The sequence below is a fragment of the Pseudorhodobacter sp. E13 genome, assembly GCF_003991405.1.
Lineage (GTDB): Bacteria > Pseudomonadota > Alphaproteobacteria > Rhodobacterales > Rhodobacteraceae > Pseudorhodobacter.
In genome coordinates, this window is sequence record NZ_RPEN01000156.1 from 54,338 (window position 1) to 280,130 (window position 225,793).

A 225,793-nucleotide genomic window follows, 5' to 3' on the forward strand; every position below is an offset into this window, starting at 1 on the left:
TCCCCTCGGCCCGGAAAAACAGATAGGCCGCGACCACAACACCCAGAAACCCGCCATGAAAGGACATGCCGCCTTGCCAGACCTTCAGCACCTCCAACGGATGCGACAGGTAATAGCCGGGCTGATAAAACAGCACAAAGCCCAGCCGCCCGCCCAAAATCACCCCCGCGATGATCCATGTCAGCAGCCGCTCCACCTGTTCGGCATTCATCGGCACGGCCCCCGCCCAAAGGCGCGGGGTAGCCAGCGCATGCAGCACCAGCCGCCAGCCAATCACCAACCCCACGATATAGGCCAGCGCATACCAACGCAGTGCAAAGGTCATGCCACCCAGAGTGATCGAAAACAGATCGGGGGAGATATTGGGAAAGGCGATATAGCCTTGCATCATGCTGTCCTTTTGCGGCCCATCCGGCGCTTGGGTTCTCGGGCGCGGCGGGGCCGATGTCAACCAATTCGCCGCACCCCGCTTGCCCCGGCGGCGATGCACCGCCATATAGGCACAACAGATCACGGCACCAGACAGGAGGCCCCGATGCAGACCCGCAACAAGTTCTTTGACGATATGTCGCAATTGATGACCAATGCGATGGGCGTGGCCCAGGGCGCCAAAACCGAAGCGGAAACCGCGATGAATTCGATGGTCGACCGCTGGCTTGCCAATCGCGACTTCGTCACGCGCGAAGAATTCGATGCCGTCCGCGCCATGGCCCAGAAAGCACGCGAAGAAAACGCAAGCCTTCTGGCCCGGATTGAGGCGCTCGAAGCCAAAAAAGTCTGACCCGCTTTCTTTTCGGCAAAAATATCCCACGGAGGTCTGGAGGTGTGAAACCTCCAGCCCCCGATGTCCAGCCGCGCAGCCGGTGGGCTGTTGCGCAGGCTTTGGCCATTGCAGCCCCAATCCGGGTATGTTTGTCTCACAGCATCACCCCGGCATATGGATCGGGAAAAGCGTAATCACACGGGTGCCGCATGGCCAAAAAACAGCTTCCTTATGTCATCGGTTGTGATGGCGGCGGCACCGGTTGCCGTGTCGTGCTGGCCGATGCGCAAGGGCAGGTTCTGGCGCGCGCCTCTGGCGGGCCGGCCAATGCGACCTCTGATTTCGCCCTGACCATCACCAGCCTGTCCGCCGCATTGGCAGAGGCGGCGGCGCAGACTGGCCTTTCACCACAGGCTTTGCGGGCCAGTGTGGCGCATTTTGGTCTTGCCGGGGTTGTTTCGCCTGCGGTGGCCGCACAGGTCGCCGCGGCCTTGCCTTTTGACCATATCACCGTCACCAGCGACCGCGAGGTTGCGGTGACGGGCGCGCTGGGTGGGGCGGATGGGGTCTTGCTCGCCATTGGGACGGGAACGATTGTTGCAGCACAACGCGCCGGACAGCGCCGCGATGCAGGGGGCTGGGGCCTGCAGCTTTCCGATCAGGCTTCGGGGGGCTGGCTGGGGCGGGCATTGCTGGAACAAGTGCTGCTATGCCATGATGGCTTGCACCCCCACAGCGATCTGACCCGCGCAACTCTCGCTGACTTCGGGGCACCGCTCGACATGGTGCTGTTCGCAGCACAGGCGCAGCCTGCCGATTATGCCCGCTTTGCCCCGCAGGTCATCGCAGCGGCGCAAGCGGGCGATGCGGTCGGGCGCGGGTTGATGCAGCGCGGGGCGGCCTATCTGGACCTTGCGCTCAAGGCAGTGGGCTTCATGCCCGACGAGGTGCTGTGCCTGACAGGCGGCATCGGTCCGCATTACGCCGCCTATCTGGCAGCGCCTGCGCAAGCAGCCATTACGGCTGCACGGGGCAGCGGGCTGGACGGGGCGCTTTGGCTGGCACTGGCCACGGCACGCGGCCTTCGGGGCGGGGCGGCTTAAGCCGATGGCGCTTTGCGCCCAGCCTCGCTAACCTGTTCGGATTGCAGACAAGCGGCTGGCAAAGGAACGCAGAAATGGCAAAGCCTGACACCTTCATGCGGCAGGAAATTCTGGAGATCCCGGCCGTGGTCGAGTCGCTGTTGACCAAGGGGGCAGCGGGCATAGAGGCTGCGGCGGCTGCCCTTGTCAGCCATGACCCGGCCTTTATGGTTTCGGTTGCGCGTGGCTCCTCGGATCATGCGGCGACCTATGTCAAATATTGCTCTGAGCTGTTGCTGGGCCTGCCCATTGCATCGGTCGGGCCCTCGGTTGCGTCGGTCTACAGGCGACCATTGCGGCTGAACCGGGCTGCCTGCCTTGCGATATCGCAATCTGGCAAAAGCCCCGATATCGTGGAAATGGCGCGGGCAGCACGGGCCTCTGGCGCGCTGACGCTGGCCTTGACCAACCACCCGGAAAGCGATCTGGCGCGGGTCAGCGACCACACGCTTTGCCTGCATGCCGGAGAGGAGCGTTCGGTCGCGGCGACCAAAACCTTTGTCACCTCGATTGTGTCCGGCCTGTGGTTGCTGGCGCGCGTGAAAGGCGATGCCGAGGTTCTGGCAGCCTTGCACGCTTTGCCCAAGGTGCTGGAACAGGCTGCCCATGCCGATTGGTCGGCGGTAGGGGCGGCGCTGGGGCAGCGCAACTCATTGTTCTGTCTGGGGCGGGGCCCGGCCTATGCCATTTCCAATGAGGCGGCGCTGAAATTCAAGGAAACCTGCCAGCTGCATGCCGAAAGCTATTCTTCGGCCGAGGTGTTGCATGGCCCGGTGTCCATCGTTGATGGCGGCTTTCCGGTGATTGCGCTTGCTGCCCATGACGCGGCAGAGCCGCTTTTGGTGCAGGTGGCCGATGACATCGCGGCAAAAGGGGCGATGGTGTTTGTCACCTCGACCAAGGCGAAACGCGCGGTCAGCCTGCCGACAATTCGCACCGCCCATCCGCTGACGGACCCGGTCGCGCTGATCGTTTCATTTTATGCCATGGTTGAACAGATCGCCCGCGCCCGTGGCATCAACCCCGATGCCCCGCGTCACCTGCGCAAAGTGACCGAGACGATCTGAGGCAGCATCTCTGGGCCCACCGGATGCATCTGGGTCCGTGGCCGATTGGCAAAGCCGCCCGACCAAATAACACATTTCCGGCAGCTAATCGGCGGAAAGACGGTTGACTAAGCTTGTGAAACCATGGCCCTTGTAACTGGTATGGTAGACGGGCGCCCTGCGCGCCGAACAGGGGGATCACCATGGGCAGACTTTCCGGCAAAAAGGCTTTTGTTACCGCAGCGGGGCAGGGGATTGGCCGCGCCTCGGCGCTTGCGATGGCACGCGAAGGGGCGCATGTCGTCGCAACCGATATCAACGCCGAAACTTTGGCCACTTTGGCAGACGAGGGGTTGGAGACGCATCTTCTCGATGTGCGCAAGCCCGATGCGGTGGCTGCGATGGCGGCACAGGTGGGCACGGTCGATATTCTGTTCAACTGTGCGGGCTATGTGGCGCATGGCACGATTCTGGATTGTGATGAAGAGCAATGGGCTTTCAGCGTCGATCTCAATATGACTGCGATGTATCGCGTCACCCGCGCGTTTTTGCCTGCGATGCTGGCCAATGGCGGCGGGTCGATCATCAACATGTCCTCGGTCGCGTCCTCGATCATCGCAGCGCCGAACCGCTATGTTTACGGCGCAACCAAAGCGGCCGTGATTGGCATGACCAAGGCGATTGCTGCCGATTTCATCACCCAAGGTATTCGCTGCAACGCAATCTGCCCCGGCACGATTGACAGCCCGTCGCTGGAACAACGGATGCGGGCGCTGGGCGGCGGGGATTATGAAAAGGGCCGGGCCGAATTCATGAAGCGGCAACCGATGGGGCGCATGGGCACCCCGGATGAGATTGCCAATCTGGTGGTTTATCTTGCCTCTGATGACAGCAGCCTGACAACCGGGGCCGCGCATGTGATTGATGGCGGCTGGTCGAACGTTTAACGGAAAGGAAGTAAAATGAAACTTTTGCGTCATGGCCCCTTGGGGCAGGAAAAGCCGGGTATTCTGGCAGCAGATGGCACGATGCGTGACCTCTCGGCTCATGTGGCTGATATCGGCGGGGCGGCACTGTCGGATGCAGCCCTTGCCACACTGGCCAAGATTGACCCGGCCTCGCTGCCTGTGGTGTCTGCGGGCACACGGCTTGGGGCCTGTGTTGCGGGATCGGGCAAGTTCATTTGTATCGGTCTGAACTATGCCGATCACGCCGCCGAAAGCGGCATGGCCGTGCCACCGGAACCTGTGATCTTCATGAAGGCCACCTCGGCGATCTGTGGCCCGAATGATCCCATTATCATCCCACGCGGGTCGGAGAAAACCGATTGGGAGGTGGAGCTTGGGGTCATCATCGGGACCAAATGCAAATATGTCTCCGAGGCCGATGCGATGGCCTATGTCGCCGGCTATTGCGTGTCGAACGACGTGTCCGAGCGGGCCTTCCAGACCGAGCGTGCGGGGCAATGGACCAAGGGCAAATCTTGCGACAATTTCGGGCAGATCGGCCCCTATCTGGTCACGCGGGATGAGGTGGCAGACCCGCAAAATCTGTCGATGTGGTTGACCGTGAACGGTAAGAAGATGCAGAATGGCTCCACCAAGACCATGGTTTATGGCGTGGCGCATGTGGTGTCTTATCTGAGCCAGTTCATGACCTTGCACCCCGGCGACGTGATCTCGACGGGCACGCCGCCCGGTGTCGGCATGGGGATGAAGCCACCGCAATATCTGCGCGCAGGCGATGTGGTGGAACTGGCAATCGAAGGGCTGGGCCAGCAGCGGCAGGATGTGATCGCGGACCCAGCCTGAGGCGCGGAGGGCCAAGCAGGACAAGACGCGCGCGGGGAGGGGCCTCGCGCGCGGTTTTCGTTTGGCGCTGTATCGGCGCTGGGCCGCGTGGAACGGTTGGATGCCTTCGGCGAGGATATTTTTGAACAGATGAAATCAGCGGTCACACGCACGACCGCGCCGGGGCGCGCCAGCGGCCCGGCGCCCGGCCCAACCTTGAGGCGACGCGGCACGCGTCAACGAATGGCGGGAGCCGTCCCCGTCTTAGCCGCGTTTGCGCCGCAAAGCTTTGGTGAAATCCGACAGGTCAAACGCGCCGATGGCGTTGCCAAAGCCGAAATAGCTGATGATGCCGGTCAGGATCAGGATCAACAGCGCGCCATATCGCCAGCCTTCGGTCGCCAAGGGCAAGGCCAGCAGGGCCGCCATGCCCCAAAGGCAGCCGCCCATGATCAGGCTTGCGGCAAAGATGCGGGGCGCCCGGTCGCGCAAACGGGGATCAAAGCTTGAAGCAGCCCCCATGCCGCGTGCGCCATACCAAAGCTGTGCCAGCATGACCCATGCAGACAGCGTTGTGGCCCAGGCTGCGGCTGAAAACCCGATGATCGGCAGCAAGCCGATGGCAATCGCAAGGTTCACCACCATCGACAGCACCGCAAAGTGAAAGGGGCGGCGGGTATCTTCGCGCGCGTAATACAAAGGTTGCAGCACTTTTTGCATCACGAAAGCGGGCAACCCCAGCCCATAGATCGCCAAAGCCAATGCCGTCGGTGCGGTATCAGAGGCCGCAAAAGCGCCGCGTTCGAACAGCACCGAGATCAGCGGGCTGGCAATCACCATCAGCGCCACCGCCGAGGGCAGGGTCAGCGCGAGGGCGAATTCCGTGCCGCGGTTGAAGCTGTCGCGGCCGCCGTCCTCATCCCCCGCGCGCAGGCGGCGCGACAGGTCTGGCAGCAGCACTGTGCCGATGGCGATGCCCACCACACCCAGCGGCAGTTGATAGAGCCGGTCCGCATAGGACAGCCATGCCACCGCGCCTTCGGTGAAACTGGCGACCTGACGACCGACCAACAGGTTGATCTGCACCACCCCACCCGCCAGCACCGCAGGCCCCGCAATCACCGCAAGACGGCGTAGTTCCGGCGTAAACCTGGGCCAGCGTGGCAGCAGCGTGAATCCGGCCTGCCGCGCCCACCACCAGGCAAAGGCGAATTGCGCCAACCCGGTGACGGGCACCGTCCAAGCCAATGTCAGCCCCATATCCCAGCCAAACCGCGCGGCCAGCAGCATGGCTGCGATGAAGATCAGGTTCAACAGCACCGGCACGAAAGAGGCTTCGGTAAACCGCCCCAAGGTGGTCAGCACGCCCGACAGCAGCGCCACCAGCGAAATGAACAGGATATAGGAAAAGGAAATCCGCCCGAAGGTCACCGCAAGGTCAAACCGCGCATCACCGACAAAGCCCGAGGCCATGGCCCAGACCAGCCAAGGCATCGCAATCGTGCCGATGAGGGTAAAGACGATCAGTAACGCGCCAAGGGCAGAAAACGCGTCGCGGGCAAAGCCCTGTGCATCCTCGCCCGCTTCCAGTTTCTTGGCGAACAGCGGCACGAAGGCCATGTTGAACGCGCCTTCGGCAAAAAAGCGGCGGAACATATTGGGCAGCGAAAAGGCGATCAGAAAGGCCTCGGCCACCGGGCCTGCGCCCAGATAGGCCGCCATCATCACATCGCGGGCAAAGCCCACACCCCGGCTGGCCAGCGTCCAGCCGCCAACCGTCAGAAAGCCTTTCACAAGGCGGATCGGCTTCATGTCTTGGCCCTTTCGGCACCATCAATGATGGCTTGGCGCAGTTTACGTTCCAGCGCCTCTTGCTTGGATTTGGTGTGCAGCTTCAAGCCGAACATGTCCTTGACGTAAAAGCTGTCGACCACCTGCGCGCCAAAGGTCGCGATGACGGCGCTGGCGATATAGATGTTATTGGCCGCCAATGTGCGCGTCAGGTCATAGAGCAGGCCGGGGCGGTCGCGGGTATCGACCTCGACAATCGTGTAAATCTCGGAGCCTTCGTTGTCGAAGGTGATATGGGTCGGAAAGCGGAATTCGCGTTCGCGTTTCTTGACCTTGTCACGGTCGGCCAAGGCATCGCGCGGCACCACCTCGCCTTTCAGCGTCTTGGAGATCATGGAGCGCAGGCGGGGCAGGCGGGCGGCCTCATAGGGGTGGCCTTCGCTGTCTTGCACCCAGAAGACGGCGGTGGCCCAGCCATCCTTGGATGTATAGGTCCGCGCGTCCACCACATTGGCCCCCACCAGCGCCAAGGCCCCGGCAAGCCGCGAGAAGATGCCGGGGTGATCGGCCAGTGCAAAGACCGCGCGGGTGGCATCACGGTCCGCATCCGGGTGCAGATCAATGCGGATTTCATCTTCGGTAATGTCTTGCAGCAGTTTGGCAAAGACGGCTTGGGTTTCGGTCGGCAGGCCTTGCCAATAGGGCGGGTAATGCCGGGCGAGTTCGGAGCGAATGGCCTTGGCATCCCAATCCGTCAGCTTTTCCTTCAGCAGCTTTTTGGCCGCATCCGCGCGATTCTCGCGGTTCAGGGTTTCCAGCCCGCCTTCCAGCGCGGTGGTGGTATCGCGGTAAAGTTGGCGCAGCAGCATCGCTTTCCAGTTGTTCCAAGTGCCGGGGCCAACCCCGCGAATATCACAGACGGTCAGCACGCACAGCAGGTCCAGCCGCTTGCGGGTTTTCACCAGTTTGGCAAAATCGCGCACCGTGCGCGGGTCCGACAGATCGCGCTTTTGCGCCACATCCGACATCAGCAGGTGATAGCGCACCAACCATTCCACGGTTTCACATTCCTCGGGGTTCAGGCCAAGGCGTGGGGCCACCTTGCGGGCGATCTGCGCACCAAGGATGGAATGATCTTCTGGCCTGCCCTTACCGATGTCATGCAGCAGCAAGGCGATATAGATCACCTTGCGGTTCACCCCGGCCTTGAGGATGCTGGACGACAGCGGCAATTCCTCAATCAACTCGCCGCGTTCGATCTGAGCAAGGGTCGAGATGCATTGGATCGTATGCTCATCCACCGTGTAATGGTGATAAACGTTGAACTGCATCATCGCCACGATGGCCTCAAACTCGGGGATGATGGCCGACAGCACGCCCAGCTCATTCATCCGGCGCAGGGCGCGTTCGGGGTTGCCGTGTTTCAGCAGCAGGTCGTGAAAAATCCGCAGGGTTTCGCGGTCGGTGCGCAGGTCGTCGTCGATCAGATGCAGGTTCGCGGCAATGGCGCGCATAGCAACAGGATGGATCAGATACCCCGTCCGAAGCGCCTCTTCAAAGATGCGCAGCAGGTTCAGGGGCTCGGCCTCAAGGTCCGACCCCGTGCCAAAGACGATGCGTCCTTGTTCCAGCGCAAATCCGTGTTTCAGCTTTTTGCGGCGGCGGAAAAAGCCGATCAGCGCAGGTTCGGATTTCGCGTGCCGCGCCTCTAGCTGGGTCAGGAAGATGCGGGTCAATTCGCCCACGCGGGTGGCGTGGCGAAAGTAATCCTGCATGAAATGTTCAACCGCGCGCCGACCGCCTGCATCGACATAGCCCATGCGCGCGGCCACCTCGACTTGCAGATCAAAGGTCAACTGATCCATCGCGCGACCCGTGATGTAATGCAGATGGCAGCGCACATCCCACAGGAAATTCTCGGCCACGGCAAAGATGTCATATTCATCCTGCGTCAGCAGACCCGCCTCCACCAGACCCGAGGCGGATTGCACCTCATGCAGGTATTTGCCGATCCAATAGAGCGTTTGCAGATCGCGCAGCCCGCCTTTGCCCTCTTTGACATTGGGTTCCAGAACATAGCGCTGGCCGCCTTGGCGTTTGTGGCGTTCCTCGCGTTCGGCCAGTTTGGCCTCGATAAATTCCGGCCCGGTCTTGCGGAACAGTTCCGCCCAAAGCCGGGTGCGCAGATCGCGGGCAAGCGATTCTTCGCCCGCCAGAAAGCGGCGTTCCAGCAATGCGGTGCGGATGGTGATATCTTCGCGCGCAAGGCGGATGCAATCGCGCACGGTGCGGGTGGCATGGCCGACTTTCAGCTTCAAATCCCACAGCATGTAAAGCATGGATTCGATGACAGATTCGGCCCAGGGCGTGACTTTGTAAGGGGTCAGGAACAGCAGGTCGACATCGGAATGCGGCGCCATCTCGGCGCGGCCATAACCCCCCACGGCGACCACGGCGATACGTTCGGATTCTGTGGGGTTCGGCAGCGGATGCAGGTCTGTCATGGCGACTTGCAGGGCGATGCTGACAAGTCGGTCCGTCAACCACGCATTCGCACGGATCAGCCCGCGTGCATCCCGTGGCTTGTCGCGAAACGCGTTTTCCAGCACGGTGTTGGCCGCTGCTCGCGCCTTTGCCAGATGCTGCACGACGATACTGCGCGCCGCGCGTCCATCAAGCGAGGGTGCCGCCGCAATATCCGCGCGGATCTGCGCCAGCACCGCATCGGGGTCGATGATCTTGCCCGGAGGGGCCAAAAGCTCGGCAAAGGTCAGGTGTGGCAGGCTTGGAAAGGGGATACCCGCCGATGGTCCGGCGGGTATGGCTTGGGCCGCTTTGGTGCGGGGCATAGGGCGTATCCGTCTGGAAAGGAGGGCAGGGCCGGATCAGAACCCGGCACCGCCAAAGCTGCGCGGAGCAGCGTCGATGATGACCACCTGATTGTTGCGGATTTGCGCCACGGCAAGCCCGCGCTCATTGGTGCCATCGCCACGCAGACGGAAGATACCATTCACCCCGACAAAGCCAGACCCTTGGGTCAGGGCTTGGGTGGTCAATGCGCCCGCATTGCCGCGTTTGACCAAGGCACCGATGGCCGCGATTCCATCATAGGCAAGCCCGGAAATCGGGTGCGGCGCCTCACCAAAGGCGGCCTGATAGCGCGATTGATATTGCTGATACAGCGCCGGGTCCGGCATCGCAAACCAGCCCCCCTGCACGCCCGGCAAGGCCAGTGTCGCGGCGGGGATATCCCAGCGGGTCAGGCCGATGAATTGCGCGACCGAGGGGTCAACGCGGTTGTCGCGCAGCATCTGGGTCAGCAAGGGCAGGGCCCCTGCGGTATCTGCGGTCATAAAGACAGCATCCGCGCCGGAACTGCGCACCTGCGCCGCGATTTCGGGGGCCGCCTGCACGATCCCGTTTTGCGAAAACTCGTAACCTACACGCGCCACGACCGAAGCCCCGGCATTGCCGACGCCACGCTCAATCGCAAGGCGGCCAATCTCGCCTGCCGGGGTTCGGTCATTCACGACCATGATCTTGCGCTTGCCCTGCTTGGCCGCGAAAGAGGCCAGACGGTTTGCGGTGTTCTGAAAGGTTGGCCCCAGAACAAAGACGTTGCCACCCGCAATGTCGGTATTGTTGGAAAAGGACAGCACGTTGACACCGCGCGCGGCCACTGCAACCCCTGCCGCATTGGCGTTTTGCGCGAAGACCGGACCCAGAATGATCTTGGCCCCTTCATCCACCGCTTTGATCGCCGCCGCTTGTGCGCCCGCAGGCTTGCCTTGCGTGCTATAGACCCGCAAATCAATCTTCACATTACCCAGATCGGCAATCGCCAGTTTCGCCGCATTCTCCAGTGAGCGCGCCAGAACATCATCGCCCGCCGAACCCGAACCGCTGGGCACCAGCAAGGCCACCGGCACCGGGGCCGAGGTATCAATCTTGGGCCCCGCCCCGCCGACGGGCACAGGCTGACAGGCGGCAAGGGCCATAGCGGCGGTAAGTGCGGCCACGCGAGTCAGTGACTTGCGGGCAGATTTGAAAAACGACAACATGCGGGTCCCTCATTCCGGTGTACAGCAGACGGGTTAACCCTATGCGGTTCGGCGGGTGAAGTAAACTTTGGAAGGGGCTTTATGATGCAGTCTGACAGCACGGAACCGCAAGAGGCGGGAAAGCCCGGCAGCGCCTTCCGCCCCGACCCCCGCCCACTGGCACCGGGGCTTTATTTCGTCTCGACGCCAATCGGCGCCGCACGCGATATCACCTTGCGCGGATTGGATATTCTGGCGAAAGCCGATGTGCTGGCCGCCGAAGACACCCGGACGCTGAAACATCTGATGGAAATTCATGGCGTTGCGCTGGGCGATCGGCATGTCTTTGCCTATCACGACCATAATGGTGAGGCGATGCGGCCCAAATTGTTGCGCGCCTTGGCCGAAGGCAAATCCGTGGCCTATGCCTCTGAGGCGGGAACGCCGCTGATCGCAGACCCCGGCTTTCAACTGGGGCGCGCGGCGATTGCCGAAGGGCTTACGGTGCTTGCCGCCCCCGGTGCCTCGGCGGTTTTGGCCGCGCTGACGGTGTCGGGCCTGCCCAGCGACCGGTTCTTGTTTGCAGGTTTTTTGCCGACACAAGCCGGCGCGCGCGCAAAAACGCTGAATGATCTGGGGCAGGTGCCCGCAACGCTGGTATTTTACGAATCACCCAAACGTATTCACCGAACATTAATGGATATGGTGGACATTTGGGGAGAGACGCGAGAGGCGGCGGTGTGCCGGGAATTGACCAAACGCTTTGAAGAAGTGACGCGCGGCGCTTTGGCAGAGGTTGCGCAGCAGTTTGAAGGCCGTGCGGTCAAAGGCGAGATTGTGTTGCTGGTGGGCCGTGGTGGCGATGAGGTGCCGGATGAGGGCCGGATTGATGAGGCATTGCGGCAAGCGTTGGATACGCAATCGGTAAAGGATGCAGCGGCTCAGGTAGCGCAGGCGTTCAACCTGCCAAAGCGCGATATGTATCAGCGCGCTTTGGCCCTGACACAAAAAGAGGGTGGTGCATGACGGGTTTGGTTTCTTATCGGGCAGGGCTGGCGGCAGAAGATGCCGTTGCGCGTCATTATTCCGACGCAGGGCAGGTTTTGGCCGCCTCGCGTTGGCGTGGCAGCTCTGGTGAAATTGATCTGGTGTTGCGCGAAGGTGCCAGCGTGATCTTTGTTGAGGTCAAGAAAGCCGCAACCCATGCCGAGGCGGCCCTGCGCGTGACTTCGCGGCAAATGGCGCGGATTTATGCGGCGGCCTCTGAATTTCTGGCCGGGGAGCCGAATGGCCAGAACACTGAAAGCCGCTTCGATGTCGCGCTGGTCGATTCCTATGGTCGCATCGAAGTGTTGGAGAATGCCTTTGCGGGCTAGACGAAACAATTGATCCTGCATTGCAAGGGCAGGCTGCATGCGGCAAGAAAGGGCATCAGACAAAGGGATGCGCGATGAGCCTGAAAGTTGCCTTGCAGATGGACCCGATCGGGACTGTCAATATCGATGCCGATAGCACGTTTCGGATTGCGCTGGAGGCGCAGTCGCGGGGGCATTCGCTGTTCTTTTACACGCCGGACAAGCTGGCCTATCGCGAGGGCCGTGTGGTCGCGCGCGGTTTTCCCATTGAGCTGCGCCGTGAGAAGGGCAATCACGTTTCTTATGGCGATGAGGTCGAAGTCGATCTGGCCGATTTCGATGTCGTCTGGCTGCGACAGGACCCGCCTTTCGACATGGGTTATATCACCACGACGCATTTGTTGGATATGATTCACCCCAAGACTTTGGTGGTCAATGATCCGTTCTGGGTGCGCAATTTTCCCGAAAAGCTGTTGGTTTTGCGCTTCTCTGATCTGACACCGCCCACGCTGATCGCGCGCGATCTGGCGACGATCCGGGCCTTCAAGGCAGAGCATGGGGATATCATCCTCAAGCCGCTGTATGGCAATGGTGGTGCGGGGGTGTTCCGGCTTGGGCCAGATGACCGAAACCTGTCCTCCCTGCATGAGCTGTTTTCCGGCATCAACCGGGAGCCTTTGATCGCGCAAAAGTTTCTGCCTGCGGTGTCCAAGGGGGACAAGCGGGTGATTCTGGTCAATGGGGAGCCTGTCGGTGCCATCAACCGCGTGCCGCAGCCGGGGGAAACCCGGTCCAACATGCATGTCGGTGGCCGGGCCGAGAAGGTGGAGCTGACGCCGCGTGACCGTGAAATCTGCGCCCGCATTGGCCCGACCTTGCGTGACAATGGTCAGATTTTCGTCGGCATCGACGTGATCGGCGACTGGCTGACCGAGATCAACGTCACTTCGCCCACCGGGATACAGGAGTTGGAGCGGTTTGACGGCACCAATACCGCTGCCAAAATCTGGGAGGTGATTGAGGCAAAGCGGGCCTGATGCGGCTGCGTCTGCTTTGCCTGTTGCTGCGCGCTTTTGCAAAGCCTGCGTTGCGGCGCACACCAACCCCTGCCAGCGCGCGGGCGCAGTTTGCACGCGGCGCGCGCCTGTTCCGCGCCCCGCCGTTTCTGTTGCATCTGCCCGGCCATGCGTCGCTGCCTTTGGATCAGATTTCCGTGGGGCGGGTGCGGCCGGATGCGGTGATCCTGTATTTCCACGGCGGCGCTTATCTGGCGGGCAGCCCGGCGACTCATGCCGCCATGCTGGGCCGATTGTCAAAACTGACAGGGCTGCGGGTGATCGCGCCAGACTATCGTCTGGCCCCTGAACACCCCGCACCTGCCGCGTTTGAAGACGCGCAAGCGGCGTTTCAAGCCTTGCTGGATCAAGGTTATTCCCCGCATCAGATCGTGTTCGGCGGCGACAGTGCGGGGGGCGGTTTGGCTTTGGCGCTGTTGGCTGATCTTTGTGCGCGGGGGCAGCGGCCCGCAGCCTTGTTTGCCTTCTCCCCTTGGACCGATCTGGCCATGACCGGGGAAAGCCTGCGCAGCAACGCCCGCGCCGACCCTTTGCTGCCCGTTGCCCGGATTGAGGAGGCAATCGGCTTTGTTTTGGGCGAGCTTTCCCCGCAAGATCCCAGACTCTCGCCGCTCTATGCGGCGTTTCCAGACCCGCCGCCCGTGCTGATCCATGTCGGCACAACCGAAATTTTGCGCGATGACAGCCGCCGGATGGTCGCGCATCTGCGGGCCTCGGGCTGTGCGGTCACGTTGAAGGAATGGCGTGGGGCGCCGCATGTCTGGCAGATTTTTGACGGCTATATCCCCGAGGCGCGTGCGTCCCTGCGCGAGGTGGCGCAGTTCACGCTTCGGCAGCTTTAGCGCTATTTTTCACGCGGGCCAAAAGCCAGCCGGAAGCTGACCGCTTCGGCGACATGCGGGCTGCGCACCTCTGCCGAATGGTCCAGATCGGCGATGGTGCGGGCCACGCGCAACACCCGGTGATAGCCGCGCGCCGAAAGGCCAAAACGTTCGGCCACGCGTGTCAGCAGCGCCTTGCCATCGGCATCCGGGGTGGCGATCTGTTCCAGTAGCGCGCCTTCGGCTTCGGCATTCACCCGCACGCCATCTGCCCCCGCAAAGCGCCGGGTTTGGCGCGCGCGGGCATCGGCAACGCGGGCGGCAATGGTGGCAGAGCTTTCGCCGTTGCTGGGCAGATCAAGGTCGGAATAGGCCACGGGTGGCACCTCGACCCGCAAATCGAACCGGTCCATCAACGGGCCGGAAATGCGGCCAAGGTAATCCTCGCCACACACAGGGACGCGGGCGCAGGCGCGGGCAGGGTCGGCCAGATAGCCGCATTTGCAGGGGTTCGCCGCCGCAATCAGCAGAAAACGGCAGGCATAGCGCACATGGGCATTGGCGCGGGCAACCACGACTTCGCCGGTTTCGATGGGCTGTCGCAGGGTTTCCAGCACGGTGCGGGGGAATTCGGGAAATTCATCCATGAACAGCACACCGTTATGCGCAAGGCTGATCTGCCCCGGTTTCGCCCCGCGCCCGCCGCCCACAATCGCCGCCATGGAGGCGGTGTGATGGGGTTCGCAAAACGGGCGCTGACGCGAAATGCCGCCTTCGGACAACAGCCCCGCCAGCGAATGGATCATCGAGGTTTCCAGCGCTTCTGTCGCGGAAAGCGGCGGCAGGATGCCGGGCAGGCGGGCAGCCAGCATGGATTTGCCCGAGCCTGGAGAGCCGACCATCAGCAAATGATGCCGCCCGGCGGCAGCGATTTCCAAGGCGCGTTTGGCGCGTTCCTGCCCTTTCACATCTGCCATATCGCGGCCATGGGTTTCGGGCGCAACCTCACCTGCCTCGGCCGGGGTAATCGGGGCTTGGCCAGTGTAATGGCGCACCACTTCATCCAGCGTGGCGGCCCCCAGCACTTGCGTGGCCCCGACCCAAGCAGCCTCTGCCCCGCAGGCACGGGGGCAGAGCAGGCTGCGGTCTTCTTCGGCGGCGGCCATGGCGGCGGGCAGCGCACCAATGACAGGCACCAAGCGCCCGTCCAGCGACAACTCCCCCAGCGCCACGGTATTTTCGACCACATCACGCGGGATGATATCCAGCGCTGCCAGCAGGGCCAGCGCGATCGGCAAATCGAAATGAGAGCCTTCTTTCGGCAGATCGGCGGGCGACAGGTTCACCGTGATCCGCTTGGACGGCAGTGCGATGGACATGGCGGCCAGCGCTGCGCGCACGCGTTCGCGCGCCTCGGATACCGCTTTGTCGGGCAGGCCCACGATGCCGAAATGCGGCAGACCGGGCGAGAGGGCGCATTGCACCTCGACCATCCGCGCCTCGATCCCTTCGAAGGCCACCGTATAGGCCCGTGCCACCATGCCCCGACTCCTGTTAACTTTGGTTAATCAGTAGCGGGGCAATGGTTTACGAAGGGTAAATGGCTTTACGAATTGTAAAGCGCCATGAATTTTGGCCAGGCTTCGGGGTCGGCCAGGGTTTTGTCGCGGCAAAAGGCGTTGCAAAAGCCCCAGATGCGGCCGCCTGCCTGCATGAAATGGGTGACATCCTTGCCGGAATAGGGGCAGGCCGCGTTGACGGATGGGCCGCTTTCCACCGCTTGGGCGGGCAGGGGGGCGGGGCCGGGCCAAGGGCGGGTTGGGTAATCACGCGCATAGACGGGTTGATCCGGGCCATCGGCATGGCCCATCGCGCGCCATTGACGGAAGGACGGATGCGCCAGTTGCGCGGCGACAAAACCCGCCAAAACAGGGCTGACGGCAAGGTTATAACCCGCAATCCGCGCCGCCACCGGGGCATAGAACGCGTCAGCCGCGCAATAATCGCCGCACAGCCAAGGCCCGGAATGGCCGCAGACCTTGCGCGCCCAAGCGACCAAGGTTTCCAGCCGCGCGATATCGGCCAGAACCGCAGGCGGTGCGGCGCAATCGCTGTAGCTGACGCGCAGGTTCATGGTGCAATGATCGCGCAGCGCCACGAAGCCTGTGTGCATTTCGGCCACCAGCGCGCGGGCCACGGCGCGGGCTTTGGCGTCACGCGGCCAATGGCCCGCCTCGGGGTGGCGGCTGGCAAGTTCCTCGGCAATGGCGATGGTGTCGGGCACCACCTGCCCATCCTCCAGCTTCATCGCAGGCACGGTGCGGGCGGGCACGAATTCGGCCAGCAGGGCGGGGAAAGCATCGGTATACATCTGCGCCCGCTGGGTTTTGACCGGCAAGCCAAAGGCATCAAACAACAGCCAGCCGCGCAGGCTCCAACTGGAATAGGCGCGATCTCCGATGGCGAGGGTATAGCTCATGTCACTCTCCGTTATATGTGCCCACAGGCTTAGGCCGCGCAGGGCCGAAAGAAAAACGCCGCTTTGTGCGCGGGTCCATCACGGAATGTGATTGATCCGACCCGCGCGCCAGCCGCTGTCATAGGTAATTTCGGTGACAGAGAGGTTGTCGATCTTGTGGCTGAAGGCCTCATAGCCGCCGATCCCCAGGGCGCGCTGCACCTGTGTCAGGATCACCCCGAAATGGGCGACAACGATCACATCGTCATGCCCCATCAACCGGTCAACAGCCGCATTGACGCGGGCACAGACGACATCCCAGCTTTCGCCGCCCGGCGGGGCGATGCTGCCGGGTTCTTCCCAAAAACGCCGGATCAGGGCTTGATCTTCGACTTCGGTGAAATGCTGCAACTCCCACGCGCCAAAGTGAATTTCGCGCAGGTCGGGGTCATGCGCCAAGCGCTGCCGCGTGCCTTGCACCGCGTCCGCTGTCGCCACCGCCCGCGAAAGCGTTGAGGAGATAACAGGCGCATCCGGCAAATGTGCTGACAGCCGGGCAAGGGCCGCTGTATCGGACAGATCGGCAGGCAGATCAGACCAGCCCACCAGCGTCTTGGCATGGGTCGGCCCGTGGCGGACCCAGTGAAACCGCGTCATAGCGTTCCTTTCAAGGCAAGCGGCAGGCCAGAGATCACGGCGACCACAAGATCGGCCTGTGCGGCAAGGCGCTGGTTCAGCCGCCCTTGAGCATCGCGAAACCGGCGGGCCAGCGCGTTATCGGGCACAATGGACCAGCCCAGTTCATTCGTCACCACCACCACCGGGGCAGGGCAGGTGGCAAGGGCCGCCAGCAAGGCTGTGCTTTCGGCGTCCAGATCCGCCTCGGCCAGCAGCGCATTGGTCAGCCACATGGTCGCGCAATCCAGCAGCACCACGCCCTCCGCCGCAACCGATGCCAGCGCCGCTGCCACATCGCGCGGGGCTTCTACCGTGTGCCAACCCGCGCCGCGATCTGCCCGATGGGCCGCGATCTTGCTGTGCATTTCATCGTCCCAGGCTTGCGCGGTGGCGATGTAGGTTCTTGGCCGCCCGGTCGCCAGAACCAGCGTTTCGGCAAAGCGTGACTTGCCGGATTTTGCGCCCCCGGTCACGATTGTCAGCTTTGCACCCATAATTCTCGGCCCCCGATTTGATCCAATGCGCCTTGTGCTGCGTAAGACATTTGTAACCAGCAAGAAAGCTGACAGGGGGTCTTTCATGGCACAAGCCGCATATAACGATCAAACCATGTCGCGCCAAGCGATGAAGGCAGAGCTTCTGGATGCCGAAACCGAACTGGCACTTGCCTATGCCTGGCGCGACCAGCGCGATGAGGCGGCGCTGCACCGGTTGATCACCGCCTACATGCGCCTTGCGATTTCGATGGCGTCGAAATTCCGCCGCTACGGCGCACCGATGAATGACCTGATCCAAGAGGCCAGCCTGGGCCTGATGAAAGCCGCCGAGAAATTCGACCCCGATCGCGGGGTGCGGTTTTCCACCTATGCGGTCTGGTGGATCAAAGCGAGCATTCAGGAATATGTGATGCGCAACTGGTCACTGGTGCGCACCGGATCCACCAGCAGCCAGAAGGCGTTGTTTTTCAACCTGCGCCGGGTGCAGGCGAAGCTGGAGCGTGAAGCAAGCCAGCGCGGTGAGGAACTGGACAGCCACCAACTCCGCGCCCGCATCGCCGTCGAAATCGGCGTGCCGCTGCAAGATGTGGACATGATGGATGGCCGCTTGTCCGGGTCGGACTACTCGCTCAACGCCACGCAATCGGCCGAGGACGAAGGCCGCGAATGGATCGACGCGCTGGAAGACGAAGGTATGCAGGCGGCGGACCGGGTTGAGGATGATCACGACCGTGCCCATTTGCGCAACTGGCTGCTGGGTGCCATGCAAGAGCTGAATGAGCGCGAGCGGTTCATCGTGCGCGAACGCAAGCTGCGTGACGAAGGCCGCACACTGGAATCCTTGGGCGAGGAGCTTGGTCTGTCCAAGGAACGGGTGCGGCAGTTGGAAGCAGCGGCCTTTGCCAAGCTGCGGCGCAGTCTTGAAACCCGCAGCCGGGAGGTGCATCACTTCTTGTGATGACCCGCATAGCCCCCCTTTTGCTGACCCTGCTGCTCGCCCTTTGCGGGCAGGCCCTTGCGGATGAAGTGGCGGCAGACGCGCTTTTGCCGCCGCCCGCCGCCATGCAAGCCGCCCAGATCGTCATTCTGGGGGAAATTCACGACAACCCTGACCATCACGAAACCCAAGCGGCTTTGGTGGCCGCACTGGCGCCTGCGGCCTTGGTTTTTGAAATGCTGACCCCGGCGCAGGCCAAGGCATCCTTGGGCGTGGACCGCTTGAACGCCACAGCCATGGAAACGGCACTGGCGTGGGACGGCAGCGGCTGGCCTGACTACACGCTTTATCATCCGATCTTCGCCGCCTCTGGTCCTGCCCGCATCTATGGCGCCGCACTCCCGCGCGAGGATGTGCGCCGTGCCATGGTCGATGGCGCCGCGGCTGTGTTCGGTGATGAGGCCCCGCGCTTTGGCCTGTCAGACCCGCTGGCCGCAGACGAACAAGCCGCGCGCGAGGCGGATCAGATGGCCGCCCATTGCAATGCTCTGCCACCCGAGATGCTGCCCGGCATGGTAGATGCCCAACGGCTGCGCGATGCCGCGTTTGCCCGCACCGCGCTGGCCGCTTTGGCAGAAACCGGTGGGCCGGTTGTGGTGATAACAGGGTCCGGCCATGCCGATATCCAGCGCGGCATCCCGGCTGCCTTGGCCACCGCCGCGCCCGATGTTTCGGTATTCAGCCTTGGCCAGATTGAAGGCAGGCCAGACACCACCCCACCCTTTGACCAATGGATCATCACAGATCCGCGCGCCCGCGCGGACCCTTGTGAAAGCTTCACCAAACCCGCCCCTTGAGGTGCCCCGCCTTTCCTTGATCAAAAATATCCTGCTAGATGCCTTTCGATCGGAAATGCCGCCGCTGAAACATTGGCCATCTGGAACTAGGGCGGCAAGGCCCGCCGCCGCCCCGTGTGCGAAAGATTAAACCCGTTCACCTCGCCTTCGAATGCCGCTAGGGTGACGGCACCGCAACCCGAACATGGGACGCTTCATGCTGGCTGACAAACATATCCTCTTGATCATCGGCGGCGGCATTGCCGCTTTCAAATCGCTGGATCTGATCCGGCGCTTGCGGGAACGCGGGGCGCGGGTGACACCCGTCTTGACCCGTGCAGGAGAGCAGTTTGTGACGCCTTTGTCGGTTTCGGCCTTGGCAGGGGCAAAGCTGTATCGGGATTTGTTCGATCTGACGGATGAGGCCGAGATGGGCCATATTCAATTGTCGCGCGCCGCCGATCTGATCGTGGTGGCACCGGCCACCGCCGATCTGATGGCGAAAATGGCGCAGGGGCGCGCGGATGATCTGGCCTCGACCTTGCTTTTGGCCACGGATACCCCGGTGTTGCTGGCACCTGCGATGAATGTGCGGATGTGGCAACACCCGGCGACCCAACGCAACCTTGCCACGCTGCGCGGGGATGCGGTGCGGTTTGTCGGCCCGAATGAAGGCGATATGGCCTGCGGCGAATATGGTCCGGGCCGCATGGCGGAACCAATGGAAATTCTGGCAGCGGTAGAGGCCAGCTTTGCGGCGGGGCCTTTGGCGGGCAAGCATGTGCTGGTAACATCAGGCCCCACGCATGAACCGATTGACCCGGTGCGCTATATTGCCAACCGCTCCTCCGGGGCGCAGGGCACGGCGCTTGCTGCCGCGCTGCGCGATCTGGGCGCGCGGGTCACGTTTGTAACGGGCCCCGCCACAGTGCCGCCGCCCGACGGGGTGACGGTGGTCAAGGTGGAAACCGCAGCCCAGATGTCAGAGGCGGTGCAAGCTGCGCTGCCTGCCGATGCCGCGGTTTTCGCGGCGGCGGTGGCGGATTGGCGGGTGGCCAATGCCAGCGGCTCCAAGATGAAAAAGGATGGCAGCGGTGCCGCGCCCGCGCTGCAATTTGCCGAGAACCCGGATATTCTGGCGCAGGTGGCACAGATGAGAACCGGGCGGCCCGGTCTGGTCGTGGGCTTTGCGGCGGAAACCGATGATGTCATCGCCCATGCCACGGCAAAACGGGCGCGCAAAGGCTGTGACTGGATCGTGGCGAATGACGTCTCACCCGGCACGGGCATCATGGGGGGCACAGAAAACGCGGTGACGGTGATCACCGCGCAAGGGGCAGAGGCTTGGCCCCGGATGGATAAGGCCGCCGTTGCCCGCCGTTTGGCCGATAAACTGGCTGCGGCCTTGGTGTGACAGGGGCACGCGAATTTTCGGTGAAAATTCGGGCCTCCGGCGGGGATATTTGGAAATAGATGAAAGCTAGGCTGCGCAGATGACACCGGTTTTGCGGATAATGTGGGAGGATTGGGCCGACCCGTCGCTGGGGTTGCCCTGTTACGAGACAGCGGGTGCTGCGGGGGCGGATATTCGCGCCAATCTGCGGGCAGAGGATCGCGCGGCAGGGATCACGCTGGCACCGATGGCGCGGCTGATTGTGGCAACGGGCCTGCGGGTTGAAATCCCTTCGGGGTTTGAGATGCAGATCCGGCCCCGCTCTGGGTTGGCCTTGAAGCATGGCATCAGCTTGCCCAACACCCCTGGCACCATTGATTCCGACTATCGGGGGCCTTTGGGGGTCGCGTTGATCAACCTTGGGGCCGCGCCTTATGTCATTTCGCATGGCGACCGGATTGCGCAGATGGTGATTGCGCCAGTGGTGCAGGCGCGGTTTGAGGTGGTGACGGCCTTGTCGGACACGGCGCGCGGCGAGGGGGGCTTTGGCTCCACCGGGCGGTCATGATCGGGATTTTGGGCTTTGTGGCGGTGCTGATCGGGGCGAAATACGTGCCGCGACCGCTGGTGATCGGTTTGGCGCTGTTCTGGTGGGCGCTGTTGGTGGCGGTGCATTCGCCTTTGTTTCCGCAGCCCAACGGGGCAGGGGCGGCGCTTGGGGGTGGTTTCGTGCCGTGGCTACTGCTGGGCATTCTGGCGGTTCCGGTGCTGGCCTATCGCTTTGGTTTGGCGGCGTTACGGCGGCATGTGGCGGCCAAGGCTCCCGTTGCGCCTGCGCCAGTTGCGGGGGCCTTTGCCCCGGTGGAACTGGAACGCTATGCCCGCCATATCATGCTGCGCGAGATTGGTGGGCCGGGGCAAAAGCGGTTGAAACAGGCGCGGGTGCTGGTGGTCGGGGCGGGCGGGCTGGGAAGCCCTGCGCTTTTGTATCTTGCGGCATCCGGCGTCGGCGTAATTGGGGTGGTTGACCCGGATGTGGTCGAGAATTCCAACCTGCAACGCCAGATCATACATACAGATGACCGGATCGGCCTGGCCAAGGCGCAATCTGCCGTTGTTGCGATGCAGGCGCTTAACCCGTTCATCGAGGCGCGGGCCTATTCGCGGCGGCTGGACGCCGAGACGGGCGCATTGATCGCGGATTATGACCTGATTCTGGATGGCACCGATAATTTTGATACGCGCTATCTGGTCAACCGCTTGGCAGTTGCGGCGGGCAAGCCCTTGATTTCGGCGGCGATCACGCAATGGGAAGGGCAGATCAGCCTCTATGATCCGGCGCATGGGGGGCCTTGTTTCGAATGTGTGTTCCCGACCCGCCCCGCCCCCGGCATGGTGCCAAGCTGTGCCGAGGCGGGGGTGGCGGCCCCCCTGCCGGGCATCATCGGGGCGATGATGGCGATGGAGGCGGTGAAACATCTGACTGGGGCGGGGCAGGATTTGCGCGGGCGGTTGATGATCCATGACGCGCTTTATGCCGAGACGCGGGTGATCGCGGTGGCCCCCCGCGGCGATTGCCCTGTTTGCGGTGCGGCGGCTGGACATTCCCACACCGAAAGCTAACCTGTCGCAAATCATTCAACCGGGAGCCTGACCCATGACCCTGCCCACCCTTTCCGCCCTTGGCCTTTGTGCCGCGCTGTTCGCCCCTGCCGCTTTTGCCGCCGATCTGCCGGATATGGCGGGCAAGGAGATCACGGTTGTCACCGAAAACGCCTATCCGCCGCTGCAATTCATGCAGGATGGCGTGGCGGTGGGCTGGGAATATGATGCCATGGCCGAGATTGCCAAGCGCCTGAACCTGAGCGTCAGCTATGAGAATATCTCGTGGGATGCGATGATCCCGGCGGTGTCGGAAGGGCAGTTTGATCTGGGCATGACGGGAATCACCATCCGCGAGGATCGCAAGGAAAAGGTTGATTTTTCGGATGCTTACATGCGGTCTGAAATGGTGATGATGGTGCGCGGGGATGAGGCGCGCTTTACCGATGCCGCCAGTTTTGCCGCAAATGCGGACCTGCTGATGGCCGCCCAGCCCGGCACCACGCCGTTTTATGTCGGCGTCTATGAGGTGCTGGACGGCAATGAGGCGAACCCGCGGATCAAGATGTTTGAAACCTTTGGCGCGGGCGTGCAGGCCCTGCGCAATGGCGATGTTGATCTGGTGCTGACCGATGGCACGGCGGGCAATGGCTATGTTGCGGCCAGCGAAGGCGCGCTTAAAATTGTGGGGGATAAGCTGGGGGCCGAGGATTTCGGCTTTATCTTCCCCAAAGGGTCAGAGTTGGTGGCCCCGATCAATGCGGCCCTTGCCGAAATGGCCGCCGATGGCACCTTGGAAGCGCTGAACAAAAAGTGGTTCCTTGACTTCAAGGTTGGCGGCTAACGCTTTATTATTGTGCGTAAATCCCAAAATTCCGAGACGGATTTTCCATGGTGGCTGCTGATCCTTGTCGGGATTGGCAGCTATCTGTTTTGGCGCGTGCTGTCGGATGATCTTTATGCGCAGGTGTTGCAAACCCTGTCCAAAGGCATCGGCATCACGCTGTTTGTCACCTTTGTCGGCTTTGGCATGGCGGCAAGCCTTGGGTTGCTGCTGGCGCTTGCGGCCGGGTCGCGCTTTGTGGTGATCCGGCAATGTGCCCGGCTTTACATAGAGTTGGTGCGCGGTATCCCTATCATCGTTCTGCTATTATATGTCGCCTTTGCGCTGGCCCCGGCTTTGGTGGAGCTATGGAACTGGCTCGCGGGCAGTTTGGGGCTGGAGCCGCTGCGCAACCGCGATTTCTCGTTGCTGTGGCGCGCAATCATTGCGCTGACAATTGCCTATTCCGCCTTTCTGGCCGAGGTGTTCCGGGCCGGGCTTGCCTCGGTTGAGGAAGGCCAGATAGAGGCCGCCGAGGCGCTGGGCCTGTCGCGCTGGCACCGCTTTCGATTTGTGATATTTCCGCAGGCGTTTCGGGTGATTTTGCCGCCTTTGGGCAATGATTTTGTTGCAATGGTGAAAGACAGTAGTCTGGTGTCAGTGCTGGGCGTGGCCGATATCACGCAATTGGGCAAGGTGACGGCGGCGGGAAACTTTCGCTATTTCGAAACCTATAATGTGGTGGCGCTGGTCTATCTGACCATGACGATCACGCTGTCGCTGGGTTTGCGCAAACTGGAAACCCGTTTGCGGCAGGGGTGCGGGCGCTAACCCTCGTCCTTTAACAGCAGATACAGGGCAAGCATGGTCATCGCCACCCCGGCCAGCACGCCCAGTGGCGGCACGCCCCGGCCCAAGGCGATTTCCCACAGGATCACCCAGGACGGCGTAAGGTAGGTATAGGCCATGACCTTGGCCGAAGGCAGGCGCAGGCTGGCGTATTGCAGCAAGACAAAGGTCATCGAACTGGCCGCAATCGAGACATAGACAAGCGTGATCCAGACAATCGGGGGCAGGGCGGCCCAATCGGTCGCCAAAATCGCGGGCCAGGCCCATAGCGCCAGCATCAAGGTGCCCGCCACCATCATGCCAAAGGTAAAGACAATCGCAGGCTCCCCCCGGTTCAATTTGCGCACCATCGGCGCGTAAAGCGCGTGCGAGACGCAGCCCCAGAAGTAGATCATCTCGCCCGTGCCGATGCGAAACCGCAAAAGCGCCTGAAAATCCGCGCGAAAGATCACCCAAGCCGCGCCTGCCGCACCGATGGCCAGTGCGGCGGCCATGCGGGGCGTGGTGATCTGGCGCAGAACCAGCCAGCCAAAGCCCGCCGCCATCAGCGGCGTCAGGGTAAAGACAGCAGCGGTAGAGACGGGTTCGGCGGTTTTCAACCCTTCGAACATCAGCACGAAGTAAATCGCCAGCAAGCCGCCCAGCACCAGATAACGCCAAGGTGCGGCAAAGGCGCTGCGTTTGATCCCTGTGGTGGTCAGCGCCGCCGCCCCTACAACGCAGCCCGCGAGGATGAAGCGCAGGGTGGTCATGGCCGCCGGGTCGATGAACGGTGCCGCCATGGAGCCCAGCGAAAACGACCCCGCGACAAGCGCCGAGAAGGCCAGCATCGCCAGATGTCCGCGCCGCGCCTCGGTGGCGGGATGCGGGGCGGAGGGGGCTAGAGCGTCTGCCATTGCGCGGCGGCTTCCTTCAGATGGGTCAGAAATCGTTGCACTTTCAAGGTGCGATGCAGGTCTACATGCGTGACCAGCCATAGATTGGCGGCCCATTCGGGGCGGGGGGGCATCACCTCGATCAGGTCGGGATAATGCGGCACCGCCACGCGCGACATGAACCCAAGCCCCGCCCCGGCTTTGATCGCGTCATAAATCGTTGCGGGTTCGGCCGCGCGATAGCGCAGGGCCTCGGGCGGGACCAAACCGCGCAACCAGTGGTAAAACGGCGCGCGGCTTTCGACATTGTCGCTGATGACAAAGCGATGGGCGGCCAGATCGGCATCGGTTTTCGGCAAGCCATGCGCCGCCGCATAGGCGGGCGAGGCATAAAGCCCGTGATGCAGCACCATGAACGGTTGCACCACATAATCCGGCTCGGACGGGGCGGCCCCGGCGCGCAGGGCCACATGGGCCTCGCCGTAATCCAGCCGGAACAGTCGCTGCCCGGTCAGAAAGCGGATGGTCAGGCCCGGATAATCGGCCTGAAACGCCGCCAGAACCTTGGCAAGCTCGGCGCTGATATCGGCGATGGAGGTGAAGACCAACTCTCCCGTCACGGTTTCGCCATGGCCTTTGATGCGGTTTGCCAATTGCGCAAACTGGTCTTCGGTGGCTTGGGCCACGGCCAACAGGTCACGCCCGGCCTCGGTCGCGGTATAGCCACGCGCATGGCGTTGGAACAGCTTTTCGCCCAGCCGCTTTTCAAGGCTGTCGATATGGCGGATCACCGTGGCGTGGTGAACGCCCAGAACCTCTGCCGCGCCAGACACGGTGCCCATACGGGCCACCTGATAGGCGGTTTTGATCTCGTCCCAATTTTCCACGTCGTCTCCCTTGTTACGCACTCAGGGTAACGTAATGTGATTTAGGGGGAATCTGAACGGAATTTTCCGACGGCCCGGTTTTTCCCGTGGCGCTGTGGGATGATAGCGCCAAAGGGCGCGGGCCGATCCTGCGGCGCGGGGTTGACTCTGGCGGCCGGGCGGCCTATCAGCCCCCCAATTCCCGGAAGTTCAACGCTTCCGGTCCCATGGCTTTTGCCGGGATCGTCATCCGTCAGCGCGTTGCGCCCACGGGTGCCGCCTTGCATTGGCACCCTCGCCGCCGGTTCTTATATCGGTCTTTTGCAACAGCCCTTACGGAGGCAGCCCATGTTCGAGAATTTATCAGAACGCCTTGGCGGTGTCTTTGACCGGTTGACCAAGCAAGGCGCGCTGACCGAAGCCGATGTGGAAACCGCCCTGCGCGAAGTGCGGGTGGCCCTGCTGGAGGCAGACGTGTCGCTGCCCGTGGCGCGGGACTTTGTGAAAAAGGTGGCCGCCAAGGCCGCAGGCCAGCAAGTGACCAAATCGGTCACACCGGGCCAGCAAGTCGTGAAAATCGTTCATGATGAGCTGATCAAGGTTCTGGCGGGCGACGCTGAGCCGGACGCGCTGAAAATCGACAACCCGCCTGCGACGATCCTGATGGTTGGTTTGCAAGGCTCGGGTAAAACCACCACCACCGCCAAGCTGGCCAAGCGCCTGAAGGACCGGATGGGCAAGCGGGTGCTGCTCGCCTCGCTTGATACCAACCGCCCGGCGGCGATGGAGCAGTTGGCGATTTTGGCGGGTCAAGTCGGCGTTGACAGCCTGCCCATCGTCAAGGGCCAATCTGCGCCCGAGATTGCCAAGCGCGCCAAGACCCAAGCCGCGATGGGCGGCTATGATGTGCTGTTCCTCGATACCGCAGGCCGTTTGCACATTGATCAGGCGCTGATGGATGAAGTGCAGGCGGTGCGCGATATCGCCCAGCCGCGCGAAACCATGTTGGTCGTCGATGGTCTGACCGGGCAAGATGCCGTGAATGTGGCGACCGAGTTTGACGGCAAGGTCGGGATTTCCGGTGTCGTTCTGACCCGGATGGATGGTGACGGGCGCGGCGGTGCGGCGCTGTCGATGCGGGCGGTTACGGGCAAGCCCATCCGCTTCGTCGGTCTTGGCGAAAAGATGGACGCGCTGGAAACGTTCGAGGCCGAGCGCGTTGCGGGCCGCATCCTTGGCATGGGCGACATCGTCGCGCTTGTCGAAAAGGCGCAGGAAACCTTTGAGGCCGAGCAAGCCGAGCGGATGGCCAAGCGCTTTGCCAAGGGTCTGTTCAACATGAACGACCTCAAGGGTCAGCTTGAGCAGATGATGAAAATGGGCGGCATGCAGGGCCTGATGGGCATGATGCCGGGCATGGGCAAGATGGCGAAACAGGCCGAGGCGGCTGGTTTTGACGATACCATGCTGAAGCGCCAGATCGCGTTGATCAATTCCATGACCAAGAAAGAACGCGCCAACCCCGATCTGTTGGCCGCGTCCCGCAAAAAGCGGATCGCCGCTGGCGCAGGGCTTGAGGTGCAGGAATTGAACCGTTTGCTGAAACAGCACAAGCAAATGGCCGATATGATGAAAAAGATGGGCAAAGGTGGCGCGATGAAAGCGGCCATCAAGCAGATGATGGGCGGCAAAGGCATGCCAGACCCGTCAAAGATGACGCCCGAACAGATGGAAGAGGCGGCGCGCGGCATGAAGCAAGGGCTTGGCATGGGCCGCGGCGGCTTTCCGGGCATGGGCGGCGGTATGGGCCTGCCCCCCGGTCTGTCTGGCCTGATGAAGAAGAAATGAGCGGGGGCGCAACATGAGCACAGATACAACCCGCGCCGCAGCTTTGTTGAAAGAGCATCGCGACAGCATCGACCGTCTGGATGCGATTTTGGTCTATACGCTGGCCGAACGGTTCAAGCAGACGCAGGCCGTGGGCAAGCTGAAAGCCGAACATGACCTGCCGCCCAGCGACCCGCACCGCGAAGCGCGCCAGATCGAGCGGTTGGAATGGCTGTCGAAAGAGGCCGACCTCGACCCCGAATTTGCCAAGAAATTCCTGACCTTCATCATCTCCGAAGTCATCAGGCATCACGAACAACTTCAGAAATAACCAAACACACGAAATCCAAATATGGTGCGCCAAGGCACACCCTACCAAACCCTAAGGAGACTACACTATGTCCATGAAAATCCGTCTTGCCCGTGGTGGTTCCAAGAAGCGCCCGCATTATTCCATCGTCGCCACCGACAGCCGTATGCCGCGCGATGGCCGCTTTCTGGAAAAGCTGGGCACCTATAACCCGCTGCTGGCCAAAGACTCTGAGGACCGCGTGAAAATGAACATGGAGCGCGTGCAATATTGGTTGGGTCAAGGCGCACAGCCGACCGACCGTGTCGCCCGTTTCCTCGAAGCGGCTGGCGTGCGCGAAAAGAAAGTGCGCAACAACCCGAAAGCGGCTGTTCCGGGCAAGCGTATGGCTGAGCTGACCGCAAAGAAAGCGGCCCGCGCAGCAGCCCCGGCAGAAGCTGCGGCTGTCGCTGAATAATCGGCGACTTGCCCCGTGCAAGGCCAGTATGACAAGGCCTTTCAGGCCGAGTTACGCGATCTGATGCGCTGGCGGCGCGATGTGCGCCGCTTTCGCACCGATCCGGTAGAGGCAGCGGTTCTGGACCGCTGCCTTTCTGCGTTCTCATTGGCCCCTTCGGTGGGCTTGTCGGAACCCTGGCGCGTGATTTCGGTGGAAAGTGACGCGGCGCGCGCGGCGGCACTGGCCAATTACGAGGCCGCGAATGCCGAGGCGCTGGCGGGTTATGGGTCTGAAAAGGCGCAGCTTTATGCCGGGCTAAAGCTGTCGGGCATGCGCGAGGCGCCGGTGCAACTGGCCGTGTTCAGCGATGATGATACGCCCAAAGGCTCTGGCCTTGGGGCGCGGTCGATGCCCGAAACCCGCGCCTATTCGGTCGTGGGGGCGATCACGCTGTTCTGGTTGGCCGCCCGCGCCGAAGGCCTTGGCATTGGGTGGGTGTCGATCATCGACCCGGTGCAACTGGCGCGTGATCTGGACGTTCCGGCCGAATGGCGCTTGATCGGCTATCTTTGTGTCGGCTGGCCCGAGGCCGAGACGAAAACCCCCGAATTGGAAACCGCAGGCTGGGAAAAACGCAATCCCGCCTTGTTTGTGGAGCGTCGCTGAATGGCCAAGCCTGACCCCGAAAACCGGCTTTGTGTCGGTGCGATCTCTGGCTCTTACGGGGTCAAGGGCGAGGTGCGGCTGAAAAGCTTTTGCGCTGAACCGACAGCGATTGCCGATTACGGCCCGCTTTTTACCGAGGATGGCACGCGCAGTTTCAGCATCACGCTGACGCGTCCGGTTGCGGGGGGCTTGGGCGCGCGGCTATCGGGTGTTGCCAGCAAAGAAGAGGCCGATGCCCTGAAAGGCACCAGCCTTTACGTCTCACGCGATAAACTGCCCAACCTGCCGGATGATGAGTTTTACCACGCCGATCTGATCGGGCTGGAGGCGCGCGATACCGGGGGCGTGTTATTGGGCAAGGTGATTGCCGTGCATAACCATGGCGCGGGGGATTTGCTGGAAATCGGCGGCGCTGCGGGATCGCTTTTGTTGCCCTTCACCATGGCCTCGGTGCCAACAGTGGACCTGAGCGCGGGGCGCATCGTGGTCGACCCGCCCGAAGGGCTGGACTAATCACACATCTCGGCTAAAGGTTAACGCCGGGGCTGCGGGAGACGAAGATTGATTCACCGTTTGCGGTTGATGATGGGGGCCACAGCCCTTTTGTATTTCGGCCCGCTGCTGGCTGGGCTGGGCGGGCATGGCTGGGCGGTCGTGCCGGTGTTTGCTGCCATCTTCATGCTGTGGCTGGTCATCATGCGCCCGCAAGATTTTCCGCGCAACTTGTCCGATTGGCAGCGCCCCGAAGCCTTGATTGCCTTTGCCGCGCGCGGGGCGGTGCAGCTTTTGCTGGTGCTGGTCTGTTTTGGCATCGGGCGTGGCATCGGCGGCGTGCTGGGCAGTCTGCCGCCCTTTCCCTTGATGCTGCCTATCGGGATTTCCTTTCTGGCAATCCCCTTGGCCCGTCTGATCTGGGACCCGCGCAAGGCGCAGGACATGGACGCGGTGCTGACCGACGCCTTGGCGCAGATTGAAACGGGCACGGCGGTGGGCAGCGATTTTTCCTATGCCAAGGCGGTTTTGGCGCCGCTGAACGGTTTGCCCGATGACGTGACAGAGGCGGAACTGGAAAGCCATCTGGACGCCATTCGCGCGCTGGTGGATGAAGCCATGACGTTTGAAGTCTTGCTGGAACAAGTGAATAGCGGCGAGGCCAGTCTGCCCAGCCAGCGTGCGTTGATGCTTTTGGCCAGTGATGGTGCCGCGCTGGAGCGGATGGCAGATCTGCGCGACGCACCTGTCAAAGCCTTGCAGGCGCTGCGGCAGGATGCAGCACTGGTCGCGCGGATGGCGCAACGGTTGGTGACAGCGTTGCGCCAAGACCCTGATGTCTGGCCAGATTGCCCGACGCCGGGCTTTCTGGAGGAATTGCGCGCCGACCTGCCTGCCGCCGCCGACAACCTTTCCGCCTTGGAGGCAGAGGTGATCGCGCAGGGGCCTGCTGACTGATCGGGCGGGCGCAAGGGCCTTTCCGTTGCCCGGCGACCGCGATATGAAGCAGCCCATGACCGATGATCAGCACCCCCCTTCGGCGGAGAAAGCTCCGCGCGCCCTTAAATCCCATGGCCGCATTTCGGTGCAGGCCAGCCTGAAACCACGCGACCTGATGGCAACGCCGCAGGTGGCAGGCGCTTGGCGGGCGCGGGTGATCACGCTGTTTCCCGATGCCTTTCCCGGCGTTCTTGGCCTGTCGTTGACCGGCAAGGCGCTGGACCTTGGGCTTTGGGCGCTGGAAACCATCGACCTGCGCCGCTTTGGGCTGGGCAAGCACAAGAATGTCGATGATACGCCAGCAGGCGGTGGGGCAGGCATGGTGCTGCGCGCTGATGTGGTGGCCGCCGCATTGGACGAGGCTGCCATCAGCACCCCTGCCAGCCGTGCCGATTGGCCAGTGATTTACCTGTCGCCCCGCGGCAAACCCTTGGATCAGGCGATGGCCCGGCGATTCGCAGACGCGCAGGGAATGACCCTTTTGTGCGGCCGATTTGAAGGTGTGGATGAACGAGTGCTGCATCACTATGGCATCGAAGAGGTGTCTTTGGGCGATTTTGTCCTGACCGGGGGCGAGATTGCCGCAACGGCCTTGCTTGATGCCACTGTGCGGCTTATACCGCGCGTGCTTGGGAATCAGACGTCCACCGAAGAGGAAAGCTTTTCGGATGGGCTTTTGGAGTTTCCACAGTTTACGAAACCTGCCGTTTGGAACGGGCTTGAGATACCGGAAGTGCTTCAATCCGGTCATCACGGGAAAATCGCCGACTGGCGGCAGGCCATGGCCGAAAGGCTGACAAAGGAACGCAGGCCTGATCTCTGGCGGGCTTACTGTGCATCGCATGGTAGGGACCCGGTTGAAGACCAAGAGCAATAGGGCAGCATCACCATCGCGGGAAAACCGTGAGCAATCGAAAGGACCAGGCATGAACCTGATCGCACAGCTCGAGGCGGAACAGATCGCCGCCCTCGGCAAAACCATCCCGGACTTCAAAGCCGGCGACACGATCAAAGTCGGTTACAAAGTGACCGAAGGCACGCGTAGCCGTGTTCAGAATTACGAGGGCGTTTGCATCTCTCGCCGTGGGGGTGCCACCTTGGCTGCCTCTTTCACCGTTCGGAAGATTTCTTTCGGTGAAGGCGTGGAACGTGTGTTCCCGCTCTATTCCACCAATATCGACAGCATCGAAGTTGTGCGTCGTGGCCGCGTGCGTCGCGCCAAGCTGTATTACCTGCGCGATCGTCGCGGAAAGTCTGCCCGGATTTCGGAAGACAGCAATTATAAAGCCCCCAAGGCATAAGGAGCGGACCGATGAGAGATGGAATCCACCCCGACTACCACATGATCGACGTCAAGATGACGGACGGCACCGTGTTTCAGACCCGCACCACCTGGGGCAAAGAAGGCGAACAGATGGCATTGGACATCGACCCGCTGGCACACCCGGCTTGGACCGGCGGCAACTCGCGTCTGATGGATACCGGCGGTCGCGTGTCGAAGTTCAAGAACAAATACGCAGGTCTGGGCTTCTAAGCCTCGCTTCGTATCTATGTTACGAAACGCCGTCCTTCGGGGCGGCGTTTTGCTGTTCAGGGGGGCGGTGTTTGGGGGCTGGGCGCAGCAGCAGGGCAAGCGCCATACCGGCGGCAAATCCGGCCAGATGCAGGGTCCAGGCAAAATGGCCATTGGTCAGCCACCAGAACCAGGCGTTGATGGCCAGCAGCGCCGCCAGCAGGCCAAGGGCCCGCACCCAAGGCCGGACCTGGGGCCGACCCTCCAGCCAAAGCAACACGAACAACGCCCCGCCCAAACCATGAATACCCCCGGACGCGCCCAGCAAGGTCTTTTCCGGTGCGGTGATCATCCCATAGACCACAGCGGCAAGGGCCATGCAGCCAAAGTAAAGCAGGGCAAAGCGCAAGGTGCCGACCCTGCGAATGACCAGCGCGCCCAGCACCGCCAGCATTGCCATATTCACCCAGACATGCAGCCAGCCCACATGCGCAAATCCATGCGATATCAGCATGGTCAGGCGCTGACCGGGGAAAACGGTGTCACCGGTCTGGAATATCTGCGGATAGAACGGCAAAAGCCCGAGCGCACGCGCAAAGGGCAGCCGCAACGCGCTGGGATAGCTGCGGTCTGCGACGAAATCATCCAGCGCCTGAACGCCCAGACACAGTGCGATGATCGCGATCAGAAGGCCGAAATGCTTGGCAAAACGATACATCTTTAGGGCGAAGCCTTTGCTGCGGGCGTGGTGTTGGTCGCGAAACTCTTGCAAAGATCACCGCAAAAGCATAGCCCCCGCAGATGAGTTCAGACTTGGCTTTGCCTTTGGGCGAAGTCAGGGCAATCTGACGGATGACGCGGACGGAACAGGGACGTTACATGGCGCATATCATTGTTGTCGGGAATGAGAAGGGTGGCTCTGGCAAGTCCACCACCTCTATGCATGTGGCCACGGCTTTGGCACGCATGGGGCACCGGGTTGGCGCGCTGGACCTTGATCTGCGGCAGCGCAGCTTTGGCCGCTATATCGAGAACCGGCTGGCCTATCTGGAGCGCGCGGGGCTGGACCTGCCAACGCCGGATTACCGGACCTTGCCCGAGATCGCGCCGGAAACGCTGGCCGCCGGCGAAAACCCCTATGACGCGCGGTTGTCGGCGGCGGTGACAGCGCTGGAAGCGGTGTCGGATTTTATCATCATTGATTGCCCTGGTTCCCACACCCGGTTGAGCCAGGTCGCCCATAGCCTTGCCGATACGCTGATCACGCCCTTGAACGACAGTTTCATCGACTTTGATCTGCTGGCGCGGGTGGATGCGGAAACCGGAAAGGTGACGGGGCCGTCGATCTATTCGGAAATGGTCTGGCAGGCGCGGCAGTTGCGGGCGCAGGCCGGGTTGAAGCCGATTGATTGGCTGGTGGTGCGCAACCGTCTGGGCGCCCAGCAGATGCATAACAAGAAAAAGGTCGGTGCCGCCTTGGACGATCTGGCCCGCCGTATCGGTTTTCGCGTGGCCCCCGGCTTTTCCGAGCGGGTGATTTTCCGCGAGTTGTTCCCGCGCGGATTGACGCTGCTGGATCTGAAAGACACCGGGGTGGACCAGTTGAACATGTCCAACCTTGCCGCGCGGCAGGAATTGCGCGACCTGATGGGGGAACTCAAGCTGCCTGGCGTGACCGTGTCGTTCTGAACAAAAGCGACAGCGGCAGTTGCGCGACGCGGTTGCGATCCATCCGCAGCAGCCGATAGTCGAAGCAATCCCCGGCAAGGGCTTCGCGGCGGCGACGATCCGTGATGAGGGCGCGAGCGGTGGTCATGGAGGGGGTTCCTTTGCGGTATTGACCGGTTCAGAATTGGCGGCAATCGGGGCGCAAATGTGGCGGCATTTGGGGCCGCATCTGTCGATTGCCAAAACTTTATCGAAAAGCGCAGGCCAACGGGCGGGGCAGGGGGGCTGTCTGCCCCCCAAACGCTTTTGCCTGTCGGCAAAAGCGACCCCCCGAGGATACTTATGCCGAAAAGAAAGCGGGGTTCAGGACTCTGTATCGGGCAGTTCGAGGGCAAGGAAGCGTTCGAAGGCGTCGAGGTTGACGGGTTCGAATTGACCGAAGCCTTGCATCCAGACCGAGGCTGCGCGCAGGGCATCGGGTTCCAGTTTGCACCATTTTACCCGTCCGCGTTTTTCCTGACTGATCAACCCGGCATCGGCCAGCACTTGCAGGTGTTTGGAAATCGCGGCGAGGGACATGTTGAAAGGGGCAGCGACATCGGTGACGGCCATATCATCTTCGAGCAGCATCGACAGGATCGCGCGGCGTGTCGGGTCTGCCAGAGCTGCGAAAGTGGCGTCAAGCGGGTGGGTCATGTTGCTGTTCTGCCTTGGGCCTGTTCAATCGTCAACCAGATGGTTGAATAAGCCTTACGGCGCGTTTTGGGCGTTTTGGTGAGAGCATGGCGGCACCCAATTTGCCGCATGATTGTTTATATCGGTTTAAAACATGTAGTTATGCGAAGTAATTTGGCGTGCAAGCTTGCTTGACTCGGGGGGCCTGCCTGCGTAGGTAGGCAGCGACTGTTCAAGGGGTGTCTGACCATGTCGGAAGAGCCTGATCCGGATCGTTTGCGTGCCTTGGAGGCGCGTTTGGCGCAGGTGAAGGGGAAGCCGCAAAAGGCGAAAACCGAGAACGGCAAGGCATTTTCGCAAGGCGAGATGGCTTGGAGGATGGTGATCGAGCTGGTGTCCGGCATGTTGCTGGGATTGTCGATCGGGTTCGGGTTGGACTTTGTGTTCGATACGCGGCCGCTCTTCCTTGTGATCTTTGCGTTGCTGGGCTTTGCGGCAGGGGTGCGGACCATGATGCGGACCGCGCAGACCATGAACGTGAAGCATGACGGAACAACCAGCGGGACCAATGGTCCTGACAAACACGAGGGCAACGATGTCTGAAGGCGCAAGCACAGGTTTCCAGATCCATCCGATGGACCAATTCATCGTGAAGCCGCTGTTCGGTGGTGACCATATCGCGTGGTATACGGTGACCAACGTGACGTTGTGGATGGCCATCGCTGTGGTGGTGATTGCGGCGCTGTTGATGCTGGGCACCCGTCGTCGGGCGATCGTGCCGTCGCGCAGCCAGTCGGTTGCCGAACTGCTTTACGGTTTCATTCACAACATGGTGGAAGAAGTGACCGGGCATGATGGGGTGAAATACTTCCCCTATGTCATGACGCTGTTCCTGTTCATCCTGTTTTCGAACCTGCTGGGCCTGTTGCCCATGTCCTTCACCACCACCAGCCATGTGGCTGTGACGATGACGTTGGCGATGCTGGTGTTTGTCGGTGTGACGGTTCTGGGCTTTGTCAAGAATGGCATCGGCTTTCTCAGCATGTTCTGGGTCAGCTCTGCACCGCTGGTCATTCGCCCGATCCTTGCGGTGATCGAGGTGATTTCTTACTTCGTGCGCCCTGTGTCCCATTCCATTCGTTTGGCGGGGAACCTGATGGCAGGCCACGCGGTGATCAAGGTTATTGCAGGCTTTGCGACACTGGCTGTTGCGTCGCCTGTCATTGTCGGCGCGGTAACGGCGATTTATGCGCTGGAACTGCTGGTGGCTTGCGTGCAGGCCTACGTCTTTACCATCCTGACCTGTGTGTATCTGCGGGACGCTGTCGGCGGCGCGCATCACTAAGGTCATCAATCCAACCAACCAATCTACAATTCCATAAGGAGCAAAAGCTATGGAAGGCGATATCGCAGAAATGGGTAAATACATCGGTGCAGGTCTGGCCGCTTTCGGTCTTGGCGGTGCTGGTATCGGTGTGGGCAACATTGCAGGGAACTTCCTTGCAGGCGCGCTGCGCAACCCTTCGGCAGCAGCAAGCCAGACGGCAAACCTCTTCGTTGGCATCGCATTTGCCGAAGCGCTGGGGATCTTCTCGTTCCTGATCGCTCTGCTGTTGATGTTTGCGGTCTGATCCACGCTTTCTGACATTTCGGCCGGGCGGGCTATTCCTGTCCGGCCAAGTCTTGAGGATGCTGGAGAAACGACATGGCGACTGAAGCGCATGACGCTGCCGCAGGGGCCCACGGTGCTGGTGAAGCCGTTGGCATGCCGCAGCTTGATATTTCGACCTGGCCGAACCAGATTTTCTGGCTTTTGGTCACGCTGGTTGCGATCTATCTGATCGTGACCCGTGTTGCTGTGCCCCGGATCGGGGCGGTTCTGGCTGAACGCCGTGGCACGATCACCAATGATCTGGCTGCTGCCGAAGAGCTGAAACTGAAAGCAACCGAAGCGGAAGCCGCCTATAACGAAGCGCTGGCAACGGCGCGGGCAGAGGCGGCCAAGATCGTCGCAGCCGCAAAAGCAGAGATTGAGGCCGATCTGGCCAAAGCCACTGCCAAAGCAGATGCCGACATCGAAGCCAAGGCGGCTGTTTCCGAACAGCGGATCGCGGAAATTCGGGCAGGCGCGCTGGAAAGCGTGACCGAAGTTGCCAAGGATACGGCCAAGGAATTGGTGTCGGTTCTGGGTGGCAAGGCCGATGCCCGGTCGATCACCGCTGCTGTAACTGCGCGGATGAAAGGGTAACGCCATGAAAAAGCTGATCCTTTTGACAAGCACTGTTGCAACCCCGGCTTTGGCTGCAACGGGCCCGTTCTTTTCGCTGGGCAACACGAATTTCATCGTGTTGATCGCCTTTATCCTGTTCATCGCCGTGCTGCTGAAATTCGGCGTCCCGGCAAAGGTGACAGGGCTTTTGGATGCGCGTGCGGCACAGATCAAGGCTGATCTGGATGAAGCCCGCGCCTTGCGCGAAGAAGCAAAGGCCATTCTGGCCAGCTATGAGCGTAAGAAGAAAGAAGTGCAGGAACAGGCAACGCGCATCGTGGCCTCGGCCAAGGATGATGCGGTCGCTGCGGCGGAACAGGCCAAGGTAGATCTGGCCAATTCCATCGCGCGTCGTGTTGCTGCGGCTGAAGAACGGATTGCATCGGCAGAAGCGGATGCAGTGCGGGCTGTGCGCGAGCAGGCGGTTGCGGTTGCGGTTGCAGCGGCAGGCGATGTTCTGGCAAAGCAGGTCACTGCCGAAGCGGCTTCGGCCTCTATTGATGCGGCGATCAAGCAGGTCGGTGCCAAGATGCACTGACGGGCTGAAAGCCCCGATTTGTGAAAAACCCGGCCTTTGGGCCGGGTTTTTTGTTACTTGCGCTTCTGGCAGTCTTAACGCGACACCTCGTGCTCATAGCGTTGCCGGGCAATGGCTTCGTGTTTTTCGGCCTTCAACTGGTCGGCAAGTGCCGCCTCAACAAAATTCAGATGGGTGTTGACCGCCGCGCGCGCGCCTTCCGGGTCACGCCGTTGCAGCGCATCATTGATCCCGCGGTGTTGATCCAGCAGCATGGCCCGTGTGGTCTTGTTCCGAAACATCATCTGGCGGTTATAGAACACCCCATGTTTCAGCAGATCATACATCGACCGCATCATATGCAGCATGATCACATTGTGACTGGCCTCGATGATCGCCATGTGGAAGGCGGCGTCCAGTTCCGCCTCATCGGGCGAGGAGCGTTTGCTATGCGCGGCTTCCATCTTGGCAAAGGTGGCGGCGATCACTTTCAAATCGGTATCCGATGCAAGCCGGGCCGCACGCTCGGCGGCCAGCCCTTCCATATCGCGGCGAAAGGCAAGGTAGTCGAACACCGCTTCCTCATGCTCGGCAAACAGCTTGATCAGCGCATCCGAGAAGGCAGAGCCCAGCACCTCGGCCACGAAGATGCCAGAGCCGGGGCGGCTGTCCAGCAGCCCACGGGTGTGCAGTTCGGCGATGGCATCCCGCAGGCTGGGGCGCGATACGCCCATACGCTCGGAAAGTTCCCGTTCTGACGGCAGGCGTTCACCGGGGCGCAAAATCCCGCGCAAGATCAATTGTTCGATCTGGCGCACCACGGCAGAGGACAGCTTTTCGGCGTGGATGGGTTCAAATGGCATCGGGTGCTCCTTCCGGTATTGGTCAAATTCTATGACCAAAAGCCGCGCGCCTCAATGGGGTTCGGGGAATTTGTGGCGCGGATGGCCCGACCTATCCGCGCAAAAGAAAAGGGCGGGAAAACCCGCCCTTGTCCTGATCGGTCATTGATCGCCTTAGTTCGGGCGGATAATGATTTCCACGCGGCGGTTCTGCGCACGGCCCGCCTCGCTCAGGTTCGAGGCGATGGGCTGGTCTTCGCCCCGGCCAAAGGCGACGATACGGCCGCCGGGCACCCCATTGGCTTGCAGGACAGACGAAACCGCCCCCGCACGGCGCTGCGACAGGTCTTGGTTATAGGCCGCCGAGCCGGTGTTATCGGTATGGCCGATCACCTGCACCGTGGTGTTGGGATAATTCAGCAAGCTGCGCGCCACGGCCCGCAGGTCTTGGGTCAGATCGCCGCGCAGGGTGGCGCTGTCGGTCGCGAACAGAATATCCTGCGGCAGGTTCACGATCAATTCCGACCCGGTGTTGGTGACGCTGACGCGGTCATTGCCGATGGAATTGCGCAATTCAGCGGCTTGCGCATCCAGCGCCGAGCCGATGGCTCCGCCGACAATGCCGCCAAGCACAGCGCCGACAGCGGTTTTCGCCAGCTTGTCATCGCCATTGCTGGTTGCGCCGATGGCACCCCCGATCAGTGCGCCGGTGACGGCACCGGTGCGCGCGCGGCGGTTCTCTTCGGTTGTGGGCGCAATCGGGGCCACGCAGCCTGCCAGCGTCATCGCGCCCAGCGTCATCATCAACACGGTTTTTTTCATCATTGTCTCACAGCCTCATTGCTTGGCCCTTATCGTGGGCGCTGGCCTCTTCATACACGGTAACGCCTAAGTCTGCATCGGGTTCCCTGCAGGCTTCGGCGGAAAATGGCCAATCAGCGCAAAGCAGCGGCGGTTTCGTGATCGGCCCGCGCCCCTTCCCAAGCCAACAGCGCGCGTTTGACCGGCAGGCCCCAATGATAGCCCCCCAAAGCCCCCGATTTGCGCAAGGCGCGGTGGCAGGGGATCAGCCAACTGACCGGGTTGCGCCCCACGGCCGTGCCCACCGCCCGCACCGCGCGGGGGTGGCCGATAGCATTCGCAATTTCGGAATAGGTGGTGACATGGCCCGATGGAATACGCATCAGCGCCTCCCAGACCTTGATCTGAAACGGGGCGCCGATCATGAAAACCGGCGTCTTTTCCGGCGTTTCGCGGGCACCAAAGGCCGTCAGCACCCATGGCCGCAACATCATCGGGTCTTCCACGAAGTCGGCGTTGGGCCATCGGGCGATAAGGTCTTCCATCGTGGCCTCGCTCGTGGTTTCGGCGGCAAAGCCGATGCCGCAGATGCCTCTTTCGGTGCCCATCACCAAGGCTGGGCCAAAGGGGCTTTCAAACCAGCCCCAGAAAATGCGCAGGCCCGCGCCGCCGAGCGCATAGTCGCCGGGGCTCATGGCTTCCCAGCGCAGGAACAGATCATGCAGGCGGCCCGTGCCCGATAGGTTGGTGGCCAGCGTCGTATCCAGCACGGTGAAGCGTTCGGCCAGCAAGCGGCGGGCGTGATCCAGCGTCAGATATTGCTGGTAGCGTTTGGGCGACACCCCGACCCATTGCGAAAACAGACGTTGGAAATGGGCGGCGCTCATGCCCATCTGGGCGGCTAGCGCGTCCAGTTGTAGCGGTGCTTTCTGGGTGTCGATCGCCTCAATCGCGCGGCGCATGACGTGAAAATGATAGCTGTCGTTCAGATCGCTTGGCATAGGCACCCCCTTTCGCCATGCCAGCTTAGCGGCGGGCTGCGGTGCGCGCGACCCGTTTCCTGCGCAAATCCCCCGCCGGGCGCTTGCGGCAGGCGGGCATTTTCGGCATAGGGGGCTGCATGGCAAAGCAACTTGATTATCAAACGCTGACAGAGATTTTCACCCGGTTTCAGGCGATAGAGCCGGAACCGAAGGGGGAGTTGTTTCACACCAATGCCTATACGCTTTTGGTGGCGGTGGCCCTGTCGGCGCAAGCAACCGATGCCGGGGTAAACAAGGCCACGCGCCCGTTGTTTGCCCGCGTGGATACGCCGCAAAAGATGCTGGATCTGGGGCTGGAGGCGCTGACCGAAGCCATCAAGACCATAGGCCTTTTTCGCAACAAGGCCAAGAATGTGATGAAAATGGCCGAGATTCTGGTGGCTGACTATGGCGGCGACGTGCCCAGCAGCCGCGCGGCTCTGCAATCCTTGCCCGGTGTCGGGCGTAAGACGGCGAATGTGGTGCTGAACATGTGGTTCCACATGCCCGCGCAGGCGGTGGATACCCATATCTTTCGCATCGGCAACCGCACGGGCATTTGCCCCGGCCGAGATGTCGACGCGGTGGAGCGCGCGATAGAGGATCATATTCCCGCGCCGTTTCAGCAGCATGCGCATCACTGGTTAATCCTGCACGGACGGTATATCTGTGTCGCGCGCAAACCCAAATGCGGCATCTGCCCGATCCGCGATCTCTGCCCTTATGAGGATAAAACGATATGAAAAAGTTTCAGGTGGTCGGCATCGGCAATGCGATGGTGGATGTGTTGGCCCATGCCGATGACGCCTTTCTGGCGGAGAACGGCATCGGCAAAGGCATCATGCAGTTGATTGATATGGACCGTGCGGTGGATCTTTATGCCCGCATCGGGCCTGCCAAGGAAATCTCGGGCGGGTCGGCGGCCAATACGATTGCCGGGGTCGCGCATCTGGGCGGACGCACCGCCTATGTTGGTAAGGTCAAGAATGACCAGCTTGGCGCGATTTTCGCCCATGATTTGCGCGCGCAGGGTGCTGTGTATGAAACCCGGCTGGCCCCCAAGGATGAGGCGCAGGAAACCGGGCGTTGCATCGTGCTGGTCACGCCGGATGGGGAGCGGTCGATGAACACCTATCTGGGCGTGACGGAGTTTCTGACGCCCGAGGATATTGACGAGTCGCAGATGGCGCAGGCGGAATGGATCTATCTGGAAGGCTATCGTTTTGACGGGCCGGAAAGCCATCAGGCCTTTGCCAAGGCGATTGCGGCTTGCAATGGGGCGGGCGGGCGCGTGTCGATCACGCTGTCGGATGCGTTTTGTGTGGAGCGGCACCGCGACGCGTTCCGCAAGATGATCACCGAGGATGTGGACCTGCTGTTCGCGAACCGTTCGGAAATCCTGTCGATGTATCAGACCGAGGATTATGACGCAGCCTTGCAAGCCGCGGCCAAGGATGTGGCGATTGTGGCCTGCACCGATGGGGCCAATGGCGCGCATATTCTGTCGGGTGGGCAGCATTGGCATGTGCCTGCGGTGCCGACCCAGATTGTGGATGCGACCGGGGCAGGGGATTTGTTTGCGGGCGCCTTCCTGTGGGCAATCACCAATGGGCATGATCTGGAAACAGCGGCCCGGATGGGCAATATCGCGGCCTCTGAGGTGATCAGCCATATCGGCGCGCGGCCGGAGGCGGATTTGAAGGCCCTGTTCGCCCAGCATGGCGTGATCTGAACGGGCAGGGAGGGGGCGCGGGGATCAAGCCCCGCTGGGGCCCTCTCCCCGCGCCATTGCCATGTGTTGCGGCGGCGGTGCTGGATTGGGGGCGGCGGCGCCCGTGTCGGGGGCGGGATCAGGTATTTTTGCCAAGATGAAGCGGGGCAAGAGGGTCATTGGCCTTCGTCTTGCGGCAGGAGGCGCGCGCGTTCCAATGCCTCGGCCAAGGCCCAACTGCCAAGGGCCCAGCCGCTGCCCAGCGCCCAGCCGGCCAGCACATCTGTGGGCCAATGCACGCCCAGATAGACCCGGCTGATTCCTACGCCCAAGGCAAGGCCAATGGCGGTAAGGATCACATAGGCTTTGACCCTGCGGCGGCTTTGTCCACGGGCAATGACGATTGCAAGCGTCAGAAAGACCAGCGTTGCCATCATCGAATGGCCGCTGGGAAAGCTGGCTGTGCTGACATAAGAGCCATGCGGCACCAGATCGGGGCGCGGACGGTCGATGAGGGCCTTGGCGAGGCTGCTGGCAAGGATGCCACTGCCAACCGAGAGCAGCAGAAACAGCGCCGTGCCGCCATCGCGTTTCAGAAACAGAAAGCCCGCCACCAAAAGCGTGATCAGCGTCAGCACGATGATGCCGCCGAGGGCTGTGACATCGCGCATGATTTCTTGCAGCACGGGCGGGCCTATGGGGGCGTTATCTGCTGTGCGCAGGGCCAGAAGGATCGCCGTGTCGAAGGCTTCGGTTTCGCCTTCGCGCACCTCATCCAGCAGGCCAAGAAAGGCCAGGAGACTGGCCGAGAGCAGGCCCAACAGCAGCAGAGGGCCGATGGAGGCATGCTCTTTCAGCCAAGCGACGAGGCGCTGCACCCTCAATCCCCCAGTTTGGCGTGAACCTCATCCAGATCAATCTCGCCAATCGGCATCTTGTTGCCCGGATTGTCGAAATCATATTTGAACAACTGGAAATCGCGCTTGTAGATTTCCCAGACCAGATGTTTTGACAGATCGTCAAAGTAATCCTCAACCGGGTGGGCGCGTTTGGGGCCGTGGCCTTCGCTTTCGTTGAATTTGGGGATCTTGGCCAGATCGACCTTATGCGGCGATTTGATGTTGTCGAGCACGTCTTTCATGCCGTCGTTGAACCGCTCGGTGAAGAAGATTTTGTCATAGCGCCCGCCATTGGCGATATAGGTCGAGACATGGCCCGACATTGCCGACCAATGGATATCGGGGTCCATGGGTTTGCGCCAGCGGATGGTATCGCGCGCAAAGAGCAAAAAGCGGCGGAAGCTTTGGATCTGGTCAAACTCGGCCTTGCCATCATCGCCGCCGACCTCGATCCCATATTTCTGCACCAAAAGAGGCACCAGATTGCCGCGATAGCGTTTGCCATTGCGTTGGATGCCGCAAATCTTGTCGAAGAAAGAGCTGAGGATGCGGGTGTAGGGGTTGCGCACGCAGGTGAAGGCATAGGTGCGCTGTGCCTTTACGTTGCGTTCGATCAGCGGTTGGCTGACCTCTTGCGCCCATTTGTGCAGGCCATCGGTCGAATCATGAATGTCGCCGTCGAAAAAACGCCCATGGTCAGAGTAGAACATGATCTGACCAATGGTCGAACATGCACATTTCGGAACAACGCGATAGATGACGCTTTCACTTTCCGTCATCCAGGTACCGGGAAAACCCATAAAACTCTGCCTCCATTGCCCTTGACCCGGTGTAACGGGAGTTCGGGACGTTTTCACAGCAAAAAAGCAAAGAAACTCTGTCTTTTCAATGACCGATAAAGCTATTTAGGGAAACAATGACCCAAAAAAGGGCTGAGAGTTTCGAAAATGGCAAAAATCGCCTATATTCTTTTGTGCCACAAGGACCCGGAAGGGATCATTGCGCAGGCAAAGCGGCTGACCGAGGGGGGGGACTATGTTGCCATCCATTTCGACGCGCGGGCCCGCAACAGCGATTTTGACAAGATCAGGTCGGCGCTGGCCGATGTGCCATCTGTTACCTTTGCCCGCAAGCGGCTGAAATGCGGCTGGGGGGAATGGAGCCTTGTTGCCGCCACCTTGCTGGCCGTGCGCGCCGCGGTGGAGGCCTTTCCAAGGGCCACGCATTTTTACATGCTGTCGGGCGATTGCATGCCGATCAAATCGGCGGAATATGCGCATGATTTTCTGGATCGCGACGAGGTCGACTATATCGAAAGTTTCGATTTCTTCAAATCCGACTGGATCAAGACCGGGATCAAGGAAGAGCGGCTGATCTATCGCCACTGGTTCAATGAGCGCATGCATAAATCGCTGTTCTACAGTTCCATGAAGGCGCAGGAATGGTTAGGGCTGCAACGCCGGGTGCCGGCGGATCTGCAAATTCAGATCGGCAGCCAATGGTGGTGCCTGCGCCGCCGCACGATTGAGGCGGTGCTGGAGTTTTGTGACAGCCGCCGGGATGTGATGCGGTTTTTCCGCACGACCTGGATTCCGGATGAGACCTTCTTTCAGACCCTCGTGCGCCATCTGGTGCCAGAGCATGAGATCCGTACGCGCACGCTGACCTTCCTGATGTTCACCGATTACGGGATGCCGGTGACGTTCTATAACGACAACTATGATCTTTTGCTGAGCCAGGACTACCTGTTCGCGCGCAAAATCTCGCCCGATGCGGCGGAGTTGAAAGAGCGGTTGGGCCAGCTTTATGCGGCCGAAGGCGTGCGGTTTCCGATTTCCAATGAGGGACGCAGCCTGTTTCAGTTTCTGACCGGGCGGGGCCGGATTGGCCGCCGCTTTGCGCCACGCTTCTGGGAAACCGAAAGCAGCCTGGGCCGAGAGCGGACGCTGCTGATGGTAATCTGCAAGAAATGGCATGTGGCCAAGCGCTTGGCGCAGCGGATCCGCGATGTGACGGGGTTACCGACGGTTGACTATCTGTTCAACGAGGCTTCCACCCCTTTGCCTGATTTGGGGGGGATTCAATCGACGCTGGAAAAGCGCACGCGGCATCGGCGGGCGCTGGTGCGGATGCTGTTTGATTTCTGGGGCAAGGATACGCTGATCGTCTGTATTGATCCTGCGAATGTGGATCTGATGCAGGATTTTGCGGCCGATAAATCAACCGTGCGGCTGCTGGAGGTGGAGTGTTCCTTCAGCGATGACTATCTGGTCGGCCACGCCCGGCGGGTTGGCCTTGCGGGGGACCGCACACCGCAAGAAGTGATCGACCGGCTGTTGCCGACCATCCGCTATGATGTGAAATTCGAAAGCGACAAGATCAGGGATGCCGATTTTGCCGGGTTGATGCGGATGCGAGAGGCCGCCTCGACCGAGGAAAATGCCGTGGCTTTGGCGGAATTCCTTGATATCAGCATTGAGAAAGCGCGCGACATCGCGGAAACCAACTATCTTTTTGTGGATTGAGCCATGGCCTATAGCTACGACGACCAGAACATCTTTGCCCGTATCCTGCGCGGAGAAATTCCCAACAAGACCGTGCTGGAAACGGCGCATACTCTGGCCTTTCACGATATCAACCCTTCGGCCCCGGTGCATGTGCTGGTCATCCCGAAAGGGCCCTATGTGAGCTTTGATCACTTTGCCGCTGCGGCCTCGGATGCCGAGATCGTGGATTTTCACCGCGCAGCGGCGCAGGTTTGTGCGCAGATGGGGGTTTCGCTGGAAGCAGGCGAAGGGTTCCGGGCGATCACCAATGCGGGCGCGCATGGCGTGCAAGAGGTGCCGCATTACCACCTTCATATCCTGGGCGGTCGCCCGATGGGGCGCATGGTCAGCCGTTAGAGGATACGCACCTGCCCGGTTTTGGTGAATGTATCTGAACGCGGCGTGCTTCATACTTCTGTTTGCGCAGGAAACGGGTCGCAGGTCATGGCCTGTGCATCTTAGGCTTCGGTGATACATGTCACAGGAGCCAATGATGACCCTTCGTTTCACCCCGATCCCAACCAAAACCGTGCGCGCCTATCAGGCGGGCGGGCCAGATGCCAACGGGCAGACACCCGAGCGCCAGATTGCGCAAGGCGGAAGCAACCCCTGCCGCCATTGTTTGAAGATGATCCCGGATGGGGCAGAAATGCTGGTTCTTGCGCATCGCCCTTTCGCCAGCGTCCAACCCTATGCCGAACTTGGCCCGATTTTTCTGTGTGCGGATGCATGTGAACCGGGCGGCGGGGCCGAGATGCCGGAAATCCTTGCCTCGCCCGGCTATATCTTGCGCGGATACAGTGCTGAGGAGCGTATCCTTTATGGCACCGGCGGGGTGGTGGCCCTTGCCGATATTCCTGCCGTCGCAGCGGCAAAACTGTCAGACCCGCGCGTGGCCTTTGTGCATGTCGGCTCGGCCAGCAACAATTGCTATCAGCTGCGCGTCGATCGAGGGTGACCGGCTTGCCAAAAGGAGGCGCTGGCGCGCCACTGAATTGGTTTGCGCCTCGCCGGCGCGGGGCGTGCTCCGCACGGGGATATTTTTGAATAGATGAGGGGGATCAGCTTTGGGCGGCGTCCCAGGCTTTCAACCAGCGTTTGGGGGCGGCATCGCGCCAGTGTTGCGTCAGGCGGGCGCGGGCCCAGCCTTCGTCGATAAAGCCCGCGCGGACGAGGATGAGGTTATGGGGCGCGTAATGGGGGTGGAGAAGGAAGGTTTGCGGGTCTGTGGCAAGCAGGTGTTCGCGTTCTTCCTTGGCACATTTGAACACGGCGGCATCGGCATAGGGTGACCACCAGCACCACATTTTGCCATGCGCCTTGAGGCAGGGATGGCCCCATGCGGTGGTATCGGTCACTTCTGGCAGGTTCAGCGCAAGCGCAAGGGCTTTGAGTGCGGCATAGGTGTCGATCAATGTGCCTCTGCCCAGTTGGCACCTTGACCTGCGTCCACCGTGATCGGGACGGAGAGGTGGACTGCGGGGTGGGCCGCGCCTTCCATGATGTCGCGGGCGGCGGTGATCAGCGGGTCGACGGCATCTGTCGCCACTTCGAACAGCAATTCGTCATGCACTTGCAGCAGCATTTTGGCATCGAGATCGCCGATCGCCGCCGGCATACGCACCATGGCGCGGCGGATGATATCGGCGGCGGTGCCTTGGATCGGGGCGTTGATGGCGGCGCGTTTGGCAAAGCCTGCCGCTGGGCCTTTGGCATTGATTTCGGGTGTGTGGATTTTGCGGCCGAACAGGGTTTGCACATAGCCCTTGTCCTTGGCGAATTGCACGGTCGCATCCATATATTCGCGGATGCCGGGGAAGCGTTCAAAATAGCGATCAATGAAGCCCTGCGCCTCGGCCCTTGGGATGCGCAGGTTGCGGGCTAGGCCAAAGCCCGAGATGCCATAGATCACGCCGAAATTGATCGCTTTGGCCTGGCGGCGGACCATCGGGTCCATGCCTTCTACCGGCACGCCGAACATCTCGGACGCGGTCATGGCGTGAATGTCGATGCCATCTTTAAACGCCTGTTTCAGCGCGGGAATATCGGCGATATGGGCCAGAATACGCAGTTCGATCTGGCTGTAATCGAGGCTGACGATCACCCGGCCCTTGGGGGCCACGAAAGCCTCGCGGATGCGGCGGCCTTCATCTGTTCGGACAGGGATGTTTTGCAGGTTCGGATCGGTTGAGGACAAGCGCCCCGTCACGGCCCCGACGAGGGAATAGGACGTATGCACCCGCCCGGTATCGGGGTTGATATGGGTTTGCAGCGCATCGGTATAGGTGGATTTCAGCTTGGAAAGCTGCCGCCAATCCAGCACGAGGCCCGGCAGTTTATGTTCGGTTGCCAGATCCTCCAACACATCGGCGCCGGTCGCATAGGCCCCGGTTTTGCCTTTGTTGCCCCCCGGCAGGCCCATTTCGTCAAACAAGATCTCGCCCAGTTGCTTGGGGGAGCCGACGTTGAACGGGCGGCCCGCCATTTGCTGAATCTCATCCTCCAGCCCTGCCATTTTCTGCGCGAATGCGTTGGACATGCGCGACAGCGTATCGCGGTCTACCTGAATGCCCGCCATTTCCATTTCTGCCAGCACCGGGACGAGGGGCCGTTCCAACGTTTCATAGACGGTGGTGACCTGTTTGCTGTGCAGTTGCGGTTTGAACAATTGCCACAGGCGCAGGGTGATATCGGCATCTTCGGCGGCGTATTTCACCGCCTCATCGACGGGGACGCGGTCAAAGGTGATCTGGCTTTTGCCTGCCCCCAGCAGCGATTTGATCGGGATCGGCGTGTGGCCAAGATAGGTATCGGCCAATGTGTCCATGCCGTGATTGTGCAGCCCCGCAAACAGCGCCGAGGACATCAGCATCGTGTCATCAATCGGGGCCACGGCAATGCCCTGAAGCGCAAAGATTTTTGCGTCATATTTCATGTTCTGGCCGATTTTCAGGATGCTCGCATCCTCCAGCATCGGGCGCAGCATGTCCAAAGCGCGGGCCAGCGGTAGTTGCCCTTCCATCAAATCGGTCGACCCGAACAGATCGCCGCCGCCTTGTTTATGGCCCAAGGGGATATAGCAGGCCTGTCCCGGTTCCACGCAAAGCGAGATGCCCACCAGTTCGGCGCGCATTTCGTCAAGGCTGGTGGTTTCGGTATCAATGGCCACATAGCCGCGCGCATAAATCCGGTCGATCCATGTTTGCAGCGCGGCCTCGGTGCTGACATTTTCGTATTTGGCGTGATCAAAGGGCAGGGCGGGGGCGGTTGCGGCCTCTGCTGTGTCGGCTGCCACGGTTGGGGCAACCGGGGCCTCGACCTTCAGGCTGTCGGCGACACGCTTGGTCAGGGTGCGGAATTCCATCTGGTTGAGGAACCCCAGAAGCGCATCGGCTTCCGGCATGCGCACCTCAAGGCTTTCCAGCGTGAAATCCAAGGGGGTGTCGCAATCCAGTTGCACTAGGCGTTTGGAGATGCGGATCTGGTCGGCATTGTTTTGCAGGCTTTCGCGGCGCTTGGGTTGCTTGATCTCGCCAGCCCGTTCCAGCAGGGTTTCCAGATCGCCGTATTCCTGAATCAGAAGTGCTGCGGTCTTGATGCCGATGCCCGGCGCGCCCGGCACGTTATCGACGGAATCGCCTGCCAGCGATTGCACATCGACCACGCGATTCGGGGCAACGCCGAATTTTTCAAACACCTCATCCGGGCCGATCAGCTTGTTCTTCATCGGGTCAAGCATGGCGACACCATCGCCCACCAATTGCATCAGGTCCTTGTCGGATGAAATGATGGTCACTTGCCCACCCGCATCGCGCGCCTTGCAGGACAAGGACGCGATGATGTCATCGGCCTCATAGCCTTCGGTTTCGATGCAGGCGATGTTGAAGGCGCGGGTCGCCTCGCGCGTCAGCGGGAATTGCGGGCGCAGGTCTTCGGGCAGGTCGGGGCGGTTGGCCTTGTATTCGGGGTAGATGTCATTGCGGAAGGTCTTGGAGGAATGGTCAAAGATCACCGCCACATGCGTGGGCGCATCGCCTGTCTTGTTGCCTTCCAGATAGCGGAACAGGATGTTGCAGAACCCGGCAACGGCCCCAACGGGCAAGCCATCGGATTTGCGCGTCAGCGGCGGCAGCGCGTGATAGGCGCGGAAGATATAGGCCGATCCGTCGATCAGATGCAGATGATGGCCCTTGCCGAATGTCTCGCTCATATCCAATGCTCCCCGCGTTTTGCCATACTTGCCATGGACGGGCGCGGGGGTCTACCGGGCTTTGCACCGCTCAGGCCCTAGCCGCGCGCGGAAAGCCCGCTCCAATACAGCGACAGACGGATGGACTGGGGGAAGGGCGTCCAGCGACCGAAAGGCAGACGCGCGGCACGCATCACCGCGCCGACCCATGCGTTGCAGGTGGCGATCAGGTTGAAATGGCCTTTGGCGGGAAAGAAAGCATCGGTCAAGGTGAAACCGGGCAGCGGCAGGGCGTTGGGGTCGGCAATATAGGTCAGGATCACATCTTCCAGCCGCTCTGCTTCAGGTTTGGTCAAGGCGACAAGGTCGATTCCGTCATAGTTCTCGATCCGCCCGGCAAGATCGAGCCGCATCACCGCATCGTCCCCCACCGCCGCACGCCACAGGATCGGCAGTTCCATATCAGCAAGCGTCGCGGTGGAGGTGTAGAACCCCCGCGCGCCCCAGCCGACAATCAGCCATTCCGCAGCAGGATCATCGACCGGAACGCCACTTGCGCGGGCAAATTCCAACCCTTGCCGCAAGCGCGGGGTCAATGGCAGCAAAAAGTCATAGTGAATGGGCCCCGAAATAAGGCCGATCCGGTGATCTGTCTGCTCGGTGACAGGCGCACCGGGCACGATCAGCACAGCCCCGATCAACCCCGCCGCGATATAGAAAAACACGGCGGTGAAAACCACCAGAACGGTCCAGGCACTCAGTCGAAAGGCGCGGATCACTTGACCTTGTCTGCTGCACTTTCATGGATATAGCGACGATCGCAATAGCCGCATTCGACAAAACCCTTGTCTTCCGGGATGGTCAGCCAGACCCGCGGATGCCCCAGCCCAGGCCCATCGCCATCACAGGCGATTTTCCATTGCGAAACGATTTTGGTTTCGGGCGCAGGTGCGGTCATGGTGCGGTCTTTCTTCGAAGGAATTCGTTGCGCGTATGATAGCGATCCGGGCGGGCGCGGCAAGGGCAGGGCGCAATTTAACGCCAATGCACCAGAACCGGGCCACTCCCGCCATTCGTTGCCTTTTGCCTGCGGCAAAAAACGCCTCAAGGTTGGGCCGGGCAGCGCTTTTTGGCAAAAGCGCTGCGACGCCGCCATACGCCCACGCAGCAAACCGCTGATCATTCAGCCCACGCCCCATTTCATCTTGGCGAAAATACCTTCGGGGTGAATGGCCGCAAGGCCAGGGGGGCGGAAAGCCCCCGCGCGGGTCAGGTCAGCGCTGCCGATGGGATGATGGGAAAAAACTGCCCGCCAGACCACAGCCCGAACCAATTCTCACCCGCATGCGGCCTGTGCACGCCCAATTCCACCAGCCGGTAAAAGGATTTGCGGTCGATCAACGCCTCCAGCCCCGCCCGCACCATGACATAGGGCGACGGCTCCCCCGTCGCCTTGTCGCGCACCACCCGGATCGGATGATCTGGCCCGGCAGTCACCTTGTCTCCCACTTGTGTTTCAAACCGAAGGCTCTGCGCCTCTGCCTTGCCCGAAACCTCGAAATCCACCGCCACAAACGGCGCGTCCTCGACGGTGATTCCCACCTTCTCTACTGGGGTGACGAGGTAGTATTTGCCGCCTTCCAGCTTCAGAATGTTGGAAAACAGCTTCACGAGCCCGGGTCGACCAATCGGCGTGCCTTGGTAAAACCATGTCCCGTCGCGTTTGATCTGCATGTCCAGATCGCCACAAAACGGTGGGTTCCACAGGTGAACCGGCGCAGGTCCCGCACCTTTTCCCGCGGCCTGCACCGAGGCCATCAAGCCTTCTGCTGTCGGTTTCACGATCAATTGTCCGTCAACCCTTTTTGCCATTTGTGCCCGGCGACATAAATCGCTCTAATAGGCTAAATATAACCTGTGTCCGAGGAATGTCATGCCCCACACCCAAGATGCCGCCGAACTGGTCACCGAAATCGAAGCGCTTGGCGAAAAGCTGCGCGCGGCGAAAGCCTCGATCAATCAGCGCTTCATCGGGCAGGATACGGTGGTCGATCTGGTGCTGGCCTCGCTTCTGTGCGGCGGGCATGCGCTCCTGGTCGGGCTTCCGGGCCTTGGCAAGACGCGGCTTGTCGATACGCTGTCCACCGTCATGGGGTTGAAGGGCAACCGCATCCAGTTCACCCCCGATCTGATGCCTGCCGATATTCTCGGCTCCGAGGTGCTGGATGGGGCCGATGGCGCGCGGTCCTTCCGCTTTATCGAAGGCCCGATCTTTTGCCAGCTTTTGATGGCGGATGAGATCAACCGCGCCTCGCCCCGCACCCAATCGGCGCTGCTGCAAGCGATGCAGGAACGCGAAGTGACCATCGCGGGCCAACATCGCAAACTGGGCACGCCCTTCCATGTGCTGGCGACACAAAACCCGATTGAGCAGGAAGGCACCTATCCGCTGCCCGAAGCGCAGCTTGACCGGTTCCTTGTGCAGGTGGATGTGCATTACCCCACCCGCGCCACCGAACGCGATATCTTGCTGGCCACCACCGGGGCCGAAGAGGCACAGGTGCATGGCGTCTTTACCGCCGCCGAACTGTTGGCCGCGCAATCGGTGCTGCGGCGGATGCCTGTCGGCGAACAGGTGGTCGAGGCAATCCTTGACCTTGTGCGCGCCTGCCGCCCCGAGGAAGCCGAAGGTGCCGCCCTGCGCGGGCAATTGTCTTGGGGACCGGGGCCGCGTGCGGCGCAGGCCCTGATGCTGACGGTGCGCGCCCGCGCCTTGCTCGAAGGGCGTCTGGCCCCTTCGGTGGCCGATGTGGCTGCATTGGCGCGGCCCGTTCTGATCCACCGCATGGCGCTGTCCTTTGCGGCGCGTGCGCGCGGCGAAAGCCTTGGCGGGCTGATCGACGCCACCGTCACCCGCACCTTGGGGCTAGAGGCCGCAGCGTGACCCAAACCGCCCCCCTTTCCATCGAGATGCGCGCCCGGGCCGAAAGCCTTGGCGAGGCGCTGCCCGCCCTTCTGGCGCAGGCCGAGCATCTGGCGGCCACGGTGATTCTTGGCGAACACGGTCGCCGCCGCGCCGGGATGGGGGATGAGTTCTGGCAATATCGCATGGCCCATGCCGGCGATAGCGCGTCGCAGATCGACTGGCGGCGCTCTGCCCGGTCGGACCAGCATTTCGTGCGCGAACGCGAATGGCAGGCGGCGCAAACCGTGTCGCTTTGGGTCGATCCGGCGCGCTCCATGCAGTTTTCGGGCGATGCGGGGCGCAGCACCAAAGCCGACCGCGCGCAGCTTCTGGCCTTGGCGCTGTCGGTGTTGTTGCTGCGCGGCGGCGAACGCGTGGGCCTGACGGGCGAGGCCGCGCGCCCCCGCGCTGGCCGGGCGCAATTGCTGCATCTGATCGACGGCATGGCCGCGCGCCAAGACGCGGCGGATTACGGCGCCCCCGAGGTATCGGGCCTGACCAGCCACAGCCGCGCTGTGTTCCTGTCAGACTTCCTTGGCGACCCGGAGGAGGTGGAAACTGCCCTTGGCATGGCCTCGGACCGGGGGGTGCGGGGGGCCTTGGTGCAAATTCTGGACCCTGCCGAAGAAGAATTCCCCTTCGATGGCCGCACGATCTTTGAGTCCATGGGCGGCAGTTTACGCCATGAAACCCTGCGCGCAGGCGATTTGCGCGCGCGCTACCTTGACCGTCTGGCGGCGCGCAAGGCACGGCTGGAAACATTGGCGCGGGCTTCGGGCTGGCATTATCTGTGCCACCATACCGGGCAATCGGCGCAATCGGCTTTGCTTTGGCTTTACGCCGCCTTGGAACGGGGGCGCTGATGTGGATGCTTGGGCCTGTGGGCTTTACCTCTCCGCTGTTGCTTTTGGGCCTGATCGCCTTGCCTGTGCTGTGGTTGTTGTTGCGCGCGGTGCCGCCTGCACCGATCCGCCGCCGCTTTCCCGGTGTGGCCTTGCTGCTGGGCCTGAAGGATGACGAGGCGGAAACCGATAAAACCCCATGGTGGCTGCTGCTGCTGCGCATGGCGGCGATTGCGGCGGCGATCATTGGCTTTGCAGGCCCTGTGCTGAACCCCGAACAACGCGAAACCGCACAGACCGGCCCGCTTTTGGTGCTGATGGATGGGTCTTGGGCCGATGCCCGCGACTGGCCGCGCCGCCTTGACCGCGCCGCCGCGATTGTCGAAGAAGCGGGCCGCGCGGGCCGCCCCGTCGCGGTGGTCCGGCTGACGGATGCGCCCAGCGACACCGTCTTTCAGGCCGCCAATGCGATCAGCCAACGTATGACGGGGATCACCCCGAACGCATGGGCCCCGGATTTCGGCGCTTGGGCCAACACCCTGCCTGCGGGCGATTTTTCCAGCTATTGGCTGTCAGATGGGCTGGACCATCCGGGCCGCGCCGATTTGCTGACAGCTTTGCAGGCGCGCGGGCAAGTCACCGTGTTTGAAAGCCCGCGCCCGGTGCTGGCCCTGCGCCCCGCCCGGTTTGAAGATGGCGTGATCAAACTCTCTGCCACCCGTATGCCCGCCACCGATACTGCTGAACTGGAGCTGTCTGCCCGCGGCCTTGACCCTTCGGGGATTGAACGCGAACTGGCCCGCTTGCCCCTGACCTTCGATCAGGGCGCGGCAGAGGCCGAAGTGTCGCTGTCGCTGCCGCCCGAATTGCGCAACCGCATTTCGCGCTTTGAAATTGCGGGGGTGCGCTCTGCCGCTGCGATCAGCCTGACGGATGACAGTTTGAAACGCCGCAAGGTGGCGCTGATTTCGGGGCAGGGCGGGGCCGAAGGTTTGCAGCTTTTGTCGCCCGCCCATTACCTGCGACAGGCCCTTGAACCCGTGGCCGAGTTGATTGATGGCAGCCTTGCCGATGTGGTGCTGGCCAATCCCGATGTGATCGTGCTGGCCGATGTCGCCACCCTTTCACCCGATGAGGGCGAGGCGATCTGGGATTGGCTGGACAAGGGCGGTTTGCTGCTGCGCTTTGCCGGCCCACGGCTTGCCGCCTCTGATGTCAGCCGCGCGTCCGAGGATGTGCTGATGCCCGTGCGTCTGCGCGAAGGCGGCCGCAATGTCGGCGGCGCAATGAGTTGGGGGGAGCCGAAAAACCTTGCCCCCTTTGCCGAAGGCTCGCCCTTTTACGGGCTGACGATCCCTCAGGATGTGACCGTATCGGCGCAGGTGCTGGCCCAGCCAGACCCGGAACTGGCCACCCGCACCATTGCCGCGCTGGCCGATGGCACGCCTTTGGTGACGCGCAAGCCGGTGGGGCAGGGGCAGGTGGTGCTGTTCCATGTCACCGCCAATGCCGAATGGTCCAGCCTGCCGCTGTCGGGTCTGTTTGTGCAGATGCTGGAACGGATGGCGGTCTCCACCCGCCCCGCTGCCCCCGATGCCGCCGATCTGGAAGGCCAGACTTGGGTGCCGCAGGTCGCCCTGGATGCCTTTGGCCGTCTGGGTGAGGCGGGCGAGGTGGCAGGCGTCGATGGCGCGGTGCTGGCCGCGGGTCTGGCCACTGGCCCCTCGCTCAGCTTGCCGCCGGGGCTTTACGCGGGAGAGGATCGTCGGATCGCCTTGAATATCATCAATGCCGAAACCCGTTTGCAAGCCGCCGAATGGCCCGCAAACGTTTTGCGCGAAGGGTTGGATGTGCAAACCGAACAAGCCTTGAAGGGCACCGCCTTGGCGACCGCCTTGTCGCTGCTGCTGGTCGATGTGTTGGCGGCCCTTGCCTTGTCGGGGCGCTTGTTGGGCAGCCTTCGGGGCACGGCGGTCTTGGGCTTTGCGCTGCTGCTGCTGGCGGCACCGGATGGGCTGCGCGCACAGGACGCCGCCGATCTGCGCGCGATCGAGGCGACGAATGCGGTGCGGCTGGGCTATATCCTGACGGGCGATGCCCGCATTGACGCGATATCCGAGGCCGGGTTGCGCGGTTTGGGCCAGCGCCTGTTCGAACGCACGACGATTGAACCTGCAAGCCCGCTGTCGGTCGATCTGGAACGCGATGATCTGCTGTTCTTTCCCTTCCTTTACTGGCCCATCACCGCCGATCAAACCGCCCCATCGGCGGCGGCCTATGCCAAGCTGAACCGCTATCTGCGCACGGGCGGGATGATCTTGTTCGATACGCGCGATGGCGACGTGTCCGGCACGGGCCAGACGCCTGAGGCGCGGCGCTTGCAATTGTTGGCCGCCCCTTTGGATATTCCGCCGCTGGATATCCTGCCCGATGACCATGTGCTGACCCGCAGCTTCTATCTTTTGCAAGATTTCCCCGGCCGCCACACCCATCGTGACCTCTGGGTCGAGGCCGCGCCCCCCGATGCCGAACTGGCCGAAGGGATGCCGTTTCGCAACCTCAATGACGGTGTGACCCCGGTGGTGATTGGTGGCAATGACTGGGCGGCGGCTTGGGCGCTGGATGAAAGCGGCGCACCGATGTTTCCCATCGGGCGCGGCTATGCCGGGGAACGCCAGCGCGAGATTGCAACGCGCTTTGGCATCAACCTGATCATGCATGTGCTGACGGGTAATTATAAATCCGATCAGGTGCATGTGCCTGCGCTGCTGGAAAGGTTGGGCCAATGACCGGAACGCTGATCTTTGATCCGCTGATCCCGATGTTGGCGCTTTATGTGCTGGCAGGGGTGGCGTTGCTGATCGTGGGCTTTGCGCTGATCCGCAGGCTGTCTGGTTGGGCCCTGCGCGGGCTTGGGGCTTTGGCGCTGTTGGCGGCGCTTGCCAACCCGGCCTTGCAGCGCGAAGACCGCGAGCCCTTGTCCGATATCGTCATCGCGGTGGTCGATGAAAGCGCAAGCCAGCGCATCGGCAACCGCCCCGACCAAGCTGCCGCCGCGCTTGCCACCGTGCAGGCCGAAGTGGCCGCCTTGCCCAACACCGAACTGCGCATCCTGCGGCTGGGCGATGGGGACGGCGACAGCGGCACCCAGTTGATGACCGCATTGTCCGAGGCGCTGGCCGAAGAACCCCGCGCGCGTGTGGCCGGGGCCATCCTGATCACCGATGGGCAGGCGCATGACCTTACCCTCGCCCCCAACCTGCCCGCGCCTCTGCATGTGCTGCTGACCGGCGAAGCGCAGGATTGGGACCGCCGCCTGATCGTCAAGAACGCGCCTGCCTTTGCCATTCTGGGCGAACCCGTCACCTTGACCCTGCGCATTGACGATCAAGGCGCTGTGCCCGCCGATATCGCAGGCTCTGCCATGATTTCCATCGCGATTGATGGTGAAGAGCCGCAATCCTACCGCGTCCCGGTGGGCGAGGATTTGGAACTGCCCGTCACCCTGCCGCATGGCGGCATGAATGTGCTGCAATTTCAGGTAGCGGTGACAGAGGGCGAGTTGACAGACCGCAACAACGCCGCCGTGGTGCAGATCAACGGCGTGCGCGACCGCCTTCGCGTGCTGCTGGTGTCGGGCGAACCCCATGCCGGCGAGCGTGTCTGGCGCAACCTGCTGAAATCTGACCCTTCGGTCGATCTGGTGCATTTCACCATCCTGCGCCCGCCGGAAAAGCAAGACGGGATTCCGGTCAGCGAACTGTCCTTGATCGCCTTTCCCACCCGCGAATTGTTCGTGGAAAAGATTGATGAGTTTGATCTGATCATCTTTGACCGCTACCGCCTGCGCGGCATCCTGCCGAATGCCTATCTGCACAATGTCCGTGACTATGTGAAACGCGGCGGCACCGTGCTGGTGGCGGCTGGGCCGGAATTTGGCTCCGCCGACAGTCTGTGGCGCTCCTCATTAGGAGAGATCATGCCGGTAGAGGCGACGAGCCGGGTGTTTGAGCAGGGCTATAAGCCCGAGCTGACGGAATTGGGCAAGCGCCACCCCGTCACCGAAGGGCTGGACAAGCTTGCGCCCGAAGGCGGCTGGGGCCGCTGGTTCCGCCAGATCGGGCTGACGCAAACTTCGGGACAGGCGGTGATGTCGGGGATTGATGGGTCACCCTTGCTGGTGCTGGACCGGGTAGACGAAGGCCGCATCGCTGTGATGGGGTCAGACCATATGTGGCTTTGGGGCCGTGGCTATGAAGGCGGCGGGCCGCAGTTGGAATTGCTGCGCCGCCTTGCGCATTGGATGATGAAAGAGCCGGAACTGGAGGAGGAGGCGCTGGTCGCCTCGGCCAATGGTCAACGGCTGACGGTGACGCGCCGCACGATTGGCGAGGCCCCCGGCCCGGTGACAATCACCGCGCCGGATGGCAGCACGACTGACCTTGTGATGCCGGAAATCGCGCCGGGCCGCTATTCGGCGCAATATGACGCGCCGGAAATGGGGCTTTACAAACTGGTGCAGGGGGATTTGTCCACCGTCATGGCGCTTGGCCCCTCGGCCCCGAAAGAGTTTGAGGAAACCATTGCCAGCGGTGACAAGCTGGCGCCCTTTGTCGCCCCGATGCGCGGCGGGATTTTGCGGCTGGAAGACGGTGCGCCGGATATCCGCAGCGTGGGTGAAGGCCGCGTGGCGGCAGGGCGCGGTTGGATCGGCATCACCCCGCGCGGGGCTTACCTGACGCAAGATATCCGCGTGGCTCCGGTTTTGCCCGGATGGGTCTGGCTGCTGCTGGCGGCAGGTTTCGCGCTGGCGGCATGGCTGGTGGAAGGGCGGCGCGGCGCGAAAACAAAACCGGTTTAGCGGGGGGCTTGCGTCAGCGCGGCAAGTCCACCCGCAGCGCCGTATCGGCCCATCCATCGACCAGACAGCGCGCGCGGATCATGACATGGTCCAGCCCTGCGGGGATGGCGACCCCATTCAGCGACCGGGTGAAGGGCTGTTCGTTTTCATGCGGATGCAGCAACACGCGCAGGCCAAGGCTGGTGCCATCGGGGGCCAGCACCTCCCACGCGTCGGCATAATGGTCCCACCCGGTGTCGGGGTGGCGCAGGGTGACATCAAAGCGCCAAGCCGCGCCGGATGGCGTGGCGGTTGCCGCCTCTATCACAGGCGGGTCGGCAAGGGTGGGGCTGGCGCACAGCGCGAGCAAGGGCAACAGGAAGCGCATGCGGCCAAGTGTGCCGCAAAGGGGCGGCCCGCGCAAATCACCGATGCGTGCCCTTGCGGATAATCTCACGCGAGGCACTGACGAATTCGCGCCGCAGCAGCACCGAAGCGGTGATCAGCGCGGTCACGATCAGGCCCGCCGGCCCCAGCAGCCAGCCCAAAGCCCCCAGCGCGAAATAGATCGACCGCAGCCCCCTGTTGAAGCTGCGCGCCGCGGTGATGTTGATCTCGGCTGCGTCTGCGGCCCGGGAATAGGCGTCTTTGTGGTCCGGCTCATTCGGAACTGCCGCCATCAGGATCGTGCAATAGCCAAACAGCCGATGCGCCCAGATGAATTTCAGCAAGGCATTGGCAATGAACAGCAAAACCAGCCCGACTTTCAGCTCCAGCACCACGCCTTGTGCGTCCAGCGTCAGGTCGGCGGCCAGCATATCCAGCCGCTCCCGGTTGCCGATCACCGCAATGCCGCCGCCCAGCGTGATCATGCAGGCCGAGGCGAAAAAGGCGGTGCCTTGGCGCAGGCTGTCGACCACGGTGGCGTCAAAGATACGGGGCTGACGGGTGACGAATTGCGCCATCCAGTCGCGGCGATATTGCATCATCAGCACCGTGACCGAGGGGCGTGACGCAGGGGGATGTTCGACAATCCAGCCGATGAACAGCGCGCAGAACATCAGCACAGCCACCGCGCCGAAATCCCAAGGCGTGAAAGCGGAAAGCATTTGGGGCATGGTCATCAAGGGGCCTGTCGTTTGAAATCTGCACTGTTGCCCATGGGCTTAGCCTGTATCCGGGGCGGCAGGAAAGGCAATATCGGGCTGCGACATGGAAACGCTTGCTTGATGGTATAATTGGTTATATAAATTTACCAGTTGAGCCATATGGGGAGGGCGCGCGCCATGGAAATGCCAAAGATTGATGCTGCGATTGTGGCGCGCAAACCGGCGATTGTGGCCGCGCTGCAAGAGGTTCTGCCCCCCGATGCGGTGATCTTTGACGAGGCCGAAGTGCGCGCCTATGAATGTGATGCACTGACGGCCTATCGCTGCCCGCCGCTTGCTGCGGTCTTGCCGCGCAGCACGGCAGAGGTGTCGGCGGTGCTGCGGATCTGTCACCAGATGGGTGTGCCGGTGGTGCCGCGCGGGGCAGGCACCAGCCTTGCCGGCGGGGCTTTGCCCACGGGCGATTGCGTGATCTTGGGCGTGGCGCGGATGAATGCGGTTCTGGAAACCGATTACCCGAACCGCTTTATCCGGGTGCAGTCGGGGCGCACGAATTTAAGTGTGACAGGCGCGGTGGAGGCGGATGGGTTTTTCTATGCGCCGGACCCTTCCAGCCAATTGGCCTGTGCGATTGCGGGCAATATCGCCATGAACTCCGGCGGGGCGCATTGCCTGAAATACGGGGTGACAACGAATAACCTGCTGGGTGTGACGCTGGTGCAGATGGATGGCACCGTGCTGGAGATTGGGGGCGCGCATCTGGACGCACCGGGGCTGGACCTGCTGGGCGTGATCTGTGGGTCTGAAGGGCAGCTTGGCGTGGTGACAGAGGCGGTGCTGCGCATCCTGCCCAAGCCCGAAGGCGCGCGGCCGGTGCTGATGGGGTTCGACAGCAACGAGGTGGCCGGGGAATGTGTGTCCGACATCATCAAGGCCGGAATTCTGCCGGTGGCGATCGAATTCATGGATCGGCCTTGCATCGAGGCGACCGAGGCCTTCGCCAAAGCCGGCTATCCGATGTGTGAGGCTTTGTTGATCGTGGAGGTCGAAGGATCGAAAGCCGAAATTGATGAGCAGCTTGCGCTGATCATCGAGATTGCCAAGCGCCACAACCCGGTGGAATTGCGCGAAGCGGCGGATGAAGATCAGGCCAAGCGCATCTGGCTGGGCCGCAAATCCGCCTTCGGCGCGATGGGGCAGATCAATGATTACATGTGTCTGGATGGCACGATTCCGGTATCCAGCCTGCCCTATGTGCTGCGCCGGATTGGCGAGATGAGCCGTGAATACGGGCTGGCGGTGGGCAATGTGTTCCATGCCGGGGACGGCAATATGCACCCGTTGATTCTGTTCGATGCCAACAAGCCCGGCGATCTGGAGCTGTGTGAGGCGTTTGGTGCCGATGTCTTGAAACTATGCGTCGAGGTGGGTGGCTGTTTGACTGGCGAGCATGGTGTCGGGATTGAAAAGCGCGACTTGATGAAGGTGCAATTCGCACTCGAGGATATGGAGGCGCAGATGTGGGTCAAGGACGTGTTCGACCCGAAGTGGTTGCTGAACCCGGCCAAGGTGTTTCCGTTGGATGTGACCGCCAGCCGCCGGGCCCTTTGACGAGCGCTGGGGGGGCTGTCTGCCCCCCAGACCCCCCCGAGGATATTTTTGCCGAAAAGAAAGGGCAGAGGGATGAAACCTGCCAATGAATTGGAACTGGCTGAAGCGATCCGTGCGGCCACGGGGCCTGTGCGGATTGTGGGCGGGGGCACGCGCAGGGTTGGGCCGCCGCCTGCGGGCGCGCTGTTGGAAACCGGCGGGTTGGCGGGAATTTCGCTCTATGAGCCGGGGGCCCTGACCCTTGTGGCCGCTGCCGGGACGCCTTTGGCGGAGGTGGAGGCCGTTCTGGCCGAGGGCGGGCAGCGCCTGCCTTTTGAGGTGCCGGATCTGCGCGGGCTGTTGGGGCGTGAGGGGGTGTCGACCATTGGCGGGGTGGTGGCGGCCAATGCCTCGGGCCCGCGGCGCATTCAGGCGGGGGCCTGCCGCGACAGTTTGATCGGGGTGCGGTTTGTCGATGGGGCCGGGACTATTGTGAAAAACGGTGGGCGGGTGATGAAGAACGTCACCGGGTATGATCTGGTCAAGCTGATGGCGGGCAGTTGTGGCACGCTTGGGGTGTTGACCGAAGTGGCCTTCAAGGTTTTGCCGCGCCCCGAGGCAGAGGCGACGCTGACGCGGGGCGGGTTGGACCCGGTCGCGGCGGTGGCGGCGATGTCGCAGGCTTTGGGATCACCGTTCGAGGTGACGGGGGCGGCCTATGTTGCCGGGCAGGTGCGGTTGCGGATGGAAGGGATGGCCGGGTCTGTCGCGTATCGGCAGGGGGCTTTGGCCAAGCTGCTGGGTGCGGGCTGGGACGTCGTCGAGGCGGCGCAATCGGCCGCCTTGTGGCAGGAAATCCGCGATGTGACGCCCTTCGTCGGGCAGCCGGGGGCGGTTTGGCGTCTCTCGGTCAAGCCGTCGGACATGCCGCAGGTTTTGGCGCTGCTGACCGAGGCGCAGACCCTGTGCGACTGGGGCGGTGGGTTGATCTGGGCGCGGGTGCCGGATGCAGGCGATGCGCAGGCCGCGTCTTTGCGGGGGTTGCTGGCGCAGATCGGCGGGCATGCGAGTTTGCTGCGGGCCTCTGCCGAGGTGCTGGCCACTGTGCCTGCGCTGCATCCCGAAGCGCCGGGCGTTGCGGCTTTGACGCGCGGCTTGCGGGCGAAATTCGACCCGCGCGGCCTGTTCTCGGCACAGGAGTAACACGATGGGCTTGGTGATTTTTCTGGCGCTGCCTTTGGTGATCTATCTGTCGCTGGCCTTGGTGGCGCCGGGGCGACCTGCGGCGATTGCCATTGCCGTGGCACTGGCGCTTGTGGGCGTGACCTTTTCGGTGCAGCCGCAGCTTGCCATCGTGGTTTTTCTGGCCCTCGGCGGCATTGCGATGGCAGTGCTGGCGCAAGCGGTGCGGTTTTTGGCCGGGCCGCGATTGGCCCATGGGCTTTACCTGAAACTTCTGGGCGTGCCGCCTTTGGTCGCCATCCTGATCCTGACATTGACCCGCGGAGCCTGAGCCCATGCAAACCACCTTTACGCCCGAGCAGTTGAAAGACCCGGCCATCGCGCGCAGCAATGAGATTCTGCGGACCTGCGTGCATTGCGGGTTTTGCACGGCGACCTGCCCCACCTATCAGGTGTTGGGCGATGAGTTGGACAGCCCGCGGGGGCGGATTTACCTGATCAAGGATATGCTGGAAAAGGGGCGACCTGCCGATGAAAAGACGGTCAAGCATATTGATCGCTGCCTGTCCTGCCTTGCTTGCATGACCACATGCCCCAGCGGCGTGCATTATATGCATCTGGTCGATAACGCACGGGAATATATCGAAAAAACCTACAAGCGCCCCGTGATGGACCGGTTGCTGCGCTGGACCTTGGCGCAGATCATTCCCTATCCGACCCGCTTTCGGCTGGCGCTGCTGGGCGCCAAGATCGGGCGGCCTTTTGCGTTTTTGATGCCGGATGCGCGTCTGCGGGCGATGCTGGAAATGGCACCCAAAACCATTCCCCCCGTCAGCCGCAATGACGACCCGCAAAGCTTTGCCCCCGAAGGCGCGCGCAAATTCCGGGTGGCCTTGATGACGGGCTGTGCGCAAAAAGCGCTGAACACCGATATCAACGATGCCACGATCCGTATCCTGCGCCGTCTGGGCTGTGAGGTGGTGGTGGCAAAGGGCATGGGCTGCTGTGGCGCGCTGACCCATCACATGGGCAAGGCCGATCAATCCCACGCCTCGGCTGCGGCCAATATCAACGCATGGATGGCCGAAAAGCGGGCAGGGGGCCTTGATGCCGTGGTCATCAATACCTCGGGCTGTGGCACCACGGTCAAGGATTACGGCCATATGTTCCGCAATGATCCTTTGGCCGTTGATGCGGCCGAAGTATCTGCAATGGCGATGGATATCTCGGAGCTGCTGGTCAAGATCGGACTGCCGGAAGGCGCGGATAAGGGGATCAAGGTCGCCTATCACGCCGCGTGCAGCTTGCAGCATGGCCAACAGATCAAGACCGCACCCAAAGACCTGCTGAAACGCGCGGGCTTCACCGTGGTCGAACCTGCCGACAGCCATCTGTGCTGCGGATCGGCGGGCACTTATAACCTGTTGCAACCCGAAATCAGCCAGCAACTCAAGGCGCGCAAGGTGCAGACGCTGGAAGCAAAACAGCCCGATATCATCGCCGCAGGCAATATCGGCTGTATGATGCAAATCGGCTCTGGCACCAAAACCCCCATCGTGCATACGGTGGAATTGCTGGACTGGGCAACCGGCGGGCCAAAGCCGCCTGCGTTGACAGAAGGTTAATATTTCACGCGCCACAGCCATAAATCTGCCTTAAACACCCCGTATCGCGGTCAGACGAAATCGGAGGTTGCATGGCTGTTCTTCAAATCCTGTCGCGTGGCGCGCTTTGCGTGATGATGGTTTTCGCGCTGCGCGGTGTCGCCAGTGCCGAGGAATCTGCCTTGCGCAGGCTGGATACCGGCGATGAAAGCCGGGGCTGGAATGCCGTGGGGCGGCTGAACATGGGCAAGCGCAGCTTTTGCACCGGGGCCTTGATTGCGCCCAATCTGGTGCTGACAGCCGCGCATTGCCTGTTCGATTCCAAGACCGGCGCGCGTATCGACCCGACCGAGATTGAATTTCTGGCAGGCTGGCGCAATGGCCGCGCGGCGGCCTATCGTGGCATCAAGCATGCGATTGCCCATCCCGAATATGTGTATAGCGGCGCCGACAAGCTGACCCGCGTGTCCTATGATCTGGCGCTGCTGGAACTGGATCAGCCGATCCGCATGACCTCTATCCCGCCCTTTGAAACCGATCTTTTGCCGCATACCGGCGATGAGGTGGGCGTGGTCTCCTATGCCCGCGACCGGTCCGAGGCGCCCAGCCTGCAAGAAGTGTGCCATGTGCTGAACCAGGAAGCGCAGCTTTTGGTGCTGTCCTGCAATGTCGATTTCGGTTCTTCGGGCGCGCCGATCTTTTCGGTGCGCGACGGGGTGGCGCGCGTTGTCTCCGTCGTGTCGTCCAAGGCCGATTATGGCGGCTCTGAAGTGGCGCTTGGCACCTCGTTGCAAGGGCCGCTGCAAACCCTGCGCGCCAGCCTGGAGGCTGAAAGCAGCCCGTTTCAGAAAACCGATCCCGCCCAGCGTGATATGGAAGCCGGGGCCGGGAACAGCGCGAAATTCGTAAAACCATGAGCGGGCGGGCGGGCCATACAGCACCCATGCGGCGCTTGGCCGGGTTTGCCGTGCTGCTGTCGCTGCTGGCCCCCGCCGCCGCCGCGCAACAAACCAACACCGGGCTAGAGGCGCTGGGCCGCCGCGATCAGGTGCTGGGATGGGAGGCCGTGGGCCGCGTGGATATGAACAACGCGGGCTTTTGCACCGGTACCCTGATTGCCCCCGATCTGGTGCTGACGGCGGCGCATTGCCTGTTCGATCAGGCCAAAGGCGCGCCCTATGACCCTGCATCGATCCAATTCCGGGCAGGGTTGCGCGATACCAAGATCATCGCCGCTTCGCGCGTGCGCCGCGCGGTGGCGCATCCCGGCTATACACCCTTTGCGGCGGTCAGCACTGACAGCATCCGCCATGATGTGGCACTTCTGGAACTGGCCGAGGCGATCCCGGCGGGCCGGGCCGCCCCTTTTGCCATCGCGGCACCGGGCAGCAGTAAAACCGTCAGCGTGGTCTCCTATGCCCGCGACCGCGAGGCCACGCTGTCTTGGCAACGCGCTTGCCACATCGGCGACCATTTCGCCGAAATCATGTCCTTTGATTGCGATGTCAATCACGGCTCCTCTGGGGCGCCGGTGTTTGATTTGTCTGACGGGCGGGCCAAGATTATTGCGGTGATCTCCTCGGGCAGTCGTGATGGCGGCAAGGCGATCTCTTACGGGATGGAATTGCCCCGGATGGTCGCCGATCTGAAAGCCGCGCTGCGGTCTGGCAAAGGCGTGATCCTGGCCAAGGGTGATGCCCCTGTGGCGCAGATCCGGCGCATCGGCGTCTCAGATGCCGGGAAATCCAGCAGCGGCGCGCGTTTTGTCAAAGCCCGCACCACCACCCCTTGAATCCGCGCAAAGCCTTCCCAATTTTATAAGACCGGGTGCCAAAATTGGGCCCGGCCTTACCCAGAGCGGCCTGTCCAACTCAGCGGAGGGCTGCCAAACGCATCGCTTTACGGAGGATGATATGCGTAACTTTGATCTGACCCCCCTTTACCGTGCAACGGTCGGCTTTGACCGCATTGCAGACCTGATGGATCGCGCGCTGACCGCAGATGTCACCCAGCCCAGCTATCCGCCCTATAATATCGAAAAGACCGATGAAAACGCCTATCGCATCTCGGTGGCCGTGGCCGGGTTCACCCCGGATGAACTGTCGGTCGAGGTGAAAGAGGCCACGCTGGTGATCGCTGCCCGCAAGGCCGAGGAAGCGCAGACCAGCCATTTCCTGCACCGTGGCATCGCCACCCGCGCCTTTGAACGCCGCTTCGCGCTGGCTGATCATATGCGCGTGACAGGGGCTGTGCATGAACATGGCATGCTGCATATCGAACTGATCCGCGAGATGCCCGAAGCGCTGAAACCGCGCCGCATTGAAATCGCGCGCGGGGCAGGCCGCCCGGCACAACCGCAGATTTCCAAGCCGGACCCGGTTGAACTGCCGGAAACCGTGGAAACCTGATCCGCGATACAGCAAATAGAATCGGGCGCAATCAATCGGTTGCGCCCGACCGTTGTTTTGCGACATCAATTTGCGATTTTTCCCGGTTGTGCAGCCTATCGCAGCGCTGGTAATGCGAACCGAATGTGCTAAGCTATACGAAAGGCTATAAGCACAAATCTATTTTTAAGAAAGGCAGGCGGGCGTGAAAATCCTAGTGACGGATGATCATGACCTTGTGCGCGAAACCATCGCCGCGTTTCTGCTTGCCGAAGGGGTAGAGGTTGCCGATACCGCCGCCACCTTGCCCGAAGCCCTGAAAACCATGGCCGAGACGCGCTATGATCTGGTGTTGCTGGATCATGATATGCCCAGCATGTTCGGGCTGACAGGCCTTGTGCAAGCGATCGAGGCCGGGGCGGGCACACCCGTGGCTTTGATGTCGGGCAGCACCTCTCGCGAATTGGCCGAGGCGGCGCTGGAGGCCGGCGCGATTGGCTTTGTGCCCAAAAAGATGGCCTCTCGCGCGATGGTGGCAGCCGTCAAGCTGATGGCGAAAGGCGATACCTTCGCGCCGATTGGTCTGTTGCAATCGGATGTGGCGCCGGGTGCGCCGCTGGCCATGCTGACGCGTCGCGAAACCTCGGTTCTGCGCGGCATATGCGAGGGCAAATCCAACAAGGAAATCGCCCGCGATCTGGATTTGCAGGAGGTCACGGTCAAGCTGCATGCCAAAACGCTTAGCCGGAAACTGGATGCGAAAAACCGCACCCATGCCGCGATGATCGCACGCAATGGCGGGATGCTGTAACCGCCCGCGCCTTTTGTCCTGAGACGGAACCGCCCCCCAAACCCGCAAAACGCAAAAGACCGCCCGAAGGCGGCCTTTGCAAGCGTCAGACGCTGTTTCCGAATTGGAGCGGGCGATGAGATTCGAACTCACGACCCTAACCTTGGCAAGGTTATGCTCTACCCCTGAGCTACGCCCGCACTCCGTTTCGGTGAGGCAGGATGTATAAAGCTGTGGCGTCAGCCGCAAGGGGGAAAATGCGCGTTTTGAAAAAAAATCTTTGTGCGGGGTGAAAAAAATTGCGGTGCGGGGCAGGGGCGGTGGCGCATGTGGGCGCGCGGGTCATGGCGCGGGCATTGCCAAGTCGGGCCATGGCTTCTATGCCGGGACGAGAAAAAGGAATTGGCGCAATGACATTGGAAGAGCTTTTGGTCCGCAGCGGCGGGGTATGTGAGTTTTGTGGCGAAGATCAGCGCCTTGCGGGGGTAGAGGTGGCCCCGGCAGGCCCGATCGTGCTGTGCGCCTTGTGCCGTGGCGATCGCGCTGCCAGCGCCGAGCATTGGCGCTGTCTGGAAGGGGCTGCCTGGTCGGCGGTGCCTGCGGTGCAATATGCGGCTTGGCGGCGGCTTGCATCGCTGGAGGAGCCATGGGCGGCCGAGACGCGCGATGCGATGGTCCTGCTGCCCGAGGTGCAGGCCCTTGTGGATGCGCCGCCCGCCGTGATCCACCGCGACAGCAATGGCGTGCAACTGACGCAGGGCGATACGGTGGTTCTGATCAAGGACCTGCCGGTCAAGGGCGCAGGCTTTACCGCCAAACGTGGCACGGCGGTGCGCGGCATTGGCCTTGTGGCCGAGAATGCCGCCCATATCGAAGGCCGGGTGGATGGCCAGCGCATCGTGATTCTGACCGAGTTCGTGAAGAAGAAATAATCTTCGCAACGGGAATTATGGGGGGGCCGGGGGGCAGTTTGGTCTGCGCTGCATCTTTCCGCCGAAGGCCCCAAAGCATCGGCGGAAAATTGCCAGAGGCCGAAAGAATCAATCTGGATTTCCGTTTTTATATCAGTATGTTGCCGCTCGAAGGCAATGTGCCTTTGGTGCGGCCCTGCGGGGCCGGTTTATGGAGACTAACTATGAAGAAATTCGTTCTGGCCCTCGGCGCAATCTCGGCTTTGGTCGTGGCACAGGCAAACGCTCAGACCGCTATCGCTGACACCGATGGCAACGGCGTATACTCGATGGAAGAGCTGGTTGCAGCATTCCCGGATCTGACCGAAGAGAACTTCAAAGCTGCTGACACCAATGCCGACGGTTCCATCGACATGGAAGAGCTGGCAGCCGCTGTTGAAGCAGGCCACATCCCGGCATAATCGGGACTGATCCGGCATCCGGCTGGGTCCAAAGGGCCGTCGCATCCTGCGGCGGCTCTTTTGTTTTTGGGGGGGCGGCTTCCCCCCTGCGCCCTAAGGCGCATTCCAAAGACGCCATTTCCGCGGAAAATGCGTCGACCAAAGGTATTTTTACCAAGATGAAAACGGGGGTGCCGAGGGTTGCGCTGGCCAAGGGCTGGGCACCCCTACACAAATGAGAACGCCCGCCCCAGCGCGTGGGACGGGCGTTGCAAGTTGGCTGGTTTGGTCCTTATTCCAGCTCGACCAGCAGATCCTTGGCGTCGATTTGTGCGCCGGGGGTCACATGCACCGCTTTGACCACGGCGGCGCGGTCGGCGTGCAGGCCGGTTTCCATCTTCATCGCCTCAATCGTCAGCAGCAGATCGCCTGCATTGACCTTTTGGCCCACGGTCACACCGACAGAGGCAATCGACCCCGGCATCGGCGCGCCGATATGGTTTGGATTGCCTTCGGCGGCTTTGGGCTTGGCGGCGGTTTTGGCCTTGATCGCCCGGTTCGGCACGCGGATCACGCGCGGCTGACCGTTGAGTTCAAAGAACACCTTCACATCGCCGTCATCGGTGGTTTCGCCCACGGCTTGCAGGCGGATTTCCAGCGTTTTGCCGGGGTCAATCTCGGCGGTGATCTCTTCGCCTGCGTCCATGCCGTAAAAGAAGGTGCGGGTGGGCAGGGCGCGCACCGGGCCATAGGTGCGGTGGCGACTGCGGTAATCCATAAAGACCTTGGGATACATCAGATAGCCGTTCAGGTCTTCGTCATCCACCGCTTCGTCGTCCGGCTCTTCGGCATCGGCGGCCAGATCGGCGGCGAGTTTTGCCCGCACCGCCTCCAGATCGACGGGGGGCAGATGCGCGCCGGGGCGGTCGCTGTTCGGGGCCTCCCCCTTCAACACCTTTTTCAAGATGCCTTCGGGCCAGCCGCCATGCGGTTGCCCCAGATTGCCCTTCAGCATGTCGATCACGGAATCGGGAAAGACCACCTCAACCGCCGGGTCCTCGACCTGCGCGCGGTTCAGGCCTTGGGCCACCATCATCAAGGCCATATCGCCCACAACCTTGGACGACGGCGTCACCTTGACGATATCGCCGAACATCTGGTTCACATCGGCATAGGTCTGGGCGACCTCGTGCCAGCGTTCCTCCAGCCCCAAGGACCGCGCTTGCGCCTTGAGGTTGGTAAACTGGCCGCCGGGCATTTCATGCAAGTAAACCTCGGAGGCGGGGGCTTGCAGGCCGCTTTCGAAGGCCGCGTAATGGGCGCGCACGCCTTCCCAATAGTTGGAAATCTCGCGGATCGCGCCGATATCGAGGCCGGTGTCGCGGTCTGTGTGGCGCAGCGCCTCGACAATCGTGCCAAGCGTGGCCTGAGAGGTGTTGCCCGACAGCGCATCCATCGCGCAATCCACGGCATCCACGCCTGCCTCGGCAGCCGCCAGAATGGTGGCGCAGGCGATCCCTGCGGTGTCATGCGTGTGGAAGTGGATCGGCAGGCCGACCTCTTCTTTCAGGGCCTTGATCAGCACGCGGGCAGCGGCGGGTTTCAGCAAGCCTGCCATGTCTTTCAGGCCCAGCACATGCGCGCCTGCGGCCTTCAAATCCTTACCCATCGCGACATAATATTTCAGGTTATACTTGGCGCGGTCGGGGTTCAGCATATCGCCGGTATAGCAAATCGTGCCTTCGCAGACCTTGTTCGATTCGATTACGGCATCCATCGCGACGCGCATGTTTTCCACCCAGTTCAGGCTGTCGAACACCCGGAACACATCGACCCCGGTTTCAGCCGCCTGTTTCACAAAGGCTTGCACCACATTGTCGGGATAGTTGGTGTAGCCCACGCCGTTCGACGCGCGCAGCAGCATCTGCGTCATCACATTCGGCATGGCGGCGCGGATATCGCGCAGGCGCTGCCACGGACATTCCTGCAAGAAGCGATAGGCCACATCGAACGTCGCCCCGCCCCAACATTCGACCGAGAACAGCCCGCCAAGGTTGGCCGAATAGGCCGGCGCCACACGGATCATATCAATCGAGCGCATGCGGGTCGCCAGCAAGGACTGGTGGCCATCGCGCATGGTGGTGTCGGTGATCAGCAGCCTGGATTGCGCGCGCATCCAGTCGGCCACGGCCTGCGGGCCTTTTTGTTCCAGCAGGTTGCGGGTGCCCATCGGGGGTTCCGCGCGCAGGGCCGGGGGCTTGGGCTCGCGGATTTCGGTCATCGGCACGGGGCGGCCTGCGGTTTCGGGATGCCCGTTCACGGTGATATCCGCGATATAGGTCAGGATTTTCGTCGCCCGGTCGCGGCGTTTCTTGAAATCCATCAGCTCTGGCGTCGTGTCGATGAACTTGGTGGTATAGGTGTTGTTCAGGAAGGTCGGATGCTTCAGCAGGTTTTCGACAAAGGCGATATTGGTGGAAACCCCGCGAATACGGAATTCGCGCAGCGCACGGTCCATCCGTTTGATCGCGGCTTCGGGCGTTTGCGCCCAAGCCGTTACCTTGACCAGCAGACTGTCATAATAGCGCGTGATCACCCCGCCGGAATAGGCGGTGCCACCGTCCAGACGAATCCCCATACCGGTGGCCGAACGATAGGCGGTGATGCGGCCGTAATCGGGGATGAAGTTGTTTTGCGGGTCTTCGGTTGTCACCCGGCATTGCAGCGCGTGGCCTGACAGGGTCACATCGGCTTGGGTGGGGGCGCCTGTGGCCTCGGCCAGTGTCTTGCCTTCCGCGATGCGGATTTGTGCCTGCACGATGTCGATACCGGTGACTTCTTCGGTCACGGTATGTTCGACCTGCACGCGCGGGTTCACTTCGATGAAGTAGAATTTCTCGTCGTCCATATCCATCAGGAATTCGACGGTGCCCGCACATTCATAGCCGACATGGGCGCAGATCTTGCGGCCAAGCTCGCAGACCTCGGCGCGCTGGGCGTCGGTCAGGTAGGGGGCCGGGGCGCGTTCCACCACTTTCTGGTTGCGGCGCTGCACGGAACAATCCCGCTCATACAGGTGGTAGATTTCCCCATGTTTGTCGCCAAGGATTTGCACTTCGACGTGGCGCGCGCGCAGGATCATCTTTTCCAGATAGCCCTCGCCATTGCCAAAGGCAGCTTCGGCCTCGCGGCGGCCCTCGCGCACCTTGTCGGCCAGTTCCTTTTCCGACAGGATCGGGCGCATCCCACGCCCGCCGCCACCCCAAGACGCTTTCAGCATCAACGGATAGCCCACTTCGGCGGCTTGCTTTTTCACCACATCCATATCATCGCCCAGCACATCGGTGGCGGGGATGACGGGAACGCCCGCCTCGATCGCCACGCGCCGCGCGCTGGCCTTGTCGCCAAGCGCGCGCATCGTGGCCGCCTTGGGGCCGATAAAGGTAATCCCTGCCGCATCGCAGGCATCCACGAAATCCGGGTTTTCCGACAGCAGGCCATAGCCGGAGTGGATGGCATCCGCGCCCGACATCTTGGCCACGCGGATAATCTCGGGGATGCTGAGATATGCCCCCACCGGCGACAGGCCTTCACCGATCCGATACGCCTCATCCGCTTTGAAGCGGTGCAGGCCCAGCTTGTCTTCCTCGGCATAGACGGCGACGGTTTTCTTGCCCATCTCATTGGCGGCGCGCATCACGCGGATCGCAATCTCGCCCCGGTTGGCAATCAGAATTTTGCGGAATTCGGCCATGACGGTCCCCCCAAAGGAATAAGTTTGGCCGCACTTTAGGCACGCCGCAGTGCAGCGCAATACCCCAGAGGGCTATTCTTGAAACATTTGTGAAAGAATCACCGTTGCAGGCGTGGTTTTGCTGCGCGCGGCCTATTCGCCGCGCGGCACCATCCGGTTTGCCAGCGGAATCTCATGCAAGGCATAGGCCAGCGCAAGGCCGATGGCGGCCATGCCCGCGCTGATCCAAAAGATCGGATGCACCGCCGAAACGATTGCCGCGCCCACCGCCTCTTGCAGCTCTGGCGTCAGGGTGGCGATGATCTGCGGGCCAATCTCGCCCCCCAACTCGGCCGCCGTGTCGCCCAGAATTCCTGCCATCCGCCCGGCAAACAAGGCGCCAAACACCGCCACCGCAAGCGACCCCCCGATCTGGCGGAACATCACCCCGGCGGCCGTTGCCGTGCCCAGTTGCGCGCGCGGCACAGCGTTTTGCACCGCCGTCGTCACCACCGGGAAAATACAGCCCAACCCGGCCCCCAACACTCCGACATAAAGGCCAAAGGTGGCGGTGCCCGTGCCCCGGTCAATCTGCGTCAGCAGCAAAGTGCCCAGCATCGCAAGCCCCATCCCGATCATCGGCAGCATCCGATAGCGCCCGGTGCGGCCCATGAATTGCCCCGCAAGGGTCGAGGATACCACGATCCCCGCTGTCATCGGCACCAGCATCAAGCCTGATGCGGTGGGCGTGATGCCTTTGGCGATTTGCAGGTAAAGCGGCAGAAACGTCACCGCCCCAAACAGCACCGCCCCGGTGACAAAGCCGATCAGACTGGTGAACACAAAGACGTTTTGCGAAAACAGCGTGGGCGGCAAAATCGGTTCCGCCGCGCGTCGCTCAATCGCCATGAAAGACAGGGTCGCTGTGACAAACAGCGCGATTAGCCCCAGCGCCTCGGCCGAGCCCCAGCCGAAAGAGCGCCCGCCAAGGCTTGTCACCAGTGCCAGGCTGCCCAAGGACAGCGACAGTGCCGCCGCCCCGGCCCAGTCGATGCTGCGCTTTTCGCGCTTGCCCGTGGGGGCAAAGCCTGCCGCAAACCCCATCACGGCCAAGGCCCCCAAGGGCAGGTTGATATAGAAAATCCAGTGCCAGCTGAACGCATCCACGAACCAGCCGCCCAGCAGCGGCCCCAGCACCGATGACAGCGAAAACACCGCCGCGAAGACGCCTTGTATCTTGCCCCGCTCTTTCGGGGGGATCACATCGCCAATCACCGACAGCGCCAGCACAAACAGCCCGCCGCCGCCAATCCCTTGCAAGCCCCGTGCTGCGATCAGCGCCTCCATGCTGCCCGCCATCCCGCACAGGGTAGAGCCGAGCAGGAACAACCCGACCGAGACGAACACCATGTTCCGCCGCCCGAACAGATCGCCCAGCTTGCCATACAGTGGCGCCGAAATGGTGGAGGCCAGAATATAAGCCGTCACCACCCATGACAGATGGTCCAGCCCGCCCAGATCGGACACGATGGTCGGCAGGGCAGTGGACACGATGGTCTGATCCAAGGAGGCCAGCAGCAGCAGCACCGCGACCGAGCCGATGACAAGGCGAATCGACTGCGGGGGTTGCGCGGGGCTATGGGCTTCGGGGGGCATGGTCACTCCGTTGTCGCTGGGATGCGTCGGGCCTATGCCTATGGCAATTATATGTCAACAGCACATAAATGTGAGCCGCATATTCTTGACAGACCCGCCCGCAGCCGTCAGATCAACGCCATGACGAAGAACACCGCGCCCCCTGTTGCCCCTGCCGCCTTCGGCCTGAAGGTGCATGACGGTTTGCGCCCGCATGTTCTGGCCAAGGGCCATTCCGAAGCGGCAGCCGATGCGATGGTGGATTTTGATGCGGCTGCCTTTGTCTTTCACCGGCTTGCCGCGCGCGGGGATATGCCGCGCAAGCTGTTGGCCGAGATGGGCCAAACGCTGGAAATCCTGCAATTTCAAAGCCTCGCCGCAATTCTGCGGATTCAAAGCGGCAAGGGCCAGCGCCCCGCACAACCCGCCACCATCGGCCTTCTGGCCGAAGAATTGCACCTTGACCCTTCGCGCGCCAGCCGCATCGCCGCTGACCTGATCGCTGCGGGCTATCTGCGCCGAGAGGCCGCGCAGGACGATGGCCGCAAATCGGTTCTGGTGCTGACCGACCGGGCCGAAGACCTGTTTTGCAGCTTTCGCGACCTGCGTTTCGACAAGGTGATGCAGGTGTTCAACGGCTGGAGCGATGCCGAGATCATCCAGTTCGCGGCGCTGTTTTCGCGCTATTGCGCCCGGATGAAAGAGGTTTTTCACGATGGCGGTGCGGTGTGATCCGCACCTGATATTGTGCGAACAATCGCAGAACACCGCTTTCCCTTGCAGAAATTCCGCGCTAACTTGGGGTTATGAACGGATATGACGAAAATGACGCCTTTGAGGCGGCCGCAGCCCCGATCCCGCTGTCTCAACGTGCCATGGCCGCGCGGCCAACGCCCTATCTCGATGATCTGAACCCCGCCCAACGCGCCGCGGTAGAGGCGCTGGATGGCCCGGTGCTGATGCTGGCAGGGGCTGGCACGGGCAAGACCAAGGCGCTGACCGCCCGCATCGCGCATCTGCTCAACACCGGGCGCGCCCGCCCGAATGAGATTCTGGCCGTCACCTTCACCAACAAAGCCGCGCGTGAGATGAAAGACCGCGTGGGCCGTTTGATGGGCGGGTCGGATGCTGGGCTGGCATGGATGGGCACCTTCCACTCCATCTCTGTGAAAATCCTGCGCCGTCATGCGGAATTGGTGGGGCTGAAAAGCAATTTCACCATTCTGGACACGGATGATCAGTTGCGGCTGCTCAAGCAACTCATCACCGCCAACAGCATTGATGAAAAGCGCTGGCCCGCGCGGATGCTAGCCGGGCTGATCGACGCGTGGAAAAACCGCGCTTGGACGCCGGAAAAAGTGCCTTCGTCCGAGGCATCTGCCTATAACAACCGCGGGACAGAGCTTTACCAGCAATATCAGGACCGCTTGAAATCCCTGAACGCCACCGATTTCGGCGATCTGCTTTTGCACACCGTCACCCTGTTTCAGGCGCATCCCGATATTCTGGCGCAGTATCAGCGCTGGTTCCGCTATATCCTTGTTGACGAATACCAGGATACCAACGTCGCCCAATATCTCTGGCTGCGGCTTCTGGCGCAAAGCCACAAGAATATCTGCTGTGTGGGGGATGACGATCAGTCGATCTATGGCTGGCGCGGGGCCGAGGTGGGTAATATCCTGCGGTTTGAAAAGGATTTTCCTGGCGCGCATGTGGTGCGGCTGGAACAGAATTACCGCTCCACCCCGCATATCCTCGCCGCCGCCTCTGCGGTGATTGAGGCGAATACGGGGCGGCTTGGCAAAACTCTGTGGACCGAAGCGACCGAGGGCGAAAAGGTTCGGCTGATCGGCCATTGGGACGGCGAGGAAGAGGCCCGCTGGATCGGGGATGAGCTGGAGGCTTTGCAACGCGGCACCCGCCAGATGGGTCCGCGCAGCCTTGACGATATGGCGATCTTCGTGCGCGCCAGCCACCAGATGCGCGCCTTTGAGGATCGGTTTCTGACCATCGGTCTGCCCTACCGTGTCATCGGCGGCCCGCGCTTTTATGAACGCTTGGAAATCCGCGATGCGATGGCCTATTTTCGGCTTGCCGTCTCCCCCGATGATGATCTGGCCTTTGAGCGCGTCGTGAACACGCCCAAACGCGGGCTTGGCGACAAGGCGCAGCAAAACATCCAGCGCGTCGCGCGGGCGGGGGGGATGTCTTTGCTGGACGGCGCGCGCGCGCTGCTTGCCGAAGGCGGTATTGGCGGCAAAGGGGCAGGCCAGTTGCGCGGTTTTGTCGATGGTATGGCCCGCTGGCATGAGGCGACGCTGGCCCCCAACTACAACCATATCGAACTGGCCGAGGTGATTCTGGAGGAATCCGGCTATACCGAGATGTGGCAAAACGACAAAACGCCAGAGGCACCGGGGCGGCTGGAAAACCTGAAAGAACTGGTCAAGGCATTGGAGCAATTCGAAAACCTGCAAGGGTTCCTCGAACATGTCAGCCTGATCATGGAAAATGAGACCGAAGAGCAAGGCGCCAAGGTCAGCATCATGACCCTGCACGCCGCCAAGGGCCTTGAATTTCCCGCTGTCTTTTTGCCGGGGTGGGAGGATGGTCTGTTCCCCAGCCAGCGCAGCATGGACGACTCCGGCAAAAAGGGCTTGGAGGAGGAGCGCCGCCTCGCCTATGTCGGCATCACCCGTGCCGAGGAATTGTGCACAATCTCCTTTGCCGCCAATCGCCGCGTCTATGGCCAATGGCAAAGCCAGCTTCCCAGCCGGTTCATTGATGAATTGCCTGCCAATCATGTTGATATCCTTACGCCGCCCGGTCTTTATGGCGGCGGCTATGGTGCCGCAGCGCCAGCACCGCGCATCGAGGAACGTGCCGCCAATGCCGATGTCTATAATTCCCCCGGATGGCGCAGGATGCAGGAACGCAGTGCCACCCGCCCGATCAGCCAGCCGCGCGAGGCGAAAAACAGCGTGATTGATTTGAAGGCCGTGTCCTCTTTCACGCTGCGCGACCGGGTGTTTCACCAGAAATTCGGCTATGGCACGATTGAGGCGATTGAGGGCGACAAGCTGGACGTGAGTTTTGACAAGGCCGGGTCGAAAAAAGTGGTCGCAGGCTTTGTCGTGGCTGCGGATGAGGCGCATGACCTGCCGTTCTAAGGCGTGGCCAAGGGTGGATCAGGTATTTTTGCCAAGATGAAATCAGGCGTCAGGCTGTTTTCTTCAACCGTTCCATTCCATAGACCAAAAGCCCGGCCAGCAAACCCCAGAAGGCAGCGCCGATGCCAAAGACCGAAACCGAAGACGCGGTGACCACCAGTGTCACCAGCCCCGCAAAGCGTTGATCGGCATGGGCAAAAGCCCCGGTCGCCGCCCCCATCAATGGCCCCAGCAGCGCCAGCGCCACAAGGGCTGCGACCAAAGCCGGGGGCAGGGCGGCGATAAACGGGATGATCAGCGGGCCGAACGCCCCCAGCAGCAGCCAGACCCCGGCATAGGCAATCCCCACTTTCCAGCGCTGGGCGCGGTCGGGGTGAACCTCATCGGCAAGGCAGATCGCAGCGGTGATGGCCGCCATGCTGATCGTATGCGCCCCGGCAAAGGCCGAAAGCCCCGAGGCGGCACCCGTTGCCAGAAGGGCAGGGCGCACGGGCGGCGTGTATCCGGCAGCGCGCAACACCGCAAACCCCGGCAGGTTCTGCGACGCCATCGTCACCAGATAGAGCGGCACGCCAAGGCCAATCAGCACCGAGGCGCGGAACTCTGGCCAGATCCAGACCAAGCTGGGCAGGCGCAGTGACAGGGCGGGGGCGGCGGCTTCTCCGATCCCGAAGGCAAGGGCAAGCCCGGTGGCAAGGGCGGCGAGCACCGCCAGTGCGGGATTATACAGCCGCACCAGCGCGAACACCGCCACCATCGGCAGCACCAAAGCCGGCGCGGCCTGCGCAGAGGCCATCAAGGGCAGGCAAAAGGGCAGCAGCACGCCAGCCAGCATCCCCGCTGCAATCCCGTCCGGGATGCGCTGCACCAATCGCCCCAATGGCCCCCATGCCCCTGTCAGCATGATCATCCCCGCGGCCAGCAAAAACGCCCCGACCGCCTCGGCCATGTTGATCCCTTCGCTTGCCGCGATCAGCGCCAGCCCCGGCGTCGACCATGCCAGCACCACCGGCACACGGGTATAGGCGCTGAGAAAGCCGCTGGTCAGCCCTTTGGCAAGGCAGATCGCAAAGACCCAGGACGCCGCCTGCGCCGGGGTCGCACCCACCGCCGCCGCCGCCGAAAGCAGCAGCGCAATCGTGCTGCCATATCCGACAAGCGAGGCGACAAGTGCCGATGAAATCAGGGAAATCCGCATGGGTCAGCCTTTTGCTTTGTGGCTGACTATCCTGTGTGTGGTGCTGCGGGGCAAGCCCGAAATGGAAAGCGGCGACACTCAGGGAGGAGGAGAGAGTGCCGCCGTTCCATGTCACTTGATCCAGGGAGGAGGAGAGGACCAAGCAATCTGTGCTGAAGGCTTGCGGCCTTCGAATTTTGTGCAGCGACCCCCGGGAGGAGGATAGGGGCCGCTGCGCTGTCACGTCCGACCCTCGGGAGGAGGTGAGGGCGGGCGTCTGGTTGGGCACGATTACGCAAACCGCATCCCGAAACTTTATGCAGCGACCCCCGGGAGGAGGATAGGGGCCGCTGCGGGTTCCCGTCCGGCTCAGGGAGGAGGAGGAGCCGTGCGGTAAGTCTGGAAACCAAGGTTTCCGAAGAAAGGACGGCGACACGAGGGAGGGAGGAGTTGTGTCGCCGTTTTCGCATCAGGCCCCGGGAGGAGGATAGGGCCGTTGCTATTCAGATGTTACTTGCCGTAGGCCGCTTCAAGGGCGATACGGGTGATCATGGAGCGGGAAATGCCCAGATCGTTCAATTCGCGGGTCGACAGGGCGCGCAGTTCCGAAACAGTCTGGTTGTAAACCCGACGACGGTGCAGGGCCTCTTTTGCCGATTTCACCAGTGCAGCAGCGCGGTCCATCAGACCCAGCGACGCAGCGGAGGACGTGTTCATATAAGCCATTGTCAGCCTCATCTTTCTATTCTTGCAAGCGCCTCTTGTTGCGCTGTTAGGGGTAACATGGGGCAATTGCTGCGCTTGCACAATGGATGATGCTGCAATGCAGCTATGCAGTTGCAGCATGGCAAAACTGGTAAATTAACCCAAGGGAAACAGGCACTTCGCTGAATTTTTTAGCGTTTGGTCAACGCGGGCTTGCCCTTTGCCTGCAAAGCGACAACCTATGGTTAAGGAATAAGCGGAGAGATGATCATGGCCCTGACCAAAGAGACTGTATTGGCAACCCTTGCAGGGATTGCGGTGCCGCAGGGCGGCACCCTGGTCTCGCAAGACTTGATTCGGGCCTTGGTGGTGGAGGGCGATAAGATCCGTTTTGTGATCGAAGCGGCGAGCCCGGATGCCGCCCGCGCCCTCGCCCCGGCGCAAGCGGCGGCAGAGGCCGCCTTGCGTGCGCTGCCCGGCGTTGGTGCCGTGCAAGTGGTGATGACAGCGCATGGCCCCGCCGCCAAAACCCAAGCGCCGCCCAGCCTGAAGATCGGGCAACACCCGACCCCGCAGCAAGGCGGCCCCGCCCCGATCAGCGGCATCGACCGGATTATCGCTGTTGGTTCGGGCAAGGGCGGGGTGGGCAAATCCACCGTGTCGTCAAACCTAGCGGTGGCGCTGGCGAAACAGGGGCGGCGCGTTGGCCTGCTGGATGCTGATATATACGGTCCCAGCCAGCCGCGTATGATGGGGGTGTCCAAACGCCCCGCCTCGCCCGATGGCAAAACCATCATCCCGCTTCAGGCGCATGGCGTCACTGTCATGTCTATTGGCCTGATGCTGAACGAAGGTGATGCGGTCGTCTGGCGCGGCCCGATGATCATGGGCGCGCTGCAACAGCTTTTGACGCAGGTGGAATGGGGCAAGCTCGACATCCTTATCATCGACCTGCCGCCGGGGACGGGCGATATTCAACTGACTCTGTGCCAGCGCACGCAGTTGACCGGGGCGATTGTGGTGTCCACCCCGCAGGATGTGGCGATGCTGGATGCCCGCCGCGCGCTGGATATGTTTGCCAAGCTGAAAACCCCGGTGCTGGGGTTGATTGAAAACATGTCTACATATCACTGCCCCAATTGCGGGCATGAGGCGCATCTGTTCGGTCATGGCGGCGTGGCCACCGAGGCGGCCAAGATTGGCGTGCCCTTCCTCGGCGAATTGCCGTTGGAGCTGGAAACCCGCATTGCAGGCGATGCAGGCACGCCGATTGCGCTGGGTGATGGGCCCGCAGCGCAGGCCTATACCGCCTTGGCGCGGCGCCTGATCGCGGGCGGCATGGCCTGAATCGCGCCTTTTCCCAGGCTATCCCACGCAAAACCGCGCCCAAAACGCCATTGGGCGCGGTTTTCTTTGGGATGGCATGGGACAGCGGCAGCGCCACGCGCGCTCATTTGGGATTTTTTGGGAAATGCCCCCTGATTTGCCGCGATTCCGAATCACGTGGCCGTGACTTTCCTTGAAAATCGCAGGATTCCTTGAAATATCGGGGCTGCATAGACAGTCGATTGAGCCGTTTTGAAGGCGCGGGCAAAAATAATTGGGATTTTTTGGGAAATAATGGAAAGCCCAAGCGCCCACAATATGTAGTGGTTTAATTTTCGATTTACAGCACAGCTAGCGCCATTTCGCGCCATTTCGCTACTAAATCCTGTTTTTCAGGCCCGCTCGGAACAAGATATGGCCTGTGTGGGGGCAAAAAAATTGTTGCGTCCCACGATTTCCCATGGCACTTCTAATTCACGGAAGCGAGAGACGGGCACGAAAAACAGGGGCAACCAAAGACCCCGAAAAGGCGAAAATAGCAGGCTTCATACAGGCAACCGCTTTTCGCTTCCGACGAACACAAGAATCCGGCGCGCGAGCGAGCAGACATCCCCCCAGGTGGCGCGCGCAGTCGGTGAACCCCGGAAACGGGACAGGGCGGCGGATTGGGCAGTGGCAGCAGCTCAATCCGCCGTTGTCCGTTCTAGGGGTCGGAAACGAAAAAAGGACGCAGAGGGACGAACAGACCGTGTCGGAAGACTTCAGAGGCGAATACTACCAAAAGGTAGATAGCAAGGCGCGGGTGTCTATCCCTGCGGCTTTTCGCCGCGTCCTCGATGCCGGTGATCCCTCCAGCTCCGACACGTCTCGCACACGCATCATGATGGTTTACGGCGGCAAGTCGCGGCAATATGCCGAATGTTACACCATTCGCGATGCCGATGCGCTGGCCGCACAGGTCCGTGCGCTTCCCATCGGCAGCAAGCAGCGCCAGATCGCGGAACGTGATCTGATCACCCGCTCGCTCACCGTGGAAATTGATGAAAACGGGCGCATCGTCTTGCCGCAAAAGGTGCGTGACAAGATCGGCTTTGAAGACGGTGATGAAACCGCTTTTGCAGGCACGCTCGACCGGTTCCAGATCTGGAAGCGCGACACCTATGACGCCGTGAATGGCAGCCTCGATGATGAAGAGGATGAACTGCCCGATGGCGTGGATGTCTTGTCGTTGTTGAGCCGTGTAAGTCCGGGGGTATAAGCCTTGGAACACCGCGATCCCGGTCCCGATCGCCCGCATATCCCCGTTCTGATCGGCCCAATTCTGGCCGCTGTTGGCCCGGTGACGGGCCATTGGCTTGATGGCACCTTCGGGGCAGGGGGCTATACGCGGGCATTGCTGGACGCAGGGGCCGCAACCGTTACCGGCGTTGATCGTGACCCTTTGGCGCTGGATATGGCCGCGGCATGGCGTGCCGACTATGGCGACCGTCTGCGCCTTGTGGCGGGCAATTTTTCCGAGCTTGACCAACACGCGGGCCAACCTCTGGATGGTGTCGTGCTGGATCTGGGCGTCTCCTCCATGCAACTCGATCAGGCCGCGCGCGGCTTTTCCTTTGCCAAGGATGGCCCTTTGGATATGCGCATGGCCCAGGCCGGAACCAGCGCTGCCGATCTGGTCAACACCGCGGCGGAGCAGGCGCTGGCTGATATCCTGTATCACTACGGCGAAGAACGCGCCTCGCGCCGGATTGCCCGCGCGATTGTGGCGGCGCGCGAGACCGCGCCCATCACCACCACCTTGCAGCTTGCCAGCATCGTCGCAGGTTGCCTGCCACGCCCGAAACCGGGGCAAAGCCACCCCGCGACCCGCAGCTTTCAGGCCATCCGCATCGCCGTGAACACCGAATTCAATGAGTTGATCGAAGGGCTGATGGCCGCTGAACGCGCGCTCAAACCCGGTGGGATGCTGGCGGTTGTCACCTTCCACAGCCTTGAGGACCGCATTGTGAAGCGGTTTTTCCAGAACCGCGCGGGCCGCGATGCGCAAACCAACCGTTATGCGCCCGAACGCGCCGAGGATGCCGCGCGCTTTACCCTTGTGACCAAGGGCGCGCTGGCCCCCGATGCCGACGAAATCGCGGCGAACCCGCGCGCGCGCTCGTCCAAGCTGCGGGTGGGGCAGCGCACCACGGCCCCCGCAGGCCCGGTGGACCCGGAAGCCTTGGGCGTGCCGATGCTGCCCGACACCCATGCCACCCGCGCCAAATTCAAATCTGCCAAACCTAAACCTGTCCACAAAGGAAGCCGCTGATGCGCCCCTTCATGTTCATCCTCTCTGCTATGGTTCTGATGTCGCTGGCCTTTTGGGCCTACCGCGAGAATTATGCCACGCAGCAGGCGCTGAAAGATGTGTCGCGGCTTAACAGTGAAATCGCCAGCCTGCGCGAGGCACTGTCGCAGCAGCGCGCCGAATGGGCCTATCTGAACCGCCCCTCGCGCCTGCGCGATCTGGTGGCGCTGAACTTTGACAACCTGAACCTGTTGCCGCTGGAACCCGAACAATTCGGCCATGTGGAACAGGTCGTCTATCCGCTGCCACCAATCTCGATCCCCGAATTTGGCGCGGTGGTCGATACCATCGGCACCGTTGACGGAGAGGAGGACCCGCTATGATCCGCAAACCGCTTCGCCCGCTGGCGCGTATTCTTCTGGCCCGCGAAAAGGGTGAAAACCCCGACCATATCGAACGCGAGAATATCCGCCTGCGCGCCGAGGACACCCGCGCCCGCGCCCAGAACCGGGCCGAAGGGCGGCTTTTGCTGCTGGGCCTTGCGTTTTTTGCGGCCTTCATGGTGGTGGGCGCGCGCATGGGCCTGCTGGCCGCCTCGGAACCGATGGAACCACGCTCTGCCGCGTCAGGTGCCAATATCAGCGCCCTGCGCGCCGATATCACCGACCGCAACGGCCGTATTCTGGCGACGAACTTTTCCACCCACGCGCTTTACGCCCATCCCAAACAGATGGTGGACCCGGCCCGCGTGGCCCGCGAACTGGCCGAACTGTTCCCCGATATGAAGGCCGATGATCTGGAACGCCGCTTCACCGATGGCCGCTCTTTCCTGTGGCTGCGCAAGAAACTCAGCCCCGAGCAGATGCAGGCCGTGCATGATATCGGCGATCCCGGCCTGCTGTTCGGCCCGCGCGACATGCGGCTTTACCCCAATGGCAAGCTGGCCGCGCATATTCTGGGCGGGTCGTCCTTCGGGGCCGAAGGCGTGAACTCCGCCGAGGTGATTGGCACCGCCGGGCTGGAACGCGCGATGGATGCGCGTCTGCGCGACCCGGCACAGGCCTCCACTCCGTTGGCCCTGTCGATTGACCTGACGGTGCAATCGGCCATGCATGAAATCCTTGAAGGTGGCATGGCGATGATGAACGCCAAAGGGGCCGCCGGGGTGTTGCTCGATGTGCATAGCGGCGAAATCATTGCCATGGTTTCCTTGCCGGATTTTGACCCGAACGATCGCCCCAACCCGCTGGTCAAAGGCGAACCCGCCGACAGCCCGCTGTTCAACCGCGCCCTGCAAGGCGTGTATGAGCTGGGGTCCACCGCGAAAATCCTGACCGCCGCGCAAGCGATGGAGCTGGGCCTCGTGAACCCCGAAACCATGGTCGATGCCAATGCGCCGATGCGCTGGGGCAAACACAAGATCGGTGAGTTCGAGGGCAAGAACTACGGCCCCTTGCTGTCTGTCACCGATGTCATCGTGAAATCCTCCAATGTCGGCACCGCCCATCTCGCGCTTAAGATCGGGGGTGAACGCCAGCAGGCATTCTTCAAATCCATGGGCCTGTTTGATCCGGTCCCGATTGAACTGACCGAGGCTCCCGGTTCCGCCCCGCTGATCCCTAAACGCTGGGCCGATATTGTCACGATTACAACCTCTTACGGGCATGGCATGTCGGTCAGCCCGATGCATCTGGCCGTCGCCTATGCCGCGATTGCCAATGATGGCATCATGCTGCCCCCGACCTTGCTCAAACGCGATAAGCTGCCGCAAGGCAAACGCGTGCTGTCGCAGCAATCCGCAGATGCCGCCGTTTCCATGCTGCGCCAGGTCGTGACCCGCGGCACCGCCTCCTTTGGTGAGGTGGAAGGCTATGAAGTCGCGGGCAAAACCGGCACCGCCGATAAGGTCAAAAAGGGTGGCGGCTATGATAAAGGTAAGAACATCAACACCTTCGCTTCGATGTTCCCGGCCTCTGATCCGCAATATGTGCTGGTGGTGACGCTGGATGAAGCCTCCGAAAACTCCGGCCCCAAACCGCGCCGCACCGCAGGCTGGACTTCGGTGCCAGTCGCGGCCGAGGTGATCCGCCGCACCGCACCGCTGCTTGGCCTCAGACCACAGATTGAAACTCTGCCCGCAACTGGGGTATCAGCACCCAAACCGTAATCCAGCGCCAAGGGGGCAGATGTGACACAGGCCAGAAAACTATCCGATCTTGGCCTGACGGCGCGTGGCGGTGATACTCCTGTGATTACTGGGCTTTGCGTCGACAGCCGGGCGGTGGCACCCGGCAATCTCTTTGCCGCTTTGCCCGGCGCGGTGATTCACGGCGCGCATTACATCCGGGCGGCAGTGGCACGCGGCGCGGTCGCCATCCTGACCGATGCCGAAGGCGCCGCCATTGCTAAGGATGATCTGGCGACTGCCTGCCTCATCGTCACCCAGGACCCGCGACAGGCGCTGGCCTATGCCGCCGCACTCTGGTTTGCAGATCAACCCGACACAATCGTCGCCGTCACCGGCACCAATGGCAAGACCTCTGTCGCCACCTTCACCCGTCAGATCTGGATGGCGCTGGATCATGCCGCCATCAATATCGGCACCACCGGGGTCGAGGGCGCATGGCACGCCCCATCGCCCCATACCACGCCCGAACCCATCACCCTGCACCGCCTGCTGTCGCAAGCCGCCGCCGCAGGCGTCACCCATGCCGCGATGGAGGCTTCGTCCCACGGGCTCGACCAGCGCCGCCTTGACGGTGTGCGCTTGGCGGCGGCAGGCTTTACCAATTTCACGCAGGATCACCTCGATTACCACCACACGTTCGAGGCGTATTTCGACGCCAAAGCCGGCCTGTTCGCGCGCGTGCTGCCCGAGGACGGCGTCGCCGTCATCAATATCGACGACCCAAAGGGCGAGGCGATGGCCGCCATCGCCGAAGATCGCGGGCAGGATGTGCTGCGCGTGGGCCGCGCGGCACAGGCCGACCTGCGGCTGCTGGGCCAGCGCTTTGATGCCACGGGACAGGATCTGCGGCTGGAATGGCTGGGCGAGGCGCATCAGATCCGGCTCGCGCTGATCGGCGGGTTTCAGGCGGAAAACGTGCTGCTCGCCGCCGGGCTCTGCATCGGCGCGGGCGATGATCCGGGCCGCGTCTTTGCCGCCTTGCCGCAACTGACAGGCGTGCGGGGCCGGATGCAACTGGCCGCCACCCGCCAGAACGGTGCCAGCGTGTTTGTCGATTACGCCCATACCCCCGATGCCCTTGCCACCGCATTGCAAGCCCTGCGCCCGCATGTCATGGGCCGCATCGTGGTGGTGTTCGGGGCAGGGGGCGACCGCGATACCACCAAACGCCCGCTGATGGGGGCCGCCGCCGCCGAACACGCCGATGTGCTCTTTGTCACCGATGACAACCCCCGCTCCGAAGACCCTGCCACCATCCGCGCCGCCATCCTCGCCGCCTGCCCCGATGCCACCGAAGTCGGCGACCGGGCCGAGGCGATCCTGCGCGGCGTCGATGCGCTGGGCCCCGGCGATGCGCTGCTCATCGCAGGCAAAGGCCACGAATCCGGTCAAACCATCAAGGGCCAAACCTACCCCTTCGATGATGCCGAACAGGCCTCCATCGCGGTTGCCGCCCTCGACGGGCTGATCTGATGCCAAAACGCGCTGCAATTTCCCCCTTCCGCTTTCTTTTCGGCCCAAATATCCCACAGGGGGTCCGGGGGATGTGAAATCCCCCGGCGCCCGCCACACAGACCGCCGCCAGCCCATAAGGACCACCCGATGACCCCGCTCTGGACCGCCCAAGACGCCGCCACCGCCACCGGTGGACGCAGCACAACCGAATGGCACGCGACAGGGGTTTCCATCGACACGCGGACCTTGCAACCCGGTGATCTGTTCGTCGCGTTGAAAGACGCGCGCGACGGGCATGATTTCGTCGCCGCCGCGCTGGAAAAAGGCGCCGCTGCGGCACTTGTCTCGCGTATCCCCGAAGGCGTCGCCCCGGATGCGCCGCTTCTGGTGGTGCCCGATGTGCTGGGGGCGCTCGAAGCCTTGGGCATCGCCGCCCGCGCCCGCAGCAGCGCCCGTGTCATCGGCGTCACGGGGTCGGTGGGCAAAACCTCCACCAAGGAAATGCTGCGCGCAGCGCTGGGCGGGCAAGCCAAACTCCACGCCGCCGAAGCCAGCTACAACAACCACTGGGGCGTGCCGCTCACGCTGGCGCGGATGCCCGCCGATACCGGCATCGCCGTGATCGAAATCGGCATGAACCACCCCGGCGAAATCGCGCCCCTGTCGCGCATGGCGCGGCCCCATGTCATCCTCATCACCACCATCGCCCCCGCGCATCTCGAAGCCTTCGATGATCTCGCGGGCATCGCTGCCGAAAAAGCCGCCATCATCGACGGTCTGGAAGAAGGCGGCACCGCCATCCTGCCCGCCGATCTGGAGGTGACCCCCATCCTCACCGCCAAAGCCTCGCTTGCCGGGGTGCGCACCGTGCTGTTTGGCAGCCATGCCCAAGCTGATTACCGGCTGACCGATGTGCAGATCACCGAATTTGCCACCATCGCCCGCGCCCGTCAGGCAGGGCAGGACATGCTGTTCAAACTCGCCACCCCCGGCAAACATTTCGCCGCCAATGCGCTGGCGGTTCTGGCCGCTTCGGATGCGCTGGGGCTGGACCGCGCCGTTACCACCACCGATCTGGGCCGCTGGGCGCCACCTGCGGGCCGGGGCACCCGCGAAACCATCACGCTGGATAGCGTCGAAGGCCACAGTTTTGGCCTGATCGATGATGCGTTCAACGCCAACCCTGCCTCCACCGCCGCCGCCCTCGATCTGTTGGCCGCTTGCCAGCCCACCAACCGCGTGGGCCGCATCAGCCTTGGCCGCCGCATCGCCATTCTTGGCGATATGCTGGAACTTGGCCCGACCGAAGCCGCGCTGCACGCCGCCCTCGCCGATCATCCCGCGCTTGCACAGATCACGCTGGTCCATTGCGTCGGCCCCCGGATGCAGGCGCTGCACACAGCCTTGCCCAAATCCAAGCGCGGCCACTGGGTCGAAACTGCGGCCGAGCTTCTGCCCCGCGCCCCGCATCTGGTCGATGCCGGCGATATCGTGCTGGTCAAAGGCTCCAAGGGCATCAAAGTCAGCCTTGTGGTTGACGCCTTGCGCAAATTGGGGCAACCGAACCCCGCACATCAAGGGACTGAATGAATGCTTTACTGGCTTACGGAATTTTCAGACGGCGGCGACATCTTCAACCTGTTCCGCTATATCACCTTCCGGGCGGGCATGGCGTTCTTTACGGCGCTGGTGTTTGGCTTCATCTTCGGTCTTCCTCTGATCAACCTCTTGCGCCGCCGCCAAGGCAAGGGCCAGCCAATCCGCGATGACGGCCCGCAAACCCATTTCGCCAAGGCAGGCACGCCCACGATGGGCGGCTTGCTGATCCTCTCGGCGCTGCTGTTTTCCACGCTGCTCTGGGCGCGGCTGGATAATATCTATGTCTGGATCGTGCTGGGCGTCACCTTTGCCTTCGGCCTGATCGGCTTTGCGGATGACTACGCCAAAGTGTCCAAACAAAACACCAAAGGCGTCAGCTCCAAGGTCCGCTTCCTGCTGGGCCTGCTGATCGCGGCGGCGGCCTGTGCGGCGGCGGCCTGGGCGCATCCGGCGGCCCTGTCCTACAACCTCGCCCTGCCGGTGTTCAAGGATACGCTGCTTCATCTGGGCTGGTTCTTCATCCCCTTCGGCATGATCGTGATCGTGGGCAGCGCCAATGCCGTCAACCTGACCGACGGGCTGGACGGGCTGGCCATTATGCCGGTGATGATCGCCGCCGGAACCCTTGGCGTCATCGCCTATGTCGTTGGGAACTATAACTATACCGAATATCTGGGCGTCCATTTCGTCCCCGGCACCGGCGAGCTGCTGATCTTCACCGCGGCCCTGTTCGGCGGCGGCCTTGGGTTCCTGTGGTATAACGCCCCCCCGGCCGCGGTGTTCATGGGCGACACCGGCAGCCTCGCCCTTGGCGGCGCGTTGGGCGCCATTGCCGTCTGCACCAAGCACGAGATCGTGCTGGCCATCGTCGGCGGGTTGTTCGTGGTCGAGGCGCTGTCGGTCATCATTCAGGTCCTCTACTTCAAACGCACCGGTCGCCGCGTGTTCCTGATGGCCCCGATCCACCATCATTTTGAGAAGAAAGGCTGGGCCGAGCCGCAAATCGTCATCCGCTTCTGGATCATCTCGCTGATCCTCGCGCTGATCGGCCTCGCCACCCTTAAACTGCGGTAAGGGAAGGTGGGCAGATTGCCCACCCTACGCCAGCCGTATAACAGAAGCGCAATACATAGGCCGGGGTTCACCCCCGGCTTATGTTTTTGGGGCGCACTGGCATTGCCTTTGCCGCCATTCGCCCGCAAGTTGTGGTGCGAACCACTCGGGGGCCAACATGACCGTAAATCCGCACCTCAAGGCCTATCTCGACAACTACCTCGCCCTGCTGAATCCCGGATTTGCTATCATGATCAATGCGCCTTGGGGGGCGGGCAAAAGCCATGCAATAAAGCCATATTATCAAGGAAAGGATGCACTCTACGTTAGCCTGTTTGGCGCAAAATCCGCCGAAGACATAAACCGCGCTATCCTGATGGAACGGCTACCCTTGCTGGATAATGCTTTGACCAAAGGCTTGGGCAGTTTGGGTGGCACCGCGCTCAGGATGTTTCGGGTGGATTTCAAACCCGAGGCGCTTGCCCAGATTGCCTTGCCAACGACCCTGATCTTTGATGATCTGGAACGGGCAGGCATGACCGTGCCAGAGCTTTTCGGCCACTTGAACGGCTTTGTCGAACACCAAGGTAAACGCGTTATCGTCCTCGCCAATGAGGAGGAGTTGCAAAGCAAACACGCTGACTATGCCAAATATAAAGAAAAAACCGTTGGTCGCACCCTGCGCCTTCATGCCGATGTCGCCGCTGCTTTCCCGGCTTTTCTGGCGGAAATCACCGACCCGGCCACCAAATCCACATTGGAACAGAACCAAGCCCGCATTCTTGAGGTGTTTTCTGCGTCAACCTTCGAAAACCTTCGCCTGCTGCGCCACGCCATGCTGGAATTTGTCCAACTCTACGCCGCGCTGGACGAAGATATGCGGGCCAGATCAACCGCCGTATCAGATTTGATCGCCACCTATTTCGCGCTGCACATGGAATACGGAAAAGGCGCGCTGTCGCGGGCCGATCTGGAAGAAAGGGGCGGATGGCACAGGGCTGAGCGCAGGGTCTCCAAATCCGAAAAAGAGCCCCAAAAATCCACCATGGAGATGGCTTCTGAAAAATACGAGGCCGCAAATGTTGATATTTACGAAGACGAGGTTCTGGGTTGCGATCTCGCCATCGACCTAATCGTCGATGGTCATGCCGAGGCCGCTGCCATCCGCAGCGCTCTCAAATCCAGCAACGGCTTTGCTGATCTTCAAAACGAAACGCCTTGGCACACATTATGGTGGTGGCGGCAGCGCAGTGAGGATCAATGTAACATGGCGCTGCGCCGTGTCGAAACTGATCTTGCAAACCATTGCGTTACCGATCCCCATGTTTTGATGCAGATTTTCGGCATCTTCCTTGAGCTTGCCAAAGAGGACGGTTTGCGCGCCCAAGATGCGGCATCTGTTGTGTCAGAGGCAAAGGCCTACATCGACGCGTTGCAGAATAAAGGAATCTTACCGCCATGGGATGAAGGCACTGGCCGGGGGGAGTTGATTGATCGCGATGCCTATGACGGGCTGGGTTATCCCAATCGCAATGATGCCGAATTTGCAGAGATATTAAATCATTTGAAGGCTGCAATGTCCGCTCAATTCCTTTGCCAAGCAAAGGCGGTCGCTGCGCAACTGCTGGAAAAAATTCCCGCAGAACTGGACCTCGTGATCCAAATTTTGACTCGCCGGGGGGATGATCCCGTCGGTTCGGGCTATCTGACCGCGCCGATCCTCACCTATCTGGACCCTGCTATTGCTGCTGCGCGCTTTTCCCAACAAGCGCCAGCAATCACCGAAGCCCTTTTCAAGGCTCTTGTTCTTAGGGATAAGGAGCAAATACGGCGTCGGATTAGCCGGGATATTTGTGACGCAGAAGCAAAATGGCTACGGACATTTAGGCTTGAAGTCGAACGGCTGGCAGAAGGGCTATCGCCATTTCGCAAGGCACAACTCAAGACCTATATCCGATGGCACCTTGTTGAAATCACAGAGCCACCCTCAAGCCCCTCATAACCCCCTAACCCAACTTCATCTATTCACAAATATCCAAATTCCGCCGCAGGCCGCAAACCCAGCGCCTGCCGCTGTGCCCCCTGCGGCATCGGGTTAAAATCCGGTTAACAAAAACCGGGGGAGTGTTTGATATCAATGCCTTGCCAGATGAATCGCGCGCGATTCCGCGGGGGGCTCAGAACCGTTCGGCCCGCAAGACCTGCGCGTCCGAGATGCTGACCACCCCGATATGCCGCTCGACCACCGCGAAAGCGGCGTCCAGCAGGCTGTCCAGCCGCTCGGGCCGGATCAGGCAAACCACGGCCACCATGCCAGAGCGGCCCACTTGCCCCTCACGGCTCCACTCGCCCGACCGGCCCGCGCCGCCCATCACCGGCAGCACGGTATAGCCCGTGACCCCGGCCCCGCGCAGGGCAGCGGTCAGCCGCGCCTCCATCACCGCCTCGATGATGATTTCCACCCGTTTTGCTGCATGCATTTCCATCGCTTATCCCCCCAGAATTGCAGACGCCACCGCCAGATACAGCGGGATGCCCAAGGTCAGGTTGAACGGAAAGGTGACCCCCAGCGCCAGCGTCAGCGAGACCGCCGGGTTGGCGGCAGGCAAGGCCACCCGCATCGCCGCCGGCACCGCGATATAACTGGCCGAGGCGGCCAGCACCATCAGCAGCACCGCCCCGCCAAGGCTCAGCCCGATCAGCATCGCGCCCATCAGGCCAAGACTTGCCCCCAGCAGCGGCATGACCAGCCCGAAGGCCAGCACGCCGCCCCGCACCTCGCCCCGCGCTTGCCGCAGGCCCCGGCCCGCGACCAGCCCCATATCGAGCAGGAACAGGCACAGCACGCCTTTGAACGGTGCGGTGATGAAGGCATCAATCTCGGCCTTGCCATCGGGCCCGGTGATCCAGCCAATCGCAAAGGCCCCGACCAGCAGGACGATAGAGCCGTTGAGCATGATCTCGCGCCACAGATGGCCGCCCTGATCCGTGTCGGCCGACCCGCCCGTGCGCGAAATCAACCACAGGGCGGACAGGATCGCGGGCGCTTCCATCGCGGCGGCCACGGCGACCATGTAACCCTCGAAGGTGATGCCCTGCGCCTCCAGCACCGATGACCCCGCGACGAAGGTGACGATAGAGATCGAGCCGTAATGCGCGGCCACAGCGGCGGCATCGGTCACGCTGAGCCGGGTCATCACCCGCAGCATCGCGAAGGCGAGAAAGGGGATCAGCGCCGACAAGACCACACCCACAAGCAGGGACAGGCCCAGTTGCAGGCTCATCCCGCTGGTGGCCACCGCAACCCCGCCTTTGAAGCCGATGGCAAAGAGCAGGTAAAGCGACATGCCCTTGGCGATGGCTTCGGGAAAGGTCAGATCACTGCGGGCAAGGGCGGCAGACAGGCCAAGCACGAAACATAGTATGATGGGCGACAACAGGTTGTCGGCCGCCAAAGTCAGCATGTCTTGCATCACGATCCCCCAAGTTTTCGCCAAAGTGGTGCCTGCGCGGACAAAGGCAAGCCCTTGGCCAGAAAAAAGCGCGGGGCGTGGGGGCTGGGGCACGGTTCTGGTCGGGCCATTGCCGGGCCGCATTCCCGCTCTTGCGGCCTGCGCGCTCTGGCCGCATTCTGCGCGGCGAATATCTTGAAAGGCTACGCCATGATTCCTGTTACCTGTTTTTCCGGCCAGAAGGTCGCCGTTCTTGGGCTTGGCCGTTCGGGCCTTGCCACGGCGCGGGCGTTGAAAGCGGGCGGGGCGGAGCCGGTTTTGTGGGATGACAGCGCCGAGGCGCGTGAGAAAGCCGAGGCCGAGGGGTTTGCCTGCGTTGACCTGACCCGCCATGGCGCGTTTGAGGGGATCGCCGCGTTGATCACCTCGCCCGGTATTCCGCATCTTTACCCTGCGCCGAACCGGGTGATCGCGGCGGCGCTGGAGGCAGGGGTGCCGGTGGACAATGATATCGGGCTGTTTTTTCGCAGCTATGCCACCAAGGATTGGGACGGGTTTGACACGCTGCCCCGCGTGATCGCGATCACCGGATCGAACGGCAAATCCACCACCACGGCGCTGATCCACCATATTCTGGAAGTGGCAGGGCGACCGACCCAGATGGCGGGCAATATCGGGCGCGGGGTGCTGGATATCGACCCCGGCGTGGATGGCGAGGTGGTGGTGCTGGAACTGTCCAGCTATCAGACCGATCTGGCCCGCGCGCTGACCCCGGATATCGCGGTGTTCACCAATCTGTCGCCGGACCATCTGGACCGGCATAACGGCATGGGCGGCTATTTCGCCGCCAAGCGCAGGCTGTTTGCCGAAGGCGGGCCGGACCGTGCGGTGATTGGCGTGGATGAGGTGGAGGGGCGCTTCATGGCCAACCAACTGGCCGAAGGCGCGCAGGATGACCGGGTGATCCGTATCTCATCGGGGCAGAAGCTGGAAGGGTTCGGCTGGTCGGTCTTTGCCCGCAAGGGGTTTCTGAGTGAGTGGCGCAAGGGGCGGCAGGTGGCCTCGATCGACCTGCGGTCGGTGCCGGGCCTGCCGGGGGCGCATAACCACCAGAATGCCTGCGCCGCCTATGCCGCGACGCGCAGCCTTGGGATCGGGCCAAAGCTGATCGAACAGGCGTTTCATTCCTTTGCGGGCCTGCCGCATCGCAGCCAGTTGGTTGGCGAACGCGGTGGCGTGCGCTTCATCAATGACAGCAAGGCCACCAATGTCGACAGTGCGGCCAAGGCCTTGCAAGCCTTTCCGCGTATTCGCTGGATCGCCGGGGGCTTGGGCAAAGATGGCGGGATCAAGGGGCTGGTGCCTTATCTCGGGTCTGTCGCCAAGGCCTATCTGATCGGCCATTCCGCCCGGGATTTCGCGCTGGAATTGGGCAACACCCCCTATGAGGTTTGCGAAACCATGGCCCGCGCCGTGGCACTTGCGGCGGCAGAGGCGGAGGCGGGGGAGGTGGTGCTGCTGGCGCCTGCGGCGGCCTCGTTCGACCAATATCCGAATTTTGAAAAGCGGGGCGAGGATTTCGCCGCCCGGGTGCAGGCGCTGCTGAACGGATGACGCGGGGGGCGCTCGCGCCCCCCCTTGGCCTTGCGGCCAATTCACCCCCTGAGGATATTTGCGCCGAAAAGAAAGCGCGGCGGGCAGAAAAACCCTGATTTGGTTGCCCTGCCTTGTGCTTCCCCCTAGCCATGGCGGGGGATCGTTGCTAAGCTATGCGTCAGATCCGGGGGAACACTCGGACAGAATGGCAGTAAACAGGCAAATATCAGGCGGTATCCCATGACTGAGATGGTCTATGGCTCTATGCCCGGCAGGGTGGTGGAGCCGGTTCTTCCCCGTTGGTGGCGCAGTATTGACCGCTGGTCCCTGACCGCGGTTTTTGCGCTGTTTGGTGTGGGGTTGCTGTTGGGGCTGGCCGCTTCGGTGCCGCTGGCGCAGCGCAATGGGCTGGATGCGTTTTACTATGTCAAACGGCAGGCGTTTTTTGGTGGTGTCGGCCTTGTGGTGATGCTGGGCATTTCGATGATGCCGCCCAATATGGTGCGGCGTCTTGGGGTGTTGGGTTTTCTGGGGGCCTTTGCCGCGATGGCGATGTTGCCCGTGATTGGCACCGATTTCGGCAAAGGGGCGGTGCGCTGGATCAGCTTTGGCTTTGCCTCGGTGCAGCCGTCAGAGTTTCTGAAGCCCGGTTTCATCGTGCTGACCGCATGGCTGATGGCCGCCGCGCAGGATATCAACGGGCCGCGCGGCAAGTCCATGTCCTTTCTGATCACCTTCATCGTGGTGCTGCTGTTGGCCTTGCAGCCTGATTTCGGGCAGGCGGCGTTGATTATCTTTGGTTGGTCGGTGGTGTATTTCATCGCCGGCGCGCCGATGGTTCTGATTGCGACGGTGTTGGGGCTGGTGGGGGCGGGCGCGATGTTTGCCTATAACACGTCAGAGCATTTTGCCCGCCGGATCAATGGTTTCCTGTCGCCCGAGATCGACCCGCGCACCCAGATCGGTTATGCCACCAATGCCATTCAGGAAGGTGGCTTTTTCGGTGTCGGCGTGGGCGAGGGGCAGGTGAAATGGTCGCTGCCCGATGCGCATACCGATTTCATCATCGCGGTGGCCGCCGAGGAATATGGGTTGATCCTTGTGCTGTGCATCATCGCACTTTACGCGACGATCGTCGTGCGGTCGCTGTTCCGCCTGATGCGGGAGCGGGACCCTTTTATCCGGTTGGCGGGCGCGGGGCTGGCCTGCATTTTCGCCGTGCAAGCCATGGTGAACATGGGGGTTGCGGTGCGGCTGTTGCCTGCCAAGGGCATGACCCTGCCTTTCGTTTCCTACGGTGGGTCGTCGGTGATTGCGGCGGGGATTACGGTGGGCATGTTGCTGGCGCTGACCCGGTCGCGTCCGCAGGGGCAGATTGCGGAAGTTCTGTTCCGGCGTGGCCGGTAAGGGGGCGCAGATGGGGCCTTTGCTTTTGATCGCAGCGGGTGGCACCGGGGGGCATATGTTCCCCGCGCAGGCCTTGGCCGAGGCGATGGTGGCGCGTGGCTGGCGGGTGAAACTGTCCACCGATGATCGCGGCGCGCGCTATGTGGGTGGGTTTCCGCGCGATGTGGTGATTGAGCAGGTTGCCTCGGCCACCTTTGCGCGGGGCGGGGTATTGGCCAAGGCGCTGGTGCCGTTTCGAATTGCGGGTGGCGTGTTGGCGGCGGCTTGGGCGCAGGTGCGGGACAAGCCTGCGGTTGTGGTGGGGTTTGGTGGTTATCCGTCCATCCCCGCGCTGACGGCGGCAACCTTGCTGCGGCGGCCCCGGATGATCCATGAACAAAACGGCGTTCTGGGCCGGGTGAACCAGATTTTCGCGCCTCGCGTTATGGCGGTGGCTTGTGGCACATGGCCCACCGCCTTGCCCGAAGGGGTAAGCGGCACCCATACCGGCAACCCGGTGCGCGGTGCTGTGCTGGAGCGGGCGGGGGCGGGCTATATTCCGCCCGGTGACTACCCGATGAGCCTTGTGGTCATTGGCGGCTCGCAAGGGGCGCGCATTTTGTCGGATGTGGTGCCTGCTGCCGTGACCACCTTGCCCGAAGGCCTGCGCCGCAATCTGCGCGTTGCGCATCAAGCCCGCGCCGAAGATCTTGACCGCGTGGTCGAGGCCTATGCCCAAGCAGGCATCAACGCCGATGTGCAGCCGTTTTTTACCGATATTCCGCGCCGCTTGTCCGAGGCGCAGCTGGTGATTTCGCGGTCTGGGGCGTCTTCGGTGGCTGATATTTCGGTGATCGGGCGGCCAGCGATCCTGATCCCCTTTGCGGCGGCGACGGGCGACCATCAAACCGCCAATGCGCGCGGGCTGGTTGAAGGTGATGCCGCCATTCTGATCCCCGAAAAGGCGCTGGATGCCGAAACCTTGGCCGCGCAGATGGCGGCCGTGCTGGAAAACCCCGAAGCGGCGCAGACCATGGCGCGCAATGCACTGGCGCTTGGTCGCGCCGATGCCACGGATCGCCTTGTAGAACTCGTCGAAAGCCTGACAGAAAGGGCCCCCCTATGAACGCCGCCACCAAACTGCCTGTAGAGCTGGGCCCCATTCATTTTGTCGGCATCGGCGGCATCGGCATGTCGGGCATCGCCGAGGTGCTGATGACGCTTGGCTACCGCGTGCAAGGCTCTGACGCCAAAGCCTCCAAGATCACGGATCGACTGGTGACATTGGGGGCCACGGTGTTTGAAGGCCAGCGCGCCGAGAATATCGGTGAAGCGGCGGTGGTGGTGATTTCCACCGCGATCAAGAAAGGCAACCCCGAACTGGAGGAAGCCCGCCGCAAGGGCCTGCCCGTGGTGCGCCGGGCCGAGATGCTGGCCGAGTTGATGCGGATGCGGTCCAACATCGCGATTGCAGGCACCCATGGCAAGACCACCACCACCACCATGGTCGCCACCTTGATGGACAAGGGCGGGTTTGACCCGACGGTCATCAACGGCGGCATCATTCATGCCTATGGGTCCAACGCGCGGGCCGGGGCAGGGGAGTGGATGGTGGTGGAGGCCGACGAATCCGATGGCTCTTTCAACCGGCTTCCCGCCACCATTGCGATCGTCACCAATATCGACCCCGAGCATATGGAGCATTGGCACAGCTTTGACGCGCTGCGCAAAGGCTTCCTCGATTTCGTGTCGAACATTCCGTTTTATGGCTTGGCCGTGTGCTGCACCGATCACCCCGAGGTGCAAACCCTGGTCGGCAAGATCACCGACCGCCGCGTGGTGACTTTTGGCTTCAACGCGCAGGCCGATGTGCGGGCGATCAACCTGACCTATGAAAATGGCGTTGCGCATTTCGATGTGGCGCTGCAAGGCGAAAGCCCGGATGAAAACGGCAATCCGGTGGTGATCGAAGGCTGCACCTTGCCGATGCCCGGCGATCACAACGTCTCTAACGCCTTGTCGGCGGTGGCGGTGTGCCGGTTCCTCGGCATGAAAATGTCGGAAATCCGCGAGGCGCTGGCCGCCTTTGGGGGCGTCAACCGCCGCTTTACCCGTGTCGGAGAGGTCGATGGTGTGACCATCATCGACGATTACGGCCACCACCCGGTGGAAATTACCGCCGTTCTGAAAGCCGCACGTCAGGCCACCAAGGGCCGGGTGATTGCGGTGCATCAGCCGCACCGCTATTCGCGCCTGTCCAGCTTGTTCGATGATTTCTGCACCTGTTTCAATGAGGCGGATGTGGTGGCGATTGCCGATGTTTATGCCGCAGGCGAAGACCCGATCCCCGGTGCCAGCCGCGATGATCTGGTGGCCGGGCTGATCGCCCATGGCCACCGCCACGCCCGCGCGATTCTGGATGAGAATGATCTGGCACGGCTGGTGCGCGAACAGGCCCGGCCGGGTGATATGGTTGTGTGCCTTGGGGCCGGGACCATCTCGGCCTGGGCCAATAACCTGCCCGCGCTGCTGCAAGGAAAAGCCGCGTGACGCCCGCCCTGACAGCGGCGCTGGTCTGGCTGGTGGCGGCCAATGTCACCGGCTTTTTCCCCAGCCGCGACAAACACTGGCGCGCGGCCTATGTGCTGATCGCGCTGGGCATCCCGATCTTGGGCTGGGTGACATGGATGAACGGCCCCATCGTCGGGTTGATCATCCTGTGCATGGGTGCATCCGTGCTGCGCTGGCCGGTGATCTATCTGTGGCGCTGGCTGAGGTCGAAAACGGCGCATCCGGCAGAGTAAGCTAGTTTTCCGTTTTGCTTGGGACGCCCAAAGCGTTCCGGGCCGCGCCCGACCCGCCCCAAGGCGGGCGCGATGGCGCCCACACCGGGTCAGGCGCGTCCCTGTGTTGGGTCAAACTCTCGCTTGCCAATGTGCCTGTTTCCGCCAATCATGCCGGAATGAAAGCAAGCGATATCAAAGACGAAGATAGTTTGCGGCTATGGCTGGACGCTCGGCCCCTTGCTGAAACTATTACCATTTCTCAGCGGGTTGCTTTGCGGGTTGCACCCGTTTGGTTCGCGGCCATGGAAACAGCTTGGGATAATGAAGGCAAGTTCTCAAATCTTGCGCATCTGCGCCTGCTTATCACTGCTGTGGCAACGGGCGCAAATCAAACGCAAACCATGATAAGGGTCGGGCAGGTCGTATTCAACACTGCCATAAGTCGGCTTGCCTTTTCATCGCGCATCGCCAATCCCGTCAAGGTGCCGATATCAGGGCCCGATCAATCTGATCTTGAGCCAGCATGGGCCGCCCGTGCGGCTGCTGGTTATGCGCTTAAGCTTGCATTTGATCCGACCTCCGCAATCCTACGTAGCTCAGACCTCGTATTTGCCGCAAGAGCGGCATCGCGATTGAATTTTAAGGGCGTTTGGGAACGTATCAAGTTAGACTGCGCCAAGATGGAAGAAGGGCAGGCATTGGATGGCGTACCGCTTTGGGGCAGCATCTCGAACCCGTTCCAAGTTGAAATGAAACGGACGCGCACCCGCTGGGCACAACCCAATTCCCCCTACACCTTCTGGCTCCGCTGGTATGAGGCCGCGCTTGAGGGGCGGTCGCTCAACCCTGAACTCGAACGCGATATTGCCCTGATCCCCAATGCCGAATGGGAAAAAGGGGCTGCGCATATCGCGGGGCTGATCGCGCTGATCGAAGAACGCTTTGACCTCAAAGCCCAAGTCCAAGCCTTGCGCCAACAACTTACCTTCGCCCAAACCGCCCCTGCCGATGCCGCCCATCGCGGCCACAACCAGCCACCGGAATTGATCGACAGCGCACCAGAGGTGCAGCGCCAGATTACCATCATTTTTGACACGCTTGATGACGCCGAAAAGGAACTCTCCAAATTCGCCCCATCGCCGTCACGGCTTAAGGTGATTGGTGAGGCACTTTTGAATTCTGCCGCAATCATAGCGAGGTATTGTGGTGGCATTGCGAACAAGGCCGTCGGCGCAGCCGCAGTTGCGTTTGGAACTGCGGGTGGTGCGTTGGCGGCGGCCAAGCTGATCCAATTTGTGACACCAGTCAAAACTTTAGGCCAATCCATAACCGATTTCGCACTAAAATGGCTCGGTGGTTAGTCGGGACCTTCGCCCGGGACGCCCAAAGGGTTCCGGGCCGCGCCCGTCCCGCCCCATGGGCGGGCGCGATGGCGCCCACCCCGGGCCGGGCGCTGCCCTGTGAACCACGTAATTTCGTCGAAACACCCCTAGCCCCGTTTCTGGCCCCATCCCATAGGCTTTCTGGTAGGTTTCTGGGGTCTTTAGCTCTCGTTAACACTTGCCTCGCCCAGACCCGGCACGTTTTTGCGCATCTGGTCCAAAGCCTGCTTGCCGAAATCAAGCGCTGGCGTTACCAAGCCGGCATGACCCAAGATATGCCCCATTCCATGCCCCCCGTGCGCGGCACCTTGACCCCGAACCGGCCTTTGGCCGATCTGACCTGGCTGCGCGTGGGTGGCCCTGCGGATTGGCTGTTTCAGCCTGCCGATGCGGATGATCTGGCGGCGTTTCTGGCGGCTTTGCCTGCCGATGTGCCTGTGTTTCCGATGGGGGTCGGCTCTAACCTCATTGTGCGGGATGGCGGCTTGCGGGCGGTGGTGATCCGACTGGGACGCGGCTTCAACAGCATTGAAATTCAAGGGGATAGGGTGATCGCCGGGGCGGCGGCGCTGGATGCGCATGTGGCCCGCAAGGCCGCCGATGCGGGGCTGGACCTGACCTTTCTGCGCACCATTCCGGGTGCTATCGGCGGGGCCGTGTGCATGAATGCGGGCTGCTATGGGCTTTATACCGCCGATGTGGTCGAGACGGTGCAGATCATCACACGCACAGGGCAGGCCAAAACCCTGACGGCCTCTGAACTGGGCTTTGGCTATCGCCAGTCGGCCCTGCCCGAAGGCGCTGTGGTCATCGCGGCGACCTTTCGTGCGCCAAAGGGCAACCCGCAGGAGTTGCATGACAAAATGGCCGACCAACTGGCCAAGCGCGATGCCACCCAACCGACCAAGGACCGTAGCGCAGGCTCTACCTTCCGCAATCCGGCGGGGTTTTCCTCGACCGGGCGGGCCGATGATGTGCATGACCTGAAGGCCTGGAAGGTGATTGACGACGCCGGGATGCGGGGTGCTACCCGTGGTGGCGCGCAGATGAGCCAGATGCATTCCAACTTTCTGATCAACTCCGGTGGCGCAACCGCCGCAGATTTGGAAGAATTGGGCGAAGATGTGCGAAAAAGGGTTTTCGAACACTGCGGAATAACGTTAGAGTGGGAAATCAAGCGCGTTGGCGAACCAGCGCCGAAAATAACGAATAACGAATAACAAGAAACAGGCCAAAAAAGGCCTTGAGGCAGTAAATATGGTGGGCATGTCGAGCGGGGCAGCCTCCAAAGTGGTCGTATTGATGGGCGGACCTTCTGCAGAGCGGGAGGTGTCCTTGTCATCCGGGCACGAATGCGCGCAGGCGCTGTTGGAGGCCGGGTATGAGGTGGTTTCGGTGGATGCCGGGGCAGACCTTTGCGCGCGTTTAGCGGAAATCAAACCTGACGTTGTGTTCAATGCCCTGCATGGTCGCTGGGGCGAGGATGGCTGCGTGCAGGGTTTGCTGGAATGGATGCGCATTCCGTATACGCATTCCGGGGTTCTGGCCTCGTCTCTGGCGATGGACAAGGAAAAATCGAAAGCCGCGTTTCGGGCGGCGGGCCTGCCGGTGGTGGCCAGCGTTCTGGCCGCGCGGGATGAGGTGTGCAAACGCCATGTCTTGCCGCCCCCCTATGTGGTGAAACCGAATAACGAAGGCTCCTCTGTCGGGGTCTATATCGTGCATGAAGCCGCCAATGCGCCGCCGCAGCTTTCGGCGGAAATGCCTGCCGTGGTGATGGTGGAAACCTATGCGCCGGGGCGGGAACTGACGACTGCCGTGCTGGGCGACCGGGCCTTGGCGGTGACGGATATCATCGTGGATGGGTGGTATGACTATCACGCCAAATATTCGGTCGGCGGGTCGCGCCATGAAATCCCCGCCAATATCCCGCAAGAGATTTCAGAGGCTTGCAAGGATTACGCCTTGCGCGCCCATCGCGCCCTTGGTTGCCGTGGCCTGTCGCGCACCGATTTCCGCTGGGATGAGGCGCGCGGGCTGGAGGGCTTGATCCTTCTGGAAACCAACACCCAACCCGGCATGACGCCCACATCGCTTGCGCCGGAACAGGCGGGGGCGGTGGGCCTGTCTTTCCCCGATCTGTGCCGCTGGATTGTAGAGGATGCCTCATGCGACCGCTAAGCGCCCCCGCCCGCCATCCCCGCCCCGACCGCAGCGCCCCGCGCCGCGATCCCGCCCCCAGCCGCATTGCCTATCGCATGCAACGGCTGTGGCTGACGCCGGCCATCCGCACCGCGCTACGGGTCGGGCTTCCGGCCTTTGTGCTGGCCTTTGGTGTGGGCATTTACCTTGCCGATACCGAACGGCGGGAGTCGCTGGGCTCTGTCTATACCGATCTGCGCGAGAAAATTAAGAACCGTCCGGAATTCATTGTAAAGCTGCTGTCGGTCGAAGGCGCATCGCCGGATCTGTCGGAGGCTGTGCGCACCACGCTGGCGCTGCCTTTGCCGCAAAGCTCGCTTGATCTTGATCTGGAGGCCGCCCGCGCCCGCATTGCCACGCTGCGCGCGGTGGCCGATGTGGATGTGCGGGTGCAATCGGGTGGCATCTTGCAGGTCACGATCACCGAGCGCGAACCTGCGTTTGTCTGGCGCGATGCGGCGGGGCTGTGGCTGGTGGATGAAACCGGCACCCGCGTGGCCGAAATCCATGACCGCAATGACCGCGCCGATCTGCCGCTGATCGTGGGGCAGGGCGCCGATGCGGCGATTGCCGAGGCGCAGCAAATCCTGCTGTCTGCCGGGCCTTTGCTGCCGCGCCTGCGCGGCCTTGTCCGCATGGGCGAACGGCGCTGGGATATCGTGCTGGACCGCGATCAACGCATCCTGCTGCCCGTCGATCAACCCATTGCCGCGCTGGACCGTCTGATTGCATTGGATCAGGCGCAAGAGCTTTTGGCCCGCGATATCGTGGCCGTCGACCTTCGTTTGCAAAACCGCCCCTCGTTGCGGCTTGCCCCTTATGCTTTGGCTGAAATGCGCCGCGCACGCGGCATTATCCCTGCGGAGAACGACCTATGACCGATCTCTATCAATCCCAGCGTGCCATGCGCAACATCCGCCGCGCCGCCATGCAGCGCGGGGTGATTGCGATTTTGGATATCGGCTCCAGCAAGGTGGGCTGTCTGATCCTGCGGTTTGATGACACCGACAACCTGCGCGAGATGGAAGGCATCGGTTCCATGGCCGGGCAATCCTCTTTCCGGGTGATCGGGGCTGCGACCACACGGTCGCGCGGGGTGCGCTTTGGCGAGATCGCCGTGATGAATGAAACCGAGCGGGCCATCCGCACCGCTGTGCAATCGGCGCAGAAAATGGCGAATGTGCGGGTCGATCATGTGATCGCCTGTTTCTCGGGGGCAGAGCCGCGCAGCTATGGGCTGGCAGGCGAGTGGGATTTGCAGGACTCGGTTGTGACCGAGCAAGACGTGGCCCGCGTTCTGGCGGCCTGCGAAGTGCCGGATGTGGGCGAGGGGCGCGAGGTGCTGCACGCCCAGCCCGTGAACTTTGCGCTGGATCACCGTTCGGGCCTTGGCGATCCGCGCGGGCAGATCGGCAACCGTCTGTCTTGCGATATGCATTTGCTGACGGTGGATGCCGCCGTTGTGCAAAACCTGATCTATTGCCTGAAACGCTGCGATCTGGAACTCGCTGGGATGGCGTCTTCGGCCTATGTGTCCGGCATTTCGTCGCTGGTCGAGGATGAGCAGGAACTGGGTGCTGCCTGCATTGATATGGGCGGCGGGGCGACCGGGATTTCGGTGTTCATGAAAAAGCACATGATCTATGCCGATAGCGTGCGCATGGGCGGCGATCATGTCACATCCGATATTTCCAAGGGCTTGCAGGTGCCGCTGACCACGGCGGAACGCATCAAGACCAAATTCGGCGGCGTGCATGCCACCGGGATGGATGACCGCGAGATGATCGAGATCGGCGGCGACAGTGGCGATTGGGAAAAAGACCGCCGCCAAGTCAGCCGGACCGAGGTGATCGGCATCATGCGCCCGCGTGTCGAGGAAATTCTGGAAGAGGCCCGCGCCCGTCTGGACGCCGCAGGCTTTGACCATTTGCCCAGCCAGCAGATCGTGCTGACCGGAGGCGGCAGCCAGATCCCGGGCCTTGATGGTCTGGCCGCGCGTATTCTTGGCCAACGGGTCCGGCTTGGCCGTCCGTTGCGCGTGCAAGGCTTGCCGCAAGCGGCCACCGGACCTGCGTTTTCCTCGGCTGTGGGGCTGTGCCTGTTTGCGGCGCACCCGCAGGATGAATGGTGGGATTTCGAAATCCCGGCAGAGCGTTACCCCGCGCGGTCGCTCAAGCGCGCTTTGAAATGGTTCAAGGACAACTGGTAACCACAATATCCAGCCAATTTGTCGACATCCCGCGAAAAGCGGCGTGTTTTCGCCCATATTTTGTGGTGAAAGCACGTTTTTTTCGTGACCTTTGGGTTGGTTGTGGATAAGATTTGTGGAATATCGGGACTGAAAGCGCTGGCTAAAGGCGCAGGGACACTTATAGGCAGGCGGACTGGCAATGACACTTAACTTGATGATGACTTCGCAGCGCGAAGAACTGAAGCCTCGGATCACCGTGTTTGGTGTTGGTGGTGCGGGCGGCAATGCTGTCAACAACATGATCGACCAGCAACTGGAAGGCGTTGAGTTTGTGGTTGCAAACACCGATGCCCAAGCGCTTCAGCAAAGCCGCGCCAGCTCTACCATCCAGATGGGTCTGAAAGTGACCGAAGGTCTGGGCGCAGGGGCCCGCCCCAGCGTGGGGGCCGCCGCCGCCGAAGAAACCATCGAAGAAATTGTCGACCATCTGGCGGGCGCGCATATGTGCTTTATCACCGCGGGTATGGGTGGTGGCACCGGCACCGGCGCTGCCCCGATCATCGCGCAAGCGGCGCGGGAATTGGGCGTTCTGACGGTGGGTGTTGTTACCAAGCCGTTCCAGTTCGAAGGCAACAAACGTATGCGGCAAGCCGAAGAAGGCATTGAAGCGCTTCAGAAAGTTGTCGACACGCTGATCATCATCCCGAACCAGAACCTGTTCCGTCTGGCGAATGAGCGGACCACCTTTACCGAAGCTTTCGCCATGGCCGATGACGTGCTGTATCAGGGCGTCAAAGGTGTGACCGATCTGATGGTGCGTCCCGGCCTGATCAACCTCGACTTTGCCGATGTGCGCGCCGTGATGGACGAAATGGGCAAGGCGATGATGGGCACCGGCCAAGCCGAAGGTGACAACCGCGCCGTTGAAGCGGCCGAGAAAGCCATTGCCAACCCGCTGCTGGATGAAATCAGCCTGCATGGCGCCAAAGGTGTGTTGATCAACATCACCGGCGGCTATGATCTGACCCTGTTCGAACTGGACGAAGCGGCGAATATCATCCGCGAAAAGGTTGATCCGGACGCGAATATCATCGTCGGCTCCACGCTGGATACCTCGATGGAAGGCAGCCTGCGGGTGTCTGTGGTTGCCACCGGGATTGATGCGAACGTGGCGCAGACAGACTCGCCCGTGGCACGCCGTTCCTTGGCCAAGCCGCTGCCGACTAGCTTTACCGCGCCCGAACCGGAAGCAAAGCCGGAACCCGCGCGCCCGGCGCTGACCGTTTCGTCGGCGACCATGGTTCAGCCCGCACCGCGCCCGGCCGCCGCGCCACAACCGGCACCGGTGCAGGAAGCTGCGCCCACGCTGTTCGATCGTGAGCCTGCTGCACCTGCGCGGGCAGAGCGCGAATATGTCGAGGAAACCGACGATCTGCCGCCCCCGGCCTATCGCCCGCAGCCTGCCGCCCAGCCGCAACCGCGCGCCATGACGGCACCGCTGGATTCTGACGCGTCGGAATTTGTGGCCCCGCGTCCGCGCCCCACTGGCACCCCGTCGCCCGAGGCGCTGGCCCGGTTGCAAGCCGCTGTGTCGAAATCGCCTGCACAGCAACGCCCGATGGCCCCGCCGCAGCCCGCAGCCCAACCGGCCGCGCGTCAGGCCGAGGCTCCGCGTCCGCGCTTTGGCATCGGCTCGCTGATCAACCGTATGGCAGGCCATGGCGATGCGCCGGCAGAGCGCGGGTCTGCCCAGCCGCAAGTCAGCCGCCAGCACCCCGCTGCCAGCTATGACGAGGAGCCGGAGATGAGCGCAGATCAGGAACGGATCGAGATTCCGGCTTTCCTGCGCCGTCAGGCCAACTGAATCCGATCAAATCTATCCTGAAAAAGGTCCGTGAGAGCGGGCCTTTTTTGTTGTAAAATCATCGGTTTGCACGCCTGTAGGCGGTCTTTTGCGCCCTGTCTTGCCTTTTGTAACAGAAGGTCACAAAGAGTGAGTTGTTGCGGGCAACCCCGCCGCTTATTTACAATTCACCGAAAAGCCCGCGACGGGTTTCCTGTGGATCACCACAAGAATGCAGGTTAATCGGTTAAAAAAATAGAAACGGCCGGAAGGTTATATCGTGCAACATACTGTAAAATCCGACGTGGTTTTCGAAGGGACCGGGCTGCATAGCGGCAAGCCGGTTCGTATGGTTGTCAAACCTGCCTCTGCTGATTACGGCATCTGGTTTCGTCGCACCGATCTGGACAGCGACGACACCCTGATCCCGGCGCGGTGGGATGCGGTTGTGCCCTCTCGGCTGTGCACGCTGGTTGCCAATGCGGCTGGCCATTCCGTTTCGACGATTGAACATATCATGGCCGCTCTCGCTGGGCTTGGCATTCACAATGCCTTGATCGAGATTGATGGCCCCGAGGTTCCGATCCTCGATGGCTCCTCGCGCCCGTTTGTGGCCGGGTTGCTGGCCAAAGGCACCCGGACCCAAGCCGCCCCCGTGCGCGCCATCCGCGTGCTGAAGTCGATTGAGGTGCGTGAAGGCGATGCGGTTGCGCGGCTGGACCCGTCTGACATGCTGGAAATCGACTTCCGCATTGATTTTGAGGACGCGGCAATTGGTCGTCAGGAAAAAACGCTGAACATGTCCAATGGCGCCTTCGTGCGTGAGCTGTGCGACAGCCGCACCTTCTGCCGTCAGGCTGATGTGGATGCAATGCGCGCCAATGGTTTGGCCTTGGGCGGCAATATGGAAAACGCCGTGGTGTTTGAAGGCGATCGCGTCTTGTCGCCGGGCGGTCTGCGCCATGCCGATGAACCTGTGCGCCATAAAATGCTGGATGCGTTGGGTGATCTGGCGCTGGCCGGAGGGCCGATTCTGGGCCGCTACACCGGCTTGCGGGCTGGCCATGCGATGACCAACCGCCTGCTGCGCGCGCTGTTCGCACAAAGCGACGCATGGGAAATTGTGGATTGCGGCCAACCGACCGGGCAAAAACTGCCGGGTGTCGGGGTTTTGCGCTCAGATATCCCAGTTCACATCTAACCTGCACCGAAAGGTGAAAGGCGTTTTGCGCACCGGATTTTTCTGTGCTAGGACAGAACAAACCCGGCGCTCAAACGCTGGAATTTGCAGGATTATGGGGTAGGCGGAAGATGGCAGGCGTTAAGGTGCGCGCACAGTTCCTTTGGGCAGCGCTGATCATTGCGGGCCTTTCAGGCTGTGGCGGCGGGCAGGATGAGGTTCCGCTCGACAGTTTGACCGCAGAAGATATCTATAAACGTGGTGAACTGGCGTTGGAGACATCTCGCAAGCCAGACACTGCGATTCGCTATTTTTCCGAGGTCGAACGGCTTTATCCCTATTCGGAATGGGCGAAGCGGTCGTTGATCATGCAGGCGTTCAGCCAGCACAAGGCCAAGAATTATGAAGATGCCCGCGCCTCGGCGCAGCGCTACCTTGATCTTTACCCCGCCGAAGAAGATGCCGCCTACGCGCAATATCTTTTGGCGCTGTCCTATTACGACCAGATTGATGAGGTGGGCCGCGATCAGGGTCTGACCTTCCAGGCGCTGCAAGGCATGCGCGACGTGATCGAGAAATATCCCGACAGCGAATATGCGCGCTCGGCCATTCTGAAGTTTGATCTGGCCTTTGACCATCTGGCGGCCAAGGAAATGGAAATCGGGCGGTATTACCTGAAAAAGGGCCAGTATACCGCTGCCATCAACCGTTTCCGCGTGGTGGTGCAGGATTTCCAGACCACGACCCATACGGCAGAGGCGTTGCACCGCTTGGTGGAGGCCTATCTTGCGCTTGGCCTGACGGATGAGGCGCAGACGGCTGGGGCCATTCTGGGCTATAACTACCAGTCCAGCCCGTTCTATGATGACAGCCATCGTTTGCTGACAGGTCGCGGCCTGTCGATGGAAGCGAAAGGCGAAAGCTGGTTGCGTAAAGTCTATCGGCAGGTCATTCAGGGCAAGTGGTTGTAAGGGCGGTGCGCTTTGGCGTGCCCTGCGGGATAGTGGATGCTACGCGCGCTTGAAATTCGCGATTTGCTGATCATTGATCGGTTGGAACTTGCGTTCCAACCGGGTCTGAATGTGCTGACCGGGGAAACCGGGGCGGGCAAATCCATTCTGCTGGATGCTTTGGGCTTTGTGCTGGGCTGGCGCGGTCGCGCCGAACTGGTGCGCGCCGGGGCAGAGCAGGGCGAGGTGACGGCGGTGTTTCACTTGCCGCCGGGCCATGCCGCGCTGGCGGTTCTGGCAGAAGCCGGGATCGAGGCCGAGGATGAGCTGATCCTGCGCCGCATCAACACCGCCGATGGCCGCAAGACCGCTTGGGTCAATGACCGCCGCGCCAGCGGTGAGGTGTTGCGCGCGCTGTCCGATACTTTGGTGGAACTGCATGGCCAGCATGATGATCGCGGCTTGCTGAACCCGCGTGGCCATCGCCAGATCCTCGATGCCTTTGCCGGGGTTGATCTGGCGCCCGTCAAATCGGCTTGGTCGGCGCTGTCGGCTGCCCGCCGTGCCAAGGCGCAGGCCGAAGCCGCGCTAGAGGCCGCGCGGGTGGAGGAAGATTTCCTGCGTCATGCCGTGGCCGAGTTGGACAAGCTGAACCCCGAACCGGGCGAGGAGGCAAGCCTTGACGCCCGCCGCCGCGCCATGCAGGGGGCCGAAAAGATCCGCAGCGATATCGCCCGCGCCCATGTCGCCCTGTCTGACCAAGGGGCCGAGGCTGTGCTGGTCGATGCCCTGCGCTGGTTGGAAGGCGCGGCGGACCGTGCCGAAGGCCGGTTGGAAGGCGCGATAGCCGCCCTTGGCCGTGTGCTGGTGGAACTGGGCGAGGCGCAATCCGGGGTCGAAGATTGCCTCTCGGCGCTGGATTTCAACCCGATGGAGCTTGAGCAGATCGAAGAACGTCTGTTCGCCATCCGCGCGCTGGCCCGCAAGCATAATGTGCTGGCCGATGATCTGGGTGGCTTTGCCGATGATCTGCGTGCGCGTCTGGCGGTGATTGATGGCGGGGCTGGCAATCTTGCCGCGCTGACCACAGCGCTGGTTGAGGCAGAGGCCCGCTATACCCGCGCCGCCGAGGCGCTGACCAAGACCCGCCTTGCCGCCGCCAAACGGCTGGACAAGGCGATGGGGGCGGAACTTGCCCCGTTGAAGATGGAGCGGGCAGTGTTTTCCACCCAGATCAACCCGATAGAGGCCGGGCCGGAAGGCGTGGATGAAGTGGCCTTTACCGTGGCCACCAACCCCGGTGCGCCGTCGGGGCCGTTGAACAAGATTGCCTCGGGTGGTGAATTGTCGCGGTTTTTGCTGGCGTTGAAAGTGTGCCTTGCCGGAAACACGCCCGGTCTGACCATGATCTTCGATGAGATTGATCGCGGTGTGGGCGGGGCGACCGCCGATGCCGTGGGCCGCCGTCTGGCGGCACTGGCCAGCACCGCGCAGGTTCTGGTTGTGACCCATTCGCCGCAGGTGGCCGCCCTTGGTGCGCATCATTGGCGGGTGGAAAAGCGGGTGGAAAAGGGGATGACCCTCTCCACCGTCACGCCGCTGTCGCCCGACCAGCGCACCGAAGAAATCGCGCGGATGCTGGCAGGCGATACCATTACCCCCGCCGCCCGCGACGCTGCCCGCGCCTTGCTAGGATAGCGGTCCATGCGGGGCGTTTTTGTCACTTGGAAAGCCCTGCCATGACTGTGAACTTTGCGCTTTACCCCTTTGCCTTGATTGGCCTTTTTGCCTCTGCCGCCCATGCACAGCAGGATTTCGGGGCGCAATTGGATGCCCTGCATCAAACCACCGATTACGCCAGCCCCGGCGCGTGGCATTACACCCTGACAGGGGCCGATTTGTTAGAGGATGTCGCAGGCCAAATCGAAGGGATGGATTGGCAAAACCACCATCACCTATGCGATTTCGATACCGATGCGCAGGCGGTGGAGCGGGATATTGACCTGTCGGTGGTGGAAGATCAGCGCCACGCCTTCCTGTTCTTTCCGCTGCGCGCCGAGGTAAAGCAGGCGCAGGCCGATGGGATTGCCCGTGCCGAAGCTGCCTTTACCGAAATCGTCAATGGCGATGAGAACTCGCGCCCCGATGACGACTACCGGGTTCTGGCCACCAGAACGCGGGCAGGGGAATTTGGCCCCGTGGTGCAGCGCAATTATACCGAAGTCACACAAGACCTGTTTGGCGAGCGTCATTACAGCTTTGAGCCGCTGTTCACCCTGCGCCTGATTGCGCGGGCTGAAAACGCAGACCGGGTGATCGCCGTGGTCGATGCAGCGCGCAAGGCAGCCTGCGAAACGCGTTAAGCCTCCACCGCCGAGAATTGCAGCGACAGCGCCTGCCAGCCACCCTGCTTGGCCACCAGCACCGCAATCAGCATCGCCCCGATCCGCCCGGCATCGCGGCCTTGGGCATCGACAATGCCCGACAGCACCAAGCGTTGATGCAACACCGATGCGCCCGGCCCCAAAGGCCGCAGCCGGGTTTTACCCGTCACCAGCCGCGATTGGCTGAAGGCCCCGGCCCATTCGCCCGCAAACAAGGCTTCGGCGGCTTTGCGCCCTTCGGCCCAGCCCCCTGTCAGGCTTAGCACATCGGCATCATCGGCCAGCAATTGCCCCAACCCCGGCGCATCACGCGCGCCCCAGGCAAGCGCAAAGGCACGGGCGAATTCTTCGGGTTTTGTCGGGGTCATTTCTGCCGCACCATCTTGCCGGGATTCATCAGGTTCGCCGGGTCCAGCGCGCGTTTGATCTGCCCCATCACATCCCAGGCCGCGCCATGTTCCGCCGCCATATAGCCCAGCTTGCCGCAGCCGATACCATGTTCCCCGGTAATCGTGCCGCCCAAATGCAGCGCGCGTTCCACCATGCGGTTCGACAGGCGGCGCGCCACAGCCATTTCGGCCGGATCATCCTTGTCAACCAACAGGATCGCGTGGAAATTGCCATCTCCCACATGGCCCAGAATTGGCCCCATGATCGGGCTTTCGGCAATATCGGCGCGGGTTTCCTCCACCGCTTCGGCAAGGCGCGAAATCGGCACGCAAACATCGGTGACAAGGGCCGTGGCACCGGGCCGCAGCGCCAGAATGGCGGGATAGGCATTGTGCCGCATCCGCCACAGCTTGTTGCGATCTTCGGTGGCTTTCGCCCAATCATAGCCAGTGCAGCCCATTTCGGCGGCAATCTCGGCAAAGCGTTCGGTCTGCTCCTGCACCCCCGCGGGGGAGCCGTGGAATTCCACCATCAATTGCGGTTCTACCGTCAGGCTGGTGCCGGCCCAGGCGTTGCAGGCCTCTACCGAAGCTTGATCCAGAAATTCGATCCGGGCCATCGGGATACCGCTTTGAATGGTGGCAATCACGCAATCCACCGCATCCGCGATGCTGGGAAAGGCGCAAACCGCCGCCGAAACCGCCTCTGGCTGGCCATGCAGGCGCAGCGTCAGCTCGGTGGTCAGGCCAAGTGTGCCTTCGGAGCCGACAAACAGCGCCGTCAGGTCATACCCCGCCGAGGATTTCGGCGCCGAGGTGCCGGTGCGGATGGTGCGGCCATCGGCCAGAACCACCTCCAGCCCCAGCACATTGTCGCGCATGGTGCCGTATTTCACCGCCGTGGTGCCGCTGGCGCGGGTGGCGGCCATACCGCCCAGCGTGGCATTGGCCCCCGGATCGACCGGAAAAAACAGCCCCGTGGCGCGCAGGGCATCATTCAGCGCTTCCCGCGTGATGCCGGGTTGCACGACACAGAGCATATCTTCGGGATAAACGGCCAGCATCTGGTTCATCTGGCTGAAATCCACCATCACCCCGCCTTTCAGCGCCAGCGCATGCCCCTCCAGCGAGGTGCCCGCCCCCCAGCCCACCATCGGCACCCCGTTTGCCGCGCAAAGCCGCGCGATCATCGCGACCTCTGCGGTGCTTTGGGGAAAGACAACCGCATCGGGCAGGCCACCTGTCACATGGGTTTCCGACTGCCCATATTGCGCCAAAGCGGCGGGCACACGGCTGAACCGGGCGCCCAGACGATGGGACAATTCGGCAAGGGCGGGTTCAAGATTCATGCGGCCTCCGTCGCTTTGGCTCAGGCTAAACCATGGGGCCTGTCAGGGGAAGGGCGCTAGGGTTTCAGTGCGGCCAGTGCGGGCGCCAAATCGCCGTATCCGGTGAAGCGCCGCTCATAGGCGAGGCCAAGGCGCCTGGCGCAGTCCTCGGCCTTTTTGTCCAGCGCCGGGTCATTGGTTTGCGCCTGATAGACCAGCTTGGTGTAATTGCCGAAATACATGTCGCGAAGCTGTGGGTGCCGGTCAAGGCCCATCGGCTTCCAGACAAAGGCATCGAACTGCCGCACCAGAAAATCGGTCAGGTAAAAGGCGGTGAATTCCTGCTCGGCCTTTTCGGCGAAGGCCTCATTCCCTTCAAAAAACGAATAGCAATGCGGGCCTGCGATCATCTCGACCCCCAATTTCTTGCACATTTCGAACAATTGCCCGCCAGTGCCGCAATCAGCATAGACCACGAAGATATCGGCATAATCGCGGCGGTGTTCGGTGACGGATTTCTCTACGGCGGCGGGGATGCGGTCGGGCCAAAGGTGCAGATTGGCGGGCAGGCATTGCAGGTCAAGATGGTCCCAGTGGTTCAATCGTTTCAGGGCAAGGATTTCATGCGCCAAGGCCCCGCAGGCGATCAGCAACACCCGGCCCGCGCCGCAGGGGGGCAGGCCTTCTTCGGTCAGGGTTTTGTCATCCAGCGCGGTCATTTCCGGTCCATCCACAGCCGCAGGCCAAGGGCGGCCCCGGCAAAGACCACGCCCAGAACGGCCATGGGCAAGCCAAAGATTTGCGCCGCCAGAACAGTTGCGGCGGCGGCAAGGATGACGATCAGCAGTAACCAGATCAGAACGCGGGCGGGCATGGCGGGGCCTTTGGGTTGTTCCCGTCAAACCTAGGCGGGCCGCAGGCGGAAGCCAAGCGGTGAACACGGCGGCTTGATCGCTGAATGCGTCAATGGCTATGGTTTGCGGGGCGCGATTGCGGTTTAAAGGTGCAAACCCATTTCACAGGAGCAGAACATGGCCGAATATACCCCCCCAAAAGTCTGGACATGGGACAGCGAAAACGGTGGCACCTGGGCCAAGCTGAACCGCCCCATCGCGGGGGCCACGCATGACAAGGCGCTGCCCGTGGGCAAGCACCCGTTCCAGCTTTATTCCCTTGCCACGCCCAATGGCGTGAAAGTCACAGTGATGTTTGAGGAGTTGCTGGAAGCCGGCCATAAGGGCGCGGAATATGATGCCTGGCTGATCCGCATCGCGGATGGCGATCAGTTCGGTTCGGGCTTTGTCGAGGTGAACCCGAATTCCAAGATTCCGGCGCTCATGGACCATTCGGGCGCGGAACCGCTGCGGGTGTTTGAAAGCGGCGCGATCTTGCTGCATCTGGCCGAGAAATTCGGGGCCTTTCTGCCCAGCGGGGCCGGGCGGGTGGAATGCCTGAACTGGCTGTTCTGGCAGATGGGGTCGGCCCCTTATTTGGGCGGCGGTTTCGGGCATTTCTATGCTTATGCGCCGGAAAAATGGCAGTATCCGATCGACCGCTTCGCGATGGAGGTGAAGCGGCAGTTGGATGTGCTGGACCGGGAGCTTGCCACCCGCCCCTATATCGCGGGCGAGGATTACAGCATCGCTGATATCGCGATCTGGGCGTGGTATGGGCAGTTGGTGCTGGGCCGCCAATATGGCGCGGCAGAGTTCCTTGATGTGGCCTCTTACACGCATGTGATGGACTGGGCGCAAAAGATTGACGCCCGCCCGGCGGTGAAGCGGGGCCGGATGGTCAACCGGGCCTTTGGCGAGCCGGAATTGCAGCTTCATGAGCGTCACGATGCCGGTGATTTTGCGACGAAGACGCAGGATAAAATCGCGGGGTGAGGCTGCGAGTCCACAGCGCGGAATCGCGCGCGGAGTGCGTGGCAAGATGCTGAAATGAAACGACTTCATTGAAAAAATTAACCCGCGATTAAGATTTTGATCGCGGGTTTTTCATGCGTGGTTTCTGGCCGGGCGCGCTGTTTCGGCGGGTTTCCTGCCGGGGCCTGTGGGCTGGGCTTGCAGGCGTTGATGATAACGTATATGAAAACTTGAATGTAATGGAAGCGCCGCAACAGGAAGGGCAGACGCATGTCGATATGGGGGTATGTTCTGGGGGCGGCGGTGGTCTTGGGCGCGGTGCTGTTCGGGCTTGCCAATCTGACACAAACGGCAGCCGCGCAAAATGTGATGCTGGAGCCGCTGACGGGGCAGGCGCTCGCCTCGGATGACAGCCTGTTTCTGGTCGATATTCGCACGCCCGAGGAATGGAAGCAAAGCGGCGTGGTCGAAGGCGCGCTGCTGCTGACCTATAGCACGCCCGAGGCGTTTTTGCAGGTGGTGGCGCCAAAGCTGAAGCCGGGGCAGCGGATCGGGTTGATCTGCCGCTCGGGCAACCGCACATCGCGGGCAGCGCAGCAAATCGCCCCTTTGTTCAAAGGTGAGATTGTGGATGTGCAAGGCGGGATGAACCGCGTGTTGGTGCAGGGCTACCAACCGGTGAAACCGACGCGCATGCAGGGTTGTGCAAGCTGTTGAGGGGGGGCAGCGCTTCTTCTTCCATCCTTATTGGCAAAAGGTGGCTGAAATCAAAGATTTCAGGCGTGAACGGATGCGGTGCGTATAACCTTTGAAAAGAAATGATCTTAGGCATGAACAAACCCCGGCGCTGGCCGGGGTTTTGGGCTGCGGCGAAAGCGCAGATCAGGCGTTGGCTTGGTTGTGCTTGCGCGCCACCAGTGCCTTTGCGGTTTCCACGGCCACGGCGGCATCGCGGCAATAGGCGTCTGCGCCAATGGCCTTGCCGAATTCTTCGTTCAAAGGCGCGCCGCCGACCAGCACGATATAATCATCGCGCATGCCTTTTTCGTTCAGCGTGTCGATCACGACTTTCATATAGGGCATGGTCGTGGTCAGCAGGGCCGACATGCCAAGGATATCGGGCTTTTCCGATTCCAATGCCTCCAGATAGGCATCGACCGAGTTGTTGATGCCAAGGTCTTTGACCTCAAACCCGGCGCCTTCCATCATCATGCCGACAAGGTTCTTGCCGATGTCGTGGATATCGCCTTTGACGGTGCCGATCACCATTTTGCCCATGCGCGGCGCGCCGGTCGCGATCAGCAGCGGTTTCAGGATGGCCATGCCACCTTTCATCGCATTGGCCGCCAGCAGCACTTCGGGCACGAACAGGATGCCATCGCGGAAATCGGCGCCGACAATGGTCATGCCTGCCACAAGCGCCTTGGTCAGCGCATCATAGGGGGCCCAGCCGCGTTCGATCAGGATGTTGACGCCTTCTTCGATTTCCTCTTTCAGGCCATCGTAAAGGTCGTCGTGCATTTGCAGGACCAGTTCGTCATCAGAAAGTTCGGAAAGGATGATTTCGTCGTCAGACATGGCATGCTCCTGCGCGGTCGTTTATTGCTGAATGGTCGCAAAGCCCGCGAACCACTTTTCGGTTTACGACATTGGTAGGGTGAAAGCCGACAAGTTGCAATTTGATGTTGCGATTTGCTGGTATTTGTTCCGTTTTCGTTCTAGTGTGTCGCCATGACGCAGGTTGAGCATGAGATGGGAACGGTTTCGCGCTTGGTTCGGGCGCGGGCGCGGGGGGTGGCCTCGAACGCCTCCGGGCGGTTTGAAGGGCTGTCGCGCTTGGCGGTCGATGACGGATGGAGCGAGGAGGAAGCAGCTTTGCTGCGCACCGAGGTGCGATTGGAACGCGCGCGCTCGGCCATCAGTTACAACCGCTCGCCCGATCTGCCGTTTGATCGCTCGGTCAACCCCTATCGGGGTTGTGAGCATGGCTGCGCCTATTGCTATGCGCGCCCCAGCCATGCCTATCTGAACCTGTCGCCGGGGCTGGATTTTGAAACCAAGCTGATCGCGCGGCCCGGGCTGGAGGCGGTGCTGGCGCAGGAGTTGCGGGTGAAATCTTACCGGCCTGCGGTGATAGCGATTGGCACCAATACCGACCCCTATCAACCGATCGAGGCGGAGCATGGTGTGATGCGCGCGGTGCTTGGGGTTTTGGCCGAGTTCCGGCATCCGGTGGCGATAACGACCAAAGGCACGTTGATTGAGCGGGATCTGGATATTCTGGGGCCGATGGCGGCGCAGGGATTGGTGCGGGTTGGGGTGTCGATGACCACGCTGGATGCGGGTTTGAGCCGCGCTTTGGAACCGCGTGCGCCGGCCCCCGCGCGGCGCTTGGCGATGATCCGGCGTCTGTCTGCGGCGGGTGTTCCGGTGCGGGTGATGGTGGCCCCGGTGATACCGGGGCTGACCGACCCGGAGATGGAGGCGATACTGGAGGCCGCGCGCGATGCAGGGGCGGTGGCGGCCAGTTGGATTTTGCTGCGCCTGCCGGGCGAGGTGCAGGGTCTGTTTCGCGATTGGCTGGCCACGCATGCGCCGGGGCGGGCCGAGAAGGTGCTGGCCCGGCTGGCGGCGTTGCATGGTGGTGCGGTCTATGACGCGGGGTTTGGCACGCGGATGCGCGGCAACGGGATTTGGGCCGCGTTGATTGCCAAGCGGTTTGATGTGGCTTTGGCGCGGTTGGGCTTGGATCTGCGGCTGGCTCCGCTGCGCTTCGATCTGTTCGCAGCACCCGCCCAAGCAGGGGATCAGCTAAGCCTGTTCTAACGCGAAACGCGCTAGGGCCGCAGGCGGGCTGTGCGTTTGCTGCGCACATCGTATTGGGTGTTTATGACCAGATGAATTTGGGGGGCGTTTGTTTGCCCCCCAACAGGGGTTAGCCGCGGCGGCCGCCCCGACGTTCACGCTTGGGTGCGCCCGCGTCATCGCCGGTGCCATCGGAAGCAGAGGAGAATCCGCCAAGCGCTGCGCTGATTTGTTCCAGCGTCGGGCGCGGGCCTTTGGGGCGGGATTCGAGGGCGGCACGCATGGCTTTCAGATGCTCGGGCATGGTGCCGCAGCAACCGCCGATGATTTTGACGCCTGCGTCACGGGCCAGAACGGCATATTCCGCCATCAGTTCCGGCGTGCCATCGTAGTGGATATGGCCATCGTGATATTTCGGGATGCCAGCATTGCCCTTGGCGATCAGCGGGCGTTCCGACCCTTGGGCGACAAAGCCCAGCATCGTGCGCATCAGGTCCGAGGCGCCGACGCCGCAATTGGCCCCGAAGGCCAGCGGCGGATAGTCCAGCTTTTCGACCATATCCACCATGGCGGCAGAGGTGGTGCCCATCATGGTGCGGCCTGCGGTGTCAAAGCTCATGGTGCCGCACCAGGGCATTCCGGCCAGTTTGGCGGCCTCGGCCGCGGCGCGGTATTCTTCGGGCGCGGAAATGGTTTCGACCCAAAGCACATCGGCCCCGCCCGCTTTCAGCCCTTCGGCCTGTTCGTGGAACATCTCGACCGCTGCGGCATGGGTCAGCGTGCCCATGGGTTCAAAAATCTCACCCGTGGGGCCGACTGAGCCTGCAACGACGATCGGACGCCCGGCGGCATCGGCCACCTCACGCGCGATTTCAGCGGCGATGCGGTTAAGTTCCAGCACGCGGTTTTGGGCCTTGTGCAGTTTCAGGCGGCTGGCATTGCCACCAAAGCTGTTGGTCAGAAAGATGTCAGAGCCCGCATCCACCGCGCCCTTATAGAGTTTGCGGATATTGTCGGGCTTTTCGGTGTTCCAGAATTCCGGCGGCTCGCCGGATTCCAGCCCCATGTTGAACAGGTTGGTTCCGGTTGCGCCATCGGCCAGCAGCCACTCACGGCTTTCCAGCAGTTTTGTCAGTGCGTTGCTCATATCGGTTTTGCCCTATGCCTACGGGGCCGCCCCTGTGGGAGGCCGTTATTTTGCCTCTGTTTGCCATGGCTGACCGGGGGAGGCAAACCCAAACTGTGGCGGGCTGGCCGGGCAATGGCTTTGCAGCGGTGGTGGGCTGTGGATGGCGCGGTAAATCTCTGCCCCCGCGAGCGAGAGGGCGGCGCGATTGGGGGCGGCGATATAGAGCGGTTGCCAGAATGGCGCGAAGCTGGCCTTGAACTGGCACAGGCCGCGGGCGGTTGTGGGCACAAGGCGGCGCAGGGGCGGTGCCACCTCGGGCAGGCGGGGGGCGGCGGCCAAGGACAGGCGCGGGATGGCTGCGTCAGTGGCAGCCTCCAGCGCCTGCACGATCAGGGCATAGGCGGTGCCATCCGGCGTGCCGGGCGCATGGCGCATCAGGTCAAGCACCCATTCCTGCGCATTGTGGTGAAAGCTGACGAAGGCCAGCAATTCACCCCCCGCAAAGGCCCCGAACAGCCGTTGCTGGGCGGCATAACCGGGATCAAAGCGGCCCATGGAGAACCCCCGCTCCCCCCCGTTGGCCGCTGCCCAAGCTGCCGCGATTGCGGGCAGGGCGGGCCAGTCGGCAGGTCCAAGGGCGCGGGTTTGAACCCCGGCCTGCGCCGCTTTGCGCAATTTGCGGCGCAGGGCGGCGCGGGCTGGCGTGGAAAGGGTGAAGTGCTGCGGGAAAAGCCACGCCTCGGCGGCGACAGGGGCGACATGCCAGCCCGCCGCGCGCGCCGCCACAGCCATGCGGGCCGAGCATTTATACAGGCAAGGCACACGCGCCGCCGCGCGGGCTTTGCGGTGGAAGGCATGCAAGGCGCTGGGCCGGGTTGCATCGCCGAACGGGTCCAGCAGCATCACCAGCGCATGCGGCGTTCTGGCCGCAATCGCCTGTGTCGCGGGGCCGAGGCTGTGCAGGTCAAGTTGGTTTTGCGCCAGCAGCCCTGCCTCTGCCGGGGCGCAGGGCAACAGGCGCGCGGGCGGTGCAGTTTGCGCGGCGCGCATTGGTGTGGCCAGTGCCGCAGCCGCCGCAAGGGTTGCGGGCAAGGCGTAATAGACCATGCGGAAGGCCAGAACGGCGGCGATCAGATCGGGTTGCGGCACAGCGGGCAGGGCAGCGAGTAAGGTCATTTCAAACGCGCCAACGCCGCCGGGGGTGCCTGAAATCAGCCCCGCCCCCAGCGCCAGCAAATAGGCCGGAAGAAGCGCGGCGAAGGGCAAGGCCAGATCCGGCGGGCAAAGCAACCAGAGCGCGGCACAAGCGGCAACCGTATCGACAAGCGAAAACAACAGGATACGACAGGTTGTGAAGATATTTGGAAAGGCAAGCACGCGCCCCGCGTTCCGCAGTCGCGGTGCGATCAGGCAAAGCAGGCAGACCGCCACCCCCGCCAGAACAACCGCAGCGGCCAGTGGGGTTGCTGGCCCTGTCGGCAGCAGCAAAAACACCAGCGCGGTGATCATCGACCAGCCGAACAGAAAGGACAGCGTGACCGCCGCAGATAGTTTGCTGGCCGCGATCAGCGACAAGTCCGGCAGCATCCGCCACCGCACCAAGGCCCCGGTCAGCACGCCAAGGCCCAAGGTTTGCCCCAGCGCAATCGCGGCCATGCCTGCCCGCCGGGCCGGTTTTTCGCTTTCCCCTGTCGAAAGGTGCCGATGCAGCGTGGCGTCATATTGGCCCACGGCCCAAAAGCTGAGCGCGGTTGCGCCAAGCGCCAGCACCCATTGGGGCAGGGTGACGGTTGTGATTGCCGTGCTGACCGCTGCTGTATCCAGTGTTGCCAGTTGCCGCGACAGCAGCCCCAAAAACAGCGCCGTGACCCCTGCGGCCAAGCCAAGCCGCAGCGCCAGCCGTGCGCCAGACCATCCCTGCACGCGGCGCGACAGGCGCCCGTTGATGCTGCGTATCATGTAAAACCCCCGACCACATTCCCCGTAGCCAAGACTACGAAGATGAGGGTTCACAGCGGCTTAACAGGTCAAATTGTCAGGGTATTTCGGGCCTGCCCAGGGGGCGGAACGGCCAGACAAAAGGTGCATGCGCTGCATGCCCCCTGAATTCACGTCAGCTTTGGCAAGACGCGCTTAAAGCTCGCTCATCAATTGGGCTTTGGCGACAGCGAGGGTCGCGGAAAGTTTGGCGCGAATCTCATCTGCGGTGGCTTTGCCTTCCAGATCGGCGGCCAGTTTGCGCACCACATCTTCATTTCCGGCCTCTTCGAAATCGGCGGCCACCACGGTCATGGCGTAATCTGCCGCGTCCTGCCCGGATTTGCCCAGCATTTCAGCCGCCCACAGGCCCACAAGCTTGTTGCAGCGTGCCTCGGCGCGGAATTGCATTTCGGCGTCATGGGCGAATTTCGCCTCAAAAGCGCGTTCGCGGTCATCGAATGTGGACATGGAATGGCCCTTCCCTTTGGTTTGGTTATCCCTGATATGCCCTTCTCCGCCCTGTGCTGCAAGGGGGCAGCCGTGGCATCGGATGGATCGCTGCCTTGCGAGCGGGGCTGGCATACACTATAGCGCGGGTAACAGGGGGTGGATGGCGGCGCGTCGTCTGGCCCTCAAGTCATTCGGGGACGTCATGGCACGCCGCAAGAAGGTATATGAGGGGAAGGCCAAGATCCTTTACGAAGGGCCGGAGCCGGGCACCCTGATCCAGTATTTCAAGGATGACGGTCTGGATGCCGCGACGCCGCCGCAAGCGGCTGTCGAAGGCAAAGGTGTGCTGAACAACCGTTTGTCGGAATTCTTCATGGCCGGGCTGAACAGCATCGGCGTGCCCACGCATTTCATCAAGCGTCTGAACATGCGCGAACAGATGGTCCGCATGGCCGAGATTTTGCCGCTGGAGATTGTGGTGCGCAATTATGCGGCAGGCGGCATGACCGAACGGCTTGGCATTCCGGTTGGCACGCCGCTGCCGCGCCCGATTGTGGAATATTACTTCAAGGACGAAAAGCTGGGCAATCCGCTGGTGTCCGAGGAACATATCGTCGCTTTTGGCTGGGCCAATCAGCAAGACCTTGATGATATCATCGCATTGTCGCTGCGGGTGAATGATTTTCTGACCGGTGTAATGCTGGGCGCGGGCATCCGCCTTGCCGATTTTCGGCTGGAGATTGGCCGCGTCTGGGAAGGCGATTTCATGCGGCTGATCGTCGCCGATGAGATCAGCCCCGACAGTTGCCGCCTTTGGGATATCCGCGGCCTCGACCTTGCCGAGCGTGAGGGCCAGTTGCGCGAACCGATCCCGCTGGCCGATGTTTACACCGAACTCGCGCGGCGCTTGGGGGTTTTGCCCACCAATGTCACGCATACAACCAAGCCCACCTTGATCAACTGAAAGGCCCCAGCCATGAAAGCTCGTGTTCATATCATGCTCAAAGACGGTGTTCTGGACCCGCAGGGCGAAGCGGTGCGCCATGCGCTGGGCACTTTGGGATTTGACGGTGTGCAGGCCGTGCGTCAGGGCAAGGTGATCGAACTGGACCTGACAGCCACCGACAAAGCCGCGGCAGAGGCCGAGGTAAAGGCCATGTGCGAAAAGCTGCTGGCCAATACGGTGATCGAGAAATACTCGGTCGAGATTGCCTGACCCAAAACCGCGCCGCGCGTGATGCTGATCCCCTCAGGCCGCAAGGTCTGAGGGGTTTGTCATGTGGCAAAGCGGTGAGGCATCTGCGGGTTGGTCAGCAGCGCCGGCCCAAGTCAGCAGCGCTGCGGTTTGCATGGCTTTCAGGCTGGGCAGGCAATCGGGCCGGGCCAGCAAATCCGCAAGGGTCTGGCCGGGGCAGGCGCGGCCAAGTGCGGCCATATCCTCCGCCTCCAGCGCCAATTCCCCGCGCGCGCCAAGTTGAAAGCTTTCGCAGGCCAAGCCATTTGCCAGCACCAACGCATGTTCATCAAACAGCAGGTGGAAATACTCGATACCCCGACCGGGGTTGACGCGGCGCGGTTTTTCACCGGGCAAGGCGCTGGGGCCCAGCAGGTGATTGGCGCGCATCAGCGCAATGTCATAGCCGAACAGCAACTCGGTTTCCCAACCGCCGATGGCCAGCCGATGAGAGCCTGACAGCTTGAGCCGCCGCGCGGGCAGGCCGGGGCCGAACATATCCTGCGGCAGCACGACAGGGCGCAGATCGGGGTAGAACAGCAGCTCTGCGGCGCTGACCTTGCGCCTGCCGATCCAGCGCAGCGGCAAGGCCCGCCCGTCATAGGTCGTGACCAGATCACCAATGGCCAGCGTTTCAATTGGCTGCTGGCCTTGCGGGGTTTCTATCAGTGTGCCGCGCAGAAAACACACCAGAACCGGCGCCGTGACATTGACATTGCTGACGCTCACCGCGCCATTGGGCATAGCGTTCATGGCGGCAATCGTGCCGCTGCCATCGGTCACAAAGATGAACTGTTTGCCATTTGCCGCTGTGATGATGGCAACCTGCTTGCCGCGCAAATCGACCCCACCAAGGTTGGCATATTTGGAGGTCGTGGGCAGATTGGCCGAAAAGGTCAGGGTAAAGGTCATGGTGACCCCGTTGATGATGACCTTTGTATTCGGGTCCGGCAGCCCGTTATTGGCATCCAGTTTCAGATTGCCCGTGCCTTCGTCGGTGAAGGTGAGTTGCAAGGTCGGCGCTTGGTTCAGGTTTGACAGAACCGGTTTATTGCCATTCGCAATATTTCCAACTGTGCGCGCATAGAAGGACAGTGTGGCCATGATATGCCAACTCCTTTTTGCGGCGACTGGAAAAGCGGGCCTTTCCAAAATGAGGCTAAATTGTGGCAAATTTAAGTCATATTGTTCAGATTGCAGGGAAGGTCGGTGCCACTTGGTTGGATTTGTGCAAATCCGCGCACAATCCACGGCCGCCCTGACCCGGATTGAAGGCTTGACCTTTGCCCCGCTTTGCCACTCATCTGGGGCAAGGAAATGGGGGATACCACGATGCGCGCAGCGGTTTTACGAAGCTATAATGCCGACCTGAGCCTTGAGACGGTGCCGGACCCGACCTGTGAGGCCGATGGCGTTGTGCTGAAGGTTCTGGCCTGCGGTGTGTGCCGGTCTGACTGGCATGGCTGGGTGGGCGAGCATCCGCGCGTGAAACCGGGGCAGATTCAGGGCCATGAATATTGCGGCGAGGTGGTCGAGGCGGGGCCTTTGGCGAAATGGAAGCAGGGGGATCGCTTGGTCGCGCCCTTTATCCTTGCGTGCGGGGCCTGCCCGGACTGCCAGTCGGGGCATCAGAACATTTGCAAAAGCCAACGTTTGCCGGGGTTTGTGGAACCCGGCGCCTTTGCCGAATATGTCTCGGTGCCCTTTGCGCATAACCTTGCGCGCTTGCCGGAAGCGCTGTCCCCGGTGGTGGCGGCGGGCTTGGGCTGTCGGGTCACGACCGCGTGGCATGCGCTGACGGGGCGGGCCGCGGTGCAGGCGGGCGAGTGGGTCGCGGTGCATGGCACCGGGGGGATTGGCCTGTCGGTGTTGTTGCTGGCGAGGGCCTTGGGCGCGCGGGTGATCGTGGTGGATGTGGTGCCCGAAAAGCTGACCCATGCGCTGGGACTGGGGGCCGAAGCGGCGATTGACGCGCGGCAGGGGGATGTGGCCGCGCGGATTGTCGAGATCACGGGCGGTGGCGCGCAGGTCAGCATAGAGGCGCTGGGGATCGAGGCGACGACCAATGCCTCGATCGAGTGTTTGCGCCCGCTGGGGCGGCATGTGCAGGTGGGGATGCCGGTGGGCCACACGGCCCATATGCAGATCAACATGAATGCGGTTTACATGAAAAATCTGGCTCTGTTTGGCACGCGCGGCATGCCAAGCTGGCGCTACCCTTCGCTGTTGGAGATGATCACGCGGGGGGCGGTGGATATGTCGCCCCTGATCGCGCGCGAGGTGGCCTTGTCGGATGCCTCGGCCGAATTGCGGGCCTTCAATGGGCCAACCCCGCCGGGGGTTGCCGTGATTTCGAATTTTCTGGGCTAGGGGGCCAATTAGGCGCGGTCAGGTCGATTTGAAGCTTTGCTGCACCACGCGCAGCAAGTGGCGGTGCAGCTTTGAGGTGCGGTTGCGCAGATGGGTCGCGGCATGCACGGGTTGCGAGATGATGGGCGCATCCTTGACGGCGCGAAAGCGGCCTGTGGCCATCAGATCGTCGGCCACCACATCCAGCAGATAGGCAGCCCCCCCCATTTTGCCCAGCAAGCCCGCAATCGTGGCACTTTGCCCCGCTGCGACCGGCGCGCCTTGCAGTTCGGGCAAGGCGGCGCGGTGGGTGGCATCAAAGGCGGGGGCGAAATTGGCGCGGATATAGGTCTTTGGGTTCAGCTCTTTGCGCCTGTCGGTTTCCGAGGAGATCAGCTTGTATTTGCATTCGCCCAGCGTGGTGAAATTCAGATCGGGCGAAGGGTGGGGGGTGAACATCACCGCGAAATCCGACACGCCAGAGGCCAGATCGCGGCACATCTGGGCCGAGAAATCGGGTTCCACATAGAAGGCGCAATCGGGCAGATGGGTTTGAAACCCGACCATCCAATCGGCCAGATGGTTGGGGGCAAGGTCAGATTGGATGCCCAGCCGGATATTGATCACGGCTTCGCCCGCAGGGGTGACGGAATGGCGGGCCTCGGCCCATGTATGGCGCAAAAGCCGGGCATGGGGGGCGAACTTCAGCCCTTCGGTTGTCAGTTCCGTGCCCGCGCGCGAGCGGGTGAACAGCCGCACACCAAGCGCTGCCTCCAGCGCCGCGATGCGGCCCGAAACGGTGGATTGGGTTAACCCCTGACGCTCTGCCGTGCGGTTGAAGCTGTGGGTTTCCACAAGGTCGAGGAAGGTTTCGATCTGCTCGGGGTGCATGGCGCGTTCCTAATCGGATTTTACGATTAATAAGCCCGGATATGACGAATTGAAAGGCTTTGGATTCGGGTGGATAGTCACGCAGACACCTGCGCTGGCAGCCGATGGCGGTTGCCTCCGGCGGGGATATTTTCGAATAGATGAAGGGTGGGGCCATGGCTGATTTTCCAACGAGCGCGCGGGTGGTGATCATTGGCGGCGGGGCGGTTGGCGCCTCGTGCCTGTATCATCTGGCCAAGGCGGGTTGGACGGATTGCGTGCTGCTGGAAAAGAATGAGTTGACGGCAGGCTCTACCTGGCATGCGGCGGGGAATGTGCCCACGTTTTCAAGCTCTTGGTCGATCATGAACATGCAGCGCTATTCGGCGGAACTGTATCGCGGTTTGGGCGCCGAAGTGGATTACCCGATGAATTACCATGTCACCGGATCGGTGCGCTTGGGCCATACGGCAGAGCGGCTGGACGAGTTCAAGCGCGTGGCGGGCATGGGGCGCTATCAGGGGATGGATCTTGAGGTTCTGGCCCCTGAGGAGATCAAGGCGCGCTATCCTTTTCTTGAGACGCATGATCTGAGCGGGGCGCTGTATGATCCGAATGACGGTGATATTGATCCGGCGCAATTGACGCAGGCTTTGGCCAAGGGCGCGCGCAATATGGGCGCGCGGATTGAGCGGTTCTGCCCGGTGACAGCGGTGCGGCGCGAGGCGGATGAATGGGTTGTTGTGACCGAGAAGGGCGAGATCCGCTGCACCTATGTGGTCAATGCAGCGGGATATTACGCGCGCGAGGTTGGGCGGATGTTTGGCCGCGAGGTGCCGATGATGGTGATGAGCCATCAGTATATGCTGTTCGATACGGTGCCAGAGGTGGCGGAGTATAGCGCGCAGACAGGGGGCAAGTTGCCGCTGCTGCGCGATGTCGACAGCAGTTATTATCTGCGGCAGGAGAAGAACGGGTTTAACCTTGGCCCCTATGAGGGCAATTGCCGCGCGCATTGGATCAGCAAGGATGATCCTTTCCCCGCCGATTTCAGTTTCCAGCTTTTCCCCGATGATCTGGAGCGGCTGGAATGGCATATTGAGGATGCGATGGCGCGGGTGCCGCTGTTGGGCACGGCGCCGCTGACCAAGGTGATCAACGGGCCCATCCCCTATACGCCCGATGGCAACCCGCTGATCGGGCCGATGCCGGGGGTTCCGAATGCGTTTGAGGCCTGTGTGTTCACCTTTGGCATTTGTCAGGCCGGGGGCGCGGGCAAGGTCTTGGCGGAATGGGTGACAGAGGGCGCGACCGAGTGGGATATGTGGTCTTGTGACCCGCGCCGCTTTACCGGGTTTGAGGGCGAAGACTATTGCATTGCCAAGGGGATGGAGGTCTATGGCCATGAATATGGCATGCATTTCCCGCATTTCGCCTGGCCTGCGGGGCGCGACCAGAAGCTGAGCGCGGTGCATGATCGCGTGGCGGGGATGGGCGCGCAATTCGGGGCCTATAACGGTTGGGAGCGCGCGAATTGGTATGCACGCGCGGGCGATGACACATCGGCCGAGGGCTGCCAGACATGGAAGCGCGAAGGCGCGTGGTTTGGAGCGGTGAAGGCCGAATGCGAGGCGGTGCGCGATGCGGCGGGAATTCTGGACCTGCCGGGCTTTTCGCGTTTTCGGGTTTCGGGCAAAGGCGTGATTGATTGGCTGAGCGCGCAGATCACCGGGCGGGTGCCGAAGGTGGGGCGTGTGGGGCTGGCGTATTTTGCCGATGAAAAGGGCCGGATTGTCACCGAGATGTCGGTGGCGCGGGTGGCGGAGGAGGAGGTGATGCTGATCACTGCCGCCACGGCGCAGGCACATGACCGGGAGCTGTTGCTTTCGACTCTGCCGCATGGGCTTCATCTGCGCGATGAAACCGACGACTGGTCCTGCCAGATTTTGACTGGGCCCAACAGCCGCGCGATTTTGGCGGCGGTCTGTGGTGCGGATTTGAGCCAGCCGTGGCTGAGTTGGCAAAAAGCGGTGATTGCCGGGGCTGAAGTGGTGTTGATGCGGGTGTCCTTTGCGGGGGAATTGGGCTGGGAGGTGCATTCGCGCCGCGCCGAAACGCCTGCCGTGTGGGATGCGCTGATCGCCGCCGGGCAGGGCCATGGCTTGCGGCCCTTTGGCATGTTCGCGCTGAATTCCTTGCGGATCGAAAAGGGTTATCGCGCGTGGAAGGGCGATTTGTCGACCGATTATACGGTGCTGCAAGGCGGGTTGGAGCGGTTTATCGACTGGTCCCATGCGTTCCGCGGCAAGGCGGCTTTGGCGGCAGAAAAGCAGCGTGGGGTATCCAAGCAATTCGTAACGCTGAAAATCGAGGCGGGGGACTATGACCCGCCTTATATGTCGACGATCTGGCATGGCGATACGGTCGTGGGTGAGGTGACGAGCGGGTATTTTGGCCATCGCGTGGGGGCCTGCATTGGGCTTGGCATGTTGCGCAGCGATCTGAACGCGCCGGGGACCGTGTTGGAGGTGGAAATCTTTGGCACGCGGCACCGCGCGGTGGTGCAGGAAGATGCACCGCTGTGGGACCCGAAGAACGAGCGCATCCGTGCGTGACAAGGCTGGGGGGCTGTCTGCCCCCCAGACCCCCCGAGGATATTTTTGAATAGATGAATGGGTGAGGCGATGGCTGAGGTTCCAAAGACGGCGCGGGCGGTGATTATTGGCGGTGGGGTGTCTGGTTGCTCGGTCGCCTATCATCTGGCCAAGGCGGGTTGGACGGATATTGTGCTGTTGGAGCGCAAGCGGCTGACATCGGGCACCACTTGGCACGCGGCGGGGTTGATCGGGCAATTGCGCGGCAGTGCGAATATGACGCGTTTGGCGAAATATTCGGCGGATCTCTATGTGAAGCTGGAGGCGGAGACGGGCGTTGCGACGGGGATGCGGCAGGTGGGGTCAATCTCGGTCGCGTTGACGCAGGCGCGGCATGAGGAATTGCTGCGCCAAGCCACGGTGGCGCGGATTTTTGATGTGGATGTGGCGGAGGTTTCGCCGGCCGAGGTGAAGGCGATGTATCCGCATCTGAATGTGGGCGATGTGGTGGGGGCGGTGCATTTGCCGCTGGATGGGCAGTGCGACCCCGCCAATATCGCGATGGCGCTGGCCAAAGGCGCGCGGATGCGTGGGGCCAAGGTGTTGGAAGGCGTCAAGGTGACGGGTGTGACGCGGGCTGCGGGGCGCGTCACGGGTGTGGATTATGTGGTGGAAGGCGAACCGGGGCATATTGCCGCCGATGTGGTCATCAACTGTGGTGGCATGTGGGGGCGTGATCTGGCGGAGGCCAGTGGCGTGACCTTGCCGCTGCATGCCTGCGAGCATTTCTATCTGATCACCGAGCCGATCGAGGGGTTGGGCCATTTGCCGGTGCTGCGGGTGCCGGATGAATGCGCCTATTACAAATCGGATGCGGGGAAGATGATGATCGGGGCCTTTGAGCCCAAGGCCAAGCCTTGGGGCATGGGCGGCATTCGTGAGGATTTCGAGTTCGACACGCTGCCGGAGGATTGGGACCATTTCCAGCCCATTCTGGAGGCGGCGATGGAGCGGATGCCTTTGTTCCAATCGGCGGGGATTCATACGTTTTTCAACGGGCCGGAGAGTTTTACGCCGGATGATCGCTATTATCTGGGCGAGGCGCCGGAACTGGGCGGCTATTGGGTGGCGGCGGGCTATAATTCGGTGGGCATTGCCGGATCGGGCGGCGCGGGCATGGCGCTGGCGCATTGGATCACCGAAGGCGAGCCGCCTTTTGATCTGTGGGAGGTGGATATTCGGCGCGCGCAGCCGTTCCAGCGCAACCGCAGCTATTTGAAGGAGCGGGTGTCGGAAACCTTGGGTCTGCTTTATGCCGATCACTTTCCTTACCGGCAGATGGCGACCTCTCGCGGGGTGCGCCGGTCGCCTTTGCATGAACATCTGAAGGCGCGGGGCGCGGTGTTTGGCGAAGTTGCGGGGTGGGAGCGGGCCAATTGGTTTGCGAACGAGGGTCAAGCGCGGGAATACCAGTATTCCTGGGGGCGGCAGAACTGGTTTGACAATGCCGCCGCCGAGCATAAGGCCGTGCGGACGGGTGTCGGGCTGTTCGACATGACCTCTTTCGGGAAGATCAGGGTGGAGGGGCGCGATGCCTGTGCCTTTTTGCAGCGGGTCTGTGCCAATGATGTCGATGTGCCTGCGGGGCGGATTGTCTATACCCAGATGCTCAATGCGCGGGGCGGGATTGAAAGCGATCTGACGGTGACGCGGTTGTCTGAGACCGCCTATTTTCTGGTGGTGCCGGGGGCGACCTTGCAGCGCGATCTGGCGTGGTTGCGGCGGCATCTGGGCGAGGCCTTTGCCGTGATCACCGATGTGACGGCGGGGGAGGCGGTGCTGTGCGTGATGGGGCCGAAAAGCCGCGAGCTGTTGCAGGCGGTATCCCCTGCCGATTTCAGCAATGCAGCGCATCCCTTTGGCACGGCACGGGACATCGAAATTGGCATGGGGTTGGCGCGGGCGCATCGCGTGACCTATGTGGGCGAGTTGGGGTGGGAGCTGTATATTTCCACCGACCAGGCGGCGCATGTGTTCGAGGCCTTGGAGGCGGCGGACAAGGGCATGACGTTATGCGGTTTGCATGTGCTGGATAGCTGCCGGATTGAAAAGGGTTATCGCCATTTCGGCCATGATATCACCGATGAGGATCATGTGCTGGAGGCGGGGCTTGGCTTTGCGGTGAAGACCGGCAAGGGCGATTTCATGGGCCGCGAGGCGGTGTTGCGCAAGCGGGAGGCCGGATTGGCGCGGCGGATGGTGCAGTTCAAGCTGCGCGATCCGGGGCCGCTGTTGTTCCATAATGAAGCGATTGTGCGCGATGGGCGGATTGTCGGGCCGATTACATCGGGCAATTACGGGCATCACTTGGGTGGGGCCATCGGGCTTGGCTATGTGCCTTGTGCGGGGGAGAGCGCCGAGCAAGTGCTGGCGTCCAGCTATGAGATCGAGGTGGCGGGCAAGCGCTTTGCGGCGGAGGCATCCTTGGTGCCGATGTATGATCCGAAATCCGAACGTGTGCGGATGTGACCGAAAGCAGGACCGGGGCTCTGCCCCGGACCCCGGGATATTTTTGAATAGATGAATGAGGGTGGCGGGATGGATGAGATTGGCGAGATGTGTGAGCCGGCGCGCGCACGATCTGGGCGGGCTGGGGGGCGGGCGAGCCGGGTGGCTTTGCGGGCGGCCCCTTTGGCGGATGATCTGCGGCCTGTGCGGCCGGGTTTGCCCGGCGGGCAATACAAGCCGCTGACCGAAGCCGGGGTGGCGCAGATTCATGAAAGCGCCTTGCAGGCGTTGGAGCAGATTGGTCTGAGCCAGGCTCCACCCTCGGGGGTTAAGCTGTTGACGGAAGCCGGGGCCATTCAGGGGGATGACGGGCGCATTCGGTTCCCGCGGGCTTTGGTGGAGGATATGCTGGCGGTGGCTGCGCGCAACATCACCTTGCACGCGCGCGACCCAAAGCATGACCTGCATTTGTCGGGGTCGAAGGTGCATTTCGGCACGGCGGGGGCGGCGGTGCATATTGTCGATCCGTTCACGCTGGACTATCGCGAGAGCACGGCGCAGGATTTGTATGATGCGGCGCGGCTGGTGGATAATCTTGATAACATTCACTTTTATCAGCGCACGATGGTTTGCCGGGATATCCCGGACAACCTCGATATGGATTTGAACACGCTTTATGGGTCTGTGTCGGGGACGCGGAAACATGTGGGCACCTCGTTCAGCGATCCGTCCCATGTCGCGCCTTGTTTCGATCTGCTTTACACGATTGCGGGGGGTGAGGAGAAATGGCTGGAGCGGCCCTTTGTGTCCAATTCCAACTGTTTTGTGGTGCCGCCGATGAAGTTCGCCGAGGAAAGCTGCATCGTGATGGAAGATTGTATCCGTCGCGGGATGCCGATGCTGTTGCTGAGCGCGGGGCAGGCGGGGGCGACCTCTCCGGCGCCGATTGCGCTGACGATTGTGCAGGCGGTGGCCGAATGTCTGGCGGGTGTGGTTTATGCCAATGCGATCAAGCCCGGTGCGCCTTGTGTCTTTGGCACCTGGCCCTTCGTGTCGGATTTGCGGACGGGGGCAATGTCGGGCGGGTCGGCGGAGCAGGCGCTGTTGACGGCGGGTTGCGCGCAGATGCATCGGTTTTATGACCTGCCCGGCGGGGCGGCGAGCGGGATTTCCGACAGCAAGTTGCCGGATATGCAGGCCGGATGGGAGCAGGGGATCACCAATTCGCTTGCTGGGCTTGCCGGGTTGAACATGTGTTATGAGGCAGTGGGGATGCATGCGTCTTTGCTGGGCTTTTGTCTGGAAAGCCTTGTGCTGGGTGATGATCTGTTGGGCCAGGCGATGCGGTTGGTGCGCGGGATTGATGTGACGTCCGACAGCACCAGTATCGACGCGATGAAAGAGGTGTGCTTGGGCGGGCCGGGGCATTACCTAGGCTCGGACCAGACGCTGAAGCTGATGCAGACCGAGTATATTTATCCGGTGGTGGGCAACCGGATGTCACCGAAGGAATGGAATGAGGCGGGCAAGCCTTTGCTTTTGGACAAGGCTTTGGCGCGCAAGAATGCCATCCTGGCGAAAGCCGGGCGGTTGATCGACCCGGAGTTGGATGCCATGATCCGCAGCAAATACAAGATCTATTTCCAGTGAGGATTCAATGATTTCTGACCATGCGTTGAGGTTCTACATTAACGGCCAATGGGTCCAGCCCTTGGGCGGCGCGCGCATGGCGGTTGAAAACCCGGCGACCGAGGAGGTGTTGGGCGAGATTGCGCTGGGGTCGGTGGCGGATACGGATCGTGCGGTGGCCGCGGCGCGGGCGGCGTTTGACGGATTTGCCCAGACCCCGGTGGCCGAGCGGATCGCGTTGTTGGAGCGGCTGTTGGCCGCCTATGACGCAAGGGCCGAGGATTTCGCGCAGGCCATGCGGTTGGAAATGGGGGCGCCGATCACTTGGGCGCGCGAGGCGCAGGTTTGGGCGGGGCAGGTGCATTTGCAAAGCACCATCGCCGCCGCCAAGGCCTTTGCCTGGGAGGAGGCGCGCGGCAGCACCCGGATCATCCGCGAGGGAATCGGGGTTTGTGCGCTGATCACGCCGTGGAACTGGCCGATGAACCAGATCGTGTGCAAGGTGGCCCCGGCGATTGCGGCGGGTTGTACCATGGTGTTGAAACCCTCTGAAATCGCGCCTTTGTCGGGCTTGCTCTGGGCCGAGGTTTGCGATGCCGCGGGCGTGCCTGCGGGGGTGTTCAACCTTGTGAATGGCACCGGGCCAGAGGTGGGCGCGCGGCTGTCCAGCCATCCGGAGGTGGATATGGTCAGCTTTACCGGGTCCACCCGCGCAGGTGTGCAGGTGGCGGCCAATGCCGCGCCTACGGTCAAGCGGGTGGCGCAGGAATTGGGCGGGAAATCGGCCAATATCATCCTGCCTTCGGCCGATCTGGCAGCGGCGGTGGCACAAGGGGTGGAGGCCTGCATGGGCAACACCGGGCAAAGCTGCGATGCGCCGACGCGCATGTTCATCCCGCGCGGGGCAGAGCTTGAAGCCTACCGCGCGGCGCAAGCGGCGGTGGCGGCGATGGTGATCGGGGATACGGGTGATGCGGGCGTGACGATGGGCCCGCTGGTCAGCCGTGCGCAATATGAAAAGGTGCAAGGCCTGATCGGGCAGGGGATTGCCGAAGGCGCGACGCTTGTAACGGGGGGCCTTGGGCGGCCAGAGGGCATGAACCGGGGCCATTATGCGCAGCCCACGGTATTTGGCGATGTGACGCCGGGCATGACCATCGCGCGAGAGGAAATCTTTGGCCCGGTGCTGGCGATCTTGTCTTATGACAGCGTCGATCAAGCGGTCGCGATGGCGAATGACACGGTTTACGGGCTGGCGGCCTATGTGCAAGGCGCGTTGCCCGAGGCCCGTGCGGTGGCGCGGCGCTTGCGGGCGGGGCAGGTGAATGTGAACGGCCCGGATTGGGATACATTCGCGCCGTTTGGGGGCTACAAGCAATCGGGGAACGGTCGTGAATATGCCGATTGGGGCATCCATGACTTTTGTGAGGTCAAGGCAATCGTGGGATACGGCGAATGACGCATTACGGCTATATCGGGCTTGGAAATCTGGGGGCAAATTGCGCGGCCTGTTTGCTGCGCGCGGGCATGCAGGTGACGGTGTTCGACCTGAACCCGAAACTGGCGGAGCGGTTGGTGGCGATGGGTGCCACGCTGGCCCCAAGCGCCGAGGCGCTGGCGGGCGCGGTGGATCATGTGATCACCTGTTTGCCCTCTCCCGCTGTGTCGGAACGGGTGTTGCGCAACATTTTGCCACAGATGAAACCGGGGGCGAGTTGGCTGGAAATGTCGACCCTTGGGCGCGAGGAAGTGCTGCGTTTGGGCGCGGTGGCGGCAGAGGCGGGCGTGCGGATGATGGAGCTGCCAGTCACGGGCGGCGTGCATCTGGCGGCACAAGGCAAGATCACCATGCTGGCCGGGGGCGACAAGGATTTGTATGATCTGCATCTGCCCGCGATGCAGGCGATGGGTGACCGGATTTTCCATATGGGGCCGCTGGGGTCATCCTCGATCATCAAGGTCATTACCAATATGCTGGCCTTCATTCACCTCAAGGCCACGAGCGAGGCGTTGATGCTGGCCAAGCGTGGGGGTTTGGACCTTGCGCAGGCGCATGCGGCGATCGCGGCCTCATCCGGCAATAGTTTTGTGCATGAAACCGAAGGTGCGCTGATCCTGAACGGGTCTTATGACATCGCGTTCAACATTGATCTGGCGTTGAAGGATCTGGGGTTTGCGCTGGGCTTTGGCAAGGAATTCGGGGTGCCGCTGGATTTGGCGAGCATGACCAACCAGACTTATATCGCGGCAAAAGCGGCCTATGGCGGCGAGGCGCAATCGCCGATGATCGCCAAGCTGCTGGAGGATTTGCTGGGCACCGACCTGCGCGCCGAAGGCTTTCCGGCGCGGCTGGAGTAACGGCCCAGAGCGTCGCACCGAACAGACAGGCGCGTCAGAGGCCCGACAGAATGCGCAGCGCCTCATCACGCGGGGCGCTGAGGGGCGCGCGATCTTCGCCGGGGAAAAACCGCGCGCGGGTGGCGGTGGGCATCGGCGCGGGCTGCGCAATCACGACCTTTGGTCCGGTTTTCACGGTTTCTGCGGCCCATGACTGCGCCAGCGCGATCTGTCCGGTTTTCGTCGCGCCATAAGCGCCAAAGAATTTCTCGCCCGTGTGGGGGTCGTCCAGAAACAGGGCGGTTCCGCCGGGGCGGGCGCGCAGCAAGGGTTCCACCATCGGGATCAGCGTGCCAGTGGCGCGCAGGTTGATGGCGACCGATTTGTCCCAATCCTTCACGTCGATATGGCCCGCCGGGGCCAAGGGGGCGGCGTGGATGGCTGCGTGGACCCAAAGGTCAACCCCGCCCCAGCGATCAAAAACCGAGCGGCACAGGTGGCGCATGGCATCATCATTGGTGATATCCATCGGTGCCAATGTCAGCCCGCCGGGGGCATCTGCGGCCTTGGCGCGGTCGTCCACCTCTTCCAGCCCGCCGGTGGTGCGCGCCACGGCGACCACATGCCAGCCCTGCAATGCCAGTTCTTCGGCCATGGCCGCGCCAAGGCCACGCGACGCACCTGTCACGAGCGCGATTTTCTGGGTCATGCGAAGGCTCCTTCGGGCTGTATTGCGCCCCTTGGGTATTTTAGCAGCAGCAAAAGGGCAAGGGGCATGCTTATTTTGCCGCAGGCTTTGCCAACTCCCTTTGCCGCGCCCGGATGATCTGTTCGATCAATGCCGGGGGCAGCGGGCTATCCGGGGTAAACAGCACCCCGGACCTGGAGGTTTTGAACGGCGCGCAGTTGATCTGCGGAATGATGCTGCCGGAATGAGGGTAAAGCCCAAGGTGGTGTTTGAAGGCGGCATAGCCCACAACCATCTTGCCCGCCTTGCCCGGTGCCCGAAAACCCGGCATCGCATAGGACATACATTCGATATGGTCTGGCAGCAAAGCAGCAATCTCGGCCCGCAGGGTCAAGGCCGCATCACGAAAGGCAGGGAGCAGGGCCGCGATATAGGCAGCTACCTCTGCGCTCATTCAGCGGCTTTCATTTCAAAGCCTTTTTCGATCATATCCGATGGCGCGACCGGATATTCACCCGAGAAACAGGCATCGCAATATTGCGGGGATTTGTTGTCGCGGCCTTTGGCCACGCCCGCAGCCCGGTAAAGCCCGTCAAGCGAAACGAATTTGAGGCTGTCGACCCCGATCCAGTCGCGCATCTCTTCCTCTGACATGGTCGCGGCAAGGAGTTTGGAGCGTTCAGGTGTATCGACGCCGTAAAAGCAGGGCCAAGCGGTGGGCGGCGAGGCGATGCGGAAATGCACCTCGGCGGCGCCTGCGTCCAAAATCATATCCTTGATCTTGCGCGAGGTGGTGCCACGCACCACGGAATCGTCAACCAGAATGACCCGTTTGCCTTTGATCAGCGCACGGTTGACGTTCAGCTTCAGGCGCACGCCCATGTTGCGGATTTGCTCTGTCGGCTCAATGAAGGTGCGGCCCATATACTGGTTGCGGATGATGCCCATCGCATAGGGGATGCCGCTTTCCTGGCTGTAGCCGATGGCCGCAGGGGTGCCGCTATCGGGCACCGGGCAGACCAGATCAGCCTCCACCGGGGCTTCGCGGGCCAGTTCCACGCCGATCTGGCGGCGGGTTTCATAGACAGAGCGGCCGCCGAGGATGGAATCAGGGCGGCTGAAATAGACATGCTCAAAGATGCAGCCGCGCGATTTCATGCGGCGGAAGGGGAAGTGGCTTTGCACCCCGTCCTTTTCCGAAATCACGACCATTTCGCCGGGTTCAATCTCGCGCACGAATTCCGCGCCGATGATATCCAGCGCGCAGGTTTCCGACGACAGCGCCCAGCCATCCCCCAGCTTGCCCAGCACCAAGGGCCGCACGCCCAGCGGGTCACGCACGCCCATCAGCTTGGTGCGGGTCATCGCCACGATGGAAAACGCGCCTTCGACTTTGCGCAGCGCCTCTTCCATGCGGTCGGGGATATTGCGCCCCATCGACCGCGCCATCAGGTGAATGATACATTCGCTGTCAGATGAGGATTGGAAAATCGACCCGCGTTCGATCAATTCGCGGCGCAGGGCGGTGGCATTGGTGATATTGCCGTTATGGGCAATCGCCGAGCCGCCCATCGAGAACTCGCCAAAGAAGGGCTGCACATCGCGGATGGCCGTGGCCCCTTTGGACCCGGCGGTGGAATAGCGCACATGGCCGATGCCGATGGTGCCGGGCAGGGTGGCCATCACATCGGCTTTGGTGAAATTGTCGCGCACATAGCCAAAGCGGCGGGCGGAACAAAAGCCGGCCTCTGCCTCATAGGTGACAATGCCGCCAGCCTCTTGCCCGCGATGTTGCAGCGCATGCAGGCCAAGGGCTACGAAGCTGGACGCATCCGCCATCCCGATCACACCGAAAACACCGCATTCTTCATGCAACTTATCGTGGTCGAACGGGTGAGCGAGGAAGGGGCGCATTGGCAGGCTCCGAATCCGAGGGGCGTTTAATGCCCCCCGTTTAGTCTCTCTGGCGCGGCGTGTCACGCCATGATCGCGTGATTGCGATCAGTTGCCGGCTGCCGGGGCAGCGGGTTCTGCTGTCACAGGCGTTGCCGGGGCGGCGCAGCTGCTGGTCAGCGTTTCATAGCGGGCTACGATCCAGCCCGGCGCATCCGATGGGATGGTATCGTCGATATTGGTCTGGAACGAGGCGAACACCTTGGCCGAGCGGGAGTTATCCACCATCGGGATCGTGTTGGCCGCAACTGCGCGGTCATAAACGATGAAGGCCACCGCCACCAAAAGCACGCCGCGCACCACGCCGAACAAAAAGCCCAGGCCCTGATCCAGCCCGCCAAGGATGGAGCGTTGCACCATCGACGACAGCAGCGGCGAAAACAGCGCCGCGATCACCAGACCAACGGCAAAGACTGCCGCAAAGGCCGCGATGATCGACAACTCGCAGCTATCGGTCAGGAATTTGCCAACCACGGGCAGTTCCTTGACCAAAGGTTGCGCCTTGGCGGCAAACACATAGGCCAGCACCGCAGCCCCGGCCCAGCCTGCGATTGCCAGCGATTCGCGCACCAGCCCCCGGGAATAGGCGAGCACCGCCGACAACACGATGACGAGTGCGACCACACCGTCGATCAGGGTAAAGCCTTCCATAGCAGTCTCCCTTGGGGCTTGTTAACCAGCCCCGAACATTTCGCCCACGAACGCCGTCAGGTCGGGCATCTGGCGCACGGCCATACCCTCCACCCCGGCCATTTTGGACCGGGACGGCGCGATTGCCTGTGTGAAACCAAGTTTCATCGCTTCTTTCAACCGATTTTCGGTCTGCGCGACGGGACGTAAGGCCCCAGACAGGCTGATTTCTCCGAAAAGCACCATATCTGGCGGAATTGCAACATCCTCACGCGCGGAAAGCAGGGCCGCAGCGACGGCCAGATCGGCGGCGGGTTCGGAAACGCGCATCCCGCCCGCCACGTTCAGATAAACATCAAGCCCCGCAAAGGGGATGCCGCAGCGCGCCTCCAGCACGGCCAGAATCGTCGAAAGCCTACCGGAATCGAGGCCGACAACCGTGCGGCGCGGGGTGCCAAGCGGCGACGGCGACACCAGCGCCTGAATCTCGGTCAGCACCGGGCGCGTGCCTTCAATTCCGGCAAAGACGGCGGAACCGGGGGCGGGTTTGTCACGGTCGGACAGGAACAGCGCCGAAGGGTTGGTGACTTGGGACAGCCCGTCACCTGTCATTTCAAACACACCGATTTCCGCCGCCGGGCCAAAGCGGTTTTTCACCGCGCGCAGGATGCGGAAATGGTGGCCGCGCTCCCCTTCGAAATAAAGCACGGTATCAACCATATGTTCCACCACGCGGGGGCCTGCGATCTGGCCGTCCTTGGTGACATGGCCAACCAGAATGATCGCCACGCCGCGTTTCTTGGCGAATGTCACCAGCTCATGCGCGGCCGAGCGGACCTGAGAGACAGAGCCGGGCGCGCTTTCCACCGTATCCAGCCACATGGTCTGAATGGAATCGATGATGGCAAGGCCGGGGCGTTCGGCGTCCAGCGTGGTCAGGATATCGCGCAGATTGGTTTCGGCCCCCAGAAACACCGGCGCATCGGCAAGGCCAAGCCGCTGGGCGCGCATCTGCACCTGTGCGGTGGCTTCCTCGCCCGAGATATACATCGACTTCACGCCATTGCGGGCAAAAGCGGCGGCGGCTTGCAACAGCAGGGTGGATTTGCCGATGCCGGGATCGCCGCCGACAAGGATGGCCGAAGCCTCGACCAAACCGCCGCCCAGCACGCGGTCCAACTCCTCCATTCCCGAAGTGGCGCGGGGGGGCGGGTCGGCTTGGGTGGCCAGATCGGTCAGCGCGATCACGCGGCCTTTGCCGCCCAGCGATTTCGGGCCTGCCGAAAGCGGCGCTTCTTCGATCACGGAATTCCATGCGCCACAGGAGTCGCAGCGCCCGGCCCATTTCTTATGGGCAGCGCCGCAGGAGGTGCAGGTAAAGGCGGGGGCGTTTTTTGCCATGGCTCTTGATGCAATGCCGCGCGCGGGGGTGCAAGCGCTTTGCGGGGCAGCGCTTAGCGTTTTGTGCCCAGAATGGAAATGGCAAGCGAGGCCAGCACGCATCCGGTAAAGAGGTATAGCCCCCAAGCGGTTTCCACACGGGCCAGCCCGATGCCTTTGACCAGAATGATGTAAAGCGCGATCAGGAAGATATCGGCCATCGCCAGTTTGCCAAGGATATGCAGCGCCGGGGCCACGCGGGGCGAAAGCAGGCGGAACTGCATCAGGGCCAGCCCGATGGTTTTCAGATAGGGGGCGAAAATGGCAAAGACTGTGACCAGCAGCGCCAAGGCCACATCCTTTTCCCACAGCGCTTGCAGCCCAGAGATGACCGAGATTTCCGACAGATCAAAAAACGGCAACAACCCCGCCCGCATCAAAGGCGCGAACCATGACAGCGGGAACAATACCAGCAGCGACAGATTGGCCGCGATCAAGAAATAACGCACTGTTCCGGCCTTTGTCCCGCACCCTTTGGCGCGAAACTGTGGCGGCTTTGGGGATAGGTCAAGCCTTTATTGCTTTTGCGGCCCGTGGCTTGGGTGGGTGGGCTGCTTTGGCAAGGTCACGATATTGGCCTCGCGCATATCGTCCACATCATAGCCGAGCATGGGCAGAATTTCCCGCAGATCATTTTCCAGCGCGCGCAGGCCTTTGGTGTTTTCACGCTCGCCCGCCTCGATATCCGACATCCAGCGCCGCAATTCATCACAGGTGGTGCGGGCCAGCGACAGGCGTTCTTGCAGGATGGTGACTTCCTCTTGCCGTTGCTTGAGGAAGGTCTTGGCGCGGTTGACGCGTTCGTCGGAATAAATGCGCGCCAGATCGCGCGACTCGCGGCTCATCTGTGCGGCGATTTCCAGCAGTTCGGGTTCCATATGCGACAAATCGGGGTGTTTGCGCAGATATTCCATGCGTTTGCGCATTTCGTCGAATTCCGACGACAGCGCAAAGACCGAGCGGCGGTCGGCGTTATGCACCACCTCATAGGCGTGGCGCACATCTTCCATCGAAATCTGAAACGACCGGTGCGAGCGTTCCAGCCGCGACATCCGGGTGTTTGCAGGCAGGAAAAAACAGATCATCAGCAAAAGCGCGGTCAGGCCGATTTGCGCATACATCCCCGCCTCGGGGATATATTGCCCGCCCCAACGCAGCGACAGTTCCGGCCAAGGCAGCAGGCCAAAGGCGGCGGCGATGGTGGCGGCGGTCAGCGCAACCGTTCCGCCGATGATCGCCATATGGCTGACCACCTGCATCGCGCGTTGCAATGGGTGCAGCACTGAAGCCAGCTGTTGAAACATGAAAATACCCCCCCGGGCGTAACTCTTAACCTCTACCCCAGACTAATTTATATTTAAAATCAACGGGGAATTTTAAATCCAAGGGCCCCGTGACAGCAATAACGTGAATGTCTGCTGCATTGTTTCGGCAATGGAAACGCAATTCGCGCAGGGGTTGTTTTTTGGCCTGTCTGTCAGAGATAGCTTAAAGGCGTCAGCGTGGCCCAAAGCGCCAGCCAAAGGTTCAGGCACGCAGCGATTCCCAGATCGGCGCTGCGCCGGATGGTTGCCTCTCGCCGCATCCGCCACAGCAGGATCACGGCGGATAGCAGGCACAGGGTGGCGCCGATGAACAGGGTTTGCGTGTAGGGAAAGGCATAGCTGCCGCGCAATTGGCCCAAGCCGCTGGGCATGATGGCCAAGGCCCCGGTCAGCGCCAGCAAGGTCAGCGCCAAGGCCCGGTGCCGCCCGGCCCCCAGCCCGACAACCGCCGCCCAGGCCAAAAGCAAGACGCAAGCAATGCCTGAGGCGATGAACCAAAGCGTCACCGCATGCCCTGCTGCCATCATCGCGCTGTCTCCCTTTGCGTGTCGTGGCTGTGCGCTTTTGGGTGCTGCGCCTGCCTGTCGGTTGATACAGACGATTTGGGGTTGGCTTTCGGCGAAGGTCAAGCGGTTCGCGATGCAGCGGCGCGGCTTGGCGGCGATCTGGGATGAAATTGACTCACCCCGGCGGACAAAGCTGCGGGCTGCGCGGGCTAGGATGGCGTTATGCCCGGCCCGTGCCTTCGATATAGCGGCGCATATAGCGCGCGCCCAGGCCGGTCAGGATTTCATAGCCGATGGTGTCGCCCGCTGCGGCCAGATCATCAATGGATTGATGCGGACCAAGGATATCCAGCTTGCGCGGGGCCTGTTCCAGATGCGAGACATCAACCGTGATCAGATCCATCGAAACGCGGCCAACGATGGGGCAGGGCACATCGCCTGCCCATAGCACGGCGCGGTTGCTCAGGCTGCGCAACAGCCCATCGGCATAGCCGCCTGAAACGGTGGCGATTTGGCTGGGCGCTTCGGCAACCCAGGTGCAGCCATAGCCCACAATCTCGCCAATCGCCAAATCCCGCAACTGGATCACCGGAAGCGACAGGGCGACCGTGGGTGTCGCCTCCTCAAAGGGGAGGCCGCCGTAAAGGCCAATGCCGGGGCGGGTCAGATCAAAGTGATAGTCGCGCCCAAGCAGAATGCCGCCGGTCGCGGCCAGCGAGCGGGGCACATCGGTGCCATCGGTCAAGGCGTGAAATTCGGCAAGCTGGGCGGCGTTCATCTCATGCGCGGGGTCATCTGCGCAGGCCAGATGGCTCATCAACAGCTCGGGGCCTGCCTCCAGCACGAAGGACGCGACGGCCTCCCATTCGGCGGCTTCCATGCCAAGACGGTTCATCCCGCTATCAAGCTGGATGCCGAAAGGATGGCCGGGCAGGGCCTCAAGGTGGCGGGTGATCTGTTCGACCGAATTGAGCATTGGCGTCAGGTCAAGGTCGTTGATCATATCGGTGTCGCCCGCCATATGGCCGGAGAAAACCGAGATTTGCGGCCCCGCGCCCAGGGCTTGCCGCACGGCGGCCCCTTCTTCGGCGCAGGCCACAAAGAAGCGCCGCGCGCCTGCCTGGGCCAAGGCCCGCGCAACGCGGCCCGCGCCCAGCCCGTAGGCATTGGCCTTGACCACCGCTGCCGTCTGGCAATCGGGGGCGGACAAACGATCCAGCGCGCGCCAGTTGGCGGCGATTGCGTCGAGGTCGATGGAAAGGGTTGCTGTGGCCATGGCGTTGTTTTCACCGAGTGATGCGGCAGGTCAAGCGAAAAAGGCGAAAGCGGCAGGGAGGAGCCGCGCTAGGGGGCATTGAGCCCCCCACGCGCGGCATTGCCATGGTTGTGTGGCAGGGGGGCAATTGTTCTGGTCCTTGGCGCCTGCGATGCTGTGAATGCCTCCGGCGGATGTATTTGGGCCAAGATGATGCTGTAGCAGCCAAAACCGGGATCGGCTTGGTGGTGGCAACGCCGCACGAAGGGGTCTCAATGGCCCCTTTGGGCGGCACCTGCCTGACGGGTCAATAGCCGGTGTCGCTGCCCTCTTGCCAGGCTTTGACGAGGTTGCCGAAGCGGGTGAAGCGGCCTTCGAAGCTGAGTTCCACCGTGCCGATCGGGCCGTGGCGTTGTTTGCCGATGATGACTTCGGCCTTGCCATGCACGCTTTCCATTACCGATTGCCATTGCGCCATTTTTTCCAGCTCATGGTCGCCGGGCTTTTCGCGTTCCTTGTAATATTCATCGCGGTAAACGAACATGACCACATCGGCGTCCTGTTCGATCGAGCCGGATTCGCGCAGGTCGCTGAGCTGCGGGCGTTTGTCTTCGCGGCTTTCGACCTGACGCGACAGCTGGGACAAGGCGATCACCGGGATGTTGAGTTCCTTGGCAATCGCTTTCAGCCCTTGGGTGATTTCCGAGACTTCCTGCACCCGGCTTTCCTTGGACGAGCCTTTGAGCAGTTGCAGATAGTCGATGATCAGCACATCCAGCCCATGCGTCCGTTTCAGGCGCCGCGCGCGGGCTGCGACCTGTGAGATTGGCAAGGCTGGGGTGTCGTCGATATAGAGCGGGCAGGCCTCCAAGCTTTTTGCTGCCTCTACGAAGCGGCGGAATTCCTGTTCGGTCATATCGCCGCGGCGGATCTGCTCTGAGGGCACTTCGGAGGCTTCTGACAAGATCCGCGCCGCCAGTTGTTCGGCGCTCATTTCCAGCGAGTAAAAGCCGACAACGCCGCCTTCCACCGCGCCTTCGCCGCCATCCGGCAAGCGCCCGCGCCGATAGGCTTTGGCGACATTGAAGGCGATATTGGTGGCCAGCGAGGTTTTGCCCATCGAGGGGCGACCTGCGAGGATCAGCAAATCCGACGGGTGCAAACCACCCAGTTTCTTGTCCAGATCAATCAGCCCGGTGGAAATGCCCGCAAGGCCGCCATCACGCTGATAGGCGGCGTTGGCGCTGTTCACCGCTTCGGTCACAGCCTTGAGGAAGCTTTGGAAGCCGCGTTCGGCCACGCCTTGTTCCCCCAGCTTGTAAAGCCGTTGTTCAGCCTCGATGATCTGTTCTTTCGGCTCGGAGGCCACCTCGACCTTGGCCGCTTTGGCCGCAATATCACGGCCCAAACCGATCAACTCTCGCCGCACCGCAAGATCATAGAGCATCTGGGCATAATCACGCGCGGCATAGGACGAAATCGCGGCCCCCGCCAGACGCGCCAGATAAGACGGGCCGCCCAGTTCCTTCAGGCCTTCGTCATCTTCCAGAAACGCCTTCAGCGTGACGGGCGAGGCCAAAGCGTTCTTTTGAATGCGCGCGGCGGCGATTTCAAAGATGCGGCTGTGGACGGGATCATAGAAATGCTCGGCCTTCACCAGACTGGAAATCCGGTCATAGACATCGTTATTGGTCAGGATCGCGCCAAGGAGCTGCTGTTCCGCCTCGATATTATGCGGCAGCGATTCCGCCTCGACCTGCGCCGGAAGCGTTTGTTTGATCGGTGCGACCTCGTTCATTCCTCAACCCTCATCTGTCCCGCTCCGGCCCCTGCGCCAGATGCCCCCGTCTACGCCAAAACCCCTGTTGCAGGAAACCCCGGCGTCCCGGTGGATAACATCGGGCAGAACCCTGTGGATAAGGCGCGACGCTGTGGCGTGCGAGCCAAACCCTACCACATCTTGTGGCAAATCAAAGGCTGTTTGCCCAGATCGACGATTCTTTGCTGCTCTATCCCCAAATCCCCCAGGGAAAAATATCTGGGGATGAATTGCGGAAATTATCCTTTGCGTGCGTCCTGCCAGGCGCGAGGTGCGTTCAGGAAGCTTTCCACCTCGGTCAGAGTGGCCGCATCAAAGGCACCGCTGGCTTTCGCCTCGGCCAGAACATCCCACCATGTGCAAAGGTGGTGCAAAGCCACGCCATGATCAGCCAGTTTCTGCGTCGTGTCGGGGAAAATCCCGTAATAGAAAATCACCGCCGTATGCGCGCAGGTCGCCCCGGTTTCGCGGATCGCATCGACGAAGGATAGTTTGGAGCCGCCATCGGTGGTCAAATCCTCCACCAGCAAGACGCGCTGGCCTTCGGTCATCACGCCTTCAATGCGTGCGTTGCGGCCATAGCCCTTTGGCTTCTTGCGCACATAGGTCATCGGCAGCGCCATCCGTTCGGCCACCAAAGCGCCGAAGGGAATGCCCGCCGTCTCTCCGCCTGCGATATTGTCGAAAGCCTCAAAGCCCGCGTTGCGCATGACGGTGACGGTAAGAAAATCCATCAGGGTCGACCGGATGCGCGGATAGGAGATCAGCTTGCGGCAATCAATATAGGTCGGGCTGGGCAGGCCGGAGGCCAGCGTGAAAGGTTCGGCGGCATTGAAATGCACAGCCTTGATTTCCAGCAACATCCGTGCGGTCAGCCGGGCGATTTCCTCGGCGGAAGGAAAGCTTGAGGGGATCATGAGGTTGGTCCTTTCTGCTTCATCTATTTGGTAAATATCCCCGCCGGAGGCTCCCGCAACTGGCCATGGATGCCTCCGGCGGGGATATTTAGAAACAGATGAACATCAGCTTTCGACATGCCAGTGCACGGGAAAGCCGGGGTTGAAGACGGTGACGGGGCCTGCTTCGGTCAGGATCTTGTCTGGCCATTGCGCAGGCGCGCCTTTGGTGAGGGTAAGCGTGGCCTCATTCACGGGGAGGCGGTAGAAGGCGGGGCCGTTGCGCGAGGCAAAGGCCTCCAGCTTGTCCAGCGCGCCGTCTTCTTCAAAGACATGGGCGAGCAAGGGCATGGTATTGGTGGCGGTAAAACAGCCCGCGCAGCCGCAGGCATGTTCTTTCAGCGCGTCCACATGCGGGGCGGAATCGGTGCCAAGAAAGAACCGCGCCGCCCCGGATGTGGCCGCTTCGCGCAGGGCCAGCCGGTGCTGTTCGCGCTTGGCCACCGGCAAGCAGTAGTAATGCGGTTTGATGCCACCTGCGAGGATGTGGTTGCGGTTGATGATCAGGTGATGGGTGGTGATTGTGGCGGCCAGATCATCGCCGCCGCTTTGGGCATAGGCGACGCCTTGTCCGGTGGTGATATGTTCCATCACAACGCGCAAACCGGGGATCGCGCGGCGCAGCGGGTCCAGCACTGTATCAATGAACACCGCTTCGCGGTCAAAGATATCAACCTCGGGCGTTGTCACCTCGCCATGCACGCAAAGCGGCAGGCCAATCTCGGCCATTTTTTCCAGCACGCCGCGCACTTTGTCAAAATCGCGCACGCCGCCGTGGGAATTGGTGGTGGCCCCGGCGGGGTAGAGTTTTACCGCCTTCACCAAGCCCGAGGCCGCTGCGGCGGCGACATCTTGCGGGTCGGTGTCTTCGGTCAGGTAAAGCGTCATCAGCGGCTCAAACCGCATGCCTTTGGGCAGCGCTGCCATGATGCGGGCGTGATAGGCCTGCGCATCGGCATGGGTGACGACGGGTGGCACCAGATTGGGCATGATGATCGCGCGGGCGAAATGGCGGGCGGTTTCAGGCAGCACCCCTTTGAGCATCGCGCCATCGCGCAGATGCAGGTGCCAATCATCGGGGCGGGGAAGCGTGAGGCTCTGTGTCATGGCGAAAAGCGCTAGCCTATCCGCCGCGCGTTTTCCAGTCTCAAAAACTGGCAAGGCGGTGAAAATACGGCCTGCGGGTGCTGTCGGGCCTTGGCCGCGCGTGGATCAAGATTTGTCCAGCGTGCCCGATTGCTCCAGCTTTTCCAGATGGCTGCGAAAGCCAGGTGCGCGCAGCCGGTTGGTGACAGAGCGGCAGATCATCGCTTCGCGTTTGGGATGCCCTGCCTTGGCGCAGGCCCGCAGGATCCAGCGCAGATAATTGCCAAAGCTGCGCCGCTCGCGCCAAAGTTTGTTGTAGAAGGGCGCGGATAACTTGCCGTCACAGACCGCTTTCACCAATTTCGGCAACACCCCCATGTCGGACAGGGCGGTGACCAGATGGTCGCCCAGAAACCGGGCCTTCAGGTGGGTGGCAAAGGACTTGCGGAACAGCGCCACATGCATCGCATCCAGCTTGTTATAGGGGTCATGCAGGGTGAACACTTCGGCAGCGCCTTCGGTCATATCGGGGGCATAGCCATAACGGTCGGTGAAATTCAGGCGACGCGAGGCGGTATAACGCGTTTCCCAGCCTGCAATCTCTGGGTCCAGCGAGGCGCGCGGTTGTAGCGCCAGAACCGTGCAGCCCGGCGCGGTGACGGAAAAGGCCGCCGCCGCATAGCCGCCCATGCCAGCGCCATAAAACACCACACGGTCGTAATCGTCGAAAAAGCTTTCGTCCACCAACCGGTCGAGAAAGGCATAAACGGCCTTGTCCCGATACCATGTGTCGCCCTCGCTGATCAGGCTCAGATGTGACCAGCCGTTTTGCGTGGCTTGGCCAAAGATATGCGGCATCTTGCCCGGTTCCAGCGCGCGAATATCCTCCAGCCGGTCGAAGCTGATCACCAGCGTCGGGCCATCTTCATTGAACACGGCCCAGTGGCTTTTGCCCAAGGGTTCAAAAAACCCCGAGTCATTGCCCATGTTTTCCAGCAAAGACAGCCAGCCCGCCCGATCCATCATCGCAGGCGTCTCGGTCTGGGTCGTCGTTTCAATCTGGTCTGTCATTTCAAGTGCCGCCAATCGTGAATCTTGGACATGGGTTCCCGCGCTGGTCATATGTGCCAGTATTGCGTGGCACAAACGCGCGGACAAGGCGGCAATAAGGTGGCATCTTCGAATAATCCGGAAACAATCTGTGGGGATTGTTTGGCCTTGGTTCGAGGGTCAGGCGGCTCCTGTGCCCACCGCGCCTTGCCCATGCTGCCAGATCAGCCGGGCTTCGGCCTCGGTCAGGCAGCGGGCGGGGCGTGACAGCAGCAAGCGGCCAAAGAGGCTGCGCCAGTCCATATCCTGCATCAGCTCCAAGAACCGCGCCTTGCGCCAGGCAACGCCTGCCTCATGCAGGCTGCGCAAGGCGGGATCGGCCTTGAACGCTGCCAGATGCGCGGCGCGGGCCGGGGACAGCCGCTCGATCGAGCGATCTTCGACGTCACAGAAATTCCGTTCCACCCAATAGCCCATATCAAAGCTGGAGGCATCGCGATTGGCGCGGCCCCGGTCGCATTTCACGATATAGCTTTCCATCGCCCCCAGCGCGTAATGGTTCATCTGCACCAGCCCGAAATTATCGCGCCCAAGCGGCGAGATGATGCGGTTGCGGTGATAGTCGGGCGGCAGGGTGCGACCAGAGCCATCAACCCAAACCTGCGCGGCCATCCGCTCTGGGTCCGGGTTGCGGGGGCGGTGGACGCCCAGTTTGCGATAGGCCCCGTCATTGCGAAACAGGGTTTTGAACATCGCCCCGCGCCACGGCCAATAGAGCAGCGCCGGCGCGGCGCGGGTGAACACCTCGGTCACCGGCCTGTCGTCAAAGCCGATCACTCCGGCATTGCCAAAAAAACGCCATGTCAGCGGAATTGCCGTGGCATGGGGCAGGGCGGCCAGCAGCGCGGGCAAAGTGCCGTCGCCAGTATGGATATTGACGAATTCATCCACATCGAAAAACAGCACCCAATCGGCGGCTTTCTTCAACGGGTGCTTGTCGGCGGCTTTCAGCGCGGCCCATTGCGGGCCTTCGTCATGCGGTCCATCGTTGCGGATATGGGTCAGCACGCCTAATTCGGCCAAACGGTCCAGCATCAGGTCGGTGCCATCGGTGCAATCATTTGAAAACACGAGAAAATCGGTAAAGCCACAGGCTTTGTGATGGGCCAGCCATTCCAGCAGGAAGGCGGCCTCATTCCGCACGGTCAGGATTGCGAGGAAGCGCATCTGGCCAACCTTTCTTCCAAAGCGGCCAAAAGCGGCGCGTAATCGGGGCGGGCTTTCAGCGCGGCGATCTTGGCACGGTGCCATTTGACGGCGCGGTCATGCAACCCGTCCAGCACCGCATCCGCCAACAAGCGCGCGCGCCAGTCGGCCACCGCCGCATCATAGCGGCGAATGGCGTCGCAGGCCACCTCGGCCACATCGAAACGGTCCCAATAGTCGATCTCCATCACCTCATTGCTGTGGTTCACCCGCCCGCGATCCCGCTTTACCAGAAAACTGTCGCGCGAACGCAGGGCGTAATGGTTCACCTGCGCCACGCTATAGTCACGCAGCGCCAGCATCGGGTTCAGCCCCGGCCCAAGCCGCAACCCGCCCGGCATTTCGCTGCGCAAGGGGCGGCCCAGATCAGGGCGGGGGACGGGGGCGTGGATGCCGATGCGATGCATGTTTTCCAAACCGCGAAACAGGGATTTGCAGTAAATCCCTTGTGGCTGGCCGGGGGCTTGCGGCTGCATCGCGCTCCGGAATTGCGCTGTCACCGGCGCATCCTCATAGTCGCGTTGGCCATCCGGCCCGAACACCCGCCACGGAACAGAGATCACCTCCGCATCCGGCCGCCCCGCCGCCACCAATGCGCGCGCCGAACCATCACCGGTTTTCACCACCAGAAACTCATCCGCATCGCAGACATAGAGCCAATCGGCTTGCTTCACCTCATCATAGCGCTGGGCTTGTTTCAGCGCCGAACGCTGGATCGAGGTCGCGGCCCAAGGCGTTGTCGCATGATGCCGCGCCAGCCCCATTTCCTGTAACCGCAAGACCATGCGGCTGGTCGGATCGTCGCAATCATTGGTGCAGATCAGCAGATGGTCAAACCCAAGCGCCTTGTGATGGGCCACCCATTCCAGCAAGAACGCCGCTTCGTTCTTCATCGTGGTGATGACCGTATAACCACCCATCACCGCGCCCCAATTTCATCTTGGCAAAAATACCTATCCGGCATCTGCCACTTGCCCCGCAGAACAAGCGAAGCGCACACAATGCCACCGAAAATCTTGCCACCGCTCAATGCTCCTGCTCCCCCGTATGTTCGACGGTAAAAAAGAAATCTGGTGCGATGTCGCGTTCATGCAGGTCTTCGGGGATCACGGCAGGGCCTGCGGAAAACACGGCAGAGCCGAAATGCTGCTGCATCCGGCACAGCCGCTCCATCCGCGGGCCTGTCAGTTCGGCATAGAAATTCTGGTAATTCTCGGTTTCCATCAGTTCCGCGATCTTGTCGTGGTGGCAGCGCACCGAATAGGCATGGGCCGCCGCGATATCGGGGTCCGCCATCAGCCGGTCATACTCGGCTTGCAGGGCGGGGATCATGCGCTGGATGCTGCGATCTTCCTCCAGATTATGGTTCATGCGGAACCAGTAATTCAGCCCTTGGTCGCGGTCGACATGGTTCACCCGCCCCCGGTCGCGCTTGACCAGAAAACTCTCGGCAGAGCGCACGGCATAATGGTTCAGGCTGACCCAATCATAGCCATAGGTTTCCAGCGTCGAGCGCCAGCCATTGCGGAACATGGTGCGGGGCAGGGGCTTGCCCGAGCCGTTCAACCATTTCACCTGGTCCCACAGATCGGGGATCAAGCCTTTGGGCCGGTGCACGCCCAGCTTTTTGTATATGTCGATATTGCGGAACAGGGTCTTGAAGCCCCAGGCCTGATGCGGTTTGCGGATCACCTCGGGCGCGCAGCGGGTGAATTGATCCAGCAGGAACCGATCTTCATAGCCATGCACCTCGGCATTGCCGAACAGCCGCCATGTCAGGCTGATCATATTCGCCTCGCCCATCGCCTTATACAGCGCGTCCAAGGTGCCATCGCCGATCTTGATGTTGATGAATTCATCCACATCCATGCAGATGCCCCAACCGCAGTTCTGCATCACGGGTTCGGATTCCGCCGCCTGCAAGGCCGCGTGCTGCGGTTTCAGATCGCCGCCCGGCACGAAAGGGTTGGCGCGGTGCTGCACGATGCCCTTTTCCTGCAACATATCCAGCATCGTATCGGTGCCATCGGTGCAATCATTGGTGTAGATCAGGAAATCATCCACTCCGATGGCCCGGTGATAGGCCAGCCATTCCAGAATGAACGGGCCTTCGTTCTTCATCGTGGTCACAATCGCGGTGCGCCCGCCCTTGATCGCGGCTTTCGGCGCGGCTTTGGGCTTGGATACCGGCGCGCGCACGGGTTTGTGGTCAAAGGCCTCTGCCGCCAAGGCCAGCAGCGCGTCATCTTCCACCAGCGAGGTTTTCGGCGCCAGTTCAGAGGCGTTGCGCCCTGGCACCTTGATCGCCATCGCGCGGTAAAACGGCAAGGCGGACATCGGGTCGGGGTTGGTATAGGCCACGCGCAACATGCGCCATGTGTTCACCAGCCCGGCCTGTTGCGGGGCCACCCCCCAGCGCAGCATCGGCTTGCCAATATCAAACGGCATGCAGATATGATCGCCAAACCGCGCCTCTTGGTTGTTGCGCACGCGCCACGGATAGCTGCGCCGCCCTGCCAGCAGGATAACGCCTTTCTTTTCCGCGACGCAGCGGTCAAAGGCCCCTGTCGCACCTTCGGGCACCGGGGCCAGAATATCGGGCACATCCAGCGTCAGCACCGCGCGGGCGGCAGACAGAAAGCGCCATTTCATCACCTCATAGATCAACCCTTCGCCCAAGGGGCTGCGCCATGGGTCGGGGCCGGGCACCTCCATCCGGTCCTTGCCGGGGGCATCGGGGGCCAGATAGGGGTGGTTTTCCGGCCCCAGCGTGGGCTTGCCCAAAGGCAGCGGGCAATCCAGCAGCACCACGCGCATATCGCAATCGCCCAGATCTTTGGCCAATGTGCGCGACAGTTTGGCCGCCCATTGATCCGGCTCTGTGCCCGGCAGGCGGTTGACGATCAGCGCCCCCGTGGCCCCATGGTGGCGCGCGTGATAGCGCAGCCATTCCGCGATCTGGGCGGGGCTTTCCTCGGTCCGGAAGCCAAACAGGCAATTGCGCCCGGCCAAATACGCGGGCTCTGCCATGGTCACGGCCACCTCCAGCGCCGGGGCGTCGTGGCGGGCCAGCCGCACCACGTCGGGCGTTTGGCGCGGGGCTGCAACCGCGATGAAGGCCGAGCCGGAGACATCGCGCAAATCCAAGGGCAAGGCGCAATCAGGCCCGCCATCGGGGGCGAATTGGTCGATCCTCGTGCCATTGCCAAAGAACACATGCACCCGGTCATCCGCCACGCGGATACACTCCAGCAAGCGGCCAAGGCCATCACCGGCCAATGCCATCGCTCCCAATTGGCGGTGGATCAGCCTGTCTGCCGTTGGCGCGCTATCCCGCCCGGATCTGGGACCTTTGCCCATAACTTACCCCGCTCACCCCTCACTCAAGGCGGTCTGTTGCCACCCTTTCCGCTTTGGCAATATCACAGCCAAAGCCACAGGGCCAAGCAAAGGATGCCAAGATTTTGCATCATCCCTTTGCAAATCACCATTATTTCGTCAGATTGTTTCGCTATAAGCACCAATAAGACGTCACACGCAGGCAAATCCGCGAAAGAGCAGCAAGGCAGCAACATATGGCACGGACACGGGAGGTGGGGACGCTATGGATCGGTGGCAGCCTGAGCTGGATGGAACAGCTTTGCCTGAAAAGCTTTGTCGATCAGGGCCAGAAGATCACGCTGTTTGCCTATGAAGATATTCCCAATGTCCCCGAAGGCGTGATCCGCCGCGACGGGCGAGAGATCCTCGATACCGATGATTTCATCAAATATGAAAAGAAAGATAGCTTCGCGCTGTTTGCCGATTATTTCCGCATCCACATGATCGCGCAGAACCCCGGCATGATCTGGGTGGATACCGATGTCTATTGCCACCGCCCGATGGCCTATGACAGCGATTATGTGATGGGGTTTGAACTGCCGGGCGGGCGACGGGTGAATAACGCGGTGCTGGGCCTGCCGGTGGGCAGCGCGGTTCTGGCCGATATGCTGCACTTCATGGAAGACCGCCACGCCATCCCACCCTTTCTGAAGCAAAGCCAGCAAGACGAATACCGCGCCGCCGCCGCCGCCGGGACGCCGGTGCATGTCAGCCAGCAGCCTTGGGGCGTCTGGGGGCCGCTGATGGTGACGCATTTCGTGCATAAGCACGGCTTGCTGGGGCAGGTGCAGCCCTTGGAGGCGTTTTACCCGATCCCCTTCCCGGACCGGCTGATGTTCCTGCGCCGCAGTGCAGTGGTGCAGGGCTTGTTGTCTGACAAGACCACGGCGCTGCATCTTTGGGCCTCGAACAAGCGCGAATTGGGGCTGCGCCATGGTGGCCTGCCGCCTGCCAATACCTATCTGGCCGATTTGCTGCGCCGCCATGATATTCACCCCGAAACCGCGCCGATCAAAGGCCGGGGGCGACGGGTGTTTGATGCGGGCTTGCTGGAACAGGTGCCGCTGGAACAGGCCAGCCGCATTGCCGATATCGGCGGCAATGCGCAATCGGTGGCACTGGCGGCATGGGGCAAATGGCGCTGCGCGATTGATCTGATTGATATCGACCACAAGGGCCGCTGGCCGGAAACCCCGTCAGATTGGGTCGCCCCTTACCGCCAGTTTCTGACTGAGAACGGCGTGCCCTTTGACCAGATCCATGTGATCGCCAAACCCGAGGATTTGCGCCCCGCAGAATTGGTGGCAAACCTCACCGGATTTGGCGATGTCAATAAAATCGGCCCGTTGGGCGGGCTGCTGGATGCGGGGCTGGCCCCTGGTGGCATGGTTTTGTCGGATATCCGCAAAGGCTCTGGCGGCTATCCTTTCCTGAAAAAGCGCGGCACGATTACCCTGCTGACCAATCGCAACGATGGCGGGATAGAGGTGCATCGCGTCTTGTTGGCCGCCGATGGCACGCTGGGCGCAGTTGCGCAGGCCGAACCGCCCCCCCCCGAAGAAAGCTGGGCCGAGATTGCCACGCGCTTGGCCGGCAAGGACGGGTTTTACCGTGAAAGCGATGAGCATGGCATGATGTTCATCAAACGCTCTGACACGCTGGTGGTGACTTTCGACAACCTCGATATCGCGATGGAAAAGCGCGAGGATAAACGGCCTTGGGGCTTTGCCTTCATCGAAAAACAGGGTTGGTCGATGCTGGGGGTTACGGCGGCGGGCTGGACATGGTTTCGCGACCCTTGGGTCTATGCCCAGTTTGACGCGCTAAAGAAAAAGGGATTTTTCAAGACATTCAAACGCGTGGTGTTCTATGGCGCCTCGATGGGCGGCTATGGCGCCTGCGCCTTTGCGGCGGCCTGCCCGGGGGCGGATGTGGTGGCCATTTCGCCGCAATCGACGCTGGATAAATCACTTGTGCCGTTTGAGACACGTTACAAAACCGCATGGGACCGGGATTTTTCCGGCCCCTATGGCGATGCGGCAAAGGTTTCGGCCAAGGCAGGGCGGGTGACGCTGATCTATGATCCGTATGAGCCGCTGGACGCGGGCCATGTGGACCGTTTTGCGGCCAAAAACGTGGTGAAGCTGCGCGCGCCTTTGCTGGGGCACAGGTTGGGGTCCAGCTTGCAGCAGATGGGGATTTTGTCGCCCATCGTGCTGGCGGCCTTGAACGGCTCGCTGACAGAGGCCGAATTTTACCAAAAGCTGCGGGCGCGCAAGACGTTCAACCGCTATCAAAAAGAGCTGTTCAAACGCGCGATGGACAAGGGCCACCCGGAACTGGCCCGCCGCATGGGCCGTTGGGTGCTGACCCGCGGCGACAACCGCCATATCCGCAAAGCTATGGAGAAAATGTAGGGATAACAGCGGCTAAATGCTGGGCGGGTTCAGGGGCACTATCGTGCCACTTTGGTAAAAAGGTCGCGCGGCTGTTATCGCAGGCGTTCTGTTTGTGTCGCGTCAGAATGAAGCCGGGTTTTGCTGGCGGTCTGGTGTGGTGCTGACGGTTGCCGAAGTAATGAGCCTTCTGGGCAAAGCCTTTTCGCCGCGTTGATTGACGATTTACAAAGTGGCCTGCGTCACGATGACGACCATATGTTCAGGTTTTCCTCTGGGAAAAATAACAGGGCAGCGGTGGTTGACGGCTGGCAACCGCGCACATGCCGGGCGCAATGGGCTGCCGATGCTGGCCAGTGGTCAGCGCGATGCCCCGGGCAAACCAGGAAGTGTTGGGGGCAGGCCGATACGATGATTGCAGCAAAGAAAACTACCCCATTCAGCCGAAGACGACCCTGTTGGTATTGACGCGAGAACCGATGATGGACGCCCTGTTTTATGTGATCTGGAGTGACTGATGCGATGGCCGCGCGCAGTCCTGAAGGGTTTTGACTTGGTTCGCCCCGTAGTCAGAAAGTAAGCCGGGATAGGCATTTTTCATGCGGCAGGGGAACGGGGGGCACTCCCGCCATTCGTTGCCTTTTGCCTTGCGGCAAAAAGCGCCTCAAGGTTGGACCGGGCCGCGCCCCTTGAAAGAGGCGCGGCGGTTGTGCCTTTGGGATGGGGCCCGACCGGGACTAACTGCTGAGCATCTTGAGAAGCTTGATGCTGGCCACGGTTTCTTTCTCGACGCCTTGGAAATTCGTTGTCATCACCTTGAATTTACCCATCAATTCCTGCACTGCGCGCTGCATCTCCTTTTTCTTGTCAGGGTCTTTTTCCGCCCCGGCCTCGGCAAAGGCGATCTTGATGATATTCGACACCTCTTTCAGATTCTTCTTGTTCTCGGCGCTGATCTTCTTGCCAACGCTTTCCAGTGCCTTGGTTGCATCGGCAATCCAGTCTTTCTAGGCCATAATGTCCTCCACAAATATATGCTGCAAATCGGATAAGCCTGTGCCTGCGCCCTGAGTCTGTCAATCGCGAAGGTGCGGCGCCCGCAGGCGGTGGCGCAGCATTGTGATGACTTGTTTCGGCAAGCGATATTTGCTGTGATGGGCCATGTTTTCAGAAAGGTCTTATCATGTTGAAATCTGTTTTTGCGCCCGTTCTTGCCTTCATACTCGCCATGGCCTTAACCCTTGGGGCAGCCATGGCCGAGACGCTATATGTCAAGCAAACCAATGACGGCTATCTGAACCTGCGCAGCGGGCCGGGGGTGGGGTTTGATATCCTGCAACGCATGTATCCCGGCGATCAGGTGGAGGTGCTGGAGGTCAGTGGCACATGGGCCCGCGTGCGCCATGAAGGCGGCCGGATGGGCTGGACCTCGGGCAAGTTTCTGGAGGCGCGGCTGGCGTTTGGGCAAATGCTGACGGTGGTGCAAACTTCGGATGGCTATCTGAACCTGCGCAGCGGGCCGGGCTCTGACTATGACATCATTCGCCGCATCTATCCCGGCGACCGGGTGCGGCTGCTCGATGCGCAAGGCGCATGGCGACGGGTGGAACTGGTAAACGGGGTGGTCGGCTGGGCGCATGGGCGCTATCTGGCGCGCTGACAGGGCGTAGGGTGGGCAATCTGCCCACCGCACCTGCTATGGCCCCTTGGGCGGGGCGATTGGGGGTCAGAAGAACGCCTGCAACCCCGTGACCGCCCGGCCCAAAATCAGGGCATGGACATCATGCGTCCCTTCATAGGTGTTCACCGTCTCAAGGTTCACCATATGGCGCATGATCTGGTAATCTTCCTGAATACCATTGCCGCCATGCATATCGCGGGCATGGCGGGCGATCTCCAGCGCCTTGCCGCAATTGTTCCGCTTGACGATCGAGATCATCTCAGGTGCCGCATTCGCCTCATCCAACAGCCGGCCCACACGCAAGGAAGCCTGCATGCCCAGCGAAATATCCGTCATCATATTGGCCAGTTTCAACTGATAAAGCTGGGTCTGGGCCAAAGGCTTATTGAACTGCTTGCGGTCAAGCCCATATTGCCGTGCGGCATGCATACAAAACTCCGCCGCCCCCAGAACCCCCCATGAAATGCCATAGCGCGCGCGGTTGAGGCAGCCAAACGGCCCCTTCAACCCCTCTACATGCGGCAGCAAGGCATCCTCGCCCACTTCCACATCCTTCATCACAATCTCGCCGGTGATAGAGGCGCGCAGCGACAGCTTGCCGCCGATTTTCGGCGCGCTCAGCCCCTTCATGCCCTTATCCAGCACAAAGCCGCGGATCTTGCCACCATGCGCCTCCGATTTGGCCCAGACCACGAAGACATCCGCAATCGGCGCGTTCGAAATCCACATCTTCGCGCCGTTCAGCACATAGCCATTCGCGGTTTTCTTGGCGGTGGTTTTCATCCCTGCGGGGTCCGAGCCTGCATCCGGTTCGGTCAGGCCGAAACAGCCGATAAATTCACCCGAGGCCAGCTTGGGCAGGTATTTCCGGCGCTGCTCTTCCGATCCATAGGCATAAATCGGATACATCACCAAGGACGATTGCACCGACATCATCGACCGATACCCTGAATCGACGCGCTCCACCTCGCGCGCGATCAAACCATAGGCCACATAAGACGCACCAATCCCGCCGTATTCTTCCGGCACAGTCACGCCCAGCAGGCCCATTTCCCCCATCTCGCGGAAAATGCCGGGGTCTGTGCTTTCCTCGCGATAGGCTTGTGTCACGCGGGGTTGCAGCTTTTCCTGCGCATAGGCGCGTGCGCCGTCGCGCAGCATCCGCTCCTCCTCGGTCAACTGGTCGTCAAGGCGGAAGGGGTCTTCCCAGTCGAAACGGCCCAGATCGGGGGCGTCTTTGGCTTTCAGCTTCGGCTTGTCCATGGCAGGGCTCCGTTTCTATCTGTCTGGCGTCTGGATAGCGGTAAAACGGCATCCGTTCAAATGAATAAGCTTTGCAAGTTTATGAGGAATGCGCATAAACTCGCCCCATGCGTCACGCCTATACCCCCACCTTGCCCGAACTTCAGGCCTTTGTCCAAGCCGCCAGAACCGGCACCGCCACGCGGGCCGCCCAAGCGCTGGGCCTGACGCAAAGCGCGATCAGCCGCGCCCTGACCACGCTGGAGGCGCGATTGGGTGTGGCGCTGTTCCACCGCATCCGCCAACGCCTTGTGCTGTCGGATGCCGGACGCGCGCTTTTGCCCGAGGCCGAGCGGATGCTGGCCGATCTGGATCGCGCGGCGCTGACGGTGATGTCTTTTGGCGGCCACCGCGATGTGCTGCGTCTGGCGGTGCTGCCCACCTTTGCCGCGCTGTCACTGATCCCGCGGCTGTCGGGCTTTGCCGCCCTTGCGCCGCAGGTCACGCTGGATATGACAGCCACACTCACCCCACTGGATTTTGACCGCGACCCCCGCGATGCCGCGATCATCCGCGCCCAATCGCCCCTGCGCGGCGCGCGGATGGACCATCTGGCCGAAGAGCGTCTGGTCGTCGTCGCCGCCCCCGGCCTGCTGCCCGACGCGCATGTGCTGGAAGATGGCGAACTGGCCAAACTGCCCTTGTTGCAACAAGCCACCCGCCCCAACCTCTGGCTGGATTGGTTCCTGAACGCGGGGCTGGACCCGATCACCATTCTGCGCGGCGCCCGGTTCGAACAATTCGGCATGGTGCTGGCGGCGGCGCGCGCAGGGCTTGGGGTGGCGCTGGTGCCCGATGTGTTTGCCGCACCCGATCTTGCCAGCGGCGCGCTGCGCCTTGCCTCGGCCCGCTCCATGACAACCGATACGCCCTATGTGCTGTCCTACCCCGACCGCAGCCTCGACATCCTCGCCTTCCGCCACTTCCGCGACTGGATGCTCGGCCCCGCAGCCCCCCCTCCCTTAGTCGCAGACATGCGGCCTATGGCTTGACCGGGGGCAGCCGGATTGCTTTGGTGGGGCCAAGGGCAGGGGGATCAGGTGACAGCCATACCAACAAGCATTGACGCAACCGAACAGATGCTGGCCGATCACGGCTATATCAGCGCTCGCGCGCTTTCCACCGTGGTGTTTCTGGCGCTGAAACTGGGCCGCCCGCTGCTGCTGGAAGGCGAGGCCGGCGTGGGCAAGACCGAAATCGCCAAAGTCATCGCCACCGCCCTTGGCCGCCGGCTGATCCGCCTGCAATGCTACGAAGGGCTGGATGCCGCCCAAGCCGTGGCCGATTGGAACTTCGCCGCCCAGATGATCGCAATCCGCACCGCCGAGGCCAGCGGCACCACCGACCGCGACGCCCTGCGCGCCGAGCTTTTCACCCAAGACTACCTGATCGAACGCCCGCTTCTGGCCGCCATGCGCCCGCAACCCGGCGGCGCCCCCGTCCTGCTGATTGATGAACTCGACCGCACCGATGAACCCTTCGAGGCTTTCCTGCTGGAGGCGCTCTCTGATTTCCAGGTCACCATCCCCGAACTCGGCACCATCCGTGCCGCCGAAGCCCCTATCGTCATCGTCACCTCCAACCGCACGCGCGAAGTGCATGACGCGCTCAAACGCCGCTGCCTCTATCATTGGGTCGATTACCCCGATGCCGCCCGCGAACTCGCCATCCTCAAGGCCCGCGCGCCCGAGGCGAGCCAAAGCCTCAGCACCGAAATCGTGGCCTTCGTTCAACGCCTGCGCGGCGAGGATCTGTTCAAAAAACCCGGCGTGGCCGAAACCATCGACTGGGCCAAATGCCTGCTGGCCCTTGATGCCATCACCCTGACCCCGGAAGTGATCTCCGACACGCTGGGCGCGATCCTGAAATATCAAGACGATATCCAGAAAATCCAAGGCTCCGAGGCCCGAAAACTGCTCGATGAGATCCGCAAGGAACCGCTGCTGAAATGACCCCGCTTTCTTTTCGGTAAAAATATCCTGCGGGGGTCCGGGGGTGCAAAACCCCCGGCGCTTGCCAAGAACGCGAAAGCCCGATGCAATACCCACCGCTCTCCCTTCCCGATGATGGCAAACTGGTGCAAAACATCGCCCATTTTGCCCGTGCCCTGCGCAAGGCGGGCCTGCCCATCGGGTCGGGGCAAGTGGTCGAGGCGGTGCGCGCGGTCGCGGTGGCAGGCTTCACCCGCCAGCACGATTTTTACTGGGTGCTGAACGCCTGTTTCGTGCGCCGCCCCGAACATCGCGTGGTCTTTCATCAGGTGTTCCGGCTGTTCTGGCGCGATCCGCGCTATCTGGAACATATGATGTCGCTGATGCTGCCCGCCATTCGCGGCGTCCAGGACGAACACGCCGCCACCCCATCCGAAAAACGCGCGGCCGAGGCGCTGCTGGATGGCATGCTCCCCGATCCGCCTGCGGCCGAAAGCCCGCCCTCCGAAACCCGCATCGACATTGATGCCTCACACACGCTATCGGCGCGTGAACGCCTGCGCAGCCTTGATTTCGAACAGATGACCGTGGCCGAGGTGGCCGAGGCCAAGCGCATGCTCGCCCGTCTGCGCCTGCCCGTCCAACCTTTGCGCACGCGTCGCCCGCAAGCTGCCAGTCTTGGCCAAGGCATTGATGCCCGTGCCACCCTGCGCGCCGCCCTGCGCCGGGGCGGAGAAGTGGCGCGGCTGGCCCGCACCACGCCCCGCACGCGTTGGCCCAATCTGGTGGTGATCTGCGATATCTCGGGCTCCATGGCGCAATATTCGCGGCTGGTGCTGCATTTCATCCATGCGGTTGCCAATGCGCGCGGCCAAGGCTGGGCGCGGGTGCATGGCTTCACCTTTGGCACGCGGCTGACCAATATCACCCGGCATCTGGCAACCCGCGATGTCGATGCCGCTCTTGCCGCCGCAGGCGCGCAGGCGCAGGATTGGTCGGGCGGCACGCGCATCGGCTCTTGCCTTGCCACTTTCAACCGCGACTGGTCGCGCCGTGTGCTGGGGCAGGGGGCGGTGGTCTTGCTGATCACCGACGGGCTGGACCGCGACGACACCCGCGATCTGGCCCGGCAGATGGAACGGCTGCATCTGTCCTGCCGCCGCCTGATCTGGCTGAACCCCTTGTTGCGCTGGGATGGGTTTGCCCCGCGCGCCGGTGGCATTCGTGCCATGCTGCCCCATGTCGACAGTTTTCGCGCGGGCCATTCCATTGCCTCGCTGGAGGCGCTGGGCGCGGCCATTTCCGACGCCGGGGACAGTGGTGAAAAAGCGCGGCTGATGGCGATGCTGCACGCATAATCGCCGCGACCGCGTGGCGGATTTGGGCTAGACTGAAACAAGGATGGAGGGCCGCGATGACAGACACAAGCTTTGACACGATCCCCGAGATTGCGCTGGACTGGCATCGCGCGGGCAAAGCGGCGGCGCTGGCCACGGTGGTGGAAACCTGGGGCTCTGCCCCGCGCCCGGTGGGCAGCCAATTGGTCATTGCGGGCGATGGCGCGATGATGGGCTCTGTCTCGGGGGGCTGCGTGGAATCGGCGGTGGTGCATGAGGCACTGGCCGCGCTGGGCAGTGGCACGCCTCGCTTGCTCCGCTTCGGTGTCGCGGATGAAGAGGCGTTTGCCGTGGGTCTGGCCTGTGGTGGCACGATCCGGGTGCTGGTGGAACCAATCGGCACGGGTGCGCAGGCGCTTGCGCCTGACCTTTTGGCCGAACTGGTTGCCGCCCGTGCCGCGCGCCGCGCCGTGGCGCTGCTGACGCATCTGGAAACCTACACCCGCCGCCTGACCGCAGGCCCCGGCGACCCTTTGGCCGAGGCGATTGCCACCCGGATGCGCGCCGACCGTTCCGGGCTGGAGGAGGATGGCTGGTTCATCGGTATCCACAACCCACCCTTGCGCATGATGATCGTGGGGGCCGTGCACATTGCCCAAGCGCTGGTGCCGATGGCGCGGGCCTGTGGCTATGACCCGGTGATCATTGATCCGCGCGGGGCCTTTGGCTCTGCCGCGCGCTTTCCGGGTGAAACCATCCTGGAGGATTGGCCGGACGAGGCGATGGCCGCCCTTGCCCCCGATGCCCGCAGCGCCATTGTCACCCTGACCCATGACAGCAAGCTGGATGATCCTGCGCTGATGGCGGCGCTGGGCTCGGATGCTTTCTACATCGGCAGTCTTGGCTCCAGCCGCACCCATGCCAAACGGCTGGACCGTCTGGCAGCGGCAGGCGTCCCGCCCGCACAGATCGCCCGTATCCATGCGCCGGTCGGGTTGAACATCGGGGCCAAATCTCCGGCGGAAATTGCGGTGTCGATCATGGCACAGATCACCCAAAGCCTCCGGCAAGGCTGATGGAATTCGGAGAGGTTCCCACAGATCAGGCAGCAGGGGCGATTCTGGCCCATTCCGAGGCGCTGCCCGGTGGTGGCCGTTTGCGCAAAGGCATTCCCTTGGGCCCCGAGGAGATTGCCCGCCTGCATGCGGCGGGCATCACATCCGTTACCGTGGCGCGGCTTGGCCCGGATGACCTGCATGAGGATGCCGCCGCCATGGCCGTGGCCCGCGCCTTGGTGCCAGACCCCGAGGCGGCAGGGCTGGAGCTGCGCGCCATGCGCACCGGGCGGGTGAATATTCTGGCCAAGGGGCCGGGGGTCGTGCGGCTGAACGCCAAGCGTATCCACCAGATGAACGCCGCCGAGCCGATGATCACCCTTGCCACCGTGCCGCCTTGGCAGCGGATGGAGGCAGGCGGTATGGTTGGCACCATCAAGATCATCGCTTACGCCGTGCCGCAACAGGGCCTTGCGCGGGCCTGCGCGCTGGGGGCGGATGCGATTTCGCTGCGCCCGCCGGTCTTGCGCCGTGCAGTTCTGATCCAGACTTCGGTCGGAGAGGAGGATGGCGTCAAAGGCCACCGCGTCACCGAGGCGCGGCTGTCGCGCTTGGGCGTCACGCTGGCCCCCTGCCAGATCGTGCCGCATCGGGTGGCAGAGCTGTCGCAGGCCTTGCGGGCGGCCAAGGCGGCTGATCTGATCCTGATCCTCACCGGCTCTGCCACATCGGATATCCGCGATACCGCGCCGGAAGCTTTGCGCGAAGCAGGCGGGCGCGTGCTGCATTTCGGCATGCCGGTTGATCCGGGGAACCTGCTGTTCATCGGCAAGCTGGGCCGGGTGCCGGTGATCGGCCTGCCGGGCTGTGCCAAATCCCCGGCGCTGAATGGCGCGGATTGGGTGATGGAGCGGATCATCTGCGGCGTGCCCGTCACGCCCCGCAGCATCGCCGCCATGGGGGTGGGCGGCCTGTTGAAGGAAATTCCAACCCGGCCCAGACCCCGCGAAGGCACATGAAAAAAGGGGCCGCGCCGCGACCCCTTGATGACCTTGCCTTGAAGTGTGGCGTCTTGATGCGCGGGCTTATTTCGGCCCGATCATCATCACCATCTGACGACCTTCCAGCTTCGGAAAGCTTTCCAGCTTGCCAGCCTCATTGGCGATCACATCATCCGCCACGCGGTTCAGCAATTCCAGACCAAGCTGCTGGTGGGCCATTTCCCGGCCCCGAAAGCGCAGCGTCACCTTGACCTTGTCGCCTTCGCCCAGAAACTTCAGCACAGACCGCATCTTGACATCATAGTCATGCTTGTCGGTGCCGGGACGGAACTTGATTTCCTTGATTTCAATGATGTGCTGCTTTTTGCGGGCCTCGGCCTCACGCTTTTGCTGCTCATATTTGAATTTGCCGAAGTCCATGATCTTGCAGACCGGCGGCTCCGCATTCGGCGAGATTTCAACCAGGTCGAGCCCGGCCTCCTCGGCCATGGCCATCGCGCGGGCTGGTGTTACAACACCAACGTTTTCGCCATCCGCGCCAATCAGGCGGATTTCGGGGCTGCGGATGCGGTCATTCACACGGGGGCCCGTATCGCGTTGCGGCGGGGCGTTGTGGGGTCTGCGGGCTATGGTTTGCTTCCTTCTTTCATTGATATCGGTGCGGGGCAGCGCCCAGCCCGCGTAAAATAGACCTCTGGGCCGGGTTGTTCAACACCTTTCGGTAGAATCCCGCCCGATCGGCTGCTGCGGTGCAGCAAAGTCTTTTCAAATCAGACAGTTTCTGTCATGACAGCGCCGCAACCGTCAGTGCAGACGGGTATGGGAGACGTAAAACATGAATAAATCTGTTCTTTTGGGCGCTGCCCTGATCGTGGCCGCAGGCCTTGGCTATTACCAGTTCAGCTATGTGCCCGCGCAACAGGCTGCACAAGAAGCGGCGATGCAGGCCGAAAAAGCGGCTGCTGAAGCGGCTGCCAAAGCCGAGGAAGAAGCGAAAGCCGCTGAAGCCGCTGCTGCGGAAGCTGCTGCCAAAGCCGAAGAAGAGGCAAAAGCCGCTGCCGAGGCTGCTGCAAAGGCCGCTGAAGAAGCTGCTGCCAAAGCCGCAGAGGAATTGAAAGCCGCCGAGGAGGCCGCAAAAGCGGCTGCCGAAGAAGTGACCGAGACTGTCGAGGAAGGCGCTGCCGCTGCTGAAGCTGCTGCCGCCGAAGCCGCTGCTGCTGCCGAAGCCGAAGCAAAGGCCGCTGCCGAAGCCGCCGAGAAAGCCGCCGCTGATGCCGCAGCGCAAGCCACGGATGCAGCCAATGCCGCCGCCGATGCGATGGACCCGTCCGCGCTGTTGGATGCCGCCAATTTCGACGCCGAAAAGGTGAATGCCATGATCGACGGCGCGACCCTGGACGACACCACCAAAGCCACGCTGAAATCGGTTGTGGACGCTGCTGCCAGCAACCCGCTGTTGCTGCAAGGCGCTTTGGATCAGGTGAAAGCGGCGCTTGGCCTCTGATCGCCTGCGGGACTGAAAACAAAAGCCGCGCAAGGGTTTGCGCGGCTTTTTTCATGCGGTGATGTGACTGAAAACTCAGATGCCGTCGCCGACAAAGGCCTTTTCGACCACATATTCCTTCGGCTCGGAATTGGCGCCTTCACGCAGGCCGAACCCTTCCAGCACCGCTTTTACATCAATGTTGAAATCCAGCGACCCGCAGACCATCGCGCGATCTTCCGCAGGGTTCATCGGGGGCAGGCCCAGATCGGCAAACACCTTGCCCGAGGTCAGGTTGTCGGTGATCCGGCCCATATGCGCCGTGTCTTCGCGGGTGGTGGTGGGATAGTAATGCAGCTTGCCCTCCACCATTTCGCCGATCAGTTCATCATTTTTCAGGTCCTCGACCAATTGGCGGCCATATTCCAGCTCATCCGCCGTCCGGCAGGTGTGCATCATGATGACAGAGTCGTATTTCTCATAGGTTTCGGGGTCACGCATCAGGCTGGCAAAAGGCGCGATTCCGGTGCCGGTGGCAAGAAACCAGACCCGCTTACCCGGCAACAGCGCATCATGCACCAGCGTGCCAACGGGTTTTGGCCGCAGGATGATCTCATCGCCCACATTGATATGTTGCAGCTTGCTGGTCAGCGGGCCATCCGGCACCTTGATGGAATAAAACTCCAACTCCTCATCCCAATTGGGCGAGGCGATGGAATAGGCGCGCAGCAAGGGTTTGCCATTGTCGCCCATCAAACCGATCATCACAAACTCGCCCGAGCGGAAGCGCAAGGACTGCGGCCGCGTCACGCGGAAGGAAAACAGACGGTCTGTCCAATGTTTCACGGCGGTCACCACCTGCGCATCGGGCAGATGGGGCTTGGCGGCTTTCACGGGGGCTTCGGTCACTGTCAGGCTTTCGGTCATGTCATTTCATCCGGCTATAGGCCGGTATCCTTTGTCTAGCTTTGATCTATGTCAGAGGGAAGCGGTCAACCGGCCCGCAGGCGCGACTGATGGTCATGGGCCTGCCAGTTGGCGCGGGCCAGCCATTGCTCGGCGGGTTGGCGGGTGGCAAGATCGTCGCTGATCTCGACCTCGTCAAAGCCCACGCGGCGGGCCATGGCATATTGGTCCGCCAGCACATGCCCGCGCGCGCGCAGCCGCCCCTTGAACCCCATCATCCGCAAACGGCGCGCCAGCGTAAAGCCGCGCCCATCAGCAAAGCTGGGGAAATCAATCCGGATCAGGCGCAGGTCGGCCAGATAGGGCACCAAAGCGGTCGGATCATCGGTATTGGCAAGATCCAGCGCGCCTTCGTGAAAGGGCAGTTGCGCCAGCGAGGTGAAAGCGGGGATCGGGGTTTCGGTGTGAAAGCCTGTATCGGTGACGATAACGCTCATGCGGCGTCCTCCTGTGTTTTGCGCACCATTTTGCCATTGATGAAATGGATGCCGCATTCGGTTTTTTCCGTGCCGCGCCAACGCCCTGCGCGCGGGTCTTCGCCGGGTTGAACCGGGCTTGTGCACGGCGCGCAGCCAATGCTGGGATAGCCCTGCGCCACAAGCGGATGGCGCGGCAGGCGATTGTTGACGATGTAATCTTCCAGATCGTCGCGGGTCCAATGCGCCAGCGGATTGATTTTCAGCCGTGCGTCGCCATCGGCCTCAAAGAATTCCACCTCGGCGCGGGTGCCGGATTGATAGCGTTTGCGCCCGGTGATCCAGGCATCAAAGCCCGCAAGCGCGGTTTCCAGCACCTCGGTCTTGCGCAGGGCGCAGCAGGCGTCAGTGTTCGATTTATGCAAATCGCCTTGCGGATCACGCGCGGAAACCGCCGCCTGACTGGCGGTCAATGTTCGAATATCCGTCAGATACAGCTTTTCGGCCAGCACCTGCTGATAGGCCAGAGTTTCGGCAAACAGCATTTGCGTGTCGATGAACAACACCGGCGTATGCGGCGAGATCACCGACAGCAGATGCAGCAACACCACCGATTCCGCGCCAAAGCTGGACACCAGCGCCACACGCCCCACATCGCGGTCGCGCAGCGCATGTTCCAGCACCGCCGTTGCCCCATGATGGCGGTAGCGGGCGTTCAGCCCGGCCACACGCTCGGCCATCGGGGCGAAACGACCATCAAGCGGCATCGCGTTTGCCCTCATCGGGGTAAAGTGCGGCTTTGAACGGGGCAAGGCCAAGACGGCGATAGGCCTGAAGGAAGGTTTCCGCCGGGCTTTGACGCTGTTCCAGATAGGCCGCGATGATGCGTTCAATCGCAGGCACAATTTCATCATAGGCGAAACCGGGGCCCGCGCGTTCACCGATCACAGCGGTTTCCGACCCATCGCCGCCCAGCGTGATCTGGTAGTTTTCCACGCCTGCGCGGTCCAGCCCCAAAATCCCGATATGGCCGACATGGTGATGCCCGCAGGCATTGATGCAGCCCGAGATCTTGATCTTCAGCGGCCCGATGTCATGCTCCAGCTTCAATGCGTCAAAGCGGGTGGCGATCTGCTGGGCCACCGGGATCGACCGGGCCGTCGCCAGCGCGCAATAATCCATGCCGGGGCAGGCGATGATATCCGAGATCAACCCGACATTCGCCGTCTCCAGCCCCGATCCGCGCAGGGCGGCGTGCAGGGCAGGCAGGTCCGACAGATGCACATGCGGCAGGATGACGTTCTGCTCATGGCTGATGCGGATTTCGGAATGGCCAAAGCGTTCGGCCAGATCGGCAATCAGGCGCATCTGGGCCGAGGTGGCATCGCCCGGTGTCGCGCCATGCGCCTTCAGGCTGATGGTAACGATGCGGTAGTCGGGGTGCTTATGCGCGGCCAGATTGGTATCGGCCCAAGACCGGAACAGCGGGTCGGCCTTGTAAAACGCCGCATAGGCGCTGGTATCGGCCTGGCGCAATTCGGGCGTGCTGAAGGCGGCGGTGATCTGATCCAGAAGCGCCTGATCATTGCCACCAAACAGCGGGCGCAATTCGTCAAACCGTTCTTCGATCAGGCGGGAAAGTTCTTCTTTTCCCGTCTCATGCAGGGTGATCTTGATCCGCGCCTTATACTTGTTATCGCGGCGGCCCAGCATGTTGTAGACCGACAGAACCGCCTCCACATAGGGCAGCAAATCCGCCTTGGGCAAAAAGTCACGCACCGTGGTGCCGACCAGCGGCGTGCGGCCAAGGCCGCCGCCAACGATCACTTCGAACCCCGGCTCGCCCGCGTCATTGCGCACCATGCGCAGCCCGATGTCATGCGCGCGGGTGACAGCGCGGTCGGTCGACGACCCGGTGATCGCGATTTTGAACTTGCGCGGCAGGAACTGGAATTCCGGGTGGTCGGTGGACCATTGGCGCAAAAGCTCGGCAATCGGGCGGGGGTCTTCGATTTCATCGGCGGCGGCCCCGGCGAAATGATCGGCGGTCACATTGCGGATGGTGTTGCCAGAGGTCTGGATCGCATGCATGCCCACATCGGCCAGATCCGACAGGATCGCCGGAATATCCACCAGCTTTGGCCAGTTGAACTGAATGTTCTGGCGCGTGGTGAAATGGCCATAGCCCTTGTCATAGGTATCGGCAATCTGCGCCAGGGTCCGCATCTGTTGCGGGTTGATGCTGCCATAGGGAATGGCCACGCGCAGCATATAGGCGTGGAGTTGCAGATAAACCCCGTTCATCAGGCGCAGCGGGCGAAACTCATCCTCGGTCAGCGAGCCATCAATCCGCCGCGCCACTTGCGCTGCGAATTGGGCGGTGCGGGTGCGGACGAAATCCGCGTCGAAATCGGTGTAATTATACATGTGCGCGCTCCACTTGCTTGCCATGGGCGTAGTTGGACGGGCCGCGGGTGCGGAAAGCCTCGCGGAAATGCACAGGCTCTGGCCCATGGGCACCGCGCTTGGCATCGGCGAGATAGGCACCAACGGCGTTTTTGGTCCGTTGCGCATCCAGCAGGCGCAACTGAGCGTGGGCTTCATCCTCGATCAGTTCGGCGGCGGCATGGTCGCGGGACCATTGATCATCGGCGGTCAGGTAAATCACATCGCCGATCAGCAGATCATTGGCGGTGATAACTTTGGGGGTGAATGCGCGGCTCATGCGTGCGCCTCCTGCAATTGGGGAAGGGAAAGGGCAGCGGCACGCGGTGCCAGCCCGTAAAGAAGAACGGCGGGGCCGGTGGCATGGGCCACGGCTTGCGGCAGATCGGCCAGCGTTGCCGCGATGATCTGTTGATCGGGGCGCGAGATATTGGCCACCACGCTGACAGGCGTGTCAGCCGCCGCACCATGCATCAAAAGGCGACCTTGCAGGAAACGTGCGGATTTCTTGCCCATGTAGATCGCGGCGACTTCGCCGGGCCGGGAGATGCCTTGCCAGTCCTGTTCGGCAAAACCTGCCATATCATGCCCGGTAACAATGCGCAGCGCGCGGTTGCGGCCCCGGCGGGTCAGGGATTGGCCGATTTCGGCGGCGGCCACGGCAGCGCTGGTCAACCCCGGCAGGATGGTAAAGCCAAAGCCTGCGGCCTCCAGCGCCTCCATCTCCTCATCCAGCCGCCCGAAAATCCCGCAATCGCCGCCTTTCAGCCGCACAATCCGGCGCCCGGTTTGCGCATGGGCCACAAGGGCTGCGTTGATATCGGCTTGCGCGGCAGAGGGGCCGAAACCTTCTTTGCCAACATCGACGCGCTGCGCGCTTGCGGGGATCAGGGCCAGCACCTCTGGCCCGACCAGACGGTCATGGATCACCACATCGGCCTGTTGCAGGGCCTGATACGCGCCCAAGGTCAGATGTGCAGCCGCCCCCGGGCCCGCGCCGACGAAGGTGACAGTATAGGATGTGGCTGCGTTTTGCATCGGGGCCTCATTGGTTTCTTGGCCTCAATATAGGATATTTTCCCATGCATCCGCCATATCCCCTTGCAGATAAGGAAGATTGTTCTAATGCTGTCGGCGAATGAATGCGTTGTTCCGGAATGAAGGGGAAAACAGGAATGGCAGCCCGATTGGATGAGATGGACCGAAAAATCCTTGCGGAGTTGCAAGCGGATGCGGCCCAAAGTCTGGATGAGATTGCCCGCAAGACCGGGTCTTCCAAGACCCCGGTGTGGAATCGTATCAAGCGGATGAAAGAGGATGGGGTGATAACCCGGCAAACGGTGTTGCTGGATGCCGAGGCGCTGGGGCTGGAGGCGTGTTTCTTCGTGCTGATCCGCACCTCAGAGCATGAGGCCGACTGGCAGGCCAAATTTCTGCGCGCCTTGCAGGAGCGGCCCGAAGTGCTGGAGGCGCATCGGCTGGCGGGGGATATCGACTATATCCTGAAAGTGCGGGTCAGGAACGCGCGGGCCTATGACATCTTTTATCAGGCGCTGATTTCCGAGGTGCGGATTTTCAACGTAACCGCCTTGTTGTCGATGGAAGAGATCAAATCGACGACCGTCTTGCCCTTGTAGGGCGGCGGCAGGGGGGCTGTTTGCCCCCCTCTTTGCCTTGAGGCAAATTCACCCCCCAAAGGTATTTTTGCCAAGATGAAGAGGCAGGTCAGGCCGCGACCATGAGCTTTTCCAGCCCGTGGAAATGGTAAAGATCGGCGTAGGTCGGCGGCGCTGTCAGGTGCAGATTGGGCTGGCGGTCGAACAGGATGGGCAGCGCGATTTGCAGTTCCAGCCGGGCCAAAGGCGCGCCGATGCAGAAATGCAGGCCCGCGCCGAAGCTGAGATTGGCTTTTGCCGGGCGCTGGGGGGTGAACTGGTTGGGGCTGTCAAAGGCTTGTGGGTCGCGGTTGGCAGCGGCAAGCAGCAGCGCCACCTCGGAGCCTTTGGGCAGCAGATGGCCCATCACCTCGACATCCTCATAGGCGTAGCGGGTGAACATATGCAGCGGGGGATCGAAGCGGATCAGCTCTTCGATCAGCGCATCTTTTGGCGCGCTGTGGATCGGGGTTTGGGTTTCCAGCAGGGTTTTGACGCCATTGCCGATGCTATGCACCGTGGCCTCATGCCCGGCATTCAAGAGCAGGATGCAGGTGGAGATCATCTCATCGGTGGAGAGTTTCTGGCCGTCTTCTTCGGCGGCGATCAGATGGGTGATCAGGTCATCGGCGGGGCGGCTGCGGCGCGCGTCGATATAGCGGCGCATAAAGTCGGTAAAGTCGCGGCTGGCCTCGGCGGCGGCGTCCTCAATCGCGCGGCTGCGGTTTGCGATATACATTTTCACCATCGCATTGGACCAGCGCAGCAGGTCGCTGCCCATGGTTTCGGGCACGCCCAGCAGGCGGGCGATGATGGTCACGGGCAGGCGCTGGCCGAAGTGTTCCAGCAGGTTGAAGGGGCCATCAGGCAGGGTGTCGATCAGGTCATGCGAAAGCTGGGTGATGTCGGGGGTCAGCGCGTTGATGCGGCGTGAGGTGAAGGCGCGCAGCACGAGGCTGCGCAGCCGTGTATGGCGCGGCGGTTCCAGTTCCAGCATGGAATGCGCCTCGATCGCGTAGAAAGGCGCGGTATGCGGGGCGATTTCGGGGCGCTGATCGGCGGGGATTTCACGGCCAAAGCGGCGGTCACGCAGAATCGCATTCACCGCCGCATAGGAGGTGGTGCAGGTTTTGCCATAGTCCTGCCATTGGAAAAACGGGCCTTCCGCGCGGGCGCGGTCATAGAACGCATAGGGGTTTTGCACGAAATCCGGATCGCGGGGCGATTGCGCAAGGGTCAGCATAGCGGATCAGGAAGCCGCGAGTGCTGCGACGATGGGGCCAAAATCGCTGGCCTTCAGGCTGGCCCCGCCCACTAGCGCGCCGTTGACATGCGGCACGGCAAAGATATCGGCGGCGTTTGACGCCTTGACCGAGCCGCCATAGAGCAGGCGCATGGCCTTGGCCACCTCTCCGAAGCGGGTGGTCAGGGTGGTGCGGATGAAGGCATGCACCTCGGCCACCTCGTCCAGCGTGGGGGTGCGCCCGGTGCCAATGGCCCAGACTGGTTCGTAGGCGATGACAAGGCTGTCGGCCGCGCCTGTCATTTGCGCAGGAAGCGAGCCTGCAAGCTGGGTGCCGATCACGTCCAGCGTGCGGCCTGCATCGCGCTGGGCTTCGGTTTCACCGACGCAGACAATCGCGGTCAACCCGGCGGCAAGGGCAGCGGTGGCTTTGGCGCGCACGGCGATATCGGTTTCCCCGTGATCGGCGCGGCGTTCGGAATGGCCAAGGATCACATGGGTTGCGCCCGCGTCTTTCAGCATGTCGGCGGAAATATCGCCCGTATGTGCGCCTGCGGTTTTGGCGTGGCAATCCTGCCCGCCGACCATCAGCGCCGAGCCTGCCGCAATATCGGCCATGCGTGCCAGCAAGGTGGCGGGCGGGCAGAGCAGCATCTCGCATCCCGGTTTGGCCTGTGCCGCGATCAAGGCGCTTACCTCGGCCAGTTCCGCCGATGTGCCATTCATCTTCCAGTTTCCGGCTGCCAGTTTGCGCATCTTTCATCCTCCGATTGCTTTGGCAATTTGGTAGCGGAACCAGATGCCTTTGGAAATGGCCTTCGCAAAAGGCAAACAGTCAGACCAGCCGGATTTCCACCAGCCTCGGCCCCGGCTTGGTGATGGTATCGCGCAGCGCCTCTGGGTCCGGTGCGATGCAGGCATAGGGCAGGCTGCAAGCGGCGGCAAAGGCCTCCAGCCCCAAGGGGGTGGGGGTGCAGCCGATCACTTCGGTATTGGCATCGCGCATGGCGGCGGCAATTTCGCCATAGCCTGCGTTGTTCCAGACCAGAAAGGTCACCTCCAGCCGTTCCTCGGCTGCAACGCGCAATTCGGCAGGGGAAAACTGCAAACCGCCATCCCCGATCAGGCAAAAGACACGGGCGCGCGGGGCGGCGAGGGCGGCCCCGATGGCGGCACCGGGGGCAAAGCCCAAAGCGCCGTATCCGGTGGCCGCATTGAACCAGCCGCCCGCGCGGTCATGGTCATAAAGCAGGTTTCCGGCATAGACGGGTTGCGTGCTGTCCCCCACCACAATCGCGCCCGGCACCGCATCGCGCAGCGCGGCAAGAAAGGCGATCTGGTCGGGCATATCCTGCGACAGCCCTGCAATTTCCTGCGCGGCCGCCGCCATCGTCGCCGCCGCACGGTCGGCCCCATCGCCGCTGCGGGGGGCAAGGCGGGCCAGCAAACCGTCACAAGCTGCCGCTGCATCGGCGCGAATGGCCAGCGTGCAGGGGTGGCGGGCCAATTGCTGCGCGCAGATATCCACGCGGATCATGCCCGGGCAGTGCGGCACGCCGCCGCGCAGATACATATCGTAATCGGTGGGGCCAAATTCGGTGCCAATCGCCAGCACCTGATCCGATGCGGCAATCAGCGCGCGCACGGCATCAAGGCTGGGCGAGGCGGCCACCCCCAGCGGATGCCCCGCCATCAGCCCGCGCGCGTTGACGGTTTGCACCACCGGGGCATCCAGCGCCTCGGCCAAGGCGCGGATATTGGCCGCGCGCGCGCCACCACCCGCCAAGATCACCGGGCGGGCGGCGCGGGCCAGCATTGCCGCCGCGCGGTCCAGCAGTTCTGTATCCGGCAGGGCAGGCGGAATACGCAGCACGGCGCTGCTTTCCACCGCTTCCATCCCCATCACATCGGTCGGCACCTCGATATGCACGGGTCCGGGCCGCCCGCCAAGCATCGCGGCGAAGGCAAGGTTCAGGCAGCGGTCCAGCACCTCTGGCCCCGTGACCTGAAAGCTGGGGCATAACGCGCGCACCATAGCGGCCTGATCGGGCAATTCATGCAACATCCCCAGCCCTTGGCCCAGGCTGGCGCGGCGGTTGACGCCGGAAATCACCAGCATCGGCACCGAATCCGCCTTTGCCTGCGCCATCGCCGTCAGCGCATTGGTCAGGCCCGGCCCGGTGATGACAAAAGCCACCCCCGGCTTGCCGGACACACGGGCATAGCCATCGGCCATGAAGCCCGCGCCTTGTTCGTGCCGGGGTGTGATGTGGCGGATGCCAGACCCCGACAGCCCGCGATAGAGTTCAATCGTATGCACGCCGGGAATGCCGAACACCACCTTCACCCCCCGCGCGACCAATCCTTCGGTCAAGGCTTGCCCAACGGTTTTCATGCGCGATACCCCTTTGCAAAATCCGCAATCCGGCGGCAGGCTTCCTCGATCACCGCATCCGGCTGGGTCAGGCTCAGGCGCAGCCAAGACCGCAGCGCCACCCCAAAAGACGCGCCGGGCATCACCGCCACGCCTTCGCGTTCTAGCAGGGCCATGGCAAACCGCTCACCATCCGCCGCCACCGCGCCCACATCGACCAGCGCGAACATGCCCGCATCGGGCCTGTGCACGCGCAGCCCTGCCACCCCGTCCAACCGCGCGCGCACCAGATCGGCGCGGCGCGCGAACCGCGTGACCATACCCGCCGCCACGGGCGAGCCATCGGCAATCGCCTGCGCCGTCATATCCGCGATAAAGGGCTGGTTGCCGAACAGCATGGTTTCCGACAGCGGCAACAAACGTTCCATGAACGCCGCAGGCCCCACGCACCAGCCCGACCGGAACCCCGGCGCCGCATGACTTTTAGAGATGGAGGAGGCGACGATCACCCGATCCGCCAGATCCGGCAGGTCCAAGGGCGAGGCAAAGGCCACACCGTCAAACACCAGATCCTCATAAACCTCATCACACAGAATCCACAGATCATGCTGTTTCGCCAGCGCCCCAATGGCGGCGAAATCATCGCGGGTCAGCACGGCCCCGGTGGGGTTATGCGGTGAATTCAGAAAGAGAACGCGGGTTTTGGGGGTGATGCGGTCGGCGATATCCTCGGCCCGGATGCGGAAACCGGCATTGGCCAGCAAAGGCACCGGCACCATCACCGCACCCGTGGCCGCGATCAGCCCTTCATAGGTGGCATACATCGGGTCGCCCACCAACACCTCATCGCCGGGGTTCAAAAGCCCCATCAGCACCGCATAAAGCGTTGTCTGTGTGCCGGGGAAACACATGATCTGATCGGGTGAAATCACGCGCCCGCGTCGGGTGCTGTAGCGCGCGGCAAGGGCGCGCAGCAGCCCCGGCTCTCCCTGACCGTTGGAATAGCCGGTGCGGCCTGCCTGCATGGATTGCGCGGCAAGGGCCATCAATTCGGGCGGCGTGGGGACATCCGGCTCTCCGATGGTCAGTTCGATGACCTCGGTGCCTGCCGCCTTCATCGCACGGGCGCGGGTATGCACGGCCCATTTCGCGCCCCCAAGCCCAGCAAGGCGCTCTGTCACGGCGGCATATCTCATGCTGTGTTCCCTTCTTGCGGCAGATGCGCCGCCAAATCCAACCCCAGTATCGCGCCGACCGAGGCCAGCCCGATCCGCTCCAACTCCCCCGGCGCAAAGGCATCGGGCAGGGCAGAGCCTTCCAGCCACAGCCCGTCAATCACCGCATTGCAGGCAATGGCATCGGCGCGCAGGCGGGCGGCATCGGCCTTGCGCGGCAGGTCCGCGATCAGGCCCTGCAACAGGTCGCGGTAATGCAGATAGCTGGCCTCATGCGCCGCGCGCATATCCGCATCGCGCCGCATCTGATGCAGAAACCCCGCCCACAGGCCCATCGCCGCCGGGTCCACCACCGGCGGCCGCAGGCTGGAGGTGACAAACACCGCCAGCCGCGCCTCGGGGCGGGCAGGGGCCTCTGCCACCACCTTCAGGCTGGCCTCGGTCATGGCATCCATCACCGCCGAATAGGCCGCGCGGGTCAGCGCCTCTTTGGTGGCGAAATAATGCCGGATCAATCCCGGCGTCACCCCGGCCCGGTCCGCAATCGCGCGCACGGTGGCCACCGCAGGCCCGCCTTCGGAAATCAGCGCCACCGCCGCCGCGATCAGATCGGCGCGGCGCGTATCCTCATCTTGCCGGCTGAATTTGCGACGATCTCCGGTCATGGTTTCCTTTTCGGGGGCTGCGTAATTATACGCTTGCATAATTACGCTTTGACGGGCTTACTGCAATGAAGAAATGATGATGGGCCGATGACAACACTGGCAACACAAATCGTCTCGACCGCGCAGCCGGAAGCGATCCGTATCGAAGGCTTGCACAAATCCTTTGGCACGCTGGAGGTGCTGAAAGGCGTGAACCTGACCGCGCGTCAAGGCGATGTGGTGGCGATCATCGGCGGCTCTGGCTCTGGCAAATCCACCATGCTGCGCTGCATCAACTTTCTGGAAACGCCGACCTCGGGCCGCATCGTGATCGGCGGCGAGGAGGTGGCGCTGCGCCCCGATGGCACCCCCGCCAACCGCAAACAGATCGAACATCTGCGCCAAAGCCTTGGCATGGTGTTCCAGCAGTTCAACCTGTGGAGCCATAAGACCGTGCTGGAAAACCTGATCGAGGTGCCGGTGCATGTGCTGGGCACCCCGAAAGCCCAAGCGATTGACCGCGCGCGGGCGCTTTTGGCGCGTGTCGGGCTGGCCGAAAAGGCCGATGTCTATCCCGCTTTCATGTCGGGCGGCCAACAGCAACGCGCCGCCATCGCGCGGGCCTTGGCGATTGAGCCGCGCGCGATGCTGTTTGATGAACCCACCTCGGCGTTGGACCCGGAACTGGTGGGCGAGGTGCTGGGCGTGATCCGCGATCTTGCCGCCGAAGGCCGCACCATGATTCTGGTCACGCATGAGATGAAATTCGCCCGCGAAGTCGCCAGCCATGTGATCTACCTGCACAATGGCGTGATCGAGGAAGAAGGCCCGCCCGAAACCCTGTTCGGCAACCCGCAATCCGACCGCCTGAAACAGTTTCTGCAAACCGTGGGCTAAGGCCCGCATAATACCGGGAAAACCCGGAAAAACCGACCAACAACAAAGGGAAGCACCATGAAGAAGTTCTTGCTGACAACACTCGCCACCTTGGCCCTTGGCACTGCCGCAATGGCCGAGCCTGTGAAAGTGGGCATTGCCGCCGAACCCTATCCGCCCTTTGCCGCGCCTGACGCTGCTGGGAATTGGGTGGGCTGGGAAGTCGACCTGATCGGCGCGGTCTGTGCTGCGGCGGAAATGGAATGTGTGATAACCCCGGTGGCATGGGATGGCATCATCCCCTCACTGACCTCGGGGCAGATTGATGCCATCATGGCCTCGATGTCGATCACCGAAGACCGCATGCAAACGATTGATTTTTCGAATAAATACTACAACACACCAACCGTGATCGTCGCGGCCAAAGGGTCGGGCATCGTGCCTACCGCCGAAGGGCTGGCAGGCAAGATCCTTGGGGTGCAGGTGTCGACTGTGCATCAGGATTACGCCCAGACCCATTTTTCGGGCGCGGAAATCAAGCTGTATCAAACCCAGGATGAGGCGAACCAAGACCTTGTCGCTGGCCGGATTGATGCGACCCAAGCCGACAGTATCGCGCTGGATGATTTCCTGAAATCCGATGCCGGGGCCTGCTGTGAAAACGTGGGCGCGGTGGCGGATGACCCGGCAATCCTTGGGCTGGGCGTTGGTGTCGGCCTGCGCAAGGGCGACGAGGCTTTGAAAGCCAAGTTCAACGAAGCCATCGCCAAGATCATTGCCGATGGCACCTATGACAAAGTCTCTGCGCCCTATTTCGCCTCGTCGATCTACGGCGGCTGATCCATGCTGGAAGCGCTGGTCGAGGCGTTTCCAACCCTCAGCCTGCTGGCATGGGAGCCGCCGGGCTGGGGGGCCAACCTTATCCGCGGTCTGGTCAATTCGATCCAGATCGCGCTGGGGGCCTATGCGCTTGGGCTGCTGATCGGCACGGCGGGGGCCTTTGGCAAATTGCATGGCGGCCCGGTGACGCGTGATCTGCTGGCGATTTACACCACCGTTGTGCGCGCCGTGCCGGAACTGGTGCTGATCCTGATCCTCTATTTCGCCGTCACCGACCTTGTGAACCAAGGGCTGGTGGCGATGGGCTATGCGCGGGTGCAAATTTCGGGCGTGGCGGCGGGGATTGCGGTGCTGGGCGTGGTGCAAGGCGCCTATTCGGTGGAGGTGATCCGCGGTGCCATTCTGGCCGTGCCTGCGGGCCAGTTAGAGGCGGCAAAGGCCATGGGCATGCCGCCGATGAAAGCCGCTTTGCGCATCACGCTGCCCCTGATGCTGGCCAATGCCATACCGGGGCTGGCGAACCTGTGGCTGATTGCCACCAAGGATACCGCACTGCTGGCGATTGTGGGCTTTGCCGAACTGACCTTGCAGACGCGGCAGGCGGCATCGTCGACCAAGGCGTTCTTGACCTTCTTTCTGGCGGCGGGGGTGCTTTACCTGTGCATCACGCTGCTGTCGGGCGTGGTGTTCGGCAGGATTGAGAAATGGGCCCGGCGCGGCCAGCGCGGCAGCGGGGCGGGGCAATGAGCGTGCAGGCACAGCCCCGGTTCTGGCAGCGGCATCGCATTGTCATGGCGGCCCTTGCGGCGCTGGGCGTGTTGCTTTGCGCGGTCTATCTGCGCTGGGATTGGTTGCCGAAATACCTGCCGCTGATCGGAGAGGGCATCTGGCGCACGATCTGGCTGTTGGCGGTGACATCGGTGCTGGGGTTCTTGCTGGCGATTCCGCTGGGATTGGCGCAGGCGGCGGGGCCGTGGTATCTGGCAGCGCCTGCGCGGGCCTTTTGCACCATCATTCGCGGCACGCCGCTGCTGTTGCAACTGTGGTTGCTGTATTACGGGTTGGGGTCGTTGTTTCCGCAATTCCCGGCGATCCGGCAGTCAGAGCTGTGGCCCTATCTGCGCCAGGCCTGGCCCTATGCGGTGGTGGCGCTGACGATCAGCTTTGCAGGCTATGAGGGCGAGGTGATGCGCGGCGCTTTCAAAGGCGTGCCGGGCGGGCAGTTGGAAGCCGCCCGCGCCATGGGCATGCCGCGCCTGACGATTCTGCGGCGGATCTGGTTGCCTTTGGCGATCCAGCGGGCCTTGCCGACCTTGGGCGGGGAAAGCGTGTTACAATTGAAGGCGACGCCACTGGTGGCGACGATTACGGTGGTGGATATATACGCGGTGGCCAGCCGGGTGCGGCAGGACACGTTTATCGTCTATGAGCCGCTGCTGTTGCTGGCGCTGGTTTATATGATCATCACCGGGATGATCGTATTGGCGTTTCGTTGGTTTGAAAACCGGGTGCCCAGCCGGGTGGCGTGAGCCTGATTCGCGTGTGATTTAAGATGCCTATCAGACACGCAAAGCACTGAGGGACGGATCCAGCGGAATGCTGCGCATGCGCCCAATCTTTGCGCTGCGCGCGGGCGGGGGCGCTGCCCCCAAGCGGCTTTGGCATGGCCAAAACCGCTTTCCCCCGGGATATTTTTGAATAGGTGAAAGCGGGGATCAGGGCGCTTTCGGCAAGGTTTTGCTGAGAAAGGTCAGCAAACGGGTGTTGACGCAAAAATGGGGCGGGGCGTCCAGCTTTCCGCTTTGCGCGGCGAGATAGGATTGGCATTTCGCGGGATTGGGGCAGGCGCTGCAATTCTGTTCCATCTGCGCGGCGACTTTTGCGGGTATCAGGCCGCGCCCGACCATTTCAGGTAGCGGCAGGCCCAGCTTTTCGGTCAGCTCTGACAGGAGTTTGGTGGTTGTGGGGCAGGGGGCTGTATTGGTCATCCGGCATCTCCGTCTTGGCAGAGGCAGGATTGCAGCTTTGGGTTAAGCCCGTGTTAGCGGTTGCGCGGAAATCTGTGGCAGTGGTTAACGCTTGGCGACATCTTTGTGAATGATCACATCGGCTTGGGGATAGGCCAGCAGTATGGTGCGGCGCAGCCCGGCGCCGATGTCATGCGCCTCTCGCAAGCTCAGATCACCGTCGAGTTCGATATGCAGATGCACAAAGACCTTGCTGCCAGCCATGCGCGTCTTGAGGTCGTGAAAGCCATGGACGCCGGGCCAGTTGCGGGCCAGCGTGGCGATGCCTTCGATGATTTCGGGATCGGCGGTGCGGTCCATCAGCGCGTCCCAGGCGCTGCGGCCGATTTTCAGCGCACCGATGGCCAGCATTCCGGCGGCGGCCAAGGCCATCACGCTGTCAATCTGAATCAGGCCAAAGCGGCTGGACGCCCAGAGCGAAGCAATCGCGCCGAGATTGGGCAGCAGGTCGCCGAGGTAATGCAGGCGGTCGGCTTTGACGACCTTGTTGCCGGTGCGGCGCGCCACGCGGGTTTGCCAGCCGATCAGCGCCAGTGTCAGCAGGATGGACAGCACCATCGCGACGATACCGCTGCCCTCTGCCGTCAGCCGTTCGGGTTGTGCCGTGATCAGGCGGCGGACTGCGGCCCAGGTGATGACGCCTGCCGAAATCAGGATGAACAGGGACTGGCCAAGGGCGGCCAAGTCTTCGGCAGAACTATGGCCAAAGACGTGGTCTTCATCCGGGGGGCGGGCGGCATAGAAAATCGCGGCCATCGCCCCCAGCGACACCATCAGATCCATGGCGCTATCGGCCAATGAGGCCGCAACCGACAGCGCGCCGGTTTCCCCCAAGGCCCAAAGCTTCAGCGCGACCAGAAGGCCCGCCACGATCACCGAGGCCAGCCCTGCCGAGAGGTTCATCTTTGTGGCCGATTGTATGGTCATATCAGCCCCTTTGCTTTGCTGCCGCCCTTGCGCCTATTCAAAGGTTTCGACCGGGTCCACCCCCCAAAGCGCGTTTTTCGGGGCCCAGCCCTTTTCACCTTCTATCGTCACGCGGCACCAATCAACCCGGCATTCCAGCAGCCGCGCGATCACCCCGGCTTCGGCGCGCAGGGTGATGGGTGCATCGGGCAGGGGGGTGCTGCGCAGGTCCAGCAGCGCGTCCGTCACCAGAACCGAGCGGCTGCCCGACAGCAGCGAATAATGCACCCAGCCGCCCAAACCATCGACATCCTCCACCCGGCGCCAGTTTTCATATTCCGCCGTCACCCGCAGCGGCATGCCTGCCCGGCTGAACACCCAGTCGATGCGATGGGTCAGGCCGGGGCCGCGCCGGGCATTGCCCTCATTGGTTTTCAACGTGACATAGCGGGGCAAGGGCAGGTTGGTGACCGCGCCGCGTTCTGGCTCGGCTGCGGTTTGCGCGGCCGCCATGCCTGCCCAGCCCAAACCCATCACCAGCGCCAAACCTGCCGCAAAACCCATACCAAACCGCATTCCACTATCCGCCCGTTTTTCGCGGCCCGCCCGGTTCCGGGACCTTTTGCCGCTTGTTTGCCCAACTATCATCATCCGGGGCTTGTGCCGCGCCCCGCTTCCCTGCACTTTGCCATTAACGCGGAAGATTTGAAAGTGAATCGGGGAGTTTTCATGCCTGCATCTCGTCTGAGTGTTGTTGTCACGCGACGCTTGCCAGAAACCGTTGAAACCCGGATGAAAGAATTGTTCGACGTAGAGCTGCGCGACCCGGATACGCGGATGACCCGAGAGGAGTTGGGTGCGGCGATGCGGCGGGCCGATGTTCTGGTGCCCTGCGTCACCGACCAGATCGACGCGAACCTGTTGGCGCAGGCGGGCGACAAGCTGAAGCTGATCGCGAATTACGGCGCAGGGATTGACCATATTGATGTGGCCTCGGCCCGCCAGCGCGGCATTCTGGTGTCCAATACCCCCGGCGTGGTGACGGATGACACCGCCGATATGACGCTGGCACTGATCTTGTCGGTGACGCGGAAAATCCCTGAAGGGCTGGCCGAAATGCAGGCGGGCAAGTGGCAGGGCTGGGCCCCGATGGCGCATCTGGGCGGGCGCATCGGCGGGCGGCGTCTTGGCATTCTGGGCATGGGGCGCATCGGGCAGGCCGTGGCCCGGCGCGCGGCGGCCTTTGGCATGCAAATCCATTACCACAACCGCAAACGCCTGCGCCCGGAGGTGGAGGAAGCGCTGGATGCCACCTATTGGGAAAGCCTCGATCAGATGGTCAGCCGGATGGATATCATCTCTATCAACTGCCCGCATACGCCCTCGACCTTTCATCTGATGAACGCGCGGCGGTTGAAGCTGCTGAAGCCGACAGCGGTGATCGTGAACACCTCGCGCGGTGAGGTGATCGACGAAAATGCCCTGACGCGCGGGCTGCGCGCGGGTGAGATTGCCGGTGCGGGGCTGGATGTGTTCGAACATGGGCATGAGGTAAACCCGCGGTTGCGCGAGCTTCCCAATGTGGTGCTGTTGCCGCATATGGGCTCTGCCACTGTCGAAGGCCGCGCCGAGATGGGTGAGAAGGTTATCATCAACATCAAAACCTTTGCCGATGGCCACCGCCCGCCAGATCAGGTTGTGCCGGGGATGCTGTAAGGCGGGGGTCCTCCCGCCATTCGTTGCCTTTTGCCTGCCGGCAAAAAGCGCCTCAAGGTTGGGCCGGGCCGCGCCCCAGGGGGCGCGGCGGTCGGCTTGCAGAGGGTGCTGTGGGGCGGCGGTGACGTAAGGTTAGGGGGACGCCCGATGCACCGGGCAGAGCGGTGGGCCGTGCTGATACCGACAAGGCGCAGCATTTGTGATGGGTCTGCCGGGCTTTTCGGCGGGGCGGGCACCTTTTCGCTTTGGCGTTGGCGGATGCTGCGATTGACGTCAGGCCGTCTTCTGCCGCGCAGACTTTGCCCCTTGGGCGGTCTTTGCAAGGATAATTGCCGACCTGCGGAGGTCTCACCCTTTTTGGCGCGGGCAGCGTTCCATCCTGCCATGACGGCGGCAAAGCGAATGGCTTGCGGCGGCGCGGCTGGGTCATTTGGGCAGAACTGGAAAGGGGTATGGCAGCCATTCAGACAACTGATCGGCCGATCCTGAGTCCGGTCTGGGAAATGGAGGCGGGTACCGGAATCGAACCGGTCTTCATGGATTTGCAATCCAGTGCATAGCCTGCCTGCCCACCCGCCTCGGTGAGGCTTTGATTAGTCACCAGCGCGCTTGGCGTCAAGGCCAAAGCGGCAGTTTGGGCGGGGTTTCGCATGGCTGTGCTGCCCTGCGCCCCCGCCTGCGCGCCGGTCAATCGCGGAAAAACCGGCTGTCCTTGATCTGATCCCAGGCCCAGACCACCTCTTGCAAGCGTTCTTCATCCGACCGGTCGCCGCCGTTCATATCGGGGTGCAGGTCTTTGACAAGGCTTTTATATTGCTTGCGAATCTCGGGCTTGGTCCAGGTGTCGCGCGCGTCCAGAATCTCCAAAGCCTTGCGCTCGGTCGAGGGCAGTTTGCGGGTGGCGGCGGCCGGATTGATCTTGCCGGGGTTCTGCGTCGCCTTCTCGCCCAGAATTTCCATCGGGTCATTGACCCCAAGCCGCGACCAGACACGGCCCTCATCGGGGCGCTTGTTGAACGGTTTGGTTTCACGGCCCCAAACGCGATCCTTGTCCAGAAAGGCCTCGAACTCTTCTTCGGTGTTGCCTTGAAAGAAATTCCACTTCAGGTTGTATTCGCGCACATGGTCTTTGCAGAACCACAGGAATTCATCCAGCAGGTCGGGGTTCTTGGGCGCGCGATAGAGGCCCGGCTCTTGGCAGCCTGCCGCCTCGCAGATTTTGGTGGAGGTTTCGAACGCGCCAGACATACCGCGCCGCCCGGTCTTGCGCTTCTTCTTGTCGGAAGAAACGCGCATGTCGAATTCAAACGGGGGACGTGATGCCATGGTGCTTGCCTTTCCGAGTCGGAGGCGAGAGTTTAGAGCATTGGTCGGGGGAGTGAAGGGGGTTGACAGAAATATGAGCGTTGCAAATGACATAAAGCGCAAGCTTGAGGCGGCGTTTGCACCAGATCGGCTGGAGGTGGTGAATGACAGCCATCGCCACGCGGGCCATGCGGGGGACGATGGCTCGGGGGAGTCGCATTTCAACGTGATGATCCGCGCCAGCGCTTTTGCCGATATGAACCGCATTGCGCGGCACCGTGCTGTCCATGCCGCCTTGGGGCCAGAGCTGTTGGGCCGCATTCACGCGCTGGCGCTGGATATCGGCTAAGTGCCGCGCAGGAGCGCCTCCCGCGCGGCCTGTTTCATCTTGGCTCAAATACCTGAATCCGACCTGTCACCAAAGGGTCAGCGGTGGCCGAGTCAGCCTTCGGCCTGCAACCCGGCAGCCTCGATCCCGGCAAGCGCTGCGATCAGGTCATTGTCCGATGTATCGCCCGTCACGCCAACGGCACCCAGCAAAACGCCCTTGGCATCGCGCAGCAAGACGCCGCCTTTCACCGGCACGAATTTGCCATCAAACGCCCCGTTCATCGCATCGACAAACACCGCCTGCGCCTCGCCACGGGCCTGAATGGCGCTGCCGCCCAACCCCAGCATGATGCAGCCATAGGCCTTGCCGCGCGCAATCTCGAACCGCCCCGCGCTTGCCCCGTCAGAGCGTTCAAAGGCCAGCACATGGCCGCCCGCATCCAGCACCACAACCGACAGGGGTTTGAACCCCGCTTCGGCCCCTTTGGCCAGCGTGCCTTTGATGATTGCCCGCGCCTTGCGCAAATTCAATACCATGTCTTACCCCTGTGCCTTCAGTTCCAGACGCCGCGCATGCAGCACCGGTTCGGTATAGCCCGAAGGCTGCTCAATCCCTTTGAACACCAGATCGCAGGCCGCCTTGAAGGCGATGCCGTCAAAGCCCGGCGCCATCGGGCGATAGGCCGGATCGCCTGCGTTCTGGCGGTCCACCACGGCGGCCATCTTTTGCATCGCGGCCATCACCTGCGCCTCGGACACCACGCCATGATGCAACCAGTTCGCCAGCGCCTGGCTGGAAATCCGGCAGGTCGCGCGGTCTTCCATCAGGCCGACATCATGAATATCCGGCACTTTGGAACAGCCGACGCCCTGATCCACCCAGCGCACCACATAGCCAAGGATGCCTTGGGCGTTGTTCTCGATCTCCTCGGCGATCTCGGCGTCCGACCAGTTCACCCCAGCGGCCAGCGGGATCGTCAGCAGCGCATCAAGGCTGGCGCGGGGGCCGCCTTTGGCAAGCGCCTCCTGCACCTCGGCCACGTTGACCTTGTGGTAATGGGTGGCGTGCAAGGTGGCCGCGGTGGGCGAGGGCACCCAAGCGCAATTCGCCCCGGCTTTCGGATGGCCGATCTTGGCTTCCAGCATCTCGGCCATGCGGTCAGGCATCGCCCACATGCCTTTGCCGATCTGGGCGCGACCGCGCAAACCGCAGGCCAGCCCGATATCGACATTGCGCGCCTCATAGGCCGAAATCCATGCGGCGTGTTTCATCTCGCCCTTGCGCACCATCGGCCCCGCTTCCATCGAGGTGTGAATCTCATCGCCGGTGCGGTCAAGGAAACCGGTGTTGATGAAGGCAACGCGATGCTTGGCGGCGCGGATACATTCCTTCAGATTGGCACTGGTGCGGCGTTCCTCATCCATGATGCCCAGCTTGACGGTGTTCTGCGGCAGCCCCAGAACCGCCTCGGCGCGGGTAAAAATCTCATCGGCAAACCCCACTTCGGCGGGGCCGTGCATCTTTGGCTTCACCACATAGACCGAGCCGTGATGCGAGTTGCGGTTGCCGCTGGTTTTCCGCAAGTCATGCATCGCACAAAGCAAGGTGACAAAGGCGTCCATGATGCCTTCGGGCACCTCGTTGCCGTCGCGGTCATGGATGGCGGGGTTGGTCATCAGGTGGCCGACATTGCGCACCAGCATCAAGGACCGGGCTTTGCCCTGCATCTCCCGACCGTCGGGGGTGGTGTAGGTGTAATCATCATAGAGCTTGCGGGTGATGGTTTTGCCACCCTTGGTCAGCTCCTCGGTCAGATCGCCTTTCATCAGGCCCAGCCAGTTGGAATAGGCCAGCACCTTATCCTCGGCATCCACCGCCGCCACGCTATCCTCGCAATCCATGATCGCAGACAGCGCCGCCTCAAGGTTGATCGAGGCGATTTTGGCGGGGTCGGTCTTGCCGATGTAATGATCGTCATTCAGCAGGATTTCGATCTTCAAGCCGTTGTTTTCAAACAGCACAAAGCGCCAATCGCCTTGCGTGCCATAACCGATGTATTGCGCGGGATTGGCAAGGCTGACCGCGCCTTTGGCACTGGTCAGGTGCAGGCTGGACCCGGCTTCAATCCCCGTCAGGTCGGCCCATTTCGCACCGGCCAGCGGCACCGCGCCATCCATGAAGCCCTTGGCCCAAGCCACCACACGCGCCCCGCGCGCCGGGTCATAACCGCTGCCCGAAGGCAGATCGCCCATCGCATCGGTGCCGTAAAGCGCATCATACAGGCTGCCCCAGCGCGCATTGGCAGCGTTCAGCGCAAAGCGCGCGTTCATCACCGGCACCACAAGCTGCGGCCCTGCGATGGCGGCGATTTCCGGGTCGACATTGGTGGTTTCAACTTCGAAATCCGGGCCTTCGGGTTCCAGATAGCCGATCTCGGTCAAAAAGGCGCGATAGGCGGCGGGGTCGATCGCCTTTCCTTTGTGGGCCACATGCCAAGCCGAGATTTTGGCCTGCAATTCCGCCCGTTTGGCCAGAAAGGCGCGGTTTTTTGGGGCCAGATCATGGATCGCATCGGCAAGGCCGCCCCAGAACGTCGCAGCCGGAACACCGGTGCCGGGAAGGGCCTGATTTTCGACGAAATCGACCAAACGCGTATCGACCTGAAGTCCGTTCTTTTCTGCTTTTTGCGACATGATTTGCGCCTCCCTTGCGATCACCGCCTCACAACTAGGCTGGATTGGTCGCGTAATCAACAAAATTGGTCTGATTTTTTATCCAGTTTGGGCTAATCTCTTTCAGGATTTTCCGAAGAATGGGCTGCGGCTTTCGCAGATTTCCGGGAACCCCGGCAGCGGTCAGAGCAATATTTGACCTCATCCCACACTTTTGCCCAAGCTTTGCGCCATGTGAAGGGCCGCCCGCAGGTGGCGCAGGTCTTTTGTGGCAGGTTTTGTTTTTGCACCCCGCGCGGCATCACAGATCCAGACAAAGCTGGCCCAGCGGGGCGGGGCGGGGGCGGCGCAGGCTTGGCCTGCGGTCATTCACGAACAGCGGGTTTTGCGCGGGGCTGGCATGGCGTTCGATCAGCAGGGCCTCCTCCTCGGCAAAGCGGTCGGTCTGGCGCAAGGCCCCGATACGGGCGCGGGCCTCGCGCGCGGCATGGGTCACATCAACCACCGGTTCAGGGTAGCGGCGCCCTAGAATGCCCTGCGCGCCCGGCCATTTCCACGGCATCTGCAAAAACCCGTCCGGCACATGGGCCAGTTCGGGCACCCAGCGCCGGGTGAAGGCCCCGGTGGGGTCTTGCTCCAATCCTTGTTTGATCGGGTTATAAACCCGCAGCCGGTTGATCCCGGTCATCCCCGCTTGCATCTGGATTTGGGGCCAGTGGATGCCGGGGTCATAATCGGTAAAGCGCCGCGCCAGATGCTGCCCCACCGCGCGCCAATCCAGCCACAGATGATAGGTCGCAACCGAGGTCAGCATGGCCCGCGCGCGAAAATTGATCCAACCGGTAGAGGCGAGGTAGCGCATGCAGGCATCCAGATAGGGCAGGCCGGTCTGGCCCATGCGCCACGCGTCAAACAGCGGGCCATCGCTGCTGCGCCCCGGCAAATCCCCGGCGGCTTTGTGCAGGGCTTGGCGTTCCATCCGGGGGGCATCTTCCAGCTTTTGGGTGAAATGCGCGCGCCACGCGATGCGGCTTTGGAAAGAGCGCAGGTTCGCCGCCCAATCCGCACCGGGCCGCGCGGCCAGTTGTGCGGCGGCTGCCTGTTCCACCTCCCGCGCGGAAAGCGCCCCCACCGCCAGATAGGGCGACAGGCGCGAGCAGGCACGCTCGGCGCTGAGGGGGGCAGACATGGCGCGGCGATAAGCCTGCCCGCGTGTGGCCAGAAAACTGTCCAGCAGCGCCAAGCCCTGCGCGCGCCCACCCGTCTGGCGATGCGGGCAGTCATCCGCCGCCAGCCGCAAGGCCCGCGCGCTGGGGATCACGCCGGGTTCTATCCCTGCGACCATGCGCAAGCCCAATGGCGCGGGCAGGGCCGGGGTTTCGGCATAGGCGGCGCGGTCTGCATCCCACCCCGCGCGCCCGCGCCTGCCACGCCGGACGCCGTTGCCGGGCAGCTCTTGCCACACAATCCCCGCCGATCTGGCCCAAGCCGCAACCTGCTTGTCGCGCGCAAAGGTCCATTCATTCCCCACCTCTTGCAAGCTGATGATCTGGCTTATGTCATTTTGTTTGCACAGGCGCGACAGCACCTCCACCGCGCCGCCCACGCGCACCACCAAAGGGGCACCAAGCCGCGCCAGATCGCGGCGCAACCCGGCCAGCGTTTCGGCCAGAAACTCCCATTGCCGGGCCGACGCATCGGGCAGCGCCCAATAGTCCGGCTCTGCGATATACAGCGGCAAAACCGCGCCCGACCCTGCACCAAGGGTCAGGGCGGGGTGATCTTCGACCCGCAGGTCGCGCTTATACCAAATGAGAACATTCATGGAACATATATCTAGCGGCCTGCCGGGATTCGTAAAGCCCCTATTGTGCCGATTGCTGTGCCAATCCCTGTGGTTGAACCCGCCACAGCGCGGCGCTAACGTGGCGGCGCAACAGCAATAAAGGCCATGACATGAGCGAGACTTCCCCCAAAGCCATCCTTCTGGCCGATTATGCGCCCTATCCCTTTGTGGTGGACCATGTGGCGCTGCATTTCGCCTTGAACCCGACCCAGACGCGGGTGAAGGCCAAACTGTCCCTTGCGCCCAATCCGGCGGCACCATCGGGGCAGGATATGCGGCTGGACGGGGAAAAGCTGATCCTGAAATCCTTGGCGCTGAACGGCACGCCGCTGGACCTGACCCCGGATGACACCGGGCTGACGATCCCTGCCGCGCTGATCCCCGCAGGCCCGTTCACACTGGAAACCGAGGTAGAGATTTCGCCGCAAACCAACACCTCGCTGGATGGGCTTTATATGTCGGGGGGGATGTATTGCACGCAATGCGAGGCGCAGGGCTTTCGCAAGATCACCTTCTACCCCGACCGCCCCGATGTGATGGCGCGGTTTGACGTCACGATGGACACGGATATGCCGGTGCAACTGTCGAACGGCAACCCGACCGGGCCGGGCGCGTGGCATGACCCGTGGCCGAAACCGGCCTATCTGTTCGCGCTGGTCGCGGGCAATCTGGTGGCCTATTCCGACCGCTTTACCACGATGTCGGGCCGCGAGGTGGCGCTGAATATTTATGTTCGTCCGGGGGATGAGGGAAAATGCGCCTATGCGATGGACAGCCTGATCCGGTCGATGAAATGGGATGAGGAGGTCTATGGCCGCGAATATGATCTTGATATCTTCAACATCGTCGCGGTGGATGATTTCAACATGGGGGCGATGGAAAACAAGGGCCTCAACATCTTCAACTCCAAGCTGGTGCTGGCCACACCCGAAACCGCCACCGATGATGATTACGCGCGGATAGAGGCGGTGATAGCGCATGAATATTTCCACAACTGGACGGGCAATCGCATCACCTGCCGCGACTGGTTCCAGCTGTGCCTGAAAGAAGGGCTGACGGTGTATCGCGATCAGCAGTTTTCGGGCGATATGCGCAGCCATGCGGTAAAGCGGATTGAGGATGTGCTGACGCTGCGCGCGCGCCAGTTCCGCGAAGATGGCGGGCCGCTGGCACATGCCGTGCGGCCTGACAGCTATGTAGAGATCAACAATTTCTACACCGCGACGATTTATGAAAAAGGCGCGGAAGTGATCGGGATGCTGAAGGCGCTGGTGGGCGAGGCGGGCTATAAGGCCGCGCTGGACCTCTATTTTGATCGCCATGATGGCGATGCGGCGACGATCGAGGATTGGCTTCAGGTGTTTGAGGATGCCACGGGCCGCGATCTGACCCAGTTCAAACATTGGTATACCCAAGCCGGCACCCCGCGCGTCACAGTGACGGATGACTTTAAGAATGGCACCTATACCCTTCATCTGGAACAGAAAAACCCGCCCACACCGGGCCAGCCGCACAAAGACCCCAAGGTGATTCCGGTGGCGGTGGGCTTGCTGAACCCCAATGGCGATGAGGTGGTGCCGACGCGGGTGCTGGAGCTGACGCAGGCGCGGCAAAGCTTTGTGTTCGAAGGGCTTGCCAGCCGCCCGGTGCCGTCGATTCTGCGCGGGTTTTCGGCCCCGGTGGTGCTGGAGCGCGACAGCAGCGCCACGGAACGCGCCTTTCTGCTGGCACATGACACCGACCCGTTCAACAAATGGGAAGCAGGCCGCGCCTTGGCCAAAGAGGTGCTGATCGCCAAGATCACGCGCGGGGCGGCAACCCCGCCGGATTGGTTGGCGGCAGTGGAAACCGTGACCTTTGACGACAGCCTTGACCCTGCCTTCCGCGCCCTGACGCTGCGCTTGCCGGGCGAGGATGACATCGCCCAAACCCTGCATGCCGCAGGCCATGTGCCTGACCCGGCGGCCATTCATGCCGCACGGCAAGCGATGCTGGACGATCTGGCGCAAGCGCTCCGCGCGCGGTTGCCCGCGCTTGTCGCTGCGTTGGCGACCCCCGGTCCGTTTGATCCCGGCGCTGTTGCGGCGGGGCGGCGTGCCTTGCGGCTGGGCGCGCTGGCGCTGCTGTCGCGGCTGGATGCGGGCGTGGCGGCGCGTGCGGCCTATGACAGCGCCAATTCAATGACCGAGCAGATGGGCGCTTTGGCGGTGCTGCTGGATATCGGGCAAGGGGCGGACCAGAGTGCGGCCTTCCGCCGTCAATGGCAGGCGGACCGGTTGGTGATGGACAAATGGTTCGCGCTGCAAGTCAGCTATGCCGCGCCCGAGGCCACTGCCGCCATCACGCGGGCGCTGACCGAGGACAAGGATTTCGACTGGAAGAACCCCAACCGGTTCCGCGCCGTCATCGCCTCACTTTCCGGCAATCACGCGGGGTTTCACCATGCCAGCGGCGACAGTTACCGCCTGCTGGCCGATTGGCTGATCCGGCTGGACCCGGTGAACCCGCAAACCGCCGCCCGCATGTCCAGCGCCTTTGAAACCTGGCCGCGCTATGACGCCGACCGCCAAGCCTTGATCCGGGCGGAACTGGCGCGGATACAGGCGACCAAGGGCCTTAGCCGCAATCTGGGCGAAATGGTGGGGCGGATGCTGGGGGCCTGAGCCCGGCAAAGGGGGGCAGGGCGGCCCCCCATTTTTTACTTGGGTTTTGTGCAGGCTCGGGCAATAAACGGTATCCGGTGCATTGGTTGGAGTGTTTTTGATGCCATTTATTCTGGGGCTTTTGGGCCTGATTGCCGCCGCCTATTTCTGGGCAAACCGCGCCCGCAATGCCGCCCATATGACCAATGATCTGGCGGGCATGGCGTCAGACGTGATGGCCGCCGCGCGGCGTTTTGGGTTTAGCCGCAAGCTGAACCTGCATCCGGTGGAATCGATTGATGACCCCAAACTTGCCACCGCCGCCTGTGGCCTTGCCTTTCTGGAACTCGACGGGCTGCCTTCAGCGGAACAGCATGAAGCGCTGACGCGGTCTGTGCAAAGCCACCTCGATCTGGACCATGCCAAAGCGCAGGAATCGCTGATCCTTGGTCGCTGGCTTTTGTCGGAATCCGGGGGCGCTGCGTCTGGCTTTACACGGGTGCTTCGGCGTCTGGTCAAGCTTCAGGGCCGCGATGCGCTGGAGCCGTTGATGGCCGTGTTGAACGACACCGCGCAATCGGGGCACACGGGCCTGTCGATCAAACAAAAAGAGGCGCTGGAGGAGGTGACGCAGGCCTTTCGCTTGCGCTAGCACCGTCACACTGCCGTAACGGAATCGCGGCAAAGATGCGGCTATGAAACACCGCATCGCCCCTTTGATGACCGAACGCGCGGCTTGGCTGTCCAAGCCCGCCTTCGCCCCCGCCCGCCGTCTGATGGAACGCCTGCTGCGCTTTCCCGAAACGCTGACATGGGCCGAGATTTGCCGCGACCTGCCTGCCGACCGGGTCATGTCGGTGATGGCCGCGCTGATCGCCTGCAACACCCGCGTCACGGGGCTGGAACATATCCCCCGCATAGGCCCCGCGCTGATCGTGGCAAACCACCCCACGGGCATCGCGGATGGCATCATCCTGCACCACCTGCTGGCGCCGATCCGCCGCGACCTGTTCTTTTTTGCCAATGCCGATATCCTGCGGGTCTTGCCGCAAATGGCCCCGATGATCGCCCCGGTCGAATGGCGGCCCGACAAGCGCTGCCACAGCAAGGCCCGCGCCACGATGGTATTTACCCGCGCGGCGATTACGGCGGGGCGGCTGGGCGTCATCTTCCCTTCGGGCCGCTTGGCCAAACGCCGTGGGCTTCACCTGCATGAACGCCCTTGGATGGCCTCTGCCGCGCAGCTGGCGCGCAAACATGACCTGCCGGTGATCCCGGTCAACATCCGCGCCCGCAACTCTACGCTGTTCTACTTGCTGGACCGGATTCACCCCAGCCTGCGCGATATCACCCTGTTCCACGAGGTGCTGAACAAAGCCGACCAACCCTTCCGGCTGACGGTGGGCCGCGCCATCCCCGCCGCGCATCTGCCCCAAGGGGCCGAGGCCGCGACCCAATTCCTGCGCGACGCAACCCTTGGCATGGGGGGCACAGCCCGCCCCACACTTGGCCTGTTGGAAACCCGCCGCCCGCCAATCTGGCTTGAACCCGTGGCACCGCTGCCGTAAACAGTCCCCAAGCCAATAAAGGGACGCGCAATGCTCGATCTGACCTATGAGAACCCGAAGCCGAAGGTGATTGCCGGGGCAAAGCATGATTGGGAACTTGTGATCGGGATGGAAATCCATGCGCAGGTCTCCTCTAACGCCAAGCTGTTTTCCGGGGCCTCCACCCAAGTCGGCGCGGAACCCAATTCCAACGTCGCCTTCGTGGATGCCGCGATGCCCGGAATGTTGCCGGTTATCAATGACTTCTGCGTTGAACAAGCGGTGCGCTCGGGCCTTGGGCTGAAGGCGCAGATCAACCTGCGCTCCGCCTTTGACCGCAAGAATTACTTCTATCCCGACCTGCCGCAGGGCTATCAGATCAGCCAACTTTACCACCCCATCGTGGGCGAAGGCGAAGTGCTGGTAGAACTGGCCCCCGGCATTGCCCGGCTTGTGCGCGTCGAACGCATCCACCTTGAACAGGACGCGGGCAAATCCATTCACGATATGGACCCGACGATGTCTTTCGTCGATTTCAACCGCACTGGCGTGGCGCTGATGGAAATCGTCTCCCGCCCCGATATCCGCTCGGCCGAAGAAGCCACCGCCTATGTCACCAAACTGCGCCAGATCCTGCGCTATCTGGGCACTTGCGATGGCAATATGCAAAACGGCAACCTGCGCGCCGATGTCAACGTCTCTGTCTGCCGCCCCGGCCAGTATGAGAAATATCAGGCCACGCAGGATTTCAGCCATCTTGGCACCCGCTGCGAAATCAAGAACATGAACTCCATGCGCTTCATGACGCAAGCCATTGATTTTGAAGCCCGCCGCCAGATCGCTATTCTAGAGGACGGCGGCGAGGTGCATCAGGAAACCCGGCTTTACGACCCGGACAAGGGCGAAACCCGGTCGATGCGCAGCAAAGAAGAGGCGCATGACTACCGCTATTTCCCATGCCCCGACCTGCTGCCGCTGGAAATCGAACAGGCGTGGGTGGATGAGATTGCCGCCTCCATGCCCGAACTGCCCGATGCCAAAAAAGCGCGTTTCATGGCGGATTTCGGTCTGACCGATTATGATGCCAATGTGCTGACCGCCGATCTGGATAGCGCGGGCTTCTTTGAATCCGTGGCCAAGGGTCGCGATGGCAAGATCGCCGCGAACTGGGTCATCAACGAACTCTTTGGCCGCTTGAACAAGGAAAGCCTGACCATCGCCGACACGCCGATGTCAGCCGACCAACTGGGCGGCATCATTGACCTGATCACCAGCGGCGAGATTTCGGGCAAGATGGCCAAGGATCTGTTCGAACTGGTCTGGACCAAAGGCGGCAATCCCGCCGAAGTTGCTGCGGCCAATGGCATGAAGCAAGTCACCGATACCGGCGCGATTGAGGCGGCGGTGGATGAAATTATCGCCGCCAACCCCGCGCAGGTGGAAAAGGCGCAGGCCAACCCGAAACTGGCGGGCTGGTTCGTGGGCCAGGTCATCAAGGCCACAGGGGGCAAGGCAGCACCTGCGATGGTGCAGCAATTGGTGGCGCAGAAACTGGGGCTGTAAGGGCCGCAGGGGTAGGGTGGGTGTAACCCACCGCTCCTTGTCACCGATCACGATTTCAGGGGGCCGCGCTCACGACAATGTGGGCGCGGCCCTCTCGACTTTTGGCGGGGGCTGGCCGATGCAAGGGGTATGAGTTTGCGCGCCGCCCTCTCCGTTCTGTTGATGGTTCTGATCCTGCCATGGGGCGCTTATGGCGCGGGCCATGCAGGCAGCGACCTGCGCACAGCACAGGGCGCGCAAACGGTCGCGGCCACAATCAGCGATGCCAAAGGCGCCGAGATCAAGGCCCGCAGCGCTTGCCGGATCGCGGTTCTGCCCGGATCACCCTGTAACCCGGACCCTGTGCTGCCCCCCGGCCTTGCGCCCTTGACGCGCAGCGCCAGCGCCAGTGTGGCTGTGCCCTTGTCCGATTGGCACAGCCAAGGCCGCAGCCTTGCCCCGCCCCGTGCGCCTCCGCGCTTGATCTGACCGGGTCGTCTGGTGCGCCACCGTTGCGCGCCGCCTCTGTCCGTTCATCAAGGAAATCCAATGCTTAGCAGACGCAGCTTTACCGCGCTTGGCGCGGTGGCGGGCCTTTCGGCCTGTATCAAAACCCCTGTCACCCCCGAACCGCCGCCCGCACCGGCCTATCCGCCCTTGCCTGCCTTTTATGGCGCGGTTCAGGATGAGCCGTTCCCCATTCCCGCCGTGCCCGAAGGCATCATCGCGCCGGAATACTGGCGGCAAGAGGTGGCAAACCCTTGGCCCGACCAGCCGCGCGGCAGCATCTTTGTCGATCCCGATGCCGCGCTTTTGCATTTCGTCGAAAGCCCGGCGGTGGCGATGCGCTATGGCGTCAGTGTGGGGGCGGCGGGCTTTGCTTGGGATGGCACGGCGCGGCTGCAATTCAGTCGCAAATGGCCGCGTTGGAACGTGCCGGACGAGATGATTGCGCGCAGGCCCGAACTCGCCCCCTATTCGGTCGCCAATGGCGGGATGGATGCAGGGCCGGGTAACCCGTTGGGCGCGCGGGCGCTCTATCTGTTTCAGAACGGGGTCGATACGCTTTACCGCATCCATGGCGATGCCAGTGCGCGCGAATTGGGCCGCGCGGTGTCTTCGGGCTGTATCCGGATGCTCAACCAAGATGCGATTGATCTGTATGACCGCTCTGTTCACGGTGCCTCGGTCACGGTGTTGCCCTCGCTCAAAGGTGATGGTCTGGCGCAGGTTTACTAGGGCTGGCGGTGCGGAAAAGGCCGTTCTGACCTCTTAACATCAGGTTAAAATTTGAACAGATGTTAAGGTATATCAGTGGCTTGCGGTGCATTTCGCGCGCGATTCACGCAGCGGAATCGCACCCCTTTCCCCGCAGCGTCCAATCGGCTAGGGTCTGCCTCGTGTCGATCCCGGAGGCTGCATGAAACACTACGAATATCAGGTCGTTCCCGCCCCCAAAAAGGGCGAGAAAGCCAAGGGGGCCAAAACCGCCGCCGAGAAATTTGCCGTGGCCCTGACCAATCTGATGAACCGGATGGGGGCCGAAGGCTGGGACTATATTCGTGCCGATACGCTGCCCTGCGAAGAACGCGTAGGGTTGACCGGCAGCAAAACCACCTTCCAGAACATGCTGGTATTCCGCCGAGAGATGTTCATCGAGGCGGTGGATATGCTGGAGCCGGAAACCGCGCACAAGACCATCCCGCCCAAGCGGCGCGAGCCGACCCTGTCGCCGATCCCGGCAGAGCTGTTTGCCGACCCCGAACCCAGTGAGGTGGAGCCGGTTGCGGTGATGCCGATCAAGGCCAAGCCGGAAAAGATCAGCGCCGAGTAAGCCGCGCGCGGCGGGTCAGCCCCGTGCTGCCTGCAAGGCTTTGGGCAAGGCTTGGGCAAACACCGCCAGCGCGGCGGCATCGCCCAGACTGACGCGAATGCAGCGATCCATCGGGGCCACGCCGGGCATCCGCACAAACACCCCTTCGCGGCCAAGCGCCTGCAAGACACGGCGGGCAAAATCGCCGTCCTGCCCGCAATCAAGGCAGATGAAATTGGTCGCCGAAGGCAGCGGCTGCAAGCCATTGGCCAGCCCCACCGCGCCAAAACTGTCGCGGGCCGCGATGACCTGCGCGCGCACCTGCGCCAGCCAGTCCTGATCGGCCAGCGCCGCCAAAGCCCCGGCCTGTGCGATGCGCCCCACCCCGAAATGGTTGCGGACCTTGTTGAAGGCTTGCACCAACCCCGGTGCGGCGATGCCATAGCCCACCCGCAAGCCCGCCATGCCATAGCCTTTGGAAAAGGTGCGAAAGCGGATCACGCGCGGATCATCGGCAGGAATGTCGGCTGCGGTGCCGTCGGGGGCAAGATCGATATAGGCTTCATCGAGGATCAGCAGGCAGCCATCCGGCAAGGCGTCGATCATCGCGGTGATGCGCGCGGCGGGCAGGTGGCTGCCCATCGGGTTGTCGGGATTTGCCAGATAAATCAGCTTTGCGCCAAGCTCGGAGGCGCGGGCGACGAGTGCCTCCGGGTCTTCATGGTCGGCTTTATAGGGCACTTTGTTCAAAGCGCCGCCAAAGCCTGTGACATGGAAGTTGAAGGTGGGATAAGCCCCGTCAGAGGTGACAACAGCATCCCCCGGCCCGATGAGAAGCCGCACGAGATACCCCAGCAAGCCGTCAATACCTTCGCCAACCACGATGTTGTCGGGGCGCGTGCCGTGATGGGCAGCAAGGGCTGTGCGCAGGTCGTGCAGTTCCGGGTCGCCATACATCCAGACATCGCGCGCCGCTGCCGCCATTGCGGCAATCGCGCGGGGGGAGGGGCCGAACATGCTTTCATTCGCGCCCAGCCGTGCGGCGAAGGGGTGGCCGATGGCGCGTTCCTGGGTTTCGGGGCCCACAAACGGGACGGTTGCGGGCAGGCTGGCGGCCAGTGGCGTATATTGCGGTGTTTTCATAGGGGCGAGATAGCCAGAAATTCCCCCCTTCGGCAAGGCTTGTCACAGCGGGGCAAGCGCCCATCTTGAGCGGGCATTGCACGGAGGGCAGCACATGGCAAAAGGCATTTCCCGGCGCGGGTTTCTGGCAACGGCTGCGGCGGCGGGGTCGGTGAAACTGTTGCCGCAGGTGGTGGGGAAAATGGGGGGCAAGCGGGTGCTGACGCTGGTCTGGGACAAGAGCATCGGTGCGATGCGCGCCATTGACAGGCTGGTGCCTTAGGCAAGCCGGGGGGAGGGGGCGCTCGCGCCCCCTCTGGCCCTTAAGGGCCATTCACCCCCGAGGATATTTGGGCCGAAAAGAAAGCAGGCTTTAGCCGATTTCACCCAGACGGGTGAGGGCGGCGTTCAGCTTGGCGATTTCTTCTTCGCCCAAGGCCAGCTTTTCGCGGGTATCTTCGACCACTTCGGGCTTGGCGCTTTCGACGAATTTGGGGTTGTTCAGCCGTCCGCGCAGCCCGCCCATATCCTTTTCCAGCTTTTCCAAGGCTTTGGAGAGGCGGGCCTTTTCTTCGGCCACGTCGATCAGCCCTTCGAGCGGGATGGCGAAAGTGGCACCTTCGGCGGCAACGGTGATGGCCCCTTTGGGCACCTCTGCGGCCTCGGTCGCGGTTTCAATGCGGGCGAGGCGGAAGATCAGCGCCTCATTCGCGGCGAAGGCGGCTTTGGCCTGTGTGTCCAGCCCGACCATCAGCAGATCGACCTTGAGGCCCGCAGGCACATGCATTTGCGCGCGGGCGGAGCGGATATCGTCGATCAGCCCGGTGACCCAGTTCATTTCGCGCATGGCGTCAGCGTCGATCAGGTCTTCGCCATAGGTCGGCCAATCGGCATGGACCAAAGGTTTGGCGCGGGTGCCGGTGGTGGACCAGAGTTCTTCGGTGATGAAGGGCATGATGGGGTGCAGCAGGATCATGCATTGATCCAGCACCCAAGCCATGGTTTTGCGGGTTTCCTCTGCCTCATCGCCGTCAAACAGGGGTTTGGCGAATTCGACATACCAATCACAGACCTTGCCCCAGACAAAGGCGTAAAGCGCGTTGGCGGCATCGTTGAATTTGTAATCGGTGAGAGCGGCGTCCACCTCGGCGCGGGTTTTGGCGGCCTCGGAGATGATCCAGCGGTTCACGCGGGCCTGTGCCGCGGGGGGGGCGCTGGTTTTATGCCCTTCCCAGACGCCGTTCATTTCGGCAAAGCGGCAGGCGTTCCACAGCTTGGTGGTGAAGTTGCGATAGCCCTTGATGCGGTCTTCGGAGAGTTTCAGCACGCCGCCCAAAGCCGCCATTTGCGCCATGGTAAAGCGCAGCGCATCGGCACCGTATTCATCGACGATGACCAGCGGGTCGATGACATTGCCACGGGTTTTCGACATCTTCTCACCCTTCTCGTCGCGGACGAGCTGGTGAAGGTAGACGGTATCGAAGGGTTCCTTGCCCACCACAGCAAGCTGCATCATCATCATGCGGGCGACCCAGAAGAACAGGATATCCTGACCGGTGACGAGGACGTTGGTGGGGAAATATTTCTGCAATTCCGGGGTGTTGTTGGGCCATCCTAATGTCCCTATGGGCCAGAGACCGGAGGAGAACCATGTGTCGAGGACATCGGGGTCGCGGGTCAATGATTTACCTGGAGCCATGGCCTGCGCCTCGGCTTCGGTCGCTGCACAGTATTGGTTGCCGTCCGCATCGAACCAAACCGGAATCTGATGCCCCCACCACAGTTGCCGCGAGATGCACCATGGCTCGATATTTTCCAGCCAGTGGAAATACACCTTCTCGCCGCTTTCCGGCATGATTTTGGTGCGGCCCGTCCGCACGGCATCCAGCGCGGGTTCCACGATTTTGGCGGTATCGACGAACCATTGGTCGGTCAGCATCGGCTCGATCACCACTTTGGAGCGGTCGCCGAAGGGCTGCATGATGGGTTTGTCCTCGACGAAGGGAATTTTTTCCAGATGTTCGGAATTGGTTTCCGGGTCGATGGATTTGACCAGTTTGGTCACGGCGAGGCCTTCGCGGGTGATATCGGCGATGACGCGTTTGCGGGCTTCGAACCGGTCCAGCCCGCGGTATTCCTCGGGGACAAGGTTCATCGCGGCGATCTTGGCCTCGTCAAACCCTTCGGTGCCATTGGCGATGGCCTGCGCGGTGGCGGCTTCCTCCACATAGGGGCGGCCATCGGCGCGCATGGCACCCTTTGTGTCCATCAGCGAATACATCGGGATGTTGTTGCGCTTGGCGACTTGGTAGTCGTTGAAGTCATGCGCACCGGTGATTTTCACGGCACCGGAGCCGAAGTTTTTGTCGGGGTATTCATCGGTAATGATCGGGATCAGGCGGCGCTGCGCCTTGGGGCCAATCGGAATTTCGCAAAGTTTTCCGACGATTGGCGCGTAACGTTCATCTGATGGATGAACAGCCACCGCGCCGTCACCCAGCATGGTTTCAGGACGTGTGGTGGCGATGGAGATATAGTCGCGCGTTTCCCGCAGCGTTACATTGCCGTCTTCATCCCGTTCGACATATTCATAGGTCTCGCCGCCAGCGAGCGGGTATTTGAAATGCCACATATGGCCCGCGACTTCGATATTCTCGACCTCCAGATCGGAAATCGCGGTTTCGAAATGGGGGTCCCAGTTGACCAGCCGCTTGCCGCGATAGATCAGGCCCTTGTTATACATATCCACGAAAACCTTGATCACGGCATCGTGGAAACCTTCGTCCATGGTGAAGGCGTTTCGCTCCCAGTCGCAAGAGGCACCGAGGCGCTTTAGCTGGTTGATGATGGTATCACCGGAGTCCTGTTTCCATTCCCACACTTTTTCCAGAAAGGCGGGGCGGCCCATGTCAACGCGCTTGGGCAGGCCCGCGGCGGCCATCTGGCGTTCCACGACCAATTGTGTCGCGATGCCGGCATGGTCCTGCCCCGGTTGCCACAGCGTGTCATAGCCTTGCATACGCTTCCAGCGGATCAGAATATCCTGAATGGTGTTGTTGAAGGCATGGCCGACATGCAGCGAACCGGTGACATTCGGCGGCGGGATCATGATGCAGAAGGTTTCGTCTTTCGACGCATTGGCCCCCGCACGAAAAGCGCCATCCGCCTCCCATTTGGCGGAAATGCGGGCTTCGGCCTCGGCGGCGTTGAAGGTTTTTTCCATCGGCATCACGATATCCCCTGATTTCTTGACCGGGGTTTTAACCTGCCTGACAGGGGAGGGAAAGCGGCAGTTTGCCGGGCCTTTGCCTGCGCCTTGGGTCAGATGGCGCGGTCGATCTTGGTGGACAGGTGGATCAGGCTTTCCGACGATCGCACCCCGGTCATGGAGCCGATTTCATCCAGCACCTGATCCAGAACCTGCGTGTTCGGTGCTGCGATTTGCAGCAGAAAGTCAAAGCGGCCCGAGGTGGTGATGACGCGTTCCACCTCGGCGATGGATTTCAGCCGGGTCAGGCAAGCGGCTTGGGTGCGGGGTTCAATCGTCAGCAGGACAGAGGCGCGCAAGCGGTCCTGCCGCCCGGCCTCCCCCAGTTTCACGGTATAGCCCGCGATGGTGCCATTGGTTTCCAGCCGTTCCAGCCGCGCTTGAATGGTCGACCGCGCCACCTTTAGCCGCCGCGCCAATGTCGCCACCGAAATGCGCGCATCGGCCCCCAGCAACGCAAGAACCTTTCGATCCAGCTCATCCATACAATATGCCTTGTTGTTTCGTCATTATAACGACGATTTACTACATTTATGTGGTTTTGTCCGGTGAAAATGTGCCCCACATACACAATCCTTGTTTTCAGGAAAAGGGCGGCTCATACGCACCTGGCCTGGTTTTTAGATGAACCACGCAGGCCCCTGAGAACCCCCATCGCGAAGTGGGGCGGTGCCTGCGCCCCTGCCTTGCGGAAAGGAAACGCTGATGGGACTCTCGAAAACAATCTGGACCAATCCGACGGAATACCTGACGACACAAAAGCCGGAAAACCCGGTTTTGTTCTTTGCGCCCAGTGTGTTGCAAGGCATGGCGCGCAAGTTTATCGACAGCTTTCCGGGCATGGTGACCTATGCGGTCAAGTCCAACCCGATGGAAGAAGTGATCGAGAATCTGTCCTCGGCCGGGTTGCGCGGCTTTGATGTGGCCTCGCCCTTCGAGATGCGGCTGATCAAGCGTTTGGCCCCCGATGCGGCACTCCATTACAACAACCCCGTCCGTTCGCCCGCAGAGATTGCGGTGGCGGTGGAATTGGGCGTGAAATCCTATTCGGTTGATTCTGCCTCGGAATTGGCCAAGCTGATCAAGCATGTCCCGGCAGAGGGCACCGAGATTACCGTGCGCTTCAAGCTGCCGGTTGGCGGGGCTGCCTATAACTTCGGCGCGAAATTCGGGGCCACGGCAGAGCTGGCGGTGGAACTGCTGCGCGTGGTGGCGGATGCGGGCTTTGTGCCCTCGCTGACCTTCCATCCAGGCACGCAATGCACCGAGCCTGCGGCATGGGAAAGCTATATCCGCAAAGCGGCAGAGATTGCCGAAGAAGCAGGGGTGACGATTGCGCGGCTGAACGTGGGTGGCGGCTTTCCGAACCACCGGTTGAACGCCGTGACCCCCGATCTGGACGCGATTTTTGAGATGATCGACCGCGTGGCGACCGAAGCCTTTGGCGATGCGCGCCCGCTTTTGGTGTGTGAGCCGGGCCGCGGCCTGTGCGGCGATGCGTTCAGCGTGGCAACCCGCGTGAAGGCGCTGCGCGACGATACCCATGTGTTCCTGAACGACGGGGTTTACGGGTCGCTGACCGAATTGCCGATGATCGGTGTGATCGACCGGACCGAGGTGAAATCGCCCGAAGGCGTGCTGCGCACAGGGGAACCTGTGGCCCGCATCGTCTTTGGCCCGACCTGCGATTCCGTAGACCGTTTGCCGGGTGAGTTGATGTTGCCCGAGGATCTGACCGAAGGCGATTATGTGCTGTTCCACGGCATGGGTGCCTATTCCACCGTCACCAACACCCGCTTCAACGGTTTTGGGGAATTGGGTATGGAAACCGTGCTGAACCTGCACGCCTGACCCGCGGCCCCCATTGCGAAAATGCTTTTGCCCCCCGGCTGGACAAACCCCGCCGGGGGGTTACTCTTTGGTCAAAGCGGAAAGCGGGGGGCGGCGATGAAATTCGGGAATGCGCAAGGCGTGGGGCGGCTGGAGGATATTCGGCTGCTGACGGGCGCAGGGCGCTATGTTGATGATATCGCCCCCAAAGAGGCGCTGCATGCCTTGTTCTTCCGCTCTCCGGTCGCGCATGCGGCGATTGACGCGCTGGACCTTGCGGCGGCAGAGGCGGCGCCGGGGGTGCGCCTGATCCTGACCGCAGACCGTTTGTCGGCGGCAGGTGTCAGCCTTGGCATGAACGGCGTTGCGGTGCGCAATCAGGACGGAACGCGCGGGGCCATGCCCGAACGCCCGCTGCTGGCCAAAGCTGTGCTGCGCCATGTCGGTGAGGCGGTGGCGATGATCGTGGCCGACACGCTGAACGCGGCGCGCGATGCGGCAGAGATGATCGGGTTGGAGTATAGCGACCTGCCGGTGAAGCTGGATCTGGCGCCGGGCGGGGCCGTGGTGCATCCAGAGGCCCCGGACAACCGCGCCTATGACTGGGCGATGGGCGATGCCGCGCAGGTCGAGGCGGCGCTGGCGGCCTCCGCCCATCGGGTCGTGCATGAGGTGGTGCATAACCGCGTCATCGTCAACACGATGGAGCCGCGCGTGGCCTTTGCCGAATGGGATGGCGCGCGGCTGCATCTGTGTTTCAGCGGCCAAGGCGTCTGGGTGCAAAAGGGCGAGTTGGCGCGGATGCTGGCGCTGGACCCTGCGGCGGTGCGGGTGACGAACCCCGATGTTGGCGGCGGCTTTGGCATGAAGGCGATGACCTATCCCGAATATACTTGCCTTGCGGCGGCGGCGCGGATGCTGGGCCGGCCCGTGCGCTGGGTATCGGAACGCACCGAGGCGATGCTGTCGGATAATGGCGCGCGCGATCTGGTAGTGCGCACCGAACTGGGCTTTGACGCCGATCACCGCATCACCGCTTACCGCGCGGATGTCACCTCGAACATGGGGGCCTATAACGCGCAATTCGCGCAGGCCATCCAGTCAGAGCTGTTTTCCAAGGTGTTTACCGGCTGCTATGATATTCAGACAGCGTTGTTGACCGCGCAAGGCATTTACACCCATACGACCCCGCTGGATGCCTATCGCGGCGCGGGGCGGCCCGAGGCGATCATGACGCTGGAATGTGCGATGGACAATGCCGCGCGGGTGCTGGGGCTGGACCCGTTTGCGCTGCGGGCGCGCAATTTCGTGCGGGCGTTTCCCTATAAGATGATCAACGGGCTGACGATTGATGTGGGCGATTTTACCCGTGTTCTGAATCGCTTGCAGGCCGAGGCTGATCTGCAAGGTTATGCCGCGCGGCAGGCACGGTCGGCGGCCAAGGGGCTGACGCGCGGGCGCGGGCTGGCCTGCTATATCGAAAGCATCCTTGGCAGCCCGACCGAAGCCGCGCAAATCGTCTATGAGGCCGATGGCACGGTGACGCTGTTCGTCGGCACCCAATCCAACGGTCAAGGGCATGAGACGGTTTACACCGCGATGCTGGCGGAACAGACCGGAATTGATCCGGGCCTGATACGCGTGGTGCAGGGTGACAGCGACAGAATCGCCAAGGGCGGCGGCACCGGGGGCTCGCGCTCTGTCACCGTGCAGGGCACCGCGATGCGGGCCGTAGTGGCGCAGATGATCCCGGCTTTTGCGGCGTTTCTGCAAGGTGAGCTGGGCGCAGGCGTCGCCTTTGACGATGGCCGCTTTGGCGCGCCGGGGTCCAACCTGCGGCTGACGCTGATCGAAGCGGCGGAGCGGGCGCGGGCAGCCGGGCGCGAGGATTTGCTGTCGCACCGCGAAACCATCACGCTGGAGGCAGGCAGCTTTCCCAATGGCGCGCATCTGGCCGAGGTGGAGTTGGACCCCGAAACCGGGCATCTCCGGCTGGATCGCTATGTCGTGGTCGATGATTTCGGCAATATGATCAACCCCGCGCTGGTTGCAGGGCAGGTGCATGGCGGCGTGGCGCAGGGCTTTGGCCAAGCCGTGATGGAAAACGCGGTGTTTGATGACTTTGGCCAACTCCTCACAGCAAGTTTCATGGATTATGCGATGCCGCGCGCGCAAGATCTGCCCATGATTCAGTTTGCCACCGAACCCGTGCCATCGACCACCAACCCGCTGGGCATGAAAGGCTGCGGCGAGGCGGGGACTGTCGGTTCACTCGGCGCGATTTCGAATGCGGTGTCGGATGCGATGGCGCAACATGGGGTCAGCAAAATTCAGATGCCGTTTACGCCTTCCCGTGTATGGTCATGGTTAAAGGCAACGGTTCGGGATGGAGGGGACGCTGACAATCTTTAATCGCCTTCGGTCTTGGTTGCGCAGCACGCCTGCCGTCGTGACTGATGCGCCTGCGCAGGATGCCGTGTCGCGGCGTGGTGCGGTGGATCATATCATCATCCTCGATGGCACCTTATCCTCGTTGGAACCGGGCTATGAAACCAATGCGGGGCTGGTGTTCAAGCTGCTGTGCGATTCCGGGCCAAGGTTGCAGCGGCGGCTGTATTACGAACCGGGCGTGCAATGGGTGGATTGGGCGCAGCTTGCCGATGTGGCGCAAGGGCGCGGCATCAACCGGCAAATCCGGCGGGCCTATGGCTATCTGGCCAGCCATTACATGCCCGGCGACCGGATTTACCTGTTGGGCTATTCGCGCGGGGCCTATGCCGTGCGGTCGCTTGCCGGGGCGATTGATCAGGTGGGGCTGCTGAAGCGTGATTGTGCCACCGAACGCAATGTGCAGCTTGCTTACCGCCATTATCAGCTTGATCCGCAGGGCCATGCCGCCAAAGCCTTCGCGCGGGAATTCTGTCACCCCACCGTCCCGATTGAGATGGTCGGCGTCTGGGATACGGTAAAGGCGCTGGGGATGCGGTTGCCCTTCTTGTGGATGCTGACCGAGCATGAACACGCCTTTCACAACCACGCGCTGGGCCATTCCATCAAACACGGCTTTCACGCGCTGGCAATGAATGAGACGCGGGTGGTGTTTGATCCCGTGCTTTGGACCTGTCCACCGAATTGGGCCGGGAATGTGGAACAGGTCTGGTTTCGGGGGGCCCATGCCGATGTGGGCGGGCAAATCGGCAATTACAAAAAGGCGCGGCCTTTGGCGAATATCCCGCTGGTCTGGATGCTGGAGCGGATGGAGGCTTGTGGCATGCAATTACCTAAAGGCTGGCAGGCGCGGTTTCCCTGCGACCCGGATGCGCCGATGGTGGGCACTTGGCGCGGCTTTGGTGCGGTGTTTTTGTTGCGCAAGCGCCGCCGGATCGGGCGCGACCCGTCGGAGCATTTGCACCCCACCGCTTTGCTGCGCCGCTCTCGCTTTGGCCGAACGCCCAAGATCGTGTCGGGAAATCTGCGCCAGCCCTAAGGCGCGTCAGCCCCCCAGAATGATGCAGGTGGTGGTGCCCGTCGCGTAAAGCTTGCCATCCGCCGCGCCGCGAATACTGGCATGGGCGGTGGCTGTGGTCCGGCCCGCATGGTCAAGGATGCCTTCGGCAATCACCTCGGTGTCAAGGGGCAGCGCGCGGGTCAGGTTTACCTTATATTCCAAGGTCGTATACCAACGCCCTTGCGGCACGGCCGTCATCACCGCGCAGCCCAAGGCACTGTCAAGCAAGGTGCCATACCAACCGCCATGCACTGCACCCACAGGGTTGGTATGGGCAAGGCCGGGGCTGCCGCGAAAACAGACGCGGCCCGGCGATACCTCTGCCAGATGGTAGCCCATAAGCTGCGCGATGGCCGGGTGGGGCACGTCATCGGCCAGCATCGCCTGCATGAAGGCAAGGCCGGACATCGACAAAAGCGTCTCGCGGCTGGGGATGTCGGCGGGGCTTTGGGCAAATCGGGGCATCGGTGCTCCTGTCTGGTCGCTGGGGCCAAGGTTCCACGCGCGGCGGGGCTTTGCAAGCCTGTGCCCGCGCGCCATGATGGCAAAACCTGACCGGAGATTTGCCAATGCGCCCCGTAACCCTTGCCGCCACCCAATTTGCCTGCTCGTGGGATTTGCCCGCCAATGCCGACAGTGCCGAAGCCTTGGTGCGCAAGGCCGCAGGGCAGGGCGCGCAGGTTATCCTGATCCAAGAGCTGTTCGCCACGCCCTATTTCTGCATCACGCAACGGCCCGAGTATTTCAAACTCGCAGCCCCGATGGCGGGCCATCCGCTGATCGCGCGCTTTGCCGATCTGGCGCGGGAATTGGGGGTGGTGCTGCCGCTGTCATATTTCGAAAAGGCCGGGCAGGCGCATTTCAATGCACTGGCGATGATTGATGCCGATGGGCGCGTGCTGGGCAATTACCGCAAAAGCCATATTCCGCAGGGTCCGGGCTATGAGGAGAAGTTTTATTTCAGCCCCGGCGATACGGGGTTTCGGGTGTGGGATACGGCCTTTGGCCGCATCGGTGTGGGCATTTGCTGGGATCAATGGTTCGCCGAGGCAGCACGGGCCATGGCCTTGATGGGGGCCGAGATGTTGCTTTACCCCACCGCCATCGGATCAGAACCCGCCAGCCCCGGATATGACAGCCAGCCGCATTGGGACATGGTGATGCGGGGCCATGCGGCGGGTAATATCCTGCCGGTCATGGCCTCCAACCGCATCGGGCAAGAGGTGGCCCCCGAAGGCGTTGCCGTGGATTTCTATGGCTCATCCTTCATCGCGGATCATCAGGGCCAGCATCTGGCACAGGCCAGCCGCAACCGCGAAGAGGTGATTACCGCGACGATTGATCTGGCGGCGGTGGCGGCGTTGCGCGAAAGCTGGGGGATTTTCCGTGATCGCCGTCCGGCCCTGTATGGCCGCCTGAACGGGTTGGACGGCACGTGAAAACGGCGGCCCGATGGACCGCCGTTTTGTAGTTTTGCCATAGGCTTAGCGCTTGTCGACCGGAACGTAATCGCGATAGGGCTCACCGATATAGAGCTGACGCGGACGCCCGATTTTCTGGGTGGGGTCGCCGATCATTTCCTTCCACTGCGAAATCCAGCCCACGGTGCGCGACAGCGCAAAGATCGGGGTGAACATCGAGGTCGGGAAGCCCATCGCATCCAGAATGATGCCGGAATAGAAATCGACGTTCGGATACAGCTTTTTAGAGATGAAATACTCATCCTCCAGCGCGATCCGCTCCAATTCCTTGGCGACTTGCAGGGTGGGGTTGTTATGGATGCCCATCAGTTCCAGCACTTCGTCGGCGCTTTCCTTCATCACGGTCGCGCGCGGGTCGAAGTTTTTGTAAACACGGTGGCCAAAGCCCATCAGGCGGAAGGGGTCATCCTTATCCTTGGCGCGGGCGATGAATTCTGGAATGCGATCCACGGTGCCAATTTCGCGCAGCATTTCAAGGCAGGCTTGGTTTGCGCCACCATGCGCCGGGCCCCAAAGGCAGGCAATCCCCGCCGCGATGCAGGCAAAGGGGTTCGCGCCCGAAGACCCTGCCAGACGCACGGTCGAGGTGGAGGCGTTCTGTTCATGGTCGGCATGCAGCATCATGATCCGGTCCATTGCCTTGGCGAGGATCGGGTCCACCTTGTATTCCTCGCAGGGAACGGCAAAGCACATATGCAGGAAGTTTGACGCGTAATTCAGGGAATTCTTTGGATAGACGAAGGGTTGGCCGACCGAATATTTATAGGCCATGGCCGCGATGGTGGGCAGTTTGGCGATCATGCGGATGGCGGCAACTTCGCGCTGCCATGGGTCGTTGATGTCAAGGCTGTCGTGGTAAAACGCCGACATCGCGCCGACAACGCCCACCATGGTTGCCATCGGGTGGCTGTCCCGGCGGAAGCCCCGGAAGAAGTTGTGCATCTGTTCATGCACCATGGTGTGATTGGTAACGCGATGCTCAAAATCCAGCATCTCAGCCTTGTTCGGCAGTTCCCCGAACAACAGCAGGTAGCAGACTTCAAGGAAATGCGACTGCTGGGCCAATTGGTCAATCGGGTAGCCCCGGTGCAGCAATTCGCCCTTGTCACCGTCGATGAACGTGATCGCGCTTTCGCATGCGGCGGTAGAGGTGAAGCCGGGATCATAGGTGAAAATATCGGCCTGCGCATAAAGCTTGCCGATATCAACGACATCCGGGCCGAGGGTGGGCGAGCGCATTGGCAGATCAATGGATTTATCGCCGAAGGTTAACTTTGCCGTTCCCGTTGTGTCTGCCATGATCATCCCTCTTTTCGGTTGACGCCCTGCGCTGGTTGCGCGGGGCGGAAATTCAGTATCCCTCAGCGGGGGGTCGGCGCCGATTGGCAGGTCCGCATCGCTCAACCAGCGGCGGCATCTTCCAAACGGGCGACAGACTCATCCCGGCCCAATACAAGCAACATATCGTAAACGCTGGGTGTCGCGCTGCGTCCGGCCAGGGCTGCACGCAAGGGGGCGGCCAGTTTCCCGAAACCTATGCCATGGGCGGCGGCTGCCTCGGTTAAAATCGGCTCCAGCATTTCCTTGGTCCACGTAGCAGTTTGCAACTGCGGCGTCAATGATTTCAGTATACCACGGGATACTGTATCAAGCGCCTTTGCTGCCGCCTCATCCGGCACCACGGGGCGCGAATTCAGCGCAAATTCTGCTTTTTCAATAAGTTCCGGGAACTTCTTGGCACGGTCCTTGAGGCAATACATGGCGCGTGACAGGTTGTCACGCTGCCAATCCGTCAGGGGGGCTGCACCGGCCGCTTGCAAATATGCCTCCAATTCATGCAGCAGCGCAGCATCATCACTTGCTGCAATATGCTGACCGCACAGGTTTTCCAGTTTCTTGAAGTCGAGCCGGGCCGGGGCGCGGCCGATTCCCTCCAGATTGAACCACTCTTTTGCCTGCTCAGTCGTAAAGAATTCGTCATCGCCATGGCTCCAACCCAGCCGGGTCAGATAATTTCGCATCCCCGCCGCCGGAAAGCCCATGATCTGATATTCCTCGACCCCGGTGGCACCGTGGCGCTTGGAGAGTTTCTTGCCATCCGGCCCGAAAATCAGCGGAATATGCGCCCAGACCGGAATCTCCCAGCCCATCGCATCGTAAACCATGGTCTGCCGCGCGGCGTTCTGCAAATGGTCATCGCCCCGGATCACATGGGTCACGCCCATATCGTGATCATCCACCACCACCGCCAGCATATAGGTCGGCGTGCCGTCAGAGCGCAGGACGATCATGTCATCCAGCAGATCGTTGCGGAACGTTACCGTGCCCTGAACAGCATCTTCGATCACCGTTTCGCCGGTCTGCGGCGCTTTCATACGGATCACATAGGGCGCGTCGGGGTGGGTCGCGGGATCGGCATCGCGCCACGGGCTGCGGTAAAGGGTCGAGCGTTTCTCGGCCGTGGCCGCCTCGCGGAAGGCTTCGATTTCCTCTTGCGTGGCAAAGCATTTATAGGCGGCACCTCGCGCCAGCATCTCATGCGCCACCTCGGCATGGCGGTCTTTTTGGTCAAACTGGCTGACCGCTTCGCCATCCCAATCAAGGCCCAGCCATGTCATGCCGCGCAAAATCGCGTCAGTCGCCTCGGGGGTGGAGCGTTCGCGGTCGGTATCTTCAATCCGCAGCAGGAATTTCCCGCCACGTCCGCGCGCAAACAGCCAGTTGAACAGCGCGGTCCGGGCCGTCCCGATATGCATGTAGCCCGTGGGCGAGGGGGCGATGCGGGTGACAACGGGGCGCGCAGCAGTCATGGGGAATTAACCTTTCAGAAACCAAGTCAGAGGTAGGGTTGCCCTCGTGTCTAGGCAATCGCGGGGTCGGAAACAAGGTGGGCAGGGTGATCGCATGGGCCCGGATGCCGCTTCTCGCGCTGGCAGAGGCGCGGGGCATCCTGTTTGCATGGGTGCCGGTGCTGATCGCCATGGGCATCGGCATCTGGTTTGCGCTGCCGCAGGAACCGGTGCCGTGGCATTATGCGGCGCTGGCGGCGGCGTTCTGCGCGGGGCTGGCGTTGCATCGCTGGGGGCCAGAGATGGCGCAACCCTTTGTCGTGGTCTGTCTGTGCGTTCTGCTGGGGGTGCTGGCCGCCGGGGCGCGGGCGCATTGGGTAGAGGCGCCGATCCTTGGCTTTCGCTATTACGGCGCGGTGGAGGGGCGGATTATTCTGGTCGACCGTTCCCAATCCGACCAGATCAGGCTGACGCTGGACCGCGTGGTGCTGGAACGCACAGCGCCAGAGCGTTTGCCAGAACGGGTGCGGATTTCGCTGCATGGCACCCAAGGGTTTTTCACGCCCGAACCGGGGCAAACGATTCTTGCAACTGCGCATCTTTCTGCCCCCGAAGGCCCGGTGGAGCCGGGGGCCTTTGATTTCCGCCGTATGGCGTTTTTTGATCGGCTTGGGGGCGTGGGTTATACGCGGGTGCCTGTGTTGATGCTGGCCCCGCCGGAACCCGGCGCGCAATGGATCAACCGCTTTCGCGCCCATCTGCGCCACGCGGTAGAGGCGCGGATTGCAGGCGATCCGGGGGCTTTTGCCGCCGCTTTGGTCACTGGGGATCGTGCCGGGATAAGCCGTGTCGCGCAAGACAACCTGCGCGCGGCGAACCTTGCGCATTTGCTGGCGATTTCGGGGCTGCATATGGCCTTGCTGACCGGTTTTGTCTTTGCCACGTTGCGCTATGGGCTGGCGCTGCTGCCAGTCGTTGCGCTGCGGGTGAATACGAAGAAGCTGGCGGCGGGCTGTGCCTTGGGGGCGGGGGCGTTCTATCTGGCTTTGTCGGGCGGCAATGTGGCGACCGAACGCGCCTTTGTCATGGTGGCGGTGATGCTGGGCGCGGTGCTGTTTGACCGGCGGGCGCTCTCCTTGCGGTCGGTCGCGCTGGCAGCGTGTGTGCTGCTTTTGGCCCAGCCCGAAACGCTGTTGGAACCGGGGTTTCAGATGTCCTTCGCGGCCACGGTGGCCTTGATTGCAGGCTATTCGGCCTTGCGTGGGCGCGTGCAGGCCCACCGCTTTCCGGCTTGGGCAACCGCGGCGGGGACTGTTGTGTTTACCTCTTTCCTGGCGGGCATGGCGACGGCCCCGGTGGCGGCGGCACATTTCAACCGGATTGCCGAATATGGCTTGCTTGCCAATGTCATCTCGGTGCCGGTGATGGGCCTTGCGGTGATGCCTGCGGCGGTGCTGGCGGCGCTGCTGTCGCCCTTCGGGCTTGAGGGGCCTGCGCTGTGGGTGATGGGGCAGGGCACGGAATGGATTTTATGGGTGGCTGAAACGGTTGCGGGCTGGGAAGGCGCAGTGCGGGCGGTGCCAAGTCCGCAGGCGGCGGTGCTGCCGGTCATGGCGCTTGGTGCGCTGTGGTTGATCTTGTGGCGCGGGCCGGTGCGATTTGCCGGGCTGGCCCCGATGGCTGTGGCCTTTGTTCTTTGGGCGCAACAAGAGCGCCCGCCGATCCTGGTCAGCGCGGATGGTGGCTTGATCGGGGTCAGCCTTGGCCAAGGCCGGGTGCTTTCGGTTGAGAAAGGGGCCGGGTTCACCGCGCGGCAGTGGTTGGAAAACGACGGGGATATGGCGGATCAAGCGGGGGCGGCGGCGCGCGCAGGGTTTGAGGGGAAAGCAGGGCTGCGCCACATCGGTTTTGCCGGCTGGCAGATTGCCCATCTGAAGGGAAAAGCGGGGTTGGCCCAGTTGGACAAGGCCTGTGCGCAGGCCGATCTGGTCATTCTTGGCGCGCGGGCTGAAGGGGCGCCGCCCGCGGGGTGCCAGATAATAGACGCAGGCAAGCTGCGCCAGACCGGGCCACTCGCCCTATGGGCCGAGGAAGGAGGGCTGCTGCGGGCAGAGCCGACAAAGACGCAAAGCCGCATGTGGACGGGCACGCGCCATGCCGCACGGTTTTACATTTCGCGCCCAGAGGCACGGCAGGCGGCAAAGCGGTAAGGCGAGCCTCCGCTGTCAGTAGCTGCGGATCAACCCGACCAGACGCCCTTGCACCTTGACCTGATGATCCGGCAGCACGCGGGTTTCATAGGCAGGGTTTTCCGCCTCCAGCGCGATCATGTTGCCACGGCGGCGAAAGCGTTTCAGCGTGGCTTCGGAATCATCGACCAAGGCCACCACGATATCCCCATTCTCGGCCGTGGTCTGTTCGCGGATGACGACGATATCGCCGTCATTGATCCCGGCGTCGATCATCGAATCGCCCTTCACCTCCAGCGCGTAATGCTGGCCGCTGCCCGACAACATGGAGCTGGGAACTGCCATGTGATGCGACACGTCCTGTATCGCCTCAATCGGAACACCGGCTGCGATGCGGCCCATCACGGGCAGTTCAATCGCGTCCACCGCGCTGACAGGCATCGCGGATCTCGGTTGCGGAACCTTGTCGCCTTCGATGACCTTGGGCACGAAACCGGGGCGTTCCATCGCCTCGGGCAGTTTCACGATTTCAATCGCGCGGGCGCGATGGGCGAGGCGGCGGATGAAGCCACGCTCCTCCAATGCGGTGATCAGCCGGTGAATGCCGGATTTGGACCGCAGATCCAGCGCCTCTTTCATTTCGTCGAAAGACGGCGGAACGCCTTCGGCATCCATCCGAACCCGAATGAAATCCAGCAATTCCAACTGTTTGCGCGTAAGCATCGGCGATCCCCTTCCTGAAGGTTGCCTGCCTGTTCTGCCCATGTTCTTGGTTTGTGTCAAGCCTTTATGGCTAAATCGGCAAATAGGACACAAGGCTGCCCGCCGGTTGTGGCCCATCGGCGACAGGGCGCAGCAGCAGGGCATTGGCTTGTGCCAGCACGCCCAGCAACGCGGAATCCTGCCGCTCAAACGCCTGTATCTGCGGCGGCGCGCCGGGGGTGGCGGGGGGCGAGACTGTGGCGCGCATGTAATGGGCGCGGGGGCCGTTGGGGCCAAGCGGAGCGGCCAGAACGGCTTGGTGCATTTGCGGCGCTTCGGCGGGCAGGCCCAGCAGGACGCGCAGCATCGGCAACATGAAGATATGCCCGCAAACCACAGAAGACACAGGGTTTCCCGGCAGGCCCAGCATCGGCACTCCGCGCAGGCGGCCCGCCATCAGCGGCTTGCCGGGGCGCATCGCGATTTTGTAGAACGCGCGCTGCATCCCCATGTCTGCCGCGACTTTGCCAACCAGATCATGATCGCCGACCGAGGCCCCGCCGATGGTCACGATCAGATCGGCGCTGGTGGCCAAATCAAACACCGTGTGCAGGCTGGCCTCGGTGTCGCGGGCGATGGGCAGGATGCGGGCGATGCCGCCGGCTTCCTCGACCATGGCTTTCAGCGCGAAGGTGTTGGAGGCGATGATCTGATCGTCGCGCGGGCATTCGCCCGGCATCACCAGCTCATCCCCCGTGGCGATCAGTGCCACAACGGGGCGGCGGGTGACGTTCACGCTGGGCACATTCATCGCGGCCAGCAGCGCCAGATCGGCCGGGCGCAGACGGCGGGGAGAGAGCGCGTCGCCCTTGCGAAAATCCTGCCCTTTGGCGCGGATATGCAGCGCGCTGTCCATCCCGTCCCGCAGGGTGATGTGGTCTGCATCGCGGATCACGTCTTCTTGGATCACCACGCGCTCTGCCTCTGGTGGGACGGGCGCGCCGGTAAAGATGCGGATAGCCTGACCGGGGGTAAGCCTGCCGTGCCAGCCATGCCCGGCGCTGGCCTCGCCTACCACATCAAACACCGCGCCGGGGGCGGTGGGGCCGCAGGTGGCATAGCCATCCATCGCCGAGGCGACAAAGGGCGGCTGGTCACGGGTGGCAAGGGCAGGTGTGACCATCACGCGGCCATTGGCCTGCGCCAAAGCCACGCTTTCCGTGGCCAATGGCGAGACGAGCGCAAAGACCTGCGCCAGCGCCTCCTCGACCGAGATCATGGGGCAGCCTCATAGCGGCCGGATTTGCCACCCTCTTTCAGCAGCAGCTTGACAGCGGTGATTTCCATCGCCTTATCAACGGCTTTCACCATGTCATAGATGGTCAGGGCGGCCACGGAAACGGCAGTCAGCGCCTCCATTTCCACCCCGGTCTGGCCGCCGGTTTTCACTGTGGCCTCAATTACGATACCGGGCAGGCCTGGGTCTGCCCGCAGGTCAATCGCGACCTTGGTGATGGGCAAGGGGTGGCAAAGCGGGATCAGATCGGCGGTTTTCTTGGCCCCCATGATCCCTGCCAGCCGCGCAACCCCCAGCACATCGCCCTTGGCGGCGCGACCGTCGGTAATCATGGCCAGCGTTTCGGGGGCCATCTTCACCGACCCGCACGCCACCGCGATCCGCGCTGTCACCGGCTTGGCCGAGACATCAACCATATGGGCATGGCCCGCGGCGTCAAAATGCGTCAGCGGGTTTTCGGCCATTCACAGCCCCCCTTGGGTTGACGGCGGCTTGGCAAGGATCGCGCGGGTCGCGGCCTCGACATCGGGTTGGCGCATCAGGCTTTCCCCGATCAGGAAGCTGCGCGCGCCAAAACGGGCGACATCGGCCAGATCATCAGGCGTGAACAGCCCGGATTCCGAGATGATCATCCGATCCTCGGGCACGCGGCGGGCAAGTTGGCGCGTGGTTTCCAGCGTCACCTCAAAGGTGTGCAGATTGCGGTTGTTGATGCCGATCATCGGCGATTTCAGCAGCGCCGCGCGTTCCAGTTCCGGGGCGTCATGCACCTCGATCAGAACATCCATGCCCAGATCAAAGGCGGCGGATTCCAGTTCCTGCGCTTGGGCATCGGAGACCGAGGCCATGATGATCAGGATGCAATCGGCAGACAGCGCGCGCGCCTCCAGCACTTGATAGGGATCATACATGAAATCCTTGCGCAGGCAGGGCAATTCGGTCGCGTCATGGGCGGCGGTCAGAAAGGCGTCTGCCCCTTGGAAAGACGGGGTATCGGTCAGCACTGACAGGCAGGTCGCCCCCCCGGCCTGATAGGCGCGGGCCAAGGCGGGTGGGTCAAAATCCGGGCGGATCAAGCCTTTGGAAGGGCTGGCCTTTTTGATTTCGGCAATCAGGCCATAGCCTTGGGTAGAGGCCGCGCGCAGCGCCTCGCAAAACCCGCGCGGGGCCTCGGCTTCGGCGGCTTCGGCCTCCAGCGCCGCCAGCGATTTTGCGGCTTTGCGGGCGGCAACCTCTTCCAGCTTATAGGTTTTGATACGGTCTAGGATGGTGGACATGGTCAGGGCCGATCATCTTGGGTCATTGCATTTAGGGGCCGTCTCAGGCGTTGGTCAGGCGGGCGAGGGCATCCACGCGGGCGCGGGCGGCACCGCTGTCGATGCTGCTGCGGGCCATTTCGATCCCGGATTTCAGGTCGGCGGCTTTGCCCGCCACCAGCAAGGCGGCGGCGGAATTCAGCAGCACCGCATCGCGGTAAGCACCAGATGTGCCGTTGAGCAAGGCGCGGAAGGCAGCGGCGTTCTCCGCCGGGCTGCCGCCCATGATCGCCTCAAACGGATGCACGGGCAGGCCCGCATCTTCGGGATGCACGTCAAATTCGGTGATCGCGCCATCTTTCAACGCCGCCACTTTTGACGGGGCCGCGATGGAAAGCTCATCCGTGCCATCCCCGCCATGCACCAGCCAAGCCGAAGTAGAGCCAAGCGCCAGCAGCACCTCGGCCATCGGGCGGATCAGGTCGGGGGTATAGGCCCCGGTAAGTTGCATTTTCACCCCTGCCGGATTGGTCAGCGGGCCAAGGATGTTGAACAAGGTGCGGGTGCCCAGTTCCAGCCGGACAGGGGCAACATGGCGCGTGGCAGGGTGGTGCATCGGCGCCATCATGAAGCCGATCCCGGCCTCGGCCAGACAGCGTTCCACCACGGCAGGGCCAACCATCACATTCAGCCCCATTTCCGTCAGCGCATCGGCAGCACCGGATTTGGACGAGAGATTGCGGTTGCCATGTTTGGCCACCACAACCCCGGCCCCCGCCACGACAAAGGCGGTGGCGGTCGAGATGTTCAGCGTGCCTTTGCCATCGCCCCCGGTGCCGACGATATCCATCGCGCCTGCGGGGGCTTTGACCGGGTTGCATTTGCTGCGCATCACGAAAGCGGCGGCGGCAATTTCATCCACGGTTTCGCCGCGCGTGCGCAGGGCCATCAGCAAACCGCCCATTTGCGCGGGCGTGGCATCGCCGTCAAACAGCGTGGTAAAGGCGGCCTCGGCCTCGTCCCTGGTCAGGGCGCGGTCAGCGGCGGCATGGATCAGAGGTTTGAGGCGGTCACTCATGCAGGCTCCTTCGCGCGGTTCAGGAAGTTGCGCAGCAACTGGTGGCCATGTTCGGATTTGATGCTTTCGGGGTGAAACTGCACCCCTTCAATCGGCAGGCTCTTGTGGCGCAGGCCCATGATGGTGCCATCTTCCAGCCAGGCATTGGCTTCCAGACAATCGGGCAGGCTGTCGCGCTCCACCACCAGGCTGTGATAGCGGGTGGCGAGGAAAGGCGAGGGAAGGCCCGCGAACACCCCGGTGCCGTTGTGATGCATCGACCCCATCTTGCCATGCACAATTTCATGGCAGCGCACGACCTTGCCGCCAAAAGCCTCGCCAATGGTTTGATGCCCAAGGCAAACCCCCAGCAAGGGAATGCCCGCATCAGCCGCCGCAAGGGTCAGCGGCAAGCAGATTCCCGCCTGCGCAGGGTCACAAGGACCGGGGGACAGCACGATCATTTCGGGCCGCAGCGCCATTGCGGCCTGCACATCCATGGCATCATTGCGCACAACCCGCACATCCGCGCCCAATTCGCCCAGATAATGCACGAGATTGTAGGTAAAACTGTCATAGTTGTCGATCAAAAGCAGCATATTGCCCAGCCCGTGCCTCAAGATGTCTGTTTGGGGGTGAACCCGGTTCGTCCTCGCGCTATACATGGGCCGAGCGGTGACAGGGCGTCAAGGGAAACCCACCCTTTTCTGCCTCGGCCGGACAAGAAGCAGGCAGGAGGGTTGCGGGTGAGCCGTGGTTTTTTGAGCGGGGCAGCGTGGGGCACGGTGGTGGCTGGCTTTGGCCTTGTCGTGGCGTCACAAATGGCCAATGTGTCCGGCACCGAATTGGCCGATGCGCCAACTGAGGCGCAGCCCGTCGCGGTGGAGGTTGCCGAACAAGCCAAAAGCTTAGATGCGGCGCAGGCCCCAAAGGCGGACCCTGCGGTCGCACCTGTTGACAAGGCTGATGTGCCCGCGACGGAAACCGTCGTCGCAGCCCTGCCGCAGGATGCGGCGACCAGTGCCGCGCAGGATGCGGCCCCCAGTCAGCCGCTGGATGCCGCCCCTGATTTCGCAGCAACTGCGGCGGGTTCTGGTGCGGCGCCGATGGTGCCCGCGCCCTCGGGCAGCGCAAGCGTTCCCAAACAACCGCAAGGGCTGGCACCCGATACCGCCGGTGCCGACCCCGCGCCTGATACCCAAACCGTTGCCATCCCCGAGGTGCAGACCACCGCCCCCAATGCCGCTGCCCCTGCCGCATTGGTCCCGGCGCCGGATGTGCCAAACGTGGTAGAGGTGCCGCCCGTGCAGACCGATAGCCGTGTCGCCGAACTGCCAGATCGCAGCTTGGCAGATACCGCGCCGGAAGGGGCTGATCTGCCGCCCCCCGCCCCCGAAATGGTCGCCGCCGATATGGCCAAGCCAGAGCAGGCCGAGGAAGAGATTGTCATCGTCGTGGACGAGGCGATGCCCCCCGAGGCTGACCCTGCGCCCGATCAGGTCGCAGCCGCCGCCCCGGCCCGGCCAGAGCCGGGCTTTGTCGGCAAGGTCGAAGGCGTGCGCACCGGGCGTCTGCCCAGCATCACCAGCGCGACAGAGGCCGCGCCCGCGCCGGCAGCCGATGTGGCGCAAGGCAATGGAGGTGCTGCGGCTTTGGTGGTGGATGATGCCAGCCTTCCCGCGATTGACCGCTTTGCCCGCGCCTTTGAGAACCCTGAAAACAAACCGCTTTTCACCATTCTGCTGCAAGATACCGGTGGGCCGGATGTGGACCGCGAAGCCTTGGCCAAAATCCCGTTCCCGGTGTCTTTCGTGATTGATCCGACGCAGGCCGATGCAGCACTTGCTGCGAAAATCTACCGCGAAGCGGGGCAAGAGGTGCTGATGTTGGTCACTGGAATTCCTGCCGGGGCAAATGCGTCCGACCTCTCGGTCAGCTTTGAGGCGATGCAAGCGGCGCTGCCTGAGGCAGTGGCGGTGGTTGATATGCCCAGCGGCGGCTTTCAGGGCAATCGCACGCTGGCCGCGCAGGTTCTGGCGCTGGTGGCCGATCAGGGGCGTGGCGTGATGACATGGGATCGCGGGTTGAACGCCGCCTCGCAGATCGCGCGGCGCGACGGGATGCGCAGTGCCGTGATCTTCCGCGCGCTGGATGCCGAAGGCGAATCCGCCCCGATTATCCGCCGCTATCTGGACCGGGCGGCCTTCAAGGCGGCGCAGGATGGGCGCGTGGTGGTGGCGGGGCAAACCCGGCCCGAAACGGTTGCAGCGCTGCTGGAATGGGCAGTCGAAGGCCGCGCGGCCACGGTGGCCATCGCGCCATCCTCGGCGGCGATGACGGCGCAATAAAGCCGATGGCCCGACATGATAAAGGGGCGCTGACAGCGCCCCTTTTTGATGTGGACGGAACGCTTAAAGCGTTTCGCGTTATACTTGAGACACCAAAGGCTGCCTGAAATCGAAGATTTCAACGCGTTTGATGATGCCCGATGTATCAGGTAGGCGATGTATCAGGTAGACCGCGAAACGCTCTAGCGGTTGCCCGAGGTGAACAGGCCCGCATCCTCTGCTGCTTTGCGCAAGGCGTTGGATTTGTTCACGGTTTCCTCATATTCCGCCTGCGGGTCGCTGTCATAGACAACGCCACCCCCGGCCTGAATATACAGCTTTTCGTCCTTCAACACAGCCGTGCGCAGCGCGATGCAGAAATCCATCTCGCCATTGGCGGCGAAATAGCCGACGCCGCCGCCATAAACACCGCGCTTTTCGGGTTCCAGCTCGTCGATGATTTCCATCGCGCGGACCTTGGGCGCGCCGGACACGGTGCCCGCAGGCAGGCCCGCCAGCAGTGCCGACAGCGCATCCTCACCCTCGGCGATCTGGCCCACGACATTCGAGACGATATGCATCACATGGCTATAACGCTCGATGATGAATTCTTCGGTCGGGCGCACGGTGCCGATTTTCGCGACCCGGCCCACATCATTGCGGCCAAGGTCCAGCAGCATCAAATGCTCCGCCAGTTCCTTTTGATCCGAGATCAGATCCGCCTCATTGGCGCGGTCTTCTTCGGCTGTGGCCCCGCGTTTGCGCGTGCCTGCGATGGGGCGCACGGTGACTTCGCCATCGCGCAGCCGGACAAGGATTTCCGGGCTGGCCCCGATGACCTGAAAGCCGCCGAAGTTGAAAAAGAACATGAAGGGCGACGGGTTGGTGCGCCGCAAGCTGCGGTAAAGCGCAAATGGCGGGGCGGTGAACTCTTGCGTCCAGCGCTGGCTGGGCACGACCTGAAAGATATCACCCGCGCGGATGTAATCCTTGGCCTTTTCAACCGCTTGCAAATAGCCCGCATGGGTGAAATTCGACTGAGCCGGACCCACGGGTGCGGCTTGCCCGAAATCCCGGTCAGCGCGGGGGGCGCGGTCCAGATCGCGCAGGGCGTCCATCACGCGTTCGGCCGCTTGGGCATAGGCCGCGCGCGCGCTCAGCCCGGAGGAGCCCCATGCAGGGGCGACGACGGTTACTTCGCCCTTCACCCCGTCCAGCACTGCCACCACCGAAGGCCGCATCAACACCGCATCGGGCAGGCCCAAGGGATCAGGGTTCACATTGGGCAGATGTTCAACCAGCCGGATCATGTCATACCCCAGATAACCGAACAGACCTGCCGCAATGGCGGGCAAGTCAGCGGGCATGTCGATCGCGCTTTCGGCGATCAGGGCGCGCAGGCTGTCCAGCGGGGCCTCGGGCAAAGGTTGAAAGGCAGCAGGGTCAAACCGCGCCTCGCGGTTGATCTCGACCCCGGTACCCCGGCAGCGCCAGATCAGATCCGGCTTCAACCCCACAACGGAATAGCGGCCCCGGATTTCCCCACCCGTTACCGATTCCAGCATGAACGTATCGCCGCGCGCCTCGCCCAGTTTCAGCATCAGGGAGACAGGCGTATCCAGATCGGCGGCAATACGGGCATAGACCAACTGGTTGCGCCCTTGGTTCCATGCCGCCTCGAAGCTGGCGAAATCGGGGGTAAGCTGTGCCATGGTCTGCGCCTATTGGAATTGCGAGTGAACGGCGTTGATGGCGGCATTGTCCATCGTGATGCCTGCCTCTTGCGTCAGTGCATTGGTGAACAACGTAAAGGCATCCTGTGCCAGCGCCTGTTCCACCTGCGCCGAAATCGCGCCTTTCAGTGCCTCGGCTTCTGGGCCTTCGCCGGAACCGGGGGTGATGGTTTCCACCTGCACCAGCGCCACAAAGGCGCCTTCCTCGATCACGCGGGTCTGGCCTGCGTCCATGGTGAACAAGGTGGTCAGCACGGTTGGGGGGGCATCGGCGATGGTGCTGGAGCGGGCGACATCGGGGATCACCTCTGTCACGCCAAAGCCACCCAGCGCGGCACCGGCCTCGACCTTGGATTTGATCTCAACCGCGAGGTCCGACAGGGCTTTGGTGGTTGCGGCTTGTGTCCAGCTTGCGGCAACGGCGTCGCGTGCTGCGTCAAGCGGGATCGGGGTGGGGGGCACGATCGCATCCAGACGCAGCGCGAAAATCCCGCCATCCTCCAGCGTGATCACTTCGGGGAAATCGCCTTCCTGAGCCTCGGTCGCGGCTTTGCGGAACTCAGGATAGCCTGCGATGCCTTCGTTGGACTCGTCGGTGAAATCAATCACGGCTGTGGTCATGTCGGTTTCGCTGTCCAACTCTTCGAGCGTGGCACCGCTGGCCAGCCGGTCGTCGATGGCTTCGATCTGGTCAGCAATGGCGCGGCGGGCGGCATCGGTGGCCAGTTCGGCGGCCAGATCGGGGCGGGCCTCTTCAAAGCTGATGTTTTCAGCAGCCAGAATACCGTTCATGCGGAACAGCGCCGGACCAAGGTCTGAGGCGAAGGGGCCAACGACGCCCGGTTCCTCCAGCGCGAAAACAGCGGCCCCTGCGGCGCCGAGATCGGCCTCGGCGCGGTCTCCAAGGTCGATATCGGACAGTTTCACACCGCGTTCGGTCACAAGGTCTTCAAAGCTGGTGCCGGCATCCAGTTTGGCTTTGGCCTCAGCCGCGGCCGCTTCGGTCGGAAACACGAGGCGTTCGACAAGGCGGCGTTCGGGTTGGACGAATTCGGCGATCCGTTCATCGTAAAGTTTGCGCAGCGTGTCTTCGTCGACCTGCATCTGGTCGGCGATGGATTCCGGCAAAAGGGCGGCATAGGTGATGCGGCGGGCCTCGGGCGCGGTGAATTCCGCGATATTGGCCTCGTAATGGGCCTTGATGTCGTCGTCGGTCGGCGCGGCAACGGGGGTTGGCAGATCGGCAGCCGACAGGCGCAACAGTTTCAGCGCGCGGCGTTCCGAGATATGGGCGTAAAGTGTGTTGGTCAGCACTTGCGGCGCGGTGAAGCCACCGGTGACAGCCCCTTGCAGCAAGGCGCGGGCCAGATCTTCGCGCATCCGGGTTTCATATTGCGCCTCGGTCAGGTTGTTGCGTTCCAGCGTGAAGCGGTAGGTTTCGCGGTCAAACCGGCCCGAGGGGCCGCGAAAAGTGGCGGCGTCTGTGATTTCCTTGGCAATCCGGGCATCGCCAGCGGACAGGCCGATGCGGTCGGTTTCATTGTCGAGTGCGGCGGTGTTGACCAATTGCTGGCGCACCTGCTGATCCAGCCCGAAGGCCAGCGCTTGTTGCATGGACAATTGCGTGCCGAACTGGGCGGAAAGGGCGTTCACCTCTTGTTGCAAGGCACGCGCGTAATCATTCACGTCAATTTCGCGGTCGCCGACCTTGCCGATCGTGGTCAGGCCGCCGCCGAAATTGGTGATGCCAAAGCCGCCGAGGCCCAGCACCAGCATGGCCATCAGCGCCCAGACAACGATACTGGTGGCTTTGCCTTTTTTGCGGGGTGTGGTTTCGTCGTCTTTTGCCATGAGAGTGCCTTTGAAAAACGGTTTGAACCTATCTAGGGGGTTCATTTGCCGGGGGCAAGCGAGCATTGGCACGCGCTGGGGGGCTTCACGCCCCCCAGACCCCCCGTGGGATATTTTTAAATAGATGAAGGTAGGGGCGCGCGTTAGAGTTGGATCGCCCGCAGGCGGCGGAAGAGTTCGGCGATGCCTGTGGTATCAATATTGGCGAAGGCGATGCGAAGCTGGCGTTTTCCGGACTCGGAGCCTGTGGGTTGGAACATGGTGCCGGGCAGCGTGAGGAGGGAGGCGTTGCTGACCAGCCATTTCGCGAAATCGTTGGAGGCCATCGGATAGGGGTGTTCGACATAGGCGAAATAGGCGCCGCAGCCGAGCAGTTTCCAGTTTGGCAGATCCGCAAAGCCTTTGAGCATGGCGTCTTTGCGGGCGAGGATTTCCAGCCGTTCGGAGGCGACCCAATCGCCAAGGTTTTGCATGCCCCAAAGGGCGGCGATCTGGCCCAATTGGCTGGGGCAGATGGCGACCGTGTCGAGAAATTTCTCGACTTCGAACAGGCGTTGTTCGGAGGCGACGACCGCGCCGACGCGGTGGCCTGTGAGGCGGTAGGCTTTGGAAAAGCTGTAGAGGTGGATCAGCGTGTCGGCCCAATCCGGATCGGTGAAAAGGCCATGCGGCGCGCCGGTGCGGCTGTCAAAATCGCGATAGGTTTCATCGACGATGAGGGCAAGGCCGCGCGACCGGGCCAGCGCCATGAATTCCGCGAGGGTTTCGGCGGGGTATTCGGCGCCGCCGGGGTTGTTGGGGCTGACAAGGATCAGCGCGCGGGTGCGCGGGGTGATCAATGCCGCGGCCTCCGATGCCTGCGGGATCAGGCCCGGCCCGCAGGGCAGCGGCACGGCGGCAACGCCTTGCATATCGAGCCACATTTTATGGTTGAAATACCAAGGGGTTGGCAGAATAACCTCATCGCCTTTGCCAGCAAGGGTCGACATCACGGCGGTGAAGGCCTGATTGCAGCCTTGGGTGATGGCGGTTTGCGTGTCGCGGATGGTGCCGCCATAGGCGGTTGACCATTGCTGCGCCACTTCGGCACGCAGGGCGGGCAGGCCCAGCACAGGACCATAAAGATGGGCGGCGTCATTGGTCAGCGCGGCCTCGGCAATCGCCTGGCGCAGGGCGAGGGGCGGCGGGTCCACCGGGGCGGCTTGGGAGACGTTGATCAGCGGGCGGTCTGCGGGGAAAACCACGCCATCCAGCCAACGCCGCGCCTCCATCACCGGGGGGGCATCGGTGGCGGCCATGGCGGGGTTGAGGGGGTGGATCATCGCAGGCTCCGCTGGTCAAGGAGAGGGGGGCGGCCCGAAGCGGTGCGGCGGGCCGGGGGAAAGCGGCGCTTAGTCGGTGCCGCGATAGGGCTGGACATATTGCAGCGCCATATCCCAGGGGAAGAAAATCCAGGTGTCCTGGCTGACCTCGGTGATGAAGGTTTCCACCATCGGGCGGCCCTGCGGCTTGGCGTAGACGGTGGCGAAATGCGCCTTTGGATAAAGCGCGCGCACCAGTTCCAGCGTTTTGCCGGTATCGACCAGATCGTCAACGATCAGGATGCCTTCACCATCGCCCATCATATCGGCTTGCGGGGCTTTGATCACCTTTGCCTCGGAGCGGCTTTGGTGGTTGTAGCTTTTGACCGAGATTGTATCGACCATGCGGATATCCAACTCTCGCGCCACGATCATCGCAGGCACGAGGCCGCCGCGGGTGATGCCCACCACCGCTTTCCACGCGCCATTGTCGGGGCCTTTTCCATCCAGCCGCCAGGCCAGCGCCCGGGCGTCACGGTGAATCTGATCCCACGAAATGTGGAAGCCTTTTTCGTGGGGCAAACGGTCGGTCATGGCAGTCCTCTTTGGTCAGGTCTCAGAACGGGGCGCAGATCAGGTTGCGGAACGGGTGGCAGTATCAGGTGGCGGCGATTTTGAGGCCGAGCAAGGCAAGCATACCGCCAAACACCCGGTCGATCAGGGTTTTCAGGGTGATATAGCCGCTGCGCGTCCGCTCAAAGGAAAAGATGCGCGCAACGAGGATATTCCACAGCGCTTCGTTCAGAAACACCACGACCAGCAGGGCGGCATAAACCCAAAGCGGGGTTTCGGGCGGCACGGTGCCGATGAAAATGGCGGAAAACAGCACGGCAGGCTTGGGGTTGGCCAATTGGGTGACAAGGCCAAGCCGGAAAGCCGAGGCGGCGCTGCGGGGTGTTCTGGTGGTCTGTGCCATATCGAGCGGTTTGGTCGAATCGCGCCACATGCACCAGGCCATATGGATAAGGTAAGCCGCACCCGCAATCTTCAGCCCCCAAAGCAAGGCGGGGGCGGCTTGGAACACCAGCGCAAGGCCAAAGAGTGCCGCCATGGCCCAGATCACGGCACCCGCGCCGATGCCAAAGGCCAGAAAGGTGCCGGTGCGCAGCCCTTCGGTGACGCCGGTGCGTGCGGCCATCAAGACGGCGGGGCCGGGACTGATGGCGGCCATAAGGTGCAGGAAAGCAACGGCAAGGAAGGCGGCAAGCGTCATGGCGGGGCCTTTACAGGTTGAAAATCAGCAAAACGGCAAGGGCAGCAAGGGCTACGGCGGCGGATGTGTCAATCCAGAACTTCGCGGCAAGGTAGCGTTTGCGCATCGCGTTGGTCGACATCGACAGGGTGACGACGGAATACCAGAACAGCTCTGTCGTCAGCGCCGTGGCATAGATCGCTGACAGCATCGTCACCCCATGCGGATCAGGGAACAGCGTCAGGATCACCGCGGAATAAAACAGCGCAGGTTTCGGGTTCGACAGCGACAGGATCACGCCGCCGACGAAACCGCTGCCAAAGCGCCGCTCTGCCGCTTGGGGCAAGGGGGCACGGGCGGCCCGCAGCAAGCCGTAAGCCATGTAAAGCAGATAAAGCCCGCCCGCGATTTTGGCGGCCTGGAACAAGGCGGGATAAAGCTTGAACACCACCGCCATGCCAAACAGTGCAAACAAGCACCAGAGCGAGGCGCCAAAGGCCAGCCCCAAACCGTAGGGAAGCGCCTTGTCGCGGCCTTGGGCCAAGGCCATTTGCGTGGCGGCAATAATGCTTGGCCCCGGCGACAGGATCGCCGGGGTGAGGACCGCAACCAGAGCCAGAAACGGCTCTGGCGTCATTCCGCGCCTTTTTGGGCTTTGGCCGTCACCACATCGATATCGGGTGCATCCACCGCTTTCATGCCCACCACATGATAGCCCGCATCGACATGCAGGTTTTCGCCCGTGGTGCCAGAGCCGAGATCGGACAGCAGATAGACAGCGGCCTTGCCGACTTCCTCTTGCGTCACATTGCGGCGCAGGGGGGAGTTCAGCTCATTCCAGCGCATGATATAGCGGAAATCACCGATGCCAGAGGCGGCCAGCGTCTTGATCGGCCCGGCCGAGATGGCGTTGCAGCGGATGCCGTCCTTGCCCAGATCCTCGGCGATATATTTCACCGATGCTTCCAGCGCGGCCTTGCACAGACCCATGACGTTATAATGCGGCATCACCTTTTCCGCGCCGTAATAGGTCAGCGTCAGCAAGCTGCCACCCGGCTTCATGATGGCGGCGGCGCGGCGGCAGACAGCGGTAAAGGAATAGACGGAAATATCCATAGACATCATGAAGTTATCGCGCCCGGTGTCGACATAGCGTCCGCGCAATTCGTTCTTGTCGGAAAAGCCGATGGCATGGACCACGAAATCCACGGTGCCCCAGATATCTTTCAGATGGGCAAACAGCGCATCCAGCGAGGCCTCATCCGTCACATCACATTCGAACAGTTCAGAGGAGCCGATAGAGGCGGCCAGCGGTTCCACCCGCTTTTTCAACTGCTCCCCCTGATAGGAGAACGCCATTTCCGCACCTTGATCGGCGCAGGCCTTGGCAATGCCCCAGGCGATGGACTTGTCATTCGCAAGCCCCATGATCAGCCCGCGCTTGCCTGCCATTAGTCCGGCCATACTGTCCCCCTTGTTTTTCGGTATATGGTAAGGCGCTGGTTTAGGCGATCCGCCCTGCGGCATCAAGTCTCGTGGCTTGGGCGGCGGGGTGGGGGCGTGGCGCCGGGATGCGGTGCTGGCGTGCGGCCCTTCGCCCCTTGCCCTTGGCGCGGGGCGGGCTAGGGTTGCACAACGCCACATCGCCAAAGGGAGCAGCGCATGGATCGGACAGGAATTTTCGCCGGGGATGACCCTTTTGCCTTGGCCCGCGACTGGTTGGCCGAGGCCGAAAAGGCAGAGCCGAACGACCCCAATGCCATCGCTCTTGCCACGGTGGATGCCGACGGTATGCCCAATGCGCGCATGGTTTTGCTGAAAGATATCGAAGCCGCCGCCTTTGTGTTTTACACCAATTACACCAGCCGCAAGGGCCAAGAGATTGCAGGCGCGGGCAAGGCCGCCTTTGTGATGCATTGGAAAAGCCTGCGCCGCCAGATCCGCGTGCGCGGCCTCACCGAACGCGAAGAAGGCCCGGCGGCGGATGCCTATTACGCGTCCCGCTCGCTCAAAAGCCGGCTGGGGGCTTGGGCTTCGCAGCAATCGCAACCTTTGTCATCGCGCACGGCCCTGATGGCCGAGGTTGCCAAAGTGACGGCCACGCATGGCCCCAACCCCAAACGCCCGCCGTTCTGGGGTGGGATTCGAATCATTCCGACCGAAATCGAGTTCTGGGCCGATGGTGCCTTCCGGTTGCATGATCGTTTTCGTTGGTCGCGTAAAAGTGTAAGTGACCCGTGGGATATCAATCGCTTGAACCCTTGACCTGTGCGCATGCGCAGGGGGAATTGTGCGTGCGTGCGATGATTTGCTCTTGAACCTGCGCGACTGTTCCAACAGAACAGACGCACGAGGGCTAAATCTGGGGAAGAGGCTCTGTTATGGAAGACGAAGAAATGGCCATGACGCAGGTTCATGGCCGTGTGAAATGGTTTGATCCGGTCAAAGGGTTTGGCTTTATCCTGTCTGATGAGACAGGGTCCGATGTTTTGTTGCATGCGAATGTGTTGCGGAACTTTGGGCAAAGCACTGTGGCCGATGGGGCCGAGATCACGGTAAAGGTGCAGCAGACCCAACGCGGGGTGCAGGCTGTCGAAGTGGTGTCCATCACCCCGCCCGAAGGGGCCGGGTTCTTGATGGCTGGCGAAAGCAACAGCTATACCGCCGAACAGATCGCGGCTTGCCCGTTGGAACCGGCGCGGGTCAAATGGTTCGACAAAGGCAAAGGTTTTGGCTTTGCAAATGTCTATGGCCGCAGCGATGATGTGTTCATTCATATCGAGGTGTTGCGCATGTCGGGTTTTGCCGATCTCGCCGCAGGAGAAGCGGTTTGTTTGCGGATTGTCGAAGGCAAGCGGGGCCAGATGGCCGCGCAGGTCTTGTCTTGGGACGCGGCCACAAAGGCGGCGAAATGAAGCGCCTTGGTCTTGCGCTGGCCTTGGCGCTTGCGGTGCCGGTCAGTGCGCAGGCCGCTTGTTCCGACAGCACGGTCGATATTCGCCTGACCAATGGGCAGGCCGCGCGGTTCACGGTGGAAGTGGCCGCCGACCCAGCCACGCGGGCCAAAGGCTTGATGTTCCGCGAGGAGATGGCACGATCAGCGGGCATGTTGTTTCTGTATGAACGCCCGCAACGCGCGATGTTCTGGATGAAGAACACACTGATTCCGCTGGATATGGTCTTTGCAGATGCCACCGGGCGTGTGACCCATGTGCATGCCAATGCCATCCCGCATGATGAAACCGGGATCGACGGCGGGCCGAATGTGCTGGCGATTCTGGAAATCAATGGCGGTTTGGCGGCAAAGCTGGGAATCACGCCGGGTGCGCTGCTGCGCCATCCCGGTTTGGAACAATCGACAGCCGCTTGGCCCTGTGAGGCGCAATAAGGCTTTTCAATCGGATCGGCTTTCTGTAGGAAGCCGCCAAGCGACCATCGGTTGCTTTGTGTCGGGGCGTAGCGCAGTCTGGTA

217 protein-coding genes and 3 tRNA genes (2 of these 220 cut by a window edge) are annotated in these 225,793 nt (G+C 62.0%); 120 read left to right on the plus strand and 100 right to left on the minus strand.

The window, feature by feature from the left end:
• A protein-coding gene (gene lgt, locus EGN72_RS11125; RefSeq protein ID WP_127047560.1) for a prolipoprotein diacylglyceryl transferase crosses the window boundary here: on the minus strand, positions 1-388 show its start. Its footprint begins 497 nt before the window's first position; the window shows 388 of its 885 coding nt (coding positions 1-388); the start codon lies at positions 386-388; its stop codon lies off the left edge, out of view.
• A gap of 147 nt (positions 389-535) precedes the next feature.
• Here lgt and EGN72_RS11130 point away from each other — a divergent pair, with 147 nt between their 5' ends.
• The 5 genes from EGN72_RS11130 (at position 536) to EGN72_RS11150 (ending at position 4,762) form a co-directional block, all read left to right on the plus strand.
• Positions 536-781, plus strand: coding sequence for an accessory factor UbiK family protein (locus tag EGN72_RS11130; protein WP_127047562.1), 246 nt, complete (start codon positions 536-538; stop codon positions 779-781).
• Between the two features lie 191 nt (positions 782-972).
• Positions 973-1,866 carry a BadF/BadG/BcrA/BcrD ATPase family protein gene (locus EGN72_RS11135; RefSeq protein WP_127047564.1) on the plus strand — a complete coding sequence of 298 codons (894 nt, stop codon included), beginning with the start codon at positions 973-975 and terminating at the stop codon, positions 1,864-1,866.
• Between the two features lie 74 nt (positions 1,867-1,940).
• On the plus strand, positions 1,941-2,972 hold the full coding sequence (locus EGN72_RS11140) for an SIS domain-containing protein (RefSeq protein WP_127047565.1): 1,032 nt from the start codon (positions 1,941-1,943) through the stop codon (positions 2,970-2,972).
• Between the two features lie 182 nt (positions 2,973-3,154).
• Positions 3,155-3,898, plus strand: coding sequence for an SDR family oxidoreductase (locus EGN72_RS11145; protein WP_127047567.1), 744 nt, complete (start codon positions 3,155-3,157; stop codon positions 3,896-3,898).
• Positions 3,899-3,913: 15 nt separating this feature from the next.
• Positions 3,914-4,762, plus strand: a complete 849-nt coding sequence (locus EGN72_RS11150; protein WP_127047569.1) for a fumarylacetoacetate hydrolase family protein — start codon at positions 3,914-3,916, stop codon at positions 4,760-4,762.
• 243 nt (positions 4,763-5,005) lie between these two features.
• On the opposite strand, the gene murJ is transcribed toward EGN72_RS11150, so the two are convergent.
• Genes murJ through EGN72_RS11165 form a run of 3 tightly spaced genes read right to left on the minus strand, consistent with a single transcriptional unit; the run spans position 5,006 to position 10,593 of the window.
• Entirely contained in the window at positions 5,006-6,553 is a 1,548-nt protein-coding gene (gene murJ, locus EGN72_RS11155; protein WP_127047571.1) for a murein biosynthesis integral membrane protein MurJ, read from the minus strand.
• Complete coding sequence (locus EGN72_RS11160; protein ID WP_127047573.1) at positions 6,550-9,381, minus strand: [protein-PII] uridylyltransferase; 2,832 nt, start codon at positions 9,379-9,381, stop codon at positions 6,550-6,552. The genes murJ and EGN72_RS11160 overlap by 4 nt, the downstream gene beginning before the upstream one ends.
• Positions 9,382-9,417: 36 nt before the next feature.
• Complete coding sequence (locus EGN72_RS11165; RefSeq protein ID WP_127047575.1) at positions 9,418-10,593, minus strand: penicillin-binding protein activator; 1,176 nt, start codon at positions 10,591-10,593, stop codon at positions 9,418-9,420.
• A gap of 84 nt (positions 10,594-10,677) precedes the next feature.
• Here EGN72_RS11165 and rsmI point away from each other — a divergent pair, with 84 nt between their 5' ends.
• The 4 genes from rsmI to EGN72_RS11185 all read left to right on the plus strand — a co-directional run bounded on the left by rsmI (position 10,678) and on the right by EGN72_RS11185 (position 13,845).
• Complete coding sequence (gene rsmI, locus EGN72_RS11170) at positions 10,678-11,598, plus strand: 16S rRNA (cytidine(1402)-2'-O)-methyltransferase (protein WP_127047577.1); 921 nt, start codon at positions 10,678-10,680, stop codon at positions 11,596-11,598.
• Positions 11,595-11,948: a YraN family protein gene (locus EGN72_RS11175; protein WP_127047579.1), complete on the plus strand. Its 354-nt coding sequence runs from the start codon at positions 11,595-11,597 to the stop codon at positions 11,946-11,948. The genes rsmI and EGN72_RS11175 overlap by 4 nt, the downstream gene beginning before the upstream one ends.
• Before the next feature lie 74 nt (positions 11,949-12,022).
• The gene (gshB, locus tag EGN72_RS11180; RefSeq protein ID WP_127047581.1) at positions 12,023-12,964 is read left to right on the plus strand and encodes a glutathione synthase; all 942 of its coding nucleotides are present in this window, start codon (positions 12,023-12,025) and stop codon (positions 12,962-12,964) included.
• Positions 12,964-13,845, plus strand: a complete 882-nt coding sequence (locus tag EGN72_RS11185; protein WP_127047583.1) for an alpha/beta hydrolase — start codon at positions 12,964-12,966, stop codon at positions 13,843-13,845. The genes gshB and EGN72_RS11185 overlap by 1 nt, the downstream gene beginning before the upstream one ends.
• Positions 13,846-13,847: 2 nt before the next feature.
• Here the strand turns inward: EGN72_RS11185 and EGN72_RS11190 are convergent, their stop codons facing one another.
• From EGN72_RS11190 to cobU, 4 genes are all read right to left on the minus strand, one after another.
• Positions 13,848-15,365 (minus strand): YifB family Mg chelatase-like AAA ATPase, encoded by a 1,518-nt coding sequence (locus EGN72_RS11190; protein WP_127047585.1) that lies wholly within the window; start codon positions 15,363-15,365, stop codon positions 13,848-13,850.
• 65 nt (positions 15,366-15,430) lie between these two features.
• The gene (locus EGN72_RS11195; RefSeq protein ID WP_127047587.1) at positions 15,431-16,303 is read right to left on the minus strand and encodes a glutathione S-transferase; all 873 of its coding nucleotides are present in this window, start codon (positions 16,301-16,303) and stop codon (positions 15,431-15,433) included.
• Positions 16,304-16,381: 78 nt separating this feature from the next.
• Positions 16,382-16,939 (minus strand): histidine phosphatase family protein, encoded by a 558-nt coding sequence (locus EGN72_RS11200; protein ID WP_127047589.1) that lies wholly within the window; start codon positions 16,937-16,939, stop codon positions 16,382-16,384.
• Positions 16,936-17,454: a bifunctional adenosylcobinamide kinase/adenosylcobinamide-phosphate guanylyltransferase gene (cobU, locus tag EGN72_RS11205; RefSeq protein WP_127047591.1), complete on the minus strand. Its 519-nt coding sequence runs from the start codon at positions 17,452-17,454 to the stop codon at positions 16,936-16,938. The genes EGN72_RS11200 and cobU overlap by 4 nt, the downstream gene beginning before the upstream one ends.
• An 85-nt stretch (positions 17,455-17,539) precedes the next feature.
• Between cobU and EGN72_RS11210 the strand changes: the two genes are divergently transcribed.
• The 7 genes from EGN72_RS11210 (at position 17,540) to EGN72_RS11240 (ending at position 23,879) form a co-directional block, all read left to right on the plus strand.
• Positions 17,540-18,415 carry an RNA polymerase factor sigma-32 gene (locus tag EGN72_RS11210; protein WP_127047592.1) on the plus strand — a complete coding sequence of 292 codons (876 nt, stop codon included), beginning with the start codon at positions 17,540-17,542 and terminating at the stop codon, positions 18,413-18,415.
• Entirely contained in the window at positions 18,415-19,251 is an 837-nt protein-coding gene (locus EGN72_RS11215; protein WP_127047594.1) for a ChaN family lipoprotein, read from the plus strand. The genes EGN72_RS11210 and EGN72_RS11215 overlap by 1 nt, the downstream gene beginning before the upstream one ends.
• A 196-nt stretch (positions 19,252-19,447) precedes the next feature.
• On the plus strand, positions 19,448-20,644 hold the full coding sequence (coaBC, locus tag EGN72_RS11220) for a bifunctional phosphopantothenoylcysteine decarboxylase/phosphopantothenate--cysteine ligase CoaBC (protein ID WP_127047596.1): 1,197 nt from the start codon (positions 19,448-19,450) through the stop codon (positions 20,642-20,644).
• Between the two features lie 79 nt (positions 20,645-20,723).
• Positions 20,724-21,191 (plus strand): dUTP diphosphatase, encoded by a 468-nt coding sequence (gene dut / locus EGN72_RS11225; RefSeq protein ID WP_127047598.1) that lies wholly within the window; start codon positions 20,724-20,726, stop codon positions 21,189-21,191.
• Entirely contained in the window at positions 21,188-22,246 is a 1,059-nt protein-coding gene (locus EGN72_RS11230; protein WP_127047600.1) for a HesA/MoeB/ThiF family protein, read from the plus strand. Before dut ends, EGN72_RS11230 begins: the two co-directional genes overlap by 4 nt.
• Before the next feature lie 34 nt (positions 22,247-22,280).
• A complete protein-coding gene (locus EGN72_RS11235) occupies positions 22,281-23,069 on the plus strand; it encodes a transporter substrate-binding domain-containing protein (RefSeq protein WP_127047602.1) in 789 nt (262 codons plus the stop codon).
• Positions 23,070-23,081: 12 nt separating this feature from the next.
• Positions 23,082-23,879, plus strand: a complete 798-nt coding sequence (locus tag EGN72_RS11240) for an amino acid ABC transporter permease (RefSeq protein WP_199743736.1) — start codon at positions 23,082-23,084, stop codon at positions 23,877-23,879.
• Here EGN72_RS11240 and EGN72_RS11245 read toward each other — a convergent pair.
• Both EGN72_RS11245 and EGN72_RS11250 read right to left on the minus strand, forming a co-directional pair.
• The gene (locus EGN72_RS11245; protein WP_127047606.1) at positions 23,876-24,793 is read right to left on the minus strand and encodes a DMT family transporter; all 918 of its coding nucleotides are present in this window, start codon (positions 24,791-24,793) and stop codon (positions 23,876-23,878) included. The two genes, EGN72_RS11240 and EGN72_RS11245, sit on opposite strands and share 4 nt — an antisense overlap.
• A complete protein-coding gene (locus EGN72_RS11250; protein ID WP_127047608.1) occupies positions 24,778-25,659 on the minus strand; it encodes a LysR family transcriptional regulator in 882 nt (293 codons plus the stop codon). The genes EGN72_RS11245 and EGN72_RS11250 overlap by 16 nt, the downstream gene beginning before the upstream one ends.
• A gap of 327 nt (positions 25,660-25,986) precedes the next feature.
• Here EGN72_RS11250 and ffh point away from each other — a divergent pair, with 327 nt between their 5' ends.
• From ffh to rpmE, 9 genes are all read left to right on the plus strand, one after another.
• Positions 25,987-27,486 carry a signal recognition particle protein gene (ffh, locus tag EGN72_RS11255; RefSeq protein WP_127047610.1) on the plus strand — a complete coding sequence of 500 codons (1,500 nt, stop codon included), beginning with the start codon at positions 25,987-25,989 and terminating at the stop codon, positions 27,484-27,486.
• A 13-nt stretch (positions 27,487-27,499) separates the two neighbouring features.
• On the plus strand, positions 27,500-27,796 hold the full coding sequence (locus EGN72_RS11260; RefSeq protein ID WP_127047612.1) for a chorismate mutase: 297 nt from the start codon (positions 27,500-27,502) through the stop codon (positions 27,794-27,796).
• A gap of 67 nt (positions 27,797-27,863) precedes the next feature.
• Entirely contained in the window at positions 27,864-28,232 is a 369-nt protein-coding gene (rpsP, locus tag EGN72_RS11265; RefSeq protein ID WP_127047613.1) for a 30S ribosomal protein S16, read from the plus strand.
• A 15-nt stretch (positions 28,233-28,247) separates the two neighbouring features.
• Positions 28,248-28,880 carry a 5,6-dimethylbenzimidazole synthase gene (gene bluB, locus EGN72_RS11270; protein WP_255417433.1) on the plus strand — a complete coding sequence of 211 codons (633 nt, stop codon included), beginning with the start codon at positions 28,248-28,250 and terminating at the stop codon, positions 28,878-28,880.
• Positions 28,881-29,393 (plus strand): ribosome maturation factor RimM, encoded by a 513-nt coding sequence (rimM, locus tag EGN72_RS11275; protein WP_127047615.1) that lies wholly within the window; start codon positions 28,881-28,883, stop codon positions 29,391-29,393. It abuts the gene before it with no gap.
• A gap of 48 nt (positions 29,394-29,441) precedes the next feature.
• Entirely contained in the window at positions 29,442-30,329 is an 888-nt protein-coding gene (locus EGN72_RS11280) for a hypothetical protein (RefSeq protein WP_127047617.1), read from the plus strand.
• Between the two features lie 55 nt (positions 30,330-30,384).
• Positions 30,385-31,248: a tRNA (guanosine(37)-N1)-methyltransferase TrmD gene (gene trmD, locus EGN72_RS11285; protein ID WP_199743737.1), complete on the plus strand. Its 864-nt coding sequence runs from the start codon at positions 30,385-30,387 to the stop codon at positions 31,246-31,248.
• Positions 31,249-31,297: 49 nt separating this feature from the next.
• Positions 31,298-31,672 carry a 50S ribosomal protein L19 gene (rplS, locus tag EGN72_RS11290; protein ID WP_127047619.1) on the plus strand — a complete coding sequence of 125 codons (375 nt, stop codon included), beginning with the start codon at positions 31,298-31,300 and terminating at the stop codon, positions 31,670-31,672.
• 11 nt (positions 31,673-31,683) lie between these two features.
• Positions 31,684-31,905: a 50S ribosomal protein L31 gene (gene rpmE / locus EGN72_RS11295; protein WP_127047621.1), complete on the plus strand. Its 222-nt coding sequence runs from the start codon at positions 31,684-31,686 to the stop codon at positions 31,903-31,905.
• Positions 31,906-31,924: 19 nt separating this feature from the next.
• On the opposite strand, the gene EGN72_RS11300 is transcribed toward rpmE, so the two are convergent.
• A complete protein-coding gene (locus EGN72_RS11300) occupies positions 31,925-32,602 on the minus strand; it encodes a rhomboid family intramembrane serine protease (RefSeq protein WP_127047623.1) in 678 nt (225 codons plus the stop codon).
• 161 nt (positions 32,603-32,763) lie between these two features.
• Here EGN72_RS11300 and EGN72_RS11305 point away from each other — a divergent pair, with 161 nt between their 5' ends.
• The gene (locus EGN72_RS11305; protein WP_127047625.1) at positions 32,764-33,573 is read left to right on the plus strand and encodes a division plane positioning ATPase MipZ; all 810 of its coding nucleotides are present in this window, start codon (positions 32,764-32,766) and stop codon (positions 33,571-33,573) included.
• Here the strand turns inward: EGN72_RS11305 and EGN72_RS19185 are convergent.
• Positions 33,542-33,700, minus strand: a complete 159-nt coding sequence (locus tag EGN72_RS19185; protein WP_158623180.1) for a hypothetical protein — start codon at positions 33,698-33,700, stop codon at positions 33,542-33,544. The two genes, EGN72_RS11305 and EGN72_RS19185, sit on opposite strands and share 32 nt — an antisense overlap.
• A 215-nt stretch (positions 33,701-33,915) precedes the next feature.
• On the minus strand, positions 33,916-34,248 hold the full coding sequence (locus EGN72_RS11310; protein WP_127047627.1) for a metalloregulator ArsR/SmtB family transcription factor: 333 nt from the start codon (positions 34,246-34,248) through the stop codon (positions 33,916-33,918).
• 228 nt (positions 34,249-34,476) lie between these two features.
• On the opposite strand from EGN72_RS11310, the gene EGN72_RS11315 reads away from it, so the two are divergent.
• The 5 genes from EGN72_RS11315 (at position 34,477) to EGN72_RS11335 (ending at position 37,034) form a co-directional block, all read left to right on the plus strand.
• Entirely contained in the window at positions 34,477-34,830 is a 354-nt protein-coding gene (locus EGN72_RS11315; protein ID WP_127047629.1) for an AtpZ/AtpI family protein, read from the plus strand.
• A complete protein-coding gene (locus EGN72_RS11320; RefSeq protein ID WP_127047631.1) occupies positions 34,823-35,572 on the plus strand; it encodes a F0F1 ATP synthase subunit A in 750 nt (249 codons plus the stop codon). The genes EGN72_RS11315 and EGN72_RS11320 overlap by 8 nt, the downstream gene beginning before the upstream one ends.
• A 49-nt stretch (positions 35,573-35,621) precedes the next feature.
• Positions 35,622-35,858 carry a F0F1 ATP synthase subunit C gene (locus tag EGN72_RS11325; protein ID WP_022703988.1) on the plus strand — a complete coding sequence of 79 codons (237 nt, stop codon included), beginning with the start codon at positions 35,622-35,624 and terminating at the stop codon, positions 35,856-35,858.
• 74 nt (positions 35,859-35,932) lie between these two features.
• Positions 35,933-36,475: a F0F1 ATP synthase subunit B' gene (locus EGN72_RS11330; protein ID WP_127047633.1), complete on the plus strand. Its 543-nt coding sequence runs from the start codon at positions 35,933-35,935 to the stop codon at positions 36,473-36,475.
• Between the two features lie 4 nt (positions 36,476-36,479).
• Positions 36,480-37,034: a F0F1 ATP synthase subunit B gene (locus EGN72_RS11335; protein WP_127047635.1), complete on the plus strand. Its 555-nt coding sequence runs from the start codon at positions 36,480-36,482 to the stop codon at positions 37,032-37,034.
• A gap of 74 nt (positions 37,035-37,108) precedes the next feature.
• Here the strand turns inward: EGN72_RS11335 and EGN72_RS11340 are convergent, their stop codons facing one another.
• From EGN72_RS11340 to EGN72_RS11350, 3 genes are all read right to left on the minus strand, one after another.
• The gene (locus tag EGN72_RS11340; RefSeq protein ID WP_127047637.1) at positions 37,109-37,876 is read right to left on the minus strand and encodes a FadR/GntR family transcriptional regulator; all 768 of its coding nucleotides are present in this window, start codon (positions 37,874-37,876) and stop codon (positions 37,109-37,111) included.
• A 153-nt stretch (positions 37,877-38,029) separates the two neighbouring features.
• Positions 38,030-38,680, minus strand: coding sequence for an OmpA family protein (locus tag EGN72_RS11345; RefSeq protein ID WP_127047639.1), 651 nt, complete (start codon positions 38,678-38,680; stop codon positions 38,030-38,032).
• 110 nt (positions 38,681-38,790) lie between these two features.
• Positions 38,791-39,657: a bifunctional helix-turn-helix domain-containing protein/methylated-DNA--[protein]-cysteine S-methyltransferase gene (locus EGN72_RS11350; RefSeq protein WP_127047641.1), complete on the minus strand. Its 867-nt coding sequence runs from the start codon at positions 39,655-39,657 to the stop codon at positions 38,791-38,793.
• Between the two features lie 119 nt (positions 39,658-39,776).
• Between EGN72_RS11350 and nth the strand changes: the two genes are divergently transcribed.
• Positions 39,777-40,421 (plus strand): endonuclease III, encoded by a 645-nt coding sequence (nth, locus tag EGN72_RS11355; RefSeq protein WP_127047643.1) that lies wholly within the window; start codon positions 39,777-39,779, stop codon positions 40,419-40,421.
• Complete coding sequence (locus EGN72_RS11360) at positions 40,418-41,410, plus strand: adenosine kinase (RefSeq protein ID WP_127047644.1); 993 nt, start codon at positions 40,418-40,420, stop codon at positions 41,408-41,410. Before nth ends, EGN72_RS11360 begins: the two co-directional genes overlap by 4 nt.
• Before the next feature lie 155 nt (positions 41,411-41,565).
• On the opposite strand, the gene EGN72_RS11365 is transcribed toward EGN72_RS11360, so the two are convergent.
• Complete coding sequence (locus EGN72_RS11365; protein ID WP_199743738.1) at positions 41,566-42,267, minus strand: phosphatase PAP2 family protein; 702 nt, start codon at positions 42,265-42,267, stop codon at positions 41,566-41,568.
• Between the two features lie 2 nt (positions 42,268-42,269).
• Positions 42,270-43,088 (minus strand): sulfotransferase family protein, encoded by an 819-nt coding sequence (locus EGN72_RS11370; protein ID WP_127047646.1) that lies wholly within the window; start codon positions 43,086-43,088, stop codon positions 42,270-42,272.
• A 147-nt stretch (positions 43,089-43,235) separates the two neighbouring features.
• Here EGN72_RS11370 and EGN72_RS11375 point away from each other — a divergent pair, with 147 nt between their 5' ends.
• From EGN72_RS11375 to EGN72_RS11385, 3 genes are all read left to right on the plus strand, one after another.
• Positions 43,236-44,813, plus strand: coding sequence for a DUF5928 domain-containing protein (locus tag EGN72_RS11375; RefSeq protein WP_127047648.1), 1,578 nt, complete (start codon positions 43,236-43,238; stop codon positions 44,811-44,813).
• A gap of 3 nt (positions 44,814-44,816) precedes the next feature.
• Positions 44,817-45,191: a histidine triad nucleotide-binding protein gene (locus EGN72_RS11380; RefSeq protein WP_127047649.1), complete on the plus strand. Its 375-nt coding sequence runs from the start codon at positions 44,817-44,819 to the stop codon at positions 45,189-45,191.
• A 136-nt stretch (positions 45,192-45,327) separates the two neighbouring features.
• The gene (locus EGN72_RS11385; RefSeq protein WP_127047651.1) at positions 45,328-45,792 is read left to right on the plus strand and encodes a DUF1203 domain-containing protein; all 465 of its coding nucleotides are present in this window, start codon (positions 45,328-45,330) and stop codon (positions 45,790-45,792) included.
• Between the two features lie 103 nt (positions 45,793-45,895).
• On the opposite strand, the gene EGN72_RS11390 is transcribed toward EGN72_RS11385, so the two are convergent.
• The 5 genes from EGN72_RS11390 to EGN72_RS11410 form a co-directional block, all read right to left on the minus strand.
• Positions 45,896-46,249, minus strand: a complete 354-nt coding sequence (locus tag EGN72_RS11390; RefSeq protein ID WP_158623181.1) for an MmcQ/YjbR family DNA-binding protein — start codon at positions 46,247-46,249, stop codon at positions 45,896-45,898.
• Complete coding sequence (gene polA, locus EGN72_RS11395; RefSeq protein ID WP_127047655.1) at positions 46,246-49,044, minus strand: DNA polymerase I; 2,799 nt, start codon at positions 49,042-49,044, stop codon at positions 46,246-46,248. Before polA ends, EGN72_RS11390 begins: the two co-directional genes overlap by 4 nt.
• A 77-nt stretch (positions 49,045-49,121) precedes the next feature.
• On the minus strand, positions 49,122-49,802 hold the full coding sequence (locus EGN72_RS11400; RefSeq protein ID WP_127047657.1) for a DUF2459 domain-containing protein: 681 nt from the start codon (positions 49,800-49,802) through the stop codon (positions 49,122-49,124).
• A complete protein-coding gene (locus EGN72_RS11405) occupies positions 49,799-49,981 on the minus strand; it encodes a zinc-finger domain-containing protein (RefSeq protein ID WP_127047970.1) in 183 nt (60 codons plus the stop codon). Before EGN72_RS11405 ends, EGN72_RS11400 begins: the two co-directional genes overlap by 4 nt.
• A 311-nt stretch (positions 49,982-50,292) precedes the next feature.
• Positions 50,293-50,871, minus strand: a complete 579-nt coding sequence (locus EGN72_RS11410) for a DUF1285 domain-containing protein (protein ID WP_127047659.1) — start codon at positions 50,869-50,871, stop codon at positions 50,293-50,295.
• Between the two features lie 85 nt (positions 50,872-50,956).
• Between EGN72_RS11410 and EGN72_RS11415 the strand changes: the two genes are divergently transcribed.
• The 4 genes from EGN72_RS11415 to EGN72_RS11430 are packed head-to-tail and all read left to right on the plus strand — an operon-like array spanning position 50,957 to position 57,691.
• Entirely contained in the window at positions 50,957-51,967 is a 1,011-nt protein-coding gene (locus EGN72_RS11415) for a MoxR family ATPase (protein WP_127047661.1), read from the plus strand.
• A gap of 26 nt (positions 51,968-51,993) precedes the next feature.
• Complete coding sequence (locus EGN72_RS11420; RefSeq protein ID WP_127047972.1) at positions 51,994-52,851, plus strand: DUF58 domain-containing protein; 858 nt, start codon at positions 51,994-51,996, stop codon at positions 52,849-52,851.
• Entirely contained in the window at positions 52,851-55,619 is a 2,769-nt protein-coding gene (locus EGN72_RS11425) for a DUF4159 domain-containing protein (protein ID WP_127047663.1), read from the plus strand. Before EGN72_RS11420 ends, EGN72_RS11425 begins: the two co-directional genes overlap by 1 nt.
• The gene (locus EGN72_RS11430) at positions 55,616-57,691 is read left to right on the plus strand and encodes a hypothetical protein (protein ID WP_127047665.1); all 2,076 of its coding nucleotides are present in this window, start codon (positions 55,616-55,618) and stop codon (positions 57,689-57,691) included. Before EGN72_RS11425 ends, EGN72_RS11430 begins: the two co-directional genes overlap by 4 nt.
• Positions 57,692-57,704: 13 nt before the next feature.
• On the opposite strand, the gene EGN72_RS11435 is transcribed toward EGN72_RS11430, so the two are convergent.
• Positions 57,705-58,058 (minus strand): hypothetical protein, encoded by a 354-nt coding sequence (locus tag EGN72_RS11435; RefSeq protein ID WP_127047667.1) that lies wholly within the window; start codon positions 58,056-58,058, stop codon positions 57,705-57,707.
• Between the two features lie 37 nt (positions 58,059-58,095).
• On the minus strand, positions 58,096-58,794 hold the full coding sequence (locus tag EGN72_RS11440; RefSeq protein WP_233587117.1) for a DUF599 domain-containing protein: 699 nt from the start codon (positions 58,792-58,794) through the stop codon (positions 58,096-58,098).
• 162 nt (positions 58,795-58,956) lie between these two features.
• Here EGN72_RS11440 and EGN72_RS11445 point away from each other — a divergent pair, with 162 nt between their 5' ends.
• The 8 genes from EGN72_RS11445 to EGN72_RS11480 all read left to right on the plus strand — a co-directional run bounded on the left by EGN72_RS11445 (position 58,957) and on the right by EGN72_RS11480 (position 66,353).
• The gene (locus tag EGN72_RS11445) at positions 58,957-60,390 is read left to right on the plus strand and encodes an FAD-linked oxidase C-terminal domain-containing protein (protein ID WP_127047669.1); all 1,434 of its coding nucleotides are present in this window, start codon (positions 58,957-58,959) and stop codon (positions 60,388-60,390) included.
• A 72-nt stretch (positions 60,391-60,462) separates the two neighbouring features.
• The gene (gene glcE / locus EGN72_RS11450; protein ID WP_127047671.1) at positions 60,463-61,572 is read left to right on the plus strand and encodes a glycolate oxidase subunit GlcE; all 1,110 of its coding nucleotides are present in this window, start codon (positions 60,463-60,465) and stop codon (positions 61,570-61,572) included.
• 4 nt (positions 61,573-61,576) lie between these two features.
• On the plus strand, positions 61,577-61,882 hold the full coding sequence (locus EGN72_RS11455) for a hypothetical protein (RefSeq protein WP_127047673.1): 306 nt from the start codon (positions 61,577-61,579) through the stop codon (positions 61,880-61,882).
• A gap of 4 nt (positions 61,883-61,886) precedes the next feature.
• Entirely contained in the window at positions 61,887-63,176 is a 1,290-nt protein-coding gene (gene glcF / locus EGN72_RS11460; RefSeq protein WP_127047675.1) for a glycolate oxidase subunit GlcF, read from the plus strand.
• 71 nt (positions 63,177-63,247) lie between these two features.
• Positions 63,248-64,072, plus strand: coding sequence for a serine protease (locus EGN72_RS11465; protein WP_127047677.1), 825 nt, complete (start codon positions 63,248-63,250; stop codon positions 64,070-64,072).
• The gene (locus tag EGN72_RS11470; RefSeq protein WP_233587118.1) at positions 64,069-64,947 is read left to right on the plus strand and encodes a serine protease; all 879 of its coding nucleotides are present in this window, start codon (positions 64,069-64,071) and stop codon (positions 64,945-64,947) included. Before EGN72_RS11465 ends, EGN72_RS11470 begins: the two co-directional genes overlap by 4 nt.
• 121 nt (positions 64,948-65,068) lie before the next feature.
• Entirely contained in the window at positions 65,069-65,563 is a 495-nt protein-coding gene (locus EGN72_RS11475; protein WP_127047681.1) for an Hsp20 family protein, read from the plus strand.
• Between the two features lie 184 nt (positions 65,564-65,747).
• Positions 65,748-66,353 (plus strand): response regulator transcription factor, encoded by a 606-nt coding sequence (locus EGN72_RS11480; protein WP_127047683.1) that lies wholly within the window; start codon positions 65,748-65,750, stop codon positions 66,351-66,353.
• 104 nt (positions 66,354-66,457) lie between these two features.
• Here EGN72_RS11480 and EGN72_RS11485 read toward each other — a convergent pair.
• A tRNA-Gly gene (locus tag EGN72_RS11485) sits at positions 66,458-66,532 on the minus strand.
• Positions 66,533-66,742: 210 nt separating this feature from the next.
• On the opposite strand from EGN72_RS11485, the gene EGN72_RS11490 reads away from it, so the two are divergent.
• Positions 66,743-67,264 carry an alkylphosphonate utilization protein gene (locus EGN72_RS11490; protein WP_127047685.1) on the plus strand — a complete coding sequence of 174 codons (522 nt, stop codon included), beginning with the start codon at positions 66,743-66,745 and terminating at the stop codon, positions 67,262-67,264.
• A 203-nt stretch (positions 67,265-67,467) separates the two neighbouring features.
• Complete coding sequence (locus tag EGN72_RS11495; protein WP_127047687.1) at positions 67,468-67,704, plus strand: EF-hand domain-containing protein; 237 nt, start codon at positions 67,468-67,470, stop codon at positions 67,702-67,704.
• A 271-nt stretch (positions 67,705-67,975) separates the two neighbouring features.
• On the opposite strand, the gene EGN72_RS11500 is transcribed toward EGN72_RS11495, so the two are convergent.
• Together EGN72_RS11500 and EGN72_RS11505 are read right to left on the minus strand one after the other, a co-directional pair.
• Positions 67,976-71,437, minus strand: a complete 3,462-nt coding sequence (locus tag EGN72_RS11500; RefSeq protein ID WP_127047689.1) for a pyruvate carboxylase — start codon at positions 71,435-71,437, stop codon at positions 67,976-67,978.
• A 132-nt stretch (positions 71,438-71,569) separates the two neighbouring features.
• Complete coding sequence (locus EGN72_RS11505) at positions 71,570-73,072, minus strand: MDR family MFS transporter (RefSeq protein WP_127047690.1); 1,503 nt, start codon at positions 73,070-73,072, stop codon at positions 71,570-71,572.
• A 120-nt stretch (positions 73,073-73,192) separates the two neighbouring features.
• On the opposite strand from EGN72_RS11505, the gene EGN72_RS11510 reads away from it, so the two are divergent.
• Together EGN72_RS11510 and EGN72_RS11515 are read left to right on the plus strand one after the other, a co-directional pair.
• Positions 73,193-73,783 (plus strand): MarR family winged helix-turn-helix transcriptional regulator, encoded by a 591-nt coding sequence (locus tag EGN72_RS11510; RefSeq protein ID WP_127047692.1) that lies wholly within the window; start codon positions 73,193-73,195, stop codon positions 73,781-73,783.
• 74 nt (positions 73,784-73,857) lie between these two features.
• A complete protein-coding gene (locus tag EGN72_RS11515; RefSeq protein ID WP_127047693.1) occupies positions 73,858-76,221 on the plus strand; it encodes an ATP-dependent helicase in 2,364 nt (787 codons plus the stop codon).
• 49 nt (positions 76,222-76,270) lie between these two features.
• Here EGN72_RS11515 and EGN72_RS11520 read toward each other — a convergent pair whose 3' ends face one another.
• Together EGN72_RS11520 and EGN72_RS11525 are read right to left on the minus strand one after the other, a co-directional pair.
• Complete coding sequence (locus tag EGN72_RS11520; protein WP_127047695.1) at positions 76,271-77,419, minus strand: benzoate/H(+) symporter BenE family transporter; 1,149 nt, start codon at positions 77,417-77,419, stop codon at positions 76,271-76,273.
• 489 nt (positions 77,420-77,908) lie between these two features.
• Positions 77,909-78,124 (minus strand): DUF1127 domain-containing protein, encoded by a 216-nt coding sequence (locus EGN72_RS11525; protein WP_199743740.1) that lies wholly within the window; start codon positions 78,122-78,124, stop codon positions 77,909-77,911.
• 249 nt (positions 78,125-78,373) lie between these two features.
• Here EGN72_RS11525 and EGN72_RS11530 point away from each other — a divergent pair, with 249 nt between their 5' ends.
• The 9 genes from EGN72_RS11530 to EGN72_RS11570 all read left to right on the plus strand — a co-directional run bounded on the left by EGN72_RS11530 (position 78,374) and on the right by EGN72_RS11570 (position 90,016).
• Entirely contained in the window at positions 78,374-79,450 is a 1,077-nt protein-coding gene (locus EGN72_RS11530) for an Mrp/NBP35 family ATP-binding protein (protein WP_127047697.1), read from the plus strand.
• Between the two features lie 727 nt (positions 79,451-80,177).
• Complete coding sequence (locus EGN72_RS11535; RefSeq protein ID WP_127047699.1) at positions 80,178-80,687, plus strand: division/cell wall cluster transcriptional repressor MraZ; 510 nt, start codon at positions 80,178-80,180, stop codon at positions 80,685-80,687.
• A gap of 3 nt (positions 80,688-80,690) precedes the next feature.
• Positions 80,691-81,740 carry a 16S rRNA (cytosine(1402)-N(4))-methyltransferase RsmH gene (gene rsmH, locus EGN72_RS11540; RefSeq protein ID WP_127047701.1) on the plus strand — a complete coding sequence of 350 codons (1,050 nt, stop codon included), beginning with the start codon at positions 80,691-80,693 and terminating at the stop codon, positions 81,738-81,740.
• Positions 81,740-82,102, plus strand: a complete 363-nt coding sequence (locus EGN72_RS11545; RefSeq protein ID WP_127047703.1) for a cell division protein FtsL — start codon at positions 81,740-81,742, stop codon at positions 82,100-82,102. The genes rsmH and EGN72_RS11545 overlap by 1 nt, the downstream gene beginning before the upstream one ends.
• The gene (locus tag EGN72_RS11550) at positions 82,099-83,886 is read left to right on the plus strand and encodes a penicillin-binding protein 2 (RefSeq protein ID WP_127047705.1); all 1,788 of its coding nucleotides are present in this window, start codon (positions 82,099-82,101) and stop codon (positions 83,884-83,886) included. The genes EGN72_RS11545 and EGN72_RS11550 overlap by 4 nt, the downstream gene beginning before the upstream one ends.
• Positions 83,887-83,907: 21 nt before the next feature.
• Positions 83,908-85,380 (plus strand): UDP-N-acetylmuramoyl-L-alanyl-D-glutamate--2,6-diaminopimelate ligase, encoded by a 1,473-nt coding sequence (locus EGN72_RS11555; protein ID WP_127047707.1) that lies wholly within the window; start codon positions 83,908-83,910, stop codon positions 85,378-85,380.
• Between the two features lie 129 nt (positions 85,381-85,509).
• Positions 85,510-86,952, plus strand: coding sequence for a UDP-N-acetylmuramoyl-tripeptide--D-alanyl-D-alanine ligase (gene murF, locus EGN72_RS11560; RefSeq protein ID WP_127047709.1), 1,443 nt, complete (start codon positions 85,510-85,512; stop codon positions 86,950-86,952).
• Positions 86,953-88,035: a phospho-N-acetylmuramoyl-pentapeptide-transferase gene (gene mraY / locus EGN72_RS11565; protein WP_127047711.1), complete on the plus strand. Its 1,083-nt coding sequence runs from the start codon at positions 86,953-86,955 to the stop codon at positions 88,033-88,035.
• Positions 88,036-88,192: 157 nt separating this feature from the next.
• Entirely contained in the window at positions 88,193-90,016 is a 1,824-nt protein-coding gene (locus EGN72_RS11570) for a hypothetical protein (RefSeq protein WP_127047713.1), read from the plus strand.
• A gap of 175 nt (positions 90,017-90,191) precedes the next feature.
• On the opposite strand, the gene EGN72_RS11575 is transcribed toward EGN72_RS11570, so the two are convergent.
• Positions 90,192-90,500, minus strand: a complete 309-nt coding sequence (locus EGN72_RS11575) for a transcriptional regulator (RefSeq protein WP_127047715.1) — start codon at positions 90,498-90,500, stop codon at positions 90,192-90,194.
• Between the two features lie 3 nt (positions 90,501-90,503).
• On the minus strand, positions 90,504-91,487 hold the full coding sequence (locus EGN72_RS11580) for a sodium-dependent bicarbonate transport family permease (protein WP_127047978.1): 984 nt from the start codon (positions 91,485-91,487) through the stop codon (positions 90,504-90,506).
• 189 nt (positions 91,488-91,676) lie between these two features.
• Here EGN72_RS11580 and murD point away from each other — a divergent pair, with 189 nt between their 5' ends.
• The 15 genes from murD (at position 91,677) to EGN72_RS11655 (ending at position 109,345) form a co-directional block, all read left to right on the plus strand.
• The gene (gene murD, locus EGN72_RS11585) at positions 91,677-93,080 is read left to right on the plus strand and encodes a UDP-N-acetylmuramoyl-L-alanine--D-glutamate ligase (protein ID WP_127047717.1); all 1,404 of its coding nucleotides are present in this window, start codon (positions 91,677-91,679) and stop codon (positions 93,078-93,080) included.
• 222 nt (positions 93,081-93,302) lie between these two features.
• Entirely contained in the window at positions 93,303-94,469 is a 1,167-nt protein-coding gene (ftsW, locus tag EGN72_RS11590; protein ID WP_127047719.1) for a putative lipid II flippase FtsW, read from the plus strand.
• A 10-nt stretch (positions 94,470-94,479) separates the two neighbouring features.
• The gene (locus tag EGN72_RS11595) at positions 94,480-95,574 is read left to right on the plus strand and encodes a glycosyltransferase (RefSeq protein WP_127047721.1); all 1,095 of its coding nucleotides are present in this window, start codon (positions 94,480-94,482) and stop codon (positions 95,572-95,574) included.
• On the plus strand, positions 95,571-96,998 hold the full coding sequence (gene murC / locus EGN72_RS11600) for a UDP-N-acetylmuramate--L-alanine ligase (protein ID WP_127047723.1): 1,428 nt from the start codon (positions 95,571-95,573) through the stop codon (positions 96,996-96,998). Before EGN72_RS11595 ends, murC begins: the two co-directional genes overlap by 4 nt.
• The gene (locus tag EGN72_RS11605) at positions 96,995-97,252 is read left to right on the plus strand and encodes a DUF2484 family protein (RefSeq protein WP_127047725.1); all 258 of its coding nucleotides are present in this window, start codon (positions 96,995-96,997) and stop codon (positions 97,250-97,252) included. The genes murC and EGN72_RS11605 overlap by 4 nt, the downstream gene beginning before the upstream one ends.
• A 158-nt stretch (positions 97,253-97,410) precedes the next feature.
• Positions 97,411-98,595: a hypothetical protein gene (locus EGN72_RS11610; RefSeq protein WP_127047727.1), complete on the plus strand. Its 1,185-nt coding sequence runs from the start codon at positions 97,411-97,413 to the stop codon at positions 98,593-98,595.
• Between the two features lie 284 nt (positions 98,596-98,879).
• Positions 98,880-99,836 carry a UDP-N-acetylmuramate dehydrogenase gene (gene murB, locus EGN72_RS11615; protein ID WP_127047729.1) on the plus strand — a complete coding sequence of 319 codons (957 nt, stop codon included), beginning with the start codon at positions 98,880-98,882 and terminating at the stop codon, positions 99,834-99,836.
• Between the two features lie 37 nt (positions 99,837-99,873).
• Positions 99,874-100,797, plus strand: coding sequence for a D-alanine--D-alanine ligase (locus EGN72_RS11620; protein WP_199743739.1), 924 nt, complete (start codon positions 99,874-99,876; stop codon positions 100,795-100,797).
• On the plus strand, positions 100,785-101,696 hold the full coding sequence (locus tag EGN72_RS11625) for a cell division protein FtsQ/DivIB (RefSeq protein ID WP_127047731.1): 912 nt from the start codon (positions 100,785-100,787) through the stop codon (positions 101,694-101,696). The genes EGN72_RS11620 and EGN72_RS11625 overlap by 13 nt, the downstream gene beginning before the upstream one ends.
• The gene (ftsA, locus tag EGN72_RS11630; protein ID WP_127047733.1) at positions 101,693-103,027 is read left to right on the plus strand and encodes a cell division protein FtsA; all 1,335 of its coding nucleotides are present in this window, start codon (positions 101,693-101,695) and stop codon (positions 103,025-103,027) included. Before EGN72_RS11625 ends, ftsA begins: the two co-directional genes overlap by 4 nt.
• Positions 103,028-103,208: 181 nt before the next feature.
• Entirely contained in the window at positions 103,209-104,873 is a 1,665-nt protein-coding gene (gene ftsZ / locus EGN72_RS11635; RefSeq protein ID WP_127047735.1) for a cell division protein FtsZ, read from the plus strand.
• Positions 104,874-105,132: 259 nt separating this feature from the next.
• Complete coding sequence (gene lpxC / locus EGN72_RS11640; protein WP_127047737.1) at positions 105,133-106,053, plus strand: UDP-3-O-acyl-N-acetylglucosamine deacetylase; 921 nt, start codon at positions 105,133-105,135, stop codon at positions 106,051-106,053.
• 110 nt (positions 106,054-106,163) lie between these two features.
• Positions 106,164-107,003 carry an outer membrane protein assembly factor BamD gene (locus EGN72_RS11645; RefSeq protein ID WP_127047739.1) on the plus strand — a complete coding sequence of 280 codons (840 nt, stop codon included), beginning with the start codon at positions 106,164-106,166 and terminating at the stop codon, positions 107,001-107,003.
• A gap of 36 nt (positions 107,004-107,039) precedes the next feature.
• Positions 107,040-108,680: a DNA repair protein RecN gene (gene recN / locus EGN72_RS11650; RefSeq protein ID WP_127047741.1), complete on the plus strand. Its 1,641-nt coding sequence runs from the start codon at positions 107,040-107,042 to the stop codon at positions 108,678-108,680.
• Positions 108,681-108,721: 41 nt separating this feature from the next.
• Positions 108,722-109,345 carry a hypothetical protein gene (locus EGN72_RS11655; RefSeq protein WP_127047743.1) on the plus strand — a complete coding sequence of 208 codons (624 nt, stop codon included), beginning with the start codon at positions 108,722-108,724 and terminating at the stop codon, positions 109,343-109,345.
• Here EGN72_RS11655 and EGN72_RS11660 read toward each other — a convergent pair.
• From EGN72_RS11660 to EGN72_RS19190, 4 genes are read right to left on the minus strand one after another with little or no spacing between them, the layout of a single operon-like run.
• Positions 109,342-109,734, minus strand: coding sequence for a DUF4440 domain-containing protein (locus tag EGN72_RS11660; protein ID WP_127047745.1), 393 nt, complete (start codon positions 109,732-109,734; stop codon positions 109,342-109,344). The two genes, EGN72_RS11655 and EGN72_RS11660, sit on opposite strands and share 4 nt — an antisense overlap.
• On the minus strand, positions 109,731-111,104 hold the full coding sequence (locus tag EGN72_RS11665; protein WP_127047747.1) for an FAD-binding oxidoreductase: 1,374 nt from the start codon (positions 111,102-111,104) through the stop codon (positions 109,731-109,733). Before EGN72_RS11665 ends, EGN72_RS11660 begins: the two co-directional genes overlap by 4 nt.
• Positions 111,105-111,160: 56 nt before the next feature.
• Positions 111,161-111,802, minus strand: coding sequence for a DUF1638 domain-containing protein (locus EGN72_RS11670; RefSeq protein ID WP_127047749.1), 642 nt, complete (start codon positions 111,800-111,802; stop codon positions 111,161-111,163).
• The gene (locus tag EGN72_RS19190) at positions 111,799-111,957 is read right to left on the minus strand and encodes a hypothetical protein (RefSeq protein WP_158623183.1); all 159 of its coding nucleotides are present in this window, start codon (positions 111,955-111,957) and stop codon (positions 111,799-111,801) included. Before EGN72_RS19190 ends, EGN72_RS11670 begins: the two co-directional genes overlap by 4 nt.
• Before the next feature lie 157 nt (positions 111,958-112,114).
• Between EGN72_RS19190 and yghU the strand changes: the two genes are divergently transcribed.
• Together yghU and EGN72_RS11680 are read left to right on the plus strand one after the other, a co-directional pair.
• Positions 112,115-112,972: a glutathione-dependent disulfide-bond oxidoreductase gene (yghU, locus tag EGN72_RS11675; RefSeq protein ID WP_127047751.1), complete on the plus strand. Its 858-nt coding sequence runs from the start codon at positions 112,115-112,117 to the stop codon at positions 112,970-112,972.
• Between the two features lie 249 nt (positions 112,973-113,221).
• The gene (locus tag EGN72_RS11680) at positions 113,222-113,668 is read left to right on the plus strand and encodes a rhodanese-like domain-containing protein (RefSeq protein WP_127047753.1); all 447 of its coding nucleotides are present in this window, start codon (positions 113,222-113,224) and stop codon (positions 113,666-113,668) included.
• A gap of 165 nt (positions 113,669-113,833) precedes the next feature.
• On the opposite strand, the gene EGN72_RS11685 is transcribed toward EGN72_RS11680, so the two are convergent.
• Entirely contained in the window at positions 113,834-114,529 is a 696-nt protein-coding gene (locus EGN72_RS11685; RefSeq protein ID WP_127047755.1) for a B12-binding domain-containing protein, read from the minus strand.
• A 153-nt stretch (positions 114,530-114,682) separates the two neighbouring features.
• On the opposite strand from EGN72_RS11685, the gene EGN72_RS11690 reads away from it, so the two are divergent.
• Positions 114,683-115,777 (plus strand): PA0069 family radical SAM protein, encoded by a 1,095-nt coding sequence (locus tag EGN72_RS11690; protein ID WP_233587120.1) that lies wholly within the window; start codon positions 114,683-114,685, stop codon positions 115,775-115,777.
• 109 nt (positions 115,778-115,886) lie between these two features.
• Here the strand turns inward: EGN72_RS11690 and bmt are convergent, their stop codons facing one another.
• The 3 genes from bmt to EGN72_RS11705 form a co-directional block, all read right to left on the minus strand.
• Complete coding sequence (gene bmt / locus EGN72_RS11695; RefSeq protein ID WP_127047757.1) at positions 115,887-116,903, minus strand: betaine--homocysteine S-methyltransferase; 1,017 nt, start codon at positions 116,901-116,903, stop codon at positions 115,887-115,889.
• A gap of 45 nt (positions 116,904-116,948) precedes the next feature.
• Positions 116,949-118,844: a phosphatidylglycerol lysyltransferase domain-containing protein gene (locus EGN72_RS11700; RefSeq protein ID WP_127047759.1), complete on the minus strand. Its 1,896-nt coding sequence runs from the start codon at positions 118,842-118,844 to the stop codon at positions 116,949-116,951.
• Between the two features lie 174 nt (positions 118,845-119,018).
• On the minus strand, positions 119,019-119,333 hold the full coding sequence (locus EGN72_RS11705; protein WP_127047761.1) for a DUF1476 domain-containing protein: 315 nt from the start codon (positions 119,331-119,333) through the stop codon (positions 119,019-119,021).
• A 184-nt stretch (positions 119,334-119,517) separates the two neighbouring features.
• Between EGN72_RS11705 and EGN72_RS11710 the strand changes: the two genes are divergently transcribed.
• Both EGN72_RS11710 and purS read left to right on the plus strand, forming a co-directional pair.
• Positions 119,518-120,279: a phosphoribosylaminoimidazolesuccinocarboxamide synthase gene (locus EGN72_RS11710; protein WP_127047763.1), complete on the plus strand. Its 762-nt coding sequence runs from the start codon at positions 119,518-119,520 to the stop codon at positions 120,277-120,279.
• Between the two features lie 12 nt (positions 120,280-120,291).
• A complete protein-coding gene (gene purS, locus EGN72_RS11715) occupies positions 120,292-120,531 on the plus strand; it encodes a phosphoribosylformylglycinamidine synthase subunit PurS (RefSeq protein WP_127047765.1) in 240 nt (79 codons plus the stop codon).
• 33 nt (positions 120,532-120,564) lie between these two features.
• Here the strand turns inward: purS and EGN72_RS11720 are convergent, their stop codons facing one another.
• The gene (locus EGN72_RS11720) at positions 120,565-121,653 is read right to left on the minus strand and encodes a Hint domain-containing protein (RefSeq protein WP_127047767.1); all 1,089 of its coding nucleotides are present in this window, start codon (positions 121,651-121,653) and stop codon (positions 120,565-120,567) included.
• A 228-nt stretch (positions 121,654-121,881) separates the two neighbouring features.
• On the opposite strand from EGN72_RS11720, the gene EGN72_RS11725 reads away from it, so the two are divergent.
• Complete coding sequence (locus EGN72_RS11725) at positions 121,882-122,919, plus strand: zinc-dependent alcohol dehydrogenase family protein (RefSeq protein ID WP_127047983.1); 1,038 nt, start codon at positions 121,882-121,884, stop codon at positions 122,917-122,919.
• An 18-nt stretch (positions 122,920-122,937) separates the two neighbouring features.
• Here the strand turns inward: EGN72_RS11725 and EGN72_RS11730 are convergent, their stop codons facing one another.
• Positions 122,938-123,789, minus strand: a complete 852-nt coding sequence (locus EGN72_RS11730) for a LysR family transcriptional regulator (RefSeq protein ID WP_127047769.1) — start codon at positions 123,787-123,789, stop codon at positions 122,938-122,940.
• Positions 123,790-123,944: 155 nt separating this feature from the next.
• Between EGN72_RS11730 and EGN72_RS11735 the strand changes: the two genes are divergently transcribed.
• The 5 genes from EGN72_RS11735 to EGN72_RS11755 all read left to right on the plus strand — a co-directional run bounded on the left by EGN72_RS11735 (position 123,945) and on the right by EGN72_RS11755 (position 132,857).
• Positions 123,945-126,383 carry an FAD-dependent oxidoreductase gene (locus EGN72_RS11735; protein ID WP_127047771.1) on the plus strand — a complete coding sequence of 813 codons (2,439 nt, stop codon included), beginning with the start codon at positions 123,945-123,947 and terminating at the stop codon, positions 126,381-126,383.
• A gap of 69 nt (positions 126,384-126,452) precedes the next feature.
• Complete coding sequence (locus EGN72_RS11740) at positions 126,453-128,891, plus strand: FAD-dependent oxidoreductase (protein WP_127047773.1); 2,439 nt, start codon at positions 126,453-126,455, stop codon at positions 128,889-128,891.
• Between the two features lie 69 nt (positions 128,892-128,960).
• On the plus strand, positions 128,961-130,520 hold the full coding sequence (locus EGN72_RS11745; RefSeq protein ID WP_127047774.1) for a trimethylamine methyltransferase family protein: 1,560 nt from the start codon (positions 128,961-128,963) through the stop codon (positions 130,518-130,520).
• A gap of 7 nt (positions 130,521-130,527) precedes the next feature.
• Entirely contained in the window at positions 130,528-131,958 is a 1,431-nt protein-coding gene (locus EGN72_RS11750) for an aldehyde dehydrogenase family protein (RefSeq protein WP_127047776.1), read from the plus strand.
• Complete coding sequence (locus EGN72_RS11755) at positions 131,955-132,857, plus strand: NAD(P)-dependent oxidoreductase (RefSeq protein WP_127047778.1); 903 nt, start codon at positions 131,955-131,957, stop codon at positions 132,855-132,857. Before EGN72_RS11750 ends, EGN72_RS11755 begins: the two co-directional genes overlap by 4 nt.
• A 34-nt stretch (positions 132,858-132,891) precedes the next feature.
• Here EGN72_RS11755 and EGN72_RS11760 read toward each other — a convergent pair whose 3' ends face one another.
• The 16 genes from EGN72_RS11760 to EGN72_RS11835 all read right to left on the minus strand — a co-directional run bounded on the left by EGN72_RS11760 (position 132,892) and on the right by EGN72_RS11835 (position 150,095).
• A complete protein-coding gene (locus tag EGN72_RS11760; RefSeq protein WP_127047780.1) occupies positions 132,892-133,545 on the minus strand; it encodes an SDR family oxidoreductase in 654 nt (217 codons plus the stop codon).
• A 70-nt stretch (positions 133,546-133,615) separates the two neighbouring features.
• A complete protein-coding gene (locus EGN72_RS11765; RefSeq protein WP_127047781.1) occupies positions 133,616-133,978 on the minus strand; it encodes an iron chaperone in 363 nt (120 codons plus the stop codon).
• Positions 133,975-135,438, minus strand: a complete 1,464-nt coding sequence (gene purF, locus EGN72_RS11770) for an amidophosphoribosyltransferase (protein WP_127047783.1) — start codon at positions 135,436-135,438, stop codon at positions 133,975-133,977. The genes EGN72_RS11765 and purF overlap by 4 nt, the downstream gene beginning before the upstream one ends.
• A gap of 87 nt (positions 135,439-135,525) precedes the next feature.
• Complete coding sequence (locus tag EGN72_RS11775; protein WP_127047785.1) at positions 135,526-136,128, minus strand: CvpA family protein; 603 nt, start codon at positions 136,126-136,128, stop codon at positions 135,526-135,528.
• A 21-nt stretch (positions 136,129-136,149) separates the two neighbouring features.
• Entirely contained in the window at positions 136,150-137,508 is a 1,359-nt protein-coding gene (radA, locus tag EGN72_RS11780; protein WP_127047787.1) for a DNA repair protein RadA, read from the minus strand.
• Between the two features lie 53 nt (positions 137,509-137,561).
• Positions 137,562-137,996: a paraquat-inducible protein A gene (locus tag EGN72_RS11785; RefSeq protein ID WP_233587121.1), complete on the minus strand. Its 435-nt coding sequence runs from the start codon at positions 137,994-137,996 to the stop codon at positions 137,562-137,564.
• Positions 137,997-138,062: 66 nt separating this feature from the next.
• Positions 138,063-138,851 (minus strand): DNA repair protein, encoded by a 789-nt coding sequence (locus EGN72_RS11790; RefSeq protein ID WP_127047789.1) that lies wholly within the window; start codon positions 138,849-138,851, stop codon positions 138,063-138,065.
• A gap of 173 nt (positions 138,852-139,024) precedes the next feature.
• Positions 139,025-139,399: a hypothetical protein gene (locus EGN72_RS11795; RefSeq protein ID WP_127047791.1), complete on the minus strand. Its 375-nt coding sequence runs from the start codon at positions 139,397-139,399 to the stop codon at positions 139,025-139,027.
• A gap of 199 nt (positions 139,400-139,598) precedes the next feature.
• Positions 139,599-140,654: an alanine racemase gene (alr, locus tag EGN72_RS11800; protein WP_127047793.1), complete on the minus strand. Its 1,056-nt coding sequence runs from the start codon at positions 140,652-140,654 to the stop codon at positions 139,599-139,601.
• Between the two features lie 286 nt (positions 140,655-140,940).
• Complete coding sequence (locus EGN72_RS11805; protein ID WP_127047795.1) at positions 140,941-142,431, minus strand: replicative DNA helicase; 1,491 nt, start codon at positions 142,429-142,431, stop codon at positions 140,941-140,943.
• 260 nt (positions 142,432-142,691) lie between these two features.
• Positions 142,692-143,369: an orotate phosphoribosyltransferase gene (locus EGN72_RS11810; protein ID WP_127047797.1), complete on the minus strand. Its 678-nt coding sequence runs from the start codon at positions 143,367-143,369 to the stop codon at positions 142,692-142,694.
• Positions 143,370-143,474: 105 nt separating this feature from the next.
• Positions 143,475-144,515 (minus strand): dihydroorotase, encoded by a 1,041-nt coding sequence (gene pyrC, locus EGN72_RS11815; protein ID WP_127047799.1) that lies wholly within the window; start codon positions 144,513-144,515, stop codon positions 143,475-143,477.
• A gap of 105 nt (positions 144,516-144,620) precedes the next feature.
• Positions 144,621-145,565 carry a phosphoadenosine phosphosulfate reductase gene (locus EGN72_RS11820; protein ID WP_127047801.1) on the minus strand — a complete coding sequence of 315 codons (945 nt, stop codon included), beginning with the start codon at positions 145,563-145,565 and terminating at the stop codon, positions 144,621-144,623.
• A 159-nt stretch (positions 145,566-145,724) separates the two neighbouring features.
• Positions 145,725-146,771 (minus strand): glycosyltransferase family 2 protein, encoded by a 1,047-nt coding sequence (locus EGN72_RS11825; protein ID WP_127047803.1) that lies wholly within the window; start codon positions 146,769-146,771, stop codon positions 145,725-145,727.
• The gene (locus EGN72_RS11830) at positions 146,750-147,730 is read right to left on the minus strand and encodes a glycosyltransferase family 2 protein (RefSeq protein WP_127047805.1); all 981 of its coding nucleotides are present in this window, start codon (positions 147,728-147,730) and stop codon (positions 146,750-146,752) included. Before EGN72_RS11830 ends, EGN72_RS11825 begins: the two co-directional genes overlap by 22 nt.
• A 106-nt stretch (positions 147,731-147,836) precedes the next feature.
• On the minus strand, positions 147,837-150,095 hold the full coding sequence (locus EGN72_RS11835; RefSeq protein ID WP_127047807.1) for a glycosyltransferase family 2 protein: 2,259 nt from the start codon (positions 150,093-150,095) through the stop codon (positions 147,837-147,839).
• Positions 150,096-150,385: 290 nt separating this feature from the next.
• On the opposite strand from EGN72_RS11835, the gene EGN72_RS11840 reads away from it, so the two are divergent.
• Complete coding sequence (locus EGN72_RS11840) at positions 150,386-152,608, plus strand: hypothetical protein (RefSeq protein ID WP_127047809.1); 2,223 nt, start codon at positions 150,386-150,388, stop codon at positions 152,606-152,608.
• A gap of 716 nt (positions 152,609-153,324) precedes the next feature.
• Here the strand turns inward: EGN72_RS11840 and EGN72_RS11845 are convergent.
• Positions 153,325-153,510, minus strand: coding sequence for a hypothetical protein (locus tag EGN72_RS11845; RefSeq protein WP_127047811.1), 186 nt, complete (start codon positions 153,508-153,510; stop codon positions 153,325-153,327).
• 260 nt (positions 153,511-153,770) lie between these two features.
• On the opposite strand from EGN72_RS11845, the gene EGN72_RS11850 reads away from it, so the two are divergent.
• Entirely contained in the window at positions 153,771-154,247 is a 477-nt protein-coding gene (locus tag EGN72_RS11850; protein WP_127047813.1) for an SH3 domain-containing protein, read from the plus strand.
• Between the two features lie 66 nt (positions 154,248-154,313).
• Here EGN72_RS11850 and EGN72_RS11855 read toward each other — a convergent pair whose 3' ends face one another.
• Entirely contained in the window at positions 154,314-155,531 is a 1,218-nt protein-coding gene (locus EGN72_RS11855; RefSeq protein WP_127047815.1) for an acyl-CoA dehydrogenase, read from the minus strand.
• 107 nt (positions 155,532-155,638) lie between these two features.
• On the opposite strand from EGN72_RS11855, the gene EGN72_RS11860 reads away from it, so the two are divergent.
• The 5 genes from EGN72_RS11860 (at position 155,639) to EGN72_RS11880 (ending at position 160,912) form a co-directional block, all read left to right on the plus strand.
• Complete coding sequence (locus tag EGN72_RS11860; protein WP_127047817.1) at positions 155,639-156,562, plus strand: LysR substrate-binding domain-containing protein; 924 nt, start codon at positions 155,639-155,641, stop codon at positions 156,560-156,562.
• An 87-nt stretch (positions 156,563-156,649) separates the two neighbouring features.
• Positions 156,650-157,522 (plus strand): MoxR family ATPase, encoded by an 873-nt coding sequence (locus tag EGN72_RS11865; RefSeq protein ID WP_127047986.1) that lies wholly within the window; start codon positions 156,650-156,652, stop codon positions 157,520-157,522.
• An 83-nt stretch (positions 157,523-157,605) separates the two neighbouring features.
• Entirely contained in the window at positions 157,606-158,859 is a 1,254-nt protein-coding gene (locus EGN72_RS11870) for a VWA domain-containing protein (protein ID WP_127047819.1), read from the plus strand.
• A gap of 56 nt (positions 158,860-158,915) precedes the next feature.
• The gene (locus EGN72_RS11875) at positions 158,916-159,914 is read left to right on the plus strand and encodes an XdhC family protein (protein WP_127047821.1); all 999 of its coding nucleotides are present in this window, start codon (positions 158,916-158,918) and stop codon (positions 159,912-159,914) included.
• A complete protein-coding gene (locus EGN72_RS11880; RefSeq protein ID WP_127047823.1) occupies positions 159,914-160,912 on the plus strand; it encodes a molybdopterin-binding protein in 999 nt (332 codons plus the stop codon). The genes EGN72_RS11875 and EGN72_RS11880 overlap by 1 nt, the downstream gene beginning before the upstream one ends.
• Positions 160,913-160,978: 66 nt before the next feature.
• Here EGN72_RS11880 and infC read toward each other — a convergent pair whose 3' ends face one another.
• The gene (gene infC / locus EGN72_RS11885; protein WP_127047824.1) at positions 160,979-161,524 is read right to left on the minus strand and encodes a translation initiation factor IF-3; all 546 of its coding nucleotides are present in this window, start codon (positions 161,522-161,524) and stop codon (positions 160,979-160,981) included.
• Between the two features lie 205 nt (positions 161,525-161,729).
• Between infC and EGN72_RS11890 the strand changes: the two genes are divergently transcribed.
• A complete protein-coding gene (locus EGN72_RS11890) occupies positions 161,730-162,398 on the plus strand; it encodes a hypothetical protein (RefSeq protein WP_127047826.1) in 669 nt (222 codons plus the stop codon).
• A gap of 75 nt (positions 162,399-162,473) precedes the next feature.
• Here the strand turns inward: EGN72_RS11890 and EGN72_RS11895 are convergent, their stop codons facing one another.
• The 6 genes from EGN72_RS11895 to cobA all read right to left on the minus strand — a co-directional run bounded on the left by EGN72_RS11895 (position 162,474) and on the right by cobA (position 167,242).
• On the minus strand, positions 162,474-163,304 hold the full coding sequence (locus tag EGN72_RS11895) for a ferredoxin--NADP reductase (RefSeq protein ID WP_127047828.1): 831 nt from the start codon (positions 163,302-163,304) through the stop codon (positions 162,474-162,476).
• Between the two features lie 65 nt (positions 163,305-163,369).
• Positions 163,370-163,780, minus strand: a complete 411-nt coding sequence (locus EGN72_RS11900) for a DUF934 domain-containing protein (protein ID WP_127047830.1) — start codon at positions 163,778-163,780, stop codon at positions 163,370-163,372.
• Positions 163,777-164,526, minus strand: a complete 750-nt coding sequence (locus EGN72_RS11905; RefSeq protein WP_127047832.1) for a phosphoadenylyl-sulfate reductase — start codon at positions 164,524-164,526, stop codon at positions 163,777-163,779. The genes EGN72_RS11900 and EGN72_RS11905 overlap by 4 nt, the downstream gene beginning before the upstream one ends.
• Positions 164,516-166,186 (minus strand): nitrite/sulfite reductase, encoded by a 1,671-nt coding sequence (locus EGN72_RS11910; RefSeq protein ID WP_127047834.1) that lies wholly within the window; start codon positions 166,184-166,186, stop codon positions 164,516-164,518. Before EGN72_RS11910 ends, EGN72_RS11905 begins: the two co-directional genes overlap by 11 nt.
• Complete coding sequence (locus EGN72_RS11915; protein ID WP_127047836.1) at positions 166,179-166,484, minus strand: DUF2849 domain-containing protein; 306 nt, start codon at positions 166,482-166,484, stop codon at positions 166,179-166,181. Before EGN72_RS11915 ends, EGN72_RS11910 begins: the two co-directional genes overlap by 8 nt.
• Positions 166,481-167,242, minus strand: a complete 762-nt coding sequence (cobA, locus tag EGN72_RS11920; RefSeq protein ID WP_127047838.1) for a uroporphyrinogen-III C-methyltransferase — start codon at positions 167,240-167,242, stop codon at positions 166,481-166,483. The genes EGN72_RS11915 and cobA overlap by 4 nt, the downstream gene beginning before the upstream one ends.
• Before the next feature lie 137 nt (positions 167,243-167,379).
• On the opposite strand from cobA, the gene EGN72_RS11925 reads away from it, so the two are divergent.
• Entirely contained in the window at positions 167,380-167,841 is a 462-nt protein-coding gene (locus tag EGN72_RS11925; protein WP_127047840.1) for an Lrp/AsnC family transcriptional regulator, read from the plus strand.
• A gap of 88 nt (positions 167,842-167,929) precedes the next feature.
• On the opposite strand, the gene EGN72_RS11930 is transcribed toward EGN72_RS11925, so the two are convergent.
• From EGN72_RS11930 to EGN72_RS11950, 5 genes are all read right to left on the minus strand, one after another.
• The gene (locus EGN72_RS11930; RefSeq protein WP_127047842.1) at positions 167,930-169,102 is read right to left on the minus strand and encodes a cytochrome P450; all 1,173 of its coding nucleotides are present in this window, start codon (positions 169,100-169,102) and stop codon (positions 167,930-167,932) included.
• A gap of 6 nt (positions 169,103-169,108) precedes the next feature.
• The gene (gene tpiA, locus EGN72_RS11935) at positions 169,109-169,858 is read right to left on the minus strand and encodes a triose-phosphate isomerase (protein WP_127047844.1); all 750 of its coding nucleotides are present in this window, start codon (positions 169,856-169,858) and stop codon (positions 169,109-169,111) included.
• Positions 169,859-169,937: 79 nt separating this feature from the next.
• A complete protein-coding gene (locus tag EGN72_RS11940; protein ID WP_127047846.1) occupies positions 169,938-171,497 on the minus strand; it encodes a 5-guanidino-2-oxopentanoate decarboxylase in 1,560 nt (519 codons plus the stop codon).
• On the minus strand, positions 171,494-172,672 hold the full coding sequence (locus tag EGN72_RS11945) for a pyridoxal phosphate-dependent aminotransferase (RefSeq protein WP_127047848.1): 1,179 nt from the start codon (positions 172,670-172,672) through the stop codon (positions 171,494-171,496). The genes EGN72_RS11940 and EGN72_RS11945 overlap by 4 nt, the downstream gene beginning before the upstream one ends.
• Entirely contained in the window at positions 172,669-173,316 is a 648-nt protein-coding gene (locus EGN72_RS11950; RefSeq protein ID WP_127047850.1) for a TetR/AcrR family transcriptional regulator, read from the minus strand. The genes EGN72_RS11945 and EGN72_RS11950 overlap by 4 nt, the downstream gene beginning before the upstream one ends.
• A gap of 87 nt (positions 173,317-173,403) precedes the next feature.
• On the opposite strand from EGN72_RS11950, the gene EGN72_RS11955 reads away from it, so the two are divergent.
• The 4 genes from EGN72_RS11955 to EGN72_RS11970 are packed head-to-tail and all read left to right on the plus strand — an operon-like array spanning position 173,404 to position 176,540.
• Positions 173,404-174,192, plus strand: coding sequence for an ABC transporter ATP-binding protein (locus EGN72_RS11955; RefSeq protein WP_127047852.1), 789 nt, complete (start codon positions 173,404-173,406; stop codon positions 174,190-174,192).
• A gap of 57 nt (positions 174,193-174,249) precedes the next feature.
• Positions 174,250-175,011: a transporter substrate-binding domain-containing protein gene (locus EGN72_RS11960; protein WP_127047854.1), complete on the plus strand. Its 762-nt coding sequence runs from the start codon at positions 174,250-174,252 to the stop codon at positions 175,009-175,011.
• 3 nt (positions 175,012-175,014) lie between these two features.
• Positions 175,015-175,758 carry an ABC transporter permease gene (locus EGN72_RS11965; RefSeq protein WP_127047856.1) on the plus strand — a complete coding sequence of 248 codons (744 nt, stop codon included), beginning with the start codon at positions 175,015-175,017 and terminating at the stop codon, positions 175,756-175,758.
• Complete coding sequence (locus EGN72_RS11970; protein WP_233587123.1) at positions 175,755-176,540, plus strand: ABC transporter permease; 786 nt, start codon at positions 175,755-175,757, stop codon at positions 176,538-176,540. Before EGN72_RS11965 ends, EGN72_RS11970 begins: the two co-directional genes overlap by 4 nt.
• 186 nt (positions 176,541-176,726) lie before the next feature.
• Here EGN72_RS11970 and EGN72_RS11975 read toward each other — a convergent pair whose 3' ends face one another.
• From EGN72_RS11975 to EGN72_RS11985, 3 genes are all read right to left on the minus strand, one after another.
• Positions 176,727-176,999, minus strand: coding sequence for a DUF6455 family protein (locus EGN72_RS11975; protein ID WP_127047860.1), 273 nt, complete (start codon positions 176,997-176,999; stop codon positions 176,727-176,729).
• 84 nt (positions 177,000-177,083) lie between these two features.
• Positions 177,084-177,965 carry a cation diffusion facilitator family transporter gene (locus EGN72_RS11980; protein ID WP_127047862.1) on the minus strand — a complete coding sequence of 294 codons (882 nt, stop codon included), beginning with the start codon at positions 177,963-177,965 and terminating at the stop codon, positions 177,084-177,086.
• 33 nt (positions 177,966-177,998) lie between these two features.
• A complete protein-coding gene (locus EGN72_RS11985) occupies positions 177,999-178,508 on the minus strand; it encodes an SH3 domain-containing protein (protein ID WP_127047988.1) in 510 nt (169 codons plus the stop codon).
• Between the two features lie 165 nt (positions 178,509-178,673).
• Here EGN72_RS11985 and EGN72_RS11990 point away from each other — a divergent pair, with 165 nt between their 5' ends.
• On the plus strand, positions 178,674-179,660 hold the full coding sequence (locus EGN72_RS11990; RefSeq protein ID WP_127047864.1) for a D-glycerate dehydrogenase: 987 nt from the start codon (positions 178,674-178,676) through the stop codon (positions 179,658-179,660).
• Positions 179,661-180,164: 504 nt separating this feature from the next.
• On the opposite strand, the gene EGN72_RS11995 is transcribed toward EGN72_RS11990, so the two are convergent.
• Together EGN72_RS11995 and EGN72_RS12000 are read right to left on the minus strand one after the other, a co-directional pair.
• Positions 180,165-180,238, minus strand: a tRNA-Cys gene (locus EGN72_RS11995).
• Between the two features lie 109 nt (positions 180,239-180,347).
• Positions 180,348-180,986, minus strand: coding sequence for a J domain-containing protein (locus tag EGN72_RS12000; protein ID WP_127047866.1), 639 nt, complete (start codon positions 180,984-180,986; stop codon positions 180,348-180,350).
• A gap of 73 nt (positions 180,987-181,059) precedes the next feature.
• Here EGN72_RS12000 and EGN72_RS12005 point away from each other — a divergent pair, with 73 nt between their 5' ends.
• A complete protein-coding gene (locus tag EGN72_RS12005; protein WP_127047868.1) occupies positions 181,060-181,314 on the plus strand; it encodes a BolA family transcriptional regulator in 255 nt (84 codons plus the stop codon).
• Positions 181,315-181,406: 92 nt separating this feature from the next.
• Here EGN72_RS12005 and EGN72_RS12010 read toward each other — a convergent pair whose 3' ends face one another.
• From EGN72_RS12010 to EGN72_RS12025, 4 genes are all read right to left on the minus strand, one after another.
• A complete protein-coding gene (locus EGN72_RS12010; RefSeq protein ID WP_127047870.1) occupies positions 181,407-181,832 on the minus strand; it encodes a heme-binding protein in 426 nt (141 codons plus the stop codon).
• Between the two features lie 3 nt (positions 181,833-181,835).
• Entirely contained in the window at positions 181,836-183,989 is a 2,154-nt protein-coding gene (locus EGN72_RS12015; protein WP_127047872.1) for a malate synthase G, read from the minus strand.
• 92 nt (positions 183,990-184,081) lie between these two features.
• Positions 184,082-184,270, minus strand: a complete 189-nt coding sequence (locus tag EGN72_RS19580; RefSeq protein ID WP_127047990.1) for a DUF2256 domain-containing protein — start codon at positions 184,268-184,270, stop codon at positions 184,082-184,084.
• On the minus strand, positions 184,270-185,793 hold the full coding sequence (locus EGN72_RS12025) for an FAD-binding domain-containing protein (RefSeq protein ID WP_127047874.1): 1,524 nt from the start codon (positions 185,791-185,793) through the stop codon (positions 184,270-184,272). Before EGN72_RS12025 ends, EGN72_RS19580 begins: the two co-directional genes overlap by 1 nt.
• A 131-nt stretch (positions 185,794-185,924) precedes the next feature.
• On the opposite strand from EGN72_RS12025, the gene pepN reads away from it, so the two are divergent.
• The 7 genes from pepN (at position 185,925) to EGN72_RS12060 (ending at position 193,379) form a co-directional block, all read left to right on the plus strand.
• Positions 185,925-188,477, plus strand: coding sequence for an aminopeptidase N (pepN, locus tag EGN72_RS12030; RefSeq protein ID WP_127047876.1), 2,553 nt, complete (start codon positions 185,925-185,927; stop codon positions 188,475-188,477).
• A gap of 100 nt (positions 188,478-188,577) precedes the next feature.
• Positions 188,578-189,108 carry a hypothetical protein gene (locus EGN72_RS12035; protein ID WP_127047878.1) on the plus strand — a complete coding sequence of 177 codons (531 nt, stop codon included), beginning with the start codon at positions 188,578-188,580 and terminating at the stop codon, positions 189,106-189,108.
• Between the two features lie 43 nt (positions 189,109-189,151).
• Positions 189,152-190,024: a lysophospholipid acyltransferase family protein gene (locus tag EGN72_RS12040; RefSeq protein WP_127047880.1), complete on the plus strand. Its 873-nt coding sequence runs from the start codon at positions 189,152-189,154 to the stop codon at positions 190,022-190,024.
• Positions 190,025-190,054: 30 nt separating this feature from the next.
• Positions 190,055-191,566 carry an Asp-tRNA(Asn)/Glu-tRNA(Gln) amidotransferase subunit GatB gene (gene gatB, locus EGN72_RS12045; RefSeq protein WP_127047882.1) on the plus strand — a complete coding sequence of 504 codons (1,512 nt, stop codon included), beginning with the start codon at positions 190,055-190,057 and terminating at the stop codon, positions 191,564-191,566.
• 129 nt (positions 191,567-191,695) lie between these two features.
• Positions 191,696-192,034, plus strand: a complete 339-nt coding sequence (locus tag EGN72_RS12050) for a hypothetical protein (protein WP_127047884.1) — start codon at positions 191,696-191,698, stop codon at positions 192,032-192,034.
• Between the two features lie 60 nt (positions 192,035-192,094).
• Entirely contained in the window at positions 192,095-192,784 is a 690-nt protein-coding gene (locus EGN72_RS12055) for a L,D-transpeptidase (protein ID WP_127047886.1), read from the plus strand.
• Positions 192,785-192,965: 181 nt separating this feature from the next.
• Positions 192,966-193,379 carry a DUF4177 domain-containing protein gene (locus tag EGN72_RS12060; RefSeq protein WP_127047888.1) on the plus strand — a complete coding sequence of 138 codons (414 nt, stop codon included), beginning with the start codon at positions 192,966-192,968 and terminating at the stop codon, positions 193,377-193,379.
• 15 nt (positions 193,380-193,394) lie between these two features.
• Here the strand turns inward: EGN72_RS12060 and EGN72_RS12065 are convergent, their stop codons facing one another.
• Complete coding sequence (locus tag EGN72_RS12065) at positions 193,395-194,501, minus strand: pyridoxal phosphate-dependent aminotransferase (RefSeq protein ID WP_127047890.1); 1,107 nt, start codon at positions 194,499-194,501, stop codon at positions 193,395-193,397.
• Between the two features lie 94 nt (positions 194,502-194,595).
• Between EGN72_RS12065 and EGN72_RS12070 the strand changes: the two genes are divergently transcribed.
• Positions 194,596-194,763 (plus strand): twin-arginine translocation signal domain-containing protein, encoded by a 168-nt coding sequence (locus EGN72_RS12070; RefSeq protein WP_127047892.1) that lies wholly within the window; start codon positions 194,596-194,598, stop codon positions 194,761-194,763.
• Positions 194,764-194,853: 90 nt separating this feature from the next.
• Here the strand turns inward: EGN72_RS12070 and EGN72_RS12075 are convergent, their stop codons facing one another.
• Positions 194,854-197,709, minus strand: a complete 2,856-nt coding sequence (locus EGN72_RS12075; protein WP_127047894.1) for a valine--tRNA ligase — start codon at positions 197,707-197,709, stop codon at positions 194,854-194,856.
• 92 nt (positions 197,710-197,801) lie between these two features.
• Positions 197,802-198,233 carry an Lrp/AsnC family transcriptional regulator gene (locus tag EGN72_RS12080; protein WP_127047896.1) on the minus strand — a complete coding sequence of 144 codons (432 nt, stop codon included), beginning with the start codon at positions 198,231-198,233 and terminating at the stop codon, positions 197,802-197,804.
• Positions 198,234-198,453: 220 nt separating this feature from the next.
• Between EGN72_RS12080 and EGN72_RS12085 the strand changes: the two genes are divergently transcribed.
• The 3 genes from EGN72_RS12085 to EGN72_RS12095 all read left to right on the plus strand — a co-directional run bounded on the left by EGN72_RS12085 (position 198,454) and on the right by EGN72_RS12095 (position 203,065).
• The gene (locus EGN72_RS12085) at positions 198,454-199,599 is read left to right on the plus strand and encodes a type III PLP-dependent enzyme (protein ID WP_127047898.1); all 1,146 of its coding nucleotides are present in this window, start codon (positions 198,454-198,456) and stop codon (positions 199,597-199,599) included.
• Positions 199,600-199,695: 96 nt separating this feature from the next.
• Positions 199,696-201,990, plus strand: a complete 2,295-nt coding sequence (locus EGN72_RS12090) for a xanthine dehydrogenase family protein molybdopterin-binding subunit (protein WP_127047900.1) — start codon at positions 199,696-199,698, stop codon at positions 201,988-201,990.
• On the plus strand, positions 201,977-203,065 hold the full coding sequence (locus EGN72_RS12095; protein WP_233587127.1) for a DUF2235 domain-containing protein: 1,089 nt from the start codon (positions 201,977-201,979) through the stop codon (positions 203,063-203,065). Before EGN72_RS12090 ends, EGN72_RS12095 begins: the two co-directional genes overlap by 14 nt.
• A gap of 6 nt (positions 203,066-203,071) precedes the next feature.
• Here EGN72_RS12095 and EGN72_RS12100 read toward each other — a convergent pair whose 3' ends face one another.
• Entirely contained in the window at positions 203,072-203,551 is a 480-nt protein-coding gene (locus EGN72_RS12100) for a PaaI family thioesterase (RefSeq protein ID WP_127047904.1), read from the minus strand.
• A 104-nt stretch (positions 203,552-203,655) separates the two neighbouring features.
• Here EGN72_RS12100 and aguB point away from each other — a divergent pair, with 104 nt between their 5' ends.
• Positions 203,656-204,525, plus strand: a complete 870-nt coding sequence (gene aguB, locus EGN72_RS12105; RefSeq protein ID WP_127047906.1) for an N-carbamoylputrescine amidase — start codon at positions 203,656-203,658, stop codon at positions 204,523-204,525.
• A 45-nt stretch (positions 204,526-204,570) separates the two neighbouring features.
• On the opposite strand, the gene gltA is transcribed toward aguB, so the two are convergent.
• Both gltA and gltX read right to left on the minus strand, forming a co-directional pair.
• On the minus strand, positions 204,571-205,866 hold the full coding sequence (gene gltA / locus EGN72_RS12110; protein WP_127047908.1) for a citrate synthase: 1,296 nt from the start codon (positions 205,864-205,866) through the stop codon (positions 204,571-204,573).
• A gap of 101 nt (positions 205,867-205,967) precedes the next feature.
• Positions 205,968-207,377, minus strand: a complete 1,410-nt coding sequence (gltX, locus tag EGN72_RS12115) for a glutamate--tRNA ligase (protein ID WP_127047910.1) — start codon at positions 207,375-207,377, stop codon at positions 205,968-205,970.
• A gap of 104 nt (positions 207,378-207,481) precedes the next feature.
• Here gltX and EGN72_RS12120 point away from each other — a divergent pair, with 104 nt between their 5' ends.
• Positions 207,482-209,566, plus strand: coding sequence for a ComEC/Rec2 family competence protein (locus tag EGN72_RS12120; RefSeq protein WP_127047992.1), 2,085 nt, complete (start codon positions 207,482-207,484; stop codon positions 209,564-209,566).
• Between the two features lie 15 nt (positions 209,567-209,581).
• Here EGN72_RS12120 and lexA read toward each other — a convergent pair whose 3' ends face one another.
• The 6 genes from lexA to EGN72_RS12150 form a co-directional block, all read right to left on the minus strand.
• The gene (gene lexA, locus EGN72_RS12125) at positions 209,582-210,268 is read right to left on the minus strand and encodes a transcriptional repressor LexA (RefSeq protein WP_127047911.1); all 687 of its coding nucleotides are present in this window, start codon (positions 210,266-210,268) and stop codon (positions 209,582-209,584) included.
• A gap of 70 nt (positions 210,269-210,338) precedes the next feature.
• A complete protein-coding gene (locus tag EGN72_RS12130) occupies positions 210,339-211,526 on the minus strand; it encodes a molybdopterin molybdotransferase MoeA (protein WP_127047913.1) in 1,188 nt (395 codons plus the stop codon).
• Entirely contained in the window at positions 211,523-212,008 is a 486-nt protein-coding gene (moaC, locus tag EGN72_RS12135; protein ID WP_127047915.1) for a cyclic pyranopterin monophosphate synthase MoaC, read from the minus strand. Before moaC ends, EGN72_RS12130 begins: the two co-directional genes overlap by 4 nt.
• Complete coding sequence (gene trpC / locus EGN72_RS12140) at positions 212,009-212,821, minus strand: indole-3-glycerol phosphate synthase TrpC (RefSeq protein ID WP_127047917.1); 813 nt, start codon at positions 212,819-212,821, stop codon at positions 212,009-212,011.
• Between the two features lie 43 nt (positions 212,822-212,864).
• Complete coding sequence (trpD, locus tag EGN72_RS12145; RefSeq protein WP_127047919.1) at positions 212,865-213,878, minus strand: anthranilate phosphoribosyltransferase; 1,014 nt, start codon at positions 213,876-213,878, stop codon at positions 212,865-212,867.
• On the minus strand, positions 213,875-214,456 hold the full coding sequence (locus EGN72_RS12150; RefSeq protein ID WP_127047921.1) for an aminodeoxychorismate/anthranilate synthase component II: 582 nt from the start codon (positions 214,454-214,456) through the stop codon (positions 213,875-213,877). The genes trpD and EGN72_RS12150 overlap by 4 nt, the downstream gene beginning before the upstream one ends.
• A 147-nt stretch (positions 214,457-214,603) precedes the next feature.
• Here EGN72_RS12150 and EGN72_RS12155 point away from each other — a divergent pair, with 147 nt between their 5' ends.
• A complete protein-coding gene (locus EGN72_RS12155; RefSeq protein WP_127047923.1) occupies positions 214,604-216,205 on the plus strand; it encodes a divergent polysaccharide deacetylase family protein in 1,602 nt (533 codons plus the stop codon).
• A gap of 182 nt (positions 216,206-216,387) precedes the next feature.
• On the opposite strand, the gene trpE is transcribed toward EGN72_RS12155, so the two are convergent.
• The 7 genes from trpE to fabI all read right to left on the minus strand — a co-directional run bounded on the left by trpE (position 216,388) and on the right by fabI (position 223,785).
• A complete protein-coding gene (gene trpE, locus EGN72_RS12160) occupies positions 216,388-217,896 on the minus strand; it encodes an anthranilate synthase component I (protein ID WP_127047925.1) in 1,509 nt (502 codons plus the stop codon).
• 9 nt (positions 217,897-217,905) lie between these two features.
• On the minus strand, positions 217,906-219,768 hold the full coding sequence (locus EGN72_RS12165; RefSeq protein WP_127047927.1) for a peptidyl-prolyl cis-trans isomerase: 1,863 nt from the start codon (positions 219,766-219,768) through the stop codon (positions 217,906-217,908).
• Between the two features lie 143 nt (positions 219,769-219,911).
• Positions 219,912-221,090: an aminotransferase gene (locus EGN72_RS12170; protein ID WP_127047929.1), complete on the minus strand. Its 1,179-nt coding sequence runs from the start codon at positions 221,088-221,090 to the stop codon at positions 219,912-219,914.
• A 69-nt stretch (positions 221,091-221,159) separates the two neighbouring features.
• Positions 221,160-221,663, minus strand: coding sequence for a xanthine phosphoribosyltransferase (gene gpt / locus EGN72_RS12175; RefSeq protein WP_127047930.1), 504 nt, complete (start codon positions 221,661-221,663; stop codon positions 221,160-221,162).
• Between the two features lie 64 nt (positions 221,664-221,727).
• The gene (locus EGN72_RS12180) at positions 221,728-222,342 is read right to left on the minus strand and encodes a LysE family translocator (RefSeq protein WP_127047932.1); all 615 of its coding nucleotides are present in this window, start codon (positions 222,340-222,342) and stop codon (positions 221,728-221,730) included.
• A 10-nt stretch (positions 222,343-222,352) separates the two neighbouring features.
• Positions 222,353-222,958, minus strand: a complete 606-nt coding sequence (locus tag EGN72_RS12185) for a LysE family translocator (protein ID WP_127047934.1) — start codon at positions 222,956-222,958, stop codon at positions 222,353-222,355.
• A complete protein-coding gene (gene fabI / locus EGN72_RS12190) occupies positions 222,955-223,785 on the minus strand; it encodes an enoyl-ACP reductase FabI (protein ID WP_127047935.1) in 831 nt (276 codons plus the stop codon). Before fabI ends, EGN72_RS12185 begins: the two co-directional genes overlap by 4 nt.
• A 198-nt stretch (positions 223,786-223,983) precedes the next feature.
• Here fabI and pdxH point away from each other — a divergent pair, with 198 nt between their 5' ends.
• The 4 genes from pdxH to EGN72_RS12210 all read left to right on the plus strand — a co-directional run.
• On the plus strand, positions 223,984-224,586 hold the full coding sequence (gene pdxH / locus EGN72_RS12195) for a pyridoxamine 5'-phosphate oxidase (RefSeq protein ID WP_127047937.1): 603 nt from the start codon (positions 223,984-223,986) through the stop codon (positions 224,584-224,586).
• A gap of 116 nt (positions 224,587-224,702) precedes the next feature.
• Positions 224,703-225,236, plus strand: coding sequence for a cold-shock protein (locus tag EGN72_RS12200; RefSeq protein ID WP_127047939.1), 534 nt, complete (start codon positions 224,703-224,705; stop codon positions 225,234-225,236).
• Positions 225,233-225,709, plus strand: a complete 477-nt coding sequence (locus EGN72_RS12205) for a DUF192 domain-containing protein (protein WP_127047941.1) — start codon at positions 225,233-225,235, stop codon at positions 225,707-225,709. Before EGN72_RS12200 ends, EGN72_RS12205 begins: the two co-directional genes overlap by 4 nt.
• A gap of 62 nt (positions 225,710-225,771) precedes the next feature.
• Positions 225,772-225,793: transfer RNA gene (locus EGN72_RS12210), tRNA-Pro, on the plus strand (it continues 55 nt past the right edge of the window).

Coding starts and splice junctions, on each gene's coding strand:
- EGN72_RS11130 (WP_127047562.1), top strand. CDS start 536: ATGCAGACCCGCAACAAGTTCTTTGACGATATGTCGCAATTGATGACC.
- EGN72_RS11135 (WP_127047564.1), top strand. CDS start 973: ATGGCCAAAAAACAGCTTCCTTATGTCATCGGTTGTGATGGCGGCGGC.
- EGN72_RS11140 (WP_127047565.1), top strand. CDS start 1,941: ATGGCAAAGCCTGACACCTTCATGCGGCAGGAAATTCTGGAGATCCCG.
- EGN72_RS11145 (WP_127047567.1), top strand. CDS start 3,155: ATGGGCAGACTTTCCGGCAAAAAGGCTTTTGTTACCGCAGCGGGGCAG.
- EGN72_RS11150 (WP_127047569.1), top strand. CDS start 3,914: ATGAAACTTTTGCGTCATGGCCCCTTGGGGCAGGAAAAGCCGGGTATT.
- murJ (WP_127047571.1), bottom strand. CDS start 6,553: ATGAAGCCGATCCGCCTTGTGAAAGGCTTTCTGACGGTTGGCGGCTGG.
- EGN72_RS11160 (WP_127047573.1), bottom strand. CDS start 9,381: ATGCCCCGCACCAAAGCGGCCCAAGCCATACCCGCCGGACCATCGGCG.
- EGN72_RS11165 (WP_127047575.1), bottom strand. CDS start 10,593: ATGTTGTCGTTTTTCAAATCTGCCCGCAAGTCACTGACTCGCGTGGCC.
- rsmI (WP_127047577.1), top strand. CDS start 10,678: ATGCAGTCTGACAGCACGGAACCGCAAGAGGCGGGAAAGCCCGGCAGC.
- EGN72_RS11175 (WP_127047579.1), top strand. CDS start 11,595: ATGACGGGTTTGGTTTCTTATCGGGCAGGGCTGGCGGCAGAAGATGCC.
- gshB (WP_127047581.1), top strand. CDS start 12,023: ATGAGCCTGAAAGTTGCCTTGCAGATGGACCCGATCGGGACTGTCAAT.
- EGN72_RS11185 (WP_127047583.1), top strand. CDS start 12,964: ATGCGGCTGCGTCTGCTTTGCCTGTTGCTGCGCGCTTTTGCAAAGCCT.
- EGN72_RS11190 (WP_127047585.1), bottom strand. CDS start 15,365: ATGGTGGCACGGGCCTATACGGTGGCCTTCGAAGGGATCGAGGCGCGG.
- EGN72_RS11195 (WP_127047587.1), bottom strand. CDS start 16,303: ATGAGCTATACCCTCGCCATCGGAGATCGCGCCTATTCCAGTTGGAGC.
- EGN72_RS11200 (WP_127047589.1), bottom strand. CDS start 16,939: ATGACGCGGTTTCACTGGGTCCGCCACGGGCCGACCCATGCCAAGACG.
- cobU (WP_127047591.1), bottom strand. CDS start 17,454: ATGGGTGCAAAGCTGACAATCGTGACCGGGGGCGCAAAATCCGGCAAG.
- EGN72_RS11210 (WP_127047592.1), top strand. CDS start 17,540: ATGGCACAAGCCGCATATAACGATCAAACCATGTCGCGCCAAGCGATG.
- EGN72_RS11215 (WP_127047594.1), top strand. CDS start 18,415: ATGACCCGCATAGCCCCCCTTTTGCTGACCCTGCTGCTCGCCCTTTGC.
- coaBC (WP_127047596.1), top strand. CDS start 19,448: ATGCTGGCTGACAAACATATCCTCTTGATCATCGGCGGCGGCATTGCC.
- dut (WP_127047598.1), top strand. CDS start 20,724: ATGACACCGGTTTTGCGGATAATGTGGGAGGATTGGGCCGACCCGTCG.
- EGN72_RS11230 (WP_127047600.1), top strand. CDS start 21,188: ATGATCGGGATTTTGGGCTTTGTGGCGGTGCTGATCGGGGCGAAATAC.
- EGN72_RS11235 (WP_127047602.1), top strand. CDS start 22,281: ATGACCCTGCCCACCCTTTCCGCCCTTGGCCTTTGTGCCGCGCTGTTC.
- EGN72_RS11245 (WP_127047606.1), bottom strand. CDS start 24,793: ATGGCAGACGCTCTAGCCCCCTCCGCCCCGCATCCCGCCACCGAGGCG.
- ffh (WP_127047610.1), top strand. CDS start 25,987: ATGTTCGAGAATTTATCAGAACGCCTTGGCGGTGTCTTTGACCGGTTG.
- EGN72_RS11260 (WP_127047612.1), top strand. CDS start 27,500: ATGAGCACAGATACAACCCGCGCCGCAGCTTTGTTGAAAGAGCATCGC.
- rpsP (WP_127047613.1), top strand. CDS start 27,864: ATGTCCATGAAAATCCGTCTTGCCCGTGGTGGTTCCAAGAAGCGCCCG.
- rimM (WP_127047615.1), top strand. CDS start 28,881: ATGGCCAAGCCTGACCCCGAAAACCGGCTTTGTGTCGGTGCGATCTCT.
- trmD (WP_199743737.1), top strand. CDS start 30,385: ATGACCGATGATCAGCACCCCCCTTCGGCGGAGAAAGCTCCGCGCGCC.
- rplS (WP_127047619.1), top strand. CDS start 31,298: ATGAACCTGATCGCACAGCTCGAGGCGGAACAGATCGCCGCCCTCGGC.
- rpmE (WP_127047621.1), top strand. CDS start 31,684: ATGAGAGATGGAATCCACCCCGACTACCACATGATCGACGTCAAGATG.
- EGN72_RS11300 (WP_127047623.1), bottom strand. CDS start 32,602: ATGTATCGTTTTGCCAAGCATTTCGGCCTTCTGATCGCGATCATCGCA.
- EGN72_RS11305 (WP_127047625.1), top strand. CDS start 32,764: ATGGCGCATATCATTGTTGTCGGGAATGAGAAGGGTGGCTCTGGCAAG.
- EGN72_RS19185 (WP_158623180.1), bottom strand. CDS start 33,700: ATGACCACCGCTCGCGCCCTCATCACGGATCGTCGCCGCCGCGAAGCC.
- EGN72_RS11310 (WP_127047627.1), bottom strand. CDS start 34,248: ATGACCCACCCGCTTGACGCCACTTTCGCAGCTCTGGCAGACCCGACA.
- EGN72_RS11315 (WP_127047629.1), top strand. CDS start 34,477: ATGTCGGAAGAGCCTGATCCGGATCGTTTGCGTGCCTTGGAGGCGCGT.
- EGN72_RS11320 (WP_127047631.1), top strand. CDS start 34,823: ATGTCTGAAGGCGCAAGCACAGGTTTCCAGATCCATCCGATGGACCAA.
- EGN72_RS11325 (WP_022703988.1), top strand. CDS start 35,622: ATGGAAGGCGATATCGCAGAAATGGGTAAATACATCGGTGCAGGTCTG.
- EGN72_RS11330 (WP_127047633.1), top strand. CDS start 35,933: ATGGCGACTGAAGCGCATGACGCTGCCGCAGGGGCCCACGGTGCTGGT.
- EGN72_RS11335 (WP_127047635.1), top strand. CDS start 36,480: ATGAAAAAGCTGATCCTTTTGACAAGCACTGTTGCAACCCCGGCTTTG.
- EGN72_RS11340 (WP_127047637.1), bottom strand. CDS start 37,876: ATGCCATTTGAACCCATCCACGCCGAAAAGCTGTCCTCTGCCGTGGTG.
- EGN72_RS11345 (WP_127047639.1), bottom strand. CDS start 38,680: ATGATGAAAAAAACCGTGTTGATGATGACGCTGGGCGCGATGACGCTG.
- EGN72_RS11350 (WP_127047641.1), bottom strand. CDS start 39,657: ATGCCAAGCGATCTGAACGACAGCTATCATTTTCACGTCATGCGCCGC.
- nth (WP_127047643.1), top strand. CDS start 39,777: ATGGCAAAGCAACTTGATTATCAAACGCTGACAGAGATTTTCACCCGG.
- EGN72_RS11360 (WP_127047644.1), top strand. CDS start 40,418: ATGAAAAAGTTTCAGGTGGTCGGCATCGGCAATGCGATGGTGGATGTG.
- EGN72_RS11370 (WP_127047646.1), bottom strand. CDS start 43,088: ATGGGTTTTCCCGGTACCTGGATGACGGAAAGTGAAAGCGTCATCTAT.
- EGN72_RS11375 (WP_127047648.1), top strand. CDS start 43,236: ATGGCAAAAATCGCCTATATTCTTTTGTGCCACAAGGACCCGGAAGGG.
- EGN72_RS11380 (WP_127047649.1), top strand. CDS start 44,817: ATGGCCTATAGCTACGACGACCAGAACATCTTTGCCCGTATCCTGCGC.
- EGN72_RS11385 (WP_127047651.1), top strand. CDS start 45,328: ATGACCCTTCGTTTCACCCCGATCCCAACCAAAACCGTGCGCGCCTAT.
- polA (WP_127047655.1), bottom strand. CDS start 49,044: ATGAGCGAGACATTCGGCAAGGGCCATCATCTGCATCTGATCGACGGA.
- EGN72_RS11405 (WP_127047970.1), bottom strand. CDS start 49,981: ATGACCGCACCTGCGCCCGAAACCAAAATCGTTTCGCAATGGAAAATC.
- EGN72_RS11415 (WP_127047661.1), top strand. CDS start 50,957: ATGCCCCACACCCAAGATGCCGCCGAACTGGTCACCGAAATCGAAGCG.
- EGN72_RS11420 (WP_127047972.1), top strand. CDS start 51,994: ATGCGCGCCCGGGCCGAAAGCCTTGGCGAGGCGCTGCCCGCCCTTCTG.
- EGN72_RS11425 (WP_127047663.1), top strand. CDS start 52,851: ATGTGGATGCTTGGGCCTGTGGGCTTTACCTCTCCGCTGTTGCTTTTG.
- EGN72_RS11430 (WP_127047665.1), top strand. CDS start 55,616: ATGACCGGAACGCTGATCTTTGATCCGCTGATCCCGATGTTGGCGCTT.
- EGN72_RS11435 (WP_127047667.1), bottom strand. CDS start 58,058: ATGCGCTTCCTGTTGCCCTTGCTCGCGCTGTGCGCCAGCCCCACCCTT.
- EGN72_RS11440 (WP_233587117.1), bottom strand. CDS start 58,794: ATGACCATGCCCCAAATGCTTTCCGCTTTCACGCCTTGGGATTTCGGC.
- EGN72_RS11445 (WP_127047669.1), top strand. CDS start 58,957: ATGGAAATGCCAAAGATTGATGCTGCGATTGTGGCGCGCAAACCGGCG.
- glcE (WP_127047671.1), top strand. CDS start 60,463: ATGAAACCTGCCAATGAATTGGAACTGGCTGAAGCGATCCGTGCGGCC.
- EGN72_RS11455 (WP_127047673.1), top strand. CDS start 61,577: ATGGGCTTGGTGATTTTTCTGGCGCTGCCTTTGGTGATCTATCTGTCG.
- glcF (WP_127047675.1), top strand. CDS start 61,887: ATGCAAACCACCTTTACGCCCGAGCAGTTGAAAGACCCGGCCATCGCG.
- EGN72_RS11465 (WP_127047677.1), top strand. CDS start 63,248: ATGGCTGTTCTTCAAATCCTGTCGCGTGGCGCGCTTTGCGTGATGATG.
- EGN72_RS11470 (WP_233587118.1), top strand. CDS start 64,069: ATGAGCGGGCGGGCGGGCCATACAGCACCCATGCGGCGCTTGGCCGGG.
- EGN72_RS11475 (WP_127047681.1), top strand. CDS start 65,069: ATGCGTAACTTTGATCTGACCCCCCTTTACCGTGCAACGGTCGGCTTT.
- EGN72_RS11490 (WP_127047685.1), top strand. CDS start 66,743: ATGACATTGGAAGAGCTTTTGGTCCGCAGCGGCGGGGTATGTGAGTTT.
- EGN72_RS11495 (WP_127047687.1), top strand. CDS start 67,468: ATGAAGAAATTCGTTCTGGCCCTCGGCGCAATCTCGGCTTTGGTCGTG.
- EGN72_RS11500 (WP_127047689.1), bottom strand. CDS start 71,437: ATGGCCGAATTCCGCAAAATTCTGATTGCCAACCGGGGCGAGATTGCG.
- EGN72_RS11505 (WP_127047690.1), bottom strand. CDS start 73,072: ATGCCCCCCGAAGCCCATAGCCCCGCGCAACCCCCGCAGTCGATTCGC.
- EGN72_RS11510 (WP_127047692.1), top strand. CDS start 73,193: ATGACGAAGAACACCGCGCCCCCTGTTGCCCCTGCCGCCTTCGGCCTG.
- EGN72_RS11515 (WP_127047693.1), top strand. CDS start 73,858: ATGAACGGATATGACGAAAATGACGCCTTTGAGGCGGCCGCAGCCCCG.
- EGN72_RS11520 (WP_127047695.1), bottom strand. CDS start 77,419: ATGCGGATTTCCCTGATTTCATCGGCACTTGTCGCCTCGCTTGTCGGA.
- EGN72_RS11525 (WP_199743740.1), bottom strand. CDS start 78,124: ATGGCTTATATGAACACGTCCTCCGCTGCGTCGCTGGGTCTGATGGAC.
- EGN72_RS11530 (WP_127047697.1), top strand. CDS start 78,374: ATGGCCCTGACCAAAGAGACTGTATTGGCAACCCTTGCAGGGATTGCG.
- EGN72_RS11545 (WP_127047703.1), top strand. CDS start 81,740: ATGCGCCCCTTCATGTTCATCCTCTCTGCTATGGTTCTGATGTCGCTG.
- EGN72_RS11550 (WP_127047705.1), top strand. CDS start 82,099: ATGATCCGCAAACCGCTTCGCCCGCTGGCGCGTATTCTTCTGGCCCGC.
- murF (WP_127047709.1), top strand. CDS start 85,510: ATGACCCCGCTCTGGACCGCCCAAGACGCCGCCACCGCCACCGGTGGA.
- mraY (WP_127047711.1), top strand. CDS start 86,953: ATGCTTTACTGGCTTACGGAATTTTCAGACGGCGGCGACATCTTCAAC.
- EGN72_RS11570 (WP_127047713.1), top strand. CDS start 88,193: ATGACCGTAAATCCGCACCTCAAGGCCTATCTCGACAACTACCTCGCC.
- EGN72_RS11575 (WP_127047715.1), bottom strand. CDS start 90,500: ATGGAAATGCATGCAGCAAAACGGGTGGAAATCATCATCGAGGCGGTG.
- EGN72_RS11580 (WP_127047978.1), bottom strand. CDS start 91,487: ATGCAAGACATGCTGACTTTGGCGGCCGACAACCTGTTGTCGCCCATC.
- murD (WP_127047717.1), top strand. CDS start 91,677: ATGATTCCTGTTACCTGTTTTTCCGGCCAGAAGGTCGCCGTTCTTGGG.
- ftsW (WP_127047719.1), top strand. CDS start 93,303: ATGACTGAGATGGTCTATGGCTCTATGCCCGGCAGGGTGGTGGAGCCG.
- EGN72_RS11595 (WP_127047721.1), top strand. CDS start 94,480: ATGGGGCCTTTGCTTTTGATCGCAGCGGGTGGCACCGGGGGGCATATG.
- murC (WP_127047723.1), top strand. CDS start 95,571: ATGAACGCCGCCACCAAACTGCCTGTAGAGCTGGGCCCCATTCATTTT.
- EGN72_RS11610 (WP_127047727.1), top strand. CDS start 97,411: ATGAAAGCAAGCGATATCAAAGACGAAGATAGTTTGCGGCTATGGCTG.
- murB (WP_127047729.1), top strand. CDS start 98,880: ATGACCCAAGATATGCCCCATTCCATGCCCCCCGTGCGCGGCACCTTG.
- EGN72_RS11620 (WP_199743739.1), top strand. CDS start 99,874: ATGGTGGGCATGTCGAGCGGGGCAGCCTCCAAAGTGGTCGTATTGATG.
- EGN72_RS11625 (WP_127047731.1), top strand. CDS start 100,785: ATGCGACCGCTAAGCGCCCCCGCCCGCCATCCCCGCCCCGACCGCAGC.
- ftsA (WP_127047733.1), top strand. CDS start 101,693: ATGACCGATCTCTATCAATCCCAGCGTGCCATGCGCAACATCCGCCGC.
- ftsZ (WP_127047735.1), top strand. CDS start 103,209: ATGACACTTAACTTGATGATGACTTCGCAGCGCGAAGAACTGAAGCCT.
- EGN72_RS11645 (WP_127047739.1), top strand. CDS start 106,164: ATGGCAGGCGTTAAGGTGCGCGCACAGTTCCTTTGGGCAGCGCTGATC.
- recN (WP_127047741.1), top strand. CDS start 107,040: ATGCTACGCGCGCTTGAAATTCGCGATTTGCTGATCATTGATCGGTTG.
- EGN72_RS11655 (WP_127047743.1), top strand. CDS start 108,722: ATGACTGTGAACTTTGCGCTTTACCCCTTTGCCTTGATTGGCCTTTTT.
- EGN72_RS11660 (WP_127047745.1), bottom strand. CDS start 109,734: ATGACCCCGACAAAACCCGAAGAATTCGCCCGTGCCTTTGCGCTTGCC.
- EGN72_RS11665 (WP_127047747.1), bottom strand. CDS start 111,104: ATGAATCTTGAACCCGCCCTTGCCGAATTGTCCCATCGTCTGGGCGCC.
- EGN72_RS11670 (WP_127047749.1), bottom strand. CDS start 111,802: ATGACCGCGCTGGATGACAAAACCCTGACCGAAGAAGGCCTGCCCCCC.
- EGN72_RS19190 (WP_158623183.1), bottom strand. CDS start 111,957: ATGCCCGCCCGCGTTCTGATCTGGTTACTGCTGATCGTCATCCTTGCC.
- yghU (WP_127047751.1), top strand. CDS start 112,115: ATGGCCGAATATACCCCCCCAAAAGTCTGGACATGGGACAGCGAAAAC.
- EGN72_RS11680 (WP_127047753.1), top strand. CDS start 113,222: ATGTCGATATGGGGGTATGTTCTGGGGGCGGCGGTGGTCTTGGGCGCG.
- EGN72_RS11685 (WP_127047755.1), bottom strand. CDS start 114,529: ATGTCTGACGACGAAATCATCCTTTCCGAACTTTCTGATGACGAACTG.
- EGN72_RS11690 (WP_233587120.1), top strand. CDS start 114,683: ATGACGCAGGTTGAGCATGAGATGGGAACGGTTTCGCGCTTGGTTCGG.
- bmt (WP_127047757.1), bottom strand. CDS start 116,903: ATGAGCAACGCACTGACAAAACTGCTGGAAAGCCGTGAGTGGCTGCTG.
- EGN72_RS11700 (WP_127047759.1), bottom strand. CDS start 118,844: ATGATACGCAGCATCAACGGGCGCCTGTCGCGCCGCGTGCAGGGATGG.
- EGN72_RS11705 (WP_127047761.1), bottom strand. CDS start 119,333: ATGTCCACATTCGATGACCGCGAACGCGCTTTTGAGGCGAAATTCGCC.
- EGN72_RS11710 (WP_127047763.1), top strand. CDS start 119,518: ATGGCACGCCGCAAGAAGGTATATGAGGGGAAGGCCAAGATCCTTTAC.
- purS (WP_127047765.1), top strand. CDS start 120,292: ATGAAAGCTCGTGTTCATATCATGCTCAAAGACGGTGTTCTGGACCCG.
- EGN72_RS11720 (WP_127047767.1), bottom strand. CDS start 121,653: ATGGCCACACTGTCCTTCTATGCGCGCACAGTTGGAAATATTGCGAAT.
- EGN72_RS11725 (WP_127047983.1), top strand. CDS start 121,882: ATGCGCGCAGCGGTTTTACGAAGCTATAATGCCGACCTGAGCCTTGAG.
- EGN72_RS11730 (WP_127047769.1), bottom strand. CDS start 123,789: ATGCACCCCGAGCAGATCGAAACCTTCCTCGACCTTGTGGAAACCCAC.
- EGN72_RS11735 (WP_127047771.1), top strand. CDS start 123,945: ATGGCTGATTTTCCAACGAGCGCGCGGGTGGTGATCATTGGCGGCGGG.
- EGN72_RS11740 (WP_127047773.1), top strand. CDS start 126,453: ATGGCTGAGGTTCCAAAGACGGCGCGGGCGGTGATTATTGGCGGTGGG.
- EGN72_RS11745 (WP_127047774.1), top strand. CDS start 128,961: ATGGATGAGATTGGCGAGATGTGTGAGCCGGCGCGCGCACGATCTGGG.
- EGN72_RS11750 (WP_127047776.1), top strand. CDS start 130,528: ATGATTTCTGACCATGCGTTGAGGTTCTACATTAACGGCCAATGGGTC.
- EGN72_RS11755 (WP_127047778.1), top strand. CDS start 131,955: ATGACGCATTACGGCTATATCGGGCTTGGAAATCTGGGGGCAAATTGC.
- EGN72_RS11760 (WP_127047780.1), bottom strand. CDS start 133,545: ATGACCCAGAAAATCGCGCTCGTGACAGGTGCGTCGCGTGGCCTTGGC.
- EGN72_RS11765 (WP_127047781.1), bottom strand. CDS start 133,978: ATGAGCGCAGAGGTAGCTGCCTATATCGCGGCCCTGCTCCCTGCCTTT.
- purF (WP_127047783.1), bottom strand. CDS start 135,438: ATGCGCCCCTTCCTCGCTCACCCGTTCGACCACGATAAGTTGCATGAA.
- EGN72_RS11775 (WP_127047785.1), bottom strand. CDS start 136,128: ATGGAAGGCTTTACCCTGATCGACGGTGTGGTCGCACTCGTCATCGTG.
- radA (WP_127047787.1), bottom strand. CDS start 137,508: ATGGCAAAAAACGCCCCCGCCTTTACCTGCACCTCCTGCGGCGCTGCC.
- EGN72_RS11790 (WP_127047789.1), bottom strand. CDS start 138,851: ATGTTTCAACAGCTGGCTTCAGTGCTGCACCCATTGCAACGCGCGATG.
- EGN72_RS11795 (WP_127047791.1), bottom strand. CDS start 139,399: ATGATGGCAGCAGGGCATGCGGTGACGCTTTGGTTCATCGCCTCAGGC.
- alr (WP_127047793.1), bottom strand. CDS start 140,654: ATGGCCACAGCAACCCTTTCCATCGACCTCGACGCAATCGCCGCCAAC.
- EGN72_RS11805 (WP_127047795.1), bottom strand. CDS start 142,431: ATGAACGAGGTCGCACCGATCAAACAAACGCTTCCGGCGCAGGTCGAG.
- EGN72_RS11810 (WP_127047797.1), bottom strand. CDS start 143,369: ATGATCCCCTCAAGCTTTCCTTCCGCCGAGGAAATCGCCCGGCTGACC.
- pyrC (WP_127047799.1), bottom strand. CDS start 144,515: ATGACACAGAGCCTCACGCTTCCCCGCCCCGATGATTGGCACCTGCAT.
- EGN72_RS11820 (WP_127047801.1), bottom strand. CDS start 145,565: ATGACAGACCAGATTGAAACGACGACCCAGACCGAGACGCCTGCGATG.
- EGN72_RS11825 (WP_127047803.1), bottom strand. CDS start 146,771: ATGCGCTTCCTCGCAATCCTGACCGTGCGGAATGAGGCCGCCTTCCTG.
- EGN72_RS11830 (WP_127047805.1), bottom strand. CDS start 147,730: ATGGGTGGTTATACGGTCATCACCACGATGAAGAACGAAGCGGCGTTC.
- EGN72_RS11835 (WP_127047807.1), bottom strand. CDS start 150,095: ATGGCATTGGCCGGTGATGGCCTTGGCCGCTTGCTGGAGTGTATCCGC.
- EGN72_RS11840 (WP_127047809.1), top strand. CDS start 150,386: ATGGCACGGACACGGGAGGTGGGGACGCTATGGATCGGTGGCAGCCTG.
- EGN72_RS11850 (WP_127047813.1), top strand. CDS start 153,771: ATGTTGAAATCTGTTTTTGCGCCCGTTCTTGCCTTCATACTCGCCATG.
- EGN72_RS11855 (WP_127047815.1), bottom strand. CDS start 155,531: ATGGACAAGCCGAAGCTGAAAGCCAAAGACGCCCCCGATCTGGGCCGT.
- EGN72_RS11860 (WP_127047817.1), top strand. CDS start 155,639: ATGCGTCACGCCTATACCCCCACCTTGCCCGAACTTCAGGCCTTTGTC.
- EGN72_RS11865 (WP_127047986.1), top strand. CDS start 156,650: ATGCTGGCCGATCACGGCTATATCAGCGCTCGCGCGCTTTCCACCGTG.
- EGN72_RS11870 (WP_127047819.1), top strand. CDS start 157,606: ATGCAATACCCACCGCTCTCCCTTCCCGATGATGGCAAACTGGTGCAA.
- EGN72_RS11875 (WP_127047821.1), top strand. CDS start 158,916: ATGACAGACACAAGCTTTGACACGATCCCCGAGATTGCGCTGGACTGG.
- EGN72_RS11880 (WP_127047823.1), top strand. CDS start 159,914: ATGGAATTCGGAGAGGTTCCCACAGATCAGGCAGCAGGGGCGATTCTG.
- EGN72_RS11890 (WP_127047826.1), top strand. CDS start 161,730: ATGAATAAATCTGTTCTTTTGGGCGCTGCCCTGATCGTGGCCGCAGGC.
- EGN72_RS11895 (WP_127047828.1), bottom strand. CDS start 163,304: ATGACCGAAAGCCTGACAGTGACCGAAGCCCCCGTGAAAGCCGCCAAG.
- EGN72_RS11900 (WP_127047830.1), bottom strand. CDS start 163,780: ATGAGCGTTATCGTCACCGATACAGGCTTTCACACCGAAACCCCGATC.
- EGN72_RS11905 (WP_127047832.1), bottom strand. CDS start 164,526: ATGCCGCTTGATGGTCGTTTCGCCCCGATGGCCGAGCGTGTGGCCGGG.
- EGN72_RS11910 (WP_127047834.1), bottom strand. CDS start 166,186: ATGTATAATTACACCGATTTCGACGCGGATTTCGTCCGCACCCGCACC.
- EGN72_RS11915 (WP_127047836.1), bottom strand. CDS start 166,484: ATGAGCCGCGCATTCACCCCCAAAGTTATCACCGCCAATGATCTGCTG.
- cobA (WP_127047838.1), bottom strand. CDS start 167,242: ATGCAAAACGCAGCCACATCCTATACTGTCACCTTCGTCGGCGCGGGC.
- EGN72_RS11925 (WP_127047840.1), top strand. CDS start 167,380: ATGGCAGCCCGATTGGATGAGATGGACCGAAAAATCCTTGCGGAGTTG.
- EGN72_RS11930 (WP_127047842.1), bottom strand. CDS start 169,102: ATGCTGACCCTTGCGCAATCGCCCCGCGATCCGGATTTCGTGCAAAAC.
- tpiA (WP_127047844.1), bottom strand. CDS start 169,858: ATGCGCAAACTGGCAGCCGGAAACTGGAAGATGAATGGCACATCGGCG.
- EGN72_RS11940 (WP_127047846.1), bottom strand. CDS start 171,497: ATGAAAACCGTTGGGCAAGCCTTGACCGAAGGATTGGTCGCGCGGGGG.
- EGN72_RS11945 (WP_127047848.1), bottom strand. CDS start 172,672: ATGAGATATGCCGCCGTGACAGAGCGCCTTGCTGGGCTTGGGGGCGCG.
- EGN72_RS11950 (WP_127047850.1), bottom strand. CDS start 173,316: ATGACCGGAGATCGTCGCAAATTCAGCCGGCAAGATGAGGATACGCGC.
- EGN72_RS11955 (WP_127047852.1), top strand. CDS start 173,404: ATGACAACACTGGCAACACAAATCGTCTCGACCGCGCAGCCGGAAGCG.
- EGN72_RS11960 (WP_127047854.1), top strand. CDS start 174,250: ATGAAGAAGTTCTTGCTGACAACACTCGCCACCTTGGCCCTTGGCACT.
- EGN72_RS11965 (WP_127047856.1), top strand. CDS start 175,015: ATGCTGGAAGCGCTGGTCGAGGCGTTTCCAACCCTCAGCCTGCTGGCA.
- EGN72_RS11970 (WP_233587123.1), top strand. CDS start 175,755: ATGAGCGTGCAGGCACAGCCCCGGTTCTGGCAGCGGCATCGCATTGTC.
- EGN72_RS11975 (WP_127047860.1), bottom strand. CDS start 176,999: ATGACCAATACAGCCCCCTGCCCCACAACCACCAAACTCCTGTCAGAG.
- EGN72_RS11980 (WP_127047862.1), bottom strand. CDS start 177,965: ATGACCATACAATCGGCCACAAAGATGAACCTCTCGGCAGGGCTGGCC.
- EGN72_RS11985 (WP_127047988.1), bottom strand. CDS start 178,508: ATGGGTTTTGCGGCAGGTTTGGCGCTGGTGATGGGTTTGGGCTGGGCA.
- EGN72_RS11990 (WP_127047864.1), top strand. CDS start 178,674: ATGCCTGCATCTCGTCTGAGTGTTGTTGTCACGCGACGCTTGCCAGAA.
- EGN72_RS12000 (WP_127047866.1), bottom strand. CDS start 180,986: ATGGCATCACGTCCCCCGTTTGAATTCGACATGCGCGTTTCTTCCGAC.
- EGN72_RS12005 (WP_127047868.1), top strand. CDS start 181,060: ATGAGCGTTGCAAATGACATAAAGCGCAAGCTTGAGGCGGCGTTTGCA.
- EGN72_RS12010 (WP_127047870.1), bottom strand. CDS start 181,832: ATGGTATTGAATTTGCGCAAGGCGCGGGCAATCATCAAAGGCACGCTG.
- EGN72_RS12015 (WP_127047872.1), bottom strand. CDS start 183,989: ATGTCGCAAAAAGCAGAAAAGAACGGACTTCAGGTCGATACGCGTTTG.
- EGN72_RS19580 (WP_127047990.1), bottom strand. CDS start 184,270: ATGCCGCGCGGGGTGCAAAAACAAAACCTGCCACAAAAGACCTGCGCC.
- EGN72_RS12025 (WP_127047874.1), bottom strand. CDS start 185,793: ATGAATGTTCTCATTTGGTATAAGCGCGACCTGCGGGTCGAAGATCAC.
- pepN (WP_127047876.1), top strand. CDS start 185,925: ATGAGCGAGACTTCCCCCAAAGCCATCCTTCTGGCCGATTATGCGCCC.
- EGN72_RS12035 (WP_127047878.1), top strand. CDS start 188,578: ATGCCATTTATTCTGGGGCTTTTGGGCCTGATTGCCGCCGCCTATTTC.
- EGN72_RS12040 (WP_127047880.1), top strand. CDS start 189,152: ATGAAACACCGCATCGCCCCTTTGATGACCGAACGCGCGGCTTGGCTG.
- gatB (WP_127047882.1), top strand. CDS start 190,055: ATGCTCGATCTGACCTATGAGAACCCGAAGCCGAAGGTGATTGCCGGG.
- EGN72_RS12050 (WP_127047884.1), top strand. CDS start 191,696: ATGAGTTTGCGCGCCGCCCTCTCCGTTCTGTTGATGGTTCTGATCCTG.
- EGN72_RS12055 (WP_127047886.1), top strand. CDS start 192,095: ATGCTTAGCAGACGCAGCTTTACCGCGCTTGGCGCGGTGGCGGGCCTT.
- EGN72_RS12060 (WP_127047888.1), top strand. CDS start 192,966: ATGAAACACTACGAATATCAGGTCGTTCCCGCCCCCAAAAAGGGCGAG.
- EGN72_RS12065 (WP_127047890.1), bottom strand. CDS start 194,501: ATGAAAACACCGCAATATACGCCACTGGCCGCCAGCCTGCCCGCAACC.
- EGN72_RS12070 (WP_127047892.1), top strand. CDS start 194,596: ATGGCAAAAGGCATTTCCCGGCGCGGGTTTCTGGCAACGGCTGCGGCG.
- EGN72_RS12075 (WP_127047894.1), bottom strand. CDS start 197,709: ATGCCGATGGAAAAAACCTTCAACGCCGCCGAGGCCGAAGCCCGCATT.
- EGN72_RS12080 (WP_127047896.1), bottom strand. CDS start 198,233: ATGGATGAGCTGGATCGAAAGGTTCTTGCGTTGCTGGGGGCCGATGCG.
- EGN72_RS12085 (WP_127047898.1), top strand. CDS start 198,454: ATGGGACTCTCGAAAACAATCTGGACCAATCCGACGGAATACCTGACG.
- EGN72_RS12090 (WP_127047900.1), top strand. CDS start 199,696: ATGAAATTCGGGAATGCGCAAGGCGTGGGGCGGCTGGAGGATATTCGG.
- EGN72_RS12100 (WP_127047904.1), bottom strand. CDS start 203,551: ATGCCCCGATTTGCCCAAAGCCCCGCCGACATCCCCAGCCGCGAGACG.
- aguB (WP_127047906.1), top strand. CDS start 203,656: ATGCGCCCCGTAACCCTTGCCGCCACCCAATTTGCCTGCTCGTGGGAT.
- gltA (WP_127047908.1), bottom strand. CDS start 205,866: ATGGCAGACACAACGGGAACGGCAAAGTTAACCTTCGGCGATAAATCC.
- gltX (WP_127047910.1), bottom strand. CDS start 207,377: ATGACTGCTGCGCGCCCCGTTGTCACCCGCATCGCCCCCTCGCCCACG.
- EGN72_RS12120 (WP_127047992.1), top strand. CDS start 207,482: ATGCCGCTTCTCGCGCTGGCAGAGGCGCGGGGCATCCTGTTTGCATGG.
- lexA (WP_127047911.1), bottom strand. CDS start 210,268: ATGCTTACGCGCAAACAGTTGGAATTGCTGGATTTCATTCGGGTTCGG.
- EGN72_RS12130 (WP_127047913.1), bottom strand. CDS start 211,526: ATGATCTCGGTCGAGGAGGCGCTGGCGCAGGTCTTTGCGCTCGTCTCG.
- moaC (WP_127047915.1), bottom strand. CDS start 212,008: ATGGCCGAAAACCCGCTGACGCATTTTGACGCCGCGGGCCATGCCCAT.
- trpC (WP_127047917.1), bottom strand. CDS start 212,821: ATGTCCACCATCCTAGACCGTATCAAAACCTATAAGCTGGAAGAGGTT.
- trpD (WP_127047919.1), bottom strand. CDS start 213,878: ATGAGTGACCGCCTCAAACCTCTGATCCATGCCGCCGCTGACCGCGCC.
- EGN72_RS12150 (WP_127047921.1), bottom strand. CDS start 214,456: ATGCTGCTTTTGATCGACAACTATGACAGTTTTACCTACAATCTCGTG.
- trpE (WP_127047925.1), bottom strand. CDS start 217,896: ATGGCACAGCTTACCCCCGATTTCGCCAGCTTCGAGGCGGCATGGAAC.
- EGN72_RS12165 (WP_127047927.1), bottom strand. CDS start 219,768: ATGGCAAAAGACGACGAAACCACACCCCGCAAAAAAGGCAAAGCCACC.
- EGN72_RS12170 (WP_127047929.1), bottom strand. CDS start 221,090: ATGATCCACCCCCTCAACCCCGCCATGGCCGCCACCGATGCCCCCCCG.
- gpt (WP_127047930.1), bottom strand. CDS start 221,663: ATGACCGACCGTTTGCCCCACGAAAAAGGCTTCCACATTTCGTGGGAT.
- EGN72_RS12180 (WP_127047932.1), bottom strand. CDS start 222,342: ATGACGCTTGCCGCCTTCCTTGCCGTTGCTTTCCTGCACCTTATGGCC.
- EGN72_RS12185 (WP_127047934.1), bottom strand. CDS start 222,958: ATGACGCCAGAGCCGTTTCTGGCTCTGGTTGCGGTCCTCACCCCGGCG.
- fabI (WP_127047935.1), bottom strand. CDS start 223,785: ATGGCCGGACTAATGGCAGGCAAGCGCGGGCTGATCATGGGGCTTGCG.
- pdxH (WP_127047937.1), top strand. CDS start 223,984: ATGGATCGGACAGGAATTTTCGCCGGGGATGACCCTTTTGCCTTGGCC.
- EGN72_RS12200 (WP_127047939.1), top strand. CDS start 224,703: ATGGAAGACGAAGAAATGGCCATGACGCAGGTTCATGGCCGTGTGAAA.
- EGN72_RS12205 (WP_127047941.1), top strand. CDS start 225,233: ATGAAGCGCCTTGGTCTTGCGCTGGCCTTGGCGCTTGCGGTGCCGGTC.